203 protein-coding genes, 2 tRNA genes, 1 other RNA gene and 4 pseudogenes (2 of these 210 running past the window's edge) are annotated in these 225,464 nt (G+C 60.3%); 111 read left to right on the top strand and 99 right to left on the bottom strand.

The window, feature by feature from the left end:
- The 3 genes from P3S72_RS26930 to P3S72_RS26920 all read left to right on the top strand — a co-directional run.
- Window positions 1-930: the 3' portion of a GTPase gene (locus P3S72_RS26930; RefSeq protein WP_276195038.1), read on the top strand. The gene continues 780 nt to the left of window position 1, outside the view; 930 of the gene's 1,710 nt are visible here — the last part of the coding sequence; its start codon lies beyond the left edge, outside the window; its stop codon occupies window positions 928-930.
- A complete protein-coding gene (locus P3S72_RS26925; protein WP_276195037.1) occupies window positions 927-2,474 on the top strand; it encodes a GTPase in 1,548 nt (515 codons plus the stop codon). Before P3S72_RS26930 ends, P3S72_RS26925 begins: the two co-directional genes overlap by 4 nt.
- 80 nt (window positions 2,475-2,554) lie before the next feature.
- Window positions 2,555-3,274 carry a hypothetical protein gene (locus P3S72_RS26920; protein ID WP_276195036.1) on the top strand — a complete coding sequence of 240 codons (720 nt, stop codon included), beginning with the start codon at window positions 2,555-2,557 and terminating at the stop codon, window positions 3,272-3,274.
- 108 nt (window positions 3,275-3,382) lie between these two features.
- Here P3S72_RS26920 and P3S72_RS26915 read toward each other — a convergent pair whose 3' ends face one another.
- Complete coding sequence (locus P3S72_RS26915) at window positions 3,383-4,642, bottom strand: IS256 family transposase (protein ID WP_276194114.1); 1,260 nt, start codon at window positions 4,640-4,642, stop codon at window positions 3,383-3,385.
- A gap of 102 nt (window positions 4,643-4,744) precedes the next feature.
- Window positions 4,745-5,377: an isochorismate family cysteine hydrolase YcaC gene (gene ycaC / locus P3S72_RS26910; RefSeq protein WP_276195035.1), complete on the bottom strand. Its 633-nt coding sequence runs from the start codon at window positions 5,375-5,377 to the stop codon at window positions 4,745-4,747.
- A gap of 452 nt (window positions 5,378-5,829) precedes the next feature.
- Here ycaC and P3S72_RS26905 point away from each other — a divergent pair.
- Window positions 5,830-6,044 (top strand): annotated as a pseudogene (locus tag P3S72_RS26905) (hypothetical protein); the annotation flags it as partial.
- A gap of 232 nt (window positions 6,045-6,276) precedes the next feature.
- Here P3S72_RS26905 and P3S72_RS26900 read toward each other — a convergent pair.
- The 9 genes from P3S72_RS26900 to P3S72_RS26860 all read right to left on the bottom strand — a co-directional run bounded on the left by P3S72_RS26900 (window position 6,277) and on the right by P3S72_RS26860 (window position 15,721).
- Entirely contained in the window at window positions 6,277-7,050 is a 774-nt protein-coding gene (locus P3S72_RS26900; protein ID WP_276195034.1) for a S24 family peptidase, read from the bottom strand.
- A gap of 214 nt (window positions 7,051-7,264) precedes the next feature.
- Entirely contained in the window at window positions 7,265-7,792 is a 528-nt protein-coding gene (ppa, locus tag P3S72_RS26895; RefSeq protein WP_003237090.1) for an inorganic diphosphatase, read from the bottom strand.
- Between the two features lie 107 nt (window positions 7,793-7,899).
- On the bottom strand, window positions 7,900-8,715 hold the full coding sequence (locus P3S72_RS26890; protein WP_276195033.1) for a M90 family metallopeptidase: 816 nt from the start codon (window positions 8,713-8,715) through the stop codon (window positions 7,900-7,902).
- A 6-nt stretch (window positions 8,716-8,721) separates the two neighbouring features.
- On the bottom strand, window positions 8,722-9,378 hold the full coding sequence (locus P3S72_RS26885) for a DedA family protein (RefSeq protein WP_057005938.1): 657 nt from the start codon (window positions 9,376-9,378) through the stop codon (window positions 8,722-8,724).
- A 309-nt stretch (window positions 9,379-9,687) separates the two neighbouring features.
- Window positions 9,688-10,146: a GNAT family N-acetyltransferase gene (locus P3S72_RS26880; RefSeq protein ID WP_276195032.1), complete on the bottom strand. Its 459-nt coding sequence runs from the start codon at window positions 10,144-10,146 to the stop codon at window positions 9,688-9,690.
- Between the two features lie 92 nt (window positions 10,147-10,238).
- Window positions 10,239-11,072 (bottom strand): ethanolamine ammonia-lyase subunit EutC, encoded by an 834-nt coding sequence (gene eutC / locus P3S72_RS26875; protein ID WP_276195031.1) that lies wholly within the window; start codon window positions 11,070-11,072, stop codon window positions 10,239-10,241.
- Window positions 11,069-12,463 (bottom strand): ethanolamine ammonia-lyase subunit EutB, encoded by a 1,395-nt coding sequence (locus P3S72_RS26870; protein ID WP_247401420.1) that lies wholly within the window; start codon window positions 12,461-12,463, stop codon window positions 11,069-11,071. The genes eutC and P3S72_RS26870 overlap by 4 nt, the downstream gene beginning before the upstream one ends.
- 63 nt (window positions 12,464-12,526) lie before the next feature.
- Complete coding sequence (gene eat / locus P3S72_RS26865; protein ID WP_276195030.1) at window positions 12,527-13,960, bottom strand: ethanolamine permease; 1,434 nt, start codon at window positions 13,958-13,960, stop codon at window positions 12,527-12,529.
- 240 nt (window positions 13,961-14,200) lie between these two features.
- Entirely contained in the window at window positions 14,201-15,721 is a 1,521-nt protein-coding gene (locus tag P3S72_RS26860; protein WP_253399469.1) for an aldehyde dehydrogenase family protein, read from the bottom strand.
- Window positions 15,722-15,995: 274 nt separating this feature from the next.
- Between P3S72_RS26860 and P3S72_RS26855 the strand changes: the two genes are divergently transcribed.
- The 5 genes from P3S72_RS26855 (at window position 15,996) to P3S72_RS26835 (ending at window position 21,685) form a co-directional block, all read left to right on the top strand.
- The gene (locus P3S72_RS26855; protein ID WP_276195029.1) at window positions 15,996-17,912 is read left to right on the top strand and encodes a sigma-54-dependent Fis family transcriptional regulator; all 1,917 of its coding nucleotides are present in this window, start codon (window positions 15,996-15,998) and stop codon (window positions 17,910-17,912) included.
- A 220-nt stretch (window positions 17,913-18,132) separates the two neighbouring features.
- Complete coding sequence (locus P3S72_RS26850) at window positions 18,133-19,215, top strand: hypothetical protein (protein ID WP_276195028.1); 1,083 nt, start codon at window positions 18,133-18,135, stop codon at window positions 19,213-19,215.
- A 217-nt stretch (window positions 19,216-19,432) separates the two neighbouring features.
- Window positions 19,433-20,782: a UDP-N-acetylmuramate:L-alanyl-gamma-D-glutamyl-meso-diaminopimelate ligase gene (gene mpl, locus P3S72_RS26845; protein WP_276195027.1), complete on the top strand. Its 1,350-nt coding sequence runs from the start codon at window positions 19,433-19,435 to the stop codon at window positions 20,780-20,782.
- Window positions 20,779-21,408: a flavin prenyltransferase UbiX gene (ubiX, locus tag P3S72_RS26840; protein ID WP_276195026.1), complete on the top strand. Its 630-nt coding sequence runs from the start codon at window positions 20,779-20,781 to the stop codon at window positions 21,406-21,408. The genes mpl and ubiX overlap by 4 nt, the downstream gene beginning before the upstream one ends.
- Entirely contained in the window at window positions 21,401-21,685 is a 285-nt protein-coding gene (locus P3S72_RS26835; protein ID WP_276195025.1) for a YceK/YidQ family lipoprotein, read from the top strand. The genes ubiX and P3S72_RS26835 overlap by 8 nt, the downstream gene beginning before the upstream one ends.
- A 124-nt stretch (window positions 21,686-21,809) precedes the next feature.
- Here the strand turns inward: P3S72_RS26835 and P3S72_RS26830 are convergent, their stop codons facing one another.
- From P3S72_RS26830 to P3S72_RS26820, 3 genes are all read right to left on the bottom strand, one after another.
- Window positions 21,810-22,451, bottom strand: coding sequence for an oxidoreductase (locus P3S72_RS26830; RefSeq protein ID WP_276195024.1), 642 nt, complete (start codon window positions 22,449-22,451; stop codon window positions 21,810-21,812).
- Between the two features lie 29 nt (window positions 22,452-22,480).
- The gene (locus P3S72_RS26825; protein ID WP_276195023.1) at window positions 22,481-24,199 is read right to left on the bottom strand and encodes a C13 family peptidase; all 1,719 of its coding nucleotides are present in this window, start codon (window positions 24,197-24,199) and stop codon (window positions 22,481-22,483) included.
- 105 nt (window positions 24,200-24,304) lie between these two features.
- Window positions 24,305-24,760: a MaoC family dehydratase gene (locus P3S72_RS26820; RefSeq protein ID WP_276195022.1), complete on the bottom strand. Its 456-nt coding sequence runs from the start codon at window positions 24,758-24,760 to the stop codon at window positions 24,305-24,307.
- A 158-nt stretch (window positions 24,761-24,918) separates the two neighbouring features.
- Here P3S72_RS26820 and P3S72_RS26815 point away from each other — a divergent pair, with 158 nt between their 5' ends.
- From P3S72_RS26815 to P3S72_RS26800, 4 genes and pseudogenes are all read left to right on the top strand, one after another.
- Window positions 24,919-25,281: a CidA/LrgA family protein gene (locus P3S72_RS26815; protein ID WP_276195021.1), complete on the top strand. Its 363-nt coding sequence runs from the start codon at window positions 24,919-24,921 to the stop codon at window positions 25,279-25,281.
- Window positions 25,278-25,994 carry an LrgB family protein gene (locus P3S72_RS26810; protein ID WP_253399451.1) on the top strand — a complete coding sequence of 239 codons (717 nt, stop codon included), beginning with the start codon at window positions 25,278-25,280 and terminating at the stop codon, window positions 25,992-25,994. The genes P3S72_RS26815 and P3S72_RS26810 overlap by 4 nt, the downstream gene beginning before the upstream one ends.
- 21 nt (window positions 25,995-26,015) lie before the next feature.
- A complete protein-coding gene (locus P3S72_RS26805; protein WP_276195020.1) occupies window positions 26,016-26,606 on the top strand; it encodes an LON peptidase substrate-binding domain-containing protein in 591 nt (196 codons plus the stop codon).
- A 102-nt stretch (window positions 26,607-26,708) separates the two neighbouring features.
- Window positions 26,709-26,923 (top strand): annotated as a pseudogene (locus P3S72_RS26800) (hypothetical protein).
- On the opposite strand, the gene P3S72_RS26795 reads toward P3S72_RS26800, so the two are convergent.
- Together P3S72_RS26795 and P3S72_RS26790 are read right to left on the bottom strand one after the other, a co-directional pair.
- Window positions 26,917-28,233, bottom strand: coding sequence for a bifunctional DedA family/phosphatase PAP2 family protein (locus P3S72_RS26795; RefSeq protein ID WP_276195019.1), 1,317 nt, complete (start codon window positions 28,231-28,233; stop codon window positions 26,917-26,919). The pseudogene P3S72_RS26800 and the gene P3S72_RS26795 overlap by 7 nt on opposite strands.
- A 117-nt stretch (window positions 28,234-28,350) precedes the next feature.
- Complete coding sequence (locus P3S72_RS26790) at window positions 28,351-29,034, bottom strand: DNA-3-methyladenine glycosylase (protein ID WP_276195018.1); 684 nt, start codon at window positions 29,032-29,034, stop codon at window positions 28,351-28,353.
- 174 nt (window positions 29,035-29,208) lie between these two features.
- On the opposite strand from P3S72_RS26790, the gene P3S72_RS26785 reads away from it, so the two are divergent.
- The 13 genes from P3S72_RS26785 (at window position 29,209) to P3S72_RS26725 (ending at window position 41,683) form a co-directional block, all read left to right on the top strand.
- Window positions 29,209-30,474, top strand: coding sequence for a glutamate-5-semialdehyde dehydrogenase (locus P3S72_RS26785; RefSeq protein WP_276195017.1), 1,266 nt, complete (start codon window positions 29,209-29,211; stop codon window positions 30,472-30,474).
- Window positions 30,474-31,118, top strand: a complete 645-nt coding sequence (nadD, locus tag P3S72_RS26780; protein ID WP_253399436.1) for a nicotinate-nucleotide adenylyltransferase — start codon at window positions 30,474-30,476, stop codon at window positions 31,116-31,118. Before P3S72_RS26785 ends, nadD begins: the two co-directional genes overlap by 1 nt.
- Before the next feature lie 69 nt (window positions 31,119-31,187).
- On the top strand, window positions 31,188-31,682 hold the full coding sequence (gene rsfS / locus P3S72_RS26775; protein WP_058412893.1) for a ribosome silencing factor: 495 nt from the start codon (window positions 31,188-31,190) through the stop codon (window positions 31,680-31,682).
- Between the two features lie 9 nt (window positions 31,683-31,691).
- Window positions 31,692-32,159: a 23S rRNA (pseudouridine(1915)-N(3))-methyltransferase RlmH gene (gene rlmH / locus P3S72_RS26770; RefSeq protein ID WP_003176297.1), complete on the top strand. Its 468-nt coding sequence runs from the start codon at window positions 31,692-31,694 to the stop codon at window positions 32,157-32,159.
- Between the two features lie 15 nt (window positions 32,160-32,174).
- A complete protein-coding gene (gene mrdA / locus P3S72_RS26765; RefSeq protein ID WP_276195016.1) occupies window positions 32,175-34,073 on the top strand; it encodes a penicillin-binding protein 2 in 1,899 nt (632 codons plus the stop codon).
- A 31-nt stretch (window positions 34,074-34,104) separates the two neighbouring features.
- Window positions 34,105-35,208 carry a rod shape-determining protein RodA gene (rodA, locus tag P3S72_RS26760; RefSeq protein WP_017848344.1) on the top strand — a complete coding sequence of 368 codons (1,104 nt, stop codon included), beginning with the start codon at window positions 34,105-34,107 and terminating at the stop codon, window positions 35,206-35,208.
- Window positions 35,209-35,225: 17 nt separating this feature from the next.
- Entirely contained in the window at window positions 35,226-36,236 is a 1,011-nt protein-coding gene (gene mltB, locus P3S72_RS26755; protein WP_276195015.1) for a lytic murein transglycosylase B, read from the top strand.
- Window positions 36,236-37,234, top strand: coding sequence for a septal ring lytic transglycosylase RlpA family protein (locus P3S72_RS26750; protein ID WP_276195014.1), 999 nt, complete (start codon window positions 36,236-36,238; stop codon window positions 37,232-37,234). Before mltB ends, P3S72_RS26750 begins: the two co-directional genes overlap by 1 nt.
- 183 nt (window positions 37,235-37,417) lie before the next feature.
- The gene (locus P3S72_RS26745; RefSeq protein WP_046381929.1) at window positions 37,418-38,575 is read left to right on the top strand and encodes a D-alanyl-D-alanine carboxypeptidase family protein; all 1,158 of its coding nucleotides are present in this window, start codon (window positions 37,418-37,420) and stop codon (window positions 38,573-38,575) included.
- An 85-nt stretch (window positions 38,576-38,660) separates the two neighbouring features.
- Window positions 38,661-38,936, top strand: coding sequence for a DUF493 domain-containing protein (locus P3S72_RS26740; RefSeq protein WP_276195013.1), 276 nt, complete (start codon window positions 38,661-38,663; stop codon window positions 38,934-38,936).
- Window positions 38,936-39,583: a lipoyl(octanoyl) transferase LipB gene (gene lipB, locus P3S72_RS26735; protein ID WP_247398643.1), complete on the top strand. Its 648-nt coding sequence runs from the start codon at window positions 38,936-38,938 to the stop codon at window positions 39,581-39,583. Before P3S72_RS26740 ends, lipB begins: the two co-directional genes overlap by 1 nt.
- Before the next feature lie 26 nt (window positions 39,584-39,609).
- Entirely contained in the window at window positions 39,610-40,611 is a 1,002-nt protein-coding gene (gene lipA, locus P3S72_RS26730; RefSeq protein WP_276198000.1) for a lipoyl synthase, read from the top strand.
- Window positions 40,612-40,762: 151 nt separating this feature from the next.
- A complete protein-coding gene (locus P3S72_RS26725) occupies window positions 40,763-41,683 on the top strand; it encodes an LD-carboxypeptidase (RefSeq protein ID WP_276195012.1) in 921 nt (306 codons plus the stop codon).
- Between the two features lie 128 nt (window positions 41,684-41,811).
- Here the strand turns inward: P3S72_RS26725 and P3S72_RS26720 are convergent, their stop codons facing one another.
- The 5 genes from P3S72_RS26720 to leuS form a co-directional block, all read right to left on the bottom strand.
- Window positions 41,812-43,137, bottom strand: coding sequence for a lytic murein transglycosylase (locus tag P3S72_RS26720; protein WP_276195011.1), 1,326 nt, complete (start codon window positions 43,135-43,137; stop codon window positions 41,812-41,814).
- A 61-nt stretch (window positions 43,138-43,198) separates the two neighbouring features.
- Window positions 43,199-43,363 carry an alternative ribosome rescue factor ArfA gene (arfA, locus tag P3S72_RS26715; RefSeq protein WP_276195010.1) on the bottom strand — a complete coding sequence of 55 codons (165 nt, stop codon included), beginning with the start codon at window positions 43,361-43,363 and terminating at the stop codon, window positions 43,199-43,201.
- Window positions 43,364-43,522: 159 nt separating this feature from the next.
- Window positions 43,523-44,560, bottom strand: a complete 1,038-nt coding sequence (gene holA / locus P3S72_RS26710) for a DNA polymerase III subunit delta (protein ID WP_276195009.1) — start codon at window positions 44,558-44,560, stop codon at window positions 43,523-43,525.
- 39 nt (window positions 44,561-44,599) lie between these two features.
- The gene (gene lptE / locus P3S72_RS26705) at window positions 44,600-45,205 is read right to left on the bottom strand and encodes an LPS assembly lipoprotein LptE (protein ID WP_276195008.1); all 606 of its coding nucleotides are present in this window, start codon (window positions 45,203-45,205) and stop codon (window positions 44,600-44,602) included.
- 89 nt (window positions 45,206-45,294) lie between these two features.
- Window positions 45,295-47,901, bottom strand: a complete 2,607-nt coding sequence (gene leuS / locus P3S72_RS26700; RefSeq protein WP_276195007.1) for a leucine--tRNA ligase — start codon at window positions 47,899-47,901, stop codon at window positions 45,295-45,297.
- 262 nt (window positions 47,902-48,163) lie between these two features.
- Between leuS and P3S72_RS26695 the strand changes: the two genes are divergently transcribed.
- Window positions 48,164-48,481 (top strand): hypothetical protein, encoded by a 318-nt coding sequence (locus tag P3S72_RS26695; protein WP_253399409.1) that lies wholly within the window; start codon window positions 48,164-48,166, stop codon window positions 48,479-48,481.
- A 108-nt stretch (window positions 48,482-48,589) separates the two neighbouring features.
- A complete protein-coding gene (locus P3S72_RS26690; protein WP_276195006.1) occupies window positions 48,590-49,351 on the top strand; it encodes a YdcF family protein in 762 nt (253 codons plus the stop codon).
- A gap of 124 nt (window positions 49,352-49,475) precedes the next feature.
- On the opposite strand, the gene lnt is transcribed toward P3S72_RS26690, so the two are convergent.
- From lnt to miaB, 5 genes are all read right to left on the bottom strand, one after another.
- Window positions 49,476-50,999, bottom strand: coding sequence for an apolipoprotein N-acyltransferase (gene lnt / locus P3S72_RS26685; protein WP_276195005.1), 1,524 nt, complete (start codon window positions 50,997-50,999; stop codon window positions 49,476-49,478).
- An 8-nt stretch (window positions 51,000-51,007) separates the two neighbouring features.
- The gene (locus P3S72_RS26680) at window positions 51,008-51,847 is read right to left on the bottom strand and encodes an HlyC/CorC family transporter (protein WP_247403765.1); all 840 of its coding nucleotides are present in this window, start codon (window positions 51,845-51,847) and stop codon (window positions 51,008-51,010) included.
- Window positions 51,848-51,889: 42 nt separating this feature from the next.
- A complete protein-coding gene (ybeY, locus tag P3S72_RS26675; protein WP_276195004.1) occupies window positions 51,890-52,348 on the bottom strand; it encodes an rRNA maturation RNase YbeY in 459 nt (152 codons plus the stop codon).
- Complete coding sequence (locus tag P3S72_RS26670) at window positions 52,341-53,342, bottom strand: PhoH family protein (protein WP_276195003.1); 1,002 nt, start codon at window positions 53,340-53,342, stop codon at window positions 52,341-52,343. Before P3S72_RS26670 ends, ybeY begins: the two co-directional genes overlap by 8 nt.
- A gap of 184 nt (window positions 53,343-53,526) precedes the next feature.
- Window positions 53,527-54,852, bottom strand: a complete 1,326-nt coding sequence (miaB, locus tag P3S72_RS26665) for a tRNA (N6-isopentenyl adenosine(37)-C2)-methylthiotransferase MiaB (protein WP_276195002.1) — start codon at window positions 54,850-54,852, stop codon at window positions 53,527-53,529.
- A gap of 131 nt (window positions 54,853-54,983) precedes the next feature.
- Between miaB and P3S72_RS26660 the strand changes: the two genes are divergently transcribed.
- On the top strand, window positions 54,984-55,310 hold the full coding sequence (locus tag P3S72_RS26660) for a DUF1820 family protein (protein WP_003194436.1): 327 nt from the start codon (window positions 54,984-54,986) through the stop codon (window positions 55,308-55,310).
- A 144-nt stretch (window positions 55,311-55,454) separates the two neighbouring features.
- On the opposite strand, the gene P3S72_RS26655 is transcribed toward P3S72_RS26660, so the two are convergent.
- From P3S72_RS26655 to P3S72_RS26640, 4 genes are all read right to left on the bottom strand, one after another.
- On the bottom strand, window positions 55,455-56,009 hold the full coding sequence (locus P3S72_RS26655; protein ID WP_247403760.1) for a tetratricopeptide repeat protein: 555 nt from the start codon (window positions 56,007-56,009) through the stop codon (window positions 55,455-55,457).
- A 224-nt stretch (window positions 56,010-56,233) separates the two neighbouring features.
- Window positions 56,234-57,517, bottom strand: a complete 1,284-nt coding sequence (gene hemL / locus P3S72_RS26650; RefSeq protein WP_276195001.1) for a glutamate-1-semialdehyde 2,1-aminomutase — start codon at window positions 57,515-57,517, stop codon at window positions 56,234-56,236.
- Between the two features lie 11 nt (window positions 57,518-57,528).
- On the bottom strand, window positions 57,529-58,158 hold the full coding sequence (thiE, locus tag P3S72_RS26645; RefSeq protein ID WP_247403756.1) for a thiamine phosphate synthase: 630 nt from the start codon (window positions 58,156-58,158) through the stop codon (window positions 57,529-57,531).
- An 18-nt stretch (window positions 58,159-58,176) separates the two neighbouring features.
- Window positions 58,177-58,974 carry a hydroxymethylpyrimidine/phosphomethylpyrimidine kinase gene (locus P3S72_RS26640; RefSeq protein ID WP_276195000.1) on the bottom strand — a complete coding sequence of 266 codons (798 nt, stop codon included), beginning with the start codon at window positions 58,972-58,974 and terminating at the stop codon, window positions 58,177-58,179.
- Between the two features lie 287 nt (window positions 58,975-59,261).
- Between P3S72_RS26640 and P3S72_RS26635 the strand changes: the two genes are divergently transcribed.
- The 4 genes from P3S72_RS26635 to P3S72_RS26620 all read left to right on the top strand — a co-directional run bounded on the left by P3S72_RS26635 (window position 59,262) and on the right by P3S72_RS26620 (window position 65,757).
- A complete protein-coding gene (locus tag P3S72_RS26635; RefSeq protein ID WP_276194999.1) occupies window positions 59,262-61,655 on the top strand; it encodes a hybrid sensor histidine kinase/response regulator in 2,394 nt (797 codons plus the stop codon).
- A 68-nt stretch (window positions 61,656-61,723) separates the two neighbouring features.
- Complete coding sequence (locus P3S72_RS26630) at window positions 61,724-63,379, top strand: acyl-CoA dehydrogenase family protein (protein ID WP_276194998.1); 1,656 nt, start codon at window positions 61,724-61,726, stop codon at window positions 63,377-63,379.
- Between the two features lie 198 nt (window positions 63,380-63,577).
- Window positions 63,578-65,050, top strand: coding sequence for an AMP nucleosidase (gene amn, locus P3S72_RS26625; RefSeq protein WP_164886999.1), 1,473 nt, complete (start codon window positions 63,578-63,580; stop codon window positions 65,048-65,050).
- A gap of 71 nt (window positions 65,051-65,121) precedes the next feature.
- The gene (locus P3S72_RS26620) at window positions 65,122-65,757 is read left to right on the top strand and encodes a pseudouridine synthase (RefSeq protein ID WP_247406944.1); all 636 of its coding nucleotides are present in this window, start codon (window positions 65,122-65,124) and stop codon (window positions 65,755-65,757) included.
- Here P3S72_RS26620 and P3S72_RS26615 read toward each other — a convergent pair.
- Together P3S72_RS26615 and P3S72_RS26610 are read right to left on the bottom strand one after the other, a co-directional pair.
- The gene (locus tag P3S72_RS26615) at window positions 65,752-65,961 is read right to left on the bottom strand and encodes a DUF2788 domain-containing protein (RefSeq protein WP_276197999.1); all 210 of its coding nucleotides are present in this window, start codon (window positions 65,959-65,961) and stop codon (window positions 65,752-65,754) included. The two genes, P3S72_RS26620 and P3S72_RS26615, sit on opposite strands and share 6 nt — an antisense overlap.
- Before the next feature lie 203 nt (window positions 65,962-66,164).
- The gene (locus tag P3S72_RS26610; RefSeq protein ID WP_003194418.1) at window positions 66,165-66,644 is read right to left on the bottom strand and encodes an Lrp/AsnC family transcriptional regulator; all 480 of its coding nucleotides are present in this window, start codon (window positions 66,642-66,644) and stop codon (window positions 66,165-66,167) included.
- 415 nt (window positions 66,645-67,059) lie between these two features.
- On the opposite strand from P3S72_RS26610, the gene P3S72_RS26605 reads away from it, so the two are divergent.
- Window positions 67,060-68,148, top strand: a complete 1,089-nt coding sequence (locus P3S72_RS26605) for a DUF6515 family protein (RefSeq protein ID WP_276194997.1) — start codon at window positions 67,060-67,062, stop codon at window positions 68,146-68,148.
- Here P3S72_RS26605 and P3S72_RS26600 read toward each other — a convergent pair.
- Both P3S72_RS26600 and P3S72_RS26595 read right to left on the bottom strand, forming a co-directional pair.
- Window positions 68,145-69,038 (bottom strand): cation diffusion facilitator family transporter, encoded by an 894-nt coding sequence (locus tag P3S72_RS26600; protein WP_247408333.1) that lies wholly within the window; start codon window positions 69,036-69,038, stop codon window positions 68,145-68,147. The genes P3S72_RS26605 and P3S72_RS26600 overlap by 4 nt on opposite strands.
- Window positions 69,039-69,053: 15 nt before the next feature.
- Complete coding sequence (locus P3S72_RS26595; RefSeq protein WP_017848313.1) at window positions 69,054-69,473, bottom strand: hypothetical protein; 420 nt, start codon at window positions 69,471-69,473, stop codon at window positions 69,054-69,056.
- Window positions 69,474-69,612: 139 nt separating this feature from the next.
- Between P3S72_RS26595 and hrpB the strand changes: the two genes are divergently transcribed.
- Window positions 69,613-72,120, top strand: coding sequence for an ATP-dependent helicase HrpB (hrpB, locus tag P3S72_RS26590; RefSeq protein ID WP_276194996.1), 2,508 nt, complete (start codon window positions 69,613-69,615; stop codon window positions 72,118-72,120).
- Window positions 72,121-72,152: 32 nt separating this feature from the next.
- On the opposite strand, the gene P3S72_RS26585 is transcribed toward hrpB, so the two are convergent.
- Together P3S72_RS26585 and P3S72_RS26580 are read right to left on the bottom strand one after the other, a co-directional pair.
- Window positions 72,153-73,241, bottom strand: coding sequence for an endonuclease/exonuclease/phosphatase family protein (locus tag P3S72_RS26585; RefSeq protein ID WP_276194995.1), 1,089 nt, complete (start codon window positions 73,239-73,241; stop codon window positions 72,153-72,155).
- Between the two features lie 40 nt (window positions 73,242-73,281).
- Window positions 73,282-73,941, bottom strand: coding sequence for a YciC family protein (locus P3S72_RS26580; protein ID WP_276194994.1), 660 nt, complete (start codon window positions 73,939-73,941; stop codon window positions 73,282-73,284).
- A gap of 180 nt (window positions 73,942-74,121) precedes the next feature.
- Between P3S72_RS26580 and P3S72_RS26575 the strand changes: the two genes are divergently transcribed.
- From P3S72_RS26575 to P3S72_RS26565, 3 genes are all read left to right on the top strand, one after another.
- On the top strand, window positions 74,122-74,853 hold the full coding sequence (locus tag P3S72_RS26575; RefSeq protein WP_276194993.1) for a DUF2076 domain-containing protein: 732 nt from the start codon (window positions 74,122-74,124) through the stop codon (window positions 74,851-74,853).
- A 129-nt stretch (window positions 74,854-74,982) separates the two neighbouring features.
- Window positions 74,983-75,459, top strand: a complete 477-nt coding sequence (locus P3S72_RS26570; RefSeq protein ID WP_017848308.1) for an NYN domain-containing protein — start codon at window positions 74,983-74,985, stop codon at window positions 75,457-75,459.
- A 46-nt stretch (window positions 75,460-75,505) separates the two neighbouring features.
- Window positions 75,506-76,117 (top strand): 3'-5' exonuclease, encoded by a 612-nt coding sequence (locus P3S72_RS26565; protein ID WP_276194992.1) that lies wholly within the window; start codon window positions 75,506-75,508, stop codon window positions 76,115-76,117.
- A 155-nt stretch (window positions 76,118-76,272) separates the two neighbouring features.
- Here P3S72_RS26565 and P3S72_RS26560 read toward each other — a convergent pair whose 3' ends face one another.
- Window positions 76,273-76,569, bottom strand: coding sequence for a DUF3077 domain-containing protein (locus tag P3S72_RS26560; RefSeq protein ID WP_276194991.1), 297 nt, complete (start codon window positions 76,567-76,569; stop codon window positions 76,273-76,275).
- 499 nt (window positions 76,570-77,068) lie between these two features.
- On the opposite strand from P3S72_RS26560, the gene P3S72_RS26555 reads away from it, so the two are divergent.
- Entirely contained in the window at window positions 77,069-77,407 is a 339-nt protein-coding gene (locus P3S72_RS26555; protein WP_276194990.1) for a hypothetical protein, read from the top strand.
- A gap of 217 nt (window positions 77,408-77,624) precedes the next feature.
- Window positions 77,625-77,897 (top strand): acyl carrier protein, encoded by a 273-nt coding sequence (locus P3S72_RS26550; protein WP_276194989.1) that lies wholly within the window; start codon window positions 77,625-77,627, stop codon window positions 77,895-77,897.
- A 101-nt stretch (window positions 77,898-77,998) separates the two neighbouring features.
- Here P3S72_RS26550 and P3S72_RS26545 read toward each other — a convergent pair whose 3' ends face one another.
- Entirely contained in the window at window positions 77,999-78,460 is a 462-nt protein-coding gene (locus P3S72_RS26545; protein WP_247405006.1) for an Lrp/AsnC family transcriptional regulator, read from the bottom strand.
- Between the two features lie 160 nt (window positions 78,461-78,620).
- Here P3S72_RS26545 and yedA point away from each other — a divergent pair, with 160 nt between their 5' ends.
- Window positions 78,621-79,517, top strand: coding sequence for a drug/metabolite exporter YedA (yedA, locus tag P3S72_RS26540; RefSeq protein ID WP_276194988.1), 897 nt, complete (start codon window positions 78,621-78,623; stop codon window positions 79,515-79,517).
- A gap of 60 nt (window positions 79,518-79,577) precedes the next feature.
- Complete coding sequence (locus tag P3S72_RS26535) at window positions 79,578-80,912, top strand: DEAD/DEAH box helicase (protein WP_276194987.1); 1,335 nt, start codon at window positions 79,578-79,580, stop codon at window positions 80,910-80,912.
- Window positions 80,913-81,023: 111 nt separating this feature from the next.
- Here the strand turns inward: P3S72_RS26535 and P3S72_RS26530 are convergent, their stop codons facing one another.
- Window positions 81,024-82,262, bottom strand: a complete 1,239-nt coding sequence (locus P3S72_RS26530) for a TIGR03862 family flavoprotein (protein ID WP_276194986.1) — start codon at window positions 82,260-82,262, stop codon at window positions 81,024-81,026.
- A 171-nt stretch (window positions 82,263-82,433) separates the two neighbouring features.
- A complete protein-coding gene (locus P3S72_RS26525) occupies window positions 82,434-83,354 on the bottom strand; it encodes a histone deacetylase (RefSeq protein ID WP_276194985.1) in 921 nt (306 codons plus the stop codon).
- 76 nt (window positions 83,355-83,430) lie between these two features.
- Between P3S72_RS26525 and P3S72_RS26520 the strand changes: the two genes are divergently transcribed.
- Genes P3S72_RS26520 through P3S72_RS26510 form a run of 3 tightly spaced genes read left to right on the top strand, consistent with a single transcriptional unit; the run spans window position 83,431 to window position 85,504 of the window.
- Window positions 83,431-84,000 carry a GNAT family N-acetyltransferase gene (locus P3S72_RS26520; RefSeq protein WP_276194984.1) on the top strand — a complete coding sequence of 190 codons (570 nt, stop codon included), beginning with the start codon at window positions 83,431-83,433 and terminating at the stop codon, window positions 83,998-84,000.
- A 38-nt stretch (window positions 84,001-84,038) separates the two neighbouring features.
- Window positions 84,039-84,908, top strand: coding sequence for an acyl-CoA thioesterase II (gene tesB / locus P3S72_RS26515; RefSeq protein WP_247396622.1), 870 nt, complete (start codon window positions 84,039-84,041; stop codon window positions 84,906-84,908).
- Window positions 84,905-85,504, top strand: a complete 600-nt coding sequence (locus P3S72_RS26510) for an HAD family hydrolase (RefSeq protein ID WP_276194983.1) — start codon at window positions 84,905-84,907, stop codon at window positions 85,502-85,504. Before tesB ends, P3S72_RS26510 begins: the two co-directional genes overlap by 4 nt.
- 117 nt (window positions 85,505-85,621) lie before the next feature.
- Here P3S72_RS26510 and P3S72_RS26505 read toward each other — a convergent pair whose 3' ends face one another.
- Genes P3S72_RS26505 through P3S72_RS26495 form a run of 3 tightly spaced genes read right to left on the bottom strand, consistent with a single transcriptional unit; the run spans window position 85,622 to window position 87,960 of the window.
- Window positions 85,622-86,605 carry an alpha/beta hydrolase gene (locus P3S72_RS26505; protein WP_276194982.1) on the bottom strand — a complete coding sequence of 328 codons (984 nt, stop codon included), beginning with the start codon at window positions 86,603-86,605 and terminating at the stop codon, window positions 85,622-85,624.
- Complete coding sequence (locus P3S72_RS26500) at window positions 86,606-87,502, bottom strand: neutral zinc metallopeptidase (RefSeq protein WP_276194981.1); 897 nt, start codon at window positions 87,500-87,502, stop codon at window positions 86,606-86,608.
- Between the two features lie 44 nt (window positions 87,503-87,546).
- On the bottom strand, window positions 87,547-87,960 hold the full coding sequence (locus tag P3S72_RS26495) for a lipoprotein (RefSeq protein ID WP_276194980.1): 414 nt from the start codon (window positions 87,958-87,960) through the stop codon (window positions 87,547-87,549).
- A gap of 185 nt (window positions 87,961-88,145) precedes the next feature.
- On the opposite strand from P3S72_RS26495, the gene P3S72_RS26490 reads away from it, so the two are divergent.
- The gene (locus P3S72_RS26490) at window positions 88,146-89,024 is read left to right on the top strand and encodes a DMT family transporter (RefSeq protein ID WP_276194979.1); all 879 of its coding nucleotides are present in this window, start codon (window positions 88,146-88,148) and stop codon (window positions 89,022-89,024) included.
- Between the two features lies 1 nt (window position 89,025).
- On the opposite strand, the gene P3S72_RS26485 is transcribed toward P3S72_RS26490, so the two are convergent.
- Window positions 89,026-90,360: an MFS transporter gene (locus P3S72_RS26485; protein ID WP_276194978.1), complete on the bottom strand. Its 1,335-nt coding sequence runs from the start codon at window positions 90,358-90,360 to the stop codon at window positions 89,026-89,028.
- 223 nt (window positions 90,361-90,583) lie between these two features.
- Here P3S72_RS26485 and quiC point away from each other — a divergent pair, with 223 nt between their 5' ends.
- Complete coding sequence (gene quiC / locus P3S72_RS26480) at window positions 90,584-92,482, top strand: 3-dehydroshikimate dehydratase QuiC (RefSeq protein WP_276194977.1); 1,899 nt, start codon at window positions 90,584-90,586, stop codon at window positions 92,480-92,482.
- Between the two features lie 81 nt (window positions 92,483-92,563).
- Window positions 92,564-93,229, top strand: a complete 666-nt coding sequence (locus tag P3S72_RS26475; RefSeq protein WP_276194976.1) for a TetR/AcrR family transcriptional regulator — start codon at window positions 92,564-92,566, stop codon at window positions 93,227-93,229.
- A gap of 61 nt (window positions 93,230-93,290) precedes the next feature.
- Here the strand turns inward: P3S72_RS26475 and P3S72_RS26470 are convergent, their stop codons facing one another.
- Complete coding sequence (locus P3S72_RS26470) at window positions 93,291-94,139, bottom strand: shikimate dehydrogenase (RefSeq protein WP_276194975.1); 849 nt, start codon at window positions 94,137-94,139, stop codon at window positions 93,291-93,293.
- 5 nt (window positions 94,140-94,144) lie between these two features.
- Window positions 94,145-94,585 (bottom strand): type II 3-dehydroquinate dehydratase, encoded by a 441-nt coding sequence (aroQ, locus tag P3S72_RS26465; protein ID WP_276194974.1) that lies wholly within the window; start codon window positions 94,583-94,585, stop codon window positions 94,145-94,147.
- Between the two features lie 274 nt (window positions 94,586-94,859).
- Here aroQ and P3S72_RS26460 point away from each other — a divergent pair, with 274 nt between their 5' ends.
- Window positions 94,860-95,288, top strand: coding sequence for a DUF4160 domain-containing protein (locus P3S72_RS26460; RefSeq protein ID WP_276194973.1), 429 nt, complete (start codon window positions 94,860-94,862; stop codon window positions 95,286-95,288).
- Complete coding sequence (locus P3S72_RS26455; RefSeq protein WP_276194972.1) at window positions 95,285-95,722, top strand: DUF2442 domain-containing protein; 438 nt, start codon at window positions 95,285-95,287, stop codon at window positions 95,720-95,722. The genes P3S72_RS26460 and P3S72_RS26455 overlap by 4 nt, the downstream gene beginning before the upstream one ends.
- A 6-nt stretch (window positions 95,723-95,728) precedes the next feature.
- Here the strand turns inward: P3S72_RS26455 and trmA are convergent, their stop codons facing one another.
- Both trmA and P3S72_RS26445 read right to left on the bottom strand, forming a co-directional pair.
- A complete protein-coding gene (trmA, locus tag P3S72_RS26450) occupies window positions 95,729-96,808 on the bottom strand; it encodes a tRNA (uridine(54)-C5)-methyltransferase TrmA (protein ID WP_276194971.1) in 1,080 nt (359 codons plus the stop codon).
- Window positions 96,805-98,100 (bottom strand): NCS2 family permease, encoded by a 1,296-nt coding sequence (locus tag P3S72_RS26445; RefSeq protein WP_276194970.1) that lies wholly within the window; start codon window positions 98,098-98,100, stop codon window positions 96,805-96,807. The genes trmA and P3S72_RS26445 overlap by 4 nt, the downstream gene beginning before the upstream one ends.
- Window positions 98,101-98,322: 222 nt before the next feature.
- Here P3S72_RS26445 and P3S72_RS26440 point away from each other — a divergent pair, with 222 nt between their 5' ends.
- On the top strand, window positions 98,323-98,769 hold the full coding sequence (locus P3S72_RS26440) for a DUF4879 domain-containing protein (RefSeq protein WP_276194969.1): 447 nt from the start codon (window positions 98,323-98,325) through the stop codon (window positions 98,767-98,769).
- 39 nt (window positions 98,770-98,808) lie between these two features.
- Here the strand turns inward: P3S72_RS26440 and P3S72_RS26435 are convergent, their stop codons facing one another.
- Window positions 98,809-100,047 (bottom strand): MFS transporter, encoded by a 1,239-nt coding sequence (locus P3S72_RS26435; protein WP_276194968.1) that lies wholly within the window; start codon window positions 100,045-100,047, stop codon window positions 98,809-98,811.
- Between the two features lie 317 nt (window positions 100,048-100,364).
- Between P3S72_RS26435 and P3S72_RS26430 the strand changes: the two genes are divergently transcribed.
- From P3S72_RS26430 to P3S72_RS26420, 3 genes are read left to right on the top strand one after another with little or no spacing between them, the layout of a single operon-like run.
- Entirely contained in the window at window positions 100,365-101,804 is a 1,440-nt protein-coding gene (locus P3S72_RS26430) for a cytochrome ubiquinol oxidase subunit I (protein ID WP_276194967.1), read from the top strand.
- Between the two features lies 1 nt (window position 101,805).
- Entirely contained in the window at window positions 101,806-102,813 is a 1,008-nt protein-coding gene (gene cydB, locus P3S72_RS26425; protein WP_276194966.1) for a cytochrome d ubiquinol oxidase subunit II, read from the top strand.
- Between the two features lie 12 nt (window positions 102,814-102,825).
- The gene (locus P3S72_RS26420; protein WP_247396582.1) at window positions 102,826-102,993 is read left to right on the top strand and encodes a DUF2474 domain-containing protein; all 168 of its coding nucleotides are present in this window, start codon (window positions 102,826-102,828) and stop codon (window positions 102,991-102,993) included.
- A 71-nt stretch (window positions 102,994-103,064) separates the two neighbouring features.
- Here the strand turns inward: P3S72_RS26420 and P3S72_RS26415 are convergent, their stop codons facing one another.
- Complete coding sequence (locus P3S72_RS26415) at window positions 103,065-104,189, bottom strand: methyltransferase (RefSeq protein ID WP_276194965.1); 1,125 nt, start codon at window positions 104,187-104,189, stop codon at window positions 103,065-103,067.
- Window positions 104,190-104,360: 171 nt separating this feature from the next.
- A complete protein-coding gene (locus P3S72_RS26410) occupies window positions 104,361-105,071 on the bottom strand; it encodes a LuxR family transcriptional regulator (protein ID WP_276194964.1) in 711 nt (236 codons plus the stop codon).
- 399 nt (window positions 105,072-105,470) lie between these two features.
- On the opposite strand from P3S72_RS26410, the gene P3S72_RS26405 reads away from it, so the two are divergent.
- On the top strand, window positions 105,471-106,247 hold the full coding sequence (locus P3S72_RS26405; protein ID WP_247396573.1) for a ferredoxin--NADP reductase: 777 nt from the start codon (window positions 105,471-105,473) through the stop codon (window positions 106,245-106,247).
- 44 nt (window positions 106,248-106,291) lie between these two features.
- Here the strand turns inward: P3S72_RS26405 and mscL are convergent, their stop codons facing one another.
- Window positions 106,292-106,708 (bottom strand): large-conductance mechanosensitive channel protein MscL, encoded by a 417-nt coding sequence (gene mscL / locus P3S72_RS26400; protein WP_247396571.1) that lies wholly within the window; start codon window positions 106,706-106,708, stop codon window positions 106,292-106,294.
- 299 nt (window positions 106,709-107,007) lie between these two features.
- Here mscL and katB point away from each other — a divergent pair, with 299 nt between their 5' ends.
- From katB to radA, 3 genes are all read left to right on the top strand, one after another.
- Complete coding sequence (gene katB / locus P3S72_RS26395) at window positions 107,008-108,537, top strand: catalase KatB (RefSeq protein WP_276197998.1); 1,530 nt, start codon at window positions 107,008-107,010, stop codon at window positions 108,535-108,537.
- Between the two features lie 75 nt (window positions 108,538-108,612).
- Window positions 108,613-109,152 carry an ankyrin repeat domain-containing protein gene (locus P3S72_RS26390; protein WP_276194963.1) on the top strand — a complete coding sequence of 180 codons (540 nt, stop codon included), beginning with the start codon at window positions 108,613-108,615 and terminating at the stop codon, window positions 109,150-109,152.
- 35 nt (window positions 109,153-109,187) lie between these two features.
- On the top strand, window positions 109,188-110,555 hold the full coding sequence (gene radA, locus P3S72_RS26385; protein WP_017848272.1) for a DNA repair protein RadA: 1,368 nt from the start codon (window positions 109,188-109,190) through the stop codon (window positions 110,553-110,555).
- A 28-nt stretch (window positions 110,556-110,583) separates the two neighbouring features.
- Here the strand turns inward: radA and P3S72_RS26380 are convergent, their stop codons facing one another.
- The gene (locus P3S72_RS26380; protein WP_247396566.1) at window positions 110,584-110,952 is read right to left on the bottom strand and encodes a PilZ domain-containing protein; all 369 of its coding nucleotides are present in this window, start codon (window positions 110,950-110,952) and stop codon (window positions 110,584-110,586) included.
- 174 nt (window positions 110,953-111,126) lie between these two features.
- On the opposite strand from P3S72_RS26380, the gene P3S72_RS26375 reads away from it, so the two are divergent.
- The 3 genes from P3S72_RS26375 (at window position 111,127) to yjiA (ending at window position 114,515) form a co-directional block, all read left to right on the top strand.
- Complete coding sequence (locus P3S72_RS26375; protein ID WP_276194962.1) at window positions 111,127-113,193, top strand: carbon starvation CstA family protein; 2,067 nt, start codon at window positions 111,127-111,129, stop codon at window positions 113,191-113,193.
- Window positions 113,194-113,208: 15 nt separating this feature from the next.
- A complete protein-coding gene (locus P3S72_RS26370) occupies window positions 113,209-113,406 on the top strand; it encodes a YbdD/YjiX family protein (protein ID WP_003176208.1) in 198 nt (65 codons plus the stop codon).
- 149 nt (window positions 113,407-113,555) lie between these two features.
- Window positions 113,556-114,515 carry a GTPase gene (gene yjiA, locus P3S72_RS26365; protein WP_276194961.1) on the top strand — a complete coding sequence of 320 codons (960 nt, stop codon included), beginning with the start codon at window positions 113,556-113,558 and terminating at the stop codon, window positions 114,513-114,515.
- A 186-nt stretch (window positions 114,516-114,701) separates the two neighbouring features.
- Here the strand turns inward: yjiA and glyA are convergent, their stop codons facing one another.
- Window positions 114,702-115,955 (bottom strand): serine hydroxymethyltransferase, encoded by a 1,254-nt coding sequence (glyA, locus tag P3S72_RS26360; RefSeq protein WP_247397081.1) that lies wholly within the window; start codon window positions 115,953-115,955, stop codon window positions 114,702-114,704.
- A 231-nt stretch (window positions 115,956-116,186) separates the two neighbouring features.
- Window positions 116,187-120,038: a bifunctional diguanylate cyclase/phosphodiesterase gene (locus tag P3S72_RS26355; protein ID WP_276194960.1), complete on the bottom strand. Its 3,852-nt coding sequence runs from the start codon at window positions 120,036-120,038 to the stop codon at window positions 116,187-116,189.
- Window positions 120,039-120,323: 285 nt separating this feature from the next.
- Between P3S72_RS26355 and ettA the strand changes: the two genes are divergently transcribed.
- Together ettA and gdhA are read left to right on the top strand one after the other, a co-directional pair.
- The gene (ettA, locus tag P3S72_RS26350; protein WP_276194959.1) at window positions 120,324-121,988 is read left to right on the top strand and encodes an energy-dependent translational throttle protein EttA; all 1,665 of its coding nucleotides are present in this window, start codon (window positions 120,324-120,326) and stop codon (window positions 121,986-121,988) included.
- Window positions 121,989-122,303: 315 nt separating this feature from the next.
- Window positions 122,304-123,641, top strand: a complete 1,338-nt coding sequence (gene gdhA / locus P3S72_RS26345) for an NADP-specific glutamate dehydrogenase (RefSeq protein WP_276194958.1) — start codon at window positions 122,304-122,306, stop codon at window positions 123,639-123,641.
- On the opposite strand, the gene P3S72_RS26340 is transcribed toward gdhA, so the two are convergent.
- The 5 genes from P3S72_RS26340 to P3S72_RS26320 all read right to left on the bottom strand — a co-directional run bounded on the left by P3S72_RS26340 (window position 123,638) and on the right by P3S72_RS26320 (window position 127,597).
- The gene (locus P3S72_RS26340) at window positions 123,638-124,135 is read right to left on the bottom strand and encodes a GreA/GreB family elongation factor (RefSeq protein WP_247397071.1); all 498 of its coding nucleotides are present in this window, start codon (window positions 124,133-124,135) and stop codon (window positions 123,638-123,640) included. The genes gdhA and P3S72_RS26340 overlap by 4 nt on opposite strands.
- 70 nt (window positions 124,136-124,205) lie before the next feature.
- On the bottom strand, window positions 124,206-124,562 hold the full coding sequence (locus tag P3S72_RS26335) for a hypothetical protein (protein ID WP_276194957.1): 357 nt from the start codon (window positions 124,560-124,562) through the stop codon (window positions 124,206-124,208).
- 157 nt (window positions 124,563-124,719) lie between these two features.
- Window positions 124,720-125,043, bottom strand: coding sequence for a chorismate mutase (locus P3S72_RS26330; RefSeq protein ID WP_276197997.1), 324 nt, complete (start codon window positions 125,041-125,043; stop codon window positions 124,720-124,722).
- Between the two features lie 119 nt (window positions 125,044-125,162).
- Window positions 125,163-127,016, bottom strand: a complete 1,854-nt coding sequence (locus tag P3S72_RS26325) for a DUF4105 domain-containing protein (protein WP_276194956.1) — start codon at window positions 127,014-127,016, stop codon at window positions 125,163-125,165.
- A 92-nt stretch (window positions 127,017-127,108) separates the two neighbouring features.
- Window positions 127,109-127,597 (bottom strand): DUF3015 domain-containing protein, encoded by a 489-nt coding sequence (locus tag P3S72_RS26320; RefSeq protein WP_276194955.1) that lies wholly within the window; start codon window positions 127,595-127,597, stop codon window positions 127,109-127,111.
- A 267-nt stretch (window positions 127,598-127,864) separates the two neighbouring features.
- On the opposite strand from P3S72_RS26320, the gene P3S72_RS26315 reads away from it, so the two are divergent.
- Together P3S72_RS26315 and P3S72_RS26310 are read left to right on the top strand one after the other, a co-directional pair.
- On the top strand, window positions 127,865-130,303 hold the full coding sequence (locus P3S72_RS26315) for an AAA family ATPase (protein ID WP_276194954.1): 2,439 nt from the start codon (window positions 127,865-127,867) through the stop codon (window positions 130,301-130,303).
- Window positions 130,304-130,482: 179 nt separating this feature from the next.
- On the top strand, window positions 130,483-130,800 hold the full coding sequence (locus P3S72_RS26310) for a hypothetical protein (protein ID WP_276194953.1): 318 nt from the start codon (window positions 130,483-130,485) through the stop codon (window positions 130,798-130,800).
- Between the two features lie 7 nt (window positions 130,801-130,807).
- On the opposite strand, the gene P3S72_RS26305 is transcribed toward P3S72_RS26310, so the two are convergent.
- Window positions 130,808-132,631: a hypothetical protein gene (locus tag P3S72_RS26305; RefSeq protein ID WP_276194952.1), complete on the bottom strand. Its 1,824-nt coding sequence runs from the start codon at window positions 132,629-132,631 to the stop codon at window positions 130,808-130,810.
- A gap of 163 nt (window positions 132,632-132,794) precedes the next feature.
- On the opposite strand from P3S72_RS26305, the gene P3S72_RS26300 reads away from it, so the two are divergent.
- Window positions 132,795-133,283, top strand: coding sequence for a TIGR00645 family protein (locus P3S72_RS26300; protein ID WP_276194951.1), 489 nt, complete (start codon window positions 132,795-132,797; stop codon window positions 133,281-133,283).
- Window positions 133,284-133,298: 15 nt separating this feature from the next.
- Here the strand turns inward: P3S72_RS26300 and P3S72_RS26295 are convergent, their stop codons facing one another.
- From P3S72_RS26295 to P3S72_RS26275, 5 genes are all read right to left on the bottom strand, one after another.
- Window positions 133,299-134,738, bottom strand: a complete 1,440-nt coding sequence (locus P3S72_RS26295; protein ID WP_276194950.1) for a glycosyltransferase family 39 protein — start codon at window positions 134,736-134,738, stop codon at window positions 133,299-133,301.
- A 168-nt stretch (window positions 134,739-134,906) separates the two neighbouring features.
- Window positions 134,907-137,069: a methyl-accepting chemotaxis protein gene (locus P3S72_RS26290; RefSeq protein WP_276194949.1), complete on the bottom strand. Its 2,163-nt coding sequence runs from the start codon at window positions 137,067-137,069 to the stop codon at window positions 134,907-134,909.
- Window positions 137,070-137,198: 129 nt separating this feature from the next.
- Window positions 137,199-138,338, bottom strand: a complete 1,140-nt coding sequence (locus P3S72_RS26285) for an HD-GYP domain-containing protein (RefSeq protein ID WP_276194948.1) — start codon at window positions 138,336-138,338, stop codon at window positions 137,199-137,201.
- Window positions 138,339-138,413: 75 nt separating this feature from the next.
- Window positions 138,414-139,346 carry a chemotaxis protein CheV gene (locus P3S72_RS26280; RefSeq protein ID WP_276194947.1) on the bottom strand — a complete coding sequence of 311 codons (933 nt, stop codon included), beginning with the start codon at window positions 139,344-139,346 and terminating at the stop codon, window positions 138,414-138,416.
- A 439-nt stretch (window positions 139,347-139,785) separates the two neighbouring features.
- Entirely contained in the window at window positions 139,786-140,835 is a 1,050-nt protein-coding gene (locus P3S72_RS26275) for an NAD(P)-dependent oxidoreductase (RefSeq protein WP_247395653.1), read from the bottom strand.
- A gap of 21 nt (window positions 140,836-140,856) precedes the next feature.
- On the opposite strand from P3S72_RS26275, the gene P3S72_RS26270 reads away from it, so the two are divergent.
- Window positions 140,857-141,192: a restriction endonuclease gene (locus tag P3S72_RS26270; RefSeq protein ID WP_276194946.1), complete on the top strand. Its 336-nt coding sequence runs from the start codon at window positions 140,857-140,859 to the stop codon at window positions 141,190-141,192.
- Window positions 141,193-141,379: 187 nt separating this feature from the next.
- On the opposite strand, the gene P3S72_RS26265 is transcribed toward P3S72_RS26270, so the two are convergent.
- From P3S72_RS26265 to P3S72_RS26255, 3 genes are all read right to left on the bottom strand, one after another.
- A complete protein-coding gene (locus P3S72_RS26265) occupies window positions 141,380-143,077 on the bottom strand; it encodes a cobalamin-dependent protein (RefSeq protein ID WP_276194945.1) in 1,698 nt (565 codons plus the stop codon).
- Between the two features lie 130 nt (window positions 143,078-143,207).
- Complete coding sequence (locus tag P3S72_RS26260; protein ID WP_276194944.1) at window positions 143,208-144,113, bottom strand: EamA family transporter; 906 nt, start codon at window positions 144,111-144,113, stop codon at window positions 143,208-143,210.
- Between the two features lie 102 nt (window positions 144,114-144,215).
- Complete coding sequence (locus P3S72_RS26255) at window positions 144,216-144,992, bottom strand: AraC family transcriptional regulator (protein ID WP_276194943.1); 777 nt, start codon at window positions 144,990-144,992, stop codon at window positions 144,216-144,218.
- A gap of 210 nt (window positions 144,993-145,202) precedes the next feature.
- On the opposite strand from P3S72_RS26255, the pseudogene P3S72_RS26250 reads away from it, so the two are divergent.
- Window positions 145,203-145,576: pseudogene (locus tag P3S72_RS26250) on the top strand (transposase); the annotation flags it as partial.
- A gap of 17 nt (window positions 145,577-145,593) precedes the next feature.
- Window positions 145,594-145,929, top strand: a complete 336-nt coding sequence (locus P3S72_RS26245) for a hypothetical protein (protein WP_276194942.1) — start codon at window positions 145,594-145,596, stop codon at window positions 145,927-145,929.
- Window positions 145,930-146,051: 122 nt separating this feature from the next.
- On the opposite strand, the gene P3S72_RS26240 is transcribed toward P3S72_RS26245, so the two are convergent.
- The 8 genes from P3S72_RS26240 to P3S72_RS26205 form a co-directional block, all read right to left on the bottom strand.
- A complete protein-coding gene (locus tag P3S72_RS26240) occupies window positions 146,052-147,308 on the bottom strand; it encodes an integrase domain-containing protein (protein WP_276194941.1) in 1,257 nt (418 codons plus the stop codon).
- A 185-nt stretch (window positions 147,309-147,493) separates the two neighbouring features.
- Window positions 147,494-147,887: a transfer-messenger RNA gene (gene ssrA, locus P3S72_RS26235) on the bottom strand.
- A gap of 102 nt (window positions 147,888-147,989) precedes the next feature.
- Window positions 147,990-148,274: a hypothetical protein gene (locus tag P3S72_RS26230; protein WP_247395660.1), complete on the bottom strand. Its 285-nt coding sequence runs from the start codon at window positions 148,272-148,274 to the stop codon at window positions 147,990-147,992.
- Window positions 148,275-148,411: 137 nt separating this feature from the next.
- Window positions 148,412-151,222: an FAD-binding and (Fe-S)-binding domain-containing protein gene (locus tag P3S72_RS26225; RefSeq protein ID WP_247395662.1), complete on the bottom strand. Its 2,811-nt coding sequence runs from the start codon at window positions 151,220-151,222 to the stop codon at window positions 148,412-148,414.
- A complete protein-coding gene (locus P3S72_RS26220) occupies window positions 151,219-151,890 on the bottom strand; it encodes a lactate utilization protein (protein WP_276194940.1) in 672 nt (223 codons plus the stop codon). Before P3S72_RS26220 ends, P3S72_RS26225 begins: the two co-directional genes overlap by 4 nt.
- Window positions 151,890-153,344 (bottom strand): LutB/LldF family L-lactate oxidation iron-sulfur protein, encoded by a 1,455-nt coding sequence (locus P3S72_RS26215; protein WP_276194939.1) that lies wholly within the window; start codon window positions 153,342-153,344, stop codon window positions 151,890-151,892. Before P3S72_RS26215 ends, P3S72_RS26220 begins: the two co-directional genes overlap by 1 nt.
- A complete protein-coding gene (locus P3S72_RS26210; protein WP_276194938.1) occupies window positions 153,341-154,165 on the bottom strand; it encodes a (Fe-S)-binding protein in 825 nt (274 codons plus the stop codon). The genes P3S72_RS26215 and P3S72_RS26210 overlap by 4 nt, the downstream gene beginning before the upstream one ends.
- A gap of 136 nt (window positions 154,166-154,301) precedes the next feature.
- The gene (locus tag P3S72_RS26205) at window positions 154,302-155,996 is read right to left on the bottom strand and encodes a lactate permease LctP family transporter (RefSeq protein ID WP_276194937.1); all 1,695 of its coding nucleotides are present in this window, start codon (window positions 155,994-155,996) and stop codon (window positions 154,302-154,304) included.
- 261 nt (window positions 155,997-156,257) lie between these two features.
- Here P3S72_RS26205 and P3S72_RS26200 point away from each other — a divergent pair, with 261 nt between their 5' ends.
- Complete coding sequence (locus P3S72_RS26200; RefSeq protein WP_276194936.1) at window positions 156,258-157,025, top strand: FCD domain-containing protein; 768 nt, start codon at window positions 156,258-156,260, stop codon at window positions 157,023-157,025.
- 38 nt (window positions 157,026-157,063) lie between these two features.
- On the opposite strand, the gene smpB is transcribed toward P3S72_RS26200, so the two are convergent.
- Complete coding sequence (gene smpB, locus P3S72_RS26195) at window positions 157,064-157,546, bottom strand: SsrA-binding protein SmpB (protein WP_048724498.1); 483 nt, start codon at window positions 157,544-157,546, stop codon at window positions 157,064-157,066.
- A 168-nt stretch (window positions 157,547-157,714) separates the two neighbouring features.
- On the opposite strand from smpB, the gene P3S72_RS26190 reads away from it, so the two are divergent.
- Together P3S72_RS26190 and P3S72_RS26185 are read left to right on the top strand one after the other, a co-directional pair.
- Window positions 157,715-158,149, top strand: coding sequence for a type II toxin-antitoxin system RatA family toxin (locus tag P3S72_RS26190; RefSeq protein ID WP_276194935.1), 435 nt, complete (start codon window positions 157,715-157,717; stop codon window positions 158,147-158,149).
- Window positions 158,142-158,444, top strand: coding sequence for an RnfH family protein (locus P3S72_RS26185; protein WP_276194934.1), 303 nt, complete (start codon window positions 158,142-158,144; stop codon window positions 158,442-158,444). Before P3S72_RS26190 ends, P3S72_RS26185 begins: the two co-directional genes overlap by 8 nt.
- 63 nt (window positions 158,445-158,507) lie before the next feature.
- Here the strand turns inward: P3S72_RS26185 and P3S72_RS26180 are convergent, their stop codons facing one another.
- Window positions 158,508-159,035, bottom strand: coding sequence for an outer membrane protein assembly factor BamE (locus P3S72_RS26180; protein ID WP_276194933.1), 528 nt, complete (start codon window positions 159,033-159,035; stop codon window positions 158,508-158,510).
- Between the two features lie 98 nt (window positions 159,036-159,133).
- Between P3S72_RS26180 and fur the strand changes: the two genes are divergently transcribed.
- Window positions 159,134-159,538: a ferric iron uptake transcriptional regulator gene (fur, locus tag P3S72_RS26175; RefSeq protein ID WP_247395699.1), complete on the top strand. Its 405-nt coding sequence runs from the start codon at window positions 159,134-159,136 to the stop codon at window positions 159,536-159,538.
- Between the two features lie 90 nt (window positions 159,539-159,628).
- Here fur and recN read toward each other — a convergent pair whose 3' ends face one another.
- Window positions 159,629-161,302 carry a DNA repair protein RecN gene (gene recN, locus P3S72_RS26170; protein WP_276194932.1) on the bottom strand — a complete coding sequence of 558 codons (1,674 nt, stop codon included), beginning with the start codon at window positions 161,300-161,302 and terminating at the stop codon, window positions 159,629-159,631.
- A 254-nt stretch (window positions 161,303-161,556) separates the two neighbouring features.
- Here recN and grpE point away from each other — a divergent pair, with 254 nt between their 5' ends.
- From grpE to P3S72_RS26130, 8 genes are all read left to right on the top strand, one after another.
- Window positions 161,557-162,117 carry a nucleotide exchange factor GrpE gene (gene grpE, locus P3S72_RS26165; RefSeq protein ID WP_247395674.1) on the top strand — a complete coding sequence of 187 codons (561 nt, stop codon included), beginning with the start codon at window positions 161,557-161,559 and terminating at the stop codon, window positions 162,115-162,117.
- Between the two features lie 102 nt (window positions 162,118-162,219).
- Complete coding sequence (dnaK, locus tag P3S72_RS26160) at window positions 162,220-164,136, top strand: molecular chaperone DnaK (RefSeq protein ID WP_247395676.1); 1,917 nt, start codon at window positions 162,220-162,222, stop codon at window positions 164,134-164,136.
- A 316-nt stretch (window positions 164,137-164,452) separates the two neighbouring features.
- Window positions 164,453-165,577, top strand: coding sequence for a molecular chaperone DnaJ (dnaJ, locus tag P3S72_RS26155; protein ID WP_247395678.1), 1,125 nt, complete (start codon window positions 164,453-164,455; stop codon window positions 165,575-165,577).
- A gap of 10 nt (window positions 165,578-165,587) precedes the next feature.
- Window positions 165,588-166,394 carry a 4-hydroxy-tetrahydrodipicolinate reductase gene (gene dapB, locus P3S72_RS26150; RefSeq protein WP_253399179.1) on the top strand — a complete coding sequence of 269 codons (807 nt, stop codon included), beginning with the start codon at window positions 165,588-165,590 and terminating at the stop codon, window positions 166,392-166,394.
- Window positions 166,395-166,653: 259 nt separating this feature from the next.
- A complete protein-coding gene (carA, locus tag P3S72_RS26145; RefSeq protein WP_276194931.1) occupies window positions 166,654-167,790 on the top strand; it encodes a glutamine-hydrolyzing carbamoyl-phosphate synthase small subunit in 1,137 nt (378 codons plus the stop codon).
- Window positions 167,791-167,895: 105 nt separating this feature from the next.
- Window positions 167,896-171,117 (top strand): carbamoyl-phosphate synthase large subunit, encoded by a 3,222-nt coding sequence (gene carB, locus P3S72_RS26140; RefSeq protein ID WP_276194930.1) that lies wholly within the window; start codon window positions 167,896-167,898, stop codon window positions 171,115-171,117.
- Window positions 171,114-171,590 (top strand): transcription elongation factor GreA, encoded by a 477-nt coding sequence (greA, locus tag P3S72_RS26135; RefSeq protein ID WP_017847415.1) that lies wholly within the window; start codon window positions 171,114-171,116, stop codon window positions 171,588-171,590. Before carB ends, greA begins: the two co-directional genes overlap by 4 nt.
- A 28-nt stretch (window positions 171,591-171,618) precedes the next feature.
- The gene (locus P3S72_RS26130) at window positions 171,619-172,023 is read left to right on the top strand and encodes a hypothetical protein (protein WP_017847416.1); all 405 of its coding nucleotides are present in this window, start codon (window positions 171,619-171,621) and stop codon (window positions 172,021-172,023) included.
- Between the two features lie 9 nt (window positions 172,024-172,032).
- On the opposite strand, the gene P3S72_RS26125 is transcribed toward P3S72_RS26130, so the two are convergent.
- Window positions 172,033-172,341, bottom strand: coding sequence for a YhbY family RNA-binding protein (locus P3S72_RS26125; RefSeq protein WP_017139256.1), 309 nt, complete (start codon window positions 172,339-172,341; stop codon window positions 172,033-172,035).
- Window positions 172,342-172,446: 105 nt separating this feature from the next.
- Here P3S72_RS26125 and rlmE point away from each other — a divergent pair, with 105 nt between their 5' ends.
- The 16 genes from rlmE to P3S72_RS26045 all read left to right on the top strand — a co-directional run bounded on the left by rlmE (window position 172,447) and on the right by P3S72_RS26045 (window position 188,698).
- Complete coding sequence (rlmE, locus tag P3S72_RS26120; protein ID WP_247395685.1) at window positions 172,447-173,097, top strand: 23S rRNA (uridine(2552)-2'-O)-methyltransferase RlmE; 651 nt, start codon at window positions 172,447-172,449, stop codon at window positions 173,095-173,097.
- 200 nt (window positions 173,098-173,297) lie between these two features.
- Window positions 173,298-175,208 (top strand): ATP-dependent zinc metalloprotease FtsH, encoded by a 1,911-nt coding sequence (gene ftsH / locus P3S72_RS26115; RefSeq protein WP_276194929.1) that lies wholly within the window; start codon window positions 173,298-173,300, stop codon window positions 175,206-175,208.
- An 8-nt stretch (window positions 175,209-175,216) separates the two neighbouring features.
- Window positions 175,217-176,068 carry a dihydropteroate synthase gene (folP, locus tag P3S72_RS26110; protein ID WP_253399173.1) on the top strand — a complete coding sequence of 284 codons (852 nt, stop codon included), beginning with the start codon at window positions 175,217-175,219 and terminating at the stop codon, window positions 176,066-176,068.
- A 16-nt stretch (window positions 176,069-176,084) separates the two neighbouring features.
- Window positions 176,085-177,422, top strand: coding sequence for a phosphoglucosamine mutase (gene glmM / locus P3S72_RS26105; protein WP_247395688.1), 1,338 nt, complete (start codon window positions 176,085-176,087; stop codon window positions 177,420-177,422).
- A gap of 66 nt (window positions 177,423-177,488) precedes the next feature.
- Window positions 177,489-178,244 carry a triose-phosphate isomerase gene (gene tpiA, locus P3S72_RS26100; protein ID WP_276194928.1) on the top strand — a complete coding sequence of 252 codons (756 nt, stop codon included), beginning with the start codon at window positions 177,489-177,491 and terminating at the stop codon, window positions 178,242-178,244.
- A gap of 4 nt (window positions 178,245-178,248) precedes the next feature.
- On the top strand, window positions 178,249-178,632 hold the full coding sequence (gene secG / locus P3S72_RS26095; protein WP_078835321.1) for a preprotein translocase subunit SecG: 384 nt from the start codon (window positions 178,249-178,251) through the stop codon (window positions 178,630-178,632).
- A gap of 22 nt (window positions 178,633-178,654) precedes the next feature.
- Window positions 178,655-178,740, top strand: a tRNA-Leu gene (locus P3S72_RS26090).
- Between the two features lie 96 nt (window positions 178,741-178,836).
- Window positions 178,837-178,913 (top strand) — tRNA-Met (locus tag P3S72_RS26085).
- A 141-nt stretch (window positions 178,914-179,054) separates the two neighbouring features.
- Window positions 179,055-179,513: a ribosome maturation factor RimP gene (gene rimP, locus P3S72_RS26080; RefSeq protein WP_026140087.1), complete on the top strand. Its 459-nt coding sequence runs from the start codon at window positions 179,055-179,057 to the stop codon at window positions 179,511-179,513.
- A 47-nt stretch (window positions 179,514-179,560) separates the two neighbouring features.
- The gene (gene nusA, locus P3S72_RS26075; RefSeq protein ID WP_253399163.1) at window positions 179,561-181,042 is read left to right on the top strand and encodes a transcription termination factor NusA; all 1,482 of its coding nucleotides are present in this window, start codon (window positions 179,561-179,563) and stop codon (window positions 181,040-181,042) included.
- Window positions 181,043-181,069: 27 nt separating this feature from the next.
- Window positions 181,070-183,595, top strand: coding sequence for a translation initiation factor IF-2 (gene infB, locus P3S72_RS26070; RefSeq protein WP_276194927.1), 2,526 nt, complete (start codon window positions 181,070-181,072; stop codon window positions 183,593-183,595).
- Window positions 183,596-183,754: 159 nt separating this feature from the next.
- Entirely contained in the window at window positions 183,755-184,150 is a 396-nt protein-coding gene (gene rbfA / locus P3S72_RS26065; protein WP_247395694.1) for a 30S ribosome-binding factor RbfA, read from the top strand.
- Window positions 184,151-184,153: 3 nt separating this feature from the next.
- Entirely contained in the window at window positions 184,154-185,071 is a 918-nt protein-coding gene (gene truB, locus P3S72_RS26060; RefSeq protein ID WP_247395695.1) for a tRNA pseudouridine(55) synthase TruB, read from the top strand.
- Between the two features lie 159 nt (window positions 185,072-185,230).
- Complete coding sequence (gene rpsO / locus P3S72_RS26055; RefSeq protein WP_003176135.1) at window positions 185,231-185,500, top strand: 30S ribosomal protein S15; 270 nt, start codon at window positions 185,231-185,233, stop codon at window positions 185,498-185,500.
- A 195-nt stretch (window positions 185,501-185,695) separates the two neighbouring features.
- Complete coding sequence (gene pnp, locus P3S72_RS26050) at window positions 185,696-187,801, top strand: polyribonucleotide nucleotidyltransferase (protein WP_247395696.1); 2,106 nt, start codon at window positions 185,696-185,698, stop codon at window positions 187,799-187,801.
- Between the two features lie 294 nt (window positions 187,802-188,095).
- Window positions 188,096-188,698 (top strand): BON domain-containing protein, encoded by a 603-nt coding sequence (locus P3S72_RS26045; RefSeq protein ID WP_247395697.1) that lies wholly within the window; start codon window positions 188,096-188,098, stop codon window positions 188,696-188,698.
- 174 nt (window positions 188,699-188,872) lie between these two features.
- Here P3S72_RS26045 and P3S72_RS26040 read toward each other — a convergent pair whose 3' ends face one another.
- From P3S72_RS26040 to dksA, 14 genes are all read right to left on the bottom strand, one after another.
- Window positions 188,873-191,806: a DUF748 domain-containing protein gene (locus tag P3S72_RS26040; protein WP_276194926.1), complete on the bottom strand. Its 2,934-nt coding sequence runs from the start codon at window positions 191,804-191,806 to the stop codon at window positions 188,873-188,875.
- Window positions 191,807-191,894: 88 nt separating this feature from the next.
- Window positions 191,895-192,911, bottom strand: a complete 1,017-nt coding sequence (locus P3S72_RS26035) for a class I SAM-dependent methyltransferase (protein WP_276194925.1) — start codon at window positions 192,909-192,911, stop codon at window positions 191,895-191,897.
- Window positions 192,912-192,968: 57 nt separating this feature from the next.
- Entirely contained in the window at window positions 192,969-193,838 is an 870-nt protein-coding gene (locus tag P3S72_RS26030; RefSeq protein ID WP_276194924.1) for an oxygenase MpaB family protein, read from the bottom strand.
- 16 nt (window positions 193,839-193,854) lie between these two features.
- Window positions 193,855-195,792, bottom strand: coding sequence for an acetate--CoA ligase (acs, locus tag P3S72_RS26025; RefSeq protein ID WP_276194923.1), 1,938 nt, complete (start codon window positions 195,790-195,792; stop codon window positions 193,855-193,857).
- A 105-nt stretch (window positions 195,793-195,897) separates the two neighbouring features.
- Window positions 195,898-197,562 carry a glucose-6-phosphate isomerase gene (pgi, locus tag P3S72_RS26020; RefSeq protein WP_276194922.1) on the bottom strand — a complete coding sequence of 555 codons (1,665 nt, stop codon included), beginning with the start codon at window positions 197,560-197,562 and terminating at the stop codon, window positions 195,898-195,900.
- 200 nt (window positions 197,563-197,762) lie between these two features.
- Window positions 197,763-198,614 (bottom strand): pantoate--beta-alanine ligase, encoded by an 852-nt coding sequence (gene panC, locus P3S72_RS26015; protein ID WP_276194921.1) that lies wholly within the window; start codon window positions 198,612-198,614, stop codon window positions 197,763-197,765.
- Window positions 198,611-199,411, bottom strand: coding sequence for a 3-methyl-2-oxobutanoate hydroxymethyltransferase (panB, locus tag P3S72_RS26010; protein WP_276194920.1), 801 nt, complete (start codon window positions 199,409-199,411; stop codon window positions 198,611-198,613). Before panB ends, panC begins: the two co-directional genes overlap by 4 nt.
- Window positions 199,412-199,662: 251 nt before the next feature.
- Window positions 199,663-200,148, bottom strand: a complete 486-nt coding sequence (gene folK / locus P3S72_RS26005) for a 2-amino-4-hydroxy-6-hydroxymethyldihydropteridine diphosphokinase (protein WP_276194919.1) — start codon at window positions 200,146-200,148, stop codon at window positions 199,663-199,665.
- Window positions 200,149-200,150: 2 nt separating this feature from the next.
- Window positions 200,151-201,560, bottom strand: a complete 1,410-nt coding sequence (locus P3S72_RS26000) for a polynucleotide adenylyltransferase PcnB (RefSeq protein ID WP_276194918.1) — start codon at window positions 201,558-201,560, stop codon at window positions 200,151-200,153.
- Between the two features lie 697 nt (window positions 201,561-202,257).
- Window positions 202,258-203,697, bottom strand: coding sequence for a sigma-54 dependent transcriptional regulator (locus P3S72_RS25995; protein WP_276194917.1), 1,440 nt, complete (start codon window positions 203,695-203,697; stop codon window positions 202,258-202,260).
- Window positions 203,698-203,719: 22 nt separating this feature from the next.
- Window positions 203,720-206,674, bottom strand: a complete 2,955-nt coding sequence (locus P3S72_RS25990; RefSeq protein ID WP_276194916.1) for a sensor histidine kinase — start codon at window positions 206,672-206,674, stop codon at window positions 203,720-203,722.
- Window positions 206,658-206,834: a hypothetical protein gene (locus tag P3S72_RS25985; protein ID WP_003176118.1), complete on the bottom strand. Its 177-nt coding sequence runs from the start codon at window positions 206,832-206,834 to the stop codon at window positions 206,658-206,660. Before P3S72_RS25985 ends, P3S72_RS25990 begins: the two co-directional genes overlap by 17 nt.
- A 62-nt stretch (window positions 206,835-206,896) precedes the next feature.
- A complete protein-coding gene (gene gluQRS, locus P3S72_RS25980) occupies window positions 206,897-207,784 on the bottom strand; it encodes a tRNA glutamyl-Q(34) synthetase GluQRS (RefSeq protein WP_276194915.1) in 888 nt (295 codons plus the stop codon).
- Between the two features lie 84 nt (window positions 207,785-207,868).
- On the bottom strand, window positions 207,869-208,312 hold the full coding sequence (gene dksA / locus P3S72_RS25975; RefSeq protein ID WP_247399809.1) for an RNA polymerase-binding protein DksA: 444 nt from the start codon (window positions 208,310-208,312) through the stop codon (window positions 207,869-207,871).
- A gap of 321 nt (window positions 208,313-208,633) precedes the next feature.
- Between dksA and P3S72_RS25970 the strand changes: the two genes are divergently transcribed.
- On the top strand, window positions 208,634-209,806 hold the full coding sequence (locus tag P3S72_RS25970; protein WP_276194914.1) for a pyridoxal phosphate-dependent aminotransferase: 1,173 nt from the start codon (window positions 208,634-208,636) through the stop codon (window positions 209,804-209,806).
- A complete protein-coding gene (gene sfsA, locus P3S72_RS25965) occupies window positions 209,806-210,519 on the top strand; it encodes a DNA/RNA nuclease SfsA (protein ID WP_276194913.1) in 714 nt (237 codons plus the stop codon). Before P3S72_RS25970 ends, sfsA begins: the two co-directional genes overlap by 1 nt.
- Here the strand turns inward: sfsA and P3S72_RS25960 are convergent.
- On the bottom strand, window positions 210,516-210,833 hold the full coding sequence (locus tag P3S72_RS25960; protein ID WP_276194912.1) for a Rieske (2Fe-2S) protein: 318 nt from the start codon (window positions 210,831-210,833) through the stop codon (window positions 210,516-210,518). The genes sfsA and P3S72_RS25960 overlap by 4 nt on opposite strands.
- A 156-nt stretch (window positions 210,834-210,989) precedes the next feature.
- Between P3S72_RS25960 and P3S72_RS25955 the strand changes: the two are divergent.
- The 3 genes and pseudogenes from P3S72_RS25955 to P3S72_RS25945 all read left to right on the top strand — a co-directional run.
- A pseudogene (locus P3S72_RS25955) lies at window positions 210,990-211,149 on the top strand (hemin ABC transporter substrate-binding protein); the annotation flags it as partial.
- A 13-nt stretch (window positions 211,150-211,162) separates the two neighbouring features.
- Window positions 211,163-212,200 carry an iron chelate uptake ABC transporter family permease subunit gene (locus P3S72_RS25950; protein WP_276194911.1) on the top strand — a complete coding sequence of 346 codons (1,038 nt, stop codon included), beginning with the start codon at window positions 211,163-211,165 and terminating at the stop codon, window positions 212,198-212,200.
- Window positions 212,200-212,967 (top strand): heme ABC transporter ATP-binding protein, encoded by a 768-nt coding sequence (locus P3S72_RS25945; RefSeq protein WP_276194910.1) that lies wholly within the window; start codon window positions 212,200-212,202, stop codon window positions 212,965-212,967. Before P3S72_RS25950 ends, P3S72_RS25945 begins: the two co-directional genes overlap by 1 nt.
- Window positions 212,968-213,206: 239 nt before the next feature.
- Here P3S72_RS25945 and P3S72_RS25940 read toward each other — a convergent pair whose 3' ends face one another.
- The 3 genes from P3S72_RS25940 to P3S72_RS25930 form a co-directional block, all read right to left on the bottom strand.
- On the bottom strand, window positions 213,207-213,479 hold the full coding sequence (locus tag P3S72_RS25940) for a TfoX/Sxy family protein (protein ID WP_247402305.1): 273 nt from the start codon (window positions 213,477-213,479) through the stop codon (window positions 213,207-213,209).
- Between the two features lie 205 nt (window positions 213,480-213,684).
- Complete coding sequence (locus P3S72_RS25935) at window positions 213,685-214,029, bottom strand: pentapeptide repeat-containing protein (RefSeq protein WP_247402307.1); 345 nt, start codon at window positions 214,027-214,029, stop codon at window positions 213,685-213,687.
- Between the two features lie 92 nt (window positions 214,030-214,121).
- The gene (locus tag P3S72_RS25930) at window positions 214,122-215,678 is read right to left on the bottom strand and encodes a bifunctional aminoglycoside phosphotransferase/ATP-binding protein (RefSeq protein ID WP_276194908.1); all 1,557 of its coding nucleotides are present in this window, start codon (window positions 215,676-215,678) and stop codon (window positions 214,122-214,124) included.
- A gap of 118 nt (window positions 215,679-215,796) precedes the next feature.
- Here P3S72_RS25930 and mrcB point away from each other — a divergent pair, with 118 nt between their 5' ends.
- The 9 genes from mrcB to msrQ form a co-directional block, all read left to right on the top strand.
- The gene (gene mrcB, locus P3S72_RS25925; protein ID WP_276194906.1) at window positions 215,797-218,121 is read left to right on the top strand and encodes a penicillin-binding protein 1B; all 2,325 of its coding nucleotides are present in this window, start codon (window positions 215,797-215,799) and stop codon (window positions 218,119-218,121) included.
- 16 nt (window positions 218,122-218,137) lie between these two features.
- A complete protein-coding gene (locus tag P3S72_RS25920; RefSeq protein WP_276194905.1) occupies window positions 218,138-218,872 on the top strand; it encodes a hypothetical protein in 735 nt (244 codons plus the stop codon).
- Window positions 218,872-219,201 carry a YqcC family protein gene (locus tag P3S72_RS25915; RefSeq protein WP_247405521.1) on the top strand — a complete coding sequence of 110 codons (330 nt, stop codon included), beginning with the start codon at window positions 218,872-218,874 and terminating at the stop codon, window positions 219,199-219,201. Before P3S72_RS25920 ends, P3S72_RS25915 begins: the two co-directional genes overlap by 1 nt.
- 431 nt (window positions 219,202-219,632) lie before the next feature.
- Window positions 219,633-221,357, top strand: coding sequence for an acetolactate synthase 3 large subunit (locus tag P3S72_RS25910; protein ID WP_276194904.1), 1,725 nt, complete (start codon window positions 219,633-219,635; stop codon window positions 221,355-221,357).
- Between the two features lie 2 nt (window positions 221,358-221,359).
- The gene (gene ilvN / locus P3S72_RS25905) at window positions 221,360-221,851 is read left to right on the top strand and encodes an acetolactate synthase small subunit (RefSeq protein ID WP_003176102.1); all 492 of its coding nucleotides are present in this window, start codon (window positions 221,360-221,362) and stop codon (window positions 221,849-221,851) included.
- A 47-nt stretch (window positions 221,852-221,898) separates the two neighbouring features.
- The gene (gene ilvC, locus P3S72_RS25900) at window positions 221,899-222,915 is read left to right on the top strand and encodes a ketol-acid reductoisomerase (protein WP_007948647.1); all 1,017 of its coding nucleotides are present in this window, start codon (window positions 221,899-221,901) and stop codon (window positions 222,913-222,915) included.
- Window positions 222,916-223,058: 143 nt separating this feature from the next.
- Complete coding sequence (pssA, locus tag P3S72_RS25895; RefSeq protein ID WP_247405517.1) at window positions 223,059-223,916, top strand: CDP-diacylglycerol--serine O-phosphatidyltransferase; 858 nt, start codon at window positions 223,059-223,061, stop codon at window positions 223,914-223,916.
- A gap of 63 nt (window positions 223,917-223,979) precedes the next feature.
- A complete protein-coding gene (msrP, locus tag P3S72_RS25890) occupies window positions 223,980-224,993 on the top strand; it encodes a protein-methionine-sulfoxide reductase catalytic subunit MsrP (protein ID WP_017847455.1) in 1,014 nt (337 codons plus the stop codon).
- Window positions 224,993-225,464: the 5' portion of a protein-methionine-sulfoxide reductase heme-binding subunit MsrQ gene (gene msrQ / locus P3S72_RS25885; protein ID WP_276194891.1), read on the top strand. The gene runs 149 nt beyond the window's last position; the window shows 472 of its 621 coding nt (coding positions 1-472); the start codon lies at window positions 224,993-224,995; the stop codon falls past the right edge of the window. Before msrP ends, msrQ begins: the two co-directional genes overlap by 1 nt.

Here is a 225,464-nt window from a genome sequence, read left to right as displayed (position 1 = left end):
GGCGAGCAGCTCACCAAATCCCACCTCGACGCGGCACTGCTTAAGCCGGTTGTCGCTGTTTCCGTGCGTTTTGCCCGCGTGCACGCATCGCAGGCGGATGCCTTGGACGCCGCAGGTTTCGAGCGCCTGTTCCAGCAATTGCAGCTGACTGCGCAAGAGGCTCGAACCTACAAAGAAGGCAAGGCGACGCAGTTGATGATCAGCCATCTGGAGAACAACGTACTGCACAGTTTGCGCAGCACGGTGCTCCCCCAGTTGGATGAACTGCGCAATGCGACGCGCGCTGCGGTTCATGGCCTCAAGGTGCGTAACGATCAGATCGCCTCAGCGGTGCTCGCCGATGTGCTGCTCAAACTGGGCGACCTGCTGGAGACCCACAAGGCTACGCAGGATGTTAAGGCGCTGACCCAGGATGTTAACGCGCTGTGCCAGGCCACGATCGAACATCACCTGACGCGGGAGTTGAAAGACTATGTCAATGAGCTCAAGGGTGCGCTGGTCGATATGTCCAGTGATGACATCGGCAGCTTCGAGGACCTTGGCGTTGACATTGAACGGGTGACCGGCCGAGGCAAACAAGCGGCGGCGGCGGCGAGCGCAAGTGCTATCGGAACCGCAATCGGCACCGCATTTGGCGGCCCGCTCGGTGCCCTTGCCGGTGGCCTGCTGGGTGGGATGATCGGCGGCGCCGTTGGCAAGTACATGGTTGAAACGGAGATGGTCCGGCAAGTCGTCGGCGTCAGTTATGCACGCCTGCATGCCAAGCTTGAGAGCGACCTGCGTGCTCGCTTGCCCAAGGCCGTTAACGTGGCGGTAGACACCTGCATCGAGTCGATCAACCTGGTGGAAGTCGAGGCCATGCGCCTGTTCGACATCATCGCGACCAGCGAACAGGACCTGAAGCAGTTGAAGGAGCGTATTGCGCGATGAACCCTTTTGAACACTACAAAACCCTACTCGCCAGCGCCTGTGGCATTGCTTCGCGCTACCTGCCAGATGCGTCCCAGCGTATCGAACAATTAGTCGAACAGATTGATGAACGCAAAGTACACGTGATGTTGTTCGGTGCCTACAACGCCGGCAAAAGTACGTTGATCAATACTTTGCTGGGTGAAGAGCGCGCTGTGGTTGGCGATATTCCAACCACCGATGCGGTACATCGCTACGATTGGGATGGGCATGTCTTGCTCGATACTCCGGGCATCAATGCACCCATTGCACACGAAGAAGTCAGCACAGAGCAGTTGAAACGGGCCAACCTGATTCTGTTCGTGTTGCGCCAGGAAGATCAGGACGCGCAAAACATAATCGAGCGTATTTTTGCCTTGATTGCCCAGCGTCGCCCGCTGTTCGTCGTGCTGAACTATGAAGACAGCGACCCTGCCGCTATCGATCGCATCCAGTCCAGCTTCTCTCTGACACTGCTCAACCATGCGCGCAAAAATGCTATCGATGAGCGCCTGGTTCAACAGTTGCCCGTGATATTGATGAATATCAGAACGGCAAGTCGTGGACGCCTCGAGGGCAAGGCGAAACTGCTTGAGCACTCGGGTTTTGAAGCCTTCATCGTTCGATTCAAACAATGGCTGCAGCATTTCGACAGTGAGCAACAACTGCTCAAGCAAACCTTCGGAATTATCGAAAGGGCATTGCTGGCGCCAGTGGCCAACTGCATCGACGGCGAAACACCACACGCCCAGCAGTTAGGCGCGATCGATGCTCAGTTGGAGCATATGGCTCGTCAGCAGCAACAGCTGAAAAACAGCGCCAGGCATTTGGTGCGCCGTGAGATTCTCGCGGCACGGCCGGCCATCGAGGCCGCGCTCGATCAGTGTACCGATCCCGCGTCGTTGACCCGTGCATTGGAGGTTCAGGCGCAGGGCATTGCCGAGAAACTGCAGCAATGGCTGGAAGGCGAGTTGCAGAGCATGCGCAAGGCGCAAATCAACGAGTTGCTATCGGGCGCCGGGATCGACCCCAAGCTGTATTCGAACATCGAAGAAAGCGAACTGCTGGACAAGTTGTCCGGACCGATCTTCGCTCAGCTCAAGGGCATCAACCAGGATCACCTGACCTCGTTGCTGGTACTGGGCCGCAAACTGAAGATACCGATGTTGAAAGGCCGTTGGCTCTCGACCTTGCAGAAATGGGCGGGGCGTGCAGCGCCGGTGGTTCAACTGGTATTCGCCATTGCAGAAATTTTTATGGCCGCTCGCAGCGAAGACAAGGAGAACGAGCGCAACCACAGCCGTGCTCTTCAACGCATACAGTGGATTGAAGAAACAAGCGCCGAGGTGGAGAGCGCCTTGGTCCAAAGCGTCTGTGAGTTGATTGACCAACTCTTCCGCGAGCAGAGAAAACCTTACGAAGAGAGCCGTACCGCCTTGCAAGGCGCCGCCAGCCAACGTGAAAAAGACTGCAGCGACTGGCATGAACTGACGCGCACATTGCAGGCGCTGGAGTTCCCAGCTTGAACGCCTGAGTTGAATCAGCCTTTTCATCGTGACGCCGCCCATACAGGGCGGCTGCTTTTTTTGCAAAGGAATGACACTGCATGAATCGAATGTTTGTAAGCCCGTGGTTGTCGGTATCCCCCAACGGCCCGGTGACCTGTGCCCACCCCCAGGCACATGATTATGTGCATTTGCGCCAAGGCGAAATGGATGGCGCCTGTGGACCCTATTGCGTGGCGATGACCTTGATCGCGCTGGGCGTCATGTCTCGCGAGCAGGCTCAATCACTCGACACCTATGATGGCCGAACTCGACTGGGTCGCTTTCGCGAAAGCCTGCTGGCCTTCGGCGCTCTGGTGTCGGAAGGCACCGACGATTTCGATGTGAGCTGGCTGGTCGACGTGTTCAAGCGCGCCGGGGTTGTGACCGAAGTGCTGGATGCGGCTCCGCGACGACAAACGACCATCCGCAATATTGCCGATGCCGTCGACAACCGCAAAATCCCGATCGTTGGTGTCGATTGGGACGGTGGCCTGGCGGGGCATTGGCTGCTGGTTATCGGCTATCAGGGCTACCAGGCAAACGATGATGATGAATTACAAATCACCCACCTGCTGTGCCTCGACCCCACCAGCGACGCCCCACGGGTGTCACTCTGGAATGCGGTGATCGAAGTCTTCACCGAGGAAGGTAAATCAGTCAACGAAGGTCGTTACTACTGCCAGCACTGGGGGCCCAACGCCGCGCCGACGGCCTGCCGAATTGCTCAGAGTGTTTTGGTGGGGCTCGATAAAAAAGCGGAGTCCAACTATTTCTACTGAGTAAAGCGCGGGCGCCGCAACGTCCATAGCGGTATTTAACGAAGCAAGAGAGTGTCAGATTTTTTGTGTGCGGGCCGTTAACGGCCTGCCGTTAGGCAGGCCGTAGTTTTACCAGGTCGGCCTGATAAATCGATCTCCATACAAGATCGCAAATTGATTCATCGCACTCTTCCAGTCGTGTGCCGGCTTGCCCCAGTTTGCGGTGATATTGCGTAAGCCCAACCAGATTAGCTTCGTCGCGGCATCGTCCGTTGGGAAATGGCCTCTGGTCTTGATGATCTTGCGCAACTGAGCGTTGATACTCTCGATGGCGTTCGTTGTGTAGATCACTTTACGTATGGCCGGAGGAAACACGAAGAAGGGGATAACTCGATCCCACGCACGCTTCCAGGCCTTTGCGACCGTTGGATATTGCTTGCCCCAAGGGCCGGTTTCGAAGGCTAACAGCGCTTGTTCAGCGGCGTCAGCGTTGAGTGCCTGATAGATCGGCTTCAACGCTTTCGCCAGCTCGCGGCGCTTATCCCAAGGCGCGTAATCAAGACTGTTACGGATCAAATGCACAATGCAGGTCTGCAACGTCGTCTCGGGAAATACCGCGCTCAGCGCTTCAGGCATACCTTTGAGGCCATCAGTTACTGCGATCAAGACGTCCTCGACACCTCGGGTTTTGAGGTCGTTGAAGACCTTCATCCAAAACTTCGCACCTTCGGTTGTTTCAATCCAAATGCCCAAGATGTCTCGGGTTCCATCCGGCAAGACACCCAGCGCCAGGTAGATTGCCTTGTTGCGAACCAAACCTTCGTCGCGAATTTTGACTCGCAACGCATCGAAGAAAATCACCGGGTACATCGGCTCAAGCGGTCGTTGTTGCCAGGCAGTGACTTCGTCTAAAACCGCATCGGTCACTGAGCTGATGAAATCGTGAGAGACCTCTGTTCCGTACTGTTCGGATAGAAATGCACGGATCTCACGGACCGTCATGCCTCGGGCATACATCGCAATGATCTTGTCATCAAAGCCCGTAAATCGGCGTTCGTGTTTTGGGATCAGGATCGGCGCAAAACTTCCATCGCGATCTCTGGGGATGTCCAGGCGAAGCGGGCCGTCATCGGTGAGCACCGTTTTGCCGCTCTTGCCATTGCGCTGGTTACTCGACTCCTCAGGGCGCTCCGCGCCCTGAGGATAGCCAAGGTGGTGACCCAGTTCGGCACCAAGGGCTCGCTCGATCAGCGCCTTTTTGAACGCCATCGACGCATCCTGAATGGCTTCGGCACTCATCGGACCGCTGACGAACTGGTCGATCAGCTCTTTGGGAATGGTTGGAAGATCACGCGGGGCCTCACGGGCCGGTTTCTTTTTGGTCGGCATATATGCACCTCTTCTGCAATGTTATGCCCGAACACAAAATTTATGACAGTCCCCGAAGCAAGCCTGCTTTTTCAAGCAGGCCTATCGTTGACGGCGGTTCTCTTACTTCTGCTGCGCCGTCAGCGCCGCATAACCATTCATCAAGTTGCGATAGTTCGGAATACGCTGGGACAACAGATTGCCCAGGCCTTCGATATCGTTGCGCCAGTCGCGATGCAACTCACACGCCACCGAAAACCAGTTCATCAACTGCGCACCGGCCTGCGTCATCCGGCTCCACGCCGCCTGCTGCACCGTGGTATTGAACGTGCCCGACGCATCCGTCACCACAAACACCTCAAACCCCTCCGCCAGCGCCGACAACGTCGGGAACGCCACGCACACATCCGTCACCACACCGGCAATGATGATCTGCTTACGCCCGGTGGCCTTGATCGCCTTGACGAGGTCTTCGTTGTCCCACGCGTTGATCTGACCAGGACGGGCGATGTACGGCGCGTCCGGGAACATCTCCTTCAACTCCGGCACCAGCGGGCCGTTCGGGCCTTGCTCGAAGCTGGTGGTGAGGATCGTCGGCAGGTTGAAGAACTTGGCCAGATCCGCCAGGGCCAGCACGTTGTTCTTGAACTCGTTGGGCGAAAAGTCCTGCACCAGGGAGATCAGGCCGGTCTGGTGGTCGACCAGCAGGACTACGGCGTCGTCTTTGTTCAAGCGGTTGTAGGTTGGTGCGCTCATGGTTGAATCCTTTTTTGTTTAAGTGGGTTGGGCGTTGCGTTCAACATGGGCACAGATTAATGGGTGGGGTGTGGGGGATAAATCGGCTGGGAGGCGTCTTACTGTCAACTTAAAAGGGACAATTGGTTGAGCTGCTAGCAGTATCGATCCCTTTCATTTGCAGGACGTTTCCTAGAAAATCCGAGTCGCTTGCGTCAGCGAAATTCCGTGACTAGGCTGCGGTCCGTCACTGCAAATTCAGTGATCGGGTTTAGTCGCCCGGACTTCGCTAGGCGCACGCGCCATCCCAAAGACAGGTGTCTTCTCACCTGCACTTTATGGTGGCTGTGCGCAGGGCACCTCCGGGTGCGCCGGTGCCTAGCGGCCGGTCGACTAACCTGCGTACAGCCGCCACCTCTGCTCGTTTAGTCGCGAAAGGACGGTGGTATTCACTTACTGCTAGGAGTTTTGCTATGGATAACGTTGTTTCGGATTCGCCGTCATAGCCTACGACCAACCCCTTTACTGTTAATGAAGAACTGAGCTTTGAGGATGCTGGGTGCGTGTGGCTGAGTTGCTGCAATGTGCGGTGGCGACATCGCAGGCGCTCGGGGAGCCGCTGGCTGCGCCGCAGAGGGCGGTGATGCATTTGGTGGAGATGGCGAAGCTGGTGGCGGAACGGGCGTTGGGTATTTGGATTTCGATGACTGCAGGCATTAAAAAGCCGGCTTGTGGCCGGCTTCTCGGGGACTGCCTCAGCTTGTTTTTGACAAACCTCAGCAGCCTTCAAATCGCTCAGCCAACATCGCGTCTGGCTGAATAGTCGGGGCATCCGCGGGAGTTTTCCGCATCGCCTGGCAGGGTGAATGGCCTAAAACCAACCCCTGCCAAATGTGCGGCGCATGATACCCACATTCCCCTCAGTTGCCCACCTCCGGATCGGATTTAGAGCCTTCCCAGCCCAGTAGGTGTTCATCCAGTGGCACGGGTGGGCGGCGGTTGTTGAGGGTGGACCACCAGAATACCCAGCCGACGATCTGGAAGTTCTGTTCGAAGCGTTGATCGAAGGTCAGGTATTCGTCGGGGTGTTCGCCGGCGTTGTGGCTGCGCATGCGCAGGCCGCCGCCGGGGCGGTTGTAGAGGTATTTGATGCGCAGCATGTCGTCGTGTTCGACGGCGTAGATTTCGCCGTCGACGATTTGGGTGCGGCCGCGGTCGATGGCGAGGGTGGCGCCTTGTTGGATGATGTCGATCATGCTGTTGTCGACCATGTAGGCGCCGAGGGCGCGGTCGGGGTTTACGTTTAAGGTGTCGAGGGTGTGACGCGAGAGGCGGATGTGTTCGGTTGAGGTGAAGGACGGATGGAGGGTGATCTCCACGTCGATGGTTTCCGGGTGACGGACGGGGCCTGTGAGGTATTTGCCGCTTTCTTCGCGGGTGGGCAATGCTTTCCTTGCATCGTGACCTTCCAACAGGAAGTTGGCCGGTGGGTGTTTAGGGCCTACGCCGGCGTGCAGCCAGCGGCTGGAGACGCACAGCAGTTCTGCGATTTCGTTGAGTCGGCCCATGGGGACGCCGCGTTTGAACCAGTTGTTCACGTGTTGAGGCGTGACACCGCGGTTCTTGGCGAAGTCGGAAGCGGAAAGATGAACTTCCCGTAATAACGCTTTTAAGCGATCACCTGATGTATTCATAAACGCAGAGTTTACTGGCCGGGAAAATAGATCAAATAAACCATGCGTTCAATTGCCGGTGTAGGTTTTTGCTTAGTTGTAGCCTGATCTTTCTTTGTTGCTTGTTAGTTCAACATAGAGTGTTAAGTGTTGAACTTGATGTTTAGTTTTTCCGACAAAAAAAGCCCCGAATGATCGGGGCTTTTTTGATTGTCGCAGCAATGAGGAGCAGGTATCAGCCTTTGTAGGCTGCGACCGACTTCATGATCTCGGCGCGGGCGGCGTCTGCGTTGCCCCAACCTTCGATCTTCACCCATTTGCCTTTTTCGAGGTCTTTGTAGTTCTCGAAGAAGTGCTTGATCTGTTCCAGCAGCAGTGGCGGCAGGTCGGTGTATTCCTTCACGTCCACGTACAGCTGGGACAGCTTGTCGTGGGGGACTGCGATGACTTTGGCATCGCCGCCGCCGTCGTCGGTCATGTTCAGGATGCCGACTGGACGCGCGCGGATAACCGAGCCTGGGGTAACCGGGTAAGGGGTTACGACCAGCACGTCGAGGGGGTCGCCGTCGTCAGCCAGGGTGTTGGGGATGAAACCGTAGTTGGCCGGGTAGAACATCGGGGTGGCCATGAACCGGTCAACGAACAGGCAGTCGCTGTCTTTGTCGATTTCGTATTTGATCGGCGCGTGGTTGGCCGGAATCTCGATGGCGACGTAGATGTCGTTCGGCAGGTCTTTGCCAGCCGGAATCTTGCTGTAGCTCATTGGGCGTTGCCCCCGTAGTTGGCCATGGACATGGCCGGATTGGCCTAAAAGTGGCGGCGATTATAGGCATATTCTGACGCCGATGCCATTCACCAGACGTCGTACAGTCATTCGCCTTGTGGCTGATAACGTGGGTCGTGCGCTTGCAGCTGGGTGAGGCGGGCTAGAGGGTCCTGGCGGTAAAAGCGGCTCAGTTGCGCGTACACCTGTGGATAACTGTTGATCAGTAAATCGGGCGCGCTGAAAAAATATTCGCTGGTGACGGCGAAAAATTCCGCCGGGTTTTCGGCGGCGTAGGGGTCGATGGCGGTTTCGGCGTCGGGGTTGGCGTCCAACTGGCGATTAAGCTCGTCGTAGGCGCCTTGCATCACGCTGGCCCACTCTTGCACACGCATGTCGTGGTGCAGGGGCGGCAGGCCGTTGGCGTCGCCGTTGAGCATGTCGAGCTTGTGCGCCAGCTCGTGGATCACCAGGTTGTAGCCTTCCCAATTGCCGCTGGCCAGCACGCCGGGCCAGGCGAGGATCACCGGGCCTTGTTGCCAGGCTTCGCCGCTGTGCTCGCCGTCCCACTCGTGCTCGACGCCGCTGGCATCGCGATGGCGTTGCGGGCTGAGGAAGTCGTCGGGGTACAGCACGATCTCGTGGAAGCCCTGATACCAATCGAGGTCGCCGAGGTTCATCAGGGGCAGTTGTGCCTGGGCGGCGAGCAGCAGGCGTTGTTCCTGGTGCAGCTCGACGCCGGGCAGGGCGGTGAGGTGTTTTTCGGCGAGAAACACCACGCAGGCTTCGCGCAGCCACTGGTCTTGCTCGGCGCTGATGCCGTCGAGGAAGGTCAGGTGCTCGCGCACCCGCTGCCAGGTGTCATCGGCAATCGGGTGCTTGGCCAGCAGGCGCCGGCGACGCCAGGCGCTGAGGGACCACATCGCAGGTTACTGCGGCTTGGCTTCGGAAGACGCGCGGCCAAAGCGGCTGCGGAACACGCTAATGATCATCGGCACCAGCGACAGCAGGATGATGAACACCACCAGCAGCGAGAGGTTTTTCTTGATAAACGGTACGTTGCCGAAGAAGTAGCCGAGGGTCACCAGGCCGCCGACCCAGAAGACGGTGCCCAGCACGCTGAAACCGAAAAAGCGCGGGTAGGGCATTTTCGCGATGCCGGCGACGAACGGTGCAAAGGTCCGCAGGATCGGCAGGAAGCGCGCCAGGGTCACGGTTTTGCCGCCGTGCTTGTCGTAGAAGTCGTGGGTTTTTTGCAGGTAGTCGCGGCGGAAGATTTTCGAATTCGGGTTGCTGAACAAGCGTTCGCCGGCCGTTCGCCCGATTACGTAGTTGGTGCTGTCGCCGAGGATCGCCGCCAACATCAAGAGGCCCGCGAGCAAGACCGGGTCCATGCCACCGCCCGCCGCCACCGCGCCGGCAATGAACAGTAATGAATCACCCGGCAGGAAAGGCATGACCACCAGGCCGGTTTCGCAAAAGATTACAAGGAACAGAATGGCGTAGATCCACAGACCGTAATTTTTTACCAGCAGGTCGAGGTAAACGTCGAGATGCAGGATAAGGTCAAGCGGGTTGAAATCCATGGATGGCACCTGTGTGAATGGCCCGGCTCGGCAGGCCTGTGCGGAGGCTCGGGTAATAAGGCTACAAGTATTTGTCGCGCTTCTTACAACCCTGAAAGGTCGGCATTATACGGATTGAGAAGTGAAAAGCGTGTGGGTTTTGTAGCGGGGGATGTCATGGCACTCGGCTCCCGAGCACCACAGAACCAAATGTGGGAGGGGGCTTGCCCTCGATGGAGTCGTGTCAGTTATAAAGAGTCTGAATGATCCACCGCTTTCGGGAGCAAGCCCCCTCCCACAGGGGGTTTTTGGTGTCTGGAGGCGTTGAGTTTAGTCTTCGCTGATCGGCAGCACGTAGTTTTTGAACTCGGTGTCTTCGCGAAACCCCATCGACTCATATGTCTTCTGCGCCACGTCATTGTTGCTGCTGGTCGACACCCGCAGCCTCACGGCATGGGTCTCCTTGGCCATCTTCTTCGCCGTGCGCATCAGGTTATCCGCCACCAGTTGCCGGCGCGCGTCTTCGGCGACGTAGATGTCGTTGAGAATCCACACACGTTTGAGCGACAACGAAGAAAAGCTCGGATACAGCTGACAGAACCCGAGCAAGCGTTTGTCGTCGTCATCGGCCAGGGCCAGGTAGATCACCGATTCCTTGCGGCGCAGGCGCTTTTCCAGGAAGGCCCGCGAGGAGTCCGGGAACGGCAGGGCCCCGTAGAACTCGCGGTATTTGACGAACAACGGGGTCAACAGGTCCAGGTGTTCCGGGGTCGCTTGAGTGATCCGCATGCCAGGCCTCAACTTCCAAATGGGGTACGACCCCGCGAGGGGCCGTGACTTGATGCTGCCTAAAGACGCGAAAAAGCGCAATCGTGTGGGGATCAGTCCGTGAGTGGACTGAGCAGGAAATTGCCTTTCACCAAGTCCGGGTCATCTGACTCGATGGTCTGAAGCTGCGCCTCATCCTTGAGATTGACCCCCGACAACTGTCGACGGCACGCCTCGCGCATCAAATACAGCAGGCGGTGGGCTGCCATGCCATAACTCAAGCCTTCCAGGCGCACGTTGGAGATGCAGTTGCGGTACGCATCGGTGAGGCCGACCTTGGGGTTGTAGGTGAAATACAGGCCCAGGCTGTCCGGCGAACTCAGCCCCGGCCGTTCACCGATGAGGATCACCACCATCTTGGCGCCGAGTAACTGGCCAATCTCATCGGCCACTGCGACGCGGCCCTGTTCCACCAGGATCACCGGCGACAGGGACCAGCCTTCGGCGTGGGTCTGTTCTTCCATGCGCGTGAGAAACGGCAACGTATGTTTATGCACCGCCAACGCCGACAGACCATCGGCCACCACTACGGCCAGGTCGACGCCGCCGGGGTTGGCCGCCGCATGGTCGCGCAGGGCCTGGGCCGATGCGTCGCTCAGGCGCCGCCCCAGGTCCGGGCGTTGCAGGTAGCTGTGGCGGTCGAGGGCGGCGCTGTGCAGTAACAGGCTGTCACGCCCGCGCTCGGCAAGCTGAGTGCTGAGGCCAGCGTGGTCGAAGGGCAGGTGGACCGCGTCGCGCGCCTGGGCGTGGGCGAATTGGAAGTCTAGCTGTGCGTTGGTCGGGATGCTGGTGCCGGTCCGGCCCAGGGCAATGCGCGCCGGGGTCAGGCGACGCAGTTCCAACCACGGGTTTTCGGGTAAGTCTGGTTGCACGGGCGGCTCCTTCATCCCAATTGCGCCAAGGCGTGGCGAAACGCCGGTGGCAGGCTGTTGCCGAAGCGCACTTTGCCGTCGGCTTGCGTGAAGATGCCCATTTTCGCCAGCCACTGTTCAAACTCCGGCGCCGGCTTTAAACCCAATGTTTGCCGGGCGTACAGGGCGTCGTGGAACGAGGTGGTCTGGTAGTTGAGCATGATGTCGTCGGAACCGGGAATGCCCATGATGAAGTTGATCCCGGCCACACCCAGCAGGGTCAGCAGGGTGTCCATGTCGTCCTGGTCGGCCTCGGCATGGTTGGTGTAGCAGATGTCGCACCCCATCGGCACTCCCAGCAGCTTGCCGCAGAAGTGGTCCTCGAGGCCGGCGCGGATGATCTGTTTGCCGTTGTACAGATACTCGGGGCCGATAAAACCGACCACGGTGTTCACCAAAAACGGCTTGAAATGCCGGGCCACGGCGTAGGCGCGGGTTTCGCAGGTTTGCTGGTCGACGCCGAAGTGCGCGTTGGCCGACAAGGCGCTGCCCTGGCCGGTTTCGAAATACATCAGGTTCTGCCCCAGGGTGCCACGGTTCAGGCTCAGGCCCGCTTCGTAGCCTTCCTGCAGCAGGCTCAGGCTGATGCCGAAACTGGCGTTGGCCGCTTCGGTGCCGGCGATCGACTGGAACACCAGATCCAGCGGCACGCCACGGTTGATGGCTTCGATGGAGGTGGTGACGTGGGTCAGCACGCAGGCCTGGGTGGGGATTTCGTAGCGCTGGATGATCGCGTCGAGCATCTCCAGCATGGCGCAGATCGAGGCGATGCTGTCGGTGGCCGGGTTGATGCCGATCATGGCGTCGCCGTTGCCGTAGAGCAGTCCGTCGAGAATGCTCGCGGCGATGCCCGCCGGTTCGTCAGTGGGGTGGTTGGGTTGCAGGCGGGTCGACAAGCGGCCACGCAGGCCCATGGTGCCGCGAAACCGGGTGACCACGCGGATCTTCTGCGCCACCAGCACCAGGTCTTGCACGCGCATGATCTTCGACACGGCGGCGGCCATTTCCGGTGTCAGCCCTGGCGCTAGTGCACGTAGGGATTGTTCATCGGCCGCATCACTGAGCAGCCAGTCGCGCAGGCCGCCGACGGTCAGGTGGCTGACGGCGGTAAACGCCTGTTTATCGTGGGTGTCGATGATCAGACGGGTGACTTCGTCGCTTTCATAAGGGATCAGCGCCTCTTGCAGAAAGTGCTTCAGCGGAATATTGGCCAGCGCCATTTGCGCCGCCACCCGCTCGCCGTCGTTCTGTGCGGCGACGCCGGCGAGGAAATCCCCTGAACGGGCGGGGCTGGCCTTGGCCATCACGTCCTTGAGGCTGTCGAAGCGGTAGGTCGATGCACCCACCGCGTGGGAAAAACTTGCCATACAGTGTCTCCTGGATGACGCGGGCAAATGTGGGTAAGGCGCCCGCGTCGAGGTTTACGGCATTTAGTGCAAGGCGGCCTCTGCGGCCTGGATCGCCGCGAATTCTTCTTCCGGCGTGCCTGCTACTAAGTGATGCCGGCTGTAGAAAGCAAAGTAAGCAATTAATACTCCATAGATGATCGCAGCGCCAATCACCACCCGTGGGTCGACCAGAAAGCCCGCTACCACGGCCACGCAGGCCAATACCAGCGCCACGCCGGAGGTGAAGATGCCGCCCGGCGTGCGGTACGGACGATCCATTTTGGGGCGACGGATGCGCAGCGTGATGTGCGCGGCCATCATCAGCACGTAGGAAATGGTCGCGCCAAACACCGCCACCAGGATCAGCAGGTCACCCTGGCCGGTCAGCGACAGGCCGAAACCGATAATGCCGGGGATCACCAACGCCAGGACCGGCGCCTTGCTTTTATTGGTCTGGGACAGTTTGCGCGGCAGGTAGCCGGCGCGGGACAGCGCGAAGATCTGCCGCGAATAGGCGTAGATGATCGAGAAAAAACTGGCAATCAAGCCCGCCAGGCCGACCAGGTTGACGAAGCTGCCCATCCAGGTCGAGCCGCCATACGACAGCGCCAACGCTTCAACCAGTGGGTTGCCGGACTTGATCAGCGCATAGGTGCCGGCGCCGCCCGGTGCAATCACCAGGATCAACAGGGCAAAACTGGTCAGCACCACAATGGCGCCGATCAGGCCGCGGGGCAGATCGCGCTTCGGGTTCTTGGTTTCTTCGGCAGCCAACGGAACGCCTTCTACCGCCAGGAAGAACCAGATCGCATACGGAATCGCCGCCCACACGCCGACGTAGCCAAATGGCAGGAAGGTGCTGGCGCCCTTGGCTTCGGTCACTGGAATGTCGAGTAGGTTGGCGACGTTGAAGTGCGGCACCATCGCCACCAGAAACACACCCAGCGCAATGGCGGCGACGGCGGTAATCACAAACATCAGCTTCAAGGCTTCGCCCACGCCAAAGATATGGATGCCGATGAAGATGATGTAGAACGCCAGGTAGATCATCCAGCCGCCAATGCCGAACAGCGACTCGCAATAGGCGCCGATGAACACCGCAATGGCGGCGGGGGCGATGGCGTATTCGATCAGGATCGCGGTGCCGGTCAGGAACCCGCCCCAAGGGCCAAAGGCGCTGCGGGCAAAACCGTAGCCACCGCCGGCGGTGGGGATCATGGAAGACAGTTCGGCCAGGGAAAAGCACATGCACAGGTACATGGTGGCCATCAGCAATGTGGCGAGGAACATGCCGCCCCAGCCGCCTTGGGCCAGGCCGAAGTTCCAGCCGGCGTAGTCGCCGGAGATTACGTAGGCAACGCCAAGGCCGACTAACAGCACCCAGCCGGCGGCGCCTTTTTTCAGTTCGCGTTGTTGGAAGTAGTCGGTGCCGACTTTTTCGAAGTCGACGGTAGAACTAGTGGGTTCGCTAGGCATGGGGAAGTACCTTTGATTGTTATTGTTTTTAATTCGGCCTCTGTGTGCCGGATGCAATTGGCAAGTACTTATGAATATCTAAATGTGGGAGGGGCGGTGCGACGATTCGACTTGTCCCCGATAGCAGTGGATCAACCAACAATTAAGTGACTGACGCACCGCCATCGGGGGCAAGTCGAATCGTCGCACCGCCCCTCCCACATTTTTTAGTGCATTTAAAATGTGGGAGGGAGTTGTCAGTTAGAAGAAGCCCAGTGGATTAATGTCGTAGCTCACCAGCAAGTTCTTGGTCTGCTGGTAGTGATCCAACATCATTTTGTGCGTCTCGCGGCCCACGCCGGACTTTTTGTAACCGCCAAACGCGGCATGTGCCGGGTATAGGTGGTAGCAGTTGGTCCACACGCGGCCGGCCTTGATCGCCCGGCCCATGCGGTAGGCACGGTTGATGTCGCGGGTCCACAGGCCGGCGCCGAGGCCGAACTCGGTGTCGTTGGCGATCGCCAGGGCTTCGGCTTCATCCTTGAAGGTGGTGATGCTCACCACTGGGCCGAAGATTTCTTCCTGGAACACCCGCATCTTGTTGGTGCCCTTGAGCAGGGTCGGCTGGATGTAATAACCGGTGGCCAGATCGCCGGTCAGCTTCTCGACCTTGCCGCCAGCCAGCAACTCGGCGCCTTCGCCCTTGGCGATTTCCAGGTACGACAGGATCTTGTCGAACTGCTGCTCGGACGCCTGGGCGCCAACCATGGTGTCGGTGTCCAGCGGATCGCCACGCTTGATCGCCTCGACCTTCTTCATCACCACTTTCATGAAGTCGTCGTAGATCGATTCTTCCACCAGCGCACGGGATGGGCAGGTGCACACTTCGCCCTGGTTGAAGAACGCCAGCACCAGGCCTTCGGCGGCTTTCTCGATGAATTGCGGTTCGGCGTTCATGATGTCGGCGAAGAAGATGTTCGGCGACTTGCCGCCCAGTTCAACGGTGGACGGAATAATGTTCTCGGCCGCGCAATGCATGATGTGCGCGCCCACCGGAGTGGAGCCGGTGAAGGCAATCTTGGCGATGCGCTTGCTGGTGGCCAGGGCTTCGCCAGCTTCTTTGCCGAAACCGTGTACCACGTTCAGCACGCCCGGCGGCAGCAGGTCGCCGATGACTTCCATCAGCACGCTGATGCCCAGCGGAGTTTGCTCGGCTGGCTTGAGCACCACGCAGTTGCCGGCAGCCAGGGCCGGGGCGAGTTTCCAGGCGGCCATCAGCAGCGGGAAGTTCCACGGGATGATCTGGCCGACCACGCCCAGGGGCTCATGGAAGTGATAGGCGGCGGTGTGTTCGTTGATTTCGGCGCTGCTGCCTTCCTGGGCGCGGATGCAACCGGCGAAGTAGCGGAAGTGGTCGGCAGCCAGCGGGATGTCGGCGTTGAGGGTTTCACGCACGGCCTTGCCGTTGTCCCAGGTTTCGGTGATGGCCAGCAGCTCGAGGTTCTGTTCGATACGGTCGGCGATCTTCAGCAGCACCAGCGAACGGTCCTGGGCAGAGGTTTTGCCCCAGGCGTCAGCGGCGGCATGGGCGGCGTCCAGCGCTTTGTCGATGTCTTTGGCGGTGGAGCGTGGGAATTCGGCGATTGGCTTGCCGTTGACCGGCGAGGTATTGGTGAAATAGTTGCCATCGACCGGCGCCACGAACTCGCCGCCGATGTAGTTGCCGTACTTGGCCTTGAACGAAACGATCGCGCCTTCAGTACCGGGGTGTGCGTAACGCATGGTGGGTATCTCCTGGCTTTTTATGTTTATTGGAGTGCAGCGCGGCAAGCGCTTGATAAAGCGTAGAGCAAAGGTCGGGCCACTGCCTTGCAAGCCAGTTAAATCAGGGGGTTGGCGAGTGCTGAAAAGCGCTGCTGTGCCAGCCTTGGTACAGTCGGTGTGACAGTTTGTCCCATCAACGGTACAGCCTGTGACCGGTGGGCCGGCGCGGGATTGCAATGCCCGGGTGGCTGGGGGATGCTGGGTGTTCTCACGCAGGGAGAATAATAAGAACATGCGTCACGATCATTTCAGTCGCCATGCCCAGCAAGTCTTGACCGTCACTCGTGGGCAAGACCTTTCCCAGGGCCCCGGCAGCGACCCGTCCATCGCCCGCTCCTGGCTGCGTTGCCTGGAGGATTATCACCTTGACCCAGCGCTGACCATCGCTCCCACGGTGCTCGAACATGGCCGTCTGCTGGAAAGCCGCGAGCGCCTGCAGCAGGTGTTGCACATTGCCGGCAGCGAGATGAACAGCCTGCATCAGCAACTGTCGGGCGCCGGCCACGCCGTGTTGCTCACCGATGCGCACGGGGTGATCCTCAACTGTGTCACCGCGCCGTCCGAACGCAAGATTTTCGAAGGCGCCGGGCTGTGGCTCGGCGCCGACTGGAGCGAGGCCTGCGAGGGCACCAATGGCATCGGCACCTGCCTGGTGGAGCGTCAGTCGTTGACCATTCACCGCGATGAACATTTTCGCGGTCGCCACACCGGGCTGACCTGTTCGGCGAGCCCGGTGTTCGATCACCAGGGTGAATTGCTAGCGGTGCTGGACGTGTCATCGGCGCGGGAAGCGGTGTCGCGCCAGAGTCAGTTCCACACCATGGCGCTGGTTAACCTGTCGGCGAAGATGATCGAGAGTTGTTACTTCCTGCGTCACTTTGAGCACCACTGGCTACTGCGTTTTCACCTGCAGGCGGAGTCCGTGGGCTTGTTCAGTGAAGGGCTGCTGGCGTTCGACGGGGAAGGGCGCATTTGTGCGGTCAACCAAAGTGCCCTGAACCTGCTGGGGCAGGTGCGCGGCGGCCTGCTGGGGCAGCCGGTGGAGGCGCTTTTCGAATGCTCCCTGGATCAACTGCTGGGCCGCGCCAGCGCCAATGCCACGGCAAGTTGGCCGTTGCTTACGCGGGACGGTCGGCATCTGTTTGCGGCGTTGCGCGGCCAGCCGCGCAGTGTGCCGGTGCCAGCGTCGGTGGCTGCCGCCAAGCCCGAGCGTCGGCCCGGTATCTGCCTGGGCGATCCCGCGTTGCAAAGCGATTTTCGCAAGGCGCTACGCGTATTCGAGCGTGACGTGCCGCTGCTGGTAAACGGTGAAACCGGTTCCGGCAAAGAGGCCTTCGCCAAGGCCGTACACCAGGCCAGCCAGCGTGCGGACAAGGCTTTTGTCGCGCTCAATTGCGCCTCCATCCCGGAAAGCCTGATCGAGAGCGAACTGTTCGGCTATCGCGGCGGCAGCTTCACTGGCGCCCGCAAGGAAGGCATGCGCGGCAAGCTGCAACAGGCGGACGGGGGCACGTTGTTCCTGGACGAAATCGGCGACATGCCGCTGGCCTTGCAAACCCGGCTATTAAGGGTGCTGGAGGATCGCCTGGTGGTGCCCATCGGCGGCGAGCCCCAGGCGGTCAACGTGAGGGTCATCAGTGCCACCCACCGGGATTTGTTGCAACGTGTGCAGGACGGCAGCTTTCGTGAAGATTTGTACTACCGGCTTAACGGTTTCGAAATTGGCTTGCCACCGTTGCGCGAACGTAGTGATAAGTCGCAAGTGCTGGATTTTTTGCTGGCCCAGGAAGTCGGTGGGCAGACGATAACGCTCGATGCTGGCGCGCGACAGGCATTGCTGGCGTTCACCTGGCCGGGCAATGTGCGGCAGTTACGCACGGTGTTGCGCACCCTGGTTGCGCTGTGTGAGGGGGCGTTAATCCGTGTCGATGATCTACCGCCGACGATTCGTCCGGCGTCCTTGGCTACGGCTGCTGCGGATGTGCCATCCCTGTCGCTGCTCGATGATGCCGAGCGCCTGGCATTGTTGAAAGTCCTGACGCAGCAGCGCTGGCATATGACACTTGTGGCTGAACGGTTGGGGGTGAGCCGCAATACGTTATATAGAAAGTTACGAAAACATGGGATTGAACTGCGTTCGGCGCTGTAATGCGTAAGTTGTTATCAAGTGCATAAGTGCGGTTTTTGATTTTTGGTTGTAGGGTGATTTACTTCTGTTTTTTATAGGGGGTTTATTGGGGTGGTGTGTGTCAATGGCAGCGGGGGTGCAAGTAGGCGAGTACCTGTAATGTTGTGTTGGTGGAACTAAGTTGGATCTTTTTGTCACCCAGTGAATGCAAGTTTGTTATTGATTAACTCAGGTGATGAATATGAATATTGCAGGTATTTCCATTTGTGCCGCAGCACCCTCGGCTGATGTTTCAGCTGATTTTACCCCGGATGCCAATAATGGTAGATCGACGGGTAGTCCGCGCGAGGGCGGTTCAACTACTTGGAAAAGTGACCACTGCGACAAAACTGACGACTCTGAACGTTTAAACTCGAACGTACACGCTCGTAGTAAAAGAGGGATTAATATCGGAGGCCTTTTCCGCAGGCCAGCATTGAGAGGGTCCAGCCTGCCGGCTTCGGGGACGCCCGGTCACTATAATCCTGTTCCGGTATCGTCTCTCCCCAAACCCTCTCCCACTTCTGCAACAACCAATCCCATTCGAAATCTTTTAGTGAATACCAATTCGTTCAGCGGCGCCGGTACTCTTCCTTCCAGGTCCCATCCCGTTCCCAGGACGTTTGGAGAGGTGGCGCAAAACCTGGTCACTGCCGATCGCTTGGTCAAGGCCGGCGTTTTTAAGACCGGGCCTGATTTGAAAACCGTGACACGCGACGCTTTCGTGAATGCCGCGGTCAACGGCTTGGTCAGTACGCCATTGAGTATTGCTACTTACGCAGGCTCCGTGTGGAGTGGTGAGCATATCAAGGGGACGTTTAGCGCCAACACCCCGTTACTTCCTCCTGCGCACCAACCCGCCCCGAGTCAACAGAACGGTGTGGCGGGATCGGCGTCGAGTCTTGCATCGCCGCAAGATCTGGAGTTGCGCTTGGAAAATGCGGAGTTAAAACTTGTACTGGTCAGTAATACGATCCAGGCATACACCGAAGGGAGCGAGGGTAAAGCCTTGGATAAAAGCCCTGATTGGCCAACCGAGACAACTGCTCGACTTGATATGGTGGAAAAACAATACGCCACCGTCGAGTCGAACTTGAAATTAATTTCTGAGGAAAACGATTTTATATTCAGGCCTTTTAAGCGTGATGCCGTCACCACCGAGAAAGATCCTGTGCGCCGCCTTGAAACATTGGATCGACGAAATCAGGCTGTTTTAAATCAGATCTCCCGTATCAATACGGTGTTGGAGCCGAAGGGGCTGCCATCCTCAACGCAGGTTGTCTGATGCAGGTTATGTCGGCGCCGGTAGGCAGTTGATTGCTGGCACTCCATAGTGACACTCGTCTGCGCATGAGTCCGGTGCAGTAAAGGCGTGCGCCGGCACCGGACTCAACGACGGCGCTGCCGGTCGAATCGAGCAGATTGATCCGGCGCGTACCGCTAAAAGAGTGCGATTTCCCACTCCCTGCGCTAACCTGCCTCGATGTTTTACGAGGTCGACCATGCACATTCATATTCTCGGTATTTGCGGTACTTTCATGGGCTCGATGGCGGTTCTGGCCAAAGAGTTGGGCCACCATGTGACGGGTTCCGACGCCAACGTCTACCCGCCCATGAGTACGCAACTGCAAGCCCAGGGCATCGAGTTGACCCAGGGCTATGACCCATCCCAATTCGATCCGGCCCCCGATCTGGTGGTGATCGGTAACGCCATGTCCCGTGGCAACCCGGCGGTCGAGTACGTACTGAACAAAGGTTTGCCTTATGTGTCCGGCCCGCAATGGCTGGCGGACCATGTGCTGCAAGGGCGTTGGGTGCTGGCGGTCGCGGGCACTCACGGCAAGACCACCACCAGCAGCATGCTGGCTTGGGTGTTGGAGCACGCGGGCATGAGCCCGGGTTTCCTGATCGGCGGTGTGCCGCAGAACTTCTCGGTGTCGGCGCGCTTGGGCGATACGCCGTTCTTCGTGATCGAAGCCGATGAATACGACAGCGCTTTCTTCGACAAACGCTCCAAGTTTGTCCACTACCGCCCACGCACCGCGATCCTGAACAATCTGGAGTTCGATCACGCGGATATCTTCCCCGATCTGGCGGCCATCGAGCGGCAGTTCCACCATTTGGTGCGCACCATCCCAAGTGAAGGCCTGGTGATCCATCCGACCACCGAACCGGCCTTGCAGCGCGTCATCGACATGGGCTGCTGGACCCCGGTGCAAACCACCGGCGCGGGCGGGCAGTGGCAGGTCAGGTTGCTCAGTGACGACGGCTCCAAATTTGAAGTGCTGTTGGAAGGCGAAGCCCAAGGCATTGTCGATTGGGATATGACCGGCCAGCATAACGTCGCCAACGCCTTGGTCACTCTGGCGGCCGCACGGCATGTTGGCGTGGTGCCTTCGATGGGCATCGCGGCATTGAGTGCGTTCAAAAGCGTGAAACGGCGCATGGAAAAGGTCGCCGATGTGAATGGGATTACCATCTACGACGACTTTGCCCACCACCCGACGGCGATTGCCACCACCCTTGATGGCCTGCGCAAGCGTGTCGGTGATGCGCCGATCATTGCCATTATCGAACCGCGTTCCAACTCCATGAAGCTCGGCGCACACCGCGATGGTTTGCCGGAGAGCGTCAACGACGCGGACCAAGTGGTCTGGTACGCGCCGGCCAACCTGGGGTGGGACTTGCCCGCCATTGCGGCGCTGTGTCGCGTGCCGTCGAAGGTCTGCGATTCCATCGAAGGAATCATCGAATTCGTCAAGCAACAGGCCAAGCCCGGCACCCACGTGGTGGTGATGAGCAACGGCGGCTTCGGCGGCCTGCACGGTAAACTGGCCGAGGCCCTGAAATGAGCGGGCCGGAGCGCGTTACCCTGGCCATGACCGGCGCATCCGGCGCGCCTTATGGCCTGCGCCTGCTCGACTGCCTGGTGCGCGAGGAGCGTGAGGTGCACTTCCTGATCTCCAAGGCCGCGCAACTGGTGATGGCCACCGAGACCGATGTCGCGCTGCCACCCAAGGTGCAGATGATGCAGGCGTTCCTCACCGAGTACACCGGTGCGGCGGCGGGGCAGATCAGGGTCTACGGTAAAGAGGATTGGATGTCGCCGGTGGCCTCGGGCTCCGGCGCGCCGGCGGCGATGGTGGTGGTGCCGTGTTCCACGGGTACGTTGTCGGCGATTGCCACCGGCGCCTGCAACAATTTGATCGAGCGGGCCGCCGATGTGACGTTGAAAGAACGTCGTCAGTTGATTCTGGTGCCGCGTGAAGCGCCTTATTCGAGCATTCACCTGGAGCACATGCTCAAGTTGTCAAACATGGGTGTGACCATCTTGCCCGCGTCGCCCGGGTTCTATCACCAACCGCAGACGATCGATGACCTGGTGGACTTTGTGGTGGCGCGGATTCTCAATCTGCTGAACATTCCGCAGGACATGCTGCCGCGTTGGGGTGAGCATCATTTGAGCAGCGATGAATAAGCTACTGCTGGTCTTGTTGGCCTTGCAACTGACGGGCTGCGCCACCGCGCGCACGCTGGATGCCGCCAAGCCCGGTGCGCCGGTGGTGTACGCTGGCACGCGGCTGGATCTGTACGCCATGAATGGCGGCTGTTGTGCCATGGACCGTTTTGGTGCCGAGGCGCCGAGCTATCCCGGCGTCGACCTGCCGGCCAGCGCGTTGCTCGACACCTTGCTGTTGCCGCTGTCGGTGTTGACGGTGGTGGGCGTAGGATTCAACGCCACAGGCGGCCTATAGAAGTGTATTACCTGTGCTGGCCTCATCGCGGGCAAGCCAGCTCCCACATTTGATTGTGGTTCACGCAGTTCCAAATGTGGGAGCCGGGCTTGCCCGCGATGAGGGCTGCCCGGTCACCGCAAAATTACTTACCAAGCTTGCGCAACTCATCCGACTCAACCACGCGCACCCCGTCCTGCTCTTCCAGCGCCAGCCGCCACATGGCGCGGGCCAGTTCGCACACTTCGATGCCGTGGTACTTGCCGGGAATCAGCCGTGACAGCGGCCCGGCCAATTGCTCGGCCAGGCGCGGTTCGAGGCGTTCCCCCAGTAACAGCGAAGGCCGCACGATGGTCAGTTGCGGCCAACCCTGGGCCTTCAAGGCCTCTTCCATTTGCCCTTTGACCCGGTTGTAGAAGATCGAGGATTTAGGGTCGGCGCCAATCGCGCTGATGACGATCAGGTGCCGCGCGCCCATGTCCCGCGCGCGCTTGGCAAACCCCACGACCATGTCCAGGTCGACGGCGCGAAAGGCTTCTTCGGAGCCGGCTTGCTTGATCGTGGTGCCCAGGCAGCAGAAGGCGATATCCACCTGGCCCTGCAGTTGCGGCAAGAACACCGCCGGGTCGCCCACCGGGTTTTCCAGGCGTGGGTGTTTGGCCAGCGGCTTGCGGCTGGGCGCCAGCACGCGGGTCACGGTGGGTTCATTGAGCAGGCGATCGAGCAGGTGTTCACCGGTCAGGCCAGAAGCTCCGGCGAGCAAGATATGCTGAGGTGTCAGGTACATGGTGTTTCCCCCTTATTACACGTTACAGCTTAGTTGCCTTTAGCTTCCCTGCTATTTAGTGAGACGCTTTCGAGCGCCTTTCGTGCCTGCTGCTTGCGTAATAGTTGCCAATGGGCGATCACGCCTTTGGGGGCCCAGATCTGCGGTTCGGAGGCTTCGAAGTTGTCTGCCTGCTCGCGTTCGGTCACGTGCAGTTGCGCCAGCTTGAAGGCTTGCTGCAAGTCGTCGGTCTGGTTGAAAGCCTGGGCGAAAAGGGCATCGCCGAAGTAGGTAAAGTCGGCTTCTTCGGAGCAACCGAATGACACGCGGTCGGCGCGGGAAGCCGTCATGATCAAGGTGTGCTCGTCTTTCAGTGCCGGAATGAAGCCGCCGGAGTAGCACGCGGAAATCACCACGATCTTGTCGCGGTTCTTCAGCGGCGTGAGTACTGCGGCCAGCTCATCGGCCGGCAGATCGGCCAGTTCCATGCGCGGTTGGTCGAGTACCAGTTCGTGTTCGTGGGTGCCGTGGCTGGTCAGGTAGATAAATACCAAGTCCTCCGGCCCGCTACGTTCGGCCAGGGTCTGCACCGCACGCCGCAGGCTTTCGCGGGTGGCCAGGGGGCGGTCGGTGATATGGTCGCGATGGTTGACCAGGCGAATCTGTCCGCGCGCCCCGAAGCGGCTGGCGAGCATATTGCTGACGTAATCGGCTTCGCGCAGGAACACACTTTGTTTGCCGTCACCAGCCAATACCAGGGTGTACAGCTCCACGGCGGGGGTCGAGGCGGGCACGGCGGCGAGGGCGGCATCGAGCAAGTGGCCCTGGGCCAGTACGCCAATTTCCAACGGGTCGGGCAACAGCTTGCCGTCGGCGTCGCGCACGCGCATGCCGTTGACCCATGTGCCCGCTTGCACGGTGCCATCGGTGAGCACCAAGGTGCCACGACCCTGGTAGTTGTCGCTGTCGAAACCGCCGATATAGAAGCTGCCGTCGGTGAGGTTCAGGCGGCCTTCGCCGCTGAAGCGCCAATCGCTGAACTGGCCGACGTAGTGGCTGCTATCGACGCCGATCAACTCGCCCTTGCCGCTGAGGGCGCCTTCCTTGAACTCGCCGATCCACACGTCGCCGTCGGCGTTTTCGTAGCGACCCTTGCCATTCAGTTGGTTTTGTTTGAACTGGCCGACGTAGATGTCGCCGTCAGCGCTGTTGAAGGTGCCGTTGCCTTCGAGTTGGCCGTCGACGAAGTGGCCGCTGAACTGGTTGCCGCTGTCATCGTTGCGCTGACCTTCGCCATTGGGCTTGCCGTGGGCGAACTGGCCCTGGTATTGGCTGCCGTCGGCCAGCTCCAGGCGCCCGAGGCCGGAATACTGATCGTCCTTGAATTCGCCGCGATAGGTCATCTGCCCCTCTTTGAGGGTGCCTTCGCCGTTGCGTCGGCCTTGCTTGAAACCGCCGACATACTGGCTGCCCGCAGTGGTCAGGCTACCCTGGCCGTCGAACAGGCCTTGCTGGAATTGACCTTTATAGACTTCGCCGTTGCTGCCGTGCCATTCGCCCTGGCCGTGCCACTGGCCTTTGTCGAACTGGCCGGTGTACCAGCTGCCGTTGGGGTAGTCCACGCGCCCCTGGCCCTGCAGCAAGCCATTGACCACGTCACCCCGGTAACGGCCGCCATCGGGCAGGCGCGCATCGGGCGGCAACAGCGATTCGCCGTCTCCGCAAGCGGTGAGCAACAGGGCAAGGACAAGGGGAGCGAGTGGGCGCATAGCGGGATCCGGATAATTGAGCGCCGAGTATGCCGCAGCTACGACTTACATACATAAATTTACGTGCCCTGTGGTGAGTTTCAGCGCCTCACCACAGGGCGGCGCTTACACGAAGCAGAGTGACAGTGACTCGGCAACGTAAGCGGGTTTTTCCTGGCCTTCGATTTCCAGGGTGGCGGTGGCCTTGAACAGCCATTGGCCGGGTTTTTTCTCGGTGACGTCGGTGAGCGTCACGTTCAGGCGCACCTTGGAATTGACCTTCACCGGCTGGATAAAACGCACACTGTCCAAGCCATAGTTGATCGCCATCTTCAAGCCTTCGGGCATGATCAGGATGTCTTCCATCAACTTGGGCATCAGCGACAGTGACAGGAAACCGTGGGCGATCGTGCTGCCGAACGGGGTTTGCGCGGCCTTGACCGGGTCGACGTGGATGAACTGATAATCGCCAGTGGCCTCCGCGAACAGGTTGATACGGGCCTGGTCGATGGTGAGCCATTCGGAACGTCCCAGTTCCTTGCCGACATAATCTTTGAGCTGCGCTACAGGTACATAGGGCATTGCGTCTCTCCTTGGTTCATCGGTTTTTATTGATGTGCGAGAACGAGGTTAGATCATCATGGGCAACCAGCCCGGTCAATCCACCATGCTTATTGCGAATGCCTGAGCATAGCGTGGGCATGTTTATAATGCGGGCGAGTCTTGAGGGGGAAGAACGGATGCTGTTACGCGGTCTGACATGGCTGGTGCTGTTTCAATTGATCGGCACGGCGATCAACCATTTGCTGATGCCGGTGTTGCCGGGGCCGATCATCGGTTTGCTGTTGATGCTGGGTTACCTGGTGTGGCGCGGCGAAGTCGCTGAGCCCCTGAGCCTGGCGGCCAGCAGCCTGCTGCGTTACTTGCCGTTGCTGCTGGTGCCGCCGGCGGTGGGAGTGATGGTGTACGCCAAGGATATTGCCGCCGACTTCTGGGCCATCGTCGGCGCGTTGGTGTTGTCGCTGGTGATCGCCATGGGGTTCGTCGGCGTGCTGATGCAAAAACTGGTCAAGCGCCAGGCGCAGAGGGAGGAGCAATCATGACCTTCGACTGGCAAGGCGCATGGACAGCGGTGATTCATCATCCGCTATTCGGCATCGGCATCACCCTTGGCGCCTATCAACTGGTACTCGCGGGCTTCGAGAAAACCCGCTGGATCTTCCTGCAGCCGGTGCTGGTGTCGATGCTGCTGGTGATTGGCGTGTTGCTCACCTGTGGCCTGAGTTACGCCGAGTACCGCAAGAGCACCGAGATCATGAGCATTCTGCTGGGCCCGGCGACCGTGGCCCTGGCGGTGCCGCTCTATCTGAACTTGCGACGGATTCGTCAATTGTTCTGGCCGATTTTTACTACGCTGGTGATAGGTGGCGTGTTGGCCACTGGTCTCTGTGTATTGCTGGGCTGGTGGTTCGGTGCCGAACACAGGATGTTGATGACGATGGCGCCCAAGTCGGTGACCTCGCCGATTGCCATGCTGGTGGCCGAGCAGATCGGCGGCGTGGCTGCATTGGCTGCGGTGTTTGTGCTGATCACCGGGGTGATCGGGGCGATGATCGGCCCGGCATACTTGTCGCGCCTGGGCGTGCACAGCCCCGAGGCGCGCGGCATGGCCCTGGGCATGACCGCCCACGCCGTCGGCACGTCGGTGGCCCTGCAGGAAAGCGAAGAATGTGGCGCCTTTGCGGCGCTGGCCATGAGCCTCATGGGCGTGGCGACGGCGGTGTTCCTGCCGCTGGCCGTGTCGGTGATTGTTTGAATCGGGGTTAAGGAAACCTTTATGAGTCTGGCGCTGTTCCCGCTCAACACTGTGCTATTTCCCGGCTGCACCCTCGACCTGCAATTGTTCGAGGTGCGCTACCTGGACATGATCAGCCGCTGCATGAAAAAGGGCGAAAGTTTCGGCGTGGTGTGCATCCTCGATGGCAAGGAGGTAGGCACGGCCGCGGATGGCTACGCGCTGATCGGCTGTGAAGCGCTGATACGTGACTTCAAGCAGCAGGATAACGGCCTGCTGGGCATTCGCGTCGAGGGCGGGCGCCGCTTTCGTGTCCGCGACGCCGAGGTGCAGAAGGACCAGTTGCTGGTGGCCGAGGTGCAATGGTTGGAGGAACTGCCGGACCACGCGCTGGAAGAGGAGGACGCCGACCTGCTGGCCCTGCTCCAGGCCCTGGCCGAACACCCGATGGTGGCCTCGCTGGACATGGGCACCCATGCCGATGGCCAGCAGGCCCTGGGCAATCAATTGGCGTATTTGCTGCCGTTCACTGAGGCCGACAAAATCGACCTGCTGCAGCTCGATGATCCGCAGCAGCGGCTGGATGCGATCCAGATGCTGCTGGATGAGTTGCAAGGTGAGCTGTTCACCTGATCTTCGGAATTGTCTGGCGCTGCTTTCAGACTTTCCTGCGTTGCTCCCGTCGCACTGGCTGAAATAGTTTCCGATCACACAACCACTGATCAGGGGATGAACATGATTCGGCTAGTGCAATCGGAGCAGGCGGCCTGGGACGTTTTTTTGTCACCATTACTTCGCAGTTGCTTGCGCAGGATGCAATGCGTAGTCCGGAATACATCGCCGAGCGCGGCGCAGAAATTGCCGACGAAATGCTGCTGGAGCGGCGCGAAAGGTGCATCGAGCGTCGAACCGCCCCAATTGACTGGATCGGTCCGGCCAAGGGTCAGTAGGCGTACCTGAGCAGCGCGTGCGGGGTGCCGGTAAAGGCGATGAAACCGAGCACCGCCACTACGACGGGCAATACCAGCCACCAGGCTTTCTGCGGCATGGGTGGCAGCGGGCTGCGGTATTGGACCGCGCTCAGGCTCAATGCGCAGACGGTCATCGCCAGCAGTGTTCCGGCCAGGATGTCGGTGGGCCAGTGGGCGCCGAGGTAGACCCGCGACAGCGCGATGAATGCGGCGGGAATGCAGCCCAGCAGCAGCCAGGTCAGGCGCAGGCGCGTGGGTTGCCCGCGCCCGGCCAGTACCGCCAAGGCCAGGAAAAACGCGAATGCGCCGGAGGCGTGGCCACTGGGCATGCTGAAGCTGGTCAGCGGGTCAGTGAGGATTTCCGGGCGACCACGGGCAAAAAATTGCTTGGTGTTGGTATTGATCAGCGCGGCCCCGCCCAGCGTGACGCCGACAAACAATGCGTGGCGCCATTGTCGTGCCAGTAACAACAGGCCAGTGAGCAGGGCGCTGGCGACAAACATCTTCTTGAACTCGCCCAGTTGAGTGAGCCTCACCATGGTCTCGTCCAGCCAGGCGCTACGATGCTCCTGCACCAGGGTGCTCAGCCCCTGGTCGAAGTCGTTGAGGTGCGGGTAGCCGATAAACAGCGCGATCAACAGGATCAGGCTGGCGCAACCGGTCCACAACGTGGCCTGGCGATGGCCGCGCAGGCTGCTGTTCAAACTCAACCCCAGCAACACCGCCAGGCATGCCGCGACAATCCCCGCTTCGGGCCAGAACCCCGCCGGCAATGGCAGGCGGAAGGCCGCGCCGGTCGCCCAGCCCGGCAGCAGGTAGGCGACCGTCCAACTGGCCGCCGCGACAATGCTGACGAGAGCAAAGCGCGGGAACGGCATGTCGCACATGCCGGCCACCATCGGCAGCATGGGGCGCAATGGGCCGATGAAGCGCCCTACCAGCAGGCTGGCGATGCCGTACTTGTGGAAGTAGGTCTCTGCGCCGTTCATCCATTCAGGGTGATGCCGCAGGCCGGGCAGGCGCCGGATGTTCTGGTGGAAATGTCGCCCCAGGAAGTAGGACACCCCATCGCCTAACAGGCCGCCGAGAAAACCCAGCAGCAGGGTTTCACTCAGGGGCAGTGCACCGCTGCCGGCCAGCGTGGCAATGGCGAACAGCAGCACCGTGCCGGGCACGATCAACCCGGCAATGGCCAGGCATTCTATGCATGCGACGATAAATACCGCCGCCGCCAGCCATTGGGGGTTCAGCGTCAGCCAGACGGTGATGCTATCGAGCCATTGGCCCATACAATCCACTCCACTTATGCAGTTTTTTCAATTGGCAATCCACCGACGATCAGCGCCCACAGAGGATCGGTTGCGTTGCAGGTAGCCATTTCCAGCAGGAACAACCGGTTCAAGCCTTCAAAGCAAAAAATAGTCGCGGCCTTCTACCTGGCCCCGGCGCAGCGGGTTCCGCGTGCAATAGGCCGCATAGCCAGCATCGACGAAGCGGTACATCAAGTGTTCATCCCTGCCGCTGGGAATGCCCAGGCGAGTGGTCTGGATAATGTGCATCGGCACCTGGCCGACGTCTTCCACATAGAGCCGCTCCTGTTCGAAGCGCTTGGCATCCCACATTGGTACTTTCAGGCCCAGCGCCTTGCACAGCAAGGTCTGGCCGGCGCAGAGCTTCTGCGAGGGGCGCGGGCCGCCATTGGCGTCCGGGTTGTTCAGCAGCATCTGCGCCAAACTCGCCGGGCCGCAGATGTCATCGACCCAGGGATAGGCGGATTTGATCAATACCGCATTGCCCGGGCCTTGGGCGCTGAAGTTCAGCGAATCGCCGCCACGGGCGTAGTACATATAGATATGCCCACCATCCAGAAACAAAGCCTTACGCTTTTCTGTGTAGCCCAGTGAGGCATGGCTGCCTTTTTCGGCCATGTAATACGCTTCGGTTTCAATAATCCGTGCCGAAAGCCAGATATCTCCGACACGATGGCGGATGACTTTGCCGAGCAATTCCCGCGCAAGGAGTTGCGCATCGCGGTCGAAGAAGCGGTCGGGCAGGGCGCTGGCGGGGAGTTGGGAGGTAACACTCGACATGGCGTTCAGGGTAAATACGGCTAAATGTGACGGAATAATAACAACTCCCACCTTAATTACGGCTGAACCCCAGGTTTTTACAGTTCATTTCGACCATCCGCCCCTCACCGCTGTCAGTCGGGCGGCGTCACAGCTATAATCTGCCGCTTTCCTCTTTGCCAAGACTCCCTGACCATGACTGAGTCCGTTCTTGACTACATGACCCGCCTGGGTCGCGCTGCCCGTCAGGCCTCGCGGTTGATCGCCCGTGCGAGCACCGCACAGAAGAACCGCGCCTTGTTGGCCGCCGCCGATGCTCTGGATGCTTCGCGCTCCGAGTTGGCTGCCGCCAACGAACTGGACCTGGCCCACGGCCGCGCCAATGGCCTGGAGCCGGCGCTGCTCGACCGCCTGGCGCTGACCCCTGCGCGTATCGACGACATGATCGAAGGCCTGCGTCAGGTCGCCAAGCTGCCTGACCCCATCGGTGAAATCCGCGATATGCGTTACCTGCCGTCCGGCATTCAGGTCGGCAAGATGCGCGTGCCCCTGGGCGTGATCGGTATCATCTATGAGTCGCGCCCGAACGTGACCATCGATGCGGCGAGCCTGTGCCTCAAGTCCGGCAACGCGACCATCCTGCGTGGCGGTTCCGAGGCGATTCATTCCAATCGCGCGATTGCCGCCTGCATCCAGCAAGGCCTGGCCGTGGCCGAGTTGCCGGCCGAAGTGGTGCAAGTGGTGGAAACCACCGACCGCGCCGCCGTCGGCGCGCTGATCACCATGCCGGAATTCGTCGACGTGATCGTGCCGCGCGGTGGCAAGAGCCTGATCGAACGCGTCAGCCGTGATGCCAAGGTGCCGGTGATCAAGCATCTGGACGGCGTCTGCCACGTTTACATCGACATCGCGGCCGACATCGACAAGGCGATCCGCATCGCCGACAACGCCAAGACGCACCGTTACGCCCCGTGCAACACCATGGAAACCCTGCTGGTGCACGCCGGCATTGCCGATCGCGTGCTGCCGCCGCTGGCTGCCATCTACCGCGACAAGGGTGTTGAACTGCGTGGTTGCGAGCGTACCCGTGCGCTGCTCGGCGCGGACGTGATCGAAGCCACCGAGCAAGACTGGTACACCGAGTACACGGCGCCGATCCTGTCGATCCGCATCGTCGACGACCTTGACCAGGCCATCGAACACATCAACAAATACGGCTCCAAGCACACCGACGCCATTGTTACCGAGCATTTCAGCGATGCCCGGCGTTTCCTCACCGAAGTGGACTCCGCTTCGGTGATGGTCAACGCCTCGACGCGCTTTGCCGACGGCTTCGAGTATGGCCTGGGGGCGGAGATCGGTATCTCCACCGACAAGCTCCACGCACGCGGCCCGGTTGGCCTGGAAGGCCTGACCAGCGAGAAGTATGTAGTGTTCGGCGACGGTCATGTGCGCACTTGATGGGTAAACGCATCGGGTTGCTCGGCGGCACTTTTGACCCCGTGCATATCGGCCATTTGCGCAGCGCCCTGGAAGTCGCGGATGCCCTTGCGCTGGACGAATTGCGTGTGATCCCCAATGCCCGGCCGCCGCACCGCGATACGCCGCAGGTGTCAGCGCAGCAGCGCCTGGAAATGGTGCGCCTTGCCGTCGCTGGCATACCGCCGTTGGTGGTGGACGACCGCGAGCTCAAGCGCGATAAACCGTCCTACACTGTCGACACCCTGGAGCTGATGCGTGCCGAGTTGGCCGCGGACGACCAGTTGTTTCTGCTTTTGGGCTGGGACGCATTTTGCGGCCTGCCCTCTTGGCATCGCTGGGAGGAACTCCTCCAGCATTGCCACATCCTGGTTTTGCAACGCCCGGATGCCGACAGCGAACCGCCGGATGCCTTGCGCAACCTGCTGGCCGCGCGGTCGGTAAGTGACCCCTTGGCCCTGACCGGGCCGAACGGGAATATTGCATTCGTCTGGCAGACCCCGCTTGCGGTGTCCGCCACCCAGATCCGTCAACTGCTGGCCAGCGGGAAGTCGGTACGTTTCCTGGTGCCTGACGCGGTCCTGGCCTACATCGATGCGCACGGACTTTACCGTGCGTCGAACTGAAAAGGCGCGCTTGAACGCACGAACAATCGTGCAGCGAGCGCCCGAACATACGAGCAAAACGAGTTTTATATGACGAACAAAGACGTAAGCAAAGTTAAGCGCAAAGGCACCTTCAAAAGCGCGCCACTGCCGGTTGAAGCCCATGTTGGCCCGGAACTGGCTGGCGAAGAGCTGGTGAAAGTCGCCGTGGCTGCCCTGGAAGACGTCAAGGCCCAGGACATCCAGGTGCTGGACGTGCGCGACAAGCAGAGCATCACCGACTTCATGATCATCGCCACCGGTACCTCCAACCGCCAGATCGGCGCGATGCTGGACAAAGTGCGCGAAGCCGTCAAAGCCCAAGGCGTGAAGCCGCTGGGTGAAGAAGGCAAGGGCGACAGCGACTGGGTGCTGCTGGACATGGACGACGTGATCGTTCACATGATGACCTCCAACGCCCGTCAGTTCTACGACCTGGAGCGTTTGTGGAAAGGTGCCGAGCAGAGCCGCGCGGCGGATGGCAAGCACCACAACCCTGAAGTGGGCCATGCGCACTTCGACAAGCTCAACAAAGACCAGGAATAAGGAACGGCTGTGCGCCTGCGTCTGATCGCTGTCGGTTCACGCATGCCCAAGTGGGTGGAAGAAGGCTGGCACGAATATGCCAAGCGTCTGCCCGCCGAGCTGTCGCTTGAGCTGGTGGAAATACCGCTCAACACCCGGGGCAAGAACGCCGATGTGGCTCGCTTTATCCGTCAGGAAGGCGAAGCCATGCTGGCCAAGGTCGGCCCCAACGAGCGCATCGTCACCCTCGAAGTCCACGGCAAGCCCTGGAGCACCGAGCAATTGGCGGTTGAACTGGATCGCTGGCGCCTGGACTCGCGCACTGTCAACTTCATGGTCGGCGGCCCCGAGGGGCTGGCGCCGGAGGTCTGTGCGCGGGCGGACCAACGCTGGTCGCTGTCGGCGCTGACGTTGCCGCACCCGTTGGTAAGGATTCTGATCGGTGAACAGCTGTATCGCGCCTGGACAGTTCTGTCCGGGCACCCTTACCACAAATAGTCTGCGCCCCTCCCGATGACTCAGCCGATCCGCATCAAGGACCACGAGAAAGACGCACGTCTGGTACGCGCGCGCGTGGTTTTTGGCGCGATCATGGTGGTGACGTTGATCGGGGTGTTGATTGCGCGCCTGTATTTCCTGCAGGTGATCCAGTACGAGTATCACTCCACACTGTCGGAAAACAACCGGGTGCATGTGCAGCCGATTCCGCCGACCCGTGGCCTGATTTTCGACCGCAACGGCGTGGTGGTCGCGGATAACCGGCCCAGCTTCAGCCTGAGCATGACCCGCGAACGCTCCGGCGACTGGCAGCAGGTCCTCGATGTGATCGTCGACGTGCTGCAACTGACCCCGGAAGACCGGGCGATCTTCGAAAAGCGCATGAAACAGGGGCGTCGGCCGTTCGAGCCGGTGCCGATCCTGTTTGAGCTGACCGAAGAGCAGATCGCCCGGATTGCGGTGAACCAGTTCCGCTTGCCGGGCGTGGAAGTGGTGGCGCAACTGGTGCGGCATTACCCGCAAGGGCCGCACTTCGCGCACTCCGTCGGTTATATGGGGCGGATCAACGAGAAAGAGCTGAAAAGCCTCGACCCGGTCAATTACAGCGGCACCCACCATATCGGCAAGACCGGCATCGAGCGCTTCTACGAGCCCGAGCTGCACGGCCAGGTGGGTTACGAAGAGGTCGAGACCAACGCTCGCGGCCGCGTGCTGCGGGTGCTCAAGCGTACCGACCCGGTGCCGGGCAAGGACATTGTGCTGAGCCTGGACATCAAGCTGCAGGAAGCCGCCGAGATGGCCCTGGGTGGGCGACGTGGTGCTGTGGTGGCGCTGGACCCGAATACGGGCGAAGTCCTGGCCATGGTCAGCCAGCCCAGTTTCGACCCCAACCTGTTCGTGACGGGGATCAGCTTCAAGGCCTACGCCGAGCTGCGCGATTCCATCGACCGGCCGCTGTTCAACCGGGTGTTGCGCGGCCTGTATCCGCCGGGTTCGACGATCAAGCCGGCGGTGGCGATTGCCGGCCTGGACGCGGGCGTGGTCACGGCGTCGAGTCGTGTGTTCGACCCCGGCTATTACATGCTGCCTAATTACGATCACAAATACCGTAACTGGAACCGCACCGGTGACGGCTATGTCGACCTGGACACCGCAATCATGCGTTCCAACGACACCTATTTTTATGACCTGGCCCACAAGCTGGGGATCGATCGCCTGTCGGCCTACATGGGCAAGTTCGGGCTCGGTCAGAAAGTCTCCCTGGACATGTTCGAAGAGTCGCCCGGCCTGATGCCGTCGCGCGAATGGAAACGTGCAACCCGCCGTCAGGCGTGGTTCCCCGGCGAGACGCTGATCCTCGGCATCGGCCAGGGCTACATGCAGGCCACGCCGCTGCAACTGGCCCAGGCCACGGCACTGGTCGCCAACAAAGGCATCTGGAACCGGCCACACCTGGCCCGCACCATCGAGGGCGAAAAGCCGGTGGATGCAAACCCGATTCCGGACATTGTGCTGCGTGACCCGTCGGACTGGACCAAGGTCAACCACGGCATGCAGCAGGTGATGCACGGCGCCCGGGGCACGGCGCGCAAGGCGGCGATCGGGGCGCAATATCGCATTGCTGGCAAGAGCGGTACGGCCCAGGTGGTCGCGATCAAGCAAGGCGAAAAATATGACCGTTCCAAAGTTCAGGAACGCCACCGCGACCACGCCTTGTTTGTCGGCTTCGCCCCGGCGGACGACCCTAAGATCGTGGTCGCCGTGATGGTCGAGAACGGCGAGTCCGGTTCGGGCGTCGCGGCGCCAGTGGTCCGTCAAGTGATGGATGCCTGGCTGTTGACCGACGACGGCAAGCTCAAGCCCGAATATGGCGGCCCCCCTTCAAGCACCGAGGTTACGGCCAGTGAAGAGTAATTTTGACCGCATCCTTTCCAGCGAGGATGTGATGCGTCGCCGCGCGACATTGCTGCAGCGCATGCACATTGATGGCCCGTTGCTGATCCTGCTGCTGACCCTGGCGGCCGGCAGCCTGTTCGTACTGTATTCGGCCAGCGGCAAGAACTGGGACCTGCTGATCAAGCAAGCGTCGTCGTTCGGCCTGGGCCTGTTGTCGATGGTGGTGATTGCCCAGTTGGAGCCGCGTTTCATGGCGCGCTGGGTGCCGTTGGGGTATGTCGCTGGCGTGTTGCTGCTGGTGGTGGTGGACGTGATGGGCCACAACGCCATGGGCGCTACCCGCTGGATCAATATTCCGGGGGTGATTCGCTTCCAACCGTCGGAATTCATGAAGATCTTGATGCCGGCGACCATCGCCTGGTACTTGTCCAAGCGCACCTTGCCGCCGCAACTCAAGCATGTGGGGATCAGCCTGATCCTGATCGGCGTGCCGTTTATCCTCATCGTGCGCCAGCCGGACCTCGGTACCTCGCTGCTGATCCTGGCGGGCGGCGCGTTCGTGCTGTTCATGGGCGGCTTGCGCTGGCGCTGGATTCTCAGCGTGCTCGCCGCCGCCGTTCCGGTGGCCGTGGCCATGTGGTTCTTCTTTATGCATGACTACCAGAAGCAGCGGATTCTCACGTTTCTCGACCCGGAGAGCGATCCGCTGGGTACTGGCTGGAACATCATCCAGTCGAAGGCGGCCATCGGTTCTGGCGGTGTCTTTGGCAAAGGCTGGCTGATGGGCACCCAGTCGCACCTGGACTTTTTGCCTGAGAGCCACACCGATTTCATTATTGCGGTGATGGGCGAAGAGTTCGGCCTGGTGGGCATTTGCGCGTTGCTATTGATCTATTTACTGTTGATTGGTCGTGGCCTGGTGATCACCGCGCAGGCGCAGACGTTGTTCGGCAAATTGCTGGCGGGTTCGTTGACCATGACTTTTTTTGTTTACGTTTTCGTCAACATCGGTATGGTCAGTGGCCTGTTGCCGGTGGTTGGGGTGCCGTTGCCGTTCATTAGCTACGGCGGAACTTCGCTGGTGACATTGATGTCAGCGTTTGGGGTTTTGATGTCGATTCATACGCATCGCAAATGGATCGCACAGGTTTGAATAAGGTGAAGATGTCAATGCAAGTAATGCGCTGCTGGGCGACTCGGCATGCGTCCTGGATGAGCCTGATTGGGCTGCTGGGCGCCATGCACGAGGCGCGGGCCGGTGACTACGATGGTTCGCCCCAAGTCGCCGAGTTCGTCGGTGAGATGACCCGCGACTACGGCTTCGCCGGTGAACAGCTGATGGGCGTGTTCCGCGAGGCGCAGCGCAAGCAGGCGATCCTTGACGCCATCTCCCGCCCGGCCGAGCGCGTGAAGCAGTGGAAGGACTATCGCCCGATGTTCCTGACCGATGCCCGCGTGGCACGGGGTGTGGACTTCTGGCGCGAGCACGAAGCCGTGCTGGCCCGCGCCGAGCAGGAATATGGCGTGCCCGCCCAGGTGATTGTCTCGATCATTGGCATTGAAACCTTCTACGGGCGCAATACCGGCAGTTATCGGGTGATCGACGCCTTGTCGACCCTGGGCTTCGATTACCCGCCCCGCGCCGATTTTTTCCGTAAGGAACTGCGCGAATTCCTGCTGCTGGCCCGCGAAGAACAGGTCGACCCGCTGACCCTCAAAGGCTCCTACGCCGGTGCGATGGGCTTGCCGCAGTTTATGCCGAGCAGCTTTCGCGCCTACGCGGTGGACTTTGACGGCGACGGCCATATCAATATCTGGAGCAACCCGGACGATGCCATCGGCAGCGTGGCCAGCTACTTCAAGCGCCATGGCTGGGTGGGCGGCGAACCGGTGGTCAGCCGTGCCGACGTGAGCGGTGAGCGCGCCGATGAAGGCCTGACCCAGGGTATCGAGCCGGCCAAGACGGTCGGGGAGTTGCGGGCGCTGGGCTGGTCAAGTCATGATGCGCTGCGCGATGATATGCCGGTTACGGCTTTCCGCCTGGAAGGCGAAAACGGCCCTGAATACTGGATGGGCCTGAAGAATTTCTACGCAATCACGCGTTATAACCGCAGTGTGATGTACGCCATGGCCGTGCATCAACTGTCTGACATGCTGGTCCAAGCACGGGGCAACAAGTAATGCGGGCATCGCCGTTGAAAAAACCGCTCAAGCTGGTGGCGTTTGCCGCGTTGTCCTTGCTGGTTGCCAGTTGCTCCACCAGTCGCGCGCCGACGCAAAAGTCCGGGGGGGCCGCCGTTCGTTCCCAGCCGGGCCTGGACATCAACCGCGCGCATAAAGACGGTGCGCCGTGGTGGGACGTCGACGTGTCGAAAATCCCGGATGCCACGCCAACCCTGCACACCGGCCCGTACAAGGCCAACCCCTATACCGTGCTGGGCAAGAATTACTTCCCGCTGCAGGACTCCAAGACCTACGTACAGTCGGGTACAGCGTCGTGGTACGGCACCAAGTTCCACGGCCAGAACACGGCCAATGGCGAGGTCTATGACCTGTACGGCATGAGCGCGGCCCACAAGACCCTGCCGCTGCCCAGCTATGTGCGCGTGACCAACCTGGACAACAATCGCACGGTGATCCTGCGGGTCAACGATCGCGGGCCGTTCTATTCGGACCGGATCATCGACTTGTCCTACGCTGCCGCGAAGAAACTCGGTTATGCCGAAACCGGCACCGCGCGGGTCAAGGTCGAAGGGATCGACCCCGCGCAATACTGGGCCCAGCGTGGTAAGCCGGCACCCTTGATGCTCAACGAGCCGCAGGTCGCGCAACCCCAAGTGACGGCGTCGACCGGCAAGATCGAGCAGTGGACGCCACCTGCGCAACAGCACGCCCCTGACACGGTCGTCGTGCCCCGCGCTGCGCCGGGTGCCTCGGCCGCTGGCGGGCAATACCTGCAAGTGGGCGCTTTCGCCAACCCGGATGCGGCAGAGCTGTTAAGGTCCAAGCTGAGCGGCATGGTCAATGCGCCGGTCTTCATCAGCTCCATCGTGCGCAATCAACAGACCTTGCACCGCGTGCGCATGGGCCCGATCGGTTCGCCGAGCGAGGTCGCGCAAGTGCAGAACAGCGTGCGTTTGGCCAACCTGGGGCAACCCAGCGTGGTCAGCGCCGAATAAACCGTAAAGGATTGAAGGTTCAGGTTCGTGCGCGCGCCTGAGCCCTGGTTGTTGGCTCGTTGAACAATAAAACCCAGGGGCAAGGGGTGGGCAGGCAACCGAACACGCGACAGACTGGTAACGGGCTGTCTGAATAAGTTTTGCCCGCGAGGGCAAGTTTCCATAAGTAATTTCGAGAGACGGATGAACATCATCACCTTAGCCAAACGCACGTGCCTGCTTATCTCGCTGATCATCACCCCGGCCGCCTGGGCGGTTGAAATGGTGCCGGCTTCACCGCAACTGGCCGCCAAGGCCTGGGTCCTCATGGATGCCGCCAGTGGCAACGTGCTGGTGGAAAACAACGGTGACCAGCGCCTGCCACCCGCCAGCTTGACCAAGCTGATGACGGCCTACATTGCGACCCTGGAAATCCGTCGCGGCCAGATCGGCGAAAACGACCCGGTGACCGTCAGCGAAAACGCCTGGCGCACCGGCGGTTCACGGATGTTCATCAAGGTCGGTTCGCAGGTGACGGTCAGCGATCTGCTGCACGGCATCATCATCCAGTCCGGTAACGACGCCAGCGTCGCCCTGTCCGAGCACATCGCCGGCAGCGAAGACGCGTTCGCCGACATGATGAACAAAACCGTGGCCGACCTGGGCATGACCAACAGCCACTTCATGAACCCGACCGGTCTGCCGAACCCAGAGCACTACTCGTCGGCTCACGACATGGCGATCCTGGCGCGCGCGATCATTCGTGTCGACCCGGTCCACTACGCGATCTACTCCCAGAAGGAATTCTTCTGGAACAACATCAAGCAGCCTAACCGCAACCTGCTGCTGTGGCGCGACAAGACCGTTGACGGTCTGAAAACCGGTCACACCGAAGAAGCCGGCTACTGCATGGTGTCGTCCGCCGTGCGTGATGGCCAGCGCCTGATCGCCGTGGTCTTCGGCACCAACAGCGAGCAGGCCCGTGCGGCCGAGACGCAAAAACTGCTGACCTACGGTTTCCGCTTCTTCGAAACCCAGACCTTCTATCAGAAGGGTGCTGAACTGGCGACCGCGCCGGTATGGAAAGGCGCGACCTCGCAAGTCAAGGCCGGCCTGGCTGAAGACCTGACCCTGACCATGCCTAAAGGCCAGTTGAAAAAGCTCGCTGCCAGCATGACCATGAACCCGCACCTGGTTGCGCCAATCGCCAAGGGCGACGTGATCGGCAAGGTCGAAGTGAAACTGGACGATAAAGTGGTACACAGTGCCGACCTGATCGCCCTGGACGCCGTCGACGAAGGTGGTATCTTCCGCCGCGTGTGGGATAGCATCCGTCTATTCTTCTACAGCTTGTTCAACTGATAAGTGTGCACCTGCAAAGCCCCGTGTTGATCCGACACGGGGCTTTGCCCGTCGCCACGGCTTACGCTTACGAGGCTGTTACGCCATGACCGATAAAGAAGTAAAGGCGCCAAAGATCGAATTCCCGGTGACGGATTATCCCGTCAAGGTGATCAGCGATACCGGTGTGGGCAACAAGGACAAGATTATCGACATCGTGCGTAAACACGCGACGATCAACGACAACCGTGTGGATGAGCGTTCGAGCACCAACGGTAAGTACACCACGATCCAATTGCACATCGTTGCGATCGGTCAAGACCAGCTCTACGACATCAACAGCGAACTGCGGGCCACCGGCTTCGTACACATGGTGCTGTGATGCCACAGGTCCTGGGCTTTCGCGAGCTCGGTCGGATGGACTACGAGCCCGTCTGGCACGCCATGCAGCGCTTCACCAACGAGCGCGGCAGCTCGGCTCCCGATGAAATCTGGCTGGTGGAGCACCCGCCGGTGTTCACCCAGGGCCAGGCCGGCAAGGCCGAGCATCTACTACTTCCGGGTGATATTCCGGTGGTGCAGGTCGACCGAGGGGGGCAAGTGACTTACCATGGGCCCGGTCAACTGGTGGCGTATCTGCTGCTGGACGTGCGCAAGCTGGGGTTTGGCGTGCGCGACCTGGTGAACCGCATGGAGGCTTGCCTGATCGAGCTGTTGGCCAGTTACGGCGTGAGCGCCACGGCCAAGCCCGATGCGCCCGGTGTGTATGTGGATGGCGCGAAAATCGCCTCCCTGGGGCTGCGCATTCGCCACGGTTGTTCGTTTCATGGCCTGGCGCTGAATGTGGACATGGACCTGGCGCCGTTCCGGCGTATCAACCCTTGCGGTTATGCCGGGTTGGCGATGACCCAGTTGAGCGACCACGCCACACCGATTAAATTTGCCGAGGTAAGTGCCCGGCTGCGTGCGCAGCTCGTCAAACACCTCGACTATGCTGAGCAGACGACCCTTACGGGCGGAATCGACTGACTATGACTACTGATGCAGTGCAAACCATGATCCCGACGCTGGACGTCACCGAGCGTCCGGCCCCGGCCCCGCGTGCCAAGGTGGAAGCCGGCGTCAAGCTGCGCGGCGCCGACAAGGTTGCACGCATCCCGGTCAAGATCATCCCGACCACCGAACTGCCGAAAAAGCCTGACTGGATTCGCGTGCGCATCCCGGTCTCGCCGGAAGTCGACCGGATCAAGGCTTTGCTGCGCAAGCACAAGCTGCACAGCGTGTGCGAAGAAGCGTCCTGCCCGAACCTGGGCGAATGCTTCTCCGGCGGCACCGCCACCTTCATGATCATGGGTGACATCTGCACCCGTCGTTGCCCGTTCTGCGACGTCGGCCACGGCCGGCCGAAGCCGCTGGACGTCAACGAGCCGGCAAGCCTGGCCATCGCCATCGCCGACCTGAAGCTCAAGTACGTAGTGATCACCTCGGTCGACCGCGACGACCTGCGTGACGGCGGTGCCCAGCACTTTGCCGACTGCATCCGCGAAATCCGCAAGCTGTCGCCGGACGTGATGCTCGAAACCCTGGTGCCGGACTACCGTGGCCGCATGGACGTCGCGCTGGAAATCACCGCCGCCGAGCCGCCGGATGTGTTCAACCACAACCTGGAAACCGTGCCACGCCTGTACAAGGCTGCGCGCCCAGGTTCGGACTACCAGTGGTCGCTGACCCTGCTGCAGAAGTTCAAGCAGATGATGCCGCACATCCCAACCAAGTCCGGCCTGATGCTGGGCCTGGGCGAAACCGACGAAGAAGTGATCGAAGTCATGCAGCGCATGCGCGAACACGACATCGACATGCTGACCCTGGGCCAATACCTGCAGCCGTCCCGCAGCCACTTGCCGGTGCAGCGTTTCGTACACCCGGACGTCTTCGCCTGGTTCGCCGAGGAAGGCTACAAGATGGGCTTCAAGAACGTGGCGTCGGGCCCGCTGGTACGTTCCTCGTACCACGCCGACGAGCAGGCCAAGCTGGTCAAGGCTAGCCTGGTTTCCTGATAGGCATTTGTGCAACACCGCAGGTCCAATGTGGGAGGGGGCTTGCCCCCGATTGCAGAGTGTCAGTCACTGCCTCTGGTGACTGAACCACCGCTATCGGGGGCAATCCCCCTCCCACATTTCGTTCCGCGTTGATTAGGGAGAATCGTGGATGACCGCCGCCGTACCTGCATTGCGTTCTGAAGCCACCATTGGCCTGATCGCGCCCGCCGGCCCTGCCGCGCTGGACGTGGAAAAAGCCGGGCAATGGATGCGCGCCCGTGGCTATGAGCTGCGCATCTTCGCGGGTGTATATGAACGCGACGGCTACCTGGCTGGCAGCGATGACATGCGCCTGCACGACCTGCACGCCGCCTTCGCCGACCCCGCGATTGATGCGATTTTCTGCCTGCGCGGCGGCTACGGCACGCCCCGCCTGCTGGACCGCCTGGACTTCGACCTGCTGCGCGCCAACCCCAAGCCATTTGTGGGGTATAGCGACATCACCGCGTTGCACCTGGCAATCAACCGCTATGCCGGTTTTGTGACCTTCCACGGCCCGATGCTGAATGCCGACCTGCTCGGCGACAAGCAGCCACCGACCGAATCGTCGCTGTTCAACATGCTGCGTGGCCAGCTCGGCGCAGGCAGCGTGCTGACTCACCCTGCAGCCTACCCGTTGACCACGATCGAGCCCGGTATCGCCTGTGGGCGCTTGCTCGGCGGCAACCTGTCGATGATCGCAGCGGTGATGGGCACGTCCTACGAAATCGATGCCGAGGGCATCATTCTGTTTATCGAAGACGTCAACGAGCCGATCTACCGCATCGACCGCTTGCTGACGCATCTGCGCCTGGCCGGCAAGCTGGCCCAGGTAGCGGGTGTGCTGGTGGGGGATGTGGCGGGTGTGGATAACGCCGCGTTGGAGCGGCTGCTGAAACAGACCTTCGAACCGCTACGCATCCCGGTACTGTCCGGCTGGCGCAGTGGGCATTGCGATCCGAACCTGACGCTGCCGATGGGGGCGTGGGTGCGGTTGGATGCGGGGGAGCAGCGGGTGGTGTTGGAGCAGGATGTGGTGTTCAACCCCTGAATCTGTCGTCTGCTAAACCGCTATCGGGAGCAAGCTCCCTCCCACATTTGGACCGCGTACATCCTTTGAAATGCAGTCAAATGTGGGAGGGGGCTTGCCCCCGATAGCGGTAGTTGCCATAAGCCGATCTAACGGTTCTGCAACGACTCCAGCAATTTCACCGTCGGATAACCATCCGCCGGCCAGCCCAGTGACTGTTGCGCCGCACGGATCGCCTTGCGCGTGTTAGCGCCGATAATCCCGTCCGGGTTGCCCGCGTCATAGCCATTGGTGCTGAGTACGGTCTGCAGATCAATACGCTGGGAACGACTCAGCGGCAGTTCATCTTTCGGCCAATCGCCCCGAATCACACCGCTTCCGCCGAAGCGCTCCGACAGCAGGCCAACGGCCAATGCGTAGGACGACGAGTTGTTGTACTTGAGGATTGCGCGGAAGTTATCCAGCACCAGAAACGCCGGGCCACGGTAACCCGCCGGCAGCAACAGGGCGGCGGAGAGCTGGTCGACGTTAGGCGGCATGCTCGCCCCCGGCGGCAATTGGATGCCCAGTTTCAGCCAGTCGGCGACGGTCTTGCGCACGCCACCGTCGGCCAGGGCGTAATCGAAGTTGGTCGGCAGTTGTTTGACTTCGAAACCCCACGGCTGGCCTTTCTGCCAGCCGGAGCTTTGCAGGTAATGCGCGGTGGAGGCGAGGGCGTCGGCCGGGCTGTTCCAGATATCACGGCGACCGTCGCCGTCGAAGTCCACGGCGTGGGTGTTGTAGGTGGTCGGGATGAACTGGGTCTGGCCCATGGCGCCCGCCCACGAGCCGCGCATTTGGTCGGCCTGGATGTCGCCGTGCTGGATGATCTGCAGCGCCGCGAGCAATTGCGCCTGGGCAAAGGCTGGGCGCCGACCTTCGTAGGCCAGGGTCGCCAGGGAGCGGATCACCGAGTTATTGCCCTGGAACTGACCGAAGTTACTCTCCATGCCCCACACCGAGACGAGCGCCTGGCGGTCGACGCCATAACGTTGCTCGATGCTTTGCAGGGTGTCGGCGTACTTGATCAACAGTGCCTGGCCATTACGCACGCGTACTGGCGACAGCGCGCCGTCGAGGTATTCCCACACCGGGCGGGAAAATTCCGGCTGGCTGCGGTCGGCGCGGATCACTGCCATGTCCGGGGTGATATTGGCGAAGGCCGTATCAAAGACGGCTGGCGTAATCCCGGCCGCCAAGGCTTGCGCACGGAAACCGGCCTGCCATTCGGCAAAGGTCTGGGTGGGCTGGATGTCCAGGTTGTCCACGGCCAGCGGTGCCACGACAGCGGGCGCAACGACCGGTGCGGTCGACAGTGTTGGCAGGGGTTGAGCATCTGCGGCGGTGGGTTTTTCCGCGCAGGCGACAAGCAGAATGAGGCTGGAGGCAGCGATCAATTGGCGAAGGTGCCAACGACGGGAAAGACGAGAGGGCATGCACAGGTCCAGGGATTACAAATCAAGTGCTGACCTTATCATGCCGGAGGGCCGCTTGCCTTCAGGCAGCCAGAAAGTAAGAAGCCTCCCAGCTATTAGACTGGAAGGCTTCGCGGCGGTAGCTGCCTTTGCCCTTGCCGGCGCGTTCCTGACGGCTGCGGAACAGTGGCTGGGCGATGATGGATTTGGCCTTGTTGAGGCCATGCTTAGATGGCTTTTTGCTCATGATCGTTACTCTCTTCAGGTGGGATGCAGCGGTGCAAATCATCTGCCGAAGTCTGGCCGCTGTAAAGCCTGACAAGTTTTTTGAAATGAAAACACAGCCAACATGTGGGAGGGGCAAGCCCCCTCCCACAGTGGTTTTGCGGTGTTTTTAAGCGCGGCGTTATTCGGCAGGTAATGTCAGGCGCTGGCCAGACATCAACAGTGACAAACGACTCAGGCTCATCCACGGCGAACCGGCTGCCTGGCCTTTGATTTGTGCGTCGATGCGCTGGGCCTCCAGCAACAATTGCGCCCAGCGTTGCGCCGAGTGCCGTTGCAGGGCTTTGCTCATCAGTGGTTTGCGCTTGTCCCAGACAGGCGGCCGGGCCTGGCTGAAGCATTTGTCCAACGGCGTGCCCTGGCTGTATTGCAGTGCAATATTGGCCAGTACCCGCAACTCGCGGGCCAGGGCCCAGAGAATCACCGGCGGTTCCACGCCTTCACCGCGCAACCCTTCGAGCATGCGCAGGGCGTGGGCGGGCTCGCCGTTGAGGATGGCGTCCACCAGCCCGAACACGTCAAAGCGCGCACTGTCAGCCACCGCGCCCTGCACGGTTTCGACGGTGATCTGCCCGTCTTCGGCCATCAGCTTGAGCTTTTCGATCTCCTGGGCAGCGGCAAGCAGGTTGCCTTCGACGCGGGCGGCGATCAGCTCCACGGCGTCCTGCGTGGCCGACAGCCCGGATTGGGACAGGCGCTGACGAATCCACTGCGGCAACTGATTGCTGTCCACCGGCCAGATCTGGATGAACTGGGTCTGTGCCCCTTCCACCAGCGCTTTGCCCCACTTGGTTTTCTGCGCGCTGCCGTCGAGCTTGGGCAGGCTGATCAGTAACACCGTGTCTTCGGCAGGCCGCGAACAGTACTCGATGAAGGCCGCCGCGCCCTTGTCCCCAGGCTTGCCCGACGGCAGACGCAGTTCCAGCAGGCGTTTCTCGGCAAACAGCGACATGCTTGCGCCGGCTTGCAGCAGCGTGCCCCAGTCGAAACTGGCGTCGGCGCTGAACACCTGGCGTTCGTCGAAGCCTTGCTGGCGTGCGGCGGTGCGAATGGCGTCTGCCGCTTCCTGGGACAGCAACGGGTCATCACCGCTGACGATATAGATAGGCGCGAGAGCACCTTGCAGGTGTTTGGCGAGTTGGGCGGGGGCGAGTTTCATAGGCGAGATGAACGGGGCGCCTGGGGCGCCCCGTCTGGCTTACTCTACAGGGACTTCAACAGGCGATTGTTTCGGCGTGTTGTTTTCGTACTCTTGCGCGGCTTTCAGGGCATCGGCGTCAGCCTTGGCCTTGTTGTCGGCGGTTTGTTGCAGGAGTTCCAGTTTTTCCGGCGTCAGCTGTTGCAGGCGCAGCATCACGCGCTGGATCAGCTCACGACGCATTTCTTTGCGTACCTGGGTCATTTCCGAGTCCGAGCCCACCAGGTTGTTGCCATCGTGGCTTACGACCTTTTGCACTTCGATCTTGTCACCCATCAATGGCAGATGGTCGCGGCCCTGCATTTCAAAAACCAACGAGGTGTTCAGCTCGATATCGGACGCACGGCCAGCGCTGGCGTAGCTGAGGTTACGCTGGGTTTCTTTCTCGTCTGCCAGGAACAGCTTGTAGGTCGCGCCGGTGTAGACATGCACGCCACTGTTTTCCAGTGTGTCGCGCAGTTGCACAACGGTTTCGCCATAGGCGTTGCGGGCGCTGACGTCCAATTCCTTGATGGTCAGTTCATTGGTGCCGGTACCACGCAGCTGGAAGCCGCAAGCGCTCAGCAGCACAGCAAGGCCCATCACCAGCAAGTTGCGTTTGATCATTTTATTGCTCCCCTTGAAACCATGCGGGCCTTATCGAGGCCCTGAAGGTTTAGTTCGGCGCAGCGCTCAAGCCCTGCGCCCGATCCGATTTAGCTGGCGACGATGTTGACCAGTTTACCCGGCACCACGATCACTTTGCGGATCGTCAGGCCTTCGGTAAAGCGCAGCACGTTCTCGTTGCAGCGCGCGGCTGCTTCGACGTCTTCGCGGCTGGCGCTGGCCGGCATGTCGATCTGGCCGCGCAGTTTGCCGTTGACTTGGATCACCAACTGCAGCGTGTCCTGTACCAGCGCGCTGTCATCCTGCACCGGCCAGCGGGCATCAATGACGGCATCGTTGTGGCCCAGGCGGTTCCACAGTTCATGACTGATGTGCGGCGTGATCGGGGCCAGCAGCAGGGTGACCGCCTCGAGGCCTTCGTGAACCAGCGCACGATCCTGTTCGGTGACGTGTGGCGCTTTTTCCAGCACGTTCATCAGCGTCATCACCTGGGCGATGGCGGTGTTGAACTTGTGGTTCTGGCCCACATCCTGGCTGGCGTGCTTGATGGCCAGGTGGGTGCTGCGGCGAATGACTTTCTGCTCGTCGCTCAAGGCGGCCACGTCCAGCTTGCCCGGCAGGCCCTGGCTGACATGGGCGTGCGCCAGGCGCCAGACGCGCTTGAGGAAGCGGTGCGAACCCTCGACGCCGGAGTCGGACCATTCGGCGCTCATGTCAGGCGGTGAGGCGAACATCATGAACAGGCGGCAGGTGTCGGCGCCGAACTGGTCGATCATCGACTGCGGATCGACGCCATTGTTCTTCGACTTGGCCATCTTCTCGGTGCCACCGATCTCCACCGGCAGGCCGTCGGCGATCAGCTTGGCGCTGATGACCTTGGCTTTGCTGTCGCGCTCGAGCTCGACATCGGCCGGGTTGAACCAGGTGTAACTGCCATTGGCTTCGCGACGGTAATACGTCTCGGCGATCACCATGCCTTGGGTCAGCAGGTTCTTGAACGGCTCGTTGGAACTGACCAGGCCTTCGTCGCGCATCAGCTTGTGGAAGAAGCGCGCGTACAGCAGGTGAAGAATGGCGTGTTCGATACCGCCGATGTACTGATCCACCGGCAACCAGTGGTCGGCCGCCGATTTCTCGACCAGGCCGCCCTCGTAGTGCGGCGAGGCGTAACGGGCGTAGTACCACGAGGACTCGACGAAGGTGTCCATGGTGTCGGTTTCACGCTTGGCAGGCTGGCCGCATTTCGGGCAGTTGCACGCGTAGAACTCGGGCATGCGCGCCAAAGGCGAACCGGCGCCGTCCGGCACCACGTCTTCCGGCAGGATCACCGGCAACTGGTCTTCCGGCACCGGCACGTCACCGCAGGTCTCGCAGTGAATGATCGGGATCGGGCAGCCCCAGTAGCGCTGGCGGCTGATGCCCCAGTCGCGCAGGCGGAACTGGGTGCGCGAGGCACCGAGGTTTTTCTTGATCAGCGCCACTTCGATGGCGTCGAAGGCACCGACGAAGTCCAGGCCGTCGAACTCGCCAGAGTTGATCAGCTCACCGTGCTCGCCGTAGGCGTCTTGCCACGGGGCTGGGTTGGTGTCGCCCGAGCTGGTGCGCACCACGGACTTGATCGGCAAGTTGTACTGGGTGGCGAATTCGAAATCGCGTTCGTCGTGGGCCGGCACAGCCATTACTGCGCCATCGCCGTAGTGCATCAGCACGTAGTTGGCGACCCACACCGGCAGTTTTTCGCCGGTCAGCGGGTGCTCGACGAACAGCCCGGTCGGCAGGCCTTTTTTCTCTTGGGTGGCGACGTCGGCTTCAGCCACGCTGCCGCCTTTGCATTCGGCGATGAACGCCTGCAGCTCAGGGTTGTTCTGTGCGGCCCGGCTAGCCAGCGGGTGTTCAGCCGCGACGGCGACGTAAGTCGCGCCCATCAAGGTGTCCGGACGGGTGGTGAAGACTTTGAGGGCACCCGCTTCGCCGATCGAATCGACGTTGTACGGGAACTGCACTTCCATGCCCTTGGATTTGCCGATCCAGTTACGCTGCATGGTCTTGACCTGTTCAGGCCAGCCCGGCAAGTCGTCGAGGCTCGACAAGAGTTCATCCGCGTAGGCGGTGATCTTGAAGTAGTACATCGGAATTTCGCGCTTTTCGATCAGCGCGCCGGAACGCCAGCCGCGACCGTCGATCACCTGCTCGTTGGCCAGCACGGTCTGGTCGATCGGGTCCCAGTTCACGGTGCCGTTCTTGCGGTAGATCATGCCTTTTTCGAACAGGCGGGTGAACAGCCATTGTTCCCAGCGATAGTAGTCCGGCTTGCAGGTGGTCACTTCGCGGGACCAGTCCACCGCCAGGCCCAGGCTGCGCAGCTGGGTCTTCATGTAGGCGATGTTCTCGTAGGTCCACTTGGCGGGCGCTACGTTGTTCTTCATCGCGGCGTTTTCCGCCGGCATGCCGAAGGCGTCCCAACCCATGGGTTGCAGGACGTTCTTGCCTTGCATGCGCTGGAAGCGGGAAATCACGTCGCCGATGGTGTAGTTACGCACGTGCCCCATGTGTAGCTTGCCGCTGGGGTAAGGGAACATCGATAGGCAATAGAAGGTCTCCTTGCCTGGCTGTTCACTGACTTCAAAGGACTTTTGCTCGTCCCAGAAAGATTGGGCGGCATTTTCTATTTCACGGGGCTGATATTGTTCGTGCATGGCTACTTTTGAACTGAATAGGGGTGGCCTAATCCTCTTCGGTACATTGTCCGGGTCGAGCGGCACCAAAAAGCGCCGCGTCCGTGCCCAAACCCTGCGGGAAGTGGAGTTACAGGAAGCGCCGTAGCATACATGACCCCACTCTATCGAGGGAAACCCTGATTGCTCGGTCGAGGCCGTCTGTCGCGGCGCCGGGCAGGCGCAGCCATGGGGGCTACGCTGTTTATTGGGGAGCAAGACTTATCTTCAATGAGGTGAGGGGATGGTGGAATCGCAGCGAATGTTATCTAAATCGGATGTTTACCAAGGACTCATCGACCGCTTGGGTCGCGCATTGGATGCAGCCAGTACAGCGGGCCGGTTGCGTGATGAACAGCCCGTCGAGTTGGAACTGCGAGGCTTGAGCCACGCGGAGATGGAACTGATCAAGGCTTACCTGGCAAGGAACGAACGCTTGGCCTCTGTCGGCGTGGCTTGCACGCCACCCAATGAGCCTGTGCGGTCGGCCAAGGTGGTGTGGCTCAAGGATGTATCAGCCGCTCGCGGTCCGGAAAAACATCGGGCCGTGCGGTTTAAGTAATACATGCCCCCTTCGCGGCCTGATCATCGCTGACACTGCTTAGTTCTTGTAAAGATTGTCGCTAAACCCCGTTACACCTTAGGCTTCGGGCATCTATGGAGATGCTCGATGCCTATTCGTTATTTCATCAAACAATTGTTGCTGCCGCCCGGCATTCTCTTGCTGTTGCTGGCCCTTGCCTGGTGGTTTCGGCGCAGCCGCCCGCGCCTGGCGGGGTGTTGCTTTGCTCTCGGGTTGGGCGGGATGTGGCTGATGAGTCTACCGGTCATGGTGGAGTGGGGTGCGCGCGCCCTCGAGACGGCGCCGCCGTTGGCCCGGGAGGATTGGTCGAGCCTGGCCCAGCACTCCGATGCCATTGTGGTACTGGGTTCGGGGCGCGAGCGTGGGGACCCGGCCTGGGGTTCGGACCAGCCAACCGGCATCGGGTTGGAGCGTCAACGTTATGCCGCGCGATTGGCCAAGGCCTCCGGGCTGCCGGTGTTGACCAGCGGCGGTTTGCACTACGGTACGCCGCCGAGCGAGGCTGAGTTGATGGCGGTATCGATGCGGGACGACTTCGCTGTGACGGTGCGCTGGAAGGAAGAGCGCAGCCGCACCACCTGGGAAAATGCACAGATGAGCGCCGAGATTCTGTTGCCCGAAGGGATCAAACGCGTCGTGGTGGTGACCCAGGCCTGGCATATGCCGCGTGCGGTCTGGAGCTTTGAAAAAGCCGGTTTCAGCGTGGTGCCGGCGCCGGTCGGCTTCCTTGGCCAGGATAACGCCCGGCCGCTGGGTGGCTGGATGCCGGAGTTCAAGTCGGTGTGGCAGAGCGGGCAGTTGCTCAATGAGGCGGTGGGGCAGGTGGGGTATCGGTTGTTCTACCGATAGCACCGCAAATCAAAATGTGGGAGGGGGCTTGCCCCCGATTGCGGTGTATCAGTATCAAATGTACTGACTGACACACTGCTATCGGGGGCAAGCCCCCTCCCACTTTTGGTTCGGTTTGATGCGGTTAGACGGTTTTGGACATCCGGCCGGCCAATAGCGCCCAACCAAACAACACCAGGCACACCACGATCAGCGGCCACGACCGCCATTGCAGATACGGCGTGAGGTTGTGCATCGGCACCACTTCGCCGTAGAGGATGCCGCGCTCGAACTGCGGGATCTGCGCGGTGATCTGCCCATACGGGTTGATCAGCCCGGTCACGCCGTTGTTGGTGGCGCGGATCATCCAGCGACCGGCTTCCAGCGCACGCATCTGCGCCATTTGCAGGTGCTGCAACGGGCCAATGGAGGTGCCGAACCAAGTGTCGTTGCTGATGGTCAGCAGCAGGTCGCTCTGGGCTGAGAGGCTGGCGGCAAATTCGGGGTAGACCACTTCATAGCAAATGAACGGCGCGATCTGATAGCCCTTGGCCTGCAACATCGCCTGGTCGGACGGGCCGCGTGCGAAGTCCGACATGGGCAGGTCGAAGAAGGCAATCAAGCCACGCAGCATGTCTTGCAGCGGCACGTATTCGCCGAAGGGCACCAGCTTCTGCTTGAGGTAGGTGCCGTCGCCTTCGCCCATCACGGTGATGCCATTGAAGTAGCGCTTCTGGTGATGCACTTCCTGGCGAATCGGCACGCCAGTGATCAGCGCGGTGTGCCGCTCGGCGGCGAACCTGCCCATCATCCCGAGGTAGCCCTCGACGGAGTCCTTGAGCACCGGCACGGCCGTTTCCGGCCATACCAGCAGGTCGACACGCTTGGAACTGAAGCTCATGTCGCGGTACAGCGCCAACTGCGCATTGAGCTGCTCGGGGTCCCACTTCATGCTTTGTTCGACGTTACCCTGGATCGCCGCCACGCTCAGCGGTGCGCCGGACGGTGAAGTCCACGCGTGATGCTTGAGGGCCAGGCCGATGGCCCAGGGCGCTACCAGCAACAACAGGCCGGCGCCGATGAAGGCATTGCGCTTGGTTGCTAGCAGGCGCGGCAGGTTGCACAACACGGCGGCGGTCAGGGCCAGGGCGAAGGAAATCAGCCACATTCCGCCCAGCGGCGCGAGGCCGGTGAGGGGGCCATCGAGTTGACTGTAGCCGGAGTACAACCAGGGGAAACCGGTCAGGAACCAGCCACGGAACGCTTCTTGGCCGACCCACAACGCTGCGAACGTCAGGGCATCGGCCAATGGCGCTTCATTGCGGCGCAGCCAGCGCGCCCACAGCCAGGCGGGCAGGGCGAAGAACAAGGCAATGGCGGCGGTGAACGCCAGCATCAGCAAGCCGGCCAGCAGCACCGAAGCGCCGCCGAAGTGGTGGATGCTGTAGTAGATCCAGCTAGTGCCGGCGCCAAACAGGCCGAAACCGAAACACCAGCCACGGCCGAGGGCCTGGCGTGGGGTCAGTTCCCGCAGCCCTATATAGAACAATCCGACTGCCACCAGCGCAAACGGCCACAGATCGAATGGCGCCAGCGCCAGGGTGGTGATGGCGCCGGCCACCACGGCCAGCAAGTTACCGGGCCAGCCGGGAGCGATGAAACGGCGCATGTCAGTCCTTAGCGGGCAATAGGTGTCAGGCGAATCAGATGAATCCGGCGGCTGTCGGCATTTAGGATGCGGAAGCGATAAGCGCCGATCACGGTGGTCTCGTTACGCTTGGGCAGGTGCCCGAACGCACTCATCACCAGGCCGCCGACGGTGTCGAACTCGTCGTCGGAGAATTCGCTGTCGAAGAACTCGTTGAAGTTCTCGATCGGCGTCAGCGCCTTGACCAGGAAATCACCACTCGGCAGCGGCTTGATGTAGCTGTCTTCTTCGACATCGTGCTCGTCTTCGATATCGCCGACGATCTGTTCCAGCACGTCTTCGATCGTCACCAGGCCCGCGACACCGCCGTACTCGTCAATCACAATGGCCATGTGATTGTGGTTGGCGCGAAACTCGCGCAGCAGCACATTCAGGCGCTTGGATTCCGGGACGAAGGTGGCCGGACGCAGCAGGTCCTTGATGTTGAAGCTGTCGCCGTTCTCCTTGAGGATCAGCGGCAACAGGTCCTTGGCCAGCAGGACGCCCATGACGTCGTCATGGCTTTCGCCGATCACCGGGTAGCGCGAGTGCGCCGAGTCGATCACGGCCGGGAGGAACTCCCGTGGGGTCTGGGTCGCCTTGATGCTGATCATCTGCGAACGCGGGACCATGATGTCCCGGACCTGCAGGTCAGCCACCTGGATGGCGCCTTCGACGATGGCCAGCGCTTCGCTGTCCAGCAACTTGTTCTGATGGGCCTCGCGCAGCAGCTCCAGGAGCTCCTGGCGGTTTTTCGGCTCGTGGGCAAAAGCCTGGGTCAGTTTACCCAGCCATGACTTTTGCCCGTTGCTCGATCGGTCTTCGCTCATAGCGATTACTCTAAATCCTTTGATGTTTCAGTTGAGTGTTAATCAGTTTTCGTCATCTGCATACGGATCAGGGTGACCCAGTTCTGCAAGCAACGATCGTTCCAGTGCTTCCATTTCTTCGGCTTCGTCATCGTCTATATGGTCGTAACCCAAGAGATGCAAGCAGCCGTGGATGACCAGATGGGCCCAATGGGCCTCAAGGGCCTTGCCTTGCTCCTTCGCTTCACGTTCGACGACTTCGACGCAGATCACCAGGTCGCCCAGCAGTGGGATATCCAGCAGTTCGTCGGGTACGTCGGCGGGAAACGACAGCACGTTGGTCGCGTAGTCCTTCTGGCGCCAGGTGTGGTTCAGTTCGCGGCCTTCGGGTTCGTCCACCAGGCGGATGGTCAGCTCCGAGTCGGCGCTGCGCTGGCGCAGGGCCAGGGCGCACCATTGACGGAACTGCTCTTCGCTGGGGGCGTGCGCGTCGGTTGCCAGTTGCAGGTCAAGCTCAAGCATCGCGGCGGGTGTCCTTGGCCGGGGCGTCGTCGCGATGTTCGAAGCGCTCGTAGGCTTCGACAATGCGCTGGACCAGCGGGTGGCGGACCACGTCCTTGGGCATGAAGTGCGTGAAGCTGATGCCTGGCACGTCTTTGAGCACTTCGATCACCTGGGCCAGGCCCGACTTGGTGCCCTTGGGCAGGTCGACCTGGGTGACGTCGCCGGTTATCACGGCGGTGGAGCCGAAACCGATACGGGTCAGGAACATTTTCATCTGCTCGACGGTGGTGTTCTGGCTTTCGTCGAGAATGATGAAGCTGTTGTTCAAGGTCCGGCCGCGCATGTAGGCCAGCGGCGCGATTTCGATCACCTGGCGCTCGATCAGCTTGGCCACGTATTCAAAACCAAGCATCTCGTAGAGTGCGTCGTAGAGCGGGCGCAGGTATGGGTCGATCTTCTGGGCCAGGTCGCCGGGCAGGAAGCCGAGCTTTTCGCCGGCCTCGACCGCCGGGCGTACCAGCAGGATGCGGCGCACTTGCTCGCGCTCCAGGGCGTCGACCGCACAGGCCACGGCCAGGTAGGTCTTGCCGGTACCGGCAGGGCCGATGCCGAAGTTGATGTCGTTACCGAGGATTTCCTTGACGTAGCGCTGCTGATTCAAGCCGCGCGGGCGAATCATGCCTTTTTTGGTGCGCAGGGCCACGCTGGCTTCGGCCACCGGGTTGTTGGCCAAGTCTTCCACGGCAGATTCCTGCAGGTACAGGTGGACCGTCTCCGGCGACAGCTCACTACCCTTGGTTTCGCGGTAGAGGCGGCGGAGCAGATTTTCTGCAGACGTGGTTTGCTGGGGTTCACCAATCAGCTCGAATTGATTGCCGCGGTTGCGGATCTCGATGCTCAAGCGTTGTTCGATCAGGCGCAGGTGCTCGTCGAACTGTCCGCACAGATTGGCGAAACGGCGAGCCTCAAACGGCTCGAGGAGAAAACGATGGGGTTCGATGGGTGCGTTCAAGGTCGCTTTTAGCCGCCCTTTGGCTGTTGAGGTGAAAGAGAGGATAACGCCACGCGCCGGTGTGCGAAAGCACTTATCCAACCCGATCCAGTGTGGGAGGGGGCTTGCCCCCCATAGCGGAGTGTCAGGCAGCTCATGTGCTGCTGATGTACCGCAATCGGGGGCAAGCCCCCTCGCACATTTATTACACCAGAGACCCACGCAACGAGTGCGGTTGCGCCGCATCGATATGTACATCGGCAAATTGGCCGATCAGCGTCGGGTTGTCGCAACGGAAGTTGACGATGCGGTTGTTCTCGGTGCGGCCTTGCAGTTCGCCCGGGTCTTTTTTCGAGTAGTCGGTGACCAGGATGCGCTGCGTAGACCCCACCATTTGTCGGCTGATCTCGAAGCCTTGCTGATTCAGGCGATGTTGCAGCGCGTTCAAACGCTCTTTTTTCAACGCTTCCGGGGTGTCATCGGCCAAATCGGCTGCCGGGGTGCCGGGGCGCTGGCTGTAGACGAACGAGTAGGAAAAGTCGAAACCGACGTCTTCAATCAGCTTCATGGTCTGCTGGAAGTCTTTCTCGGTCTCGCCGGGGAAGCCGACGATAAAGTCCGAGCTGATGCAGATGCCCGGCACCGCCGCACGCAATTTGCGCAGTTTGGATTTGTATTCCAGGGCGGTGTGGTTGCGCTTCATTGCCGACAGGATGCGGTCCGAACCCGATTGCACCGGCAAGTGCAGGTGCTTGACCAGCTCCGGCACTTCGGCATGGGCCTGGATCAGGCTGTCGGAGAATTCCAGCGGGTGTGAGGTGGTGTAGCGAATGCGCTCGATGCCATCCACTGCGGCGACGACACGGATCAGCTCCGCGAGGTCTGCCAGGCGCCCGTCGTGAGTCTGGCCGCGATAGCCGTTGACGTTCTGGCCCAGCAAGGTCACTTCACGCACGCCGTTTTCGGCCAGGTGGATGATTTCTGACAGCACATCGTCAAACGGCCGGCTGACTTCTTCGCCACGGGTGTAGGGCACCACGCAGAAAGTGCAGTACTTGCTGCAACCCTCCATCACCGACACGTAGGCGCTCGGCCCATCGACGCGCGGTTCGGGCAAATGGTCGAATTTTTCGATTTCCGGGAATGAGACGTCGACCTGAGGCAGCTTGGTGAGGCGCGCAGCGTCGATCATTTCCGGCAGGCGGTGCAGGGTTTGCGGGCCGAAGACCACATCCACGTAGGGCGCGCGGTCGCGGATGGCGGCGCCTTCCTGGCTGGCGACGCAACCGCCGACGGCGATCACCATGTCCGGGTTGGCCAGTTTCAATTCACGCCAGCGGCCCAGTTGCGAGTACACGCGGTCCTGGGCCCGTTCGCGGATCGAGCAGGTATTGAGCAGGATCACGTCGGCATCTTCGGCGCGAGCGGTGACTTCCAGGGCCTGATGTTCACCCAGCAGATCGACCATGCGCGAGCTGTCGTACTCGTTCATCTGGCAACCGTGGGTTTCAATGTAGAGCTTCTTGGCCATGGGAATCGTCAACTGGTGGTAAAGAACCGCGCATTATAGGGGTCATGTCCATCGGTTCCTAGCGCTGTGCATCGGGTGCCATGCTATAGTTCGCGCCCTCTTTTAAATCCCCGATGTGTTCCCCGCCCACCATGACCAAACGTGAAGCTCCAATCTACAAGGTGATTTTCCTCAACCAGGGCCAGGTGTTCGAAATGTACGCCAAGCAGATCTATCAAAGTGATCTGTGGGGCTTCCTGGAAGTGGAAGAGTTCGTCTTTGGCGAGCGCACACAACTGGTCGTCGACCCGGGCGAGGAAAAACTCAAGGCCCAGTTCGAAGGCGTGGTGCGCAGTTTTGTGCCGATGCATTCGATTGTGCGCATCGATGAAGTCGAGCGCCTGGGCACGCCGAAGATCAGCGAAGCCCGTGGCACGAGCAATGTCATGCCGTTTCCGATGCCGATGCCTGAGAAGTAGGGCGTTTGTGGCGAGGGCGCGTGCTCCCGCTGGGGCGCGAAGCGGCCCTAATGCAATTTACAGATGTGTCAGATAGAAATCATTGAACGGTTGTGGGGGGCGCTTCGCAGCCCAGCGGGAGCAAGCTCTCTCGCCACAGGTCGATCAGGGCAGGGGCGAGAACGGCGAACGCCCATCCGCGCTCTGCAGTTCCTGCAGGTAGTTGCGGAAGATCTGGCCCAGCACCTGGGTCGCCAGTTCCAGTTCATCGCGCTGCATGTGCTCGGCGACTTCGTCGGCCGTGTCCAGCGCGTCCTCGGCGCCGTTGACCGCCGCCATTTTCAGCACGATATACGCCTGGACGTTATTGGCCGGCACGCCTTCACCATGGAAGAACATGGTGCCCAGCTGGAATTGTGCCTGGGCGTGGCCCTGCAGCGAGGCTTTCTCGAAGTAGTTCAACGCTTTGTTGAGGTCGCGCGCGGGGTTCTTGCTGTCGTGGTAGTACTCGCCCAACTCGTATTGCGCCTGCGCATCCCCGCCGTCGGCCTGTTTATGGCACGCGCTCAGCGCTTCGGCCTGGCTGTCTGGCTGGGTATTGAGGGTGCAACGACCCATCGCTGGGATTAACAACGAGTTGCCGCCTGCTTGTGCATGTGCCAGCAGCGGCTGAAGGAGCAACAGGCAGCCCAGGACCAGGGTGCGGCCGGTGCGTTTCATGGGAATCGACTTACCTCTGACGGGGCGCGCGGACCCTCGGGGGTCCAATAAGCGCGCATTATGAAATAAGCAGGCCTCTGCTTACAAAGTCTTTACTCGTTTTTCTGCTGCTTGGGCAAGTTATCTGCCGGATTGCAGGAGTTTTCTCGAAAAAGTTAGGAAAAATCTGTAAGCAAAGTAGCAAATCTGACGCCGCCGGGGGCCGCGTCAGATTTTTGTGTCAGTTATTTCAGGGCGGCGAAAGCGCGTTCGGCAGCGTCCAGGGTCAGTTTCAACTCGGCGTCGCCATGGGCGATCGAGGTGAAGCCGGCTTCAAAGGCGCTCGGTGCCAGGTACACGCCGCCGTCCAGCATCAAGTGGAAGAAGCGCTTGAACAGGTTGGCGTCGCTGCTCATCACGTCCTCAAAGGTGACGATATTGTCGGCACCGCTGAAATACAGGCCGAACATGCCGCCTGCTTGCGTGGTGACAAACGGAATGCTGGCGGCATCGGCGCGCTGTTGCAGGCCGTCGAGCAGGCGGGAGGTGTAGTCGGTCAGCTCGGCGTGGAAGCCCGGGCGGCTGATCAGACGCAGGGTGGTCAGGCCGGCGGCCATGGCCAGCGGGTTACCGGACAAGGTGCCGGCCTGGTACACCGGGCCCAGCGGTGCGATGTGCTGCATGATTTCGCGCTTGCCGCCGAAGCAGCCCACCGGCATGCCGCCGCCGATGATCTTGCCGAAGGTGCTCAGGTCCGGCGTCACGCCGTAATGCGCCTGAGCGCCACCGAGGGCCACGCGGAAACCGGTCATCACTTCGTCGAAAATCAGCACCACGCCGTGCTTGTCGCATTGCTCGCGCAGGCCTTCGAGGAAACCCGGGGCCGGCGGTACACAGTTCATGTTGCCAGCGACCGGTTCGACGATGATGCACGCCACTTCCTGGCCTACTTCATTGAGCATCTGCTCGACGGCCGCGATGTCGTTGAACGGCAGGGTCAGGGTATGTTTGGCGAATGCCGCCGGCACACCGGCCGAGCTTGGGACGCCCTGGGTCAGCAGGCCGGAACCGGCTTTCACCAGCAGGCTGTCGGAGTGACCGTGGTAGCAACCTTCGAACTTGATGATGCTGTCGCGACCGGTGAAACCACGGGCCAGGCGAATCGCGCTCATGGTGGCCTCGGTGCCGGAGCTGACCATGCGCACCATCTCCATCGACGGCACGATCGCGCAGACCAGATCGGCCATCTCGGTTTCCATCTCGGTCGGAGCGCCGTAGGACAGGCCGTGTTCCAGTTGCTTGCGCACCGCATCCAATACGTCGGGGTGGCTGTGGCCGAGGATCATCGGGCCCCAGGAACCTACGTAATCCACATAGCGCTTGTCGTCTTCGTCGGTGACGTAGGCGCCTTCGGCATGCTTGAAGAACAGCGGCGTGCCGCCCACGCTCTTGAACGCACGCACGGGGGAGTTCACACCACCGGGGATGTGTTTCTGGGCATTGGCAAACAGGGTTTCGGAACGGGACATGGTCGGGCTCTCTAAACTTGATATTTAAGAAGATCGTTGAAGGCGCGGGCGCGGCGCGTGACTTCCTGGGTGCTGTCGGCACCAAACAGGCCGTGGACCACCGCGAGCAGGTCGGCACCGTGTGCCACCAGCGGTTCGGCATTCTCCAGGGTGATGCCACCGATCACGCAGATCGGCAACTGCAAGCGCGCGCGGGCCTGGGCTAGCATTTCGACGCTGGCGGCGGGGGCGCCGGGCTTGGTGCTGGAGTTGAAGAAGCGGCCGAAGGCGACGTAACTGGCGCCTTCTTTCGCGGCCTGCTCGGCCAGTTCGATCTGGCTGTGGCAGGTGGCGCCGATGATCGCCTTGGAGCCCAGCAACGCACGGGCAGTGGTCAGAGGGCCATCGGTCAGGCCCAGGTGTACGCCGACGCCCAGGCGTGCGGCCAGCTCGGCGTCATCGTTGATGATCAGTCGGGTCTTGTAGCGCGAGCACAGTTCCCGCAGTTTTTCAGCTTCACGCAGGCGCCGGGCCTCGTCGCTGCTTTTGTCACGGTACTGCAGCAGGGTCACGCCGCCATCCAGTGCCGCTTCGACGTAGGCGAGGAATTTACCGGCCAATAATTGGCTGTCGGTAATGGCATAAAGGCCACGTAGTTTCATCGGGCAGGCCTCTTGGTGTTACGAGCAGAAATCCAGCGGCAGCCGGCGAGGCACGAACTGGCCCTGGCCGAGTTGTTCGGCGTCACGCAGGGTGCGCCAAGTGTAGTTGAGGGCCGATTGCACGGCGCTGACCAAGCCTTCACCCTGGGCGATCCGGCCCGCCAGCGCGCTGGCCAGCGTACACCCCGAACCGTGATAGCTGCCGGGCAGACGCTGGCAGGTAAAGGTCTGGCGCGTGCCGTCGCGGCTGTATAGGCGGTTGTGGACTTGATGCTCATCGCCATGGCCGCCGGTAATCAGCAGGTGCTTGATAAACGGCAACAGCCTTTCAGCGCATTCGTCCGCCGTGCCCTCAGGCAGTTCGGCAAGGATGCGTGCTTCTGGCAGGTTGGGCGTGGCGATCAGCGACAGCGGCAACAGCCGCTCGCGCATGGCGTAGCCGACTTCGTCCTTGCCCAGGCTGCCACCGCCGCCGGCGCGCAGCACCGGGTCGCACACCACCGGCAAGTGCGGGTGCGCCTGCAGCAGTTCGACCACGGTGTCGACCATCGCGGTGGAACCGAGCATACCCAGCTTGACCGCCGCCACTTGCGAATCGCCGAGCACGGCATTGGCCTGGGCCAGTACCCACTCGCGGTCGAGCACGCGGAAATCGCTGACATTGACGGTGTTCTGCACCGTCAGCGCGGTAACGGCCGGAGCCGCATGGCAACCCTGGGCGAGCAGGGCTTCGATATCTGCCTGCAAGCCGGCGCCACCACTGGGATCATGGCCGGAGAGACAGAGGACAACGGGGCGAGAGCTGTAGATATTCATGGTGCGCGAGCTTACCACCAAACGCTTTTGGCGTGGCCGTCTGGCGATGGCTGAATTTTGTCGGTATTCGTGGGTGTTTATGGCTGTTTGCTAGTATCGATTTTTAGTTGAATAAGCCGCTGAAAGCCTTGTTCTAGAGCCTCTTTAAAAATTATCTTGATGGTGTCCAATGGCCTTTAGCGGCTATGCTAAAGTGGATTCAAATAACTTACTGTATCGCCGGTATACGTCTTCTCAAAAGGAATGGGGGCTATTTGACATAACCGGACAGGCCACGCTGGGGCTCTATGCGCTATTTGCTGATTTTATTGTTGTGCGGGCTACCGCTGTTCGCCAACGCCATTGAGTTCACCCAAGACACTCGAAGCCTGCCCTTGGGCCGTGCCATGCAAGTGCTCGAAGACCCAACTAACGCCCTGACCATCGCCGATGTGAGTGCTCCCACCGCCGCCACACAGTTCAAACCCCACGACAAAGACACCCTCAACGCCGGCTATTCGCGCTCGGTGTTCTGGCTCAAGGTCAACCTGCGCTACCTGCCCAAGCAGCCTGAAACCCAGCGCACCTGGCTGCTGGAGTTAGCCTATCCGCCCCTCGATCACCTTGACCTGTACCTGCCCGACAGCACCGGCAACTATCGCCTGGCCGGTCGCACCGGGGATGCCCTGCCGTTTTCCAGTCGCGAGATTCGCCAGAACAACTACCTGTTCAAGCTCGACTTCACACCGGGCGAAACCAAGACCGTCTACCTGCGCCTGCAAAGCGAAGGCTCGATCCAGGCGCCGCTGACGCTGTGGTCCAGCACCGCCTACCTTGAGCAGCAACCGCTGCGCCTGTACGTATTGGGCCTGATCTATGGCGTGTTGCTGGGGATGCTGGTGTACAACCTGTTCATCTACCTCAGCGTGCGCGACACCAGCTACCTTTATTACATCTTCTACATCGCCTCGTTTGGCCTATACCAGTTGTCGGTGAACGGCGCGGCGGTGGAGTATTTCTGGCCGAACAACCCCTGGTGGGCGAATGCCGCGACGCCCTTCCTGATCGGCTCGGCGGCGTTGTTCGGCAGCTTGTTCGCCCGCAGCTTCCTGCACACCGCCCAGCACAGCCGCTGGATCAATCGCCTGTTGCTGGGGTTGGTGGCCTGCGGCGCGGTGGTGATGCTGCTCTCGCTGATGACCAGCTACGCCCTGGCGCTGCGCCTGGCCACGGGTTTGGCGCTGGTGTTTACCGTGACCATCTTTGTCGCCGCCATCAAGGCCTGGTACTGCGGGCAGCGGGTGGCGCGCTATTTCATCATTGCCTGGTCGGCGTTCCTGTTGGGCGGTGTGGTCAACACCCTGATGGTGCTGGGCTACCTGCCCAACGTGTTCCTCACCATGTACGCCAGCCAGATCGGCTCGGCGATCGAAGTGGCGCTGTTGTCCCTGGCCCTGGCGGATCGCATCAACAGCATGCGTGAGCAACAGGCGCAGATCCTCTACGACGCGAGCCAGAAACTCGAAGTACTCAACCAGCAGTTGGCCCGCAGTAACCGGCTCAAGGACGAGTTCCTTGCCACCCTGACCCACGAACTGCGCACGCCGATGAATGGCGTGATCGGCTCCCTTGAGCTGATGCAGACCGTGCCCCTGGACGACGACCTGGCGCAGTACCAGCAAACCGCCGCCGGCTCGGCGCGGGACATGATGCGCATGGTCAATGGCATCCTCACCCTCACCGAATTGCAGGCCGGACGCCTGAGCGCCCAGCCCAAGGTGTTCAGCCTGCGCGGGGTGCTCGGCACCTTGCGCCAGCAGTTCAGCGCCAGCGCGCAGAGCAAAGGTCTGGCCTTTTCCATCGATGTCGCCGACGAGTTGCCCGACCGCCTGCACGGCGACGCCGACAAACTCAGCCAGTGCCTGGATTGCCTGTTGGACAACGCCTTCAAGTTCACCCACGAAGGCGCCGTGCGTCTGCGGGTGGTCGGCGTACCCCTGAGCGACGGCGCAGTGCGCCTGAGTTTTGTCGTCACCGACACGGGCATCGGCTTTGCTTTCCTCGACGAGGCCACCCTGTACCAGCGTTTCTTCCAGCTCGATGGCTCGACGACGCGCGAATACGGCGGCCTGGGGATTGGTCTGGCGATCTGCCGGCAACTGATCGAATTACTCGGCGGGCGCCTCACCCATCATTCCGAACCGCGCAAGGGCAGTCGCTTCCAGTTGGAACTGGCGGTCACCGCGCTGCAGCTCGAGCCACGCCCGGCGAGCCCTGAGCGCGAACGCACGCCTGCGCAGTGCACGGTGCTGTTGGTGGACGACAACAGCGTCGGCCAGTGGGCGGTGCGTGGCATGTTGCTCAAGCTCGGTTATCGGGTGAAAACCGTGGACAGCGGGCCGGCGGCGTTGGCGGCGTTGCAGGGGGAAACCTTCGACGCGGTGCTGCTGGATACACCTGAAGACGGCTTCTCGTTGTGCTGTCAGATTCGTGCGTTGCCCGGCTGCGGCGAGTTACCGGTGATCGCCCTGGGCGCCACGCTGAATGTGTCTGAACGTGAGCGTAGCCATGGCATCGGCATCACCGAGCGCCTGGTCAAACCGGTACGTTTCGACGCGCTGCAGGCGGTATTGGAGCGCCGGCTGCTGTGCCCGCTAGAGGGTGAAAGCGCCGGACATTCGGCGCGTATGCCACTTTTTTAAGCGAGGTGACGGTGCTTAACTGAAATTTGGGCCGCAACCCCCGGTGGCCTTTTTCCAGGAGGCCTGTCATGAACTTGCATCAGTTCGCCGAAACCCACGACGTTACCAACCAGCCGCCCTCCCTGGACGGCGTCAACCTGTACCGCATCGACGTGCCGCTGCAAGACTGGTCGCGCCGCTTCGGCGCCGGCTGGGCCGCGCCGCGCATCGATGCCTACGGCGCGCTGGCCGGCGGGCCGCTGATGGCGGCGGGGTTCCTGGCGAACCAGAATAAACCACAGTTCAGCAGCCATGACCGCTATGGCCATCGTATCGACCTGGTGGAGTTTCACCCGGCCTACCACGAGCTGATGCGCACCGCTGTCGAACATGGCCTGCCATCGCTGCCGTGGGCGCATCCACAATCCGGCGCGCATGTGGCCCGTGCCGCCCTGACTTACCTGCACAGCCAAGCCGAAGCCGGCACCGGCTGCCCGTTGACCATGACCTTCGCCTGCGTCCCGGCCCTGCGCCTGCAACCGGACCTGGCGCAGACCTGGCTGCCGAAAATCCTCAGCACCGACTACGACCCGCGCAACGTCGGCATCGCCCACAAGGCCGGCGCCACCATCGGCATGGCGATGACCGAGAAACAGGGTGGCACCGACGTGCGCGCCAACACCACCCGCGCTTACCCCGTGGGCGCGGGCGGCCCCGGCCAAGCCTATGAACTGGTGGGGCACAAGTGGTTCTGCTCGGCGCCGATGTGCGATGCGTTCCTCACCCTGGCCCAGACCGACAAGGGCCTGACCTGCTTCCTGCTGCCCCGGCACCGCCCGGACGACACGCGTAACCAGTTCTATATCCAGCGCCTGAAAAACAAACTCGGCAATTGCTCGAACGCCTCCAGCGAAGTCGAGTTTCGCGGCGCCCTGGCCTGGATGGTCGGCGAAGAAGGCCGTGGCGTGCCGACTATCATCGAAATGGTCGCCATGACCCGCTTCGATTGCATGGTCGGCTCCAGCGCCTTGATGCGCCAGGCGCTGACGCAAGCCAGTCACCATTGCGCCCATCGTTCGGTCAGCGGTCGCGTACTCAGCGAACAACCGCTGATGCAAAACGTGCTGGCCGACCTGGCGCTGGAAAGCGAAGCCGCGCTGGCCTTGAGCCTGCGCATGGGCCGCGCCCTCGATCATTTGGGCGATGAACAGGAAGCCAAGTTCTCCCGGCTGGTGACCGCGGTGGGCAAGTATTGGATCTGCAAGCGCGCGCCCGCGATGATCAACGAAGCCGCCGAGTGCATGGGCGGTGCCGGTTATGTGGAGGACAGCATCCTGCCGCGCTTGTATCGCGAGGCGCCGGTGAATTCGACGTGGGAAGGTTCCGGCAATGTGCAGTGCCTGGACGTGCTGCGCGCATTGTCCAAAGAGCCGGGTGTGCTGGAAGCGCTGTTTGTCGAACTGGGCGACGGGCATGGCGACAGGCAGTTGGCGCAGCATATCGAGCAACTGAAATCGGCGTTCATGGACACCCAGGACATCCAATACCGCGCGCGGCAACTGACCGAGGACATTGCCGTGGCGTTGCAGGCCAAGTTGTTGCTGGAGGCCGGGAATGCAGCCGTCAGCGATGGGTTCATCGCCAGCCGGCTGGGTGAGTCGTCGGGGCGCGTGTATGGCGCCTTGCCATGTGGGGTGGACGTGCGGGCCATCGTTGCGCGGTCCACCCCCCAAGTGTCTGAATAAATACGCTCCAAAAGGTGGGAGGGGGCTTGCTCCCGATAGCGGTGTGTCGGTCAGCCCATGCGTTAACTGCACCACCGCCATCGGGAGCAAGTCGAATCGTCGCACCGCCCCTCCCACATTATTCAGCGCATTGCACTTCGGCTGTTTCAGTGAGGCCGGGATACAGGCAAGATAAAGGTCTGCAAGTCAGCACACAGGATGCTTACCGTGACCGAAGCTTTTGTTGTCGTTCAAACCGCCGAAGAAGCCGTCGACCGGCTGGCGGCTCTGCATGAGCGTGCTACCGGCGCGCTCAATCAAGCCCTCAAGCAATACCTCAAGGACCGCGTCGAGCCCGACGCCGAACAACGCGCGATGTTTCGTTACCCGGAGCTGCGCCTGACTTACCAGTGCCACGGCGAAGTCCCACAGACCACCCGGGCGTATGCCAAGGTCCAACTGCCGGGGACTTACAGCGTCACCGTCACCCATCCGTCGGCGTTCCGTAAATACCTGCTGGAACAATTGGTGCCGTTGATGCACGACTTCACCGTGACGGTGGAAGTCGGCGTCAGCCAGCAGAATATTCCTTACCCGTATGTGGTCGAGCAGGGCGACGAACTGGCCGGCTCCGGCGTGACCGCCGCGACCCTGGCCCGTGTGTTCCCCAGCACCGACCTGTCGGCCGCCACCGATGGCATCGCCGACGGCCTGTATGACTGGGAAAACACCGACCCGCTGCCACTGGCCCTGTTCGATGCGGCCCGCGTGGACTTTTCCCTGCGCCGCCTGGTGCATTACACCGGCAGCGACTGGCGCCATGTGCAACCGTGGATTCTGCTGACCAACTACCACCGCTATGTCGACCAGTTCATCCTGCATGGCCTGGAGCAATTGCGCAGCGACCCGCGTTTTATCCGCATGGTGCTGCCGGGCAACGTGATCATCGACAAGAGCATGGACCACGGCGAAGCGTCCGCCATTGCCGCAGGCGTGGTCTGGCACCGTTACCAGATGCCGGCCTACCACCTGCAGGCCACTGACGGTCACGGCGTGACGCTGGTCAACATCGGCGTCGGCCCGTCCAACGCCAAGAACATCACCGATCACCTGGCCGTGCTGCGTCCACATTGCTGGCTGATGATCGGCCACTGCGGCGGCCTGCGCCAATCCCAGACCATCGGCGACTACGTCCTGGCTCACGCCTATATGCGCCGTGATGGGATTCTCGACCGCGTGGTGCCGCCGAACATTCCGATCCCGGCCCTGGCCGAAGTGCAAATGGCTTTGCAGCAAGCGGCGGCCAACGTCACCGGCGAAAAGGGCGAAGAACTGAAAAAACGCCTGCGCACCGGCACCGTGCTGACCTACGACGACCGCAACTGGGAACTGCGCTGGGCCCAGGAGCGTCCGCTGATCAACCTGTCCCGCGCCGTCGCCGTGGACATGGAAAGCGGCACCATCGCCGCCCAAGGCTACCGTTTGCGTGTGCCCTACGGCACCTTGTTGTGCGTGTCGGACAAACCGTTGCACAGCGAGATCAAGCTGCCGGGCTCGGCCAACGCGTTCTATGAGCGTGCGGTCAGCCAGCACTTGAAAATCGGCATCGAGGCGGTCGACCTGTTGCGCACCGAGCTCAACTCGCTGCACTCGCGCAAACTGCGCAGCTTCGACGAGCCGCCGTTCCGCTAAGCGGTTGGGATGGTCATTTAGCGGTCAGGCCACTAGCATTGTCGGTCCTGACCGTTAGATGTTCCTTCGCCATGTCCCGTCCCACCCGTCCCGATTCGCGCCGCCCTGGCGTGAAAGCCCCGTATTCCGCAGCTCGTCGCGTCGCCAAGGCGCCACCGGCCGAGCCGAAGCTGATCCTGTTCAATAAACCCTTCGACGTACTGACCCAGTTCAGCGACGAAGGCGGGCGGGCGACCCTCAAGGATTTTATCGACATCCCCGGTATCTACCCGGCGGGTCGCCTGGACCGTGACAGCGAAGGTCTGTTGTTGTTGACCAACGATGGTCAATTGCAGGCGCGCATTGCCGACCCCAAGCACAAGTTGGCGAAAACCTACTGGGTGCAGGTGGAAGGCGAACCCACTGAAGAACAACTGCAACGCCTGCGCGACGGTGTGCAACTCAACGACGGCATGACCTTGCCCGCCGAAGCCCGGCGGTTGGACGAGCCTGAGTTATGGCCACGCAACCCGCCGGTGCGCTTTCGCAAAAGCGTGCCGACCCACTGGTTGGAGTTGGTGATTCGTGAAGGGCGAAACCGCCAAGTGCGGCGCATGACGGCGGCGGTGGGGTTGCCCACCTTGCGCCTGGTGCGCGTGCGGATTGGCGATTGGTCCATCGACGGCCTGGATCAGGGCCAATGGAAGGCCGTACCGGCGCGCTTATAAGACGCCGGACTCGATCAGGCCGATCACCACGCTCTTGATGACGAATGCGGCCACGCCCAGGCCCAGCACGAAAAACAGGATGAACGAGCCGAAACGCCCGGCCTTGGATTTCTTCGCCAGGTCCCAGACGATAAAGCCCATGAAAATGATCAGGATCGTGACCAGGCCGGTCATCATCCATTCTTCAAGTAGCGCGGGGTCAATCGAGTTCATTGGTTTCTTCCGACGGGGCAGGTGGCAAGTATACGGCAGTGCTCGGGCTGGGCATTGCCCTGCGTCGGTGCGTCGCACGCAGACTTAAATGTGGGAGGGGGCAAGCCCCGATAGCGGTGCATCAGGTGAAAATATACTGACTGACACTCAGCTATCGGGGGCAAGCCCCCTCCCACATTTGACCTTCACCGATCTTAAGTACGCAGGTGGGTCAGTGGTAACTCGGTGCTGTTGAGCACCTGGTTCAGCACAAAGCTCGAACGCACGCTGGTGACGCCTTCAATGCGGGTCAGGTGGCCCAGCAGCAGCTTCTGGTAGTGGTCCATGTCCGGCACCACGACTTTCAATTGATAGTCGGCATCCATCCCGGTCACCAGGCTGCATTCCAGCACCTGCGGCAGGGTGCGGATGGCCGCTTCGAAGTTCTCGAAGCGCTCGGGGGTGTGTCGGTCCATGCCGATCAGCACGTAGGCGGTGAGGCTCAGGCCGAGCATCTTGCGGTCGAGCAGGGCGACCTGGCGGGCGATGTAGCCGTCGTCCTCCAATTGCTTGACCCGGCGCGAGCAGGGCGACGGCGACAGCCCGATACGCTCGGCCAACTCCTGGTTGGAGATCCTCGCGTCGCGCTGCAATTCCGCCAAAATACTCAGGTCGTATCGGTCAAGTTTGCTCATGGGGCTGGCCTTTGTCGTAACTATTGCGGTGAATTATCCCTTAAGGGTTAAAAATTGCGCAAGCACTGTTTATTGACGCAATCTTCGCAATCATCTGTCGGGGCGCTGCGCCTATGATTACCAACAGAATCACCGCCTGGACATAGTCCACAGCAGCTCGCCCAATCAGGCCTGCTGCGGCCGCCACCCCAGCAGGGTTGAGCCGGCCTCCAGGCTGCACACTGTCCACAAGACGGCGTGAGGTGAGCCAACGTCATAAGCGTTGAGCCCGGACGAAGTTCTCAAGGGGTGGCCGACGGGTCGCCCCTTTCTTTTTGCCTTAAGAAAATTCTTCTCGTGACTGATAACCTGTGCCAGAACCGGGCGAGGCTTTTCCAGTCTCATTGATAAGCCCTAAACCGCAGTGAGGAAGAGCATGAAGCGCATCTGGCGAATGGCAGGTGTTGGTTTGCTGGTGGTCAGCGTCAGCGCGCAGGTAACGGCCGACGAACGTGATAATTCACCCGGTCAGGGCCAGAGCCAGGGGCAGCGGCCGCAGGGCGGCGGCGGGCAGCATGAACGCGGCCCTGAAGGTGGCGGGCGGCCCGAGAATAATCAGCCGCGCCCGCAGACCGCGCCGTCACGGCCTGAGAACAATCAACCGCGCCCGGAGAACCCGCATTTTGATCGCGGCGGCCCGAACGGTGGCGGTCAGGGGCAAGGCCGGCCCCAGGGCAATGAGCCGGGCCGCCCGGCGCCGCAGCCACAACCGTCGAACAGCCTGCCGATCCAAGGTCGCCCCGATACTGTGCGCCAGACCCAGGAGCCGCGTCAGGGTGACTACCGCGACATCCCGCGCCGCAACGACGGCAATCAACATTGGGAGGCTGGCGGCCCCGGTTCACGCCCAGGCAACAACGGCGGCGGCTACCACAATGAGCGTCCCGGTGATAATCGCTGGCCAGGTCGCCCCGATGGGCACGGCAACGGCTGGGGCCCAGGCCCGCAGTATCGCCCGGGCTATATGGTGGATCGTTTTCCCGAGCGCAATTACCGTGTGCCTTACCGTGGTCAGGATTATTTCTTCTCCGGCGGCTACTGGTATCGCCCGCAAGGCCCGCGCTATGTAGTGGTGGCGCCGCCGTATGGCATCCGCGTGCATTACCTGCCGGATTACGCGCGGGAAGTGTGGGTGGGCAGCGCGCTGTTCTTCCTCGCGGCGGGTGCCTATTACACCTACGAAAGCAGTTCCCAGCAGTACGTGGTGGTGGAGCCGCCGACCGCAGTACCGGCACCGCAGCCGGCGCCCCAGGGCAACGGCTATGACGTGGTGGCCTATCCCGCCAATGGCCAGTCACCGGCGCAGGTGCAGCAGGACGGTTATGACTGTTATCGCTGGGCTGTGCAGCAAAGTGGCTTTGACCCGCAAGCGGTCACCTACGCCCCGGCCCCGGCAGTGGTGCAAACCTACCGCCAGGCCCAGGGCAACTGCCTGAGCAGTCGCGGCTACCAGGTGCAGTACTAGGCCTGGGCGCCGCTCACCACGTCCAACGGGTCGGCGTGTACCAGCACTTCGGCCCGTGGGTAGGCAGCGTGAATGGCATCGGCGGCCTGGTCGCTGATGCCGTGGGCAACAGACAGCGTCAACTCCCCCGGCAATTCCAGGTGCAACTGCACAAACCAGTGGTTGCCGGAGATCCGCGTGCGCAAGTCGTGGGCGCCCAGCACGCCGGGTATGCCACGGGCCAATTCCAGCATGTGCTGGCTGACGTCTGGCGGCAGTTCTTCGTCCATCAACACGGCAAAACTTTCCCGGGCGATCTGGATCGCGCTCCACAGAATGTAGGCCGCGATACCCAGGCCAAACCAGGCGTCGATCTGATGGAAGCCGAAACCGGCCAAGACCAGCGCAATCAAAATACTGCCATTGAGCAGCAAGTCCGAGCGGTAGTGCAGCGAGTCGGCGCGCACGGCGCTTGAGCCGGTTTCCCGCACCACGTGGTGTTGCAGGAACAGCAGGGCCACGGTCAGCGCCAGGGACAAAATAATCACCCCAATGCTCAGCCACGGCGCCCCCACGGGCTCGGGATGCTTGATCCGTTCGAATGCCTGCAACGCAATCAGCACCGCACTGCCAGCGATAAACAACGCCTGCGCCATACCGGCCAGCGACTCCGCTTTGCCATGCCCGTAACGGTGATCGTCATCGGCCGGGCGCAGGGCGTAATGCACCGCCAGCAGATTGAGCAGTGAGGTGACGCCATCGAGCAGTGAGTCGGTCAACCCGGCGAGCATGCTCACCGAGCCACTGAGCCACCAGGCGATCGCCTTGGTCACAATCAGCACAGAGGCCACGCCAACCGAAGCGCGGGTGGCCAGGCGCAAGAGCCGGGCGTGTTCGGGACTGGTGCTCATAAGCGGGTCAGATCCTTAGGCGGACGGTTGCAAACCGAGGGCGGCCAGTTGTTGCACGCTGCCCTTGAACTGGATCATGCGCGGGTCGTCCAGCGGCAAGGTGCGGCCGGTTTCCTGCTGGATGATGGTCTGCAGCTTGGCCGTGTCGACCTTGCCGTCGGCGCCGATGGCTTGCTGCAGTTTCTCCGGGGCGACTTGTGCGGTCTTGCCCGGTTCGAAGTAGATCGCGCCGGTGGCGAAGTCGACGCCGAAGGCGATCAGGCCGGGGATCACGTAGAACAGCAGGCCGACGGCATCGAGCACGGCAATCGTTGGGTCGATCTTGCCGTCGATCTGGCCGCGGCGGTCAGGGTAGAAAATCGAACCGCAAGCGGTCAGTTGGCTCAGCAGCGTGACGGCGAGGACACCGCCGATGACACGGGAAGCGATACGCATGAGAAAACTCCTGAACAGGGTTGAAAGGTGACTATAAGCCAGATCCGCCAGGCGACGATGATCCGGTGAGGTGCTTGTGAGACCACCACCGGCCTTCAGCAGTTCGCCGTTATACTCGCCGCTCTGCTTTGGAGCCAGTATGAATTCGTTGCCGATCGATGATGTTTTACCCGCCTTGCGTGACGCCTTGGCGAATCGCCATGAAGCCGTGCTGGAAGCGCCGCCCGGCGCCGGTAAAACCACCCGCGTACCGTTAGCCTTGTTGAATGAGCCTTGGCTGGCCGGGCAGACCATCCTGATGCTGGAACCGCGACGCCTGGCCGCGCGCGCCGCCGCCGAGCGCCTGGCCAGCGAGCTGGGGGAGAAAGTCGGTGAAACCGTCGGTTATCGCATCCGCCTCGACAGTAAAGTCGGCCCCAACACGCGCATCGAAGTGGTCACCGAAGGCATCCTCACCCGCCGCCTGCAGGACGACCCGGCGCTGGACGGCGTGGGCCTGCTGATCTTCGACGAGTTCCACGAACGCAGCCTCGACGCCGATCTGGCGCTGGCCCTGAGCCTGAATGGCCGCGACCTGTTTCGCGACGAGCAGCCGCTGAAAATCCTGCTGATGTCCGCCACCCTCGAAGGCGAGCGCCTGGCCGCGCTGTTGGATGACGCGCCGATCCTGCGCAGCGAAGGGCGCATGTTCCCGGTGCAGATGCGCTGGGGGCGGCCGTACCAGGTCGGTGAGTTTATCGAGCCGCGCCTGGTGCAGACCATCCTCGACGCGCTGCAGGACGAAACCGGCAGCGTGCTGGTGTTCCTGCCCGGCCAGGCGGAGATCCGCCGGGTCAACCAGCAACTGGCGGACGCTCTGGGTGATCGCGCCGATGTACTGCTCTGCCCGCTGCATGGCGAGCTCGACCTGAACGCCCAGCGTGCCGCCATCGACCCGGCGCCCGCCGGCAAGCGCAAAGTGGTGCTGGCCACCAACATCGCCGAGACCAGCCTGACCATCAATGGCGTGCGTGTGGTGATCGACGCCGGGCTGGCACGCGTGCCGCGTTTCGACCCCGGCAGCGGCATGACTCGCCTCGACACCCAGCGCATCTCCCGCGCCAGTGCTACCCAGCGTGCCGGTCGGGCCGGGCGCCTGGAGCCGGGCGTGTGCTATCGCCTGTGGTCCGAGGACCAGCACGAAGGCCTGGCCGCCTATGGCAGCGCGGAAATCCTCGCGGCCGACCTCGCCGGGCTGGCCTTGCAACTGGCGCGTTGGGGCGTGACGCCCGCACAGTTGGTGTGGCTCGACATGCCGCCCGCTGCCGCGTATGCCCAGGCCCAGGACCTGCTGCAACGTCTTGGCGCCTTGAATGACAACAAACTGACCGCCCACGGCCAGAAGATGGCCGAGCTACCGGCCCATCCGCGGATCGCCCATCTGCTGTTGCGCGGGCAGGATTTGGGGCTTGCGGCCACCGCGTGTGATGTCGCGGCGCTGCTGGGCGAGCGCGATATCCTGCGCGGGGGCGGGGCGGATTTGCACTCTCGCCTGGCCCTGCTGTCTGGCGAAGAGCGCGCGCGGGGCACCCAGGGCGGTGTGCAGCGCGCCAAGCAGTTGGCGCGGCAATACCGTGGCTATTTGCGCGGCCGGGCGACCCAGCCGGTGGCCGACCCCGAGCACCCGCGCTGGCTTGGCGCCTTGTTGGCGTTGGCCTATCCCGACCGCGTCGCCCAACAACGCCGACCCGGCGGCGCCGAATACCGCCTGGCCAATGGCCGCGCCGCAGTCTTCGCCGAGGCTGACAGCCTGATGAAGCAAGCCTGGCTGGTGATTGCCGACCTGGGCAGCCGCCAGGGCCAGCGCGAAGAACGCATCTACCTGGCGGCGGATTTTGATCCGACGCTGTTCGACACGGTGCTCGCCGAACAAGTGCGCAACGTCGATCAATTGGATTGGGACGAACGCGAAGGCGTGCTGCGCGCCGAACGCCAACGCAAAGTCGGCGAACTGGTGCTCAGCCGCGAACCCCTCAGCGGCCTCGACGAAAACGCGCGCAGCCAGGCGCTGGTCAACCTGGTCCGGCGCAAAGGCCTGGAGCTGTTGCCCTGGACCCCGGAACTGCGCCAATGGCAGGCCCGCGTGAGGCTACTGCGCCAGCTCGATACCGGCAAAACCAGCGAATGGCCCGACGTCAGCGACAGCGCCTTACTCGCCAGCCTGGAACACTGGCTGATGCCCTACCTGGGCAAGGTCTCGCGCCTCAGCCATTTTGCCAACCTGGATATTTCCAGCTACCTGCACAACCTGTTGCCCTGGCCGCTACCCCAACGCCTGGACGAACTGGCGCCGCAGCATTTGAAAGTGCCGTCGGGTTCTTCGGTGCGGTTGGACTACAGCGAGCATCCGCCGATTCTGGCGGTGCGCCTGCAGGAATTGTTCGGCCTGGCAGATACACCGCGCATTGCCGGCGGGCGCCAGGTCGTCAAGCTGCACCTGTTATCCCCGGCGCGACGGCCGGTGCAGGTGACCCAGGATCTGGCGAACTTCTGGCGCAGTACCTACGCCGAGGTGAAGAAAGATCTGAAGGGGCGCTATCCCAAGCATTACTGGCCGGATGACCCGTTGGTGGCCGAGGCCACCGCCCGAATCAAACCGCGTAAGTAAGCGTGACAGCGATTCAAATGTGGGAGGGGCGGTTATTGCGCGGCCGGCAGCAGGAACCGTGCGATGACCGGCAAATGGTTGGAAATGCGCAACGTATCCGCCTGCCGCACCTTCGCCTCCACCCGTTTGATCCGCGAGCTGTAGAACAGGTAATCGACGGTGCGATCCGGCCCGTCAAGGCTCGGGTCATTCGGAAAGTGCGTCAGCCACTGCTCACGATCAATCCCGCTGGATTCGCTGTTGCTCGGGATCATCGGGTATTTGTCCCACAGCAGATGCAGTTCGCTGTCTGGCGAATACTGCCCGCGTTTACCGGCATCCAGGCGCAGGAATTGCCCCAGCGGCAGCACATTGAAATCCCCGCCGATCAACCAGGGCGTCCCGCGGCCTTCGAATTTGTCGAGTAGTTTCACTGTGGCCTGGACTTGTTCTTGCACCGCACTACGCCCCGGCTCGTCGCCCTCCAGACGGGTGTTGAGTACCGCCAGTTGGCCGCCGTCGCTCAGCGGTAGGTAGGTCAGCAGCAACGCCGGTTTGGGTTGGAACTGACGGCTGATGAAGTTGGCGGGCGGCACGGGCAGTTGCAGGCGTTCGGCGTGTTCGATCTGGTAGCGACTGAGGGTTACCAGCTTGCGGCCGACGCTGCCAAAGATATGCAGGTTGGGGATAAAGTCGGCTTTCCAGTCGAAGGCCTGTGCGCTGCAGGGGTAGAGGTCGGCCAGGCGTTCCTGGAGCAGCGTTACCTGGTCTTGATAGTGGGACGGCTTGGCGCCTTCGTCGAGTTCCTGCAACAGCAGGATGTCGGGTTGTTCGTCGCGAATCACCCGGGCCACCTCGTCGAGGCTGAAGGCCATGTCTTCGACGGTGGGGCGGTCGTCCGGGCCGCTGCCGTCGGCGGTGTCGTACCAGAACACGTAGTTCTTGCCGGCCAGGTACTGCACGTTCCAGGTCATCACCTTGAGCGCCTGCCCGGGCAGCAGGGTCGGCGCACGGGGCGCGATGCAGCTCACGGGCAGGGTTTGCTTGTCGGCGGGGCGCCAGGTCAGGCTGTAGATCAGGGCCGTCAGCAGGCCTGCAATAAGCAGCAGGCCCAGCAAGGTGATGCGCAAGAAACGGGTCATCGGCTCGGCTTATAGCGTGTCAGGAGTGGCACCGAGCATATCACCGCGCGTCGGCATCGCCACCGATCAGCATGAATAAACGGAACAGCACCACACTGGTAAACAGCTGCAGGAAGCTGTGTGCACTGTCGATCAGCACCCCCAGCAACGGCGCGGGCTCGGGATACGCCGCCACGCTGGCGCCTTTGAGCAGCCACAGCGGCGTCATTACGCACAGCATGCACACCAGGATTCGCCAGAAATGCCCACGGGTCAGACGTAAACTTTCCTTCATCGCCTGCAGTGCGGGCATACCGCGCAGCACCAGCAGGTACTCGGCAAACGCGAGCACCACCATCAGCCACAGGCCGGGTAGGAAATACAGCGACAGCCCGAGCAATATCAGCAGCGTGCTCATCGCCGTCAGCAGGGCGAAGCGCGGCCACAGGGTCAGGGCCATGGCCCACACATCCTGGGGGCGCGGCGATTCGCCACGGGTGCGGGCATCGAGAAACAGGATCAGCGCGCCGGTGTACAGCGGATACACCAGCAACCCCACCACCACGCTGTAGCCTGGGAATGCGTCCGGGCCGAGCGTGTGGTCGAGCACCTGTTGCAGCAGGGCTTCGAGGATCACCAGCGGCAGGCATAGCTGGACGATGGCGCCCAGGTTGTGCCGGGTGAAGCGGAAGGAGTCGCGCAGTACGTCTAACGGATTCATCAGAGTCATCACAGGCCGAAAAAAGCAGGGGCACACTTTAACCGATAGGTGCCGTGAGCAAGCAAACGTAAACCTTGAGTAAAGACCATTGAAACAACTGGTAACACCCCCATAACTAGAAGGACCGGGCCTGATCACAGACCGGACCATGATTTCTACCGGCAATCTAACGAGGTCGCCATGAACAGCGAAGAGCAAACCCTGATCGATGGACTGTTTTCACGGCTGCAACAAGCCGAAACGGACACAGCCCCCCGCGACGCACAGGCCGAAGCGCGGATCAAGGAGCATATGACGCGCCAACCGGCGGCCGGGTACTACATGACCCAGTCGATCCTGGTGCAGGAACACGCGCTCAAGAGTCTCGACGCGCAGAACAAGCAACAGGCGCAACAGATCCAGCAATTGCAGGATGAACTGCAGCGGGCCAAGTCCCAGGCGGCACAACCGGCGCCGAGCAGCGGTGGCTTTCTGTCGAGCATCTTTGGCGGCGGTCCACGTGATGCACAACCGGCACAGAGCGCTCCGGCCTCTTCCGGCGGCGGTTGGCGTGAACCGGCGCGGCCGTCTTTCGGACAGCCGGCGCCGCAGCAGAACTATCAACAGCCACAACAACCCGCCGCCCCGATTGGCAGTGGCTTCCTCGGTGGCGCCCTGAAAACCGCAGCGGGTGTGGCCGGTGGCGTGATGCTGGCGGAAGGCATCAGCAGCCTGTTCAACCACAACTCGCAACAGCCGCAAGTGGTGGAAGAAATCATCCGTGAAGAGCCGGCGCCCGCCAGTGACAACAGCAACTGGGGCAACGATGACCAGAAATTCGCGGGCAATGATAGCTGGGGCAGCGACAACGCCTCGGACAGCTTCGCCGATAGCGATTCCTCTTCCTTCGACGACGACGATTCCTTCGTCTGACGCACCCAGGCCCGGGGCGCTTTGCCGCCCCGGGCTGATTTTTCCCGGAAACTTTCCCGTGACTGGCATACTGGCAACCTTTGCGGACCTTCGCGTCCGGGGTCTAAGCGGCAGTCATGGGGAAGTGCGGTGAAGAAAATTGCAGTGTTCGCCGATGTACAAAACCTCTACTACACCGTGCGCCAGGCGTATGGCTGTCACTTTAACTACGCCGCCCTGTGGGCTGACATCAGCTCGCGCGGGCAGATCGTCGAGGCGTATGCCTATGCCATCGACCGTGGCGACAGCAAGCAGCAGCAATTCCAGCAGATCCTGCGCAACCTGGGCTTTACCGTGAAGCTCAAGCCCTACATCCAGCGCAGCGACGGCTCGGCCAAGGGCGACTGGGACGTGGGCATCACTATCGACATCATGGACGCCGCCGCTAACGTTGACGAAGTGGTGTTGGCTTCCGGCGACGGTGACTTCGACATGCTGCTCGACCGCATCATCCACAAGCATGGCGTCGAAGCCGTGGCCTACGGCGTGCCGGGGTTGACGGCCAACTCATTGATACGCGCCGCCAGCCGCTACGTGCCGATCGAAGGCGCGTTGCTGCTCAAATAAGCGCGGCGGCTCAATAAATAAATGCTTAGACGGAGTTGGAACAGGTTTGGAACGTATAGCGGTCATCGACTTTGAAACCACCGGCATCACCCCGAGCAGCCACTGCCGGGCCACGGAAATCGCGGTGGTCATCCTTGAGCGCGGCCAAATCGTGGACCGTTACCAGAGCCTGATGAACGCAGGTGTGCGCGTACCGGGCTTTATCGAACAGCTCACCGGCATCAGCAACGCCATGCTGCGTAGCGCGCCAGCGGCAGAGCGGGTGATGAACGAAGTCAATGAGTTCGTCGGCACCACACCGCTGTTGGCGCACAACGCCGCGTTCGACCAGAAGTTCTGGGACTTCGAACTGGGCCTGATCCGCCGCACCCGCCTGCAAAAATTCGCCTGCTCGCTGCTATTGGCCCGTCGCCTGATGCCGGCGGCACCCAACCATAAACTCGGCACCCTTAATTCGTTCGCCCAACTGCCCCACACCGGCAAGGCGCACCGGGCCATGGCGGATGCGGAAATGGCCGCCAACCTGACGGCACACCTGGCCGAGCAACTGCGGCGGACCCATGGCTTGCGCGAGCTGTCCCATGACTTGCTGTGCACGTTGCAGAAAGTCCCGGCGGCGAAGATCAATGAGCATTTGAAGAAGCATCGCGGGTTCTGATAGAACAACGCCGTTCAAAATGTGGGAGGGGCGGTGCGACGATTCGACTTGCCCCCGATAGCTGAGTGTCAGTCACTAGATGTACTGGCTGACACACTGCCATCGGGGGCAAGTCGAATCGTCGCACCGCCCCTCCCACATTGGTTATGCGGTGCCTATCGAGGCTGCACACACTCCAGCGCCCGATCCACCACGCCCTTCGCCATTTCCACCAAATGCATCACCGCCCGTTGCTGCGCGTTCATCGCCTCTCCCGGCAAGTGCGCAGTTTTCACCGCGCAATGCAGCAAGTCCGCCGCATGGGCGAGGGCATCTTCGAGGCTCAGGTTGTCATTCAGGATGAAGGTGGGCCCATCCGGGGCGGACGCTTTGAGGTAGTAGTCGATGGCGCGGCGGTTGAGTAGGGCGTCTTCGCTGAGGAAGTTGGGTGGATCGGGGGTGACTTTGACCATGGTGGAACTCCTTGCAGGAAGAAGTTGCAACCGTCCGCTTGCACGCGAATTGGGGTGGCAACTGTACGTAGGTGTGCAAGACCGGGGCAAGGAGCGAAACCCAGCAGGCCCGAAGGCCTCCCACGCACAGCCGCCATAATGGGCGAACGCCAAGCATCAAGCTGGGCATTAATAAGCTGTATGTTGATTTGTGGATTCTACTTGCCGTCGGACTTGCACGTCCGGCCACCGAACATTCGATGACTGAGCGAGACTAGCGACCTGATCCGACGGAAACAAGGCCGTGGAATTCTCTAGGAAACGTCCCGCAAATGAAAGGGATTGGTCTTGCTGGCCACTAAAACATCAGTTCTTTGTGGAGGCTTTTAGCGGTCTTCTGAAACGTCAGTAGGCTAAGCGCTACTGCTTCGTCGGACCTTTCTGGTTTTTCCCGCCAACCACCAATCGCCCTTTGCTGAAACTTACTATCCGCCTGTCATTTACGTACAGGGACTACGGCATGCAGGAAAGCGATCTTCATACAGCAATCATGCGAAGCAAGTTTGAGCTCGAAAGCAAGGGCATCGATTTCGGCTCAACTTCAAGCATGGCGTTTCATATGGGAAACACAATGACAAGCTGCCCGGCAGTCATGGCTTTGCCTAATTCGCCAGGCTGGACCCATGGCGCCAGTTATCAGTTACTCAAGCCCATTCATGCGGAATCCTCGGTGCCGAGCACTACTTTTGACGAACTCTGGAAGTGTACAAAGCAACACTACGGCTTGACGGCTGCAACGGTTCTCATTGGTGCGGCGGGCATACCGATAAGCAAAATTGCCTTGGGCACTTGGGTTTAAGTCGGCTCCAGCAAAACGACGAACCTGGCTAGCCTCATCGGAATGCGCTTCTTCCCTCGTACATTGATCAGGCAGCCAACCGTGGCCAGAATGGCGAAAGCAACATTTGGAACTGTCAGGGTATTTGGCATTATCGGGCGAGGCATTCCCTTCGTGGCTGCGGGGTTGGCTGTTTTTGATCTAATCAGTATTGGTAAGTGTGCCTACGAGGCAAGAAATGCAAAGTAATCTGACCCGAGCCGAGATCAGCGAAAAGGTCATTCAACTGTTCGTCGATATCATCGGCTTCATCGACCGCAGCCAGGTGACGGAGCAAACGGATTTCATCCATGACTTCAAGATCATCGATGACGATTTGACTTGCTTCGTCATGCAGATCAAGTGGCAATTCAAGCTGCGCGCGACGCAGGCAGATTGGGATCACATCACCACCCTCGAGCAAATTGTCGACTTGATCGTTCAGCGTTCAAATCAGCAGTGCGGCCTCTGACGCCATCGGGGGCAAGTCGAATCGTCGCACCGTCCCTCCCACATTTTGATGTGCGAATACATGCAAACTGTGGGAGGGGGCTTGCCCCCGATGACGGTAGATCAGCCACCACTTTTGCCATTCCCCTCCAACTGCCCCAACGGCACCCGCCGTTCTATCGCGCTCGATAAAATGATCGAGGTCTTGCTGAACCCGAACTTCGCTATCCGATTAATCAAACTCTCCAGCTCCGGCATCGAGCCCACCGCCGCTTGCATGATGACGCACGGGTCGCCAGTCACCCGGTGGCATTCGGTCAGTTCGGGGATTTCGGCCAGGGCGTCGTACACCTTCTGGCTGCCATGGTTGGTCAGGCGCAGTTCAATCACGCACTGGATCGGCAAACCCACTTTGGACAGGTCCACCTTGGCCTGGTAGCCGGTGATCACGCCGCTGGCTTCCAGCTTGGCCACACGTTCAGCCACGGCGGGGGCGGAGAGGTTGACCGTGCGTGCGAGTTGCGCGAAGGAGGCGCGGCCGTCTTCGAGCAGGGCACTGAGGAGCATGCGGTCGTATTTGTCCATGAAAAGGCTCCAGCGCTAAGCGGCTTTCGAAAACATGGTTTATAGCCTTCATAACCATGCTTTGAAAAGTGTATGGGCGGTTTAAACAGGTTTTGTAACTTATGTTTATGCGCCTGCCTTTTTAGAATAAGCCTCTCTTTTTTTGCCACAGAGCTGCCCAATGCCTGGCCCACGTCGCTTTCCCTTACCGTTGATCGCCGCCTTTTTTGCGTTGTACGTGATTTGGGGATCTACCTACCTGGTGATCCGGATCGGTGTGGAGTACTGGCCGCCGCTGTTGCTGGCGGGGATTCGGTTTTGTACGGCGGGTGCGCTGATGTACGCGTTTTTGCGCTGGCGCGGGGTGCCGGCGCCGACGTGGGCGCAGTGGAAGGCTGCCGGGATGATCGGGATTTTGCTGCTCACCTTCGGTAACGGTGGTGTCACGTTGGCGGAGCATGCGGGCGTGTCGTCCGGGGTCGCCGCGCTGGCCGTGGCGACCGTGCCGCTGTTCACCTTGCTGTGTGGTTACTTCTGGGGCGCGCGCAATACCCGGCTGGAATGGGCCGGGGTGATTCTGGGCATTGTCGGCATCGCCATGCTCAACATGGGCAGCACCCTGCAATCGAGCCCGATGGGCGCGGCTTTGCTGTTGTTTGCCGCCGCCTCGTGGGCATTCGGTTCGGTCTGGAGCCGGCAACTATCGCTGCCCCAGGGCGCCATGGCCAGTGCAGCGGAAATGCTGGTGGCCGGTGTGGCGTTGTTGATTGGCAGTGCGGTGTCCGGTGAGCGCCTGCAAGCCATGCCGCCGCTGGAAGGCTGGCTGGCGCTGGCCTACCTGACGGTGTTCGGCTCGATCATCGCCTTCAACGCCTATATGTACTTGCTCAAGCACGTGCGCCCGGCGGCCGCGACCAGCTATGCGTATGTCAACCCGGCAGTGGCGGTGTTGTTGGGGATTGTGTTTGTCGGCGAGTCCATCGGTATCGAGGAGGCGTTGGCCATGTTGGTGATCATCAGCGCCGTGCTGTTGATCAGCCTGCCCCAGTGGCGAAAGCCTGGGCCGAAAATAAGGTAAACTGCCGCGCATAACGCCTTTTTACCCCCTTAGGCGCTGAATTTTCCCTACGGTAAACACATGACTTTCGCCACCCTTGGCCTGATCGAACCCTTGCAGCGCGCCCTTGAGACGCTCGGCTACCAGACTCCGACGCCGGTGCAGGCGCAAGCCATTCCGGCGGTGCTGGCCGGCCGCGACCTGATGGCCGCCGCCCAGACCGGCACTGGCAAGACCGCCGCTTTCGCCGTGCCGCTCCTGCAACTGCTGACCATGGAAGGGCCGAAAGTCGTTGCCAACTCGGCGCGTGCGCTGATTCTGTGCCCGACCCGCGAGCTGGCCGAGCAGGTTCACGCCAGCGTTGCTGAGTACGCCCAAAACCTGCCGCTCACCACCTACGCGGTGTACGGCGGCGTGAGCATCAACCCGCAGATGATGAAGCTGCGCAAAGGCGTCGACGTGCTGGTTGCCACGCCTGGCCGCCTGATCGACCTGTTTCGCCAGAACGCGCTGAAACTCAATCAACTGCAAACCCTGGTGCTCGACGAAGCCGACCGCATGCTCGACCTGGGCTTCTCCGAGGAGCTGGCGAATATTTACCGCATGCTGCCGAAAAAGCGCCAGACCCTGCTGTTCTCCGCGACCTTCTCCGATGAAATCCGCACGCTCGCCGGGCAAATGCTCAACGACCCGCTGAGCATCGAAGTCAGCCCGCGCAACGTCGCCGCCAATACCGTCAAGCAATGGGTGGTGCCGGTCGACAAGAAGCGCAAGCCGGAGCTGTTTGTCCACCTAATGCGCAAGGGCCGTTGGAAGCAGGTGCTGGTGTTCGCCAAGACCCGTAACGGCGTGGATGCACTGGTGGATAAGCTGCAGGGCTTGGGTATCAATGCCGACGGCATCCACGGCGACAAGCCTCAGGCGACCCGCCAACGTGCGCTGGACCGCTTCAAGTCAAGCGATGTGCAGATCCTGGTGGCCACCGACGTGGCGGCCCGTGGCCTGGATATCGAAGACCTGCCGCTGGTGGTCAACTTCGACCTGCCGATCGTGGCTGAGGACTACATCCACCGTATCGGCCGTACCGGCCGCGCGGGCAACACCGGTGAAGCGATTTCCCTGGTGTGTGCCGATGAAGTGAACATGCTGTCGGCCATCGAGATGCTGACCCGTCAGACCTTGACCCGGCATATGGAGCAGGATTTCGAACCGGAACACCGAGTGCCGGATACCGATGCCAGTGGGCAGGTGGTGAAGAAGCCGAAAAAGCCTAAGAAACCCAAGGCGTCCGGTGGTGGCGGTAAGCGCAACCTGGGCAAGTGGGTGGACAGTGGCGAAGTGGCGCCGGCGGAGCCGTCGATCAAGCCGGTGCGCAAAGTGCCGGTGTTCAACACCGGGCCGCGTAAGAAGAAGTGATTTTTCGGCGCGGCTGATGGCCTATCTGGAGCAAGCCCCCTCCCACAGTTTTGATCTGTGAATACATTCAAAATGTGGGAGGGGGGCTTGCCCCCGATGGCGGACTAGAGTTCACCGCAAATCTGAAGTGTTCAACCATTCCAACATGCCCCGCCCGGCGGCTCTGCCACTGGCAAAACACCCCGTCAGCAAATACCCGCCGGTCGGCGCTTCCCAATCCAGCATTTCCCCCGCGCAGAACACCCCGGGCAATTGCTTGAGCATCAACCGCTCGTCCAGCGCCTCAAACGGCACGCCCCCCGCCGTACTGATCGCTTCATCCATCGGCCGGGTTTTCGCCAGGCTCAGGGGCAATGCCTTGATATCCACAGCCAATTGCGCCGGGTCGTTGAAGTGTCCGGCGGGTGCCAGTTCGCGCAATAACGCCGCCTTGACCCCATCCAACCCCAACTGACTGTGCAAATGCTTGCTCATCGAGCGCGAACCACGCGGTTTGGCCAGCGCGGCCTGGACCTTGTCCAGCGGTTTGCTCGGCAGCAGGTCGATATGCACCGTGGCCACGCCCTCGCGATTGATCGCTTCACGAATCGGCGCCGACAGCGCGTAGATCAGGCTGCCCTCGATGCCGGTGGCGGTGATCACGCATTCGCCCAGGCGTGGCTTGTCATCACCCAGGCCAATGGCGACGTTTTTCAACGGCGCGCCAGCGAATTTGCTGACCATCAGTTCGCTCCAGGCCGACACCTCGAAGCCACAATTACTGGGCTGTAACGGCGCGCAGGGCACGCCTTTATCTTCCAGCAGTTTGAGCCAGGCGCCGTCGGAGCCCAGGCGCGACCAACTACCGCCGCCAAGGGCCAGCAGCACGGCGTCGCTGTGGATGGTTTTTTCGCCGTCCGGGCTGTGGATAAGTAAACCACCGTCCGCGCTCCAGCCCAGCCAGCGATGGCGGGTGTGGATAACCACACCGTGGTCGCGCAGGCGCTTGAGCCAGGCACGCAACAGCGGGGCGGCTTTCATATCGGTAGGAAACACCCGGCCGGAGGTGCCGACAAAGGTCTCGATGCCCAGGCCATGAATCCATTCGCACAGCGCTTGCGCGCCAAACGCGCGCAGCAATGGCGCCATCTGCGGTGCACGTTCGGCGTAGCGTGAGAGGAACGCCGGGTAAGCCTCGGAGTGGGTGATGTTCATACCGCCCACGCCGGCCAGCAGGAACTTGCGCCCCACCGAGGGCATGCCGTCGTACACGTCCACCCGCAGGCCTGCCTGGCTCAGGACTTCAGCGGCCATCAGGCCGGCAGGGCCGCCGCCGATAATAGTGACGTGTTGAGCAGGGGTGTGAGGCATGGGCAGGGCTACGGTCGCGTGAATAGGCCGAGCATTCTACCCGAGGACGCCGCAAGTTCCTGATCAAAAAACGTACAGCTTCCTACAGGCTATGCAGTTACTGGCTTTCAACGCTTTACGCTCAAGTTATCCACAGGCCGTTCCACAGGCATTGTGGGTAACGCCCACACTTCAATGACAACCTGATGACGTCCACACCCGTTGCGCGCTGTGGTGCAGGATGCCGTGGCGGCGAGCCAGGGCCGGGCGGTCTTTGCTGTAGCCGCCGCCGATCACGCCCATCACCGGAATGTCGCGGCCCAGGCAATGGCGTATCACGCTTTCATCGCGGGCGGCGAGGCCTTCATCTGTCAGCTTGAGGTAGCCAAGGGCGTCATCCTTATGCACGTCGACGCCCGCGTCGTACAGCACCAGGTCCGGCTGGTACAGCGGCAGCAGGTAGTTGAGCGCGTCGTCCACCACCTTGAGGTACTCGGCATCACCCATGCCCATGGGCAGCGGGATGTCCCAGTCGCTCTGGGCCTTGCGCGCCGGGAAGTTCTTTTCGCAGTGCAGCGACACGGTGATCGCGTCTGGCGTGTCATGGAGGATACGTGCGGTGCCGTCGCCCTGGTGGACGTCGCAGTCGAAGATCAGCACGCGGTCGACCCGGCCGCTGGCCAGCAGGTATTGGCTGATCACGGCCAGGTCATTGAAGATGCAAAAGCCCGCCGGGTAGTCGTAGTGGGCGTGATGGGTGCCGCCCGCCAGGTGGCAGGCCAGGCCGTGTTCCAGTGCCTGTTCTGCCGCTAGGATCGAACCGCCCACCGCACGCACGGTACGTCGCGCCAGGGCTTCGCTCCAGGGCAGGCCGAGGCGCCGTTGGTCTTCGCGGGACAACTCGCCGCTCATGTAGCGTTCTATATACCCAGGTTCATGGGCCAGGGCCAGAATCTCTGCCGGGCACAGCGGTGGGCGCAGTAATTGGCTGTCCTGGGTCAGCCCGGTGGACACCAAGTGGTCACGCAACAGGCGGAACTTGTCCATGGGGAAGCGGTGGTCCGCCGGGAATTCGGGGCTGTAGTCATCGTGGTAGATCAATGGCAAAGGCATGGGATTTTCTGACGGGAACCTGCGACGGATCTTAACAGCGCGTTACACTCACGCACATGGCAAGGGAGGGGGACCCATGGAGCCGATACTGGAATTGGAAAGCGCACGCCTGGTGCTGCGCCAATGGCGCGATGCCGACCTGACGGAGTTTGCGCACATGTGCGCCGACCCGCAGGTGATGCGTTATTTCCCGGCCCAATTGGACCGCCTGGAAAGCGCCGCATTGATCGGCCGGATTCGTGGGCATTTCGCCGAATACGGCTTTGGCCTGTGGGCCTTGCAGCGCAAGGACAGTGGCGCATTTATCGGCCTGGCCGGGTTGCAGAATGTCAGCTTTGAAGCCGGCTTCACCCCTGCGGTGGAAATCGGCTGGCGCCTGGCTCGCGAGCATTGGGGCCTCGGGTATGCCAACGAGGCGGCATGGACTGCGTTGCGCTGTGGTTTCGACCGCTTGCAACTGGACGAAATCGTCGCCTTCACCACCCAAACCAATCTGCCATCACAAAAAGTCATGCAAGCCATCGGGATGCATTACGATCCCCAGGCAGATTTTGAACACCCCAAGGTCGCAGTTGATGACCCGCTGCGCCCGCATGTTTTGTACCGCATCACCCGCGCCCAATGGTTGGACACGCTGCACGGATAAGCAGCCCGGAATGCCCCATAGATTGTAGGAGTTGCTCTATGAGCCAAGTATTGGAAGATCTGGTGGACTTGCTGACCCTGGAGCCGATCGAGGAAAACCTCTTTCGCGGCCGCAGCCAGGACCTGGGTTTTCGCCAACTGTTCGGCGGGCAAGTGCTCGGTCAGTCGCTGTCGGCTGCCAGCCAGACCGTCGAAGCCGAGCGACACGTGCATTCCCTGCACGGTTATTTTCTGCGCCCCGGCGATGCGGCATTGCCGGTGGTGTATTCGGTGGATCGCGTGCGCGATGGCGGCAGCTTCAGCACGCGCCGGGTGACAGCGATCCAGAAGGGCCAGCCGATTTTTACCTGCAGCGCGTCGTTCCAGTACGACGAAGCCGGTTTTGAACACCAGACCAGCATGCCGGAGGTGGTCGGCCCGGAAAACCTGCCGTCGGAGTTGGAGCTGACCAAGCAGCGCGCCCACCTGATCCCCGAGCACATGCGCGACAAGTTGTTGTGCCCCAAACCGATCGAAGTGCGCCCGGTGACCGAAACAGACCCGTTTAACCCGCAGCCGTCCGACCCGGTCAAGTACGTGTGGTTCCGCGCTGACGGTGCCCTGGCCGACACGCCGGCGCTGCATAAATACCTGCTGGCCTACGCCTCGGACTTCGGCCTGCTGACCACGTCGCTGCTGCCCCATGGCAAGACCGTATGGCAGAAAGACATGCAGGTCGCCAGCCTCGACCACGCGCTGTGGTTCCACGCCGACCTGCGCGCCGACGACTGGTTGCTCTACGCCATGGACAGCCCGTGGGCCGGCAATTCCCGTGGTTTCTCCCGGGGCAGCGTGTACAACCGCGCCGGGCAACTGGTGGCCTCGGTCACCCAGGAAGGCCTGATCCGCCACCGCAAGGATTGGGCATGAGCCTGGCGGACATTAAACATTGGGTGTTCGACATGGACGGCACCCTCACGGTGGCCGTGCATGACTTTGCGGCGATTCGCGTGGCGCTGGGGATACCGCCCGAGGACGACATCCTCAGCCACCTCGCGGCGTTGCCGGCAGATGTCGCGGCGGCCAAACATGCCTGGTTGCTTGAGCATGAGCGCGAGCTGGCGCTGGGTTCGGTTGCGGCGCAAGGCGCGGTGGAACTGGTGCGGGAATTGGCCGGGCGCGGTTGTCGCCTGGGCATCCTGACCCGCAATGCGCGGGAGCTGGCGCACATCACCCTGGAAGCGATTGGCCTGGCGGACTGCTTTGCCGCCGAGGATGTGTTGGGGCGTGATGATGCGCCACCCAAGCCTGATCCGGGTGGCTTGCTCAAACTGGCGGCGGCCTGGGACGTATCGCCCAGTGCGATGGTGATGGTGGGGGATTACCGCTTTGACCTGGATTGCGGCCGCGCCGCAGGCACGCGGACCGTGTTGGTCAACTTGCCGGAGAACCCATGGCCGGAGTTGGCCGACTGGCATGCCGAGGATTGCACGGTATTGCGCCGGATGATCCAGCCCGGGCAATAGAGATCAAATGTGGGAGGGGGCTTGCCCCCGATAGCGGTCTGTCAGTTAAAAATTGGCTGACTGTTACACCGCAATCGGGGGCAAGCCCCCTCCCACATGTTGAGCCGGTTTCTTCAGTTAATACCGGGAAAACAGTACGTTCTGGCCCTCGGGCGAGGTAAACATCCCATCCCCGTTATGCCCAACCCCCGGCACTTCCACCAGCTTCTGGGTCAGTTGCGGATGGCGTTGCTTGAGGCTGTCAAAATAGTTGTGCCCACGAATCAGGCGATACGCGCCCTGGGTCTCGGCTTCACAGCTTTTATCCAGCGCGGGGTGGTTCGGGTCGGTGTCCTGCTGGCCGAGCAGGTAGGTGATGTCACGCGACACATAGGCCTGCTCCAGTTGCTCGGCGCTTTGCCCCTTGGCATAGGCGGGCAGGTGCTGCATGCCGTACTTCCAGTCATTGAAGCCAGGGCAGTCGGCGACCTTGAATGGCACCGGCCGCTGCGGGCTGAAGTAGGCGTAGGACGACGGGTTGGCCACCACAAAACGCAGGCTGATGCCCGCGGTTTGCAGGGTCGGATGGTCGTGGCCGGTAAGGGCGAAGCGTTGCACCACCTGGCCACCGCCGGAATGGCCGGCCACCACAATCGCTCTCAGCGCCGGAAATAGCGTGCGGTTACCCAGGTGCTTGATGATCTGGTCGAGTGCACCGAAGGAGCTGACAGCTCCCGGCTCCACTGAGGGCTCGCCGGCCATCCAGTCATTGCCCTTCCAGCGCAGAAGTTGCTTGTCCAGGTGATTGCGTTTCACATCGGACTGATTCAGAAACTGCGGCGCGATCACCAGCGTCGTGCCGCCAACCCCTGCCTGCTCGGCGGCGTCTTCACCGCTCTGCAGGTAGGTTTGTGCGTTGCGCAGGCGACCATGCACGATGATCAACGCACGCGTGACGTTGGGCAGGGGTTTACCCCAGTCCTGGCTCAAGCCGAGGCTGAGGTCGCCGGCATCCAGGTGAAAGCGCTCGGGACTGACCACCTTGACCCCGTGCTCGGCGGCCCAGGCGGGGGCGCAACAGGTGACCAACAAACCCAGCAGCATGCCCAATCGCGTATTCATCTAAAGACTCTTGGCCGTAAAGGTGTCGCATTGAGTGATCTGGCCTTGGGCAAAGCCGGTCTTGAACCAGCGCACCCGCTGCGCCGAGGTGCCGTGGGTAAACGAGTCCGGCACGACGCGGCCCTGGCCCTGTTGCTGCAAACGGTCATCGCCAATCGCGTTGGCCGCATTCAGCGCTTCTTCAATATCGCCGGGCTCCAGCCAGTTCAGGCGTTTTTGCGCACGGTAGGCCCACACCCCGGCAAAGCAGTCGGCTTGCAGCTCCTGGCGCACCAGCAGGCCGCCGTCGCCTTGCATCTGCCGGCCTTGCTGGCGCGCAGCCTGGATCTTCGACGAGATGCCGAGCAAGGTCTGCACGTGGTGCCCGACTTCGTGGGCGATCACGTAGGCCTGGGCAAAATCGCCAGCGGCCTTGAAACGTTGTGACATTTCCCGGAAGAAATCCAGGTCCAGGTACACCTGCTGATCCGCCGGGCAATAGAACGGGCCGCTGGCGGAAGTGGCGCCACCGCAGGCGGAATTGACCCGGCCGCGGAACAGAATCAGTTGCGGGTTCTTGTAGGCCAAGCCGTTTTCCTTGAACACCTGGCCCCAGGTGTCTTCGGTATCGCCCAATACCGCGCGGACAAAGTCGACTTGCTCATCATTCGCCGGCGGCGCCTGGCGCGATGGAGTGCTCACCGAGGGCGCCTGGTCCATCTGGCCGGTCAATTGGCCGAGAATCTGCAGTGGGTCCTTGCCGGTCAGCCAGCCGATGCCGACGATCAACACAATCGCGGTCAGGCTCAGGCTCAGGCCCTTGCCGCCGCCAAAGCGCATACCACCGCCGCCACCGCCGCCACTGTCATCGCGGGCATCCACCACGTTGTCGCTGCGTCGGCCTTTTTTCCATAGCATGGGGCAATCCTCGAAGTGCTAACCGTGATTGATTATGGTCGTGATTAACGGCAATAGCCTTCGCCGGTAGCAACAATCAAGCAGTCCTTTTTATCCGCCAGCCATTTCAATCCGGTCGCCGCACCGTCACCGGCGCGCAGCCGTTGCGGGCCGTCCGGGCGGGTGAACGCGATGCCGTCTTCAGTCGTTTCACCTTTAAAGGTGCCGGCGGCGTCGGCGTCGAGGCCGTACTGCATGGTCAGAAGGTAGTGGCCACGGCCGATGCTGTCGTCCTTGGCGATGGTCAGGTGCAGGCCTTCGACGCCGATCCATTTACCGACCCAGTTGTCGGTGGGCGGGGTTTGCGGCACCAGGGTCGCTTGCACGGAAGGCGGCGCCGGTTTGGCCGGTGCCTTGGACTCTTGGTTGCACGCGGCGAGCAGGGCAAGGGCAGACAGAAGAAAGACAGTTTTTTTCATAGCGGCAAGGCCTTGGTTAAAAAGTGTGCAACGCAGGGGCGAACGTGCAGCGTTGGACTCGATTGCAGTGATTTAGTGCGCTGTTCGCACGGTGTTTGGTTATGCTCTTGGGGCAGACGCATGCCCGGCTGCTAGATTACCGGGTTGAGTACCACCGCGTTCAGCCCGCCACGCAAGAGAATTCAATGACTGTCAGCACCCCCCTTTCCGGCGTCAACCATCCCTTCAAAGGCATTCTGCTGATTGTGGTGGCGACTTTTCTGTTCTCCAGCCACGACGCCTTGTCCAAATTCCTGGCCGGGTTCTACCCGATCGTGATGGTGGTGTGGGCGCGTTACCTGGTGCATACCTTGTTGATGGCCGGGATTTTCCTGCCGCAATCAGGCTTGCGTGTGCTGCGCAGCAAGCGGCCGGGGATGCAGGCAGTGCGGGCCTTGTGCCTGTTGGGCACCAGCCTGTTTTTTACCGCTGCGCTGCATTACATCCCGCTGGCGGAAGCCACGGCGGTGAACTTCCTCGCGCCGATCCTGGTAACGGCGCTGTCGGTGCCCCTGCTCGGTGAGCATGTCACGCGTGGCCAATGGCTGGCGGTGATCTGCGGGTTTGTCGGGGTGCTGGTGATCATCCACCCAGGCGGTGAATTGTTCACCCCTGCGGTGCTGCTGCCGCTGTGCTCGGCATTGTTCTTCTGCTTCTACCAACTGCTCACGCGCATCCTCAGCCAATACGACACGCCCACCACCAGTAACTTCTTCGCCGGCCTGTGCAATACCTTGGTGATGAGTGCGATGGTGCCGTTCTTCTGGCAAGTGCCGACCCTGTGGCACGGCGTATTGATGCTGGCGTTGGGCACCTGTGGGATGACCGCGCACTTGATGCTGACCCAGGCCTTCCGCTTTGCGGCGCCGGCCTTGCTGGCGCCGTTCGGCTATTGCCAGATCGTGTTCGCGGGGGTGTTGGGCTGGCTGGTGTTTGCGCATACCCCCGACTTGACCGCGGTGGTCGGCATCGGGGTGATCTGCATGAGCGGGTTGGCCGCAGCCTGGCAGCAGCGGCGGCGCTGAATCAGGCGTCGACTGTAGGAATCTTGCGCGGCGCCATGAAGTACATCCAGGTCAGCGCGATGAAGTACATCGCCGGGATCAGGGTGAACAGCACGGTGTAGTTGTTGTTCGTCACGGTCAGGATGTGGCCGACGATCTGGGTCATGAACATGCCGCCGATGGCCGCGCACATGCCGCCGAAGCCAAACACCGTGCTCATCATGTGCTTGGGCGTGTAGTCCATCACCAGGCTCCAGATGTTGGCGGTCCAGGCCTGATGCGCACCAATCGCCAGGGAGATGGCGAACACCGCGACCCACAACTGGCTGGAACCGGCGGCCAAGATCACGCCGACGATGCAGCAGGCAAACAGCAGCATCGACAGCAGCCGCGCCTTGATCGGGTTCAACCCGCGGCCGATCAGGAACGACGACAGAATCCCACCCCCCACACTGCCGAAGTCGGCGGTCAGGTAAATGATGATCAGCGGGATACCCATCTGCGTCACGTTGATGCCCAGGTTGTATTGCTGGTTCAAGAACGGCGGCAGCCAGTACAGGTAGAACCAGAACACCGGTGCGGTCAGCGAGTAGGCGATGGCGAAGGCCCAAGTGCCGCGCATGCGCAGGATACGGCTGAAGGGGACGCGGGGCTGTTCCGGTTCGACTTCCCGTTGCACGTAGTCCAATTCGGATTGCTTAACCGTTGGATGGTCTTCCGGGTTGTAGTACTTCAAGCCCCAGAACACAAGCCAGATGCCACCGAGTGCCGACATGCACAGGAACGCCGCCTGCCAGCCCCACACATGCAGGATCAACGGCAGCAGCATCGGCGTCATCATCGCGCCGACGTTGGTGCCGGCGTTGAAGATGCCGGTGGCCACTGCGCGTTCGCCGGCGGGGAACCACAGGCGGGTGGTCTTGACGCAGGCCGGGTAGTTGGCAGCTTCGGTCAGCCCGAGGATAAAGCGGCAGACCATGAAACCGACGGCCGAGGTGGCCAGGCCGTGGGCGCCGGTAGCCAGGCTCCACAGCAGCACCGCGCAGAAGAACACGCGCTTGACACCCACGCGGTCGATCAGCCGGCCTTGCAGCACAAAGCCAATCGCATAACCGACCTGGAACCAGAAGTTGATGTTGGCGTAGTCCATCGCCGTCCAGCTCATCTCTTTGGCGAGGATCGGTTGCATCACGCCCAGGGCGGCGCGATCGATGTAGTTGAGCGTGGTGGCGAAGAACACCAGGGCCAGCATGCCCCAGCGGGTTTTGCCGACGGCCATTGCGCCGCGAATCTTGTCGCCGATGCCGGCATGCGGGTTGGCCGGGCGCGCAGCCAGGACGGAGTTTTGCGAAGGCATGAGGTTTTACCCGTTTTTTGGAATTTTTAGGGTGTGTTCTGGGTTTTATTTTGGACGTTGCTGCGGGAACGATGGTGCGCAGTGGCTAAAAAATCGTCAATTCGCCGATGGCCATTGTGTTCGATAATCGCCCTAAAAACTAACTGGTTCGTACATTTGAATTGCTGTGTGTAGGCTGGGGGCGAATAATTTACTGTAAATAACAACTGCCGGGAGTCGCCCCATGCAACGTTCCATCGCCACTGTTTCCTTGAGCGGCACCCTGCCAGAAAAGCTCGAAGCCATTGCCGCCGCCGGGTTTGATGGGGTTGAGATCTTCGAGAACGACCTATTGTATTACGATGGCAGCCCACGGGAAGTCAGGCAAATATGCACTGACTTGGGCCTAGCCATCACCTTGTTTCAGCCGTTCCGCGACTTTGAAGGCTGCCGCCGCGACCGCCTGGCACGTAACCTGGAGCGCGCTGAGCGTAAGTTCGACCTGATGCAGGAGCTGGGCACCGACCTGGTGCTGGTGTGCAGCAATGCCTCGGCCGATTGCGTGGGCGATGAACGTATTTTGCTCGATGACCTCAGCCTGCTCGCCGAACACGCTGGCCGCCGTGGCGTGCGCATCGGCTATGAAGCGCTGGCCTGGGGCAAGCATGTGAACACCTGGCAGCAGGTGTGGAACCTGGTGCGCCAGGTCGATCACCCGAGCCTTGGGGTGTTGCTCGACAGCTTCCATACCCTGTCGCTCAAGGGCGACCCGAGTGCTATCGCCGAGATTCCCGGCGACAAGATCTTCTTTGTGCAAATGGCCGACGCACCGATCCTGGCCATGGATGTGCTGGAGTGGAGCCGTCACTTCCGCTGCTTCCCCGGCCAGGGTGAATTCGACCTGGCGGGCTTTCTCGCGCCGATCATCAAGAGCGGTTATACCGGGCCGTTGTCCCTGGAGATCTTCAACGACGGCTTCCGCGCCGCACCAACCCGAGCCAACGCGGCGGATGGTTTGCGCTCGCTGCTCTACCTGGAAGAGAAAACCCGCCAGCGCCTGGCGCATGAACAGCCTGCCGTGCCGGTGGAGATCCTCTTCGACACCCCGCCCGCCAGCGAATACGACGGAATTGAATTCCTTGAATTTGCCGTGGATGAAAACCTCGGCGCCAAACTGACGCAATGGCTGGAGCGCCTGGGCTTCGTCAAGGTCGGTCAGCATCGTTCCAAGAGCGTCAGCCTGTTGCGCCAGGGTGATATCAACCTGATCCTCAACTGCGAACCGTATTCCTTCGCCCACAACTTTTTCGAGGCCCACGGGCCGTCGTTGTGTGCCACGGCGATGCGGGTCAAGGACAGCGCCAAGGCCCTGCAGCGGGCGGTGGCCTACAAGGGCCAGCCTTATCGTGGCCTGGTCGGGCCGAATGAGCTGGAATTGGCGGCGGTGCGCGCGCCGGACGGCAGCCTGATTTATTTGGTGGACCCAAGCGAAGGCGTATACGACACCGATTTCAATCTGCAACCGAGCGCTGCCTCCAGCGGCGGGCTTTTGCGCATTGACCACATGGCGATGGCCTTGCCCGCCGACAGCCTCGACAGCTGGGTGCTGTTCTACAAGAGCCTGCTGGATTTCGAAGCCGATGACGAAGTGGTGCTGCCTGATCCGTATGGCCTGGTGAAAAGCCGTGCGCTGCGTAGCCGCTGCAGCTCGATTCGCCTGCCGCTGAATATTTCCGAGAACCGCAACACCGCGATTTCCCACGCGCTGTCGAGCTATCGAGGCTCGGGCGTGCATCACATTGCCTTCGACTGCGCGGATATTTTCGCCGAGGTGCGCCGGGCCAAGGAGGCGGGCGTGCCGTTGCTGGATATCCCGCTCAACTACTATGACGACCTGGCGGCGCGCTTTGATTTCGACGATGAGTTCCTCAGTGAGCTGGCGTACTACAACGTGCTGTACGACCGCGACGCCCAGGGCGGTGAGTTGTTTCATGTGTACACCGAGCCGTTCGAGGGGCGTTTTTTCTTCGAGATCATCCAGCGCAAGAATGGCTATGCCGGCTACGGCGCGGCCAACGTGGCGGTGCGCCTGGCGGCGATGGCCAAGTCGCGCAGCGGTGCGGTACGCCAGGCACGGTTATGACAGCGGGCCTGGTGCTTCCTTCGGGGAACGCTGCGGCCCATAATCGCGGCCTGCACAATAAAAACCGGCCGTGAGCGCACCATGACCTTGACTCCCGATCTCTCCGCAGTGTCAGACGCACCGCGCAAGAGTCGTAAGAACAACCCGGAAAAGACCCGCGAAAACATACTGCAAGAAGCCATTGTCGAGTTTGTTCAGCAGGGTCTCTCCGGCGCTCGCGTGGATGCGATCGCCGAGCGTATCCACACCTCGAAACGCATGATCTATTACTACTTCGGCAGCAAGGAGCAGTTGTACGTCGAGGTGCTGGAGAAGCTCTACGGCGATATCCGCAACACTGAAACACGCATGAACCTCACGGCCCTGGAACCGCGCGAAGCGATCCTTCGGCTGGTGGAGTTCACCTTCGATCACCACGACCGGAACGTGGATTTCGTGCGCATCGTCAGCATCGAAAATATCCACAATGCCGAGTACGTGAAGCGCTCCGATTCGATCAAGGCGATGAACAGCAACATTCTGGATGCGTTGGGCACGACCTTGCGTCGTGGCGCCGAGATGGGGCTGTTCCGTGCGGGGCTGGTGCCGCTGGACGTTCACCTGCTGATCAACTCGTTCTGTTTTTACCGCGTATCCAACCGCCATACGTTCAGTGAGATTTTTCAGACCGACCTGTCGGATGAGGCGGTTAAACAGCGGCATCGCGAGATGATTTGTGAGTCGGTGTTGCGTTACCTGCAGGCCTGAGGCTGGCGCGGGCTCAATGTGGGAGGGGGCTTGCTCCCACATTTGGATTCGGTTTCGGCCGTCAGGTATTCATGCTCTGGAAGTGCGCCAGCATCCGGTGCGCGTCCGGCACCAGGCCACTGAATAATTCAAACGCTTTCACCGCCTGAAATACCGCCATGTTGCCGCCATTCAGGGTGCGACAACCCAAGGCGTGGGCGTTACGCAGCAGTTCGGTTTCCAGGGGGAAATACACGATTTCCGCGACCCACAGTTCAGCGCGTAACAGCGCGGCGGGCACCGGCGTGCCCGGCAGCTTGGCCATGCCCATCGGCGTGGTGTTCACCAGGCCGTCGGCCTCGGCCATGGCGTTTTCCAGATCGTTGCCAACCTGGGCGCGCCCGTTACCGAAACGCCGGGCGAGGTTATCCACCAGGTCGCGGGCGCGGCTGGCGTCCACGTCGAAAATGCTCAAGCGTTCAACGCCCTCTGCCAGCAGCGCATGAGCCACAGCCGCGCCGGCACCCCCGGCGCCCATCTGCACCACGCGTTGGCGTGCCACGTCATTCAGGTTACGGCGAAAGCCTTCGGCAAACCCCAGGCAGTCAGTGTTATGGCCGATGCGTTTGCCCTCCTTGAACACCACGGTGTTGACCGCGCCAATGCCCCGGGCCTCGTCGGACAATTCATCGAGTAAAGGCAGGATCGCCTGCTTGCACGGGTAAGTAATGTTCAACCCGGTGAAGTTCATCTGCTCGGCAGCCTTCAGGAGGTCGGGCAGGGCATTGATGTCCAGGTGCAGCGGTTCCAGGTCGATCAGGCGATACAAGTAGCGCAGGCCTTGGGCGTCACCTTCCTGTTCATGCAGGGCGGGCGTGCGCGAGGCCTGGATGCCGGCGCCGATCAGGCCGGCGAGGATGCGCGGTTTCATCGGGCTCATCCTTTCACCGTGTGGCTGAAATGTTCCAGGGCCAGGTGATAGCCGTGGCTGCCAAACCCGGCGAGTACCGCCTTGGCGATGGGCGACACAAACGAGTGATGACGAAACGCCTCGCGCGCATGCACGTTGGATAAATGCACCTCGATCACCGGCACTTCACTGGCCACCAGCGCATCGCGAATCGCCACCGAGGTGTGGGTCCAGGCCGCCGGGTTGATCACGATACCGGCGCAACGGGCGCGGGCACCGTGGATCCAGTCGAGCAACTCACCTTCATGGTTGGTCTGGCGGAACTCGATCCTCAGCCCCAGTTGTTCCGCGCTGCGGCCGCACAGGGCAGCGACGTCGGCCAGGGTTTCATGCCCGTAGGTGGCAGGTTCGCGGGTACCGAGCAGGTTGAGGTTGGGGCCGTTGAGCACCAGCACGATGGGCTGCATAAGGGGATCTCCACAGTTATTATTCGTTGTGGGGATAAAATGTACTGAATGGTTAATTTGGTCAATCGATGGCGGTAGATGTGTTCGATTATCGAACCGTTAATCAGTGAGACCGGGCATTTCCAGGCGCCGCCATGAGTAGTTACAAGACCGCATTCGACGGTTTGCCCGTCGTTACTACGCTGTGAAAAAACGCCCTGATCAAGGAGCCGGTTGTCGGGTGACGCTTGGAAAAGTGTTACACGGCGGAAAATAACCTAACGGATGGGTTACGATGAAAGTAGGCACTTACAAAGGACATGTGATTTCGGTGTTTCTCAGGGATGAGCATTGCCCGCCTCACGTACATGTCAGGGGAAAGCAATGGGATGCGCGCTTTCGCTTCAGCTTTCTGGATGGGCGAGTGGCGCTTTGGGATGTAGACCCCGAACGGCGGCGGCCACCCCGTGGGATTCTGGAAGGCATACGCCAGACGTTAATGCAGCGGCACGTCTTGGCTCATGTACGAAGGATCTGGTGGGAAAAACTGCAAACGGTTTGCCTGGAGAACCATTCCTGGGATTGGGACGCCGATGAGGTGGTGCCGGGGTTGGTCATTCGGCGTGGTGTGTATGTGATTGCAAACGCCCGGCACGATGTGGCGAGGCAGCGAACCCTTTTGAGTCTGGTCAGGGCGCCAGATAGTGTGGAGATTGATCTATGAAAATCGTAAAAGCCAAAACCTTGCCCGATGTACCGATCACTGAGGCCGATATCGATAAGGCCATCGTGCGGGGGCGCAAACTGAAGCGTTTGTACGCCAATGCTTGCTCGGTGCGTTACGAGGACGACTGCCTCTCCATCGGCTTCAGCGACGGCAGTCGCATCCTGTTACCGGTGGTCGGTCTCCCGGAGTTCGAAGGGTTTTCCGCGCAGGACTTCCAGCAACTGGAGGTCGGTTTTGGCGGCAAGGCGCTGTGCTGTGAAGCCCGCGACCTGCATGTTTCCATCACCGGCCTGATTGCGACCAGCCAACCCTTGATGGAGTTGGCCGTGAGCCTGGTGGCGTCGCATAACGGCCGTAAAAGCAGCGCGGCCAAATCCGCCGCCGCCCGAGCCAATGGCAAGAAGGGCGGTCGACCACGCAAGGAACCGTGAGGGGGGTTATCGACGGGTCAACAGCACCCCGGACTCCATATGGTGCGTCCACGGGAACTGGTCGAACAACGCGCATTGGCTGATCCGGTGCGTGTCATGCAGTTGCGCAATGTTCGCCGCCAGGGTTTCCGGGTTGCAGGAGATATAGAGGATGTTGTCGAAGCGTCGGGTCAACTCGCAGGTGTCCGGGTCCATGCCGGCACGCGGCGGGTCGACGAAGACGCTGCCGAACGCGTAGCTTTTCAGGTCGATGCCGTGCAGGCGGCGGAACGGACGCACTTCATTGAGCGCTTCGGTGAGTTCTTCGGCGGAGAGGCGCACCAGGGTGACGTTATCCACCGCGTTTTCATCGAGGTTGCTCAAGGCGGCATTCACCGAGGTCTTGCTGATTTCGGTGGCGAGCACGTTGCGCACGCGGGTGGCCAGCGGCAGGGTGAAGTTGCCGTTGCCGCAGTACAGCTCCAGCAGATCATCCGGGCGATCGCCGAGTGCTTCGTATGCCCAGTTGAGCATCTTCTGGTTCACCGTGCCGTTGGGCTGGGTGAAGGCGCCTTCGGGTTGACGGTAGCTGAAGGTGCGGCCACCGACGTCGAGTTTTTCCACCACATAGTCGTGGCCGATCACATCGCGCTTGCCCTTGGAGCGGCCGATGATGCTCACGTTCAAGTCGGCCGCAAGCTGGTTCGCGGCGGTGTGCCAGTGCTCGTCCAGCGGGCGGTGATAGCACAGGGTGATCATCGCGTCGCCGGCCAGGGTGGTCAGGAACTCCACCTGGAACAGCTTGTGGCTCAGGGCGGCGCTGGCTTGCCAGGCGGCCTTGAGCTGCGGCATCAACTGGTTGATGCGCTGGCTGGCGATGGGGAATTCTTCGATCAGGATCGGCGTGCGCTTGTCGTCCTGGGAGAACATCGCGTAGTGGCGTTCACCGCCTTCGCGCCACAGGCGGAACTCCGCGCGCAGGCGGAAGTTCTGCAGGGGCGAGTCGAAGACCTGGGGCTCGGGTGCGTCAAACGGTGCCAGCAGGTCACGCAAGCGCGTGACCTTGTCTTGCAGTTGAGCGGTGTAGCGTGTGGCGTCAAAAGTCATGCGTTGAACCAGCCCAGCTTGATCACAAACAGAATCGACAGAATCACCAGTGCCGGGTTCAGCTCACGGTAGCGGCCCGAAAGCAGCTTGATGGCGGTCCAGGCGATGAAACCGAAGGCAATGCCGTTGGCGATGGAGTAAGTGAAGGGCATCGCCAGGGCGGTGATCACCACCGGCGCTGCAACAGTAATGTCATCCCAGTCGATTTCCGCCAGGCCCGAGGTCATCAGCACCGCGACGAACAGCAGCGCAGGCGCGGTGGCGAAGGCCGGTACGCTGGAGGCCAGTGGCGAGAAGAACAGCGCCAGCAGGAACAGAATCGCGACCACGACAGCGGTCAAGCCGGTGCGGCCACCGGCACTCACGCCAGCAGCGGACTCGATGTAGCTGGTGGTGGTCGAGGTGCCCAGCAGCGAACCGGCCATGGCGGCGGTGCTGTCGGCGATCAGCGCACGGCCCATTTTCGGCATGTGACCATCCTTGCCCATCAGCCCGGCGCGCTTGGCCACGCCGATCAGGGTGCCGGAGTTGTCGAACAGGTCGACGAACAGGAACGCGAAGATCACGCTGACCAGGCCGATGTCCAACGCGCCTTTGATATCCAACTGCAGGAAGGTGGGGGCCAGGGACGGTGGCATGGACATCACGCCGCCGAACTCAGTGACGCCTAGCAGGATGGACACGATGGTCACGGCCAGGATGCCGATCAATACCGCGCCTCGTACCGCCAGGGCTTCCAGCGCAACGATCAGCATGAAGCCCAGGATGGCCAGGATCGGCGCCGGTTTTGTCAGGTCGCCCAAGCCCACCAGGGTATTAGGGTTGCCGATCACGATTCCGGCGTTATGCAGGGCGATCAGCGCCAGGAACAGGCCGATACCGGCAGCAATCGCCGAGCGCAGGGGCAGGGGGATGCTGTTGATGATCCATTCACGGATGCGGAAGATCGACAGCATGAAGAACAGCACCGCCGAAATGAACACCGCCCCCAGCGCTACTTGCCAGGTATGGCCCATGTGCAGGACCACGGTGTAGGTAAAGAAGGCGTTGAGGCCCATGCCCGGCGCCAGCGCGATCGGGTAGTTGGCGATCAAGCCCATCACGGTCGAACCGATGGCTGCGGCCAGGCAGGTCGCGACAAACACCGCGCCCTTGTCCATGCCGGTCTCGCCGAGGATGCTCGGGTTCACGAACAAAATGTAGGCCATGGCCAGGAATGTCGTGATGCCCGCGAGGATCTCGGTGCGCACGTTCGTGTTGTGTGCTTTGAGTTGAAACAGCTTTTCCAGCATGCCTGCTCCCTGTGACGCTATGTTGCGTCGTGATTTGTTGACCTCTAAGTCAAAGCACAAATTGCGCCAAGCGCCTGTGGCTTCAGAGAGGATCGGAAAAAGCGGCGCATCATACCAGCAGCCGGGCCCGTTTGGCGCACGGGGTTGGCTTTGTGACGCATGGCTGTGAATCATGGCCTTGAGGCATACTGCGCCGACGTTTAATTCAGGGTCATCGACAGCATGAAAATAGCCAACGCGTGGAGTCTAGCTCTGATCGCTTGTATCAGCTTGTGGCTAGGCGCGGCACCGGCGTGGGGCGCGACTGCACCGGCCTTGAGCGAGGTGCGGGTGTTCAAGGTCGAGTCGACGGGGTGTGTGGAAACGATTCCGGAGCGCTCGCAGAGCACGCAGATGTGTACGCACCGTGGGCCCACCCAGGTGTCGGTGATGGAAGTCGGGCTGGGCAACAACCCGATAGGCCGTTTCAATGGCGCCGAACTCAACGGGCAACGCACTGCGGTGTGCCAGGTCGGTAGCGTCAGCCAGGCCTGCGCTGGCGCGGGCACGCTGATGGGCTACATCTATGTGTTCGACCTGAACGTCGCCGCCCCAGGCTGGTTCGAATACAGCAACACGTCGATCAACGCGCCGCGAAATACCCTGAAAACCCAGCTCAATATCCGCTGATCAATGGCCTTGAACGCCACGGATACCCGGCGGTGAGGTTCAGACTGTGGTTTCGTCCACCGGCACATGCATGCGGTCGCGGTTGGCCAGGGTCGGGAACAGTTTGATCCACGCCCCGGTCACCACCAGCGTGCCGATCCCGCCCATGACCACGGCGGGCACGGTGCCGAACCAGTGGGCGGTGATCCCGGACTCGAACTCGCCCAGTTGATTCGACGCGCCAATAAACAGGCCGTTGACCGCACTGACCCGCCCGCGCATGTCGTCCGGTGTCTCCAACTGCACGAAAGAGGCGCGGATCACCATGCTGATCATGTCCGCCGCGCCCAGCACCACCAGCACCGCCAGGGAAAACCAGAACGAGGTGGACAGGCCGAAGGCGATGGTCGCCACCCCGAACACACCGACGGCGGTAAACATCACGCGGCCCACGTGCCGGTCGACCGAAAAGCGCGCCAGCCACAACGACATCAACAACGCGCCGACTGCCGGCGCCGAACGCAACAGGCCCAGGCCCCAGGCGCCGGTCAGCAGGATGTCCTTGGCGAACACCGGCAGCAACGCGGTAGCACCGCCGAGCAACACGGCGAACAGGTCGAGGGAAATTGCCCCGAGGATGTCCGGGCGGCTGCGAATAAAGCGAATCCCGGCCAGCAGCGAGTCCATCGTGGCCTTGGCTTTATTCAGCGGGGTCTGGCGGGCGGGCAGGTTGAGGGTCAGCACGCAAGCAATGAGGTACAGCACCACGGTCGGGCCATACACCCACACGCTGCCAAACGCATAGAGCAAACCGCCGAGGGCCGGGGCGACGATGGTTGCCAGTTGCTGGGCCGATTGCGATGAGGCCACGGCCCGTGGGAACAGGGCGCTGGGTACGATGCTTGGGAGCAGCGCTTGAGTGGTGGGCATTTCAAAGGAGCGTGCGGCGCCGAGCACGAAGGCGAGGATAAAGATCATCTCGCGGGTCACGTTGCCGGTCAGGCCGCCAATGGCCAGGGACAAGGCAATCAGCGCCTGCACGGTCTGGCAGATGGCCGCCACCTTGCGCCGCTCATAGCTGTCGGCCACATGCCCGGTGTGCAGCATGAACAGCACGCGCGGGACGAACTCCACCAGACCGACCAAGCCCAAGTCCAGCACATTGCCGGTCAGTTGATAGAGGTTCCAGCCGATGGCCACGGTGAGCATTTGGAAGCCGCTGGCGGTGAAGATCCGCGCCAGCCAGAACGCGATGAAAGGGCGGTGGTGGCGTAACAGCAGCGCGGGTTCACTGGGCATCGGACGTTCGGATCAAAGCGGGAGGGGAGCTCGAGATTAGCATCAAGCTGTAACAAACAGTTGCAGAAACTGCGCTGAGGCAAGCTGTCACGCGGCAAAAGACCACACAGGTCAATCGCCAAAATGGGACTACTCTTTTGACTGTGATTGATCCAGATCAAAGCTATTTCAGGATTTGTTCTGGTGGCCGCAAGGCCTGATTCCCTACGTGGTAGGTAAAAAAAGAAACGAATTGAAATTCGCCACACTCCATATCCGTGGGGGCAGTGGATGCGGCCTCCAGCCAGCATTCGGTATTACCTGACAGAGGAAGACTTATGTTCGGTTTGGAGGCGTTAGATCTCGCCCGAATTCAGTTTGCGTTCACCATCTCGTTCCACATCCTGTTCCCGGCGATCACCATCGGCCTGGCGAGTTACCTTGCGGTGCTAGAAGGCTTGTGGCTCAAGACCCATAACGACACCTACCGTGACCTCTACCATTTCTGGTCGAAGATCTTTGCCGTCAACTTCGGCATGGGCGTGGTCTCCGGCTTGGTCATGGCTTACCAGTTCGGCACCAACTGGAGCCGTTTCTCGGACTTCGCCGGCGCCGTCACCGGGCCGCTGCTGACGTATGAAGTGCTCACGGCCTTCTTCCTTGAGGCCGGTTTCCTCGGGGTGATGCTGTTCGGCTGGAACAAGGTGGGGCGCAAGCTGCACTTCTTTGCGACCGTGATGGTGGCCGTCGGCACGCTGATTTCCACTTTCTGGATTCTCGCCTCCAACAGCTGGATGCAGACACCCCAGGGCTTTGAAATCATCGACGGCCGCGTGATCCCTACGGACTGGCTGGCCGTGATCTTCAACCCCTCGTTCCCCTACCGCCTGATGCACATGGCCACGGCGGCGTTTGTCGCGACGGCGTTCTTCGTCGGTTCCTCTGCGGCCTGGCATTTGCTGCGCGGCAAGGACAACCCGGCCATCCGCAAGATGTTGTCGATGGCCATGTGGATGGCCCTGATCGTCGCGCCTATCCAGGCGGTGATCGGTGACTTCCACGGCCTCAACACCCTGGAGCACCAGCCGGCGAAAATCGCTGCGATTGAAGGCCACTGGGAAAATATCGGCAACGAGCCGACACCGCTGATCCTGTTCGGCTGGCCCGACATGAAGGCGGAAAAAACCAAGTACGCGGTGGAAATCCCTTATCTCGGCAGCCTGATCCTGACCCACTCCCTGGACAAACAGGTGCCGGCACTCAAGGACTTCCCGCCTGAGGACCGCCCCAACTCGACCATCGTGTTCTGGTCGTTCCGGGTTATGGTCGGCCTGGGCTTCCTGATGATCTTCACCGGCCTGTTCAGCCTCTGGCTGCGCCGGGGCGGCAAGATGTACACGTCCAGGCCGTTTCTGTACCTGGCGTTGTGGATGGGCCCGTCCGGCCTGATCGCGATTCTCGCCGGCTGGTTCACCACCGAGATCGGTCGCCAGCCGTGGGTGGTCTACGGGTTGATGCGCACGGCGGATGCGTCCTCCGGGCATAGCCTGGTGCAGATGAGCATCACCCTGGTGTTGTTCGTGGTGGTGTACTTCACGCTGTTCGGCGCTGGGTTGGGCTACATGATGCGCCTGGTGCGCAAAGGCCCGGTGATCCACGAAGGCATCGAGCCTACCCACGGTGGCCCAGGCCAGAAACGCACACCGGCGCGTCCGTTGTCGGCGGCCGATGACGGCAGCGATGACAATCACGTCGACATCCAGCACAAGGGGAATTGAGATGGGTATTGATCTTCCGCTGATCTGGGCCGTGATCATCATCTTCGGCATCATGATGTACGTGGTCATGGACGGCTTCGACCTGGGCATCGGCATCCTCTTTCCGTTTATCCCCGGCAAGACTGACCGTGACGTGATGATGAACACCGTCGCTCCGGTCTGGGACGGCAACGAAACCTGGCTGGTACTTGGCGGCGCGGCGTTGTTCGGCGCTTTCCCGCTGGCCTATTCGGTGGTGCTCTCGGCCTTGTACCTGCCGCTGATGCTGATGCTGATCGGGCTGATCTTTCGCGGTGTAGCCTTCGAGTTCCGCTTCAAGGCCAAGGACCACAAGCGTCACCTGTGGGACAAGGCGTTCATCGGTGGTTCGTTGGCGGCCACCTTCTTCCAGGGCGTGGCGCTGGGGGCGTTCATCGACGGCATCCCGGTGGTCAATCGCCAGTTTGCCGGTGGTTCACTCGATTGGGCGACGCCGTTCACGATGTTCTGCGGCGTGGCGCTGATCGTGGCCTACGCGTTGCTCGGTTGCACCTGGCTGATCATGAAGACCGAAGGCAAGTTGCAGGAGCAGATGCACAACCTGGCGCGGCCATTAGCCTTCGTGGTGCTGGCGGTGATCGGTGTCGTGAGTCTCTGGACGCCGCTGTCGCACCCGGAAATCGCCTCGCGCTGGTTCACCCTGCCGAACCTGTTCTGGTTCCTGCCGGTGCCGATCCTGGTGCTGGTGACCATGTACGGGCTGATCCGCGCCGTGGCGCGTAATGCGCACTACACGCCGTTCCTGCTGACGCTGGTGCTGATCTTCCTCGGCTACAGCGGCCTGGGTATCAGCCTGTGGCCAAATATCATCCCGCCATCGGTGTCGATCTGGGACGCCGCCGCGCCGCCGCAAAGCCAGGGCTTCATGCTGGTGGGCACGTTGTTCATCATCCCGTTCATCCTGGGCTACACCTTCTGGAGCTACTACGTGTTCCGCGGCAAGGTTACCCACGAAGACGGTTATCACTAGGAGGGTCGTTTAATGTCCGGCAAACCTTCATTGCACGAGATTGAACAGGCCGAGAAACAGCCACTGTGGCGGCGCCTTGGCTGGTTGGCGATGATCTGGACCGGCAGCGTGCTGGCCCTGTTCATCGTGGCCAGCCTGATGCGCCTGTTCATGAGCGCGGCCGGCCTGACCACACACTGATATCCCATCCCGGTGCCTCGCGGCACGGTTTTTTGACCCTGCCCCTTCTTTGGAGGGGGCGGGGTCTTTTTTTATTTGCGCGCTTTGAGAATCACGAACTTGGGCGTGGCGGCCACTTGCTCGACGCCACGGAACAGCCGCGCCAACTTGCTGTGATAGCCCAGGTGACGGTTGCCGACTATATAGAGCGCGCCGCCGACCACCAGCGCTTCGCGCGCCTGCTGGAACATGCGCCAGGCGAGGAAGTCGCCAACCACCTGCTGCTGGTGGAACGGCGGATTGCACAGCACCACCTCCAACGATTGCGGCGCCTGGCCGGCCAGGCCATCGTCGGCGCGGACGATGACGTCGCGATCACCCAGTGCGGTTTGCCAGTTCTCGGCGGCCGATTGCACGGCCATGTAGGACTCGTCCACCAACGTGTAGTGCGCGTCCGGGTTCTGCAGAGCGCTGGCAATCGCGAGTACGCCATTGCCGCAACCCAGGTCGGCAACCCGCGCACTGCCAAGGCCTGTGGGCAAGTGCGGGAGGAATGCGCGGGTGCCGATGTCCAGGCCTTCGCGGCAGAACACGTTGGCGTGGTTGAGCAGGGCGATGGCCGGTGTGTCCAGGGCGTAACGGGTGGGGTAGGGCGAGACGGCGGCCGGGCGATCCCCGGCGGTGGCAATCAACAGTCGCGCTTTTTTGACCGCCAGGGACGCGTGCATCGGCCCGATGTACTGCTCCAGCAATTCACCGGCCGCCCGTGGCAGATGCTTGACCATCGCACCGGCGATGACTTCAGCGCCCGGCGCCAGTTGGCCCTGCAGGCGGATCAACTGTTCTTCGAGCAACGCCAGGGTTTTCGGCACGCGGATCAGTACCCGGTCGAACGGCCCACGTGGCACGTGGCTGGCAGGCATGAACGGCACGGCATCAAACGTCTTGCCGTTGCGCACCAGGTTTTTCTCCAGGCCTTGGGCGGCGAGAAACGAGTCGCCGCTGGACGTTACCTGCACATGACCTTCAAGGCTGGCGGCCAATGCGCCAAAGCTGTCGTTCAGCACCAGCACGCGGGTCGCGGCGTTCGGTTGCTGCTCGGCCAGGTAGCTGAGCAGGTACTCGTCGGCGGCGTCGAACGCTTGCAGCGGATCGTTGTGCTGCTCGGGTTGGCGGATCAGATCGAGCTGGGCGAACGGGCTTTCAAGCAGGGGCATGGAGGGGGAGGCTCTGGGTAGTCGATGAGTGTTCGGCGGGTTGCATGGGGACCGGCGCAACCGTCTGAGTGAACTGCGAGGCGGCACCATGGGGGGCTGCGTCAACACTCAGAGTTGGCGATAAATGTTACTTTTTTTTCGCAAGGATTACATGCGGTGATTCCGCGCCGGTTAAAACAAACCCGCCTTCGAGGCGCAGAGTACGGCAGCGATCTTATTGTTGACTCCCAGCTTCCTGAAACAACTGGCGAGGTGAAAGCCAATCGTGCGCTCCGACAGGCACAGGATGCGGGCGATGTCTGAAGCGGTCTTGCCCAGAGCGGACCATTTGAGGATTTCTGTTTCCCGTGGGGTCAAGGTGTTGGGTGTCTCTGCGCCGGGGCTTTCGGCGTATTTCTGCGCGACCACTGCATGCATGGCATGGCAGAGCCACAATACCTGGCCGGCCTTCTCGTACAGCTCCTGCGGGCTGACCTCACCCTTACCGCGTCCCAGGGTCAGCATGCTGAACACCCCCTGGAAGTCGTGGACCGACTGGGTCCAACCCAGGTGTACGCCAGAAGACTGGGCCAGTTCCCATAAGTTCGGCGCGGCGCCGAACACTTTTTCCTCCCAGACAATCGGCAGTACGCAACGTTTGCAGTGGGTGACGACCGGGTCTACATCGAAGAAGTGGGCCTGGTCGTACAGTGTGTTCCATTCATTTGGATAGTTGTTGAGGCGAATCGGTTTGTTTGGGTGTGTGGGTCGTTGAGCGCTCATCGTAAAGGAACAGAATTGGAAGCCAAGCTCGTATGTTTGGTTGATGACCATTTCAAATACGCTGGTGATCTTGTCCTCGCCCTCCAGCTTGGGGAGCCGTGTATTGCGCCAGTTGACCATCTGTAACTCTCCATGGATTTTTTGTGACTTGGGTACGTCCTGGCCCCCAACGTTGCACGGAATGGAGTGTAGGATATCGGCTACATTTGCCGATGAAATTTTCGCTCTTGTACCGAGTGTTCTAATAGTTTTTCAATCAAGCATTAGTTCGCTATTCAAATGCCGGTATTTTTTTTCAGATTTTTTAGTGGGTTGTGACGCCTGTAACGTTCAACTAACAAAGACACTGCGTGCCAATGTAATGGAACGATGTGGGGTAATAGCGAAATGATTAAGGGTGAAGTCAAAGTGCTACTATTTTGGCAAGCCCTGGGTGGCCAAACGATGCTACTGCCGACTGTAGGTGTTTCCGCGCGTGACTTTGGGGGACACTAGGGCACCTGTAGAACGGAGCTCCCCATGACGGCCAGTGCTGAGAAATTTACCCGCCAGACCCTGCTCGACGTGCAATCGCTGACGCCCAGCCTCTTCACCCTGCGCACCACCCGTGACCCGGGCTTCCGGTTTACCGCTGGCCAGTTCGTGCGCCTGGGGGTGACCAAGGCCGATGGCAGCACGGTATGGCGCGCGTACTCTGTGGTGTCGTCGCCGTTTGATGAGTATCTGGATTTCTTCTCGATTGTGGTGCCCGGCGGCGAGTTCACCAGCGAGCTGAGCCGCTTGCGCGTGGGCGATACGCTGATGGTCGAGCGCCAGGCCACAGGCTTCCTGACCCTGAACCGGTTTGTCGACGGCCGTGACCTGTGGCTGCTGGGCACCGGCACCGGGGTGGCGCCGTTCCTGTCGATCCTGCAGGACTTTGAGGTCTGGGAAAAATTCGAGCGCATCATCCTCGTGTACAGCGCCCGGGAGGCCAGGGAGCTGGCCTATCAGTCGCTGATCCAAGGGCTGGCGCAGCGAGAGTACCTGGCCGAGTACGCCCACAAACTGACGTACCTGCCGCTGGTCACCCGCGAGCAGCATCCCGGCGCCCTGCATGGGCGCATTACCACCCTGATCGAGAATGGCGAACTGGAGCGCGCAGCCGGCGTCGAGCTGACCCCGGAGCATTCGCGCGTGATGATTTGCGGCAACCCGCAGATGATCGACGACACCCGCCAATTGCTCAAACAACGCGACATGCAATTGAGCCTGTCCCGGCGCCCTGGCCAGGTGGCGGTGGAAAACTACTGGTAACAAAAAGGCGCCCCTGGAGGCGCCTTCTTTCAAATCGATACGGCTTACAGCGGCTTTTCGTTCTGTGCCTTGAGCAGGTCACGGATTTCACCCAGCAACACTTCTTCCTTGCTCGGCGTCGGCGGCAGGCTTGGGGCCACCGCTTCTTCGCGCTTCAGGCGGTTGATGGCCTTCACACCCATGAAGATCGCAAACGCGACGATCAGGAAGTCGATCACGCTCTGGATGAACTTGCCGTAGGCCAGCACGACCGCCGGGACATTGCCCTGGGCAGCCTTGAGCGTCACGGCCAAATCAGCGAAGTCGACACCGCCGATCAACAGACCGATCGGTGGCATCACCACGTCGCCTACAAACGATGAAACAATTTTGCCGAAGGCGGCGCCGATGATAATACCGACGGCCATGTCGACCACATTACCTTTGACCGCGAAGGCCTTGAACTCACTGATCACGCCCATAGGTTATTCCTTGTTACAGATGAGAAGGGTGGAGCTCAGTGTAAGTCAGTCGTAACGGGCTTGCCTGACACAACTGTTAACACTGTTGGTTTTTATCGACACATTAAATCGTAAATAGTTTTCAAAGTGCCATCACTCGCGCGCGAATTACCCATAATTTCAGTGGGTTACCAGATTATTTTCTCAATCGCCCTGGTGGTGTTTTTCTATTTATCTTCTGACTCGCGGGTCACTAGCCTCTGGCAAGCACAACTGAATGTGCATTAAAAAAACCAGAGGAAACCTCGATGAACAACCCCATGAACCGCGCGCCCGTTCTGGCGCGCCATGCGCTGGTGCTGGCGACCGTCAGCCTGCTTTCCCTGTCTGTGCACGCCGCCAACCTGACCCGCGATAACGGCGCCATCGTCGGCGACAACCAGAACTCGCAAACTGCTGGCGCCAACGGCCCGGTGCTGCTGCAAGACGTGCAACTGATTCAGAAACTGCAACGCTTTGACCGTGAACGCATCCCCGAGCGCGTGGTACATGCCCGTGGTACCGGCGCCCACGGCACGTTTACCGTCACCGATAACCTCAGCGATCTGACCAAGGCCAAAGTCTTCGCCGCCGGCGAAGCAACCCCGGTATTCGTGCGGTTCTCGGCGGTGGTACACGGCAACCATTCCCCGGAAACCCTGCGCGACCCTCGCGGTTTCGCCACCAAGTTCTACACCGCCGACGGCAACTGGGACTTGGTCGGCAACAACTTCCCGACGTTCTTTATCCGCGATGCCATCAAGTTCCCGGACATGGTCCACGCCTTCAAGCCGGACCCACGCACTAACCTGGATGATGACTCGCGTCGTTTCGACTTCTTCTCTCATGTTCCCGAAGCCACCCGCACACTGACCGAGTTGTACTCCGACGCCGGCACGCCGGCCAGTTACCGCGAAATGGACGGCAATGGCGTACATGCCTACAAGTTGATCAACGCCAAAGGCGAAGTGCATTACGTCAAGTTCCACTGGAAGAGCCTGCAAGGCATCAAGAATCTTGATCCCAAGCAAGTCACTGAGGTGCAGGGCCGTGACTACAGCCATATGACGAATGACCTGGTCACGCATATCAACAAGGGCGACTTCCCCAAGTGGGACTTGTACGTGCAGGTGCTCAAGCCTGAGGAACTGGCCAAGTTCGACTTTGACCCGTTGGACGCCACCAAGATCTGGCCCAATGTTCCCGAGCGCAAAGTCGGGCAGATGGTGTTGAACCGCAACCCGGCCAATGTCTTCCAGGAAACCGAGCAAGTAGCCATGGCCCCGGCCAACCTGGTGCCGGGCATCGAACCGTCGGAAGATCGCCTGCTGCAAGGCCGGGTGTTCTCCTATGCCGACACGCAGATGTACCGCCTGGGCGCCAACGCCCTGCAACTGCCGATCAACGCCCCTCGGGTCACCGTCAACAACGGTAACCAGGACGGTGCGATGAATCTCGGCAAAACCACCACCGGTGTTAACTACCAGCCAAGCCGCCTGCTGCCACGCGAAGAGCCGCAAACCGCGCGTTACAGCCAGTCGCCGCTGGTGGGCAGTACCCAGCAGGCGAAGATCCTGCGTGAGCAGAACTTCAAGCAGGCCGGTGATCTGTATCGCTCCTACAGCAAGAAGGAACGTCAGGACTTGATCGAGAACTTCGGCGGCTCCTTGGCCACCACCGACGACGAGAGCAAGCACATCATCCTGTCGTTCCTCTATAAAGCCGACCCGGAATACGGCACCGGCGTGACCAAGGTCGCCAAGGGTGACCTGGCCCGCGTGAAAGCGCTGGCGGAAAAACTGACTGACTGACGTTGGTTCCGGTCGACGCCCTACATGGGCGTCGACGCTTTCAATGGGGGCTTTGCCCCTGGCAGGAGAATGACCATGCGTATTTCCATCGGGCTGCTGATGGCCATGCTGGCCTTCGTCGCCCACGCCGAGTCCCCGGACCCGGTTGCGCTCAAGGCGCAATTGCAGGACTACTATTTCGACGCCGCTCGCCGTGGCGATCTCGACATGCTCAACACCTTTATCGACGCCGGCTACAGCCTCAATACCCAGGACGACAAGGGCTACACCGCGCTGATCCTCGCCGCGTATCACGGCCAGGGGCCCTTCGTGGAGCGCTTGCTCAGTGCCGGCGCCGACGCCTGCGTGCAGGACCAGCGCGGCAACACCGCACTGATGGGCGCGATCTTCAAGGGTGAACTGAACATCGCCCGGCGCTTGCTGGCCACCGCCTGCAACGCCGATCAACGCAACGGCGCCGGGCAAACCGCCGCCATGTACGCCGGGCTGTTCAAGCGCCTCGAACTGCTTGACGAGTTGAAAGCCAAAGGCGCCGACCTGAATGCCGAAGACCCGATCGGCAACAGTGCTTCACGATTGGCCAGCGGTGAAATCCGGACCCCGGCGCCGCGCTGAGCTATCATCGCGGTTTTTCGGTTGGAGGTTCTCAAATGGCAAAGGCCAAGCGCATGTACGGCTGCACCGAGTGCGGCGCGACCTTTCCCAAGTGGGCCGGCCAGTGTACCGAGTGCGGGGCGTGGAACACCCTCACGGAAACCATGATCGAAAGCGGCGGCGCTGCGGCCCCCAGCGGCCGCGCCGGCTGGACCGGGCAACAGGCGCAGATCAAGACCCTGGCCGAAGTCAGCGTCGAGGAGGTCCCGCGTTTCTCCACTGCCTCCGGTGAACTTGACCGGGTGCTGGGCGGCGGCCTGGTGGACGGCTCGGTGGTCCTGATCGGCGGCGACCCCGGTATCGGCAAATCGACCATCCTGTTGCAAACCCTGTGCAGCATCGCCAGCCGCATGCCGGCGCTGTACGTCACCGGCGAAGAATCCCAGCAACAAGTGGCCATGCGCGCACGCCGCCTGGGCCTGCCCCAGGACCAGTTGCGGGTGATGACCGAAACCTGCATCGAAAGCATCATCGCCACCGCGCGGATCGAAAAGCCCAAGGTCATGGTGATCGACTCGATCCAGACGATCTTCACCGAGCAACTGCAATCGGCCCCGGGTGGCGTGTCCCAGGTGCGTGAAAGCGCGGCGCTGTTGGTGCGTTATGCCAAGCAAAGCGGCACGGCGATCTTCCTGGTCGGTCACGTGACCAAGGAAGGCGCGCTGGCCGGGCCACGGGTGTTGGAGCACATGGTCGACACCGTGCTGTATTTCGAAGGCGAATCCGATGGCCGTTTACGCTTGCTGCGGGCCGTGAAGAACCGCTTCGGTGCGGTGAACGAGCTGGGCGTATTCGCTATGACCGACCGCGGGCTGAAAGAAGTTTCCAACCCCTCGGCGATTTTTCTGACCCGTGCCCAGGAGGAAGTCCCAGGCAGTGTGGTGATGGCAACGTGGGAAGGCACCCGGCCGATGCTGGTGGAAGTGCAGGCGCTGGTGGACGACAGCCACTTGGCCAACCCGCGCCGGGTGACCCTGGGCCTGGACCAGAACCGTCTGGCGATGCTGCTTGCGGTACTCCACCGCCACGGCGGTATCCCGACCCATGATCAGGACGTGTTCCTTAACGTGGTGGGCGGGGTCAAGGTGCTGGAGACCGCGTCCGACCTGGCGTTGATGGCGGCGGTGATGTCCAGTCTGCGCAACCGCCCGCTGCCCCACGACCTGTTGGTGTTCGGCGAAGTCGGCCTGTCGGGCGAAGTGCGCCCGGTGCCCAGTGGTCAGGAGCGTTTAAAGGAAGCGGCCAAGCACGGCTTCAAACGCGCGATCGTGCCCAAGGGCAACGCACCGAAGGAAGCGCCGCCGGGGTTGCAGGTGATTGCGGTGACGCGGCTGGAGCAGGCGTTGGATGCACTTTTCGAGTAGCCCACGGCACCGCCCCTCCCACAGGTGGTCAGAGCTCCAGCAAGGCGCCCAACTGCCGCTCCAGTTCTTCCTGATCGCCCAGGTTCAACTCGACCAAGCGGCGCAAATGGCTGATCGACTCCAGGCTGATGTGCTCGCACTCAAACCCCAGTTGGCCAGGTTGGTCGTGGGTCAGCCTGACCTGCATCTGCACATCGGTAGTGGCGTCCAGGTGGATATCCACATGGAACGACTCAGTGCCGATGCCAAGCCAGGGTGTCGGTCTCAGCACCAGCAAGCCCTTGAGCGATAAATCCACCAACTGCACTGGCCATTCCTGACCGTTTTGCCGGAGTTTGGTCTTGGCATCAAAGGCGATCCGGCGAAAACGACGGCGATCAGACGCATGTTCGGTCATGGTGAAACCCTCTGTGGATGAAGGGATTGTAGCCTTGCGCCATTATTGAGGCTTTATTTCTGCTTTTTTTGCCATGGGAAGGCTCTAGACCAACGTAGGGGGCTGGCCTTTAAGGCCAGTAGCGCTAAACTCGAGCTGGTCGTCCTTTCTGTCCACCCTGGCTGGAATATAAAAATGAAGAATAATAATAGCCTGCTACGCCACTTACCCTGGCTGGTACTGGCAATAGTAGGTGCGTGCGCCCTAGGCGTAGTGGCTTTGCGCCGCGGCGAGGCGATTAACGCCTTGTGGATCGTGGTCGCCGCAGTGGCGATCTATCTGGTTGCCTATCGTTACTACAGTCTGTTCATCGCCAACAACGTGATGCAGCTCGATCCACTACGGGCCACCCCGGCAGTGGTCAATAACGACGGTTTGGACTTCGTGCCGACCAACAAACACATTCTTTTTGGTCACCACTTTGCGGCGATTGCCGGTGCAGGCCCCTTGGTCGGCCCGGTGTTGGCGGCGCAAATGGGTTATCTGCCCGGCACTCTGTGGCTGATCGCCGGGGTGGTGCTGGCCGGTGCGGTGCAGGACTTCATGGTCCTGTTCCTGTCCACCCGTCGTAACGGCCGTTCCCTGGGGGATATGGTTCGCGAAGAGATGGGCCGCATTCCGGGGACCATCGCGCTGTTCGGCTGCTTCCTGATCATGATCATCATCCTCGCGGTGCTGGCGCTGATCGTGGTCAAGGCCCTGGCCGAGAGCCCGTGGGGCATCTTCACGGTGATGGCGACCATCCCGATCGCGATGTTCATGGGCGTCTACATGCGCTACATCCGCCCGGGCCGCATCGGTGAGATTTCGATCGTCGGCGTGCTGTTGCTGCTCGGTTCGATCTGGCTGGGCGGGCAGATTGCCGCCGATCCGGCCTGGGCCAAGGTGTTCAGTTTCACCGGCATCCAGATCACCTGGATGCTGATCGGCTACGGTTTCGTCGCAGCGGTACTGCCGGTGTGGCTGATCCTGGCACCGCGTGACTATCTCTCCACCTTCCTCAAAATCGGCACCATCGTCGCCTTGGCCATCGGTATCCTGGTGACCATGCCCGACCTGAAAATGCCGGCGCTGACCCAATTCATCGATGGCACCGGCCCGGTGTGGAAGGGCGGACTGTTCCCGTTCCTGTTCATCACCATTGCCTGCGGTGCGGTCTCGGGCTTCCACGCGCTGATCGCTTCGGGCACCACGCCGAAGTTGCTGGCCAGTGAAGGCCACGCCCGTTACATCGGGTATGGCGGCATGTTGATGGAGTCGTTCGTGGCCATCATGGCGATGGTTGCCGCTTCGGTGATCGAGCCTGGCGTGTACTTCGCCATGAACAGCCCTGCGGCGATTGTCGGCTCCGACGTGGTCACCGTCGCTCAAACCGTCAGCAGTTGGGGCTTTGCGATTACGCCTGAGGCGCTGTCGGCCGTTGCCCGTGACATCGGCGAAACCACCGTCCTGGCGCGTGCCGGCGGTGCGCCGACGCTCGCTGTGGGTATCGCGCAGATCCTGCACAGTGTCCTGCCAGGTGAAAACACCATGGCGTTCTGGTACCACTTTGCGATCCTGTTCGAAGCGCTGTTCATCCTGACGGCGGTCGACGCCGGTACCCGTGCCGGGCGCTTCATGCTGCAAGACCTGCTGGGTTCCTTCGTGCCGGCGCTCAAACGTACCGAGTCCTGGACCGCCAACCTGATCGCGACCGCCGGTTGCGTGGCCATGTGGGGTTACCTGCTGTATCAAGGTGTGATCGACCCACTGGGCGGCATCAACACCTTGTGGCCGCTGTTCGGTATCTCCAACCAGATGCTGGCAGGTATCGCGCTGATGCTGGCGACTGTCGTGCTGATCAAAATGAAGCGCCAACGCTACATTTGGGTGACCATGCTGCCGGCTGTCTGGCTGCTGATCTGCACCACCACCGCGGGCTTCATCAAGCTGTTCGACGCTAACCCGGCGATCGGCTTCCTGTCGCTGGCGAAGAAGTACAGCGATGCGCTGGCCAACGGTCAGATCCTGGCCCCGGCCAAGAGTATCGACCAGATGCAGCATGTGATCTGGAATGCCTACACCAACGCAACGCTGACGGCGCTGTTCCTGTTCGTGGTCTTCAGCATCCTGTTCTATGCGCTCAAGGTCGGCATTGCCGCCTGGGGTAACAAAGAACGCACGGATAAAGAAGCCCCGTTCCAGGCCGTACCGGACGCATGATCGAGGATTGCAGCCATGTTCAATGACATCAGTCGCCTCGGTAAATACCTCGGTCAGGCCGCGCGCCTGATGGTCGGCATGCCTGACTACGACACTTACGTCGAGCATATGCAAACCAAACACCCGGACAAGCCGATGATGGACTACAAGGCGTTCTTCCGGGAACGCCAGGAAGCCCGTTACGGCGGCAAGGGTGGGCCCAAATGCTGCTGACCCGGTAATTCGGGCCGGCGGTGATTTACTGTGGGAGGGGGCTTGCTCCCGATAGCGATGTGTCAGTGACATACCAGTGCCTGACACACTCCTATCGGGGGCAAGCCACCTCCCACATTTGTTTCTTTGTTTCTTCAAGGAGAATTTCTTTGTCCTCTCCCATCCCCGTCACCGTCCTTAGTGGCTTCCTCGGCGCCGGCAAGACCACGTTGCTGCGCCACCTGCTCAAAGCCGAGCACGGCTTGAAAATCGCCGTGATCGAAAACGAATTCAGCGACGCCGGTATCGACACCCAGCTATTGGGCGCCGAGCCCGTGCAAGTCATGACCCTGTCCAACGGCTGCGTGTGCTGCACCATCCACACCGACCTGACCAAAGCCCTGTACCTGCTGCTGGAGCGTCTGGACAGCGGCGAGATCGCCTTCGACCGCCTGGTGATCGAATGCACCGGCCTGGCCGACCCGGCCCCCGTGGCCCAGACCTTTTTCATCGATGAAGAGCTGCGCGAGCGCTACATCCTCGACGGCATCATCACCCTGGTGGACGCGGCCCACGCCGAGCAGCACCTGAGCCAAACCATCGCCCAGGCGCAGATCGGGTTTGCCGACCGCCTGCTGGTGAGCAAGCGCGACCTGGTGGACGACGTAACTTTCGACGCCCTCAGCCAGCGCCTGACCCGCATCAACCGCCGCGCGCCGATTCGCGTGGTCGACCACGGCGCCATCGACCTGGCCGAGCTGCTCGACGTGCGCGGCTTCAACCTCAACGCCGGCATGAACCTGCGCCCGGTCAGCGCCGCGCCGTCCATCGACCGTATCTCCAGCCTGGTGCTGCGCACCGAGCAGCCGCTGGATATCGACCGCCTCAGCGAGTTCATGAACGAACTGCTGGAAGACCACGGCAAGCAACTGCTGCGCTACAAGGGCGTGCTGAACATCGCCGGAGACGATCGGCGCATGGTGTTCCAGGGCGTGCTGAAACTGTACGGCTTCGATTGGGACACCGAATGGGCCGAGGGCGAAGTGCGGGAGAGTGTGATTGTGTTTATTGCCGATGAGTTGCCGGAAGACAAGATTCGCGAGGGCTTTGCGAAGGTCTATCAAGCCTAACTTGGAAATACGATCAAAAATGTGGGAGGGGGCTTGCCCCCGATGGCGGTGGGTCAGCAAACATATAAGTGGCTGACACACTGCTATCGGGGGCAAGCCCCCTCCCACATTGGGTTGCATTCCAAATCCTGATTGGCATAAAAAAACCCGGCTCAAGAGCCGGGCTTCTTAGTCAAGCAACTGCAATCAAGCGCCGTACACCGGCAGCTTTTTGCAGATGGCCTTGACCTTCTCACGTACCGCATCGATCACGGCGTCGTTGTTCAGGTCAGCCAGGATGTCGCAGATCCAGCCGGCCAGTTCCTTGCACTCTGCTTCCTTGAAGCCGCGAGTGGTCACGGCCGGGGTACCGAAACGCAGGCCCGAGGTGACGAACGGCGAACGTGGATCGTTCGGTACGGAGTTTTTGTTCACGGTGATGAAGGCTTTGCCCAGGGCAGCGTCAGCATCTTTACCGGAGATGTCCTGCTTGATCAGCGACAGCAGGAACAGGTGGTTTTCAGTCCCGCCGGACACCACGTCAAAACCGCGTGCGATAAACACGTCAGCCATGGCCTTGGCGTTTTTCACCACTTGTTGCTGGTAAGTCTTGAACTCAGGCTGCAGGGCTTCTTTGAAGCAGACCGCTTTGGCGGCGATCACGTGTTCCAGCGGGCCGCCTTGGGAGCCTGGGAATACCGCGGAGTTGAGCTTCTTCTCGATCTCGGCGTTGGCACGAGCCAGGATCAGGCCGCCACGTGGACCGCGCAGGGTTTTGTGCGTGGTGGTGGTGACGACGTCAGCGAACGGAACCGGGTTCGGGTAGACGCCAGCAGCGACCAGACCGGCCACGTGGGCCATGTCGACGAACAGGTACGCGCCCACTTTGTCGGCGATTGCGCGGAAACGTGGGAAGTCGAGGATCTGCGAGTAGGCAGAGAAACCGGCCACGATCATTTTCGGCTTGTGCTCGACCGCCAGGCGCTCGACTTCGTCGTAGTCGATCAGGCCGTTGGCATCGATACCGTATTGAACGGCGTTGTACAGCTTGCCGGAGGAAGAAACGCTGGCGCCGTGGGTCAGGTGACCGCCGTGGGCCAGGCTCATGCCCAGGATGGTGTCGCCGCCTTGCAGCAGGGCCAGGTAAACGGCGCTGTTGGCTTGGGAGCCAGCGTGTGGCTGGACGTTGGCGTAATCGGCGCCGAACAGTTGCTTGGCGCGGTCGATGGCCAGTTGCTCAACCACGTCGACGTATTCGCAGCCGCCATAGTAGCGCTTGCCTGGGTAGCCTTCGGCGTACTTGTTGGTCAGAACCGAACCTTGAGCCTCCATGACCGCAGGGCTGGTGTAGTTTTCCGAAGCGATCAGCTCGATGTGCTCTTCCTGGCGCACGGCTTCTTGCTCCATGGCGGCGAAGAGATCGGCGTCGTACTTGGCAATAGTCAAATCACGGCTGAACATGGCGGTCCTCAAGGATCGGGGGGCAGAAAAGGAAGGCATTCTAACCCAACGGGTTTTAGATGGCATATGAAAGGACGTCATGTCGCGGACAAGTGGCTTTCATCTGTGAACGGGCGGTGACTGTACCGGCGCCATCGGGGGCAAGCCCCCTCCAACACTTGAACGTGTTCACACATCAAAATGTGGGAGGGGGCTTGCCCCCGATGAGGCCGGCGGCTTCACCGCAGATCTTCAGTCGAACATGAACAGTGCGTCGTTACTGAACTGCGCCGCGAACCGATTCGGCGGCATCGGCCGCCCGAACAAGTAACCTTGCACCTCATCGCAGCCATGCTCGCGCAGGAAGTCCAGCTGTTCATGGGTCTCCACGCCCTCGGCGATCACCGCCAGGTTGAGGCTGTGGGCCATGGCAATGATCGCTCGGGCGATTTGCGCATCCTGCTCGCCGGACGGCAGGCCGTCGACGAAGGAGCGGTCGATCTTGAGCACGTCGATGGGGAATTGCTTGAGGTAGTTGAGCGACGAATAGCCGGTGCCGAAGTCGTCCACCGCGATGCTCAGGCCGAGGTTTTTCAGGCTGGCGAGGATCTGCAGGGCTTCGTTGACTTCGCGCATCAGGATACTTTCAGTCAGCTCCAGCTCCAGGCACGCCGGCGGCAGGCCGGTGTCCTTGAGGATGGTGGCGATACGCTCACCCAACTGACCGTCGGAGAACTGCCGCGCCGAGATGTTCACCGAGACTTTCGGCACCCGCACTTTGTTCTCGTGCCAGATCTTGAGCTGACGGCAGGCTTCGCTGATCACCCAGTCGCCCACGTCCACCACCAGGCCCAGCTCTTCGAGCACCGGAATAAAGTCCCCCGGCGGCACCAGGCCACGACGCGGGTGGCGCCAGCGCAGCAGAGCTTCTGCGCCGGTCAGGCGTTTGCCGTCGCCGCTGAATTGCGGCTGGTAATAGAGTACGAATTCGTTCTGGTCCAGGGCATGGCGCAGATCGCTTTCCAACTCCAGCCGCTCCAGGGCGCTGGCGTTCATGTCGGCCTGGTAGAACTGGAAGTTGTTCTTGCCGCGTTCCTTGGCGTGATACATCGCGGTGTCGGCGTTTTTCATCAACTGGCTCAGCTCGTTGCCGTCCTGCGGGCTGAGGGCGATGCCGATACTCGCGGTGACGAAGAACTCGCGGCCTTCCAGCACGAAGGGTTTGACCAGGCTGGCGAGGATTTGCTCGGCCACGTTAATCGCGCGGTTCAGCGCCAGTTCGCGGCTGGCCCGCGGCTGCAGGAGCAGGGTGAACTCGTCACCGCCCATGCGCGCCACGGTGTCGTCTTCGGCCACGCAGCCGAGCAGGCGGGTGGCCATTTCCTTGAGCATGCGGTCGCCGGCGGCGTGGCCCAGGGAGTCGTTGATCGGTTTGAAACGGTCGAGGTCGAGGAACATCAGCACCACCCACGACTTCTGCCGTTCGGCTGACTGCAGCGCGGTGTGCAGACGGTCCTGGAACAGCGTGCGGTTGGGCAGGTGGGTCAGGGCGTCGTAATAGGCCAGGCGGTGGATGCGCTGTTCGCTGGCCTTGCGCTCGCTGATATCGCTGAAAAAGCAGACATAGCTGGCCAGGTCGCCTTCATCGTCGAACACGGCGGTAATGCCGACCCAGGCCGGGTAATGCTCGCCATTACGGCGCTTGAGCCACACTTCGCCTTCCCAGGTGCTGTGCTGGTGCAACTGCTTGAGCACGTAGCGCAGGTGGGCTTCCTGTTGCTCGTCGACGGTGAGTATGTTCGGCAACTGGTCGAGCACGTCCGCTACGGCGTAGCCACTGACGCGGCTGAACGCCTCGTTGGCCTGCACGATATAGCCCGCCGGGTCGGTGATCAGGATCGCCGACGTGGAGTGCTCGAATACCGTGGCGGCCATGCGCAGGTCTTTCTCGGCGCGGCGCTGCTGGCTGATATCGCGACCCACGCCGAGGATGCCCTCGAAGGCGCCGTGCTCGTCCCACACCAACACGAGGCGCAACTCGATCGGTACTTTGCGCCCGTCGGCGCGCAGGCAGTCGAACAGGAACAGTTGGGTATGGATGTCATCACGCAACTTGGCCAGCGCCTGCACGTCGCCCAAGGCCCGGCTGACTTGCTCGACCAGGCTGTAGATGCCGGCCAATTGCTGCGGATTGGCGATGATCGACTGCCATCCATTCTTGAACACCCAGTCCACGTCATACCCCAGCACGGCGCTGACCGAGGGGCTGATGTAGTTGAGGGCGAGCCGGCTGTCGGTGGAGCAGATCACGTCGCTGATGCTTTCGGCCAGCATGCGGTAGCGCTGTTCGCTGTCCCGCAGGGATTCGCTGGCTTCAATCTGATCGGTAATGTCCTTGGCCACGCCGATGATGCGCGTGACCTGCGCGGTCTTGTCCCCGGCCAGGGCTTGCTCGCGGATATCGAAGCGGCGCCATTGGTTATTGCGGTGGCGAAAGCGTAACTGGCAGTGCAGTTGGCTCGAATAGCCGGCCTGGCGCTGCTGCTGGCGCAAGTCATGGTAATGCTCGGCGTCTTCGGGGTGCAGCAGGATTTCCCAGAAGTACTCGCCCATTTGCTCCAATTCGGCCTTGTTGTAGCCGAGGGTGTGGCCCAGGTGGTGGTTGCTGAAAATCATCCGTTGGCTGATCACATCCTGCACATACAGGTGATCAGGCACGGTGCGCACCACGTCCGACCAGAAACTCTCGCGCTCCACCAGCGACAGTTCGACCAGCTTGCGGCTGGTGATGTCGCTGATGCTGAGGATCACCGCCTTGAAGTCGTCGCGCTGTTCCGGCAGGCGCATCACCAGCCACAAGTATTGGAGGTTGCCGGCGACGTCGTTGAGCTGGATTTCCAGCTCCAACTGGCTCTGTTGGGTCAGCACCGCCTCGAGCACCTGATAGCCGATGGCCGTGGCGTTGCGCGGGCAATCGTCGATCAGGCGTTCCCAGGCTTGCTCGCACGAGCTGACGTTTAACAGGCGCACCGCCACCTGGTTGACCTCGGTGACGCGCAGTTCCCTGAGCAACTGGCGCCGCGCTTCGGGGTTGCCCTGCAGCCACTCGTGCAATTGCTCGCTTGTGTGGATCTTGGCCTTGTCGAAGAACGCATTGAGCTCCGACAGGTCAAGCACGCACAGGGCCACGCCGGTGCCTTCGAAAATATCCTGATAGCGCCGCCGGCCTTCGTTCACCTGGCGCTGACGGCGGCGCATATTCAACAGCACGATCGCCGGGACCAACGAGAAGGCAAGGCCCAGCAGGCACTTGCCGATAAACGCCGGCAGCAGTTGTTCCAGGACGGCGTTACGGTCGAAGAGGCCGCGCAGTTGCCAGTCGCTTTTGCTCAGGGGCGTGACCAGTACGCTTTTATTCAGTTCGTCCGGGGTCAGGGCGGCGGCCCAGTGTGTCGACATGCCGCTGTCACGGCTGACTACGCGGTGGTTCAGGCTATTCTCGATGGCCCACATCGGCCGCTGGCCTTGGCTGTCCTGGCGGGTCAGGCTGGCCAGGTAGTTCGGCGCCAGGCGCAGTGCCCAGTACATTTTCGAATCGCCACTGGGCTGATGCAGCAACAGATAGATGACGGTGCCGTCGTTGTCGTTGCTCAGGTAGTAGGGCTGGGAATGGCTGCGCTTGACCAGTTCCTCGAGCAAGTCGCGGTCCTGGCTGTCGTTGGCCGTGTCACGGATCATTGCGCCGCTGGGGGCGAGCAGTGCGAAGCTGCGCAGTTCCGGTAGGGAGCGCTGCAAGGTGCGCATCAAGGCCTGTTGCTGTTCGTCATTGCGCGGCGGCTCGACCATCGGCAGCAGATTCAGGGCGATCTGTGCGCTCAGGCCCATGTTCAGGCTGATTTGCTCCGCCAGGTCGGCACTGTAGTCGATGGTGTATTGCTGCTGGTTTTTCTGGTTCTGCTGCAGTTGGTCGAGCAATTGCCAGAACAATAGCGCGAGCAACATGAGGACGAGCGTCGCCAATGCGCCTTTGAGGGTGCCGTGCAGGGGCGCTCCCGGCGCTATATGAGCGGCGCGCAGGGGAGTGGGCGGCGTGACTTTGGACAAGCTGTGATCCTGCGGTTTGGCTGGACTGGCGCGCGACATGCACTATAAGCCGGGCGCCCGAAGGGCGGCTAGCATGCCTTGACTTGTGGCAAAGTGCCAGTCCCGCCTGGCTGGACTGCCTTGGCGCATTCAGGTAGCTTTGCCGGTTACGCGGGGGCGTTCCAGCCCCAGACAATCAGGCTTTTTCCGCTCGCAGGCATTGACCACGGTCAACGGCCCGCGCGGCGCATGGCCTGGCACGGGCTTCGCCCGCTCAATTCATCAGTCACTGACGCTAGGTTCACCATGGCTCAATACGTCTTCACCATGCATCGGCTGGGAAAAGTTGTTCCGCCGAAGCGGGAAATCCTGAAAAATATTTCGCTGTCCTTCTTCCCTGGCGCCAAGATCGGCGTGCTCGGCCTCAACGGTTCGGGTAAATCCACCCTGCTGAAAATCATGGCCGGCGTCGACACCGAGTTCGAGGGCGAAGCTCGCCCGATGCCCGAACTGAACATTGGCTACCTGCCACAGGAGCCGATCCTGGACCCGACCAAGACCGTGCGTGAAGTGGTCGAGGAAGCCGTCAGCGTGATCAAGAACGCTCAGGCCCGCCTGGACGAGGTCTACGCCGCCTACGCCGAACCGGACGCCGACTTCGACAAACTGGCTGCCGAACAGGCCAAGCTCGAAGCGATCCTGCAGGCCGGCGACGGTCACAACCTGGAGCGCCAGCTGGAAGTCGCCGCCGATGCGCTGCGCCTGCCTGCGTGGGACGCCAAGATCGAATTCCTGTCCGGTGGTGAGAAGCGCCGTGTGGCCCTGTGCCGCCTGCTGCTGTCGGCCCCCGACATGCTGCTGCTCGACGAACCGACCAACCACTTGGACGCCGATTCTGTCGCCTGGCTGGAACATTTCCTTCACGATTTCCCGGGCACCGTGGTTGCGATCACGCACGACCGGTACTTCCTGGACAACGTTGCCGGCTGGATTCTCGAACTCGACCGTGGTGCCGGTATCCCCTACGAGGGTAACTACTCCGGTTGGCTCGAAGCCAAGTCCGACCGTCTGGCCGCCGAATCCAAGCAGCAGTCGGCCCATGAAAAAGCCATGAAGGAAGAACTGGAGTGGGTGCGCAAAGGCGCCAAGGCCCGCCAGTCCAAATCCAAGGCCCGCCTGCAACGCTTTGAAGAAATGCAGTCGCAGGAATTCCAGAAACGCAGCGAAACCAACGAGATCTACATCCCGGCCGGTCCGCGCCTGGGTGACAAGGTCATCGAATTCAAGAACGTTTCCAAAGGCTACGGCGATCGCGTACTGATCGATAACCTGTCGTTCTCGATGCCAAAAGGTGCAATCGTCGGCGTTATCGGCGGTAACGGTGCGGGTAAATCCACACTGTTCCGCATGCTGATGGGCAAGGAAACCCCGGACTCCGGCACCATCGAAGTCGGTGAAACCGTGCAACTGGCCTGCGTCGACCAGAGCCGCGAAGACCTCGACGGCAGCAAGACTGTGTTCCAGCAGATTTCCGACGGTTCCGACCAGATCCGCATCGGCAACTATGAAATCCCGTCGCGCACCTACGTCGGCCGTTTCAACTTCAAGGGTGGCGACCAGCAGAAGTTCGTCAAGGACCTGTCCGGTGGTGAACGCGGTCGCTTGCACCTGGCCCTGACCCTGAAAGAGGGCGGCAACGTGCTGCTGCTCGACGAACCGTCCAACGACCTCGACGTTGAAACCCTACGTTCCCTGGAAGAGGCCTTGCTGGACTTCCCGGGCGCCGCCATTGTGATCTCTCACGATCGGTGGTTCCTTGACCGCGTCGCGACCCACATCCTGGCGTATGAAGACGACTCCCAGGCGGTGTTCTTCGAAGGTAACTACACCGAGTACGAAGCGGATCGCAAGAAACGCTTGGGCGAAGCCGCTGCCCAGCCGCACCGTGTACGTCACAAAAAATTGGCCTGATTTGGGTCGGTTTGGAAAAAGCGGAGCCTTCGGGCTCCGTTTTTTTTGCCCATTAATTTCTGACGAACATCGATCAAATGTGAGAGGGGCGGCGCGACGATTCGACTTGCCCCCGATAGCAGTTTTTCAGTTGGTGCATGACGCTGTTTTGAAATTCCTTTTTAAGTGCGATAAATGCCTGTTTTTCAGGTTTATTTATATCCAATGCACCATTTAAATTCACAAAAGCGACATTTTGCCCTGTCGCGGTGCGAAATGAATTGATAAAGTCCGGCTCAATCGCCCTTAACGACAATAAATTTGCCGAGACTTTTCATGATCGAATCCGTTGAATCCTTCCTCGCCCGTCTCAAGAAACGCGACCCCGACCAGCCGGAATTCCACCAGGCCGTAGAAGAAGTCCTACGCAGCCTGTGGTCGTTTCTTGAAGCCAACCCCCACTACCTGACCTCGGGCATTCTGGAGCGCATCTGCGAGCCGGAACGTGCGATTACTTTCCGGGTGTCGTGGGTCGATGATCACGGCAAGGTGCAGGTCAATCGCGGTTTCCGTATCCAGATGAACAGCGCCATCGGCCCCTACAAGGGCGGTCTGCGCTTTCACCCGTCGGTCAACCTGGGTGTGCTGAAATTCCTCGCCTTTGAACAGACCTTCAAAAACTCCCTGACCTCGCTGCCCATGGGCGGCGGCAAAGGCGGCTCGGACTTTGACCCCAAGGGCAAGAGCGACGCCGAAGTGATGCGCTTCTGCCAGGCATTCATGAGTGAGTTGTACCGCCATATCGGCGCGGACGTGGACGTACCCGCCGGCGATATCGGGGTGGGCGCCCGCGAGATCGGCTTCCTGTTCGGCCAGTACAAACGCCTGAGCAACCAGTTCACCTCGGTGCTGACCGGTAAGGGCATGACCTACGGCGGCAGCTTGATCCGCCCCGAAGCCACCGGTTTTGGCTGTGTGTACTTCGCTGAAGAAATGCTCAAGCGCGATGGCCTGCGGGTTGAAGGCAAGCGCGTGGCGGTCTCCGGCTCCGGCAACGTGGCGCAATACGCTGCGCGCAAGGTCATGGATTTGGGCGGCAAGGTGATTTCGCTGTCCGACTCCGAAGGCACCCTGTATGCCGAAAGCGGTTTGACCGAGGCGCAATGGTCGGCGCTGCTGGAGTTGAAAAACGTCCAGCGCGGTCGCATCAGCGAACTGGCAGCGCGTTACGGCCTGGAGTTCCGCGCCGGTAAAACCCCGTGGGAGCTGGCGTGCGATATCGCGCTGCCGTGCGCCACCCAGAACGAACTCGACGCCGACGCTGCCCGCACCCTGTTGCGCAACGGCTGCATCTGCGTGGCCGAAGGCGCCAACATGCCGACCACCCTGGAGGCTGTGGATATCTTTATCGACGCGGGCATTCTGTTCGCCCCGGGCAAGGCGTCCAACGCCGGCGGCGTGGCGGTGAGTGGCCTGGAAATGTCGCAGAACGCCATGCGCCTGCAGTGGACCGCCGGGGAGGTGGACAGCAAACTGCACAACATCATGCAGTCGATCCATCATGCGTGCGTGCATTACGGTGAGGAGAACGGCCGGGTCAACTACGTGAAGGGCGCCAATATCGCGGGCTTCGTCAAAGTCGCCGACGCGATGCTGGCCCAAGGTATCGTCTAGGCCTCGGCCTCGATACGCAGCACGTCGATCACCTGGTCGCCGACGGGGCGCTGCCACAGCACCTCGTCGCCCACCCGGGCTCCGAGCAGCGCCCGACCCAGGGGTGAACCCCAGTTGATCAGGCCCGCGCCGGCATCGGCCTGGTCTTCTCCGACCAACTGAATGCGCTGCTGCTCGTCCTGCTCATTGGCGAAGGTCACCCAACTGCCGATCTGCACCTGGTCGGTGGAAACGGCGGGCGCCACCACCTGGGCGCTCTGCACCCGCTGGTTGAAGTAACGCAAATCCCGCTCAAGGTCGGCCTGGCGCTGTTTGTCGGCCTGTTCGCCCTTGGCGGATTCGACGCTGTATTCATGCTGCAACTGCGCGACCTTGGCCTGCAACTGCGCCAACCCGCGCGCGGTGAGGCGATTGGGTTGCTCGCTGACCTGACGCTCGACCGGTGTGTCGGCCTGCGCGGCGGCGCTGTCTTCATTTACAAAAGCTCGGCTCATGACAGTCTCCCTCTATGGAGTTTGGGCCATGTTCGCCGCACTTTAGTTTCGACGAATGTCTGAAAGCGACCTATCGCGAGCGATAAGCCTTGGCCGCGTCGCGATCCTTCTCCTGCTGCCAGGCGCGCTCGCGGTCGTTCCAATGGCTGTCTTTGTAGTCACGTAGCGCTTCGCTTTCGCGCATGGCCTTGCACTGGCGAAAGCCATCTTCCCAGCCTTCGGCGTATTCCCGCTCTTTCAGATAACGCGGCACATTCTTGCGAAACTCCCCAGTGATCACTCCCGCCGCCTGGCGACCGCTGCTGCAACCGTCATCGAAACCATCGGCAAACGCCGGTGGGTAGCCCTTGGCCAGTAACTCCTGGTGGGTCGATTGGCAACCCGACAGCCATACCATCGCACACAGCATTACTGCATACCGCCACATTGCTTGCTCCCTGGCCGTTTCACGGCTGATAGGGGAAGTCTAGAAGGGGATTCGTCGGAGGGATGTGAAAGGGGGGTGAGAAAGGTGTGGAGCATCGCGATGCTTAAGGCGAACGCTATACCTGTGGCGAGGGAGCTTGCTCCCTCGCCACCGGAAGCTAAGCCGTCTGGTTTATCGCCAGCGCAGCATGCTCAGCCAATTCCTGTTGGATAAACGCCGCGATCATCGCGCGGTACACCTGTTCGGTGACGTCTGGATTGGCGCCGACTGTGTGGGATAGGTCGCGCACTTTACTGATCACCTGTTCGACCCGCTGCGGCGCTTTGACGCCGTCGGTGTCTTTTTTGAAACGCGCCGCCTGGGAAACATACTGGCCGCGTTCGGCCAGCAGGGTGACGATTTGCTGGTCGAGGCGGTCGATGTTGCTTCGGACTTGTTCAAGCGTGGTGCAGTTAACGGCCGTGTTGAGTGAGCTCCTGATTGTGCGGGCAATGCTAACAAAGTGTGGGAGGGGGCTTGCTCCCGATTGCGGCGTGTCGGTCAGCCTATTTATAGCTGGTCCACCGCAATCGGGGGGCAAGCCACCTCCCACATTTTTAGTCAGTAGTGATACCACTTCATCTCAAGCATTACCTCATTCACCGGTGTCGCCAAGTGGCTGTACTCGCGCTGGGCGCTCAGGCGCAGGCCGAGGTTGCGCGACAATTCCCACTGCTGGTTCAGGCTGATGCTGCGCCGCACTTCGCCATTGGTGAAGAAGTCCCCCTTGGCTTCCAGGCTCAGGTTGCCCAGTGGGTTTTTCCACAGCACGCCGGTGTTAAAACCAGCGGCGGGGGAGATGGCTTCGTTGAAGTCGTTGTTGTGTTCCACGCGCACGGTGCCGAGGGCGAAGCCGAGCATGTCGTCGCGCAGTTGCCAGGTGCCGCCGGCGCCGCCGTTGACGTGGGCGACCAGGGTTTCGTCGTCGTGTTTGCCCGGCACACGTTCCAGGCCACCAGTGACTTGCCATGACCAGGGTTGTAGCAGCGCGTTGCGCGGGGTCAGTGAGCGGATAGTGGCCAGGTCCAATTGCTGCAATTGCCAGTGATTGCCTTCGTACTGGCGCAGTTTCATTTGCAGGATTTCGATCTGCGCGCCGAGGGGGAAGCCTTCGGCGTTGTCGTTGAGGTCGTGGTAGGCCATGCGCAGGCCGTATTCACCGAAGGCTTTGTCGCCACGGGTGCCGATGCCGGCTTGCCAGGTGCGCGATTCGTGGCCGTTTTCCGGCAACCCAGGAGGGGTAACTTTAAGGTCTGGCGCCGGGTTCTGGTTGATCGCACGCAGCAGTTCGAAGCTGCGTTGGGAGCGTTCGGTGTCGCGCTCCAGGCCATTGGCGCGGTAGCGGCCGAGGCGGTAGGCGGCGTCGATGATCAGGGCCTGGCGATCCTTGGCGATGGCCTTGAACGCGGGTGCCTGCAGTTGTTTCTGGTCGTCGCTGACGTTCAGCACCCATTGCTGCTCGTTGCTGTCCAGCGGCTTGGCACGTTCCAGCAACTCGCGTTCACGGGAGGGCCGGTAGTCGATTTTTTCGACCAGGCCGGCGTCTTTCACCGCCTTGACCGTGTCAGTCGGAATCGCGGTGAGCGGGAATTGCTCGGTCAGGCGCAGGCCGGGGCGGGCCACTTGCAGCAATTCCAGCAGGCGGTAGGAGCAGTTTTCGTCGAAGAAGAAGTAGTCGAACTGGATCTGCTTGAGCTCCCACACATGCTCGACCATGCGTTCGGTCTCGACCTGGGTCAGGTTCAGGCGGTATTCCCACAGGTCGCGGTTTTCCAGGCTGCGGTATTCCGAGAGTTTTTCCTGGTAGGGCACCAGGGCGAACAGGCCGGGGTAGCCGCCCATCAGGCCTTTCCAGGCGTAGAGGATGCTGTTGTCCGAGCCCTCGATATACGCGCCGAAGTTGATCGCATAGCTGAGCAGCGCGGTGTTGTTGCTCTGCACGTCCGCCTGGTCGATGCGCAGCAGGGTGTGGCCGAACATCGAGGAGGGGCTGTTGAGGTAGGCCGCCGGGAAGATCAACACCGCGCTATGGGGCGCGACGTCCTTGAACCATTGCTTGAATTCGTTGCAGTCCACGGCGGGCAGGTCGTTCAGGTGCAACTGATCCTTGAGCCAGCGGGTGCGTGCGGGGTAAACGCATTGGGCGTGTTTTTCACCCAGGCTGGCCGGCGCGTAGAGCGCGTCGACGGTGGCCTTGAGCTCCGCATCCGGGTGGTGAGCACCGTCGGCTGCGAGGAAGAATTTTTTGTCGCTGACATAGCTGCGCCAGCCACTGACTTTGCCGGCTTCGTAATGGCCCAGGGACAACCAGAACGGATCGTTGGCCAATTGCTGCAAACGTTGATCATCAAGATGCGGCGCTGCGTACAGCGGGGCGCAGGCGAAGAGTGCCATCGAGGCAAGGCGTTTGAGCATAGGGGCAACTTAAGTCGGAAAAAGTGAGACCCAAACGGGGAGGCGGGTCCAAAAGTAAAACCCGCGCCGTGGAGGGCGCGGGCAGGTCGAGCTTAAGCCTGGGTTGCGTACTTCGCCAGACGCGCATCACTTTTCAGTACAGCGAGGGTGTTGTTGTGCACATCGTCAGCGGTCACATCAGCCTTGCTGAAGATTTGCTGGAAGTGCTCATGAGTCACTGCAGCGAAGTGCTCGCGATCTTCAGGTGCAACGCCCAGTACCACGGCGTAGGTGGTCAGCGCTTCGCCATTGCCTTTGGCCATGTCTTCGGACAGCTCGTTCATCATGCCATTCATGGCAATCCACGACTTGCCGCCGTAGGTCAGGGCGCTGTTGGTGCTGCAACCGTTGGTGCCCGAGGTCATGCCGAAAGTGGCGTTGCCCGAGGTGCCGTTGGTGGTGGAAGCCAGGAAGTGCGCCGGAGTACCGCGCTGGCCGTCGAACAGCATGTTGCCCCAACCGCAGTTCGGGCCACCGGGTGATTCAGCCATTGCATTGAGGGAAACGACGGTGAAGAGAGTACCGAGAAGGATCCGTTTCATAGCTTTGTTCTCTTTGTGTGCAAACCAATGGACAAGGGGTCAGGCACTTCATAGCGCCTTAGGGGCCAGTTATTAGTCTAGCCCGCGCAGTTTGGAGTTTAGGCAGGTTCCAGGGGTTCCGTGATTTTTTATAAAACAAACAGAGATGTCGTGTTTTTTTTGTAGGACGCATGCCGTGTCTATGCTTTCCCTCAGGCTCGCCTTGCCAGAGCGCGCAACGGAGAGCCAGAATGCCGCCATCTGCCCCGCCTGATGTAAGGAAGCCCGATGCCTGATCCTGTTGCTGCCAGCTTGCGTCTAGCGCCTGACGCGCTGACTCGTCCTTTCTCCGCTGAACAGTTCAGCTTCTCGACCACCAATGATTTGGAGCCCTTTCGCGGTGTGCTTGGCCAGGAACGTGCGGTTGAAGCCTTGCAGTTCGGTGTGGCCATGCCACGCCCCGGTTACAACGTGTTTGTCATGGGCGAGCCGGGCACCGGTCGCTTTTCGTTCGTCAAACGTTACCTGAAGGCCGAAGGCAAACGCCTACAGACCCCGGCGGACTGGGTCTATGTGAATAATTTCGATGAGCCCCGCGAACCGCGCGCGCTGGAACTTCCGGCAGGCGGCGGTGCGGCGTTCATCGCCGATATCAATGGCTTGGTCGATAACCTGGTGGCGACCTTCCCGGCCGTCTTCGAACACCCGACGTATCAACAACGCAAAAGCGCCATCGACCGCGCGTTCAACCAGCGTTACGACAAGGCGTTGGACGTGATCGAGCGCCTGGCCCTGGAAAAGGACGTGGCGCTGTACCGCGACAGTACCAACATCGCATTTACCCCGATGCTCGACGGCAAGGCGCTGGACGAGGCCGAGTTCTCGCAACTGCCGGAAGTCGATCGCGAACGGTTCCATACCGATATTTCCGAACTGGAAGAGCGCCTCAACGAAGAGTTGGCCAGCCTGCCGCAGTGGAAGCGTGAGTCGAACAACCAACTGCGTCATTTCAACGAAGAAACCATCACCCTGGCCCTCCAGCCATTGCTGTCACCGTTGTCGGAAAAGTACGCGGAGAACGCTGCGGTGTGCGGTTACCTGCAAGCCATGCAGGTGTACTTGCTGAAAACCGTGGTCGAGCAATTGGTGGACGACGCCAAGACCGACGCCCAGGCCCGCAAGCTGCTCGAAGAGCAGTACTGCCCGAGCCTGGTGGTCGGCCATCCGGTCAGCGGCGGCGCACCGGTGGTGTTTGAACCGCACCCGACCTACGACAACCTGTTCGGCCGTATTGAATACAGCACCGACCAGGGCGCGCTCTACACCACCTATCGCCAGTTGCGTCCGGGCGCCTTGCACCGGGCCAACGGCGGGTTCCTGATCCTCGAAGCCGAAAAAATGCTCAGCGAGCCGTTTGTGTGGGACGCCCTCAAGCGTTCCCTGCAGTCGCGCAAGCTGAAGATGGAATCGCCGCTGGGCGAACTGGGCCGCCTGGCCACCGTGACGCTCAACCCGCAAATGATCCCGTTGCAGGTCAAGGTGATCATCATCGGTTCGCGTCAGCTGTACTACGCCTTGCAGGACGCCGATCCAGACTTCCAGGAAATGTTCCGGGTGCTGGTGGATTTCGACGAAGACATCCCGATGGTCGACGAAAGCCTGGAGCAGTTCGCGCAGTTGCTGAAAACCCGCACCTCGGAAGAAGGCATGGCGCCGCTGACCTCGGACGCGGTGGCGCGGTTGGCTACCTACAGCGCACGCCTGGCCGAACACCAGGGGCGTTTGTCGGCACGCATTGGCGATTTGTTCCAACTGGTCAGCGAGGCGGATTTCATTCGCCACCTGGCGGGCGACGAAATGACCGACGCCGGCCACATCGAACGCGCGCTGAAGGCCAAGGCTACGCGTACCGGGCGAGTGTCGGCGCGGATTCTCGACGACATGCTCGCCGGGGTGATCTTGATCGACACCGCCGGTGCGGCGGTCGGTAAGTGCAACGGGCTGACGGTGCTGGAAGTCGGTGATTCGGCGTTCGGCGTGCCGGCGCGGATTTCCGCCACGGTGTACCCGGGCGGCAGCGGTATCGTCGACATCGAGCGCGAGGTTAACCTCGGCCAGCCGATTCACTCCAAGGGCGTGATGATCCTCACCGGTTACCTGGGCAGCCGTTATGCCCAGGAATTCCCGCTGGCGATTTCTGCGAGTATCGCGTTGGAACAGTCCTACGGTTACGTGGACGGTGACAGCGCATCCCTGGGCGAGGCCTGCACTTTGATTTCGGCCTTGTCGAAAACCCCGCTCAAGCAGTGCTTTGCCATCACCGGTTCGATCAACCAGTTTGGTGAAGTGCAGGCGGTAGGTGGGGTCAACGAGAAGATCGAAGGCTTCTTCCGCCTCTGCGAAGCGCGCGGTCTGACCGGCGAACAAGGCGCGATCATTCCGCAAGCCAACGTGGCGACGCTGATGCTCGATGAGAAGGTGTTGCAGGCCGTGCGTGCCGGGCAATTCCATATCTATGCGGTGCGCCAGGCGGATGAGGCGTTGAGCCTGTTGGTCGGCGAGCCGGCCGGTGAACCGGACGCGCAAGGGCAATTCCCCGAAGGCACGGTGAATGCGCGTGTGGTAGAGCGTTTGCGTGCGATTGCCGAGATGATCAGCGAGGAAGACTTGAAGGAAGCAGAGAAAGAACTGGCGCAGCAGGCGTTGGCGGAAACCAAGCCGAGCTGAAGCGTTAACCCGCCACAAAATTGACTCCGGGTTCGGGGCCAACGCCCGTTGGTCCCTACAACCTTGGTTTGTCGCAGTTTTCTTCTATTCTGAGCATTAGGGATATCCACAGGAGTCGCAGGATAGAGACAGTCTCGCCGTGCTTGAGGCTGAACACTGATCTACCGAGGGTCGCCGCCATGCCGCGCAACCTTTGCCTCACCCGCCAGTGCCTGGGCTTGGGCACCCGTATCGAATGTTCCGTTCGCCCTCTTGCGGGGGATAACGGGATGTGGACGTTGCTGTTTGCCGCTGGAATGGCCGGCGAGCAGCCTTCCACCGTCAAGTCCGAAGGTCCGTTTCATGGGCCTTTCGTGGCCGAGACCGTTCTGCAAACGATCGTCGATAACCTGACACAGCACGGCTACGAGCTGGCGGACGAGCCGCCGATCTGGTGCCTGCATGTGCAGGCCCACCTGCGACTGCTCAACAATGGGCAGGAACGCCTGGCCCTGTAAGCCCCAATCATTTGCTTTCGGGCTTGTCCAGCTTGACCTCGAAGCCGTACTGCACGGTGCCGAGGTCGGTGCGCTGGTAGCTTTCCAGCAGGGTCGGCTGGCCATAGAAGTAATGCACGTCAAACAACGCCGTGCCGTATTCCTCGGCGCGGTGGCTGACCCCGAGAATTTCCTTGAGATAGTTGCCGCTGGCGTCCTTGGCATAGAAGCGCCAGCTGTCGGACGGGAACTGCGTCTGGTCGATGATCAGCGCGTTGTCCTTGAGCGATAGGCCCTTGGGTAGCTTGGCCACGTCGATCGTGGCTTTGTCGATGGTGGCCAGGAACAGCGGAATCGAGCCCACCACAAACGCCGGGTTCTCCGGGAACAGGTTGAGGTCGTAGGTGAGGGTGCCGCGTGCCGGGTTCAGTTCGAAGGCTTCGCTCGGCAACTCGATGGGCTCGCCGCGCGCGCCTTTTTCATCTGCCGTGAAAAACGTCACCGGGGCTTCGCTGCTGTTGCGTTCGGCGCCTGCCAGTTCGTCGTTGAAGGTAAAGGGGTGGTCAAACACGATATGCGCGGCGCTGGCATCTTCGACGGACTGGCTGATGGTCACGCTGTTTTTTAGCTGGTCCTCGGTCATTGTCGCGTTTTTGAGCCAGTTGGCAGCGCCGTCGTCATACACCGTTACCGCCATCGGCAAGGCTTGTACGGTTTTCTGCAGACTGTTTTTGTCGAAGCGCAGCACCTGCAGGTCGAGGTCCTTGTGGGTCACCGTGGCCGTGGAAAAGTCCAGTACGTCGACCTGCAGCGTGTCGATCAGGCCGTTGAAGTAGACCTTGGCGTAATGGCTGTTTTGCTGGTGTTCGAAGGTTTTTTGTTCGTCCGTCAGTTGTTTTTCAAGCGTGTCCGACCAGGCTTTCTGCTTTTGCATCTGCGCCAGTTGTTTTTCGTAGAACGCCACCTGCGCGGTACTTTCATTGATTGAGCCGGAGCGCGTGAGGAATTGCCCGGTACTGTCGCGCGCCTGGACCAGCAAAGGGTTCGGCGATTCGTCGGCGGCTTGCGCTGCCAGCGGTTCGTGGTTGGTCAGTTCGATCTCGGCGTAGTTTTTTTCCAGGCTCAGCAGCTTGAGGGTGATATTGCCCTCGGTGCGCGGGTGGCCCAGGTCTTGTTTCGACAAATCGAACGTCAGCACCTTGCCCGGTGCAATGACCTCAACCGTGCCTTTGAGGCTGACGGGCTGCGGCTGGCTTTTGTTTTCCGTCTCGATGCCGTCGATGAACGGGTAGGTCACCGTCAGGTCATCGGGGTTGGTCAGGTTGGAACTGCTGGGGCTCAACTGGATGCCGGGATCGGTTTCCGACCATTCCGGTTGGAAGGGGATGACTTTGTTGTTGCTCAAGGTCACCGACTGCCATTCCAGGCCGTGGGGGAAGGGGAACTGGTCGGGCATATTGAAGTTGAACGGGAACACCGGCTGCAGATCGGTCAGGTAGTCGGAGTGGGAGGTCTTGCGCAGTACGAACAGGCCGTTGATATAGGTGTCGACCAGCGCCTGGGGCGTGGGGTAGTGCTTGAGCAGCGCCAGGCTGTCTTCGCCGTATTCGGCTTCGATAGGCTTGGTGGCGAGCTTGACCCGCGCCCGTTCCAGTAACAGCAGCGAACCGCCAAGGTCGGCGATGGCGTCACGCAGTTTGGGGTCCTGGATACTGTCGAGCGACTGTTCGAACTGCGTGGTTTTCTCTTCGAGGGTGGTCTGCTTTTTCTCATCGCTGGGAGAGCAGCCGCCGGCCAGCAGCAATGCCGCACACAGGCCGATGCTGGCCCAAGGGGAACGCACATCCATCATCTTGAGTTTTCCTGTCCGACGTCTTTGAGCCGAGTTGATGGGCTCGACACTAGCAGAAAAATTCTCTTACAGATGCCGCCCAGGTCAGTTTTCTCACGGTTACAGGTGTTCGGGAGCCGCTGGTATACTCGCCGCCATTTTTAGCCAAGCTGTGTGAGATTCAATGGAACGCTTTATCGAAAATACGATGTACGCCTCGCGCTGGTTACTGGCGCCGATCTACCTGGGGCTCTCCCTGGGCCTGCTGATCCTGGCACTGAAATTCTTCCAGGAAATCATTCACGTCGTTCCCGGCATCTTCAGCATGCTCGAATCGGAAGTGATCCTGCTGCTGTTGTCGTTGATCGACATGGCGCTGGTCGGCGGCCTGCTGGTGATGGTGATGATCTCCGGCTACGAGAACTTCGTCTCGCAGCTGGACATCGATGAAAACAAGGAAAAGCTCAACTGGCTGGGGACCATGGACTCTTCGTCGCTGAAGATGAAAGTGGCCGCGTCCATCGTGGCGATTTCCTCCATCCACCTGCTGCGCATCTTCATGGACGCCAAGAACGTCGATCCGCAGCATTTGATGTGGTACGTGATCATCCACATGACCTTTGTGGTATCGGCGTTCGCCATGGGTTACCTGGACAAGCTCACTAAGCACTGATCCCCCGCGCCCGCCTTACTGCTCGATGAAGTAGTAAGGTTGGCGACTGATTGCCATTTCCTTGATCACCGTGACCTTGCCGGTCAGTTGGTCCGTGTTATCCAGCAGCGCGACGTTGCCGGGGGCGGCGGCCAGGTAACTGCGCAGTTCTGGCTCGGTTTGCAGAATTGGCAAGTAGGCCTGCAGATAGAACATGCTGGCGCCGTCGATGCGCTCGTTGGGCCGGAACAATGCGACTTTTTTGCCTTCGGCCTGCAGTGCCTGGATCTGACTCACTACGGGCACGAACGACTGTTTTTTGTCGGCTTTTGGCGCGAACCAGAATGCCGCGCCCAGGTAGCAGGCGATGAGCAGGGTGAACACGCCGCCGATCACGATTTTATGCGGCGCATACAGCGCCGGTTTGTGATCTTTCAGCCATTGCAGCAGTACCCGCGCGTACTCCGCAGCCAGTACGGCGGCGGCTGGCGTCAGCGCCATCAGGTACACCGTGCGCTTGCTGGAGGCCAGGGTCAGCAGGGTAAATTGCGCCACCAGCCAGACGCAGAAAAACAGAAGGTAGCGGTTGTGTACCAGGCTTTTGCGGAAGTGCCAAAGCCCCAGGTACACCAGGATATTCCACGGCAAAAAGGCTTCGGGCAGTTTGGCGATGTAGTAGTAGAACGGCTCGTAATGCCCGGCTTCGACAAACGAACCGCTGAACCGCCCGACGCTGTTGGTCCACAGCACTTCGCCCACCGCCTGCATCCCGCCGCGCTGGAACAGAAATCCCAGCCAGATCAGCAGCGGCACCAAGGCCAGCAGGGTAAACAGTGCCGGTCGCAGCCAGTCGCCGATGCGCAGGCGTTTGTCCATCCAACTGGTACACGCCAGGTACACAAAGATCACGATGCCCGGCATCGCCAGGCCCAGCACGCCTTTACTCAGGGTGGCGACCACCATCCCGGCCGTAAACAGGGCCCAGGCCCAGGTGGTTGAGCCCTGGCGCTCGGACGCCGGTCGCATCGCCTGGTAGAACGCCAGCAGCGCGGTAGTCACGCCCAGGCTGAGCAACGCATCTTCACCCACGCCGCGCACGTTGCCCCAGTAACTGGCCATGGTCGCCAGGATCAGTGCCGCGCAGAACGCCAGGATCTGCGGTCGTCCGAACCGGCGCAGCATCCCGTAGAGCAGCATCACGCTGAACAACCCGGCAAACGCTGAGGCCAGGCGCACGGCCCAGGTTGTGCCGCCAAACAAGCGGATCGCGCCGGCGTCGAGCCACAGGCTCAGGGGCGGTTTTTCAAGGAACGGCTCACGAAACAGCCGTGGCACCACCCAGTCGTTGTCCAGGTGCATGGCCATCGCGATCCCGGCGACGCGGGCTTCGGTGGAGCCTTGCAGCTCATGGCTACCAAGGGCGAAGAAGAACAACAGGCCAGCAAGCAGGAGCAGCAGAGGAACGGGACGCGTCATGGGGGCAGGATACCGGGGCAGGGGACCGTTCGGGGGAACGGCTCGTAATCGGTGAGTATAGGGGGGCGCTTCTTAATATTTCGTGAATAGAGGCGGAATTTATGCGGCCGGGCCGGAGGTGGTGGTAAACCCACCCCCGGCTTCACTCCCGATGGCTGCAAATGGGCGTTATGTGGCTTTGACTTTAAAACGACTCAACCCTTGCTGCATGGAACTGGCCCGTTCCGACAGGTTGCGGGCGGCCACCGCGCATTGTTGGGAGTTGGCCTGATTCTGCTGGGTGACTTCGTCGATCTGCTCCAGACCGATACTGGCTTGCTGTAAGCCGGACGCCTGTTCACTCGAGGCTTGGTAGATCAACGACACCAGGCTGGAAACGGTGCTGGTGCCGGTGACGATGTTTCGCAACGAGTCGGCCGTGCGACCGGCGATGACCATGCCGCGCTGCGTCTTGGTCGACGAGTCGGCGATCAGCGCTGCGGTTTGCTGGGCTGCTTCGGCGCTGCGGGCGGCGAGGCTCCTGACTTCATCGGCGACGACGGCAAAGCCGCGGCCCAATTCCCCGGCGCGCGCGGCCTCGATCGCTGCGTTCAAGGCCAGCAGGTTGGTCTGGGCGGCAATATTGTCGATGGTGGTGATGATGGCGGTGATGTCTTTGCCCGAATTGTCGATTTCCGCCATGGCGGCGATCAATTCGCTCATCAGCTTGTCACTCTCCCCGGCGTCGGCGCGTGAGGCCTGGGATTGTTCGTCGGCCTTTTTCGCATTGGCGGCGTTGTCGGAGGTCTGCGCGGCCATTTGCGTCATGACGGCACTGATTTCAGTGATGGACGATGCCGAATTGGACGCGCCGTCGGACAACGACTGGCTCAACTCGGTGACCTGTGCGGAGCTGCCGGTGATTTGCGTGGCGCTGGCCTGCACCTGGGAAATCAAGGTGTTCAGGTTGCCGACCATTTTCTCCAGGGACTTGCCCAACGTGTCGTTGGGGGAGGACAAACGCACTTCGAGGTCCAGATCGCCTTCGGAGATACGTTCAGCCACGCGGACTTGACGCTGCAGGCTTTCAGACATCTCGTTCAAAGCCAAGGACAACTGGCCGACCTCATCTTCGGATTTTTGTACCAGGCGACGGGAGAAGTCTCCCAGGCTGATGTTGGCAGCCAAGGCGGCGGCTTCACGAATCGGCCCGACGATTTTTGCGGTAGCGAACCACAGCGCCAGCAATGCCAGCAATGAGATGCCCAGGCCGACCGAGACCTGCCAGATACTGCTGCTGACGCCACGCGATTGCAGTTCCTTCTCCAGGGTAATGGCCTGGCTCATGACCACCGCCTTGGGCAGGTGGATCAAGATGGCCCAGGGTTTTTCGGTGCGGCCCAGGGTGATCGGCATCTGCACTTCGATTTCCTGGGTGTCCTGGTTCAGGCGGCTGTCGCCCTGGCCTTTCTGCACATTGGCCAGCACCTTATCCCAGGTGTTGGGTAGCAACGCCTTCAGTGGCTGGCCGATCAATTCTGGCCGTTTACTGTCGGCCACCACCAGCCCCTGATTGCTCAGGATCGACACTGAGCCTTTGCCGCCGTAGAGGTCGGCGGACATTTGCTCGCTGAGTTTCTGGATAAACGAAATGTCGAAGTCCGCACCGACTACGCCGTAAAACTTGCCATTGGCGGTGATCGGCACCGAGAGCGTGGTCAGCCACACATTTTTGCCTTGCACCACGTAGGGAATGGGGTCGAGCACGCTTTCTTTCTGGGTATCCCGGGGGCCGCTGTACCAGCCGCCCTTGAGCACACCATTGGGGTGGCGGGCATCGGAGTCGTACTCGACCAGCGGTTGTACCGCGACATGACCGTCCGAGCTGCGCGTCCAATAGGGCGTGAAGCGGCCGGTCAACGGGTTGTTGCCGCCCTCGTTGTTACGAAACGCTTGGTCCTGGCCGTCCAGCGCATCTGGCTCCCAGCACGAATACGTGCCGTTGAACTCGGGGTTGTCCTTGAGCACGCTGAGCAGCATCGTATTGATTTGATCGCGGCCCAGCGCCAGCGGGCTTTGCGCACTTTTACTCGCGCCCAGCGTATTGGCCAGCGTGCGTGCCGAGTCCAAGGCATTTTGCAGCTTCGCCTTGATGGCGTTGGCACGGGACTCCGCCAGGTTTTGCACTTCGCGGATGGTGCCACTTTCAATCAATGCTGAAACTTCAGTACCCACGTAGGCTTGATTGGCGGTTGAGGAGTACAACCCATATGACACCAAACTCGCGCAAGAGATTAATAGGCAGAGTCCGGCGGTGAAGCAAATTCGAGTCTGTAATGAGTTGAATTTCATGATATTTCCTGCCCACGCTAGTAGTTGCCGAAATAATTGGATGTCGGCATTCCAGTTTTTTGTTTACAAGGCTTACTGCTTGATCATGGGCTGCTTAAGCATATAAATGCGGTACAGCTGGGTAGTCGCTTAGTTCTGTTCTGACGCCTCATCGTCGAGCCATAAACGTTCGGTATTTTTAAAGCCATAGCGCTGTGCCGGCACGCGCGCAATGATGCGATCGGTTTGTTCGGGATCACTCAGGTCGACTATTCTTGGGGTGATATAGATATTTAACACCGGCAAGAAGAATAACTTTATTTTTGGCGTCAATAATGAGTCGGGATGTTGTTCGATCACTACGCCGATACTGCCACTTTTCAATTGAACGATAGACCCGACTGGATAAATGCCCACGGACTTCAAAAACGCACGGAACACCTCATCATCGAAATGCCCGTCCCATGTCGACATTTGCTGAATCGCGACGGCGGGGTCCCAGCCTCGGTTGTAGGATCGGTCCGAGGTGATTGCGTCATAGACATCGCAAACGGCGGCCATTCGCGCAAAAAGACTGATCTGGTCGCCCACCAACTGATGGGGGTAGCCGCTGCCGTCGACCCGTTCATGGTGGTGCAGGCAGACATCCACGACCATGTCGCACAGCTGCGAGGTCGCCTGCAGGATTTTCTCGCCTTCCAGCGGGTGGGTGCGGACCAGCTCAAATTCGTCACTGCTCAAGCGTCCAGGCTTGTTGAGGATGGCGCTCGGTATGGCCATTTTACCGACGTCATGCAGCAGGCCGGCCATTCCCACCCGGCGAATCAACGCAGTAGGCAGGTCCAGCTGGTTGCCCAGGGCAATCATCAGTGCGCACACGGCGACCGAATGCATATAGGTGTAATCGTCCAGGCTTTTCAGGCGTGCCAGGCTGATAAAAGCGTTGGGATGACGTGCGATCGAAGAGGAAATGTCGTCTATCAGCGCGCCGATATGTTCCAGCTCCAGGGCGCGGCCCATGCGGGCATGGCTGAACATCTCGACCACGGCGGTCTTGGCGCGGGCGCAGATTTCCTGGGCGGCGACCAACTCGTCGTTCATTCCGGTGGGGGCGATCGCAGCCGCTGCGGGCGCGGGGGCCGGGTCTGATAATTTGGGCGTCTCGGCCAGCTGCGCGCCACAGCCCATGGCGCACCGGATGTCCGCTTGCGCGTCACGCGCGCAGTCCTTCCAGAATGGCCTGGCTTCGTTGTCTGACACCAGCTGATAGAGCTCACTACATTTCGACATGATCTGCCCTCTGTTGATTTTTTCTTATTCGCTTCCTTACAGCCTCCTTGGCTTGAGTCTTGTAGTAATAGAACTTCAGTTCGGATTGACGGCTTTGATACGTGAGATGACACGGCCGGCCAGGTCATCGGGGCGGAACTTGGCCAGGAAATCATCGGCGCCGACTTTCTTGACCATGGCCTGGTTGAAGCCCCCCGAGAGCGAGGTGTGCAGCACAATGTGCAGGTTGGCCATGCGCGGGTCGTTACGGATCTCGGCGGTCAAGGTGTAACCGTCCATCTCTGGCATCTCGATGTCGGAGATCATCATCAGAAACTCCTCATCGGGCTTGCGCCCTTCGTCGAGCATGGCGTGCAGGTAGTCAAGTGCTTGCCGGCCATCGTTCAAGGCCACCACCTCGACGCCCACGGTTTCCAGGCAGCGGGTCACCTGTTTGCGCGCGACCATCGAGTCGTCCACGGTCAATACACGCAGGTGTCGGGCTTGTTGGGTGACGTCGTGATCGATCACGCCGCTGGATATTTCCTCGGACGATGGCGATATTTCTGTCAGGACCTTTTCAACATCGATGATCTCGACCAGGCGATCGTCCGTGCGGGTCACTGCGGTCAGGTAATTGTTTTCACCACTGCCCTTGGGCGGCGGATGAATGTCTTCCCAGTTCAAGTTGACGATGTGCTCGACTGCGTAGACGAGGAAGCCCTGAACGCGATTGTTGTACTCCGTAAGTATGATAAAAGCGCTTTCCTGATCTTCGACGCCGGGCAGTCCCGTTGCCATGGCAAGGTCAAGAATAGGGATGCAGACACCTCGGATATTGGCCACGCCACAAATATTGCTATTAGACTTTGGTATTGAAGATAGCTTCGGGCAGCGAATAACTTCCCTAACTTTAAATACGTTGATCCCGTACAGTTGGTGGTTATTGAAACGGAATAGCAACAGTTCGAGCCTATTCTGCCCAACCAGTTGTGTGCGGCTGTTAACAGATGCCAATACACCGGTCATACACACTCCCTGAGCCTGGTTAAACAGCGTTAGTGTCGTAATGACATTAGCATATGCAACGGAATGTAAAATATATGTGAAAAAATATACTGGGCGGATTTATGGTTAAAACGATATGAGAGCAGATGAGTGTCTATCCGCACGGATACTTTAAATAGTTAGTTGGCTAACTTGCTATTTCTTATTGTTGAGAATTATTTAGATCGATGTCTTTTAGACTGCCTGCGAAGTCCGGCAATTCATGTCGTTCGAGGAGCAGGGGAGGCTAAACAGTCTAATCTCCGGCCGAGCCTCCCTCCACGCCGATAGGGCTGTCGCGCAATGTCCAGGCTTTGCCCGTCAAGTTGAACGAGCGCTCCAGTGCCTCATGTCGGCGCACTGACACACAATGTTCGGGCGGCCCATGGCATCGCTGAGGTCTTCCTTGTGTCCTCTGGGATTAGCGTGATTTCGCCGCGATGCCGAACGCGTAGATCTTGTCGACGATTTGGCGTGAAGCCGTCCTGATCGCCGTTGCGCTATTGCCCGCGATATGCGGCGTCAGTTGCGCATTGGGAATGCCTGCCAGCGGTGAGTTGAAGCGGTCCTTTTCCTGGGCAAAGGTATCGATGGCGACCGCTTTGATATGCCCGGGAAAACGCGTCATGAAAGCTGCCAACTGGTCCTCGTCGACGATGCCACCGCGAGCGGTATTGATCAGGATCGAGCCCTGGCGCATCTGGCTGAACGCCGTCGTGTCGAACAGGCCTCGCGTGAGCGGCGTGAGCGGTGTATGGATCGAGACGACGTCGGCTTCGCCGAGCAACTGCGTGAGGGTTGGTCTTCGATCAAGCCCAAGGTCTTGTGCGACCTGACCTGTAAACCGTTCCGAACCGGTAGCGATGACCTTGATGCCGAGTGCTCGAGCCTTGCGAGCGACCTGTTGCGCGATGTCGCCAGTGCCCACCAGCCCCAGCGTCAACTCGGAGAACTCCTGGACGGGAGGCAGGCTGCCCTTGGACCAATGACCTTTGTGGGTTTCGGCGTTGTAGTGGCCGAGGTCCCTGGATAAAAACAACGCTTGGGCCACCACGTATTCCGCGACGGCTGGGGCGTTGGCGCCTGGTGTGTTCAGTATCGTCACGCCAGCGTGCCCGGCTGCTTGCCGGTCGATGTGGTTAAGCCCTACGCCTGCCTGGGCGATGGCGCGCAGCGGTGTTGCCAGGCAGGCGGCGGCGTTGATCAGTTCGCCATCGAGGGGGATGTTCAAGCGCGTCTTGAACACGCTGTAGCCTCCGGCCTGGGTCAGCGCAGCGATGAAGGCGGGCTTGTCGTGGCAATTGATCTGGGCATATTGAATGCGCTCGCCGTAGTGGTTCCTGATGCTGTCCTTATCGGTGAAGTAGTGAAGGTTCAGGGTGACGGCCAGCCCGAGTTCAAGGAATCGGTCGACTTCCTCACATAGCAGCGGCGGGCCAGGGGCGTCCAGTATCAGGGTGGTGAATGCCATGCGCGTGGTCCTTTTGGAAGAGTGCCTGAGCCCCTCGACGGCCTCATCAAAGAGGACAGGCTTGGCCTGGACGTGATCTATCTCCAGGCCAAGCGCTGGACCAACACAGTGCATCGTCCGGAGATCGACAAATTCATCGGTGCTTTGACTCGCCAGCGTGCGCGCAAGGGCGTGTTTATCACCACCTCGGAGTTCTCCGATGATGCCCTTACCGCAGCGCTGGGGCTGGATATCAAAGTGGTGCTGATCGACGGTGTTGAGCTGGCGCGACTGATGGTGGAGAACAACCTGGGCGTGAGCGTTAAGCAGGTGTACGAGGTTAAACAGCTAGACAGTGATTACTTCGCGGAGGAGTGACTCACAACGTCCAAAACTTTCCTTCGTTTCAAATCTGGAGGTCACTACGAGGACCGCTCGGTCCTCGACCTGGGTATAGCGTTGTTCTAAAGCAAAACTGGATCCGGATGCTGCACGCAGATCTTAGCTTTAGTGAAAATATGAATACTTGAGGGCAATCGGGTAAATACCGCTTCATAGGGTGCAATCAAGCGTCCACGGGCCAAGTGCCGCGACGCACCATCTCCCTGACACGATCAGCCCCGTTGGCCCGAACCAGCAACTCCATGCGTGCTTTTTCGATGTCCTCGGCACTCCACTGGTCGGTCGCCATGGTGGCTTTCTCATGGGACCAACCATTGTCGTAGTGACGCACCACGTACTGCTGCTGGTATTCCCACATCGAAGTTCCGGGAATCGGCGTGACGATAAACGGGTTGGCATACGCCATGCCGGCGCCCATGAGGTTGACCGCGTAATCGATGGTGCGGTCGATCAGTTCCAGGCTCTCTACAAACGGCTTTTGCCCAGGCCCCCCCGGGGGATTGACGAACCCCAGCATGAACCCGCCGGTGACCTGAATGCTGTGCTCGGTAAAAATTTCTATGAGCTCAAACGTCGAGTGCTGGATCGCGTTAAGTCTGGATTTGTTGGAATTGACCAGGCTGTCTTCGTTCGCGCTCTCCACCGCGAGGTAGATGTTGTAGCAGCCATTTTCGGCAATCGACCGAATGAACTCCCTTGCCGTAAGTCCGCCTTTCACCGCCTCGATCACATTGCGATATTGCGGGTTCTTGCGCTCCTTCTCATCCATCTGGTCTATGAAGCCTTCGCCCAAATGCAGCAGGATTAGGTTGAAAAGGCTCAACCCGCCTTCTTCGACCCAGGGCAAGTCATGTTTTTTCAGGAGCTTGCCAACCTCCATCGCATACAACGGGTCGTGCATCAGGTGATCGTCCTCGATCAGGACTTCGGTGACCCCCTGTTTCACCAGATCGGCCAGGTGCAGGTCAAACCAGTCCAGGCCAAGTGCGCGCCAGGGGCCGTTGATTTTCGGGATGTAGCAGAAGTTACAGTTCACGTTGCAGCCAATCGTGGAGAATATCTGCGCCCACGCGCCATGCTTGCGTACTCGCGCACCTGAGGAGTGATAAGGCTGCAGGTAATGGTTCATGTTCAGAAAGCTGAAGTCCGGCAAGGGCATCACTCCGAGCCTCTCCTCGAGGTCCTGCCGCTTGGGGATGATGCTCAGGTAGCTGGATTTCTGGGTGGGCCGGATCAGTTGCGCTCGGCTGTCGCGGTACGCCACCCCGGGTACGGCATTGATGTCTGTCCCTTCGTGAGTCAAGGCATCGAGCAGCAGTGTAAAGGCCCGGTCAGCTTCGTTGATCAGCGCGAAGTCGAAGGCCGAATCCAGCAGTGCATTCTTCCAGTCACCACTGGAGTGAGCGCCGCCAGTGACCAGCACCAGATTGGGGTCGAGGGTTTTTACCAGCTCGGCCAACGCCCGTGCATTGCCCCATTGCACGGTGTAGTTGCACTGGATCCCGACAATATCGGGCTGCGCGGTTTCGATGATCTCGCGTATCTGCGTATCGGTCAGGCCGTAGCGGATCAGATGCCCTTGGTCGACCTTGACCAGGCTGTGCTCCTGGGACCAACCGGCAAAGGGCGAATCGACAATCTGCACGTCATAACCGGCACGCCGGGCTACCGTGGCGATGCGCAACAGGCCGATAGGCGTACCGGCACGCTTCATCACTTCGAACGTATCAATGCCGATGCGGGCGAATGCGCTGTCGTGTGACGTGGGCTCGATCAGGCGTGTGTAAGGCGGCACAAACAGCAGCACACGAGGCGCCTCACCATTGGCGCGACGGCGGATGCCGGTTCGGCTGTTCAGCAACGATGGCTTTCCCAGATGACTGAGTAAGGGCCGCGTAGGTGCGACCGAAAAACTCGGCCCGTCGCTCTCGATCCTGATGGTTCCCTGCGAAGCTATCAAGTTCATTTCCCTGTCTCCTTACCCGTCGAAATCACCGTGAGGTCGTGCGTGAGCGTGAAGTGGCGATGACCGCCCCCGCAATGATCAACACGGCGGGAATCATCAGGATCGGCTTGGCATCGCTTTGCCCCACGGCAATCAGCAGCAGCGTGGAGAACAGCGGCGCCAGGTAAGACAAGGCGCCCAGCATCGATAGATTTCCGTGCTTGGTCGCGTGGTCCCAGGCGAAAAAAGCCAGGCCTACCGGGCCCAGCCCCAGGGCAATGATTGCCGCCCACTGGCCCGGTTCAGGCTGCACCGTGGTTTCGAACGCCAGGTGGCAGAGCCCTCCGGCCACTGCCACCAGCCCGCAAATACCCCCGACGATGCTGCTCGGAACATGGCTGAAACGCCGGTTGAACACCGAATAAATCGCCCAGACCCAGGCACACGCAAAGGCTGCGGCGTAACCGATAACCGGCATCGCCACACTGTCACTCTGGGCCCGCAGTTGCATGATGAAGGCCGTCCCCGCAAGGCCGAGCAACGCGCCCAGCAACTGGCGCTTGCGCAGCGACTCGCCGGTGGCAAAGCTCGACAGCAGAACGATCAGCAGTGGCCACAGGTAGGCAATCAGGCTGGCTTCAGCCGCAGGCGCGGCCTTCAGGGCGAAGAAATACAACGCGTGATAGACGAAGATGCCGGCAAACCCCGTTGCCCATACAGGCCAGGGCTGGCGCCAGCTGCTGAACCCGGCAGCGCCACGCATCCCCAGCATGCACAGGCTGGCCACGAACGCGACCGCGAAGCTCGAAGCCAGCAACTGAAAGGCCGGGATCCCGGCGGTCAAGGTGGTCAGAAGCGCCAGGCACGCCCACAAAAACACGGCAATCACCCCGATCAGCGTCGCACTGGCGGCGCCCTTGGCAAGGGTGATGGATGGGTTGGAAGTGCTCATGCAAGCCCCGTCTGCGGATTATCCTCAAGCGGGAACAATAGAAAGGTCGAGAGAGCGAGTATTGATCAGTCCCGCCAAAGAATTGTTCGGGACTGCTATTTTTCAGTGGTCTGGCACTTGTTTACGCACAACGGCCGGTGTCAGGTGGCGGGCTTTCTTCAGGGCATGGGTTAACGCACTCTGGTCGGCGTAACCGGTGCGATGCGCAATATCAATGATCGACAAGGACGTTTGGCGCAGCAGATCAATGGCCAGATTCAGGCGCAAGTTCGCGATATGCGAGAACGGGGTTGTGTTCAGGTGCTGCCCGAATAGGGCATACAAGCGCCGCTCGCTGGTGCCCGCATAACGCGCAATATCATGCACCGTCAGGGCGGTGGCCAGATGCTGCTCGATGTAGGCCAGCGCGCGAGCGAGAATGAACTGGCCAGGGTCGCTGCGCGCAACCTCGGGCTGCAATAAAGAACACAACAGCAACCGACTCCAGGACTCGGCCATCGCGAGCGAGCCGACCAACTGTGGCCCGTTGCTGCTGGCGTAATCGAGCAAATGCCGTATATCGGGCCTGACCGCAAAAAAGCGTTTGTCGTTGAGGGGGTCAAGTGACGCAGAAGTGCTTTTATGCGCTTCGCCACGGTCGGTCGATACATCCAACACCAGAAAATTGTTATGGGTGTTGGCCAGAAACGTATGCCGGGAACCCGCGCAAATCACGACGCCTTGGCTCGCGTCGACTTTGCCACCTCGTCCGTCGACCTCAATTTCCATTGAGCCGGACTGAGAAAGGACTATTTGATGAAAGTCATGTTCGTGCAGCTCAACCTCACCTGAATAAGAGCGCAACGCCAGGGAAAACGATTGGGGGTCGGTAGCGCTCATCCGTGACTCTCCTTGTGTCGAGGCATTTATCCTACGTCACCGATACGCACGAGGACCAGTCCGTTGCCTGCGGTGATTGCCGCCGGTTACTTATCATTGAATTCAAATTCGCGATTGGCGATCAACATCGCTGAAGAACCTAAGGAAACTCTGAAAAAGACTTCTTGATTTGGCGAAGTCACTGAACACTAATCGCCGAGTCTTTCGGTGATGACGCAGATGACTTTCGTCGACATCGAGTACGTCGGCAAGCGCAAGCAGACCCGCAAAGAATTGTTCCTGACCGAGATGATCAAGTGCTGCCCTGGAAGAGCTTGATCGTGCTGATCGAACCGCACTATCCAAAAGGCAAAGGTGGTCGTCCGGCCTTAGCGTTTATGGCGGTGCTGCACGTACACATGATGCAAAATTGGTCCGGTTACAGCGATCCGGCGATGGAAGAGGCACTGTAAGAAACGACCGTCCTGCGCCAGATCGCGGGGGTGAGTCTGGAGCGTATCCCGGACGAAACCGCCACCCTTAACTACCGTCTTTTGCTGGTGAAGCACGAACTAACTGCCGGAATCCTTGCTGTGATCAATGGCTAGCTGGGCGACCCTTGATGGCATTGGCATTGGCATTGGCATTGGCATTGGCATTGGCATTGGCATTGGCCTTGGTGACCTTGGGCATTTACGGTCCTCTTCTGGGTATCGCGCCGTTGGGTATCTTGCTGGTGATCTGGGGTGTCGCCATTTTCGCTTTGTTTACTGGCCTGCAGACCTGGCTCTTGAGGATTGCCGGTGATCACACGATACCGGCCACGGCAATCCATACAGCTGTACTGAATAGCGCGATCGGGTTGTGTGTGATTATCGGCGGAGGAGCACTGAATGTGGCCGGGTTTGAGGGGCGATGCTATCGGCCCGCGTGGTTATTGCCCCTGCCATCGTCCTGATGATTGCCGCAGGAGTTCGCGCTCGGATGGAACCAGCCCCTGTGCAGAGGCTTGGCATGAGTAGCGCAGGCAAGCAGATGACTTGGCGACAGTCGCCAAGTCTATCGACATCCAGTAATCCCTTAGCATATCGGGACGACATTGCGGTCCCTAGTTTGATTGATGGCAGATGCCGACAGGCTTCCAGTAGCTGCTCGCTGGATATGCTCACTCCACCAGGCCATCATCGGGCGCCGGCGTTCGATGTAATACGCCCTGTTGTAGGCGCTACGAACTTCGTCCTTGTCGACATGCGTCAGCGAGACCTCGATCAGTTCCGGATCCCAGCCATGCTCATTCAGGATGGTGCTCGCCATCGAGCGCAAGCCGTGGCTGACTAAACGGTCCTGAAAGCCCATGCGCTTCAACGCCATGTTGGCGCTCTGGCTATTGGCATGGGTGCGGGGATTTCTATCTGAAGGGAACACGTACTCTCTGTTACCACTGAGTTGCTTGAGCGTCTCCAGTAACGAAAGTGCCTGATCGGTCAGGGGGATTGTGTGCGGTCGACGCTTTTTCATGCGCTCTGGCGGAATGGTCCAAATGCGCTTGTCGAAGTCGATATCTGCCCATCGTGTGGTGGCTGCTTCGGCAGGGCGGGTCATCGTATGCAACTGCCATTCGATCAGGCAGCGGGTCGTGCGTTTGATGCTGGCATTCGCGATTTCCATCATGAGCTCGGGAAGCTCCTCAGGTGGTAGCGCAGCCATGTTTTCTTTCTTGGGTTTCTTGAACACCGCCCGAATTCCATTGCGGGGGTTCGCAAATATCAGCCCGGAGTTGACCCCATAGGTCATGATCTCGTTGAGTCGTTGACTCAATCGTTTCACGGTTTCGACGCTCCCTTTGGCCTCGATTGGGCGAAGGATCTTGATAACCATCAGAGCAGTGATTTGAGAGAGCGGCGTTGTTTTCATGCTTGGGAACACATGGAGCGTCAGCGATCTCCAAATGTCTTCGGCGTAGGCTTTGGTTACGGAGTCTTTCTTCAGCTCGAACCAGGCGGTGGCCACCTTCTCGAAAGTGTGTTCAGTCTCAGCAAGTTTGGCTTGCCTTACCTCATCACGCTGGGTTTTAGGATCAATGCCCATAGCGAGCAGCGCAAGCGCCTCTGCGGCTTTCTTTCGGGCGTTGGCTAGCGAGAGGTCGGGGTATGGACCAAGCGCCATATTGATACGGCTTCTGGTCAGGGGCTCGCGGTAATTGAAATTCCCCATCATTGAGCCGCTCGCGCGGACTCGAAGCTGTACGCCATCGCCGTCGCTGAGGACGAAATCTTTGCCAGTTGCCTTCACTGCTTTCAGTTGGCGATCGGAGAGGCGGGGTGCGTTAGTAGGCATGGGGCTACCTCCAGCACCGTTTTGGTATCCTGAAAATAGTATTTGATAGTCCGGGATACCACCTGGGATACCAAAGCGCCTGGAATTCAGAAATCCTCCAAAGCCCTAAAAAGCGCTGAAGCCCTTGTATTTAGTGGATTTCAGGCACAAAAAAAGACGTCCGTGGACGTCTTTAGATGATGAAGTGGTGGAGCCGGGGGGATTTGAACCCCCGTCCGCCAGTACTCCGCTGTCGGTACTACATGCGTAGCCGTGTCTATTAAGTTAACCCTCAGCGACCCGACGGGCAGGGTGCTTTGGGCGAGTTGTGTAAGTTTTAGCCGCTTCGTCCACAACGTACTGCACGGCGATTCTGTTCTATATGACAATCATTTTGGGTTTACAGACATCCCCTGATGATTGCTGGACCCGAAGGTACCAGGAGGGAAGGGCTAAGGCTGCTTACGCAGCGAGAGCGTATTCCCCGTAGGTTTCGTCATTGGCAACTATAGAAAGTTGCAACAGTGGATTTACGAGTTCTGTTACCAACTCGGCATGCACCTAAAGTTTCGCGACCGGCGTCGAATCCTAAACGGCCCCGTGCTTGTAACTCGTTGTTTCTTAGTGAGTGACAAGCCTATGCAGTGTACGTCAAACGGTCACAGAAGGCCAACCCGAAGGTTGGCCTTGAACGTCGGGACGTTACTGATTGCCGCCTTTGTCACCGTTCTGTAGGTCTTGCAGGGCTTTGGACGTGATCTCTATGCACTTCTTGTCATCGCCTGCCGCGTGGGCGGCCTGCGCTTGAGACACGGCGGTATCGATTTCGCCGCGTTTGCCACTGGTGTCGGTGGCGAGCAGCGCTTTGCCGTTGTTGATTTTGTCGAGATTAATCTGACACAGCTGGTCGGTTTTTCCGGCTGCAAACACCGGTGACGCCAGCATCGCGGCGGTAACGAACAAGCCAGCAAGAGCGGAATGCTTCATAGGGGTATCTCCTTGCGAAAAAGGGCTCGACGCTGCTGGCGTTCACGTGCTGCCAGCGACATCACTGATGAGCCTCGATCGCCGAGGCCTATGCAGATGACTGCGCCGGTGCGCAGGGGTTCTGTTTTTTGCGGGTTTTAATGTGCCCTCGGCTGCGTCACGCGGTCCACGAGGTACACCAACCCGTGGTAATCGATGCCGCCATGCTGGCTCAGGCCGATCTCGCAGGTGCGGCTGGTGGAGATGCCTTCGCTGCAATATTGCACGGCGTCCTTGAGCGAGCGCAGGGAGTGGGCGTTGAGCTCCGGTGTGGTAAAGCCTTTGTCGCCGGCAAAGCCGCAGCAATGAATGCCTTCCGGAATCACCACGTTTTTGGAGCAGCGGCGGGCCAGGTCGATCAATGCCTGGCTTTCCCCAAGGTGCTGGGTGCTGCAGGTGACGTGTACGGCGATCGGTGCCTCCTGCGGCGTGAAGTCGAGGCGGTCCATCAGGTGCGTGCGGATAAACCGAACCGGGTCGTAGAGGTCCAGGCGTGTTTCGCCCAGGTCTTGCACCAGGCGCAGGGTGCAGGGGCTGGTGTCGCAGTAGATCGGGTCGAGGCCGCCACGGCTGGCGTGGAGCAAGGCGCCGATCAGTTCCTGGCGCTTGTGTTCGGCCTGTTCGGCGTAGCCCTTGGAGGCAAAGGGCTGGCCGCAGCACAGGTTGTCCTGGTTGTCGGGGAAGACGACTTGGTAGCCGGCTTTTTCCAGCAGGCCACGGGTTTTGTCGTACAGCGACATCTGCTCTTTATCGCCAGCCGCCGGCCCCATGGCGCGTGAGACGCACGCCGCGAGGTAGACCACGCGTGGTCGCTCATCGGTCACCGCCGGGCTGAAGCGAATGGCTTTTTCCGGCTGCGGCATAGCGTTGGTCCATTGTGGGATTTGTCCCTTGGACAGCTTGGTCACTGTGGCCGACAACTTAGCCAGGCGCGGCGCGCCCAACAGCATGCGTGCACCGTTGGCGACGTGCAGGGTAAAGCGTGCGCCTTGCAGCGCAGTGGCGAAGTGGGTGGCAAGCCATTCGGCGGTTTTCGTATGGTCGGCGTCGCGGGCCCGGAGTTTTTTCACCAGGTCGCCGGTGTTAATTCCCACAGGGCAGCGCTGGGCACATAGCCCGGTGGCGGCGCAGGTGTCGATGCCCTGGTAGCGGTAGGCCGTTTCCAGTTCAGTCGTGTCGATGCCGGCGCGTTTTTTCGCCTGGATATCGCGCCAGATCACGATGCGCTGGCGCGGGCTCAAGGTCAGGCCTTTCGACGGGCACACCGGCTCGCAGAACCCGCACTCGATGCACTTATCCACAAGCTCGTCGGCGGCGGGCAGCGGCTTGAGGTGTTTAAGGTGGATCTGCGGGTCTTCGCTGAGCACCACGTCCGGGTTGAGAATACCGTTGGGGTCGAGCAGGCGTTTGAGTTGCCACATCAGTTGGTAGGCGTCGCTGCCCCATTCCAGCTCGACGAACGGCGCCATGTTGCGGCCGGTGCCATGTTCGGCTTTCAGCGAGCCGCCAAACTCCACCGCCACCAGTTGCGCGACGTCGTCCATGAACGCTTGGTAGCGTGCGACTTCTTCGCTGCTGTTGAAGCCTTGGGTGAACACAAAGTGCAGATTGCCTTCCAGGGCGTGTCCGAAAAGGATGGCTTCGTCGTAGTGATGTTTGTCGAACAGCTCGATCAAGCGGTTAACGCCGATGGCCAGTTGTTCGACCGGGAAGGTTACGTCTTCGATGATCACCGTGGTGCCGGTTTTGCGCACGGCGCCGACGGCGGGGAAGGTATCTTTGCGGATCGCCCACAGGCGGGCGTTTTCCACGGGGTCTTCGGTGAAGTCGACCTGTTTTTCCACCGGAAACGCCGCCAGGGACGCCATGATCAGCGCCAGTTGCTCGTGGAGCAAAGAGGGCGATGCGGCGCGGGATTCGATCAGCAGCGCGCAGGCATTTTCCGATAGATGTTGTACGAAGGCCGGCATGCCGGGCTTGTCCTGCACCGAACGCATGCTGCGTCGGTCGAGCAGCTCAACGGCTGAGACCGGTTGGGTTTTCAGGACGGTTACCGCATTGCAGCAGGTCTCGACATCGGGGAATACGATCAGCGCCGAGGCTTTGTTCGGGTGGTCGATGACGGTGTCGTAGGTCACGGCACTGATAAAACCCAGGGTGCCTTCGGAGCCCACCAGCAGGTGGCTGAGAATATCCAGCGGCTCATCGAAATCCACCAGGGCGTTGAGTGACAGGCCGGTGGTATTTTTCAGGCGGTATTTGTGGCGGATTTTGGCGGCCAGTTCAGCGTTTGCCCGCGTCTCTTGGCCGAGTGTGGCCAAGCGCTCAAGCAGCGTGCTGTGCTGCTGACGAAATGCCGCGACGCTGGCGGCATCTTCGGTGTCCAGGCGGCTGCCGTCGGCCAGTACCAGGCGAATCCCAGCGAGGGTGTGGTAGGTGTTTTGCGCCGTACCGCAGCACATGCCGCTGGCATTGTTGGCGACGATGCCGCCGATTTTGCAGGCGTTGATCGACGCCGGATCCGGCCCGATCTTGCGCCCGAAGGGGGCCAGCCAGGCGTTGGCCTGGGCGCCGATCACGCCGGGTTGCAGGCGGATCTGCGTGCCTTGCCCGCGAATTTCGCGGCCGTTCCAGTTGTCCCCCAGTACGATCAGCACTGAATCGCTGATGGCCTGCCCGGACAAGCTGGTGCCCGCTGCGCGGAAGGTCACCGGAACATGATCGCGCTGGGCCAGTTGCAGCAGCGCCACGACTTCGTCTTCCGACTCGACGCGGATCACCAACTGTGGGATCAGTCGGTAAAAACTGGCGTCTGTGCCAAATGCCAAGGTGGAAAGTGGGTCGTCGAAGCGACGACTTTTCGGGATCAGCAATGTGACGTCAGCAAGGAAAGCGGCAGGCAGACTCATTGGTCCTCCAGGATCAGCACCACCAGGTCCTTCGGACCGTGGGCGCCATAAGCCAGAACTTGTTCGATGTCAGCCGTCTTCGACGGGCCGGACACCAGCAGGGCATTGGTGGGCATGCCTTGGGCCCAGGCGAATTGCTGCTGGACCTGATAAAAGTTGTCGTAAATCTCACTGGCCTTGAGCAGTGCAAAATGTACCGGTGGCACCAGGCTCATCAGGCGCGGTTCTTCCCGCGAGGGCCACAGAATCAGGCTACCGGTGGCGGCGATGGCGCCGAGGGTGGTGGTCAGGCTGGCCGGTGTGTCATTAAACAGCTCGGCTTTCCATTCTTCCACTGGGCGGTCATAGGCTTTGAGCCGTGGCAATTGCGGGTTGTTCGACCAGTGTTCGGTGATGCGCCGACCGTGCTCGGTTGTCGGCGCGATGAGCAGGCTGGGCAGTTCGCGCTTTTGCAGCAGTTGCGCGAGCAAGGCCGGCCATTCGGCGCTGCGGGTCAGGTGGATCTCGGTATGCACCGCTTCCATCAGCTTGCGCAATTGTGCGATGCGCTGCTCTGGCGGATAGGTGTAGATCTGTGTGACCAGAGTCTCATCGAAGTTGTCGGGCACCGGTGTTGTGCCCGTCAGGCTGTGGCGCAATTTGCCGAGGATATTTTGCTTGGCGCTCATCAACGCGCTCCCTGTTTGGCCAAATGCTCGCGTGCCAGGTCATGCAGCGAACGGGCGGCGGGTTTAGGCGCGCTATGGTTTTGCGTCCATGGCCCGACATTGCTCGGTACGAGGGCGCGCAGGCGCGTGGCGGCGAATGTGAACACGCGGTATAGCGTCGGTGAGCTGTGGAGCTTGGCCCAGGCGTTCCAGACAAACCGCTCCTGGCGCGAATACTTGCTGCCTTGACCTCGCATCACGGGGTGTGGGCTATCCGGCGCTTTTACGTTCTCTTCCCGCAGACGGCGCAGCAAGGCCGGGATCGGGATTTTTACCGGGCACACTTCTCCACAGGCACCGCACAACGAAGACGCACTGGGGTGGTCCGGCACTTTCGCCAGGCCGACCATATGCGGCGTGATGATTTTTCCGATCGGGCCGGGGTACACCTCTCCGTAGGCATGGCCGCCGATTCGGGTATACACCGGGCAATGATTCATACAGGCGCCACAGCGAATGCAGTTGAGCGTCTGGCGCAGTTCACTGTCGGCAAACGCCTGGCTGCGCCCATTGTCCAGCAACACCAGGTGGACTTCTTCTGGGCCGTCGAGCTCATCGGGCTTGCGCGGGCCGGAGATCATATTGACGTAGGTGGTGATCGGCTGACCGAGCGCGGAGCGGGTCAGCAGCGACAGCAACGGCACTACGTCACGCAGGTTTTCCACGACCTTCTCGATGCCGGTCACGGCGATATGCACCGGTGGCACCGTGGTCGACATACGCCCGTTACCTTCGTTTTCCACCAGCAGCAGCGTGCCGGTTTCGGCCACGGCGAAGTTGACGCCGGAGACGCCGATATCTGCTTCGAAGAACTTTTCCCGCAGCACACGGCGACCAATCTGAATCAACTGGTCGACATCCTTGGTGTACTCCACGCCGAGTTTTTCGTGGAACAGCGACGCGACCTGGCTGGCGTTCTTGTGGATCGCCGGCATGATGATGTGGGATGGCTTCTCGTGGTCGAGTTGAACAATAAACTCTCCCATGTCCGACTCAAGGCATTCGATGCCTTGGGTGGCAAGTACGTGGTTCATCTCCATCTCTTCGCTGACCATGGATTTGCCTTTGATCACCTGCGTGGCTGCACGCCGGCGGATGATCGACAAGACGATCGCATTGGCCTCTTCAACCGTTTCGGCCCAATGCACGGTCACGCCGTTACGGGTCAGGTTGGCTTCCAGTTGTTCGAGCAGGTCGGGCAGCTTCGACAGGGCTCGGGCGCGCACCGCGTTACCGAGGGCGCGCAGGTGTTCGCGTTCGTGGGCGTCGCTGAAAGACGCCGCCCGTTTGCTCATCAGGGAATCCATCGCGTTGCGAAAGTTGTTTCGCAGTTGCGTGTCGCCCAGCGCCTGGTGGGCGCGGGTGCGGAAGTCTTCCGACACATCGACGGTCGGAATCAGCGCAGCGGCGTTCATCGCTCACCCCCGGTGCGTTGCCAGAGAAAGCTGGCCAGGTGTTGGCCGCGTAAGGCGGCTTGCTGTTTCTCCAGGGCGCCATTGATGTTCATCAGGCAGCCGCAATCAGCGCTCAGCACTTGATGGGCGCCGGATTCCTGCAAGGCTCGGGTCTTGTCGGCCACCATTGCGCCGGAAATGTCTGGCATGCGCACGCTGAACGTCCCACCAAAGCCACAGCATTCGCTTTCGTGGCTGTGGTCGACGCGTTCGACATTACGCAGTTGGGCCAGCAATTCGCGGCCGTGGAGGTGGGTGTTCATTTCCCTGCGTGCAGAACACGAAGTGTGCAGGGCGACTTTGACCGGCGTCCCGCTGTCGTTGAGTTGCACCTTGCACACGAACAATAGGAACTCTGCCAACTCGTAAGTACGGGCCGCGAGGGCCTGCACTTGTTTGAGGGTGTCGGGTTCGTCCTTGAAAAGGTCGGCGTAGTGCTCGCGTAACATGCCGGCACAGGAACCGGACGGCACCACCACCGGGTAGTCGCCTGCGAACAGCGCCAGTTGTGCGCGCGCCACTTGTCGGGCCTGGTCGGTATAACCCGACGTGTAGGCTGGTTGCCCGCAGCAGCTTTGCCCTTGGGGATAGTCCACGCAGATCCCTTCGCGCTCCAGCAGGTGGATCGCGTCCATGCCGGCTTCGGGATAGAACAGGTCCACCACGCAGGTGCCGAACAGGTAGACCTTCTGCGGTTTTTCGTGGGGGTATTCACGTGGCTGGGCCAGGGGCGGCGCGACACGGGTGGCATTCGGCACGGCGTTGTAAAAAAGCTCGCTCATCAGGCGCGTTCTCCGGGTAGTCCCGGTTGTCCGTCCGTCAGGGCCGCAGCGTGTTCAGCGGCCCGGCAGATGGGTTGTGGAAAGCTGACGCCGAAATCGCTGTTCGGCGTCGGTTATTGCTTGATTGCCTGTGGTTTCAATGCACGAGCATGCCGGTGAACCAGTAGGCCTGGGCCAGCGTGATCAGCCCGACGATGGTGGCGAAAAACAAGCTGTGCTTGAGGGTGAAGCGGAACAGGTCGGATTCCTTGCCGACCAGGCCGGTCGCGGCGCAGGCCACGGCGATCGATTGCGGCGAAATCATCTTGCCGGTCACGCCGCCGCTGGTGTTCGCCGCTACCAGCAAGACGTCGTTGACACCGATCTGGTGGGCGGTGGTGGCTTGCAGCGAGCTGAACAGGGCGTTGGACGAGGTGTCGGAGCCTGTCAGGAAAACCCCCAGCCAGCCGAGGAACGGCGAGAAGAACGGGAAGGCTGCACCGGTGCCGGCCAGGACCAACGCCATGGTCGAGGACATGCCCGAGTAGTTGGTGACGAAGGCGAAGGCCAGCACCATGCCGATGGACAGGATCGGCCAGCGCAGTTCGTAGAAGGTCTCTTTCAAAGTGGTAAGACCAGTTTTGATGTCGATCTTCAATATCAGCATCGAGATCAGCGCGGAAAAGAAGATCGCGGTGCCGGTCGCTGAAATCGGGTCCAGTTTGAATATGGCGGGGATGGCCGTCGGATTGGTCACGATAGGCGCAACCTTGACCACCATTTGGTCCAGGTGCGGGATCGCGAAGTTGAACACCCAGCTGTACATCGAGCCGCCCGCAGCGAACATCGCCTTGAATGGCTTGAGGGTCCAGATGGTCACCAGCACGGTCAGGATCAGGAACGGCGACCAGGCCTTGAAGATTCGCCCCAGGCTGTAGGGCGAAGCGACAGTGCTGCGTGGCAGGCCGAAGCCGCCGACGCTGGCGGTGACCGTTGCGTTGGAGGTTGCACCGGCAATCTGTGCGCCGGCGGTGCGCTTGGGTTGCCAGACTTTCAGGAACAGGGTCAAGGAAACCAGACTGGCCAGGGCCGAGGTGATGTCCGGCAGTTCCGGGCCGATGAAGTTGGACGTGAAGTATTGGGTGACGGCAAAGCTCAGGCCTGCCACCAAGGCGGCCGGCCAGGTTTCGCGCACGCCGCGCAGGCCGTCCATCATGAACACCAGCCAGAACGGTACGAACAGCGACAGCAGTGGCAATTGGCGACCGGTCATGGCGCCGATCTTGAACGCGTCAATGCCGGTCACTTGTCCGGCGACGATGATCGGAATCCCCAGGGCGCCGAAGGCGACAGGTGCGGTGTTGGCAATCAGGCACAGGCCGGCGGCGTACAGCGGGTTGAAACCCAGGCCGACCAGCAGCGCGGCGGTAATCGCCACGGGAGCACCGAAGCCGGCGGCACCTTCCAGGAATGCGCCGAAGCAGAAACCGATCAGCAAGACCTGTAGGCGTTGGTCGTCGGTAATCGACAGCACCGAGCTGCGGATGATCTCGAACTGGCCGCTTTTGACCGTCAGTTTGTAGAGGAATACCGCTGCGACGATGATCCAGGCGATTGGCCACAGGCCGTAGGCAAAGCCGTAGCCGGCAGCGGCCAGTGCCATGTCCACCGGCATCTGGAAGGCAAAGATTGCCACTAGGATCGACAGCGCAAGCGTGATGCTGCCAGCGACGTGGCCTTTAAGGCGAAACACGGCCAGAGCCAAGAAGAAAAATACGATTGGAATAACGGCGGCCAGTGCGGACAGGCCGAGGCTGCCGAGCGGGCTGTAGAGCTGTTGCCAAGTTTGCATATGGGGTGGCCCCTAATTGTTGTTGGTTAGGCACGTTTTAGTCGGCTTGGGTAATTGGTAATACCAATTTACAGCCGCTGTTGGCTAGAGTAAAAGCCTTGGCGGTGGTGTGTCAATTTGCCGCCTGCGAAACTTTGGTCTTAAAGTTATGGGCGGCTGCTCTGATCGGATAAATCGAAGGTGTTCTGATGGGTGCTGCAAGCGTTGCGATAGGCCAGAATAGAGGCCCCGGCGAGTGGTCGGGATCGTGGAGAGAGCGTTATGGGGTTTGATCAGGTGCGTCAGCGCCGTTTGTCTGACGATATTGTCGAGCAGCTTGAGGGCATGATCCTTGAGGGCACGCTGAAATCGGGCGAGCGCTTGCCGGCCGAGCGCGCGTTGGCTGAAAAGTTCGGCGTGTCGCGCCCCTCGCTGCGTGAGGCGATTCAGAAGCTGGCGGCCAAGGGTTTGCTGGTCAGTCGCCAGGGCGGTGGCAATTATGTGGCTGAGTCGTTGGGCTCGACGTTCAGCGATCCGTTGTTGCGCCTGCTGGAAAACAATCCCGAGGCTCAGCGTGATTTGCTGGAGTTTCGCCAAACCCTCGAAGCGTCCTGTGCTTATTACGCAGCGTTGCGCGCTACCGAAGTCGACCGTGAGCGGCTGACGGCGGCCTTTGAAGCGCTACAGGATTGTTACGCGCGCGACGATAAAGTCAGTCGGGCGGAGGAGGGGGCTGCGGATGCGCGGTTTCACCTGGCCATTGCCGAGGCCAGCCACAACGCCGTGCTGTTGCACACCATTCGTGGGTTGTTCGACCTGCTCAAGCGGAACGTGGTGACCAATATTGGCGGCATGTATCAGCAGCGCACGGAAACCCGCGACATGCTGATCAGTCAGCATCGGGATTTGTACCTGGCGATTATCGAGGGGCGGGCCGAGCAGGCGCGGGAAGTCTCAACGCGTCATCTGTTGTATGTGCAGGAGGTGTTGGAGGAGGTGCGTCAGGAAGTTCAGCGCGTGGCCCGGGCGGAGCGGCGCAAGAGCATGTAGCCGAGGGTGAGGCACCCAAGGCTACAGCGTCACCAGGATTATTCTTCCTTGCCCTTGTTGCGCACGGCGCGATGCAGCTCACGATCGGAATCGCGCTCGCGCTCGGTATCGCGCTTGTCGTATTCCTTCTTGCCCTTGCCCAGTGCGATCTCGCACTTGACCAGATGCTTGCTCCAGTACCAGGACAGGCAGATGCAGGCATAGCCTTTCTGCTGTACGGCGGCGGCGAGCTTGTCCAGTTCGCGGGCGTTGAGCAGCAGCTTGCGTGTGCGCACCGGGTCGGCAATCACGTGCGTGCTCGCGGTGGTCAGCGGGGTGATATGACTGCCAAGCAGCCACGCCTCGCCATCCTTGAGCAGCACATAGCTGTCGACTAGCTGCAGCTTGCTGGCTCGCAGACTTTTTACTTCCCAGCCGGCCAGGACCAGACCAGCCTCGAACCGATGTTCGATGAAGTAATCGTGTCGCGCCTTTTTATTTTGCGCGATGGTCCCTGTGGGGTGTTTCTTTTGTTTAGCCATAGGGGCGGCATTATAGGGAGTTGCGAGCGTGTCGGCTACGGTCAACCTGTGTGCTTGAGCGTGTTGGACGAATCCCGGACAATACCGGCAGTTCTTTGGTTTTTTTCTCTCGCGGATCGGGTTGTTCTTTCTCGATGTTTGCCGCTCAGTTGTGGAAATAACGCTCACATGACGACGCATATTCAACGTTCGGCCCTGCTGCCCTATCCGGCCCAGGCGCTTTATGACCTGGTCAACGACGTGGCGCGTTACCCGGAATTCCTGCCGTGGTGCTCGACCGCCGAGGTGCTGGAAAGCAGTGATGAGCACATGGTTGCCAGTGTCGGGGTGGCCAAGGGAGGGCTCAGCCAGCACTTTGTCACACGCAATGTCCTGGTGCCGGGCAAATCCATTGAAATGAATCTGCAGGAAGGGCCGTTCACCCAGTTGCATGGTGTCTGGGTATTCAAGGTGTTGACCGAGCAGGCCTGCAAGATCAGCCTGGATCTGTCCTTCGATTATGCGGGGCCCATTGTGCGGGCGACGTTGGGGCCTCTGTTCAATCAGGCCGCCAATACCCTGGTCGACGCGTTCTGTCAGCGAGCCAAGCAACTGCATGTTTGAGATTGAAGTGGTGTATGCCGGGGTGGATCGCCAGGTGTTGCTGGCGGTCGCGGTGGCATCGGGCACGAGCCTGCGGGCAGCGGTGCTGGCGTCGGGTATTGCGGCGCACTTTCCTGAGGTGGACCTTGCTGATTGCCCGCTGGGGATATTCGGCAGGGTGGTGGTGGACCCCGATACGCGCACCGTGCAGTCAGGTGATCGTATTGAGATTTACCGCCCGCTGCTGGCCGACCCCAAAGAAGTGCGCAGGCTGCGAGCGGCCAAGGCGGCGCTGGCCAAGCAACAGCGTTCATAGGCCGGCCAATCAGCAGGCAACAAAAAGCCCGGCATGCCGGGCTTTTTATCGAACACCGCACACTTACTGCGAGCTGGTGTCCAGAGGCTGTGGCGTCGGGACTGGAACGGTTTGCACGCCGTCGACGTCTTTCTGGATCTTGTCGAGCAATGAGCCTGGCTTGGCCGGTACTTCGGACTTCGGCTTCTCGGCTCCCTGCGCTGGCGCAGTCACGTTGGTGCCGTTGTCCTTGCCCAGTAAGGCTTCATCGCGGCTTACGCCGGGCATGAAGTCGCCGGACAGGCTGACCAGTTGATCATTGCCATTAAAGATGACAGCGACACGCTCCTGTTGGCGTTCACCGCCCCCAGGCTGGATGCTATAGAGATAATCCCAGCGATCGGCATGGAACGTGTCAGTCAGCAGGGGGTTACCCATAATAAACCGCACTTGCCGTCGGGTCATTCCCGGGCGTAACTGGTCTATCATGTCCTGTGTGACGACATTGCCCTGCTGGATGTCGATTTTGTAAACCCCGGGGAATGAACAACCGGCGAGTGCGAGCAGTCCCACAAAGGTGAAACTGGTTAGCAAGAGCTTGGTGTTTTGCATCGGTGGGCGACTTCCACTATCTTGGCTGGGACAACGTAAACGCCGATCATACCCGTATTAAGAGAAGCTGCGAAGCAGCATCCGCGAGAAAGCTAACCATGGTTGAAAATAGCGAACTACGCAAAGCCGGTCTTAAAGTGACTCTGCCACGCGTCAAAATTCTACAAATGCTTGATTCTGCTGAGCAGCGCCACATGAGTGCCGAGGATGTTTACAAGGCGCTGATGGAGTCTAATGAGGACGTTGGCCTGGCCACGGTTTACCGTGTGCTGACCCAGTTTGAAGCCGCAGGGCTGGTGGTTCGTCATAATTTCGACGGCGGTCATGCAGTGTTCGAATTGGCTGACGGTGGTCATCACGACCACATGGTCGATGTGGACAGTGGTGAGGTTATCGAATTCACCAACCCGGAAATCGAGCGGCTTCAGAAGGCAATTGCCGAGGAGCATGGCTACGACTTGGCGGACCATAATTTGGTTCTTTACGTTCGTAAGAAAAAGTAAAAATCGGCGCAGATTGACTCTGCGAAACGATTGAAGGCGACCCCAGGGTCGCCTTCGTGCTTTCTATAAGCGTGAAAATTGCTGGTTCGCTCAGGCCTTCGCCGCCACCACCATTTTCTTCGCGTGGGCCAGGGACTCTTTGGTCAGGTCGATACCGCCGAGCATGCGCGCCACTTCCTCAACACGCTCCGACTTATTCAGCTTGGACACTGCAGTGCGTGTCGCATCGCTGCCCCGTACTTTATGTACAAACAAATGCTGATGCCCTTGGGCGGCCACTTGCGGCAAGTGGGTGACTGTCAGCACCTGGCCGCGATCCCCCAGGCGGCGAAGCAGTTGGCCGACAATTTCTGCGGTCGGGCCACCAATGCCAACGTCCACCTCGTCAAAGACCAGTGTCGGAACCCGCGAGGTCTGGGCGGTGATCACCTGAATCGCCAGGCTGATCCGTGAGAGCTCACCACCGGAGGCGACTTTTGCCAGCGCCTTGAGCGGCTGCCCCGGGTTGGCGCTGACCAGCAGTTCTACCTGTTCCAGGCCATGGGGCTGCAGTTCGTTGCTGGTGTTGGTGCGCAGTTCGATGGTGAAGCGGCCGCCGGGCATGCCCAGGCGCTGGATTTCCTGCTCTACCGCGCTGGCCAGGCCTGTGGCGGCTTGGTGGCGCAGGTCGCTCAGTTCACGGGCCTTCTCTTGATAGTGGCGGGCGAAAGAAGCCAGTTCGTCGCTCAGGCGCTCAATGGATTCGTCATTCGCGTTCAGGGTTTCGATTTCATCCAGCAGCTTCTGCTGCATCGTTGCCACTTCAGTGGGCTGGATTCGATGTTTGCGCGCCAGGGTGTAGATGGTGTCCAGGCGTTCTTCTATTTCCTGCAGGCGTGCCGGGTCGGCGTCGAAGTGGTCCAGGAAGCGGTTCAGTTCGCCTACCGCTTCTTCTACCTGAATTTGCGCGCTGGTCAGCAAGGTCGTGGCTTCATTCAGCGAACCGGACGCATTGTTCACACTGGACAGCCGATTGAGGCTGACGGTCAGTGCATTCAGTACATTGCCCGAATCGCTCTCGCTGCATTGCTCCACCACCTGGCGGCAAATACCCAGCAGGGTTTCGGCGTTGGTGAGGTTCTTGTGTTCCTGCTCAAGCTGTTCCAGCTCGCTTTCGCCAAGGCCGAGGCTTTCCAGCTCTTCGAGTTGATAGCTGAGCAATTGATGGCGTGCGCGCTGCTCGTCGCCGGAATTGGAGAGGCGCTCCAGTTCCAGGCGGGTCTGGCGCCAGCGCTGCGCGGCTAGCTGGACCTGGCGGGCCAGGTCGGTGGTGCCGGCGTATTCATCGAGCAGGCGGCGATGGGTGTCGGTTTTGAGCAGGGATTGGTGTTCGTGCTGGCTGTGGATATCGATCAGCAGCTCGCCAAGGGCTTTCAAGTCACCCAGGGGGCAGGGCGTGCCGTTGATATAGCCGCGGGAGCGTCCTTCGGCGGTGATGACCCGGCGCAGGATGCACGGCCCTTCATTATTAAGGTCGCGTTCGGCAAGCCAGGCTTCCGCTTCGGGGATGTCCGCCAGGTCGAAGGTCGCCAGGATATCGGCCTTGTCTGCGCCGGGGCGTACCACGCCACTGTCGGCGCGGTCTCCCAGGGTCAGGCCGAGGGCGTCGAGCATGATCGACTTGCCGGCGCCGGTTTCGCCTGTGATTACGCTCATCCCGCGATCCAGTTCGAGATCCAGATGTTCAACGATGGCGTAGTTATGTACGGACAGGTGCACGAGCATGACGGCCGCTCCCAGGCTTTAGGTCTGGTTATTTATACAGTGTTTTGTTCCGAGCTGACAATCCTGACGCTTAGCTCGATTTGCTTGGTCTGGTGTTTTTTTTAGCGCGAAGGGGAATGAACGGGTCGGAATTGATCTGGGTCAGCTGAAAGACTTTTGGTAACGCCTGCACCCTTGAACCTGGAAATTGTGGCCCCATATACCGGAACAGAAGCGCGAGTTGAGTTCGCGCATGATTTTGAAAGGAGAAATCTATGGCTGACGAACAGACGCAGGATACGCAAACTCCAGACGCCAATTCGGCTGCCGGTGATGAGTTGGCAACTCGTGTGCAAGTGCTCGAAGAGCAATTGGCCGCTGCGCAGGACCAATCTTTGCGTGTTGCCGCCGATCTGCAGAACGTCCGCCGCCGCGCTGAGCAGGATGTAGAAAAGGCCCACAAGTTCGCGCTGGAAAAATTCGCCGGTGATCTGTTGCCGATCATCGACAGCCTGGAGCGCGGACTTGAGTTGTCCAGCCCGGACGACGAAAACATCCGCCCGATGCGTGAAGGTATCGAGCTGACCCTGAAAATGTTCCAGGACACCCTGAAGCGTTATCAGTTGGAGGCGGTCGATCCGCAAGGTGGCGAGCCGTTCAACGCTGAGCATCACCAGGCCATGGCTATGCAGGAAAGCCATGATCATGAGCCAAACCGCGTGTTGAAAGTGTTCCAGAAGGGATACCAGCTCAACGGTCGCTTGCTGCGCCCGGCAATGGTTGTAGTCAGCAAGGCGCCTGCGCCGGTTTCACCTTCGATTGATGAGCAGGCTTGAAATTCGCCGCAAGGCCCCCATCTATAAGTCAAGCGTTTAAGTGCTACCGCAGTTAGCCACCACTGCTGCGGCATCCAAATTCAAGTTTCGGGAGAGTAAATCATGGGCAAAATTATCGGTATCGACCTGGGGACCACCAACTCCTGTGTCTCCGTGCTGGAAAACGGCGTTGCAAAAGTCATTGAAAACGCCGAAGGCGCGCGTACTACGCCGTCGATCGTTGCTTACGCCAACGACGGTGAAATCCTCGTCGGTCAGTCGGCCAAGCGCCAGGCTGTGACCAATCCGCACAACACCCTGTACGCGGTGAAGCGTTTGATCGGTCGTAAGTTCGACGAAGAAGTCGTACAGAAAGACATCAAGATGGTCCCTTACAAAATCGCCAAGGCTGACAACGGTGACGCCTGGGTTGAAGTAAACGGCCAGAAAATGTCGCCGCCACAAATCTCGGCTGAAATCTTGAAAAAGATGAAGAAAACCGCCGAAGACTACCTCGGTGAAGCAGTGACCGAGGCGGTGATCACCGTTCCGGCCTACTTCAACGACAGCCAGCGCCAGGCGACCAAAGACGCCGGCCGCATCGCGGGCCTGGACGTAAAACGTATCATCAACGAACCCACTGCGGCCGCTTTGGCTTACGGCATGGACAAGGCTAAGGGCGACCACACCGTCATCGTTTATGACTTGGGTGGCGGTACCTTCGACGTGTCCGTGATCGAAATCGCGGAAGTTGATGGCGAGCACCAGTTCGAAGTGTTGGCCACCAACGGCGACACTTTCCTGGGTGGTGAAGACTTCGATATCCGTCTGATCGACTACCTCGTCGACGAGTTCAAGAAAGAAAGCGGCATGAACCTCAAGGGTGACCCGCTGGCGATGCAGCGTCTGAAAGAGGCCTCTGAGAAAGCCAAGATCGAGCTGTCCTCGGCTCAGTCGACCGACGTTAACCTGCCGTACATCACTGCAGACGCTACCGGTCCTAAGCACTTGAACGTGAAGATCTCGCGCTCCAAGCTGGAAGCGCTGGTTGAAGACTTGGTTCAGCGCACCATCGAACCTTGCCGCATTGCACTGAAAGACTCGGGTATTGAAGTGGGTGCGATCAATGACGTGATCCTGGTCGGCGGTCAGACCCGTATGCCACTGGTTCAGAAGTTGGTGACCGAGTTCTTCGGCAAAGAAGCACGTAAAGACGTGAACCCGGACGAAGCGGTTGCCATGGGTGCTGCCATCCAGGGTGCGGTACTGGCTGGCGACGTGAAAGACGTATTGTTGCTGGACGTCAGCCCGCTGACCCTGGGTATCGAAACCATGGGCGGCGTGATGACCGCGCTGATCGAGAAAAACACCACGATTCCTACCAAGAAATCGCAAGTGTTCTCGACTGCCGATGACAACCAGGGCGCCGTGACCATTCACGTCCTGCAAGGTGAGCGTAAGCAAGCGGCGCAGAACAAGTCCCTGGGCAAGTTCGACCTGGCCGAGATCCCGCCAGCACCACGTGGCGTGCCACAAATCGAAGTGACCTTCGACATCGACGCCAACGGCATCTTGCACGTAGGCGCCAAAGACAAGGCGACCGGGAAAGAGCAGAAGATCACCATCAAGGCCAACTCTGGTCTGTCTGATGAAGAAATTCAGCAGATGATTCGTGATGCGGAAACCAATGCCGAGGCGGACAAGAAGTTTGAAGAGTTGGCCGCTGCTCGTAACCAGGGCGACGCACTGGTTCACTCGACACGCAAAATGATCACTGAAGCTGGCGACAAAGTGACTGCCGAAGAAAAAACCGCGGTCGAAGCTGCTGTGGTTGCTCTGGAAGCCGCGATTAAAGGTGACGACAAGGCTGCCATCGAAGCCAAGGTTGAGGAACTGTCGAAAGTCTCCGCACCGGTTGCTCAGAAAATGTACGCCGAACAAGGTCAGCCAGCTGACGGTGCAGCGCATCAGGCAGAGCCTGAAGCCAAGCACGACGACGTTGTCGATGCCGAGTTCGAAGAAGTCAAAGAGCAGAAGTAATCTGCTTGGCCGGTTGACCGCTAACAAGCGGTGACTGGTAGGATGTCGCCGCGCGGGAGCTTGCTCCCGCGTTGGCGTGTCTGGGGTATGCAAATTTTTACAGCATGCGACAACGCTCGGATGCTGGCGGTGTGATCGGGAATGCTCCTGCTTTCCGGCGACAGTCACCGCGTTTTTGGCCGGATCCCTGGCTGAAAGCAGTTATGACCAGGATCGTTGAATTGACGTGAGTTGGGTCCGGGCCTGTATTGGGGCTCAACGAGTTCGGCAAGGCTCAGGAGGGTCTGGCTGAACGTCCTTAAGAGTGCAAAGACTTATGGCAAAGCGTGACTATTACGTAGTATTGGGTGTGGAGCGCGGTTCCAGCGAGGCGGACCTGAAGAAGGCTTACCGTCGCCTGGCGATGAAGCACCACCCGGACCGTAATCCGGACAACAAAGAATCCGAAGAAATGTTCAAAGAGGCCAACGAGGCCTACGAATGCCTGTGTGATCCCAACAAGCGTGCAGCCTACGACCAGTATGGTCACGCCGGCGTCGATCCGAGCATGGGTGGCGGCGGTGCCGGCTTTGGCGGTCAGAACTTCTCCGATATTTTCGGCGATGTGTTCAGTGACTTCTTCGGCGGTGGCCGTGGTGGTCAGCGTGGCGGCGCCCAGCGTGGCAGCGACCTGCGCTACACCCTGGAGCTGAACCTGGAAGAAGCCGTGCGCGGCACCAGCGTCAATATCCGCGTGCCAACGCTGGTCAACTGCAAGCCTTGCGACGGTTCGGGTGCCAAGAAAGGCTCGGCGCCAATCACTTGCCCGACCTGCGGCGGTATCGGTCAGGTCCGCATGCAGCAGGGCTTCTTCTCGGTGCAGCAGACCTGTCCGCGTTGCCAAGGCCAAGGCAAGATCATCTCTGACCCATGCGATTCCTGCCACGGCGAAGGGCGTGTCGAAGAGTACAAAACCCTGTCGGTCAAAGTGCCGGCGGGCGTAGATACCGGTGACCGCATTCGCCTGTCGGGCGAAGGCGAGGCGGGGACCCAGGGTGGTCCGACGGGTGATCTGTACGTGGTGATCAATGTGCGCGAGCACTCGATCTTCCAGCGTGACGGCAAGCACCTGTTCTGCGAAGTGCCGATCAGCTTTGTCGACGCGGCCCTGGGCGGCGAGCTGGAGATTCCGACCCTGGACGGCCGGGTCAATCTCAAGATCCCTGAGGGGACGCAGACCGGCAAGCAGTTCCGTATCCGTGGCAAAGGCGTTGCGCCGGTGCGTGGTGGCGGTGCGGGCGACCTGATGTGTCGTGTCACCGTGGAAACGCCGGTCAATCTGGGCCGTCGTCAGCGTGAACTGCTCGAAGAGTTCCGCAGTTCGTTGGCAGGCGACGATTCCCATTCGCCGAAAACCACTGGCTTCTTCGATGGTGTGAAGCGCTTCTTCGGCGACCTGTAAGGAATTGAGTATGCGACGTATAGCCGTAATGGGCGCTGCCGGGCGCATGGGGAAAACCTTGATCGAGGCGGTGCAGCAGCGCTCGCCGGCCTCCGGCCTGACGGCGGCGATCGTTCGCCCTGGCAGTACGTTGATCGGTGCCGATGCCGGTGAGCTGGCTTCGCTGGGGCGTATTGGGGTGTCGTTGTCCGGCAACCTGGAGCTGGTGGCGGACGAATTCGACGTACTGATCGACTTTACGCTGCCAGACGTGATGCTGAAAAACCTGGCGTTCTGCCGCAAGGCGGGCAAAGCCATGGTGATTGGCACCACCGGTTTGAGTGCTGAGCAGAAGCAGTTGCTGGTCGAGGCGGGCAAGGACATTCCCATCGTGTTTGCCGCCAACTTCAGTGTGGGCGTGAACCTCTCGCTCAAGCTGTTGGACCTGGCGGCGCGCGTGCTGGGTGATGAGGCGGATATCGAAATCATCGAGACCCATCATCGCCACAAGATCGATGCGCCGTCGGGAACGGCATTGCGCATGGGTGAGGCTATCGCCGATGCCCTGGGCCGAGACTTGTCGAAGGTGGCGGTGTACGGGCGTGAAGGCCATACCGGTGCGCGTGCGCGTGACACCATTGGCTTTGCCACTGTTCGCGGTGGCGACGTCGTCGGCGATCACACCGTGCTGTTCGCCGCTGAAGGCGAACGCCTGGAAATCACGCACAAAGCCTCCAGTCGCATGACGTTCGCCAAGGGTGCGGTGCGTGCTGCGCTGTGGCTGGACGGTCGTGCGCCGGGTCTGTATGACATGCGCGATGTGTTGGATCTGCACTAATCAGTAGCTAAAATGGGGTCTCGGGATTATCCTGAGGCCCCGTTTTTACCCGCTAAGCGACGTCCTGTCGCATTCTCCTGCCTTTAAGGCTCATTAGCGGTGGACCAAAATAGCCTTTTTCTGTAAGCTACAGCTTTAGTGTGTCCACTAAAAGCGCGCAGAATAATTCAGTGAAGAAGCGGGGTGACGTGTCCATACGTCACTCCGCTTTTTTACAACCTGCGATCGCCCTTTCAGGCTTTATTTACGGGAGGTCTTCTTGACTAAGCCAGCCATACTCGCCCTTGCTGATGGCAGCATTTTTCGCGGCGAAGCCATTGGAGCCGACGGTCAAACCGTTGGAGAGGTGGTGTTTAACACTGCCATGACCGGCTATCAGGAAATCCTTACCGATCCTTCCTACGCCCAACAGATCGTTACCCTGACCTATCCGCACATCGGCAATACCGGTACTACACCGGAAGACGTCGAATCTGATCGTGTCTGGTCGGCGGGCCTGGTGATTCGTGACCTGCCCCTGGTTGCGAGCAACTGGCGTAGCACGATGTCGCTGTCCGATTACCTGAAAGCCAACAACGTTGTGGCGATCGCCGGTATCGATACGCGCCGTCTGACGCGCATCCTGCGTGAAAAAGGCTCGCAGAACGGCTGCATTATGGCCGGTGACAATATTTCCGAAGCGGCGGCGATCGCTGCAGCGCAAGGCTTCCCTGGCCTGAAAGGCATGGACCTGGCGAAAGTCGTCAGCACCCAGGAAAAGTACGAATGGCGCTCCACTGTCTGGGACTTGAAGACCGACAGCCACGAGACCATCGACGCTGCCGATCTGCCCTACCACGTAGTGGCCTACGACTACGGCATCAAGTACAACATCCTGCGCATGCTGGTTGAGCGCGGTTGCCGCGTGACCGTCGTGCCGGCGCAAACCCCGGCCAGCGACGTCCTGGCCCTGCAGCCGGACGGTGTGTTCCTGTCCAACGGCCCGGGCGACCCCGAGCCTTGCGACTACGCCATCAAGGCGATCAAGGCGGTGCTGGAGACCGAGATCCCGGTGTTCGGTATCTGCCTGGGCCACCAGTTGCTCGCCCTGGCCTCCGGTGCCAAGACCCTGAAAATGGGGCACGGCCACCACGGCGCCAACCACCCTGTGCAGGACCTGGACACCGGTGTGGTGATGATCACCAGCCAGAACCACGGTTTCGCGGTGGATGAAGTGACCTTGCCGGCCAACCTCCGTGCAACTCACAAGTCGCTGTTCGACGGTTCCCTGCAAGGCATCGAGCGCACCGACAAGAGCGCGTTCAGCTTCCAGGGCCACCCTGAAGCCAGCCCGGGCCCGAACGACGTAGCGCCGCTGTTCGACCGTTTCATCAATGAGATGGCCAAGCGACGCTGACTGAGTGGCGTGCGGGCGGCCCCGAATGTCGGTGGCCCCCGCAGGCTCTTCAAAGATTGTTCAAGACGGCTTGCCGACTGACCTGCGGATTTGAGTGACAAACCCATGCCAAAACGTACAGACATAAAAAGTATCCTGATTCTCGGCGCTGGCCCGATCGTGATCGGCCAGGCCTGCGAATTCGACTACTCCGGCGCCCAGGCCTGTAAAGCCCTGCGCGAGGAGGGTTACCGCGTCATCCTGGTGAACTCCAACCCGGCCACCATCATGACCGACCCGGACATGGCCGACGCCACCTACATCGAACCGATCAAGTGGCAGACCGTTGCCAAGATCATCGAGAAAGAGCGTCCGGACGCACTGCTGCCAACTATGGGTGGCCAAACCGCTCTGAATTGCGCCCTGGACCTGGAGCGCGAAGGCATCCTGGAAAAATTCGGCGTGGAGATGATCGGTGCAAACGCCGACACCATCGACAAGGCTGAAGACCGTTCGCGCTTCGACAAGGCAATGAAGTCCATCGGCCTGGCGTGCCCGCGTTCCGGTATCGCCCACAACATGGAAGAAGCCAATGCGGTCCTCGAGACCCTGGGCTTTCCGTGCATCATCCGTCCGTCCTTCACCATGGGCGGTACCGGTGGCGGTATTGCGTACAACCGTGAAGAGTTCGAAGAAATCTGCGCCCGTGGCCTGGACCTGTCGCCGACCAAAGAGCTGCTGATCGACGAATCCCTGATCGGCTGGAAAGAATATGAGATGGAGGTTGTCCGCGATAAGAAGGACAACTGCATCATCGTCTGCTCCATCGAAAACTTCGACCCGATGGGCGTACACACCGGCGACTCGATCACCGTTGCTCCGGCACAGACCCTGACTGACAAGGAATACCAGATCCTGCGTAACGCCTCTCTGGCGGTACTGCGCGAGATCGGCGTAGAGACGGGCGGTTCCAACGTACAGTTCGGCATCTGCCCGACCACCGGCCGCATGGTCGTGATCGAGATGAACCCGCGTGTGTCGCGTTCGTCGGCCCTGGCCTCGAAAGCCACCGGTTTCCCGATCGCCAAGGTCGCGGCCAAGCTGGCCGTGGGTTACACCCTGGACGAACTGTCGAACGACATCACCGGCGGCAAGACCCCGGCGTCCTTCGAGCCGTCCATCGACTACGTTGTGACCAAGCTGCCGCGGTTTGCCTTCGAGAAGTTCCCCAAGGCTGACGCGCGCCTGACCACCCAGATGAAGTCGGTTGGTGAGGTCATGGCCATTGGCCGGACCTTCCAGGAATCCCTGCAGAAAGCCCTGCGCGGCCTCGAAGTAGGCGTTTGCGGCCTGGACGAGAAGCTCGACCTGAGCAATCCGGAAAGCATGAGCGTGCTCAAGCGCGAGCTGACCGTGCCGGGCGCCGAGCGTATCTGGTACGTTGCTGACGCGTTCCGCGCCGGCATGACCGTCGAAGACATCTTCGGCATGAACATGATTGATCCGTGGTTCCTGGTGCAGATCGAAGATCTGATCAAGGAGGAAGAGAAGGTCAAGACCCTGGGTCTGGCCAGCATCGACCGCGACACGATGTTCCGCCTCAAGCGCAAAGGGTTCTCCGACCAGCGCCTGGCCAAGCTGCTGGGTGTGACCGAGAAAAACCTGCGGACCCATCGCCACAAGCTGGATATCTTCCCGGTCTACAAGCGCGTTGACACCTGCGCCGCCGAGTTTTCCACCGACACCGCTTACCTGTACTCCACCTACGAGGAAGAGTGCGAAGCTGCGCCGTCGGGTCGCGACAAGATCATGATCCTGGGTGGCGGTCCGAACCGTATCGGCCAGGGCATCGAGTTCGACTACTGTTGCGTACACGCCGCCCTCGCCCTGCGCGAAGACGGGTACGAGACCATCATGGTCAACTGCAACCCGGAAACCGTATCCACAGACTACGACACCTCCGATCGCCTGTACTTCGAGCCGGTAACCCTGGAAGACGTGCTGGAAATCGTGCGCGTCGAGAAGCCCAAAGGCGTGATCGTCCAGTACGGCGGCCAAACCCCACTGAAACTGGCTCGTGCCCTGGAAGCCGCTGGCGTGCCGATCATCGGCACCAGCCCGGACGCCATCGACCGTGCCGAAGACCGTGAGCGCTTCCAGCAAATGGTCGAGCGCCTGAACCTGCGTCAGCCGCCAAACGCTACCGTGCGCAGCGAAGACGAAGCCCTCCGTGCGGCCGGCAAGATCGGCTACCCGCTGGTGGTGCGTCCTTCCTACGTACTGGGCGGACGGGCGATGGAAATCGTCTACGAAGAAGAAGAACTCAAGCGTTACCTGCGTGATGCGGTGAAAGTGTCCAACGACAGCCCGGTGCTGCTGGACCACTTCCTCAACTGCGCCATCGAGATGGACGTGGACGCAGTGTGCGACGGTACTGACGTGGTCATCGGCGCGATCATGCAGCACATCGAACAGGCGGGCGTTCACTCCGGTGACTCCGCGTGCTCGCTGCCGCCGTACTCGCTGCCGGCGCACATCCAGGACGAGATGCGCGAACAGGTCAAGAAAATGGCCCTGGAACTGGGTGTGGTCGGCCTGATGAACGTACAGTTGGCGCTGCAAGGCGACGATATCTACGTCATTGAAGTCAACCCGCGCGCCTCGCGTACCGTGCCGTTCGTGTCCAAGTGCATCGGTGTGTCCCTGGCCATGATCGCTGCCCGCGTGATGGCCGGTAAGACTCTGAAGGAAATCGGCTTCACCAAGGAAATCATTCCGAACTTCTACAGCGTGAAAGAGGCGGTGTTCCCATTCGCCAAGTTCCCTGGTGTGGACCCGATCCTCGGCCCAGAGATGAAGTCCACCGGTGAAGTGATGGGCGTGGGCGATACCTTCGGTGAGGCCTTTGCCAAGGCCCAGATGGGCGCCAGCGAAGTGCTGCCGACCGGCGGTACTGCTTTCATCAGCGTGCGCGATGATGACAAGCCACTGGTTGCAGGCGTGGCCCGTGATCTGATCAACTTGGGCTTCGAGATCGTGGCCACCGCCGGGACCGCCAAGCTGATTGAAGCGGCGGGCCTGAAAGTGCGTCGCGTGAACAAGGTGACGGAAGGCCGTCCGCACGTGGTCGATATGATCAAGAATGACGAAGTCACCCTGATCATCAACACCACCGAGGGTCGTCAGTCGATCGCGGATTCTTACTCCATTCGTCGTAATGCCTTGCAGCACAAGATTTACTGCACCACTACCATTGCTGCTGGCGAAGCTATCTGCGAAGCGCTTAAGTTCGGTCCGGAAAAGACCGTGCGTCGCTTGCAGGATCTACACGCAGGATTGAAGGCATGATCAAATACCCAATGACCGTCCGGGGCGCCAAGGCCCTGGAAGAGGAGCACGCCCATCTGACCAAGGTCGTCCGTCCAAAGCTGAGCCAGGACATCGGCACGGCCCGCGAACTGGGTGACTTGAAGGAAAACGCTGAATACCACGCTGCCCGCGAGCAGCAGGGTATGGTCGAAGCGCGGATACGTGATATCGAAGGCCGTATGCAGAATGCGGTGATCATCGATGTCACGACCATCCCGCACACCGGCAAAGTGATTTTCGGCACCACGGTGGAAATCGCCAACGTCGAGACTGACGAAAGCGTGGTCTACCACATCGTGGGTGAGGATGAGGCTGACTTCAAACTCGGCAAGATCTCCGTCGGTTCGCCACTGGCCCGTGCCTTGATTGCCAAGGAAGAGGGGGATGTGGTGGTTGTGAAAACGCCAGGTGGCGTGATCGAGTACGAGATTGTCGAAGTTCGCCATGTCTGAAAGGCGGCGCCCGCTTCGTGCGGGCGCCATGCTTTGGCAGTTTGCCCAGATGCTTTGGGTGGGCGGCCTGTGGTTGCTGCATATTGGCGTGTTACCGGCGTTGGGCCTGATTGGCCTGGCGCCGTTGTTGATCGATGAGATCGATGGATTATTGAGTGCGTTGCTGGTGGGTTTTGCGGCGGCGTGCGTAACGCTTCAGGCGCTGGTGCTGATCAAGGCCGAAGGCTTGGGGAGTTTGTGGCGGGATATTCGCGGCCAACTGCTGTTGATGGCGCTGTATGCGTGTGCAATGTATTGCATCGTGCATGTGTGGCTGCCGGAAGCGTTGCGCTGGCAGCTATTCAGCTATCTTGTGCTAGGGTTTTCCGGCCTGGTGCTGGTGATGCAACCGGCGCCGGGTTGGAGTGGCGGGGCGCGCGAAGCACGCCCGTGACCCTTGTTGTCATTTGAAGCGATGAACGTTCGACAGTTGCTTGTTGACGCTGAAGTTCTTGCGATACAGCAGTGCCATCTTGCCGATGACCTGGACCAGGTCTGCCTTGCCAACCTTGCACAGTTCTGCAATGGCTGCCAGGCGCGCTTCGCGGTCAAGGATGTTGACCTTGATCTTGATCAGTTCGTGATCGCCCAATGCGCGTTCAAGTTCGGCTAACACACCTTCAGTCAAACCGTTGTCGGCCACGATCAAAACTGGTTTCAGATGGTGGCCAATGGATTTGTACTGTTTCTTCTGCTCTTGAGTGAGCGGCATAATCTGACCCCTGCGTCTGATCTTGTAAAAAGCGGCGGCCAGTTTACCCGAGCGAGTCCGGGACCGCCCAGTTAATCACGACCCGTTTTATTTTCGAGGTGGCCCGTGGCCCGTTCCAAAACTAGCCTTAAGTGGCTGCAAGAGCATTTCAACGACCCTTACGTCAAAAAGGCGCAAAAGGACGGCTACCGCTCCCGGGCCAGCTACAAGCTGCTGGAGTTGCAGGAAAAGGACAAATTGTTCCGCCCCGGCATGAGCGTGATCGACCTGGGGGCCGCCCCGGGTGGCTGGTCCCAGGTGGCCAGTCGTCTGATTGGTGGTCAAGGCCGTTTGATCGCTTCCGACATTCTGGAGATGGACAGCATCCCGGATGTGACCTTCGTTCATGGTGACTTTACCCAGGACGCGGTGTTGGCTGAGATCCTGCAGGCGGTGGGAAATTCGCAGGTGGACCTTGTGATTTCCGACATGGCCCCCAATATGAGTGGATTACCGGCTGTTGATATGCCGCGAGCCATGTTCCTGTGCGAGTTGGCGCTGGATCTGGCGGGGCGGGTATTGCGCCCGGGTGGTGATTTCCTGGTCAAAGTCTTCCAGGGTGAGGGCTTCGACGAGTACCACAAGAACATCCGCAAGCTGTTCGACAAGGTGCAGATGCGCAAGCCGGACTCTTCCCGGGACCGGTCTCGCGAGCAATATCTGCTGGCGCGGGGGTTCCGCGGGATCGAAGGCGCAGCGAGTGATGAGCGTCTTTGAAGGTTTGAAGGGAGTCGATAGGTTTTTTTATATCGCTTTCGTCACGAAGCTTTACGAATATTGTGTAGTCAAAGTTTCACAAAGGGTTACAGACGGTGCCTGCCAGAGTTGTAGGTAATGTAGTAAGTTAGGCTGGTGAATATCATGCGAAGCGCGCGCCAGTAGCGGAGCTTGCTTCAGAGGGTAGTTAATTGAACGATATGGCAAAGAATCTGATCCTGTGGTTGATCATCGCGGCTGTCCTGGTGACGGTGATGAACAACTTCTCCAGCCCTAACGAGCCGCAGACCCTCAACTATTCCGACTTCATCCAGCAAGTTAAGGATGGCAAGGTCGAGCGCGTAGCGGTTGATGGCTACGTGATTACCGGCAAGCGCAACGATGGCGACGGCTTCAAGACCATTCGTCCGGCAATCCAGGACAACGGTCTGATCGGCGACCTGGTGAATAACCACGTGGTTGTCGAAGGCAAACTGCCTGAGCAGCAGAGCATCTGGACTCAACTCCTGGTGGCGAGCTTCCCGATCCTGGTGATCATCGCCGTGTTCATGTTCTTCATGCGCCAGATGCAAGGTGGTGCGGGAGGCAAGGGCGGGCCGATGAGTTTCGGCAAAAGCAAGGCGCGTCTGCTCTCCGAAGACCAAGTGAAGACAACCCTGGGTGATGTCGCCGGTTGCGACGAAGCCAAGGAAGAAGTGGGCGAGCTGGTCGAGTTCCTGCGTGATCCGGGCAAATTCCAGCGCCTGGGCGGTCGCATTCCTCGCGGTGTGCTGATGGTTGGCCCTCCGGGGACCGGTAAAACCTTGCTGGCCAAGGCAATTGCCGGCGAAGCCAAAGTGCCTTTCTTCACCATTTCCGGTTCGGATTTCGTTGAGATGTTCGTTGGCGTCGGTGCCAGCCGCGTTCGCGACATGTTCGAGCAGGCCAAGAAACACGCGCCATGCATCATCTTTATCGATGAAATCGACGCCGTCGGTCGCCATCGTGGTGCTGGCATGGGTGGTGGTCACGATGAGCGTGAGCAGACCCTCAACCAGTTGCTGGTGGAGATGGATGGTTTTGAAATGAATGACGGCATCATCGTCATTGCCGCAACCAACCGTCCGGACGTACTGGACCCTGCGTTGCTGCGTCCAGGCCGTTTCGACCGTCAGGTCGTGGTTGGCTTGCCGGATATCCGTGGTCGTGAACAGATCCTGAAAGTACACATGCGTAAAGTGCCGATGGGCGACGACGTGGCTCCGGCCGTGATTGCCCGCGGTACGCCAGGCTTCTCCGGTGCTGACCTGGCCAACCTGGTGAACGAGGCTTCGCTATTTGCGGCCCGTACCGGCAAGCGCATCGTTGAAATGAAAGAGTTCGAACTGGCGAAAGACAAGATCATGATGGGCGCCGAGCGCAAATCCATGGTCATGTCCGAGAAAGAGAAGCAGAACACCGCTTATCACGAAGCGGGTCACGCCATTGTGGGGCGCGTCGTGCCTGAGCATGACCCGGTCTACAAGGTGTCGATCATTCCTCGTGGTCGAGCGCTGGGTGTCACCATGTTCCTGCCGGAAGAGGATCGCTACAGCCTCTCCAAGCGTGCCTTGATCAGCCAGATCTGCTCGCTGTACGGTGGCCGAATTGCCGAAGAGATGACCCTGGGCTTCGACGGTGTAACCACCGGCGCTTCCAACGACATCATGCGCGCCAGCCAGATTGCGCGGAACATGGTGACCAAGTGGGGCTTGTCGGAGAAACTCGGTCCTTTGATGTACGCCGAGGAAGAAGGTGAAGTGTTCCTGGGTCGTGGCGGTGGCGGTCAAAGTGCCAGCTTCTCCGGTGAAACAGCCAAGCTGATCGACTCCGAAGTGCGCAGCATCATTGACCAGTGCTACGGCACGGCCAAGCAGATCCTCACCGAGAACCGCGACAAGCTTGATGCCATGGCGGATGCGCTGATGAAGTACGAAACCATTGATGCCGACCAGATCGACGACATCATGGCTGGCCGTACACCGCGTGAACCTCGCGATTGGGAAGGTGGTTCGGGCACCTCTGGCACGCCGCCAGTGGTTCAGAACGAACGCCCTGAAAACCCGATCGGCGGTCCTGCAGCTGACCACTAAGGTTTGAAATGACTTCTGCGTCGTCCTCCACCCGGTTGCCTTGCGGCAACCGGGTTCTTGATTTGGCCCATACACATGTCATGGGCATTCTTAACGTAACCCCCGATTCCTTTTCCGATGGTGGCCGCTTCAATCAGCTCGATGCTGCGTTGCGTCACGCCGAGGCGATGGTGGCGGCGGGTGCGACCTTGATCGATGTCGGCGGCGAGTCGACCCGGCCCGGCGCTCGCGTTGTTTCTCCCGTGGAGGAGCTGGAACGGGTGGCGCCGATCGTCGAGCGCATCGCTCGCGAGTTGGATGTGATCATTTCAGTGGATACATCGACCCCGGCCGTGATGCGTGAAACGGCGCGCCTGGGGGCGGGGCTGATCAACGATGTGCGTTCGTTGCGGCGTGATGGCGCGCTGGACGCTGCCGCGGCTACCGGCCTGCCGGTCTGTCTGATGCATATGCTGGGTGAGCCCGGCAATATGCAGGATAATCCGCACTACGATGATCTGGTTGGCGAAGTGAGTGGGTTCCTGGCTGATCGCATTGCTCAATGCGCCGCAGCAGGGATCGCTGCCGACAAGATCATCCTCGATCCGGGGTTTGGCTTCGCCAAGACCCTGCAGCACAATCTAAGTCTGTTCAAGCATATGGAAGCCTTGCATGCCCTGGGTCGGCCTTTGTTGGTCGGCGTTTCGCGCAAGAGCATGATAGGTCAGGCGCTGAATCGTCCGGTGGGCGAGCGGCTTTATGGCGGGTTGGCGCTTGCGGCACTTGCTGTGACCAAGGGTGCGCGCATCTTGCGTGTGCATGATGTCGCCGAGACCGTGGATGTTGTCCGCATGCTTGCCGCAGTAGAATCGGCCGAATAAGAATGATGGAGCACTTATGACAAAGAAATACTTTGGCACCGACGGTATTCGTGGTCGGGTCGGCGAGTTTCCGATTACCCCTGATTTCATGCTCAAGCTGGGTTGGGCGGCAGGCATGGCGTTCCGCAGCATGGGCGCGTGCCGCATCCTGGTAGGCAAGGACACGCGTATCTCGGGCTATATGTTTGAGTCTGCGCTGGAGGCTGGATTGTCCGCCGCCGGTGCTGATGTGATGCTGCTGGGCCCCATGCCGACCCCGGCGATCGCTTACCTGACGCGTACCTTTCACGCTGAAGCCGGTATTGTGATCAGTGCCTCGCACAATCCCCATGATGACAACGGCATCAAGTTCTTCTCGGGGCAGGGCACCAAGCTGCCGGACGAGATCGAGTTGATGATCGAAGAGCTGCTGGATGCGCCGATGACGGTGGTCGAGTCCAGCAAGCTGGGCAAGGTGTCGCGGATCAATGACGCCTCTGGCCGTTATATCGAGTTCTGTAAGAGCAGTGTGCCAAGCAGCACCAATTTCGCCGGGCTTAAGATCGTCGTCGACTGTGCTCATGGTGCGACCTATAAGGTCGCGCCGAGCGTATTCAAGGAGCTGGGTGCGGAAGTGACGGTGCTGTCGGCCCAGCCTAACGGGTTGAACATCAACGACAACTGTGGCTCCACGCATATGGAGCAACTGCAGGCTGCCGTCCTTGCCGAGCATGCCGACCTGGGTATCGCCTTTGATGGTGACGGCGACCGCGTATTGATGGTGGATCACACCGGTGCCGTGGTTGATGGCGATGACCTGCTGTTCATCATTGCTCGTGACCTGCATGAGCGTAATCGGCTGCAGGGTGGTGTTGTCGGCACGCTGATGAGCAATCTCGGGTTGGAGTTGGCGCTGGCCGAGCTGGGAATTCCTTTTGTGCGGGCCAATGTCGGGGATCGCTATGTGATTGCCGAGCTGCAGGAGCGCAATTGGCAGATCGGTGGCGAGAACTCCGGCCATGTCGTGTGCTTCCAGCACACCACCACGGGTGACGCGATCATTGCAGCGCTGCAGGTATTGTTGTCGTTGCGCCGTCGCCAGGAGAGCCTGGCCCAGGCGCGTCAGGCCTTGCGCAAGTGCCCGCAGGTGCTGCTCAATGTGCGTTTTTCCGGTGGCGACAATCCGATCGAACACCCGGCTGTCAAAGCGGCCTGCGAGCGCGTGACCCTGGCAATGGCGGGGCGTGGGCGAGTGTTGCTGCGCAAGTCTGGCACAGAGCCTCTGGTGCGCGTCATGGTCGAAGGCGAGGACGAAACCCAGGTTCGCGGCCATGCCGAAGACCTGGCAAAACTGGTAACTGAAGTTTGCGCCTGAATTCGGCTTGCCAGTGATGATGTGGTTGGGTAACATCTGCGCCCACTTTGACCGACGAGGTACAGCATGCGTCGCACTATGGTAGCTGGTAACTGGAAGATGCACGGTACCCGCGCCAGTGTCGCTGAGCTGGTCAATGGCCTTCGTCATTTGGCCTTGCCGAGCAGTGTTGATGTCGCGGTTTTTCCATCTTGCTTGCATATCAACCAAGTGGTTGATGGCTTGAAAGGTAAGTCGATTCAGATCGGCGCGCAGAATTCTGCGATGGAACCCATGCAAGGTGCGCTGACAGGTGAGATTTCGCCAAGTCAGTTGGTTGATGCGGGTTGTTCCTATGTGCTTATTGGGCACTCCGAGCGCCGTCAGTTGATGGGCGAGCGTGACGGAACACTCAATCGCAAGTTCGCAGCGGCACAGGCTTGTGGCTTGATTCCGGTGTTGTGCATAGGGGAGACCCTTGAGCAGCGTGAATCGGGCAACACCTTCGAGGTTGTCTCGCGTCAGTTGGGCAGCATCATCGAAGAGCTGGGTGTTGGTGCGTTTGCGAAGGCAGTCATTGCTTACGAGCCGGTCTGGGCCATTGGCACCGGGCTGACTGCAACACCGCAACAGGCGCAGGATGTGCATGCAGCCATCCGTGCGCAGTTAGCGGCAGAGAATTCTGAGGTCGCACAAGGTGTGCGGCTTCTATACGGCGGCAGCGTGAAGGCGGCCAATGCGGTCGAACTGTTCGGCATGCCGGATATCGATGGGGGGCTCATTGGTGGAGCTTCCCTGAATGCAGATGAGTTCGGTGCGATTTGTCGCGCCGCGGGAAACTGAAAAAATGCTGGAAACAGTCGTAGTCGTTTTTCATCTGTTGGCGGCCCTGGGCGTAATTGCCCTGGTTTTGTTGCAACAGGGTAAAGGTGCGGATGCTGGTGCGTCTTTCGGTGCAGGTGCTTCAAATACTGTATTCGGAAGCCAAGGTTCCTCTACCTTTCTTAGTAAGTTTACTGCTATACTTGCCGCAGGTTTCTTCATAACCAGCTTAGGGTTAGGTTACTTTGCTAAAGAGAAAGCTCATGTGCTGACTCAAGTAGGTTTGCCAAACCCAGCTGTATTGGAAGTGCCAAAAGCAAAGCCGGCTTCTGATGATGTCCCGGTGCTCCAAGAGCAAAAGTCGGCTACTCCAGCGACTGACGTGCCTCCAGCTCAAGAGCAAAAGTAAGAAGGGTTGTAAACGCTGTATTGCCGAGGTGGTGGAATTGGTAGACACGCAACCTTGAGGTGGTTGTGCCCATAGGGTGTAGGGGTTCGAGTCCCCTTCTCGGTACCAATTATCAGGAGAGCCCGCTGTTGCGGGCTTTCTTGTAGGTGGAAGGTTACATTGACCCTGTAAGGGATCGGTCGTATACTTCCGCCCCAGCTTTGTCGCGGGGTGGAGCAGTCTGGTAGCTCGTCGGGCTCATAACCCGAAGGTCGTCGGTTCAAATCCGGCCCCCGCAACCAGTTTTAGCGGAGCCCCTTATTAAGGGGCTTTTTGTTAGCTGGACACTTTCAACGCCGCTATTCGACGGCGTTTCAAGGATGGGCGTTTCGCCCATTTTTTTATTTTGCACAGCATGCACATACATGCACGAGGGGGTTCAGGTGTCGAGCAAGCTAGAAGAGTTGCAGGCCTTGCTGGCCCCGGTGGTCGTGGCCCTGGGCTATGAATGCTGGGGTATTGAGTTTTCGGCTCAAGGTCGCCACTCAATGTTGCGCGTTTATATTGATAAAGAGGGCGGCGTGCTGGTGGACGATTGTGCCATTGTCAGCCGTCAGATCAGTGGTGTTCTGGATGTTGAAGATCCAATCGCTGTTGAGTACACCCTCGAAGTTTCCTCGCCAGGCATGGAACGCCCACTGTTCACTCTCGAGCAGTTTGCAAAATTTGCCGGTGGACAAGTGAAAATCAAGCTGCGATCGCCCTTTGAAGGGCGGCGCAATTTTCAGGGCCTTCTGCGCGGTGTAGAAGAGCAGGATGTCGTGGTGCAAGTAGAAGACCATGAGTTCCTGTTGCCGATCGATATGATCGACAAGGCCAACATTATTCCCAGTTTTGACTGAGACGCGGATCCCGCGGATCCAATGGCTTGCGAAAGGCGAGGCGTACGATGAGCAAAGAAGTACTGCTGGTTGTTGAGTCGGTATCCAATGAAAAGGGCGTACCGGCAAACGTGATTTTTGAGGCGCTGGAGCTGGCCCTGGCCACTGCTACCAAAAAGCGTTTTGAAGACGAAGTTGATCTGCGTGTGGAAATCAATCGCCACACCGGTGCCTACGAGACTTTCCGTCGCTGGACGGTTGTTGAAGAAGCCGATCTTGATGATCCGGCCATCGAAACCTGGCCGAGCAAGGTTGCTGAAACGCACCCTGGCGCCAATGTCGGTGATGTTGTCGAAGAAAAGATCGAATCGATCGAGTTCGGCCGTATTGCTGCGCAAACTGCCAAGCAAGTCATTGTGCAGAAGGTTCGCGAAGCTGAGCGTGCTCAAGTCGTTGACGCCTATCGCGAGCGTCTGGGGGAAATCATCTCCGGCACCGTGAAAAAAGTCACCCGCGACAACGTGATCGTCGACCTGGGCAACAACGCCGAAGCGTTGCTGGCCCGCGAAGACATCATCTCTCGCGAAACTTTCCGTGTCGGCGTGCGTCTGCGTGCGTTGCTCAAGGAAATCCGCACCGAGAACCGCGGCCCTCAGTTGATCCTGTCGCGTACCGCGCCGGAAATGCTGATCGAGCTGTTCCGTATCGAAGTGCCGGAAATCGCCGAAGGCCTGATCGAAGTCATGGCTGCGGCCCGCGACCCGGGTTCGCGCGCCAAGATCGCGGTCCGCTCCAAGGACAAACGCATCGACCCGCAGGGCGCTTGCATTGGTATGCGCGGCTCGCGCGTCCAGGCAGTGTCGGGCGAGTTGGGCGGTGAGCGTGTGGATATCGTCCTGTGGGACGATAACCCGGCGCAGTTCGTGATCAACGCCATGTCGCCGGCTGAAGTGGCGGCAATTATCGTTGACGAAGATGCCCATGCAATGGACATCGCCGTTGGCGCTGACAATCTGGCTCAGGCCATTGGTCGTGGAGGTCAGAACGTGCGTCTGGCCAGCCAACTGACCGGCTGGACCCTGAACGTGATGACCGAATCGGACATCCAGGCTAAGCAGCAAGCTGAAACCGGTGACATCCTGCGCAACTTCATCGACGAGTTGGAAGTCGACGAAGACCTGGCGCAGGTGCTGGTAGATGAAGGCTTCACCAGCCTGGAAGAGATTGCCTACGTACCGTTGGAAGAAATGCTCAACATCGATGGCTTTGACGAAGACACCGTCAACGAGCTTCGCGCTCGGGCCAAGGATCGTTTGTTGACTAAAGCCATCGCTACTGAGGAAAAGCTGGCAGACGCCCATCCGGCCGAAGACCTGCTCTCGCTTGAGGGTATGGACAAGGATTTGGCGATGGAACTGGCGGTGCGCGGCGTAATTACCCGCGAAGACCTGGCCGAGCAGTCTATTGACGATCTGCTCGACATCGACGGCATTGACGATGATCGTGCCGGCAAGTTGATCATGGCCGCCCGAGCCCATTGGTTCGAGTAATTAGGCGCGGCCTGAGGAGAGAAGTGCATGACGCAAGTCACGGTGAAACAACTGGCCGATGAGGTCAAAACACCGGTAGAGCGCCTGTTGCAGCAGATGCGTGAGGCAGGTCTGCCGCACACCGCCGCCGATGAAGGTGTGAGCGATAGTGAGAAGCAGTCTTTGCTGACTCACTTGAAGAGCAGCCACAAGGCGAAAGTGGAAGAACCGCGCAAGATTACATTGCAGCGCAAAACCACCAGCACCCTGCGTGTTGCTGGTAGCAAGAGCATCAGCGTTGAAGTACGCAAGAAGAAAGTCTTCGTACAGCGCAGCCCGGAAGAAATCGAAGCCGAGCGCAAACGCGATCTGGAAGAACGCCGCTCAGTAGATAATGCTGCTCGTCAGAAGGCTGAAGAAGAAACCAAGCGACGCGCCGAAGAAGAAGCGCGTCGCCAGCCTACTGCTGCGCAACCTGCTGGTACTGAAGCGGTCGCGGCTCCTGCTGCGCCTGTAGAAGCTGTGCGTGAGGCCACTCCGGTTGCCGCTGCACCAGCACCTGCTGCTGACGCCCGCAAGCGTGACGAACCTCGTCGTCCGGACAAACCACGTGCCGACGATAATAGTCGTCGCGGTGGCGGCGGTGATGGCGAGCGCAAAAACGCTCCGCATCGCGCCTCGGTCAAAGAGAAAGCGCCTGCTCCACGCGTTGCGCCACGTACTACCGACGAAGAAAGCGATAGCTTTCGTCGTGGTGGTCGCGGCAAGGCCAAGCTGAAAAAACGCAACGCCCACGGTTTCCAGAGCCCAACCGGCCCTGTCGTGCGTGATGTGCAGATCGGCGAGACCATCACAGTTGGCGATCTCGCCAATCAGATGTCGGTCAAGGCTGCAGAAATCATCAAGTTCATGTTCAAACTGGGTACTCCCGCGACCATCAACCAGGTGCTTGATCAGGAAACTGCTCAACTGGTAGCCGAAGAACTGGGCCACAAAGTGACCCTGGTCAGCGACACCGCCCTGGAAGATTCCCTGGCCGAGTCCCTGAAGTTTGAAGGTGAGACGTTCTCCCGTGCGCCAGTTGTGACCGTAATGGGCCACGTTGACCATGGTAAGACATCGCTGCTCGACTACATCCGTCGTGCCAAGGTAGCTGCAGGCGAAGCTGGCGGTATCACCCAGCACATCGGCGCGTACCACGTTGAAACCGATCGCGGCATGGTCACCTTCCTCGACACCCCAGGTCACGCCGCGTTTACCGCAATGCGTGCCCGTGGTGCCAAGGCGACTGACATCGTGATCCTGGTGGTTGCAGCGGACGACGGCGTAATGCCGCAGACCATTGAAGCTGTCCAGCACGCCAAGGCCGCTGGTGTTCCACTGGTTGTGGCAGTGAACAAAATCGACAAGCCGGGCGCCGATCTCGATCGCATCCGTAGCGAACTGTCGGTTCACGGCGTGACGTCTGAAGAGTGGGGCGGTGATACGCCGTTCGTTTCGGTTTCGGCGAAAGTCGGTACTGGCGTGGACGAGCTGCTCGAAGCGGTCTTGCTGCAAGCTGAAGTACTCGAACTGAAAGCAACGCCATCGGCCCCAGGTCGCGGTGTTGTGGTTGAGTCGCGTCTCGACAAAGGTCGTGGCCCGGTTGCAACCGTTCTGGTTCAAGACGGCACCCTGCGTCAAGGCGACATGGTGCTGGTCGGTTCGAACTACGGCCGTGTACGTGCCATGCTCGACGAGAACGGCAAGCAAATCAAGGAAGCGGGTCCTTCCATCCCTGTCGAGATCCTCGGCCTGGACGGTACCCCGGACGCTGGCGACGAGATGAGCGTGCTGTCGGACGAGAAGAAAGCCCGTGAAGTGGCTCTGTTCCGTCAAGGCAAGTTCCGCGAAGTCAAACTGGCTCGCGCTCACGCCGGCAAGCTGGAAAACATCTTCGAGAACATGGGCCAGGCAGAGAAGAAGACGCTCAACATCGTCCTCAAATCTGACGTTCGTGGTTCCCTCGAAGCGTTGAACGGCGCCTTGAACGGCCTGGGTAACGACGAAGTGCAAGTGCGTGTCGTCGGTGGCGGTGTCGGTGGTATCACCGAGTCCGACGCTAACCTGGCACTGGCTTCCAACGCTGTACTGTTCGGCTTCAACGTGCGTGCCGATGCTGGCGCTCGCAAGATCGTCGAGCAGGAAGGCCTGGACATGCGTTACTACAACGTCATCTACGACATCATCGAAGACGTCAAGAAAGCCCTTACCGGCATGCTTGGCAGCGACGTTCGGGAGAATATCCTGGGTATCGCCGAGGTGCGTGACGTGTTCCGCTCGCCGAAATTCGGCGCGATCGCCGGTTGCATGGTTATCGAAGGTGTTGTGCACCGTAACCGTCCAATCCGTGTACTGCGTGAAGACATCGTTATCTTCGAAGGCGAGCTGGAATCCCTGCGCCGCTTCAAGGATGACGCTTCCGAAGTACGTGCCGGCATGGAATGCGGTATCGGCGTCAAGAGCTACAACGACGTCAAGCCTGGCGACAAGATCGAAGTTTACGAGAAGGTTCAGGTTGCTCGCAGCCTCTAACTCGCGCACTTCAGGAGCCACGCCGCGTGTGGGCATGCAAATGCCCCGCGCAACGTTCGGACTCTAAACGCAACGCCCGGTCTGGCTTTTGTCAGGCCGGGCGTTTGCCGCTTTCAGACCCCACGGGTTTCACCGTGTGGCAGTAACAGGTAACAAGACATGGCAAAAGAATACAGCCGTACCCAGCGTATCGGCGATCAGATGCAGCGCGAGCTGGCCCAACTGATCCGTCGCGAAGTCAAAGACCCCCGTGTTGGCCTGGTCACCATCACCGCCGTTGACGTGAGCCGTGACGTGGGTCACGCCAAAATCTTCATCACCGTGATGGGTGAGGACAGCAGCGAAGAAATTGCGCAAAGCATCAAGGTGCTCAACTCGGCCGCAGGTTTCCTGCGCATGCAGTTGGCCCGCGAAATGAAGCTGCGCAGCGTGCCTCAGTTGCACTTCCACTACGACGAAAGCGTCGTGCGTGGTGCGCACCTGTCGGCACTGATCGAGCGCGCCGTGGCTGAGGATAATCAGCACCCGTCCACACCTGAAGACGCCAAGGAGTAAGCGGTGGCTCAGGTCAAACGTATCCGTCGCAACGTCAGCGGCATCATTCTGCTCGATAAACCCATTGGCTTTACCTCCAATGCGGCGTTGCAGAAAGTCCGTTGGCTGCTCAATGCCGAGAAGGCCGGGCACACCGGCAGCCTCGACCCGCTGGCCACCGGCGTGTTGCCGTTGTGCTTTGGCGAGGCCACCAAGTTCTCGCAATACCTGCTCGATTCCGACAAGGGTTACGAAACCCTGATGCAACTGGGCAAGACCACCACCACGGCCGATGCCGAAGGTGATGTTTTGCAGGTTCGTGACGTGACCGTTGGTCGTGCTGATATCGAGGCTGCTTTGCCCGCTTTTCGTGGGAAAATCAGCCAGATACCGCCGATGTACTCGGCGCTCAAGCGGGATGGGCAGCCACTTTACAAGCTGGCACGTGCGGGCGAAGTAGTGGAGCGCGAACCGCGTTCTGTTACTATTGCGCGCTTGGAATTGCTCGCCTGTGAAGGCGACACCGCACGCCTGGCCGTGGACTGTAGCAAAGGCACCTATATCCGTACCCTGGTGGAAGATATTGGTGAAACGCTCGGTTGCGGCGCGTATGTTGCACAACTGCGACGCACCCAGGCCGGCCCTTTCAGTCTGGCGCAGACGGTTACGCTGGAAGAGCTGGAAGCGGTACACGCCGAAGGCGGCAATGAAGCGGTTGATCGCTTTCTGATGCCATCGGACAGCGGTTTACTCGATTGGCCATTGCTGCACTTTTCGGAGCACAGCGCGTTCTACTGGCTCAACGGCCAGCCGGTACGTGCCCCGGACGCCCCGAAATTCGGCATGGTGCGGGTACAGGATCATAACGGTCGCTTTATCGGTATCGGTGAAGTGAGCGAAGACGGGCGCATCGCGCCACGTCGACTGATTCGGTCAGAATGACCGGAACCTGTTTGTGGTAAAAGCGCAGTAGCTTTTACGCAAACTGGAACGAGGGTGGCTGTTAGCAGGCACGGTCACTACTCATTTTTAGATACAGGGATTTGTCCCTGGCCTGTTGAAACTGCCCTTTGGGTGGTTTCCTGAAAAAAGGATTGCCTCATGGCTCTCGACGTTCAAGAAAAAGCACAAATCGTAGCTGACTATCAGCAAGCTGTTGGTGACACTGGTTCGCCAGAAGTGCAAGTTGCACTGCTGACTCACAACATCAACAAGCTGCAAGGTCACTTCAAGGCCAACGGTAAAGATCACCACTCCCGTCGTGGTCTGATCCGCATGGTAAACCAGCGCCGCAAGCTGCTGGACTACCTGAAAGGCAAGGATCTGGGTCGTTATCAGGCTCTGATCGGTCGCCTGGGTCTGCGTCGCTAATAAGCGATTGCGCTAGAGGTTGGTTGTTTGTCGTGTGTCAGTGGGATTCCCGCTGGCCCATGGCAGGCTTCCAGCCTCAAGTTTTATCTGGATACACGTTTTACCCCTGGACAAGGGTTGGGCCGATTCCCGACATTGCCCAAGAATTTCGCAAGAAGACAAGTTCCCCAAGAGCCACAAAGAAGGTAGGACACCGTGAACCCGGTTATCAAAAAATTTCAGTTCGGTCAGTCGACCGTTACCCTCGAGACAGGCCGTATCGCCCGTCAAGCCTCCGGCGCAGTGCTGGTTACCGTTGACGACGACGTTACCGTACTGGTGACCGTTGTTGGCGCCAAGCACGCGGACCCAAGCAAGGGCTTCTTCCCTCTGTCCGTTCACTACCAGGAAAAGACTTACGCTGCCGGTAAGATCCCTGGCGGTTTCTTCAAGCGCGAAGGCCGTCCTTCCGAGAAAGAAACCCTGACTTCCCGACTGATCGACCGTCCGATCCGTCCGCTGTTCCCAGAAGGCTTCATGAACGAAGTGCAGGTTGTCTGCACCGTCGTTTCCACCAGCAAAAAGACCGATCCGGACATCGCTGCGATGATCGGTACCTCGGCTGCCCTGGCCATCTCTGGTATTCCTTTCGATGGCCCGATCGGCGCCGCGCGCGTTGCTTTCCACGAAAGCACCGGCTACCTGCTGAACCCGACTTACGAGCAGCAAAAAGCCTCGAGCCTGGACATGGTCGTTGCCGGTACCTCGGAAGCCGTATTGATGGTTGAATCGGAAGCCAAAGAGCTGACCGAAGACCAGATGCTGGGCGCTGTACTGTTTGCTCACGACGAGTTCCAGGTTGTGATCAACGCTGTTAAAGAACTCGCTGCCGAAGCTGCCAAGCCAACTTGGGCGTGGGCTCCACAAGCCGAAGCGACTGAACTGCTGGGCGCTATCCGCTCCGAATTCGGCGAAGCGATCTCCCAGGCCTACACCATCACCGTCAAGGCCGACCGTTACGCTCGCCTGGGCGAGTTGAAGGATCAGGTTGTGGCCAAGCTGTCCGGTGAAGAAGGCCAGCCTTCTTCCAGCGACGTCAAAGCGGCTTTCGGTGAAATCGAATACCGCACCGTTCGCGAAAACATCGTGAACGGCAAGCCACGTATCGACGGTCGCGACACTCGCACCGTGCGTCCGCTGAACATCGAAGTCGGCGTTCTGCCGAAGACTCACGGTTCGGCGCTGTTCACCCGTGGTGAAACCCAGGCTCTGGTAGTCGCGACGCTGGGTACTGCCCGTGACGCACAACTGCTGGACACCCTGGAAGGCGAGAAAAAAGACCCGTTCATGCTGCACTACAACTTCCCTCCGTTCTCGGTGGGCGAGTGTGGTCGCATGGGTGGTGCTGGTCGTCGTGAAATCGGTCATGGCCGTCTGGCCCGTCGTTCGATTGCGGCCATGCTGCCTGCCGCAGACGTGTTCCCGTACACCATCCGTGTTGTGTCGGAAATCACCGAGTCCAACGGTTCCAGCTCCATGGCTTCGGTCTGCGGTGCTTCCCTGGCACTGATGGACGCCGGTGTGCCAATGAAGGCACCGGTTGCCGGTATCGCCATGGGCCTGGTTAAAGAAGGCGAGAAGTTCGCCATCCTGACCGACATCCTGGGCGACGAAGATCACCTGGGCGACATGGACTTCAAGGTAGCCGGTACCGCCAAAGGTGTGACCGCGCTGCAGATGGACATCAAGATCAAGGGCATCACCGAAGAGATCATGGAAATCGCTCTGGGCCAAGCCCTGGAAGCGCGCCTGAACATCCTCGGTCAGATGAACCAGATCATTGGTCAGTCCCGTACCGAGCTGTCGGAAAATGCTCCGACCATGATCGCGATGAAAATCGACACCGACAAAATCCGTGATGTTATCGGTAAAGGCGGCGCGACTATTCGTGCGATCTGTGAAGAAACCAAGGCTTCGATCGACATCGAAGACGACGGCTCGATCAAGATCTTCGGCGAAACCAAGGAAGCTGCAGAAGCTGCGCGTCAGCGCGTTCTGGGCATCACTGCCGAAGCCGAGATTGGCAAGATCTACGTCGGTAAAGTTGAGCGCATCGTCGATTTCGGCGCATTCGTCAACATCCTGCCAGGCAAAGACGGTCTGGTTCACATCTCCATGCTGAGCGACGCTCGTGTTGAGAAAGTGACCGACATTCTAAAAGAAGGCCAGGAAGTGGAAGTGCTGGTACTGGACGTGGACAACCGCGGCCGCATCAAGCTGTCCATCAAAGACGTGGCAGCAGCCAAGGCTTCGGGCGTTTAAATACCCGCAGGCTTCACGCTGAAAAAGGACTCTTCGGAGTCCTTTTTTTATGCGCGCAGGAAAATGCCGAAAAATCAGGCGCTTAATCACATCCAAAAACCGCAACTTGCATGCAGGCACGATCCGCTTCATGCAAATTGCACGAATGCGAAAACCGGCTAAATTCTTAACGTGTTGTTTTTAAAGGTTTTATTTTTATGATTCGACTTGGCACAGTGCCTGCAATATTCCTGTTAACGCTGCAGCATCAAGGTACACACACTGCAGACTTTTAATAAAACAGGAGTTACTCGTATGAAGAAGTTCGCTCTCGCTACCGCAACTGCTACCGCTTTGACCCTGGCCATGGCCAACGTTGCCTTCGCTCAAACCTCCCAGGCGCCTATGACACTGGCTGCTGGCGAAATGACCAAAGCCAAAGAGTCCACCTCGGACACTTGGATCACCACCAAAGTCAAAGCTGACCTGCTGACCGAAAAGGGCATCCCAGGTTCGGACATCAAGGTTGAGACCAACAAAGGTGTGGTTTCCCTGTCTTCGACCGTTGCCATCTCCGACTCGCAGAAAGCCACCGCCGTAGCCATCACCAAGCGTATCAAGGGTGTCACTGCGGTGTCCGCTGACGGCTTGCTGGCTGGCGGTGCGGTAAAAGCTGACAACATCGACAAATCCAAGGAAGCCACTTCGGACACTTGGATCACCACCAAAGTGAAGGCTGACTTGGTCACCGAGAAAGGTATTCCTGGTACCGACATCAAAGTCGAAACCAACAAGGGTGTAGTTTCCCTGTCTTCTTCCGTCGCAGTGACTGAAGCGCAGAAAACTACTGCGGTGAACATCACCAAGAAAATCAAAGGCGTGAAAGCTGTATCGGCCGATGGCCTGAAAGCAGAGTAACGCCCAACCCATCGTCTGAACTAGGCGTCGGCGGCAACGAGTGAGTTAGATATCCACTCAATGCACCTCACGGGTTCATGCGACCGACCATAAGGATGTGGTCATTACAGGCCCCGGCACATGTGTCGGGGCCTGTTCTATTCTGCATTTCGTCGGTGTATGACGATTGGGGGGTTACTCAGCGTCCAGATGCATCGGCGTTATCACCCGGCCATCCTTCTCGGCCTGGCCAAGTTTGGCATCGATGAAGTACACCCGATCATCTTCCAACTGCCCTTTGTCCACGAGGTAGTCCTTGATGGTGCTCGCGCGGTCCTGACCGAGCTGGCGCAGCAGCACGTCGCTGCCACTCCAGAACGTGATCACGCCGTCCTTCAGTTTGGCCGTGCGCTCATCGTCGCTCAGGTTTTTCCATTCCGCCGGTGGTTGTTGCTTCAGGCGGGTGCGGTAGATACCCTCGAGCAACGGGGCTTTTTCCTTTTCCGGTACTTGCAGCAAGGAAGCCTGGGCCGGAACCTTGTCCCCACGGCGCTGCAGCATCTTGTAGTAGTTGTACTGGTATTCACGCTCCAGGCGCTGCTCTGCCAGGAACTTGCCGTCACTGTCGGCAGCCGCGGTGCCTTCGATTTCCAGGCGCAGGGTCGGGCGCTCCTTGAGGGCGTTGGCCAGGGTGTTCAGGGCGCCCTCGGCGTCTTTGTTCAGTTCGCTGGAGCCTGCTGCGAACGAGACATTGCCGAGGTCTTCCGAACCGCCGCCGGTCACCAGCCCACCGATAAACTTGAAGGGCGCCGTTGCTGCGCGCACCACCAGGTTGCGCAATGTCTGCCACACGATCGGCATCACGCTGAATTGCGGGTTATTCAAGTCGCCGCTGACGGGCAGCTCAATCGAGATCTTGCCGTCAGAGTCCTTGAGCAGAGCGATCGCGAGGCGAATCGGCAGGTCTACCGCATCGGCACTGTCGACCTTCTCACCCAGTTGCAGTTGCTCGACCACCACTTTGTTCTCGGCCTTCAACTGGCCTTTGATGATCACATAATGCAGGTCGAGGTTAAGGCGGCCCTTGCGAATACGGAAACCGGCGAATTTACCCGAGTAGGGCGTCAGGGTTGTCAGTTCGACACGTTTGAAGCTGGTGGCGATATCCAGCGCCGCCATCGGATCGAACGGGTTCACGCTGCCTTTGATGGTGACCGGTGCATAGCGATCCACTTTACCCTTGATGTCGACACTGGCCGGTTTGGCTTGGCGGCTGTCAATGGTGCCGATCTGCCCGTTGAGCTGTTGAATCGCGGTGGCGAAGTTGGGCGTGAGGCTGAAGTCGGCGAAGTTCGCCGAACCGTCGTTGATCGCAATCTGCCCGATATGAATGCCCAGAGGTTTTTCGTTACTGGCAGCCGCCTTGGCCGCCGGCTTGGCGCCGCTGTTGGCGGGCTGTGGGATCAGTAGGTCGTCGACGTTGGTGGTGCGATCATCGTTGATCATGAAGCGCACGTAGGGCTGCAGCAGGTTGACCTTGTCGATCGACAGGCTGTTGCCATGCTGATAGTTCACGCCTTCCAACACCAGGCGCTGCCATTTTAGGAAGTCGCGGGTCTTGAGTGTGTCGAGGGTGTGCAACTGATCGACCTGCGCCCGGCCGGTGATCTGCAGGGCCAGAGGATCGGTGCTTTTCAGGTTCACGTCGAGGTTGCTGCCGAGCATGCCGCTACGCAGCTCCAGGCGTATGAACGGGCTGATATAGGATTGCGCGACCCGCAGGTCGATATCCTGGGTGTTCACTTTCAGCTTGGCGCTGACCGGGCTGAGGTTGACCTCGCCGGTTGCCTGGATCTTGCCTTGCTTGCCCAGGCCGGTGTCGACCTTGAGGGTAAAGGGGTTGCCGTTGAGGCTGTCGAAGTTCTGCACATCGACGTTCAGCGGGCCCAGTTCCAGAGCAACGGCGGGTTTGGCCTGGCGGTCGGCCAGGTGGACCTGATAGTTACGCAGTTGCACATCCTTGAGCAGGACTTGCCACGGTTTGCTGGGCGCTGCGACAGCGGGTTTTGGCGAGTCGGCAGCCGCTGGTGCGCTGGCCGGTTCCGGCGCCTTGGCCGGCTTGCTCGGCTGGCTGGCGAACAGTTTCTGCCAGTCCAGTTGCCCATCGGCCTCGCGGGCGGCCCAGGTTTCCAGCTTGTTGCTGCGGATCTTGCCGACCACCACCTGCTGCTTGGCCAGGTCGATCGTGGTTTCGCTGACGTCCAGGCGCTCCAGGCGCACCAGCGGCCGGCCATCCGGCGCCTTGATGGCGAATGGCGCGATGCTGGCGGCGGTGTTGGTCAGGTTCAGCTCGGTCTCTTTGGCCAGGCTGAACGTGTAGTCCGTGCTGAAGTTGAGCACACCGTTTTCGAGCACCAACGGCAGTGCGTCACGCACATAGGGCCACCAGGCTTTCATCTTGCCGTCGGTGATTTTCAGGGTGCCTTTGGAGGTGATCGGCACCAGGCTGACGTTACCTTTCCAGTCGATCTGCCCACCTTCCGGGCCGGCGGCGACCAGGGTCATGTTGGCATTGTCTTCCGGCAGGGTGCTGAGGTTCTTCAGCTCGAAGTCGAGTTTGTCGTAGAGGAACTCGATCGGCTCGCTGGGGCGCAGATCCTGGAAATGCACATAGCCGCCCGCCAGCTTGATCCGCTCGATACGCAGCGGGAACGGCTTGGCGTTGGGGTCTGTCGGGGTCGCTTCGCTGGGCGGCAGTTTGAACAACTGCGCCAGGTTCAACTGGCCGGACTTGTCGAACAGCAACTCGGTCTTGGGTTTGTCGAGTTGCACATCGGCCAGGTGCAGGGCGCGGGTCCACAGGCTGTCGAGCTGCAGGTTGGCGTACAGCCGCTCGAAACCCACTTGTTCCTTGCCGGGTTCGCCGATTTTAAGGCCCCACAGCGTCAGTTCCAGACTGAACGGGTTGAGCTCGATACGCTCGATGCGCGCCGGCACCGTAGCGTAGTTGGCCAACTGTTGGTTGGCTATGCGAAGGGCAATGCCGGGCAAAATCAAAAAGCCCAGCAAGCTGTACAGGGCAACAACAGTCAACAAGGCGCCAGTGGCGCGGATCAATCCTTTGGGCATGGGGCGGCGCCATCTATGTTGAACAGGAGTGCCTTGGAGTATGGCACGGGTTTTCGGTTCCGAAGAGCCAGCTCCTTTCAGAAAATTCCTATAACTGCAGGATCAGAGTCTTCAGCGGTGGTTGCTGGTCTTGCGACGGAAAGTCGGCGCCAGGTGGCATGACTTGCCAGTCGCGTACCGGACGCCCGGCTTTCTCAGCGCAACGTAGAACCTGCTCACGCCAGTCGTCCATGCTCACTTTTGCCAGGTTATTGCAGCAGATCAGCACGCCGTCATCGGCGGTTGCCAGCAGCGCCGGCTTGAGCAGGCTTTGATAGTCGCGTAACAGGTCGACGGTGCCAAAGGCGCTCTTGGCCCAAGCCGGCGGGTCAAGTAGCACCAGGTCATATTGACGCGGTTCCAGGCGGGGATAGCTCGGCAGTTTCTGCCCGCGCCGCTGGGTGATCGGCAGGCCGGCCAGTTGGCGAATCGCCGGGAAATAATCGGACTGCACGAACGTCATGCTTACCAGCTGCGGGTTGAGCAAGCCGTTTTCGCGCCCGACCGCCAGGTTGCCTTCGGCAAAATCCAGGTTGCACACTTCACGGGCACCGCCGGCGGCAGCGCTCAGGCCCACGCCACAGGTGTAGGCAAACAGGTTCAGCACGCTTTTGCCGGCACTGTGTGCCTTGACCCAGCCGCGAGTGTTGCGCAGGTCGAGGAACAGCAACGGGTCTTGCCCGGCATGGCGGCCACGCACGCGGTAATTGAGGCCCCATTCGTGGCCGACCAGATCCTGCAGCGCCTCGGGTGTGGCGCGGTAGACCGTGTCTTCGCGGTCGATCCGCGAGTTGCCACGGGAACGATCGTTGTACACCAGCAGCAATTCCAGGCCCATGTACTGGTTGATCAGTTGATGCAGCTCCAGCAGGTCGGTGGTTTCCAGCGCCTGGTGGAAGCTCTGCACCAGCAATTGCGGGCCATAGCGGTCGATGGTCAGGCCACCTGCACCTTCCTGGCTACCATGGAACAGCCGGTAGCAGTCGGTGCCGTGGGCATGCAGCTCGCTGATCAGGTCTTGGCGATGATCGAGGGCGGCGCGCAGCGCCTGGTTCAGGGGAGACATGGAGCGCGCCTTGCTGGGTAAATGTGGGCGCGGAGTTTAGCAGCTATGCAGCGCCGCCTACATCAACCCCATCCGCCGATGTGCGCGCTGCACCGAGCCATTGCGCATCGCCCAACGCAGCAACGGTGCGCTGCGCTTGACCCCGGCACGCACCAACTGGCGTTGCAACAGGCTTGGGTGTTGCCCCAGCATCGCGCCCGCCCAGTCCGGCAGCAGGTCGATCCCGGCCTGCATCATCAGGGCGCCAAAGGGTTTTGCCAGCGTGCTGGGAGCCGGCGCATCGAGCAGCAGGCGCAGCACTTCGCGGCTGCGCTCGTCGCACAACAATTGCGGACGAATACACGCCAGATAATCCGCAATTTCCTCGCGTGAGCGTGGCACATTCCGTGCGCCCAGGCGTTCGGCGACCAGCGCGATTTCGTCGTAGTAACGATCCTGGTCGCGCCCCGACAGCTGTGGGTTGCGATAACGCAGGTGAGCGGCGAGGAAGCTGCTGACCTCCGCCACATGCACCCAGGTCAGCAGCTCCGGGTCGCTGGCCGCGTAGGGGCGGCCGTCCGGCGCATGCCCGACGACCTGGAGGTGAACGGTGCGCACTTTTTCGATCAGCCATTCGGCGTCTTTGCGCGAGCCGAAGGTGGTGCCGGAGATGAACTGCGAAGTGCGGCGCAGGCGCCCGAGCAGGTCCTGGCGAAAATTCGAATGGTCCCACACGCCGGCCAGCGCCAAGGGGTGCAAGGCTTGCAGCATCAAGGCGCTGATGCCGCCGATGAGCATGCTGCTGAAGTCGCCATGCACTTGCCAACTGACCGAGTCCGGGCCGAACAGGCCGGGGTCGCCCTTGGGGTTTTCCAGGTCCAACTGGCCCAGCGACAAGCCGGTGAGGCTCATCAACTGGGTTTCGATACGGCTGCGGATAAATTCCATGGCGACGCGCGGGTTCCTATCGGTTCAGGCGTTTATTGATCAGGCCGGCGACCACGCTGGGGTCGGCCAGGGTGGAGGTATCCCCGAGGCTGTCCAACTCGTTGCAGGCGATCTTGCGCAAAATGCGTCGCATGATCTTACCCGAGCGGGTTTTCGGCAAGGCCGGGGCCCATTGGATCAGTTCCGGTTTGGCAAAGCTGCCGATTTCCTTGCTGACCAGTTCGAGCAGGTGTTTTTTCAGCGTATCGCTGGGTTCCACGCCATTCATCGGCGTGACGAACGCATAGATGGCCTGGCCTTTGATGTCATGGGGATACCCCACCACCGCAGCTTCGGCCACCCAGTCATGTAACACCAGGGCACTTTCCACCTCGGCGGTGCCAATACGGTGGCCGGAGACGTTGATCACATCGTCAATGCGCCCGGTGATCCAGTAATCGCCGTCTTCATCGCGCCGCGCGCCATCGCCGGTAAAGTAATAACCGGGGTAGGGTTTGAAGTACGTATCGATCATGCGTTGCGGGTCGTCATAGACACTGCGGATCTGCCCCGGCCAGCTGGATTTGATCGCCAGCACGCCGCTGCCGGGGCCGTTGATTTCCTTGCCGTGTTCATCGAGCAGCACCGGCAGTACGCCGAACATCGGTTGGGTCGCGCAGCCGGGCTTGATGCGCTGGGCACTGACCAGCGGGCTGAGCATGATGCCGCCGGTTTCGGTCTGCCACCAGGTATCGACAATCGGGCAGCGTTGTTCGCCGACGGCGTTGAAGTACCAGTCCCAGGCTTCCGGGTTGATCGGCTCGCCGACGCTGCCCAGCAGGCGCAGGCTGGCACGTGAGGTGTTTTCCAGCGGGGCGTGACCCTCGCGCATCAACGCGCGCAGGGCCGTGGGCGCGGTGTAGAAGATATTGACTTGGTGCTTGTCGATGACCTGCCAGAAGCGCGAGCTGCTCGGGTAGACGGGCAGGCCTTCGAATATCAGCGACGTGGCGCCGTTAGCCAGCGGGCCGTACACGATGTAGCTATGGCCGGTGACCCAGCCCACATCGGCGGTACACCAGAACACTTCGCCATCGCGGTAGTCGAGCACGTATTTGAAGGTCATCGCGGCTTGCAGCAGGTAGCCGCCGGTGGTGTGCAGCACGCCCTTGGGTTTGCCGGTGCTGCCGGAGGTGTAGAGGATAAACAGCGGGTCTTCGGCGTCCATCGGCTCGGGCGGGCAGTCGTCGCTGGCGGCATCCACGGCCTGTTGATAGTTGAGGTCGCGGCCGTCGCTCCAGTTCACGGCCGCCCCGGTACGCGCCACCACCAGTACGGTGCTGACGTTCGGGCAACTGGCCAGGGCCTTGTCGACATTTTGTTTCAACGCCACCGGCTTGCCGCCGCGCACGCCTTCATCGGCGGTGATCACCGTGCGGCAGTCGGCGTCGAGAATGCGGTCGCGCAGGGCGTCGGGTGAGAAACCACCAAACACCACTGAATGCACTGCCCCAATCCGCGTACAGGCGAGCATGGCGTAGGCCGCTTGAGGAATCATCGGCATGTAGATACACACCCGGTCGCCCTTTTTCACGCCACGGCTTTTCAGCACATTGGCCAGGCGGCTGACGTTTTGGTGCAGTTGGCGGTAGGTGATGGTGGAAGACGTGGTCGGATCATCGCCCTCCCAGATGAAGGCTGGCTGATCGGCGCGTTGCGCCAGGTGACGGTCGATGCAGTTGTAGCTGACGTTCAATTGGCCGCCGGCAAACCATTGGGTGGCGCCGGTCTTGATGTCCGAGGTATTGACGGTGTGCCAGGGGGTTATCCAATCGAGAAAGCGCTTGGCCTGTTCAGCCCAAAACGTGTCCGGCTGTTCGATGGATTGGCGATAGAGGCGCTGGTAGTCCTCTTGACTCAGTTGCGCAGCCCGGCGAACGGCATCGGCGATGGGAAACGTGCTGATATCGAACATGAGCGATCCTTATTCTTGTTTTTGCGACAAGTCATCAAGATGCACCCAGTAGGGGGAGGGTTCAAGGCCGACGTCCAAATGGACGTCGGCCCTGTGTGACCGACGTCAGCCGCGGTGACGACCGCGGAAGTAGTTGATCAGGCCCTGGGTCGACGCATCGTCGGCCGGGGTTTCTTCGGCGCCGGTCAGGCGGTTGTAAACGCCTTTGCCCAGCTCCTTGCCCAGCTCCACGCCCCATTGGTCGAAGGCGTTGATGCCCCAGATCACGCTTTGCACGAACACTTTGTGCTCATACATGGCGACCAGTGCGCCCAGGCGCCGCGGGCTGATGCGCTCGACCACCAGGGTGTTGCTCGGACGGTTGCCCGGGATCACCTTGTGCGGGGCCAGCTTTTGCACTTCGGCTTCCGGCAGGCCCTTGTCGCGCAGTTCGGCTTCGGCTTCGCTGCGGGTCTTGCCGAGCATCAGTGCCTGGCTCTGGGACAGGCAATTGGCGTACAGCCACTGATGGTGGTCGGACACCGGGTTGAAGCTGACGATCGGCACGATAAAGTCAGCCGGGATCAGTTGGGTGCCCTGGTGCAGCAACTGGTGGTACGCGTGCTGACCGTTGCAGCCCACGCCGCCCCAGATCACCGGACCGGTATCGGTGGACACTGGCGTACCGTCCTGGCGCACGCTCTTGCCGTTGGATTCCATGTCCAGCTGTTGCAAGTGTTTGGTGATGTTACGCAGGTAGTGGTCGTAGGGCAGGATCGCATGGCTCTGCGCGCCCCAGAAGTTGCCGTACCACACACCCAGCAGGCCAAGCAGCACCGGCATGTTCTGTTCGAACGGCGTGTTCTGGAAATGCTGGTCCATGGTGTAGGCCCCGGACAGCAGCTCCTTGAAGTTCGACATGCCGATGGCCAGGGCGATTGGCAAACCGATAGCCGACCACAGCGAGTAACGGCCGCCGACCCAGTCCCACATCGGGAAGATGTTTTCTTCGCGAATACCGAAGGCCACGGCGGCCGCGTTGTTGCTCGATACGGCGATGAAGTGGCGATACAGCTCGGCTTCCGAGCCACCCTGGGCCAGGTACCAGGCGCGGGCGGCCTGGGCGTTTTTCAGGGTTTCGAGGGTGTTGAAGGATTTCGACGAGACGATGAATAGCGTGGTCTCGGCGCGCAGTTTCATGGTCAGTTCGTGGAACTCACTGCCGTCGATATTCGCCAGGTAGTGGCAGCGCACGCCTTTGTGGGCGTAGGACAGCAGCGCTTCGGAGACCAGCTCCGGGCCGAGGAACGAGCCACCGATGCCGATGTTCACCACGTCGGTGATCGGCTTCTCGCTGTAGCCACGCCACAGGCCGTCGTGGATGCGGCCCACGAGGTCGGTGATCTGGTTCAGCACCTTGTGTACGTCCGGCATGATGTTCACGCCGTTGACCGACAACTTGTCGCCCACCGGGCGGCGCAGGGCGGTGTGCAGGGCAGGGCGCCCCTCGGAGGAGTTCACCGGTTCGCCGGCATACAGCGCGTCGATCGCGGCTTTAAGGTCGACTTCCTTGGCCAGGCCCACGAGCAGGTCGCGGGTTTCGCTGGTGATCAGGTTTTTCGAGTAATCGAGGAAGAGCCCGCAGCTGCTCAAGGTGAATTGGGAAAAACGCTGAGGATTGGCATTGAACGCGTCGCGCATGCTGAAATCCTGCATGGCTTGGCGATGTTGATTGAGCGCTTGCCAGGCCGGCAGAGCGGTAACGTCATGAGGGGTGCGGTAGTACGCCATCGCTGCGGGTTTCCTTTTATTACGGGGACTGCCTTTAGGACACTTCAAAGCCCGAAACATCCAGTGTTTCATCAAACAATGGGTTCCAGACAGCGCTAACCATAGCGCTGGGCGAATACATTAAACCTAGCGTGTCGATATGTCTTGGCTTTGTCTGCGCTGTGGCCGGTACTTTTTTATACCGGCGCATCAGGCTGGGGTCAGTCGAGGTTCAGGTGCAGGTTATCGATGAGGCGTGTCGCCCCCAGGTAGGCCGCGACCAGGATTACCACGTCGCGATCCTCGGCCGTGGCTGGACGCAGGTGGACGCCTTGGCGCACTTCAAGGTAATCGAGGCGCATCCCGGCGGCCTCGATCTGCTGGACCTGTTCGGCACGCAGTTTGGCGAAGTCGCGGTCACCGTGTTTGATGGCGGCGGTCATCTGACTCAGGCTGCGGTACAGCAACGGCGCGATCGCCCGCTGCTCAGCGGTGAGGTAACCGTTACGCGATGACAGCGCGAGGCCGTCATCGGCGCGGACGGTCGGTTCACCGATGATCTGGATCGGCATGTTCAGGTCATGGACCATGGCGCGAATCACGGCCAGTTGCTGGTAGTCCTTCTGGCCAAACACGGCCATGTCCGGCTGGACCATGTTGAACAGCTTATTGACCACCGTGGCCACGCCTTCAAAGTGCCCGGGACGGCTGGCGCCGCACAGGCCTTCGGACAATTGCGGCACGCTGACGCGGGTCTGGCCGGCCATGCCGCCGGGGTATATTTCCTCGACGGTCGGCGCGAACAATAGGTTGCAGCCAGCTTGCAGGAGCTTTTCCTGGTCGGCGGCGAGGGTGCGCGGGTAGGTGTCCAGGTCTTCGCCGACGCCAAACTGCAGCGGGTTGACGAAGATGCTCGCCACCACGAAGTCCGCCTGCTGGGCAGCCTTGGCCACCAGGGTCGCGTGGCCGCTGTGCAGGTTGCCCATGGTGGGCACAAAGCCTATGCGTTTGCCGGCGTTGCGGGCATGGGCGACGGCAGCCCGCAGTTCGCGGACGGTTTTTACGGTGTTCATGCAGAGAATCCGTGTTCGGCGCCAGGGAAGGTCACGCCTTTGACTTCGGCAACGTATGCGCTCAACGCGGCGTGGATGCTGTCTTGGCCGGTCATGAAGTTCTTCACGAACTTCGGCACGCGGCCGGTCATCGACAGGCCGAGCATGTCGTGCAACACCAGGACCTGGCCGTCGGTGGCCGACCCGGCCCCAATGCCGATTACGGGCACTTTAACCGCATGGGTGATTTCTGCGGCCAGTTCGCTGGGCACGCATTCGAGCACGATCATCGCCGCGCCGGCTTGTTCCAGGGCGATGGCATCGGCACGCATCTGGCGCGCCTGGGCTTCATTGCGGCCTTGGACCTTATAGCCGCCGAGGAGATTCACGGACTGCGGCGTCAGGCCCATGTGCGCACACACCGGCACGCCACGTTCAGCCAGCAGGCGGATCGACTCGGCGAGCCAGACGGCGCCTTCCAGCTTGACCATGTGCGCCCCGGCCTGCATCAGTTTGCCGGCGTTCTGGAAGGTTTGTTCGAGGGTGGCGTAACCCATGAATGGCAGGTCGGCGATGATAAACGCGCCGTCGTTACCGCGCTTGACGCTAGCGGTATGGTAGGCGAGTTCATCCGTGGTGACGGGCAGGGTGCTGTCATTCCCTTGAAGAACCATGCCCAGGGAGTCGCCCACCAGTAGCACCTCGACACCGGCTTGGCAGCAGGCGTGGGCGAAGGTGGCGTCATAGCAGGTCAGCATGGTGATTTTTTCACCTTTGAGCTTGAGACTCTGCAAGGTGGTCAGGGTAACGTCTGGCATGAAAAGGGTCCTCGTTCAGGCGCTTGGAAACAGCGAGTAACGCGCGTGAGTCTTCGTTTATACAGGCGCACTTTCTTGATAGCAGTGCTTATAAGGCCTGGATTGCGCCCTTTAGCGCCGGTTGGCGGCAGCGGGACGCCTATAGTCGTGAGGAGGGCACGGGAAGTCAATTGCATGTGTTACCGCATTGTTACGGCGGTGGTGTTACCGCTGTAACTGATGCGATTCAGCAGGGTGGGGCAGGCAGCGAGTCAGGCAGTAGCGATGCGTTCCAGGCCGACAAACGGGCAGGCTGCCAGCAGGTCGCTGAGGCGCTGGCCATCGGGCAATTGCAGGGTGGCTGGCGCCAGTTCGGCCAGCGGGTACAGCACGAAGGCGCGCAGGTGCATCTGGTAGTGCGGCACTTGCAGGCGGGGTTCGTCGATCAGGCGGTCGCCGTACAGCAGGATATCCAGGTCGAGCGTGCGTGGGCCCCAACGCTCAAGGCGTTCGCGGCCTTGGTCGTTCTCGATGGCTTGCAGCGCATCGAGCAGTTCCAGCGGCGCCAGGCTGCTGTCCAGGGCCGCAACCGCATTGGTGTAGCGCGGTTGGCCGGGGAGCAGCGAGTCGCTTTGATAGAAGGCCGACACCCCCGCGACGGTAGTGTCCGGCAATTGCGCCAACGCTTCGATAGCGCTGCGCAATTGTTGCTCCGGGGCCGCCAGGTTGCTGCCCATGCCGATGTAGATGCGTTCCACGTTTATTCGCCTGCGGCGCCCGAGGCATCGCCGGCGCTGCGCTTGCGTTTGCTGCCGCTGCGACGACGTTTTTTCGGGCCAACGCCTTCGCCGACGCCATCGCCTTTGCTGCCGAGCTCACGAATCATCTCGCGGCGCTCGCTGTCATTGGCGTCCTGGTAGTCGGTCCACCATTCGCCCAGGCCGTCGGTCTGCTCGCCGGCGCTTTCACGCAGCAGCAGGAAGTCGTAGCCGGCGCGGAAGCGCGGGTTGTCCAGCAACAGGTCGGCGCGCTTGCCGCTGCGACGCGGCAGGCGTTCCTGCATGTCCCAGATCTCGCGGATCGGTATGGTGAAGCGTTTCGGAATGGCGATGCGCTGGCACTGCTCGGCGATCAGCTCGTGAGCGGCTTCCTGCATGGCCGGGATCGGCGGCATGCCGCGATCCTGAAGGCGCAGTACGCGTTTCGGCAAGGCCGGCCACAACAAGGCGGCAAACAGGAACGCCGGGGTGACCGGTTTGTTCTGCTTGATGCGCAGGTCGGTGTTGATCAACGCTTCGCTGATCAGGGTGTGGGTATACGTCGGGTTGTATTCCAGTGCTTCGGCACTCGCCGGGAACAATGGATCGAACAACTGCAGGTCGACGAGCATTTCGAAGGTGTCGGCGGCGTAGCCCGAGAGAAACAGCTTGAGCACTTCTTCGAACAGGCGCGCCGAGGGGATTTCCCGCAGCATCGGCGCCAGTTCGCGAATCGGCGCAGCGGTGTGTCGCTCGATACCGAAGTTCAGCTTCGCAGCGAAACGCACCGCCCTCAGCATGCGTACCGGGTCTTCCTGGTAGCGCTGCGCCGGGTCTCCGATCAGGCGGATCAGGTTGTTGCGAATGTCGTGTACGCCGTTGGCGTAATCGAGGATGCGCTCACTGACCGGGTCGTAATACAGGGCGTTGATGGTGAAGTCGCGGCGCTGCGCGTCTTCTTCCAAGGTGCCGTAGACGTTGTCGCGCAGGATGCGTCCGCTTTCGTTGCGGGAAGACTGATTGGTGTCCTCTTCCTCATCGTTTTGCGGATGACCGGCGCGGAAGGTCGCGACCTCGATGATTTCGCGGCCAAAGTGAATATGCACCAGCTTGAAGCGGCGGCCGATGATTCGCGCATTGCGAAACTCGGCACGCACTTGCTCGGGCGTGGCGCTGGTGGCGACGTCGAAGTCCTTGGGCGTGATATTAAGCAACATGTCGCGTACACACCCGCCCACCAGATAAGCCTGGTAGCCGGCGTTCTGCAAGCGTTCGACGATGTTCACTGCATAACGGCTGAACTGAGCGCGTTGCAGCGAATGTTGGCTGCTGTTGAGCACTTCAGGCGTGCTGCGTTTGTGTTGCGTTCGACGCAAGGGGGAACGGAATGACTGGAACAACTTCTTCAGCATGGGATGCACTGTTTGAAGGAATGTTCGGCCATAACAAAGAATGACCGCATGATGGGCCGGGATTCTAGCATTTAGTCGGGGGATGGTGTAGGAACAAGCTGCAGGCCTTGCGCCATAAGCCTCAAAACGTTAAATACCGGAAACTACAAGGGGAGCCGAAGCTCCCCCAGAAGTAGTTGCGTGCTCTATTTTTATTATTGGTTTCGGGCTTCTTGTTTTTGTTGATCGCCCTCGCCATGAAGTGTGACCTTCATGGCACTCCCAATCGGGAGTCAAGAGCAAACGGATTGCTTTGGTTGCTGTGTTGCTGATCTACGATCCAACCAGTTCAGGCTCTGCCTTAGGGCAGTTTTTGTTGTTCTCGGCCTGGTTGCGGGGCAAGCCCCAAATGCAACGCCTCTCCAAAAGAATCAGTTAGCTGCGCCTCCGCCGTGTTGTTTTTATTGTGCGTGAGTCGATTCGTCTTATTTTTATTGTCTTGTACAAAGCTTGTTATTGTTTTTGTACTAAGCATATAGCAGGGTGCGTGCCAACTTTTGTGCCGACCAGCAAAAACGGGGGGTTGAGGGGTTTTTGGCTGTTTGGCGGCGAAAAAAAAGCCGGGGCTTCGTTACCGTAAGCCCCGGCTTTTGTTACGCGAAATATCCGCGGTAACAGTTTTTTCACATCGGCGGGTGTTACCTGTGGGGGCGCACCCTCAACTCTCGCTGGCCACTCCGGTCTTGCGTCGTGGAATGCCCAAGCGCTGGCGCCGTTCCCACAGGCACTTGCGGCTCACGCCCAGCTTGCGCGCCAGTTCGGTCTCGGTCATGTGGTCCTGGTGCTCCAGGACGAAATGCTGGAAGTAGTCTTCCAGTGACAAATCTTCCGTCGGTTCATGGCTGGTATTCCCGGCGGCGCCCTGTTGCGGGGCCAGGCCGAGGAAATCGTCGTCGTCCAGGTCGCTGAGTTCTATATCGATACCCAGCATTTCGGCGGAAATTTCCGGGCTCTCCGACAGAATCACCGCACGCTCGACCGCATTCTCCAACTCCCGCACGTTACCCGGCCACGAGTAGTGCCGAATCGCCTGCTCGGCGTCCGCCGCGAACCGCAGGTCGGTACGGTTGATGCGTGCGCTCTGGCGCAACAGGAACGCGTTGGCGATCTCGTTGACGTCGGCGCCCCGTTCACGCAGGGCCGGTAGCTTGAGCGCGATGACATGCAGGCGGTAGTACAAGTCTTCGCGGAACTGGCCAATCTTGGCCAGGCTCTTCAAATCACGGTGAGTGGCCGCGATCAGGCGCACATCAACCTTCTGCGATTGCACCGAACCCACCCGGCGGATTTCCCCTTCCTGCAGCACGCGCAGCAGACGCGCCTGGGCTTCCAGGGGCAACTCGCCGATTTCGTCGAGGAACAGCGTGCCGCCGTCCGCCGCTTCCACCAGGCCCGCGCGCCCGGCGCTGGCACCGGTAAACGCGCCTTTCTCGTGGCCGAACAATTCGGATTCGATCAGGGATTCAGGAATTGCCGCGCAGTTCACCGAGATCATCGGTGCCTTGGCGCGCTTGGACAGGTTGTGCAGGGCGCGGGCCACCAGTTCCTTACCGGTCCCCGATTCGCCTTGGATCAGCACATTCGAGTCCGTCGGCGCGACTTTGCGGATCTTGCTGTACAGGTCCTGCATCGGTGGGCAGGAACCGATGATGCCGATCTCGCCATTGCTGTTGTCGATGCCCGGCTTGTCGGCGCCGTTGGCAGCCTTGCCGGCGGTGCGCTGTTCGGTGGGAGCGCTGCTGGCCGACTGGCGGTCGCGCAGGATGCGGGCCACGGCCTGGAGCATCTCATCGTGGTCGAACGGCTTGGCGATGTAGTCCACCGCGCCCATCTTCATCGAGTCCACTGCCGAGCGCAGGCTGGCGTAGCTGGTCATGATCAGCACCGGGGTGCCCTGGCCGAGCTTGATCAACTCGGTGCCCGGCGCGCCCGGCAGGCGCAGGTCGCTGACAATCAGGTCGAACGTGGGAATGCTGAATCGCTCTTGGGCTTCCTGCACCGAGCCGGCTTCGCTGACCTGGTACTGATTACGTTCAAGCAGGCGACGCAAGGCAGAGCGGATAATGGTTTCGTCTTCGACGATCAAAATGTGCGGCATTGATTCAATTCTCTCGACGGTCTCAGTTCACAGCGGACGTCGCTTCGACATGACGCGGCAAGGTCACCCGAATACGGGTGCCGCGTTGGCTTTCTGTGTCAGCCGGGCTGTCGATGGTGATTTGTCCATAATGCTCTTCAACGATGGAATAGACCAGTGCAAGGCCCAGACCGGTGCCTTCACCGGGGTCCTTGGTGGTGAAGAAGGGTTCGAACAAGCGGTCCTTGATGTTCTGTGGAATGCCGCTGCCTTCGTCCTCCACGATCAAGTCGACCGTGTGCTCGAATGCCTCGCTCTTGACGCGTACCGCACTGCCGGCCGGGGAGGCGTCACGGGCGTTCGACAACAGGTTGATCAGCACCTGCGCCAAGCGCTGGGAGTCTCCGTCGACCCAGTGGTCCGGATCGCACAGATTGAAGAACTGTACTTCGAAATTGCGCCGGTTCAAGGCCAGCAGCCCAATGGCATCCTGTGCGACTTCGGCCAGGCACACCGCTTCGTCGTGGTTCTGATGGGCGCCGGCGTGGGCGAAGCTCATCAGCGACTGCACGATGCGCGACACGCGCTTGGTCTGTTCGAGGATCTGCCCACTGATCTCGGTGATTTCGCCGTCTTCCTCGCGCTCTTCGCGCAGGTTCTGCGCGAGGCAGGCAATACCGGTGATCGGGTTGCCGATTTCATGGGCCACGCCGGCCGCCAGGCGACCGATACTCGCCAGGCGTTCGGAATGCACCAGCTTGTCTTCGAGCATCTGGGTTTCAGTCAGGTCTTCCACCAGCAACACCAGGCCGCTGTTACCGGGGGCCAGGGGCTCGTCGATCGCCGCCTTGTGCAGGTTGAGCCAGCGGGTCTGGCCATCGAGGGCCAGGTGCTGCTTGTGCAAGTGTTCGTCGGGCAGGTTGATAAAGCCTTGCAGCAGTTCCTTCCACGGGTCGCCCAGGGTATTGAGGCGCGAGCCCACGACCCGTTGCGCGGCGATCCCGGTGAGTTCCTCCATGGCTTTGTTCCACATCAGAATCTCTTGGTCCTTGGCCAGGGAACAGACCCCCATCGGCAGTTCCTGCAGGGTCTGGCGATGGTAACGGCGCAAGGCATCGAGTTCGGCGGCGAGGCCGGTGAGGCGTGAGTGGTAATCCTCCAGCCGGCTTTCGATGAAATGGATGTCCTCAGTGACGTAGTTTTCACCGCTCGCCTTGTAAGGCAGGAACGTTTCCACCATGTCCTGTGACACGCTGGGGCCCATCAGCCCGGACAGGTTGGCTTCGATTCGGTCGCGCAGGCGGCGCAGCGCGTAGGGCCTGCGCTCGTCGAACGGCAGATAGAGATCGCGCAACGCCTGTTCGACTTCCTTTTGCGCGGCCTTGGCGCCCAGGGGTTTGGCCAGTTGCGTGGCGAACTCCTGGGGCGAGGCGGCATGCAGCTCGCGGCGTTGCGGACGGCGCACGTTGTCCACCGCGCAGGCTTCGGCGGCGCTGGTTTCTTCCGGGCTGGCGTTGGTGAACAGCGAGATCAGGGTGAACATCAGCACGTTGGCGGCCAACGAGGCAATCGCCGCCATGTGCCAACTGGTGTCGTCGAGCACGTAGATCATGTTCAGCAGCGGGATGTAGAAACCCTGCAGATTGCCGACCAGCGGCAGCAGCATGGTGATCATCCACACCAGAATCCCCGCGAGCAGCCCGGCGATAAAACCACGCCGATTGGCCGTCGGCCAGTACAGCACCGACAACACCCCCGGCAGGAACTGCAAGGTGGCGACAAACGCGACGATCCCCAGGTTGGCCAGGTCTTGCCCGGCGCCCAGCAGCAGGTAGAAACCGTAGCCGGCCATGATGATCGCGACGATCAGCGCGCGGCGGGTCCATTTCAGCCAGCGGTAGATATTACCTTCGGCCGGCGGCTGGTACAGCGGCAGCACCAGGTGATTGAGCGCCATGCCCGAGAGGGCCAGCGTCGTGACGATGATCAAACCGCTGGCCGCTGACAAACCGCCAACATAGGCCAGCAGCGCCAGGGCCTTGCTGTTGGCGGCAATGCCGACACCGAGGGTGAAGTATTCGGGGTTGGTGGTGGCGCCCAACTTGAGGCCGGCCCAGAGGATCAGCGGCACCGCCAGGCTCATCAACAGCAGGAACAGCGGCAAGCCCCAACTGGCGCTGACCAGCGAGCGCGGGTTGAGGTTCTCGGTGAACGTCATGTGGTACATGTGCGGCATCACGATGGCCGAGGCGAAGAACACCAGCAGCAGCGTGCGCCACGGGCCTTCCTGCAGCGGGGTGTGCAGCGCGGCGAGGGCGGTCTGGTTTTGCAGCAGCCACAACTCCAGCTGTTGCGGGCCGTCGAACACGCCGTAGAGCGCATAGAGCCCGACGCCACCGATAGCGATCAGCTTGATCACCGACTCGAAAGCAATCGCAAAGACCAGGCCTTCGTGTTTCTCGCGGGTGGCGATGTGGCGCGAACCGAAGAAAATCGTGAACAGGCTGATCAGCGCGCAGAAGGCCAGGGCGACGCGATATTGCACCGGCTCACGGGTCAGGATGCTGATGGAGTCGGCCACCGCCTGGATCTGCAGGGCCAGCAAGGGCAGCACACCGATCAGCATGAAAATCGTGGTCAACGCGCCGGCCCAGGTGCTGCGAAAGCGAAAGGCGAACAGGTCGGCCAGGGACGACAGCTGATAGGTCCGGGTGATCTTCAGGATCGGGTACAGCAGCACTGGCGCCAGCAAAAAGGCCCCGGACACCCCGAGGTAACTGGACAGAAAGCCATACCCGTACTGATAGGCCAGACCCACCGTGCCATAAAACGCCCAGGCGCTGGCGTACACGCCCAAGGACAAGGTGTAGGTCAACGGATGGCGAATGATCGCCCGCGGAATCATTCCGCGCTCACTGATCCAGGCGACGCCGAACAACGCGGCCAGGTAGGCGGCGCTGATCAGCAGCATCTGGGTGAGGCTAAAGCTCATCGGCATCTTTTTGGCTCTGCAGGATGAAAGTCACGACGATCAGGATCAGCCACAGCAGATAGGGGCGATACCAGGCGCCTGTGGCGTCGATCCACCAATCCATGATGGCGGGGGAAAACAGGTAGATCCCGACGACCAGCAGCAGGACCAAGCGATAGATGTACATGTTGGCCTCTGATCGAATAATTGCGGCGATGGTAACGGATGCCTGGCCGGCTGCAAGCGCCTTCAGCGCAACTGTGTTTCGGCCAGCGTGAGTGTGCGCGGGATCAGCCGCGCATCCCAGTGTGCAATGCCCCAATCCAGCAGTTCCCGTGGGCTGGCGTGAAGCAGCTCGTCGCCGGGTTGCTGGCCGAGGGCGCGCAAGGCTCTCAACAGCAAAGGCGTGGCCTGGTCCATGGTCAAGGGCGGGGAACGATAGGATTTGCCCAACTTGTTACCGTCCGGCTGGATGATCAGCGGCACGTGCAGGTAGCGCGGTTGGCGCAGCCCCAATAATTCTTGCAGGTACAACTGGCGTGGCGTGGAGTCGAGCAGGTCGGCGCCGCGGACGATGTCGGTAACACCTTGCCAGGCGTCATCCAGCACTACGGCCAGTTGGTAGGCGTAGAGGCCATCGCGGCGGCGGATGACGAAATCGCCTACATCGCGGCCCAGGTGTTGTCGGAACTCGCCCTGTACGCGGTCGGTAAAGTGGTATTCCAACTCCGGAACGCGAAGGCGGATGGCTGCATCGTGCTGGTCGTGACCGGCATTACGGCACAAACCTGGGTAAATCCCGTGGTAGGGCTCCAGTTGTTTACGCGAGCAGGTGCAGGCATAGGCCAAGCCGTGGTTGAACAGGTCGTTCAGCACCTTGGCGTAGGCGTCGTGCCGATCGCTTTGTCGGACCCGTTCACCGTCCCACTCAAAACCGTAGCTTTCCAGGGCGTGCAGGATTGCCGCCTGGGCGCCGGGTTCTTCGCGTGGAGGGTCGAGGTCTTCCATACGCATCAACCAGCGGCCATGGTTGGCGCGGGCGTCGAGGTAGGAGGCGAGGGCGGCGACCAGCGAGCCGAAGTGCAGATGGCCGCTGGGCGTGGGGGCGAAACGCCCGATATAGGGAGAGGCTGTCATGGGCCGGATACTACTGGAAAATCGCTGAACGCCAGAAACAAAAATGGGGCGTTTGTACGCCCCATTCGTTCAGTTCGGCAGGGATTACTTGCCGACCTGTTTTTCCTTTATTTCTGCCAGATTCTTGCAGTCCACGCACATATCGGCGGTCGGACGTGCTTCCAGGCGGCGAATACCGATTTCGATGCCGCAGGATTCGCACCAGCCGTATTCTTCGTCTTTGATCAACTGCAGCGTCTTGTCGATCTTCTTGATCAGCTTGCGCTCGCGATCACGGGCGCGCAGTTCAAGGGCGAACTCTTCTTCCTGGCTCGCACGGTCGGCCGGATCAGGAAAATTGGCAGCTTCGTCCTTCATATGGTCAACGGTACGGTCGACCTCCTGCATCAAGTCCTGTTTCCACTTGTTAAGGATCTTGGTGAAGTGCTCGCGCATGGGCTCGCCCATGTACTCCTCACCTTTCTTCTCGACGTAAGGTTCGAAGCCGCTGAGGCCTGGGGATTGCTGTTGCTTTGCTTGGGTGGACATGAATAGACCGCCTCTCACTCTTCTAATCCATTGCGCAGGATTGCAACGTCACCGACACCTGCCGGCCCTGCGGCTGCAAGCGGGCGAACTTACCAGATAGATTCAGGGCGCGCCACTCCCGGTTGTCGAGGCCCATCACGCAGAGGTTGCAAATGGCAGCAGCCCGCTGTGGCTGGGTATGAATCGCCTCGAAGGTTAATTTTAGTCGTTTTGCAAGCGCTTGCCGGGCTCATCTTGGATGGCTGAGCAGGCAATAGAGCATGTTTTACCGCGAGGGTTCGGTAGAATCGCTATTTTTGTCCTCACCGTTAAGGAAGGCTAATGGCTCAGCCCTACAGTGCGCGCAGTCGCGCCATCGAACCTTTTCATGTCATGGCGTTGCTGGCGCGAGCCAATGAACTGCAGGCGGCAGGCCATGATGTGATCCATCTGGAAATCGGTGAACCGGATTTCACCACCGCCGAACCGATCATCCAGGCCGGCCAGGCCGCGCTGGCCAATGGCAAGACCCGCTATACCGCAGCTCGCGGCCTGCCGGAACTGCGCCATGCCATCAGCGGTTTCTACCAGCAACGCTACGGCCTGAGCGTGGACCCCGAGCGCATCCTGATCACCCCGGGCGGCTCCGGCGCGTTGCTGTTGGCCAGCAGCCTGCTGGTGGACCCCGGTAAACACTGGCTGTTGGCCGACCCGGGTTACCCGTGTAACCGGCACTTCCTGCGCCTGGTGGAGGGCGCGGCGCAGTTGGTGCCCGTCGGCCCGGACGTGCGTTATCAATTGACCGCCGACCTGGTGGCCAAGCACTGGAACCAGGACAGCGTCGGCGCGCTGGTCGCGTCGCCAGCCAACCCGACCGGCACCATCCTTACGAGGGACGAACTGGCCGGGTTGTCGAGCGCAATCAAGGCGCGTAACGGCCATCTGGTGGTGGACGAGATCTACCACGGGCTCACTTATGGCACCGACGCTGCCAGCGTGCTGGAAGTCGACGATGACGCGTTTGTCCTAAATAGTTTTTCGAAGTATTTCGGCATGACCGGCTGGCGCCTGGGTTGGCTGGTGGCGCCGCCCGATGCGGTCGGTGAACTGGAGAAGCTGGCGCAAAACCTCTACATCAGCGCTCCCAGCATGGCGCAGTACGCAGCGCTGGCCTGCTTTACCGCGCAAACCCTGAGTATTCTGGAAGAGCGTCGCGCCGAGTTCGGTCGTCGTCGTGATTTCCTGCTGCCGGCCCTGCGCGAGTTGGGCTTCGGTATTGCCGTCGAACCGGAAGGCGCGTTCTATTTGTACGCCGATATCAGCGCGTTCGGCGGTGATGCCTTCGCGTTCTGCCGTCATTTCCTTGAGATCGAGCATGTGGCGTTCACCCCAGGGCTGGATTTCGGTCGCTATCAAGCCGGTCACCATGTGCGCTTTGCCTACACGCAAAACCTTGATCGGCTACAAGAGGCGGTGGAGCGTATCGCCCGCGGCCTGCGCAGCTGGCAGGGCTGATGCGCTTTCATCCTCCCCTCGAAGAGGCGCGGCTGATTCGCCGCTACAAGCGTTTTCTCACCGATATCGAAACCGTTACCGGCGAGTTCTTGACCATTCACTGCCCCAATACCGGTTCGATGCTCAATTGCATGGTCGAGGGCGGGCAGGTCTGGTTCAGTCGCTCTGCTGACCCCAAGCGCAAGTTGCCCGGCACCTGGGAAATTGCCGAGACGCCTCAAGGCCGCCTCGCGTGCGTCAATACGGCGCGTGCCAACCAACTGGTTGAGGAAGCGTTGCATGCCGGGGTCATCACCGAGCTCAACGGCTTTAGCGCATTGAAGCGTGAAGTGCCTTACGGCCAAGAGAAAAGCCGCATTGATTTTCGCCTGGATTACCCCGAGGGGGCGGCCTATGTCGAAGTCAAAAGCGTGACCCTGGGGTTTGATGGCACCTCGATTGCGGCGTTCCCGGACGCCGTGACCCTGCGCGGTGCCAAGCATCTGCGCGAGCTGGCACACCTGGCCCGTGATGGCGTGCGGGCGGTGCAGTTGTATTGCGTCAACCTCTCGGGGATTGACGCGGTGCGCCCTGCGGTGGAAATCGACGCGGCCTACGCCGCAGCTCTGCGCGAGGCCAAAGCCGCTGGCGTGGAGGTGTTGGCGTATGGCGTGCGCGTCACGGCCGAGGAAATTTACGTCGAGCGTCGCTTGGACGTGCTGCTCGGCGACTAGAGTTCCACCCACAGGCCCTGTTCGTCTTCACGGCCGCGCAGGGCGGTGAGGCTTTGACCCGCGCAGGGGCCGGCGATGCACTCGCCGCTCTCGATCAGGAACAGTGCGCCGTGGGTGGCGCATTGGATCAGGCTGGCGCTGGCGTCGAGGAACTGATCGGGCTGCCATTCCAGCGGGACGCCGCGATGGGGGCAGCGATTGAGATAGAAGTAGGCAGTGCCGTCGCGGCGGACAGCCAACAGTTTGCGCCCGTCGATATCAAAACCACGGCTGCTGTCTGGGGCGAGGGTGTCAGAGGGGCAGAGAAACTTCATTCCAATCCTTAAGTGCCTTGATGTTGAAATGCAAACATTTATCAAATGCAGGCTTCGCCCGTTAGCTGACTGGGCGCTCAGTACGATGCCCAGCAAGGGGCATCTGTCACATCCATGAGTGTTTCAGCGGCCCCGTCCTTGGAAGGAAACCCGGTTATGCTCCTGAGTGCCAGCGCTATTGCGCTTGTTGTCGGAATGATGCTCAACCACGCGGCGCACGCCTCGCAACTGCCGCAGCGCTGGGTGAGTGCCGGTGGGGCGTTACCGAGCATCGGCTATCTGCGGCAGTTGTCGGCCGGCGTCGATCCGTCCCAGGTCATACCGGCCCCATGAGTACGCTGGTGAAGCCCCGAACGCTGTTTATCGGCCTGACGCTGTTGTGTGTCCTGGCGATCTGGCTTTCATTGGCGCTGGGGCCGGTCAGCTTGCCGTTGCTGGATACGCTCAGGGCGGCTTTGCGCTTGATGGGCGTGCCGATCGGGGCCAGCGGCCTGGAGCAGGCAGAGCTGATTCTCGGGCAGATCCGTTTGCCGCGGACCTTGCTGGGGCTGGCGGTGGGCGGCGTATTGGCATTGTCGGGCGTGGCGATGCAGGGGTTGTTCCGCAACCCGCTGGCGGATCCGGGGTTGGTCGGCGTGTCCAGTGGTGCGGCACTCGGTGCGGCTTTCGCTATTGTCGGTGGTTCGTTTTTGGGCGGGTTGCCGGAGGTGTTCGGCCCGTATCTGTTGTCGTTGTGCGCGTTTCTCGGAGGGTTGGGGGTTACGGCGCTGGTCTATCGACTGGGCCGGCGCAACGGCCAGACCCATGTCGCCACCATGCTGCTCGCCGGCATCGCCATCACGGCGCTCGCCAGTTCGGCGGTGGGCCTGTTTACCTACTTGGCTGATGACGCCACCCTGCGCACGCTGACTTTCTGGAACCTGGGCAGCCTCAATGGCGCCAGCTATTCGCGCCTCTGGCCGTTGCTGCTGGTGAGCGCCAGCGTGGCGTTGTGGCTGCCGCGCCGGGCGAAGGCATTGAATGCACTGTTGCTCGGCGAATCCGAGGCCGGTCATCTCGGGGTTGATGTTGAGCGGCTCAAGCGCGAATTGGTGTTCTGCACTGCGCTTGGCGTAGGTGCGGCGGTAGCGGCGGCGGGGATGATCGGCTTTGTCGGCCTGGTGGTTCCGCACCTTGTTCGGTTGCTGGCGGGGCCGGATCACCGCGTGCTGTTACCCGCCTCGGTGTTGGCGGGGGCGAGCTTGCTGCTGTTGGCGGATCTGGTCGCGCGCCTGGCCTTGGCGCCAGCGGAGTTGCCGATCGGTATTGTCACCGCGTTGATTGGCGCGCCATTTTTTCTTTACCTGTTGTTGCGAGGGCGCGCCTGATGCTGCGAGTGGAGGGGCTGAAGATCCGTCGCGGTCGCAAAACCGTACTGGCGGAGGTCACTTTGGAGCTGTTGCCTGGCCAGGTGCTTGGCGTGCTGGGCCCGAATGGCGCGGGCAAGAGTACTTTGCTCGGCGCGTTGTGCGGGGAGCTGCATCCGGATCAAGGCACGGTGTGGCTGGATCAGCACGAGCTGAAGGATTGGAGCGGGTCGCAACGCGCCCAACGCCTGGCTGTGTTGCCGCAGGCCTCAACCCTGGATTTCGCCTTTCGTGTCGAGGAGGTGGTCGGCATGGGCCGCTTGCCTCATCAGACCGGGCGGGTGCGTGATGACGAGATTATCGATGCCGCGTTGCGGGCTGCGGATGTCGCGCACTTGAGCGGTCGCAGTTACCTGGCATTGTCGGGCGGCGAGCGTCAGCGTGTTCACCTGGCGCGGGTGCTGGCGCAGTTATGGCCCGGGCAGGCGGGGCAGACGTTGCTGCTGGATGAGCCGACCTCGATGCTTGACCCTTTGCATCAGCACACGACCTTGCAGGCGATCCGCACCTTTGCTGACCGAGGAGCAGCGGTGCTGGTGATCCTCCATGACCTGAACCTGGCGGCGCGTTACTGCGACCGGATTCTGTTGCTGGACGAGGGCCGGCCCCATGCGCTGGATACCCCGGCACAGGTTCTGCGACCTGAGCCGCTTAAAGCGGTATTCGGGCTGGATGTACTGGTGCAGCCGCATCCGGAGCGCGGGCATCCATTGATCATTGCTCGCTGAGGCTTTTTATAGGCAAAAAAAGACCCGGCAAGAGCCGGGTCAAATAACCGTGATTAGCCTGATGAGGAGATAATCTGAGAGTCCGAACCAATGGTCTTTCAGTTATCGGCTGATCTCGCGACCAGTTGCGATAATCATAACGATTCTCATTTAAGAGTCAAGATTTGTTTTCGCGAGCCCTTCTGCTTTTCTCAAGTGCTCGTTCGCAATGCCACTGAGCGTTGGGTGGGATCGCCGATCTAATTCTTCTGGCGCGCCGAGATCGCCTCTAATTGGCGGTTCAGCGCTTCCTTGCGTTCGGCAGGAATGTCGTTCCAATGCACATCCATCAACGCCCCTTCGATTGCATACAGCAAGACTTTCGATGCACGGAAGCCGCGAGTGCGCACGGCTCGATAAGCATCGACCGCCCCCAGGCGACGCAGGTCTGACGCACTGTGGATGCCCACCGCGTGCAGCCATTGCGCCGAGGTCTTGCCAAGGTTTCTCAGGTGTTGCAGCTCATCGTTCATCGAGCCTCCTTGCGACGGCCGAATGGTGCGGTGGGTGTCGTGACCAGGCAAGCCTGAAAAGGAGTGTAGCGCTCAGTAGGAAAAGCGTAGTTCTTTGCTCAGGAACGGCGCAAATGCTTATAAGAATGGTGCGAGCGTTTTATGCCGGGCAGGCAGGAAGTCCCCGGTCCGTGTTGCACGTAACCGGGGCTTGGGGGGGAGCGTATTACTTGGTGCGGTAGCGCAGGCGCGTGCCGAAATTGACCGACATGAGGATCTCGTCGGCCGTCAGTTCTGGCGGGAAGTAGGTGCCCGAAATCTGCGCGTGGGCCAGGCTCGCGCCTTCCAATGAGCACTCGCGCAAGTCCAGCCCGCGCAAATCGGCAGAACGGAAATACGCGTCGGTGAAATCCACGCCGCTGGCATTCAGATCGCGCAGATCCAGCCCTCGGAAGTCGCCACCACGCATGTCGATGACGCCGTCTGTGGGGCGTTCCTGGTTGAAACCGCGAATATCGTCTTTGTGCAGGAGCGAATAGAGCGGGGTATCAAGAAGCTTTGGATGACTCATGATAGCGACACCTGTTGGACTTATGGCGCCATTATAGTGCCACTATTGTTTGGCCGCTCGCCTAAGATGGCGACGCGACCAAGAAGTTTTTCTTACAGACCTGGCAGGCGTTGGCGAATTTGCGCAACCAGTGCATCGAGGGTTCCGCTTTGATTGGTCTCGACGCGCTTGCTCAGCAGCAGCTCTTCGGCCGTCAGGGGGTCGCGATGGGCTTGCTGTTCTTCAATAACCGTCAGTGTAGCGTCGGACGGGTCGTTATGGTCTGCCTGACGTTGTGCCAGCCAGTTGGCAATAACGGCCTGCGGCGCGTTGCAGTCCAGGATCAGGAAGGGCGCGCCCGTCGCTTCGGCCACTTTGGCGGCGGCATCGCGTTGTGCGCGCTTCAAGAAGGTCGCATCGAGTACCACCGGGAAGCCGGCGCGTAGCACGGTCTCGGCGATTTCGTTCAGGCGTGCGTAGGTTTTTGCGCTGGCGTCGGCAGCATAGATGCCGGCCTGTGGCGTGTTTTCCACCTGTTGCTCACCAAACAGGCGCTTGCGCTCCACGTCCGAACGCAGGCGAACGGCACCCAAGGCTTCCACCAGGCGCATGGCCACATGGCTTTTGCCCACCGCCGAAACGCCGTGGGTAATCGCCAGAAAGCGCGAAGGAATAGTGCTGTAGCTTTCCGCCAGGTTGGCGTAGTTGCGGTATTGGCGCAGGGTGGTGGCGCGTTGCACCGGGCTCGCTTCGCTGGGCATGCTGAACAGCGAGACTTTGGCCCGTACCAGCGCGCGGTAGGCTTTATAGAAGTTCAGCAGTTCCAGGCCCTGGTAGTCGCCGGTCAGTTCGAGGTATTGGCTGATGAAGCGGCGAGCCAGGGATTTGAGGCCGCGGTCTTCCAGGTCCATGGCCAGGAAGCCGGTGTCGGCGTACACGTCGGTGAAGCGAAACGGTTCGTTGAACTCGATGCAGTCGAAGATCACCACGTGGCCATCAATCAAGGTGGCATTGCCTAGGTGGATGTCGCCGTGGCACTCGCGGGTGAAACCATCGAGCTTGCGCTGTGCCAGCAGCGGCTTGAGGCGTTCGAAGCTGCTTTCGGCCCAGGCTTGCAGGGCTTCGAGTTGCTGCAGGTCAGCCTTGTCGCTGAGGAACGGGCGGATCTGATCGAAATTCTGGCGTACCGGTGTCATCACCTCGTCCGGGGTGCCGGCCGGGTGCTCTTGCGGCACTTTCGGTGCGGTGAGGTGGAAGTGCGCGATCTGTTTGGCCATCTCGTCGATGTGCGCGCTGGTCAGCTCACCGTTGGCTTGCAAGGTGCTGAGCAACTGGCTTTGCGGGAATTGACGCATTTTCAGGGCGTATTCGATGACCGGACCGTCGCCGCCCAGTTGCGGGGCTTCGGCCGTGCCGGTGATCGGCAACACTTCAAGATACAAATCTTCGGTCAGCCGCTGGTTGAGGCGCAGCTCTTCGTTGCAGAAATGCCCCCGATCTTCCAGCTTGGTGAAGTCCAGAAAGCCGAAGTTCATCGGCTTTTTCAGTTTATAGGCGTAGGGGCCGGTCAGTATGACCCAGGAAATATGGGTCTCAATGACTTGGAATGCTTCAACCGGATGGGGGTATAAAGCCTGGTTCTGCAGGGCTGCGATCAGGGACTGGCTCACGGGCGATCCTTCAAAGTCTGGGGGAAATCATGGCGGGCATTATGGCTGCTGATGCCTGCCATGCAAACCGCTGTCCGGCGCATGTTGATCGTCAATAAAGTGCGTATAATCCGCCGCCATGACTCGAACCCGATCTCCCCGTTCCCGTAAAAAACCTCCTTCCCGCGGCCTGCGCCCGTGGCTGGGCTGGGCGCTCAAGCTCAGCCTGGTGGGCTTTGTGGTGCTCGCCGGCTTTGCGGTGTACCTCGACGCAGTGGTCCAGGAAAAATTCTCCGGTAAGCGCTGGACCATTCCAGCCAAGGTGTACGCCCGCCCGCTGGAACTGTTCACCGGCCAGAAGCTGAGCAAGGATGACTTCCTTACCGAACTCGACGCCTTGGGCTACCGCCGCGAACCCGTGAGCAATGGCCCCGGCGCTGCCGCCGTCAGCGGCAATACCGTGGACCTGAACACCCGTGGCTTCCAGTTCTATGAAGGCCTGGAAAAAGCCCAGCCGGTGCGCGTGCGCTTCTCCGGCGACTACGTGGCCGAGCTGTCGTCGCTGAACGGCTCGAAGCTGCCCGTGGTGCGCCTGGAACCGTTGATGATCGGCGGGATTTACCCGAAAAACCTGGAAGATCGCATCCTGATCAAGCTCGATCAGGTGCCGCCGTACCTGCTCGAAACCCTGGTCGCCGTGGAAGACCGCGATTTCTACAGCCACTGGGGCGTGTCGCCGAAGTCCATCGCCCGTGCGATTTGGGTCAACACCTCCGGCGGCAAAATGACCCAGGGCGGCAGTACGCTGACCCAGCAGTTGGTGAAGAACTTCTACCTCACCAACGAGCGCAGCCTGACCCGTAAACTCACCGAAGCCATGATGGCGATGCTGCTGGAGTTGCATTACAGCAAGCAAGAAATCCTTGAGGCTTACCTCAACGAGGTGTTCGTCGGCCAGGACGGCCAGCGCGCGGTCCACGGTTTCGGTCTGGCCAGCCAGTTCTTCTTCGGCCAGCCGCTGTCCGAGCTGAAGTTGCATCAGGTCGCGTTGCTGGTGGGCATGGTCAAGGGGCCGTCTTACTACAACCCACGGCGCAACCCTGAACGGGCGCTTGAGCGGCGTAATCTGGTGCTCGATGTGTTGGAGCAGCAGGGCGTCGCCACGGCTGAACAGGTTGCCGCTGCGAAGAAAATGCCACTGAGTGTCACCACTCGCGGCAAGCTGGCGGACAGCTCCTTCCCAGGCTTTATCGACCTGGTCAAACGCCAGTTGCGTGAAGACTACCGCGACGAAGACTTGACCGAGGAAGGCCTGCGGATCTTCACCAGTTTCGACCCGATCCTGCAGATGAAAGCCGAAGCGTCGGTCAACGACACCTTCAAGCGTCTGGCGGGGCGTAAGGGTTCCGACGAAGTTGAAGCGGCCATGGTGGTGACCAACCCGGAAACCGGTGAGGTCCAGGCCATGATCGGCAGTCGCCAGGCCAGTTTTGCCGGCTTCAACCGCGCGCTGGATGCGGTGCGGCCGATCGGGTCGCTGGTCAAGCCGGCGGTGTACCTGACAGCGTTGGAAAAACCGAGCAAATACACCCTGACGAGCTGGCTGTCGGATGACCCGCTGTCGGTCAAAGGTGCCGACGGCCAGGTGTGGACGCCGCAGAACTTTGATCGTCGTTCCCACGGTACGGTGTTCCTGTACCAGGGGCTGGCGCATTCCTACAACATCTCGACCTCGCGCCTGGGGCTTGACGTGGGTGTGCCGAACGTCCTCAAAACGCTGGCACGCCTGGGCATCACCCGTGAATTCCCGGCCTTTCCGTCGATCCTTCTGGGCGCCGGTGCAATGACGCCGATGGAAGTAGCGACCATGTACCAGACCCTCGCCAACGGTGGTTTCAACACGCCGATGCGCGGGATTCGCAGCGTGCTGACGGCCGAAGGCGAGCCGCTCAAGCGCTATCCGTTCCAGATTCAGCAGCGCTTCGATGCGGGCTCCATCTACCTGATCCAGAACGCCATGCAGCGCGTGATGCGCGAAGGCACCGGCAGCTCTGTGTACAAGGTCCTGCCCTCCAACCTGACGCTGGCGGGCAAGACCGGCACCAGTAACGATTCGCGTGACAGCTGGTTCGCAGGGTTCGGTCAGGATGTGCTGGCCGTGGTCTGGCTGGGGCGTGATGACAACGGCAAGACGCCGTTCACCGGGGCGACCGGTGCATTGCAGGTCTGGACCAGTTTTATGCGCAAGGCTGATCCGCTGCCGCTGAGCATGCCGCAGCCGGACAACATCGTGCTGGCCTGGATTGATCCGCACACCGGCCAGGGCTCCGATGCCAACTGTCCGGGCTCGGTGCAGATGCCGTATATTCGCGGCAGCGAACCACCACCCGGTGCCGCATGCGGCGGCAGTGCCCCTGCGAGCGCGGAATCGGTGATGGATTGGGTCAAGGGCTGGATGAATTAAGCAAAGAGGGTTTCAAGTGAACAAGTGGTGGATTCCAGCTATTACAGCTCTGGCTTTGCTCGGCGGTTGCTCCAGCGTTCAGCGCGGCTCCATTCCCGTGGTGGACTCGAGCACGGCCGTCTCCAATAGCGATCGGATCTCGGCCAATGGCGGTTTCCGCCAGACCGTGACCAAGCGTCCTACCCAGGCCGCGACCCGTGCCGTGCCGCAGGATTCGGGTGTGGTGGTGATGGTGCCTGGCGGCGGTGCCGCGACATCGGCGCCAATCAGCGCCGAGCCGTGGACGCCTGGGCCAAGCACGTCGGGGCCGATTGACTCCGCGCCGGTCCAGGCGGCACCGATCAATCAGAACACTTACACCATGCCGTCGACGCCAAGCGGCATTCCGTCGTCCTCCAGCGCGGGCGGCCTGTCGGCTGACGAGCAATTGGACGGCCCGGTACTGGCCTTGCTCACCACTGCCCAGCAACAGCAGGCCGGTGGCGACTTGAACGGTGCGTCGTCGAGCCTCGAGCGCGCCCAGCGCGTTGCGCCACGCGAACCGCAGGTGCTGTATCGCCTGGCTCAGGTGCGCATGGCCCAGGGCGATGCGCCGCAAGCCGAACAGTTCGCCCGGCGTGGCCTGACCCTGGCCAACGGCCGTCCTGATTTGCAGGCCAGCCTGTGGGCCTTGATCGGCGATGCGCGTGCCGCACAAGGTGACGCCGCCGGCGCCGCCCAGGCTCGGCAAAAAGCCAAGGTCAGCCTCTGATGGATGTACGTTTTCCAGCGATTGCCGAACAGCTGTTGCTGATTGAGCGCGAATTGCGCCTGCAGGGCTGGTGGGACGAGGAGTCCCCCAGCGCCGAGGCGCTCAGCAGTGTCGAGCCCTTTTCGGTCGACACCCTGGACTTCCATCAGTGGCTGCAGTGGATCTTCCTCATGCGCATGAAGCAGATCCTCGAACAGGATCTGCCACTGCCGAATGCTTCCGGGATCATGGAGATGGCCGAGATGGTCTACGCCTCCCGGCCGCTGGAAAGCCTGGGTTTGCGCAATGCGCTGAAAAAGTTCGACCAATTGATCGTCGACGCTCGTTAATTGCCTGGCTGCCGGTTTTTCCGGCAGTCTTGCGCACATTTCTACCGCTTGACGACATTCAGGCGAGTTTTATCCCTCCTCAAAGCCCTTTCTTCTGCGTTCTCATGCGCTTAGTTGGAAAAAAGCGCAATTATTGCTTGACTTGAAGGGCCTGAAACAGAAGAATCCAAAGTCCGCTGTATCGGGACTGCCAGAAGCAGGCCCACTCAGCAGATCATGAGGCGCACATCCGCGCCGACCTGTTACACCCGCAACGCGTTACCTCGCGCTGGGTGGGAAGAGCCCGCAACACTTGGGACGATCCCAATACTTGCTCAGTCAGTGCTGACGTAGTCGGCGACCACCGTCGCTCATGCTCTGTTGAGAAGTAAACCTATTAAGACCCGTCGGTTTTTAACGGACGGTATTCTGGCGTTTTAGAGGTGAACAACGTGGAGCTTTTATCTGGCGGTGAGATGCTCGTCCGCTTTTTGCGTGACGAAGGCGTTGACTATATCTACGGGTACCCGGGTGGTGCTCTGCTGCATGTCTATGACGCACTGTTCAAGGAACCGGCTGTTACCCACATCCTGGTTCGCCACGAACAGGCTGCAACCCATATGGCTGACGGTTATGCCCGTGCCACCGGTAAAGCCGGCGTGGTACTGGTAACCTCCGGCCCAGGCGCAACCAATGCCATTACCGGCATCGCGACTGCTTATATGGACTCCATCCCGATGGTGATCATTTCTGGCCAGGTGGCTAGCACCATGGTCGGTACCGATGCATTCCAGGAAACCGACATGATCGGTATCTCCCGGCCGATCGTGAAACACAGTTTCATGATCAAGCATGCCTCGGAAATCCCGGAAGTCATGAAAAAGGCGTTCTACCTCGCACAGTCCGGTCGCCCGGGCCCTGTGGTGGTCGATATCCCGAAAGACATGACCAACCCGGCTGAGAAATTCGAATACGTCTTCCCGAAGAAAGCCAAGCTGCGTTCCTACAGCCCGGCCGTTCGTGGGCACTCGGGGCAGATCCGCAAGGCGGCAGAAATGCTCCTGGCGGCCAAGCGTCCCGTGCTGTACTCGGGCGGTGGCGTGATTCTGGGCGGCGGTTCCGCACCGTTGACCGAACTGGCCAAGTTGCTCAACCTGCCGGTGACCAACACCCTGATGGGCCTCGGCGCATTCCCGGGGACGGACCGTCAGTTCGTCGGCATGCTCGGCATGCACGGCAGCTACACCGCCAACCTGGCCATGCACCACGCCGATGTGATCCTGGCCGTGGGCGCTCGGTTCGATGACCGGGTGATCAATGGCGCGAGCAAGTTCTGCCCGAATGCCAAGATCATCCATATCGACATCGATCCGGCGTCCATTTCCAAGACCATCAAGGCCGACGTGCCGATCGTAGGTCCGGTGGAAAGCGTGTTGACCGAAATGGTCGCTGCGCTGAAGGAAATCGGCGAGACGCCGAACAAAGAATCCGTCGCCAGTTGGTGGAAGCAGATCGACGAATGGCGCGGCGACCGTGGCCTGTTCCCTTATGACAAGGGCGACGGCAGCATCATCAAGCCACAAACCGTGATCGAGACCCTGTGCGAAGTGACCAAGGGCGACGCCTTTGTGACCTCCGACGTGGGCCAGCACCAGATGTTCGCCGCGCAGTACTACAAGTTCGACAAGCCTAACCGTTGGATCAACTCCGGTGGCCTGGGCACGATGGGCTTTGGTTTCCCTGCCGCGATGGGTGTGAAACTGAGCTTCCCGGACAGCGACGTTGCATGCGTGACCGGCGAAGGCAGCATCCAGATGAACATCCAGGAACTGTCGACGTGCCTGCAGTACGGCCTTCCGGTGAAGATCGTGTGCCTGAACAACGGCGTGTTGGGCATGGTTCGTCAATGGCAGGACATGAGCTACGGTAGTCGTCACTCCCATTCCTACATGGAATCGCTGCCGGACTTCGTCAAATTGGTCGAGGCTTACGGCCACGTCGGTATTCGCATCAACGATCTGAAAGATCTGAAGCCGAAGATGGAAGAAGCGTTCGCCATGAAGGACCGCCTGGTGTTCATCGATATTAAGGTGGATACCAGCGAGCACGTCTACCCGATGCAGATCAAAGACGGCTCTATGCGTGACATGTGGCTGAACAAGACGGAGCGTACCTAATCATGCGGCACATAATCTCCCTGCTTCTGGAGAACGAACCCGGCGCCCTGTCTCGTGTTGTCGGCTTGTTTTCGCAACGCAACTACAACATCGAAAGCCTGACCGTGGCGCCGACCGAAGACCCGACTCTGTCGCGTCTGACGTTGACCACCGTGGGCCACGATGAGGTGATCGAGCAGATCACCAAAAACCTCAACAAGCTGATCGAAGTGGTCAAGCTGGTCGACCTGTCGGAAAGTGCCCACATCGAGCGCGAGCTGATGCTGGTTAAAGTCAAGGCCACGGGTGCCCAACGTGCCGAGATCAAGCGTACTACCGACATCTATCGCGGGCAGATCGTCGATGTGAGCGCCAGCGTTTATACCGTGCAATTGACCGGTACAAGCGACAAGCTGGACAGCTTCATCCAGTCGATCGGGACGGCCTCGATTCTGGAAACCGTACGCAGTGGTGTCACCGGGATTGCCCGTGGCGACAAAGTACTCAGCATCTAACCCAAATTAGTGAATGGCCTTAAGGCCTGGATATATAGAGGAACCTCATGAAAGTTTATTACGAAAAAGATTGTGACCTGTCGATCATCCAGGGCAAGAAAGTCGCCATCATCGGCTACGGCTCCCAAGGCCACGCGCAAGCTTGCAACCTGAAAGATTCCGGCGTTGACGTGACTGTTGGCCTGCGCAAAGGCTCGGCCACTGTTGCCAAGGCTGAAGCCCACGGCCTGAAAGTGACTGACGTGGCTTCCGCTGTTGCCGCTGCCGACCTGGTCATGATCCTGACCCCGGATGAGTTCCAGTCCGCGCTGTACAAGAACGAAATCGAGCCGAACATCAAGAAGGGCGCCACCCTGGCCTTCTCCCACGGCTTCGCGATTCACTACAACCAAGTCGTGCCACGCGCTGACCTCGACGTGATCATGATCGCGCCGAAGGCTCCGGGCCACACCGTGCGTTCCGAGTTCGTCAAAGGCGGCGGTATCCCTGACCTGATCGCGATCTACCAAGACGCATCGGGCAACGCCAAGAACGTTGCGCTGTCCTACGCTGCTGGCGTCGGTGGCGGTCGTACCGGCATCATCGAAACCACCTTCAAGGACGAGACCGAAACCGACCTGTTCGGCGAACAAGCCGTTCTGTGTGGCGGTACCGTTGAGCTGGTCAAAGCCGGTTTCGAAACCCTGGTTGAAGCCGGCTATGCGCCGGAAATGGCCTACTTCGAATGCCTGCACGAACTGAAGCTGATCGTGGACCTCATGTACGAAGGCGGTATCGCCAACATGAACTACTCGATCTCCAACAACGCCGAATACGGCGAGTACGTGACTGGCCCGGAAGTGATCAACGCCGAGTCCCGTCAGGCCATGCGCAACGCCCTGAAACGCATTCAGGACGGCGAATACGCCAAAATGTTCATCAGCGAAGGTGCTACCGGCTACCCTTCGATGACCGCCAAGCGTCGTAACAACGCCGCTCACGGTATCGAAATCATCGGCGAGCAACTGCGTTCCATGATGCCGTGGATCGGTGCCAACAAGATCGTCGACAAAGCCAAAAACTAAGTCGGATGCATCAACAGAAAACGCGGCTTAGGCCGCGTTTTTTCGTTTGGGTGGCTGGTTCTGGTATAAAGCTGCATCGTTTGCGGGCGAACACTCGCCGCAAGTATCTGTCGTTTTTTTCACACCGTTGCAAGGTAAAGTCCATGAGCGAACGTCCCGAAGAGCCAAACCAGGCTTCTGACGCCGATAGCCTGCTACCGATCGATGAACATGTCGAAGAAGGGCACGATGCGGAAGGCCGCAAGGTCCGGCATCGTGGTATCTATCTCCTGCCCAATCTGTTCACTACGGCGAACCTGTTTGCCGGGTTCTACTCCATCATCAATTCCATGAGCGCCCAGAGCGCGCTGGCGGCAGGTGATGCGGTGAGTGCCAGCAAATACTTCGGTTTTGCGGCGATCGCGATCTTCGTGGCCATGGTGCTCGACGGCCTCGATGGTCGTGTGGCGCGCATGACCAACACTCAAAGCGCCTTCGGTGCCGAGTATGACTCGCTGTCGGACATGGTTGCCTTTGGTGTCGCGCCTGCATTGCTGGCGTTTGCCTGGGCCTTGGGTGATATGGGCAAGGTCGGCTGGATGGTGGCCTTCATCTATGTCGCGGGCGCCGCATTGCGCTTGGCACGCTTCAATACCCAGGTGGGGACCGCCGACAAGCGTTACTTCATTGGCCTGGCCAGCCCTGCTGCGGCGGGCGTGGTGGCGGGTATCGTCTGGGCGTTCAGTGACTACGGCATCCAGGGGTCGAAGATGTCGTTCTTGGTGGCCTTGATGGTTGCCGCCGCCGGCATGCTGATGGTCAGTAACATCAAGTACAACAGCTTCAAGGAGCTCGACCTCAAGGGGCGCGTGCCTTTCGTGGCTATCCTTGTGGTGGTGCTGGTGTTCGCCGTGGTCTTCAGTGATCCGCCGCGTATTCTGCTGCTGGCGTTCCTGGTCTATGCCGCTTCCGGGCCGATTCAGTATCTGCTGCAACTGCGTCGGGACAAAACGTTGCCTTAATGTAATTTCCCCCATACTCCGCAGTCTATTGGTGCATCAGTTCTCCAATGCTGCGGAGTTGCCATGTTAATCAAATTGCCCAAAGCGTCCGATTGTCATGAATCGGACGTCACCCCCGAATCCTTCTACTTGTCTCGCCGTAGCTTACTCGGTGGTGCGCTGGCCGGTGTTGCCGCCAGCAGCTTGCCGCGTTGGGCCAGTGCGGACGATGCCGCGCGGTATGCGGATGTCGAGCCAGGCAAGGCGCCAGGCTGGTTTGCCGAAAAACTGCCGGGGACGAAATGGCAGGCGGTAACCGTCAAGGACGAAGCCATCACCCCGTTCAAAGACGCGACCCACTACAACAACTTCTATGAGTTCGGCACGGACAAGGGCGACCCGGCGGCGAATGCGGGTTCACTCAAGACCGAACCTTGGAGTGTGGTGATCGATGGTGAGGTCGCAAAACCAGGGCGTTATGCTCTGGAAGACTTCATGAAGCCCTATCAATTGGAAGAGCGAATCTATCGCCTGCGCTGTGTGGAGGCGTGGTCGATGGTTATTCCATGGATGGGCTTTCCCATCTCGGCGTTGCTCAAACAGGTTGAACCGACCTCCAAAGCCAAGTACATCCGCTTCGAAACACTCCAGGACCCCAAAAGCATGCCGGGCCAGCGCTCAAGTTTCGGCTTGATCGACTGGCCCTATGTAGAAGGGCTGCGTCTGGATGAGGCGATGAACCCTTTGGCGATTCTGGCCGTGGGGATGTATGGGCGGGAGTTGCCTAACCAGAATGGCGCGCCGCTGCGGTTGGTGGTGCCATGGAAGTATGGCTTCAAGAGCGTGAAGTCCATCGTGCGTATCAGTCTTGTGAGTGAGCAGCCGAAAACCACGTGGCAGAGCATTGCGGCGAATGAGTATGGGTTTTATGCGAATGTGAACCCTACGGTCGATCACCCCCGTTGGACGCAGGCGCGTGAGCGGCGCTTGCCGAGCGGTCTGTTCAGCCCGAATGTGCGTGAGACGCAGATGTTCAACGGGTACTCGGATGAAGTGGCGGCTCTGTATACCGGCCTCGATCTGCGGAAGAACTACTGATGCGCTTCCCTCTCTGGCGCATCGGCGTGTTTATCGCCTCGGCGGCGTGGCCGTTGCTCTGGCTGTATGAGGCATGGCGTTCTGCATTGGGGCCGGACCCAGGCAAGGTGCTGGTCGATCGCTTGGGCTTGGGCACGTTGATCCTGCTGCTGATTACCCTGGCGATGACACCGCTGCAGAAGTTGAGCGGTTGGGCAGGGTGGATTGCGGTGCGGCGGCAACTGGGGTTGTGGTGCTTTGCTTATGTGGTGCTGCACCTGGCTGCGTATTGTGTGTTTGTGCTGGGGCTGGATTGGTCGCAACTGGGGGTGGAGCTGCGTAAGCGGCCCTACATTATTGTGGGTACGCTGGGTTTCCTGTCGTTGTTAGTGCTGGCGCTGACGTCAAATCGCTACAGCCAGCGTCGGTTGGGCAGCCGTTGGAAGAAGTTGCATCGACTGGTATATGGCGTGCTTGGTCTTGGCTTGCTGC

Source organism: Pseudomonas sp. D3 (assembly GCF_029320995.1).
GTDB lineage: Bacteria > Pseudomonadota > Gammaproteobacteria > Pseudomonadales > Pseudomonadaceae > Aquipseudomonas > Aquipseudomonas paraveronii.
This window is presented reverse-complemented; position numbering and strand designations above follow the sequence as displayed.

What these genes read in the sequence shown, in the direction of transcription:
- P3S72_RS26925 (WP_276195037.1), top strand. Translation starts at nt 927, where the DNA reads ATGAACCCTTTTGAACACTACAAAACCCTACTCGCCAGCGCCTGTGGC.
- P3S72_RS26920 (WP_276195036.1), top strand. Translation starts at nt 2,555, where the DNA reads ATGAATCGAATGTTTGTAAGCCCGTGGTTGTCGGTATCCCCCAACGGC.
- P3S72_RS26915 (WP_276194114.1), bottom strand. Translation starts at nt 4,642, where the DNA reads ATGCCGACCAAAAAGAAACCGGCCCGTGAGGCCCCGCGTGATCTTCCA.
- ycaC (WP_276195035.1), bottom strand. Translation starts at nt 5,377, where the DNA reads ATGAGCGCACCAACCTACAACCGCTTGAACAAAGACGACGCCGTAGTC.
- P3S72_RS26900 (WP_276195034.1), bottom strand. Translation starts at nt 7,050, where the DNA reads ATGAATACATCAGGTGATCGCTTAAAAGCGTTATTACGGGAAGTTCAT.
- ppa (WP_003237090.1), bottom strand. Translation starts at nt 7,792, where the DNA reads ATGAGCTACAGCAAGATTCCGGCTGGCAAAGACCTGCCGAACGACATC.
- P3S72_RS26890 (WP_276195033.1), bottom strand. Translation starts at nt 8,715, where the DNA reads ATGTGGTCCCTCAGCGCCTGGCGTCGCCGGCGCCTGCTGGCCAAGCAC.
- P3S72_RS26885 (WP_057005938.1), bottom strand. Translation starts at nt 9,378, where the DNA reads ATGGATTTCAACCCGCTTGACCTTATCCTGCATCTCGACGTTTACCTC.
- P3S72_RS26880 (WP_276195032.1), bottom strand. Translation starts at nt 10,146, where the DNA reads ATGCGGATCACTCAAGCGACCCCGGAACACCTGGACCTGTTGACCCCG.
- eutC (WP_276195031.1), bottom strand. Translation starts at nt 11,072, where the DNA reads ATGAAGGAGCCGCCCGTGCAACCAGACTTACCCGAAAACCCGTGGTTG.
- P3S72_RS26870 (WP_247401420.1), bottom strand. Translation starts at nt 12,463, where the DNA reads ATGGCAAGTTTTTCCCACGCGGTGGGTGCATCGACCTACCGCTTCGAC.
- eat (WP_276195030.1), bottom strand. Translation starts at nt 13,960, where the DNA reads ATGCCTAGCGAACCCACTAGTTCTACCGTCGACTTCGAAAAAGTCGGC.
- P3S72_RS26860 (WP_253399469.1), bottom strand. Translation starts at nt 15,721, where the DNA reads ATGCGTTACGCACACCCCGGTACTGAAGGCGCGATCGTTTCGTTCAAG.
- P3S72_RS26855 (WP_276195029.1), top strand. Translation starts at nt 15,996, where the DNA reads ATGCGTCACGATCATTTCAGTCGCCATGCCCAGCAAGTCTTGACCGTC.
- P3S72_RS26850 (WP_276195028.1), top strand. Translation starts at nt 18,133, where the DNA reads ATGAATATTGCAGGTATTTCCATTTGTGCCGCAGCACCCTCGGCTGAT.
- mpl (WP_276195027.1), top strand. Translation starts at nt 19,433, where the DNA reads ATGCACATTCATATTCTCGGTATTTGCGGTACTTTCATGGGCTCGATG.
- ubiX (WP_276195026.1), top strand. Translation starts at nt 20,779, where the DNA reads ATGAGCGGGCCGGAGCGCGTTACCCTGGCCATGACCGGCGCATCCGGC.
- P3S72_RS26835 (WP_276195025.1), top strand. Translation starts at nt 21,401, where the DNA reads ATGAATAAGCTACTGCTGGTCTTGTTGGCCTTGCAACTGACGGGCTGC.
- P3S72_RS26830 (WP_276195024.1), bottom strand. Translation starts at nt 22,451, where the DNA reads ATGTACCTGACACCTCAGCATATCTTGCTCGCCGGAGCTTCTGGCCTG.
- P3S72_RS26825 (WP_276195023.1), bottom strand. Translation starts at nt 24,199, where the DNA reads ATGCGCCCACTCGCTCCCCTTGTCCTTGCCCTGTTGCTCACCGCTTGC.
- P3S72_RS26820 (WP_276195022.1), bottom strand. Translation starts at nt 24,760, where the DNA reads ATGCCCTATGTACCTGTAGCGCAGCTCAAAGATTATGTCGGCAAGGAA.
- P3S72_RS26815 (WP_276195021.1), top strand. Translation starts at nt 24,919, where the DNA reads ATGCTGTTACGCGGTCTGACATGGCTGGTGCTGTTTCAATTGATCGGC.
- P3S72_RS26810 (WP_253399451.1), top strand. Translation starts at nt 25,278, where the DNA reads ATGACCTTCGACTGGCAAGGCGCATGGACAGCGGTGATTCATCATCCG.
- P3S72_RS26805 (WP_276195020.1), top strand. Translation starts at nt 26,016, where the DNA reads ATGAGTCTGGCGCTGTTCCCGCTCAACACTGTGCTATTTCCCGGCTGC.
- P3S72_RS26795 (WP_276195019.1), bottom strand. Translation starts at nt 28,233, where the DNA reads ATGGGCCAATGGCTCGATAGCATCACCGTCTGGCTGACGCTGAACCCC.
- P3S72_RS26790 (WP_276195018.1), bottom strand. Translation starts at nt 29,034, where the DNA reads ATGTCGAGTGTTACCTCCCAACTCCCCGCCAGCGCCCTGCCCGACCGC.
- P3S72_RS26785 (WP_276195017.1), top strand. Translation starts at nt 29,209, where the DNA reads ATGACTGAGTCCGTTCTTGACTACATGACCCGCCTGGGTCGCGCTGCC.
- nadD (WP_253399436.1), top strand. Translation starts at nt 30,474, where the DNA reads ATGGGTAAACGCATCGGGTTGCTCGGCGGCACTTTTGACCCCGTGCAT.
- rsfS (WP_058412893.1), top strand. Translation starts at nt 31,188, where the DNA reads ATGACGAACAAAGACGTAAGCAAAGTTAAGCGCAAAGGCACCTTCAAA.
- mrdA (WP_276195016.1), top strand. Translation starts at nt 32,175, where the DNA reads ATGACTCAGCCGATCCGCATCAAGGACCACGAGAAAGACGCACGTCTG.
- rodA (WP_017848344.1), top strand. Translation starts at nt 34,105, where the DNA reads ATGCGTCGCCGCGCGACATTGCTGCAGCGCATGCACATTGATGGCCCG.
- mltB (WP_276195015.1), top strand. Translation starts at nt 35,226, where the DNA reads ATGCAAGTAATGCGCTGCTGGGCGACTCGGCATGCGTCCTGGATGAGC.
- P3S72_RS26750 (WP_276195014.1), top strand. Translation starts at nt 36,236, where the DNA reads ATGCGGGCATCGCCGTTGAAAAAACCGCTCAAGCTGGTGGCGTTTGCC.
- P3S72_RS26745 (WP_046381929.1), top strand. Translation starts at nt 37,418, where the DNA reads ATGAACATCATCACCTTAGCCAAACGCACGTGCCTGCTTATCTCGCTG.
- P3S72_RS26740 (WP_276195013.1), top strand. Translation starts at nt 38,661, where the DNA reads ATGACCGATAAAGAAGTAAAGGCGCCAAAGATCGAATTCCCGGTGACG.
- lipB (WP_247398643.1), top strand. Translation starts at nt 38,936, where the DNA reads ATGCCACAGGTCCTGGGCTTTCGCGAGCTCGGTCGGATGGACTACGAG.
- lipA (WP_276198000.1), top strand. Translation starts at nt 39,610, where the DNA reads ATGATCCCGACGCTGGACGTCACCGAGCGTCCGGCCCCGGCCCCGCGT.
- P3S72_RS26725 (WP_276195012.1), top strand. Translation starts at nt 40,763, where the DNA reads ATGACCGCCGCCGTACCTGCATTGCGTTCTGAAGCCACCATTGGCCTG.
- P3S72_RS26720 (WP_276195011.1), bottom strand. Translation starts at nt 43,137, where the DNA reads ATGCCCTCTCGTCTTTCCCGTCGTTGGCACCTTCGCCAATTGATCGCT.
- arfA (WP_276195010.1), bottom strand. Translation starts at nt 43,363, where the DNA reads ATGAGCAAAAAGCCATCTAAGCATGGCCTCAACAAGGCCAAATCCATC.
- holA (WP_276195009.1), bottom strand. Translation starts at nt 44,560, where the DNA reads ATGAAACTCGCCCCCGCCCAACTCGCCAAACACCTGCAAGGTGCTCTC.
- lptE (WP_276195008.1), bottom strand. Translation starts at nt 45,205, where the DNA reads ATGATCAAACGCAACTTGCTGGTGATGGGCCTTGCTGTGCTGCTGAGC.
- leuS (WP_276195007.1), bottom strand. Translation starts at nt 47,901, where the DNA reads ATGCACGAACAATATCAGCCCCGTGAAATAGAAAATGCCGCCCAATCT.
- P3S72_RS26695 (WP_253399409.1), top strand. Translation starts at nt 48,164, where the DNA reads ATGGTGGAATCGCAGCGAATGTTATCTAAATCGGATGTTTACCAAGGA.
- P3S72_RS26690 (WP_276195006.1), top strand. Translation starts at nt 48,590, where the DNA reads ATGCCTATTCGTTATTTCATCAAACAATTGTTGCTGCCGCCCGGCATT.
- lnt (WP_276195005.1), bottom strand. Translation starts at nt 50,999, where the DNA reads ATGCGCCGTTTCATCGCTCCCGGCTGGCCCGGTAACTTGCTGGCCGTG.
- P3S72_RS26680 (WP_247403765.1), bottom strand. Translation starts at nt 51,847, where the DNA reads ATGAGCGAAGACCGATCGAGCAACGGGCAAAAGTCATGGCTGGGTAAA.
- ybeY (WP_276195004.1), bottom strand. Translation starts at nt 52,348, where the DNA reads ATGCTTGAGCTTGACCTGCAACTGGCAACCGACGCGCACGCCCCCAGC.
- miaB (WP_276195002.1), bottom strand. Translation starts at nt 54,852, where the DNA reads ATGGCCAAGAAGCTCTACATTGAAACCCACGGTTGCCAGATGAACGAG.
- P3S72_RS26660 (WP_003194436.1), top strand. Translation starts at nt 54,984, where the DNA reads ATGACCAAACGTGAAGCTCCAATCTACAAGGTGATTTTCCTCAACCAG.
- P3S72_RS26655 (WP_247403760.1), bottom strand. Translation starts at nt 56,009, where the DNA reads ATGAAACGCACCGGCCGCACCCTGGTCCTGGGCTGCCTGTTGCTCCTT.
- hemL (WP_276195001.1), bottom strand. Translation starts at nt 57,517, where the DNA reads ATGTCCCGTTCCGAAACCCTGTTTGCCAATGCCCAGAAACACATCCCC.
- thiE (WP_247403756.1), bottom strand. Translation starts at nt 58,158, where the DNA reads ATGAAACTACGTGGCCTTTATGCCATTACCGACAGCCAATTATTGGCC.
- P3S72_RS26640 (WP_276195000.1), bottom strand. Translation starts at nt 58,974, where the DNA reads ATGAATATCTACAGCTCTCGCCCCGTTGTCCTCTGTCTCTCCGGCCAT.
- P3S72_RS26635 (WP_276194999.1), top strand. Translation starts at nt 59,262, where the DNA reads ATGCGCTATTTGCTGATTTTATTGTTGTGCGGGCTACCGCTGTTCGCC.
- P3S72_RS26630 (WP_276194998.1), top strand. Translation starts at nt 61,724, where the DNA reads ATGAACTTGCATCAGTTCGCCGAAACCCACGACGTTACCAACCAGCCG.
- amn (WP_164886999.1), top strand. Translation starts at nt 63,578, where the DNA reads ATGCTTACCGTGACCGAAGCTTTTGTTGTCGTTCAAACCGCCGAAGAA.
- P3S72_RS26620 (WP_247406944.1), top strand. Translation starts at nt 65,122, where the DNA reads ATGTCCCGTCCCACCCGTCCCGATTCGCGCCGCCCTGGCGTGAAAGCC.
- P3S72_RS26610 (WP_003194418.1), bottom strand. Translation starts at nt 66,644, where the DNA reads ATGAGCAAACTTGACCGATACGACCTGAGTATTTTGGCGGAATTGCAG.
- P3S72_RS26605 (WP_276194997.1), top strand. Translation starts at nt 67,060, where the DNA reads ATGAAGCGCATCTGGCGAATGGCAGGTGTTGGTTTGCTGGTGGTCAGC.
- P3S72_RS26600 (WP_247408333.1), bottom strand. Translation starts at nt 69,038, where the DNA reads ATGAGCACCAGTCCCGAACACGCCCGGCTCTTGCGCCTGGCCACCCGC.
- P3S72_RS26595 (WP_017848313.1), bottom strand. Translation starts at nt 69,473, where the DNA reads ATGCGTATCGCTTCCCGTGTCATCGGCGGTGTCCTCGCCGTCACGCTG.
- hrpB (WP_276194996.1), top strand. Translation starts at nt 69,613, where the DNA reads ATGAATTCGTTGCCGATCGATGATGTTTTACCCGCCTTGCGTGACGCC.
- P3S72_RS26585 (WP_276194995.1), bottom strand. Translation starts at nt 73,241, where the DNA reads ATGACCCGTTTCTTGCGCATCACCTTGCTGGGCCTGCTGCTTATTGCA.
- P3S72_RS26580 (WP_276194994.1), bottom strand. Translation starts at nt 73,941, where the DNA reads ATGAATCCGTTAGACGTACTGCGCGACTCCTTCCGCTTCACCCGGCAC.
- P3S72_RS26575 (WP_276194993.1), top strand. Translation starts at nt 74,122, where the DNA reads ATGAACAGCGAAGAGCAAACCCTGATCGATGGACTGTTTTCACGGCTG.
- P3S72_RS26560 (WP_276194991.1), bottom strand. Translation starts at nt 76,569, where the DNA reads ATGGTCAAAGTCACCCCCGATCCACCCAACTTCCTCAGCGAAGACGCC.
- P3S72_RS26555 (WP_276194990.1), top strand. Translation starts at nt 77,069, where the DNA reads ATGCAGGAAAGCGATCTTCATACAGCAATCATGCGAAGCAAGTTTGAG.
- P3S72_RS26550 (WP_276194989.1), top strand. Translation starts at nt 77,625, where the DNA reads ATGCAAAGTAATCTGACCCGAGCCGAGATCAGCGAAAAGGTCATTCAA.
- P3S72_RS26545 (WP_247405006.1), bottom strand. Translation starts at nt 78,460, where the DNA reads ATGGACAAATACGACCGCATGCTCCTCAGTGCCCTGCTCGAAGACGGC.
- yedA (WP_276194988.1), top strand. Translation starts at nt 78,621, where the DNA reads ATGCCTGGCCCACGTCGCTTTCCCTTACCGTTGATCGCCGCCTTTTTT.
- P3S72_RS26535 (WP_276194987.1), top strand. Translation starts at nt 79,578, where the DNA reads ATGACTTTCGCCACCCTTGGCCTGATCGAACCCTTGCAGCGCGCCCTT.
- P3S72_RS26530 (WP_276194986.1), bottom strand. Translation starts at nt 82,262, where the DNA reads ATGCCTCACACCCCTGCTCAACACGTCACTATTATCGGCGGCGGCCCT.
- P3S72_RS26525 (WP_276194985.1), bottom strand. Translation starts at nt 83,354, where the DNA reads ATGCCTTTGCCATTGATCTACCACGATGACTACAGCCCCGAATTCCCG.
- P3S72_RS26520 (WP_276194984.1), top strand. Translation starts at nt 83,431, where the DNA reads ATGGAGCCGATACTGGAATTGGAAAGCGCACGCCTGGTGCTGCGCCAA.
- tesB (WP_247396622.1), top strand. Translation starts at nt 84,039, where the DNA reads ATGAGCCAAGTATTGGAAGATCTGGTGGACTTGCTGACCCTGGAGCCG.
- P3S72_RS26510 (WP_276194983.1), top strand. Translation starts at nt 84,905, where the DNA reads ATGAGCCTGGCGGACATTAAACATTGGGTGTTCGACATGGACGGCACC.
- P3S72_RS26505 (WP_276194982.1), bottom strand. Translation starts at nt 86,605, where the DNA reads ATGAATACGCGATTGGGCATGCTGCTGGGTTTGTTGGTCACCTGTTGC.
- P3S72_RS26500 (WP_276194981.1), bottom strand. Translation starts at nt 87,502, where the DNA reads ATGCTATGGAAAAAAGGCCGACGCAGCGACAACGTGGTGGATGCCCGC.
- P3S72_RS26495 (WP_276194980.1), bottom strand. Translation starts at nt 87,960, where the DNA reads ATGAAAAAAACTGTCTTTCTTCTGTCTGCCCTTGCCCTGCTCGCCGCG.
- P3S72_RS26490 (WP_276194979.1), top strand. Translation starts at nt 88,146, where the DNA reads ATGACTGTCAGCACCCCCCTTTCCGGCGTCAACCATCCCTTCAAAGGC.
- P3S72_RS26485 (WP_276194978.1), bottom strand. Translation starts at nt 90,360, where the DNA reads ATGCCTTCGCAAAACTCCGTCCTGGCTGCGCGCCCGGCCAACCCGCAT.
- quiC (WP_276194977.1), top strand. Translation starts at nt 90,584, where the DNA reads ATGCAACGTTCCATCGCCACTGTTTCCTTGAGCGGCACCCTGCCAGAA.
- P3S72_RS26475 (WP_276194976.1), top strand. Translation starts at nt 92,564, where the DNA reads ATGACCTTGACTCCCGATCTCTCCGCAGTGTCAGACGCACCGCGCAAG.
- P3S72_RS26470 (WP_276194975.1), bottom strand. Translation starts at nt 94,139, where the DNA reads ATGAAACCGCGCATCCTCGCCGGCCTGATCGGCGCCGGCATCCAGGCC.
- aroQ (WP_276194974.1), bottom strand. Translation starts at nt 94,585, where the DNA reads ATGCAGCCCATCGTGCTGGTGCTCAACGGCCCCAACCTCAACCTGCTC.
- P3S72_RS26460 (WP_276194973.1), top strand. Translation starts at nt 94,860, where the DNA reads ATGAAAGTAGGCACTTACAAAGGACATGTGATTTCGGTGTTTCTCAGG.
- P3S72_RS26455 (WP_276194972.1), top strand. Translation starts at nt 95,285, where the DNA reads ATGAAAATCGTAAAAGCCAAAACCTTGCCCGATGTACCGATCACTGAG.
- trmA (WP_276194971.1), bottom strand. Translation starts at nt 96,808, where the DNA reads ATGACTTTTGACGCCACACGCTACACCGCTCAACTGCAAGACAAGGTC.
- P3S72_RS26445 (WP_276194970.1), bottom strand. Translation starts at nt 98,100, where the DNA reads ATGCTGGAAAAGCTGTTTCAACTCAAAGCACACAACACGAACGTGCGC.
- P3S72_RS26440 (WP_276194969.1), top strand. Translation starts at nt 98,323, where the DNA reads ATGAAAATAGCCAACGCGTGGAGTCTAGCTCTGATCGCTTGTATCAGC.
- P3S72_RS26435 (WP_276194968.1), bottom strand. Translation starts at nt 100,047, where the DNA reads ATGCCCAGTGAACCCGCGCTGCTGTTACGCCACCACCGCCCTTTCATC.
- P3S72_RS26430 (WP_276194967.1), top strand. Translation starts at nt 100,365, where the DNA reads ATGTTCGGTTTGGAGGCGTTAGATCTCGCCCGAATTCAGTTTGCGTTC.
- cydB (WP_276194966.1), top strand. Translation starts at nt 101,806, where the DNA reads ATGGGTATTGATCTTCCGCTGATCTGGGCCGTGATCATCATCTTCGGC.
- P3S72_RS26420 (WP_247396582.1), top strand. Translation starts at nt 102,826, where the DNA reads ATGTCCGGCAAACCTTCATTGCACGAGATTGAACAGGCCGAGAAACAG.
- P3S72_RS26415 (WP_276194965.1), bottom strand. Translation starts at nt 104,189, where the DNA reads ATGCCCCTGCTTGAAAGCCCGTTCGCCCAGCTCGATCTGATCCGCCAA.
- P3S72_RS26410 (WP_276194964.1), bottom strand. Translation starts at nt 105,071, where the DNA reads ATGGTCAACTGGCGCAATACACGGCTCCCCAAGCTGGAGGGCGAGGAC.
- P3S72_RS26405 (WP_247396573.1), top strand. Translation starts at nt 105,471, where the DNA reads ATGACGGCCAGTGCTGAGAAATTTACCCGCCAGACCCTGCTCGACGTG.
- mscL (WP_247396571.1), bottom strand. Translation starts at nt 106,708, where the DNA reads ATGGGCGTGATCAGTGAGTTCAAGGCCTTCGCGGTCAAAGGTAATGTG.
- katB (WP_276197998.1), top strand. Translation starts at nt 107,008, where the DNA reads ATGAACCGCGCGCCCGTTCTGGCGCGCCATGCGCTGGTGCTGGCGACC.
- P3S72_RS26390 (WP_276194963.1), top strand. Translation starts at nt 108,613, where the DNA reads ATGCGTATTTCCATCGGGCTGCTGATGGCCATGCTGGCCTTCGTCGCC.
- radA (WP_017848272.1), top strand. Translation starts at nt 109,188, where the DNA reads ATGGCAAAGGCCAAGCGCATGTACGGCTGCACCGAGTGCGGCGCGACC.
- P3S72_RS26380 (WP_247396566.1), bottom strand. Translation starts at nt 110,952, where the DNA reads ATGACCGAACATGCGTCTGATCGCCGTCGTTTTCGCCGGATCGCCTTT.
- P3S72_RS26375 (WP_276194962.1), top strand. Translation starts at nt 111,127, where the DNA reads ATGAAGAATAATAATAGCCTGCTACGCCACTTACCCTGGCTGGTACTG.
- P3S72_RS26370 (WP_003176208.1), top strand. Translation starts at nt 113,209, where the DNA reads ATGTTCAATGACATCAGTCGCCTCGGTAAATACCTCGGTCAGGCCGCG.
- glyA (WP_247397081.1), bottom strand. Translation starts at nt 115,955, where the DNA reads ATGTTCAGCCGTGATTTGACTATTGCCAAGTACGACGCCGATCTCTTC.
- ettA (WP_276194959.1), top strand. Translation starts at nt 120,324, where the DNA reads ATGGCTCAATACGTCTTCACCATGCATCGGCTGGGAAAAGTTGTTCCG.
- gdhA (WP_276194958.1), top strand. Translation starts at nt 122,304, where the DNA reads ATGATCGAATCCGTTGAATCCTTCCTCGCCCGTCTCAAGAAACGCGAC.
- P3S72_RS26340 (WP_247397071.1), bottom strand. Translation starts at nt 124,135, where the DNA reads ATGAGCCGAGCTTTTGTAAATGAAGACAGCGCCGCCGCGCAGGCCGAC.
- P3S72_RS26335 (WP_276194957.1), bottom strand. Translation starts at nt 124,562, where the DNA reads ATGTGGCGGTATGCAGTAATGCTGTGTGCGATGGTATGGCTGTCGGGT.
- P3S72_RS26325 (WP_276194956.1), bottom strand. Translation starts at nt 127,016, where the DNA reads ATGCTCAAACGCCTTGCCTCGATGGCACTCTTCGCCTGCGCCCCGCTG.
- P3S72_RS26320 (WP_276194955.1), bottom strand. Translation starts at nt 127,597, where the DNA reads ATGAAACGGATCCTTCTCGGTACTCTCTTCACCGTCGTTTCCCTCAAT.
- P3S72_RS26315 (WP_276194954.1), top strand. Translation starts at nt 127,865, where the DNA reads ATGCCTGATCCTGTTGCTGCCAGCTTGCGTCTAGCGCCTGACGCGCTG.
- P3S72_RS26310 (WP_276194953.1), top strand. Translation starts at nt 130,483, where the DNA reads ATGCCGCGCAACCTTTGCCTCACCCGCCAGTGCCTGGGCTTGGGCACC.
- P3S72_RS26305 (WP_276194952.1), bottom strand. Translation starts at nt 132,631, where the DNA reads ATGATGGATGTGCGTTCCCCTTGGGCCAGCATCGGCCTGTGTGCGGCA.
- P3S72_RS26300 (WP_276194951.1), top strand. Translation starts at nt 132,795, where the DNA reads ATGGAACGCTTTATCGAAAATACGATGTACGCCTCGCGCTGGTTACTG.
- P3S72_RS26295 (WP_276194950.1), bottom strand. Translation starts at nt 134,738, where the DNA reads ATGACGCGTCCCGTTCCTCTGCTGCTCCTGCTTGCTGGCCTGTTGTTC.
- P3S72_RS26290 (WP_276194949.1), bottom strand. Translation starts at nt 137,069, where the DNA reads ATGAAATTCAACTCATTACAGACTCGAATTTGCTTCACCGCCGGACTC.
- P3S72_RS26285 (WP_276194948.1), bottom strand. Translation starts at nt 138,338, where the DNA reads ATGTCGAAATGTAGTGAGCTCTATCAGCTGGTGTCAGACAACGAAGCC.
- P3S72_RS26280 (WP_276194947.1), bottom strand. Translation starts at nt 139,346, where the DNA reads ATGACCGGTGTATTGGCATCTGTTAACAGCCGCACACAACTGGTTGGG.
- P3S72_RS26275 (WP_247395653.1), bottom strand. Translation starts at nt 140,835, where the DNA reads ATGGCATTCACCACCCTGATACTGGACGCCCCTGGCCCGCCGCTGCTA.
- P3S72_RS26260 (WP_276194944.1), bottom strand. Translation starts at nt 144,113, where the DNA reads ATGAGCACTTCCAACCCATCCATCACCCTTGCCAAGGGCGCCGCCAGT.
- P3S72_RS26255 (WP_276194943.1), bottom strand. Translation starts at nt 144,992, where the DNA reads ATGAGCGCTACCGACCCCCAATCGTTTTCCCTGGCGTTGCGCTCTTAT.
- P3S72_RS26245 (WP_276194942.1), top strand. Translation starts at nt 145,594, where the DNA reads ATGGCATTGGCATTGGCATTGGCATTGGCATTGGCATTGGCATTGGCA.
- P3S72_RS26240 (WP_276194941.1), bottom strand. Translation starts at nt 147,308, where the DNA reads ATGCCTACTAACGCACCCCGCCTCTCCGATCGCCAACTGAAAGCAGTG.
- P3S72_RS26230 (WP_247395660.1), bottom strand. Translation starts at nt 148,274, where the DNA reads ATGAAGCATTCCGCTCTTGCTGGCTTGTTCGTTACCGCCGCGATGCTG.
- P3S72_RS26225 (WP_247395662.1), bottom strand. Translation starts at nt 151,222, where the DNA reads ATGAGTCTGCCTGCCGCTTTCCTTGCTGACGTCACATTGCTGATCCCG.
- P3S72_RS26220 (WP_276194940.1), bottom strand. Translation starts at nt 151,890, where the DNA reads ATGAGCGCCAAGCAAAATATCCTCGGCAAATTGCGCCACAGCCTGACG.
- P3S72_RS26215 (WP_276194939.1), bottom strand. Translation starts at nt 153,344, where the DNA reads ATGAACGCCGCTGCGCTGATTCCGACCGTCGATGTGTCGGAAGACTTC.
- P3S72_RS26210 (WP_276194938.1), bottom strand. Translation starts at nt 154,165, where the DNA reads ATGAGCGAGCTTTTTTACAACGCCGTGCCGAATGCCACCCGTGTCGCG.
- P3S72_RS26205 (WP_276194937.1), bottom strand. Translation starts at nt 155,996, where the DNA reads ATGCAAACTTGGCAACAGCTCTACAGCCCGCTCGGCAGCCTCGGCCTG.
- P3S72_RS26200 (WP_276194936.1), top strand. Translation starts at nt 156,258, where the DNA reads ATGGGGTTTGATCAGGTGCGTCAGCGCCGTTTGTCTGACGATATTGTC.
- smpB (WP_048724498.1), bottom strand. Translation starts at nt 157,546, where the DNA reads ATGGCTAAACAAAAGAAACACCCCACAGGGACCATCGCGCAAAATAAA.
- P3S72_RS26190 (WP_276194935.1), top strand. Translation starts at nt 157,715, where the DNA reads ATGACGACGCATATTCAACGTTCGGCCCTGCTGCCCTATCCGGCCCAG.
- P3S72_RS26185 (WP_276194934.1), top strand. Translation starts at nt 158,142, where the DNA reads ATGTTTGAGATTGAAGTGGTGTATGCCGGGGTGGATCGCCAGGTGTTG.
- P3S72_RS26180 (WP_276194933.1), bottom strand. Translation starts at nt 159,035, where the DNA reads ATGCAAAACACCAAGCTCTTGCTAACCAGTTTCACCTTTGTGGGACTG.
- fur (WP_247395699.1), top strand. Translation starts at nt 159,134, where the DNA reads ATGGTTGAAAATAGCGAACTACGCAAAGCCGGTCTTAAAGTGACTCTG.
- recN (WP_276194932.1), bottom strand. Translation starts at nt 161,302, where the DNA reads ATGCTCGTGCACCTGTCCGTACATAACTACGCCATCGTTGAACATCTG.
- grpE (WP_247395674.1), top strand. Translation starts at nt 161,557, where the DNA reads ATGGCTGACGAACAGACGCAGGATACGCAAACTCCAGACGCCAATTCG.
- dnaK (WP_247395676.1), top strand. Translation starts at nt 162,220, where the DNA reads ATGGGCAAAATTATCGGTATCGACCTGGGGACCACCAACTCCTGTGTC.
- dnaJ (WP_247395678.1), top strand. Translation starts at nt 164,453, where the DNA reads ATGGCAAAGCGTGACTATTACGTAGTATTGGGTGTGGAGCGCGGTTCC.
- dapB (WP_253399179.1), top strand. Translation starts at nt 165,588, where the DNA reads ATGCGACGTATAGCCGTAATGGGCGCTGCCGGGCGCATGGGGAAAACC.
- carB (WP_276194930.1), top strand. Translation starts at nt 167,896, where the DNA reads ATGCCAAAACGTACAGACATAAAAAGTATCCTGATTCTCGGCGCTGGC.
- greA (WP_017847415.1), top strand. Translation starts at nt 171,114, where the DNA reads ATGATCAAATACCCAATGACCGTCCGGGGCGCCAAGGCCCTGGAAGAG.
- P3S72_RS26130 (WP_017847416.1), top strand. Translation starts at nt 171,619, where the DNA reads ATGCTTTGGCAGTTTGCCCAGATGCTTTGGGTGGGCGGCCTGTGGTTG.
- P3S72_RS26125 (WP_017139256.1), bottom strand. Translation starts at nt 172,341, where the DNA reads ATGCCGCTCACTCAAGAGCAGAAGAAACAGTACAAATCCATTGGCCAC.
- ftsH (WP_276194929.1), top strand. Translation starts at nt 173,298, where the DNA reads ATGGCAAAGAATCTGATCCTGTGGTTGATCATCGCGGCTGTCCTGGTG.
- folP (WP_253399173.1), top strand. Translation starts at nt 175,217, where the DNA reads ATGACTTCTGCGTCGTCCTCCACCCGGTTGCCTTGCGGCAACCGGGTT.
- glmM (WP_247395688.1), top strand. Translation starts at nt 176,085, where the DNA reads ATGACAAAGAAATACTTTGGCACCGACGGTATTCGTGGTCGGGTCGGC.
- tpiA (WP_276194928.1), top strand. Translation starts at nt 177,489, where the DNA reads ATGCGTCGCACTATGGTAGCTGGTAACTGGAAGATGCACGGTACCCGC.
- secG (WP_078835321.1), top strand. Translation starts at nt 178,249, where the DNA reads ATGCTGGAAACAGTCGTAGTCGTTTTTCATCTGTTGGCGGCCCTGGGC.
- nusA (WP_253399163.1), top strand. Translation starts at nt 179,561, where the DNA reads ATGAGCAAAGAAGTACTGCTGGTTGTTGAGTCGGTATCCAATGAAAAG.
- infB (WP_276194927.1), top strand. Translation starts at nt 181,070, where the DNA reads ATGACGCAAGTCACGGTGAAACAACTGGCCGATGAGGTCAAAACACCG.
- rbfA (WP_247395694.1), top strand. Translation starts at nt 183,755, where the DNA reads ATGGCAAAAGAATACAGCCGTACCCAGCGTATCGGCGATCAGATGCAG.
- rpsO (WP_003176135.1), top strand. Translation starts at nt 185,231, where the DNA reads ATGGCTCTCGACGTTCAAGAAAAAGCACAAATCGTAGCTGACTATCAG.
- P3S72_RS26045 (WP_247395697.1), top strand. Translation starts at nt 188,096, where the DNA reads ATGAAGAAGTTCGCTCTCGCTACCGCAACTGCTACCGCTTTGACCCTG.
- P3S72_RS26040 (WP_276194926.1), bottom strand. Translation starts at nt 191,806, where the DNA reads ATGCCCAAAGGATTGATCCGCGCCACTGGCGCCTTGTTGACTGTTGTT.
- P3S72_RS26035 (WP_276194925.1), bottom strand. Translation starts at nt 192,911, where the DNA reads ATGTCTCCCCTGAACCAGGCGCTGCGCGCCGCCCTCGATCATCGCCAA.
- P3S72_RS26030 (WP_276194924.1), bottom strand. Translation starts at nt 193,838, where the DNA reads ATGGAATTTATCCGCAGCCGTATCGAAACCCAGTTGATGAGCCTCACC.
- acs (WP_276194923.1), bottom strand. Translation starts at nt 195,792, where the DNA reads ATGTTCGATATCAGCACGTTTCCCATCGCCGATGCCGTTCGCCGGGCT.
- pgi (WP_276194922.1), bottom strand. Translation starts at nt 197,562, where the DNA reads ATGGCGTACTACCGCACCCCTCATGACGTTACCGCTCTGCCGGCCTGG.
- panC (WP_276194921.1), bottom strand. Translation starts at nt 198,614, where the DNA reads ATGAACACCGTAAAAACCGTCCGCGAACTGCGGGCTGCCGTCGCCCAT.
- panB (WP_276194920.1), bottom strand. Translation starts at nt 199,411, where the DNA reads ATGCCAGACGTTACCCTGACCACCTTGCAGAGTCTCAAGCTCAAAGGT.
- P3S72_RS26000 (WP_276194918.1), bottom strand. Translation starts at nt 201,560, where the DNA reads ATGCTGAAGAAGTTGTTCCAGTCATTCCGTTCCCCCTTGCGTCGAACG.
- P3S72_RS25995 (WP_276194917.1), bottom strand. Translation starts at nt 203,697, where the DNA reads ATGCCGCACATTTTGATCGTCGAAGACGAAACCATTATCCGCTCTGCC.
- P3S72_RS25990 (WP_276194916.1), bottom strand. Translation starts at nt 206,674, where the DNA reads ATGCCGATGAGCTTTAGCCTCACCCAGATGCTGCTGATCAGCGCCGCC.
- P3S72_RS25985 (WP_003176118.1), bottom strand. Translation starts at nt 206,834, where the DNA reads ATGTACATCTATCGCTTGGTCCTGCTGCTGGTCGTCGGGATCTACCTG.
- gluQRS (WP_276194915.1), bottom strand. Translation starts at nt 207,784, where the DNA reads ATGACAGCCTCTCCCTATATCGGGCGTTTCGCCCCCACGCCCAGCGGC.
- dksA (WP_247399809.1), bottom strand. Translation starts at nt 208,312, where the DNA reads ATGTCCACCCAAGCAAAGCAACAGCAATCCCCAGGCCTCAGCGGCTTC.
- P3S72_RS25970 (WP_276194914.1), top strand. Translation starts at nt 208,634, where the DNA reads ATGGCTCAGCCCTACAGTGCGCGCAGTCGCGCCATCGAACCTTTTCAT.
- sfsA (WP_276194913.1), top strand. Translation starts at nt 209,806, where the DNA reads ATGCGCTTTCATCCTCCCCTCGAAGAGGCGCGGCTGATTCGCCGCTAC.
- P3S72_RS25960 (WP_276194912.1), bottom strand. Translation starts at nt 210,833, where the DNA reads ATGAAGTTTCTCTGCCCCTCTGACACCCTCGCCCCAGACAGCAGCCGT.
- P3S72_RS25950 (WP_276194911.1), top strand. Translation starts at nt 211,163, where the DNA reads ATGAGTACGCTGGTGAAGCCCCGAACGCTGTTTATCGGCCTGACGCTG.
- P3S72_RS25945 (WP_276194910.1), top strand. Translation starts at nt 212,200, where the DNA reads ATGCTGCGAGTGGAGGGGCTGAAGATCCGTCGCGGTCGCAAAACCGTA.
- P3S72_RS25940 (WP_247402305.1), bottom strand. Translation starts at nt 213,479, where the DNA reads ATGAACGATGAGCTGCAACACCTGAGAAACCTTGGCAAGACCTCGGCG.
- P3S72_RS25935 (WP_247402307.1), bottom strand. Translation starts at nt 214,029, where the DNA reads ATGAGTCATCCAAAGCTTCTTGATACCCCGCTCTATTCGCTCCTGCAC.
- mrcB (WP_276194906.1), top strand. Translation starts at nt 215,797, where the DNA reads ATGACTCGAACCCGATCTCCCCGTTCCCGTAAAAAACCTCCTTCCCGC.
- P3S72_RS25915 (WP_247405521.1), top strand. Translation starts at nt 218,872, where the DNA reads ATGGATGTACGTTTTCCAGCGATTGCCGAACAGCTGTTGCTGATTGAG.
- ilvN (WP_003176102.1), top strand. Translation starts at nt 221,360, where the DNA reads ATGCGGCACATAATCTCCCTGCTTCTGGAGAACGAACCCGGCGCCCTG.
- ilvC (WP_007948647.1), top strand. Translation starts at nt 221,899, where the DNA reads ATGAAAGTTTATTACGAAAAAGATTGTGACCTGTCGATCATCCAGGGC.
- pssA (WP_247405517.1), top strand. Translation starts at nt 223,059, where the DNA reads ATGAGCGAACGTCCCGAAGAGCCAAACCAGGCTTCTGACGCCGATAGC.
- msrP (WP_017847455.1), top strand. Translation starts at nt 223,980, where the DNA reads ATGTTAATCAAATTGCCCAAAGCGTCCGATTGTCATGAATCGGACGTC.